Origin of the sequence: Burkholderia sp. SCN-KJ, assembly GCF_024656005.1 — a bacterium.
Lineage (GTDB): Bacteria > Pseudomonadota > Gammaproteobacteria > Burkholderiales > Burkholderiaceae > Burkholderia.
Map to the genome: position 1 here is coordinate 168,518 of NZ_JANKOG010000001.1, position 225,336 is coordinate 393,853.

Genomic DNA, 225,336 nt, shown 5'->3' on the forward strand with positions numbered 1-225,336 from the left:
TGGCTCTTCGCGCTCGGCAGCACGCGGCGGACCACCTGGTCGAACAGGAACTTCGAATAGCCGTAGACGTTCAGCGGCGCCTCGACCTCACGCTCCTCGACGAAGCGCGTCGAGCCGCCGTAGGTCGCCGCCGACGACGCATACAGGAACTGCGCGCCCTGCGCGAGGCACGCATCGAGCACCGCGCGGCTGTAGCGGAAGTTGTTGTCCATCATGTAGCGGCCGTCGGTTTCCATCGTGTCCGAACAGGCGCCTTCGTGGAACACCGCGCGTACCTTGCCGAAATCGCCGCGTGCGAAGCGTTCGACGAATTCCGTCTTGTCGAGATAGTCGTCGATCTCGCAATCGACGAGATTGCGGAACTTTTCCGCGCGCGTCAGATTGTCGACCGCGATGATGCGCGACTCGCCACGCTCGTTGAGCGCCTTGACGAGGTTCGCGCCGATAAAACCGGCTGCGCCGGTGACGATGATGGTCATGGTCGTCCTGCCTGAAAAATGGGAGCCGTCCGGCCGGCGCGTGCGCCGCCCGATGCGCTCAGTGAAACAGTTCGTCGTAGCCGACGGTCGCCGTGCCGAGCTTGCCGACCACGATACCCGCGGCACGGTTCGCCAGCACGACGGCGTCGACGAGCGGCACGCCTGCGCCGAGCATCGTCGCGACGGTCGCGATCACGGTATCGCCCGCCCCCGACACGTCGTACACCTCGCGCGCGAGCGCCGGCGCGTGCAGTTCGCCCGCGGCGGAAAAGAGCGTCATCCCCTCTTCCGAACGCGTGAGCAGCAACGCATCGAGATCGAGCTCCGCGCGCAGCTTGGCGACGCGCGCGCGAAGGTCGTCTTCCGAATGCCACTGACCGACGACTTCGCGCAACTCCGCGCGGTTCGGCGTGATCAGCGAGGCGCCGCGATAGCGCGCCCAGTCGCCGCCCTTCGGATCGACGAGCACCGGCTTGTCGGCCGCGCGCGCCTTCTCGATCATCGTCGTCACGTGCGTCAGCCCGCCTTTCGCGTAATCCGACATCAGCACGACGTCGTGCTGCGGCAGCAGCGCGTCGAACCGCGCGAGCCCGGCGAGCAGCACCTCGTGCGTCGGCATCGCTTCGAAATCGACGCGCAGCAGCTGCTGCTGGCGCGCAAGCACGCGCAGCTTGATGGTGGTCGGCAGCGCAGCGTCGCGCTCGAGATGGGGCGTGACGCCACTGCTGCCGAGCAGCTCGACGATCCGCTCGCCGGGTTCGTCGCAGCCGACCACGCACAGCAGCCCGGCCTGGGCGCCGAGCGTCACGGCGTTGCGCGCGACGTTGGCCGCGCCGCCGAGCCGCTCTTCCTGGCGCTGCACGTGCACGACGGGCACCGGCGCTTCCGGTGAAATACGGTCGACGTTGCCGAACCAGTAGCGGTCGAGCATCACGTCGCCGACCACGAGCACCCGCGAACGCGCGAGCTGCGCGCGCGGGACCGGCACCACTTCGCGAAGGGTCGTCATCGTGCGCTCATCCACGGGAGGAGGACTGCGGATCGACATGCGGACGCCCGATCGCATGGTAGTCGAAGCCGAGTTCGGCCATCGCGTCCGGTTCGTACAGGTTGCGTCCGTCGAAGATCACCGGCGCCTTCAGTTCGGCCTTCAGGCGCGTGAAATCCGGGCTCCGGAATTCCTTCCACTCGGTGACGATCACGAGCGCATCCGCGGCGCTCAGGGCCGCGTCCTGGGTATCGACGAAATGCAGACGCGCAAGCGCGTCGGAAGCCTCGCCGAGATCGAGCGCAAACACGCGGCGCGCCTCGTCGATCGCGACCGGATCGTACGCGCGCACGATCGCGCCGCGCCCGAGCAGTGCGGCGATCAGCCGACGGCTCGGCGCCTCGCGCATGTCGTCCGTATTCGGCTTGAACGCGAGGCCCCAGACCGCGAATTCGCGACCGGTCAGGTCCGCGCCGAAGCGCTGCTCGATCTTGCCGATCAGCACGTCCTTCTGTGCCGAGTTGGCCGCTTCGACGGCCTCCAGGATGCGCAGCGGCTGGCCGTTCTCGCCGGCGGTGCGGATCAGTGCCTGAACGTCCTTCGGGAAGCACGAGCCGCCGTAGCCGACGCCCGCGTACAGGAAGTGATAGCCGATGCGCGGATCGGAACCGATCCCGCGGCGCACGGCCTCGATGTCGGCACCGACCTTGTCGGCGAGATTCGACATCTCGTTCATGAACGAGATGCGGGTCGCGAGCATCGCATTCGCCGCATATTTCGCGAATTCCGCCGAACGCACGTCCATGTAGATCGTGCGCTCGTGATTGCGGTTGAACGGTGCGTACAGCTTCTTCATCCTTTCGCGCGCCACCGTGCCCGTCTCGTCGTCGTCGACGCCGATGACGATCCGGTCCGGGCGCATGAAGTCCTCGACTGCCGCGCCTTCCTTCAGGAATTCCGGATTCGATACGACCGAGAAACGGTGCGCGACGCTGCCCGCGAGCCCGCGGGCGCCGAGCGCCTCGTCGACCACCGCGCGCACGCGCTGCGCGGTGCCGACCGGCACCGTCGACTTGTCGACGATCACCTTGAAACCGGTCATGTAGCGACCGATGTTGCGCGCGGCCTCGAGCACGTATTGCAGGTCGGCCGAACCGTCCTCGTCGGGCGGCGTGCCGACGGCGATGAACTGGATCTCGCCGTGCGCGACGCTCGCCTCGATGTCCGTCGAGAAACGCAGACGCCCTGCCGCGCGATTGCGCGCGATGATGTCCAGCAGGCCCGGTTCGTGAATCGGCATCCCGCCATTGTTCAGGATCTCGATCTTGCGCGGATCGACGTCCAGACAGAAGACGTCGTGGCCGATCTCGGCGAGGCAGGAGCCTGTGACGAGACCGACATAGCCGGTGCCGATGATGGTGATTTTCATAGATGTTCCGGTACGTCCCGGTAATTGACTAACTTGCCCGCCGGGCCGGACCCGGCGGGAACCGCAGTGCGTCGGCGCCGCGCGCCGGGATCAACCCGGCATCGCAGGTTCGACGCGGCGCGGCGCATAGGTTTCCCAGCCGCTGCATCCGGGGCACTGCCAGTAGAAGAGCCGTGCCCGGAAACCGCAATTCTGGCACGTATAGCGTGGCAGATTTTTGGTGCGCTGCTTGATCAGCGCGCGCATCATTTCAAGTTCCTTACGGCGCGGCTCGTCGGCGGCCGCGATCTGCGCATCGAGCAGGTGCAGCATGCCCGACAGGTTCGGCGACTTCTCCATCTGCGTGCGCGCGAGCGTATGTGCCGCGTCCTGGCCGCGCAACCCGGCGATGTGCTGATACGCAACATCGAGCAGGTCGTTCGACGGATAGCGATCGACGTAGCCCATCAGCAGCTCGGCGCCCTCGACCGGCTTGTCGAGCGCGACATAGGCCTTCATCAGCTTGTCTGCGACGAGCGGCAGATAAGCGGGATTTTGCGCCTCGACGCGCTTCCAGTGCTCGATCGCGGCCGCGTGATCGCCCGCCGCCTGCGCGGCATCACCCGACAGGATCGTCGCGCGGACGTTCTGCGGGTTCGCGGCAAGCGCGAGCTTCAACTGCTCGGCCGCGGCCGTGGCGTTCTTGCGTTGCAGCGCGTCCTGCGCGAGTTCGCAATGGAACTGCGCGATTTCGGTGCCGAGCGGCTTGTCGCTCATCGATTCGATGCGCTTCGCGGTGTCGATCGACTTGTTCCAGTCCTTCTCGATCTCGTAGATCGTCAGCAGCGCCCGCTGCGCGCCCAGCGCGTAGTCGCCGTCGGCGAGCCGGTGGAAGGCCTCCTCGGCACGATCGAGCAGCCCGGCCTTCAGGAAATCCTGGCCGAGCTCGTACAGCGCATGGTCGCGCTCGTTGACCGGCAGGTCCGTGCGGCTCAGCAGATTCTGGTGCACGCGGATCGCACGGTCCGTTTCGCCGCGACGGCGGAACAGGTTGCCGAGCGCGAAGTGCAGCTCGACCGTCTCGGGGTCGAGTTTCGCGACCTCGATGAACGCGTCGATCGCCTTGTCCGGTTGTTCGTTCAACAGAAAGTTCAGGCCGCGGAAATACGATCGCGGCAGGTTGGCGCTCTCCGACAGGAGGTTCTTCAGGTCATAGCGTGACGCCGCCCAGCCGAGCGCGAACGCCACCGGAATCGCGAGCAACCACCAGAAATCCAGATCCATGCGAAATATCGAAGCAGAGACGAAAACCGCGCGGGAGTCGCGCGGCGTCCGTGTTAAATGACGGGCGGCATCGGCGGCTGGTCGACGATGGCCGGGGTTTCGCGCGCCGCACGCAGGTCGCGCTTCAGGCGCCCGTTCTCGAGGCGCAGGCGGAACATCGCCGGCAGTGCCGACAGCAGGCCGGCCAGCAGCCCGACGACGAAGAACGCGAGACCGATCAGGATCAGCGGCGCCTGCCATGCGTAGCCGGCAACGAAATTCAGCGTCGCGGTTTGCGTATTGGCCAGTGCGAGCACCAGCAGCAGCACGAACACCAATACCCGGATCAGCCAGACGATAAACTTCATGTAGCCCTCTCTTTGTTGAGGTTTGCCGCGGCGCGCGACTCCCCTTCGCGGCGCCGAATCGACCCGTATTGTAAAGGAAGCGTTTCCGCGTCACCGCACATCCTGCGGATGCGCATTGCCGCACGGCAGCCGGAAATGAAAAAAGCGCCCGCAAGGGGCGCTTTTTTCTTCAGCCTTCGCCGGACGGATTCCGGGCAAGCCGAACGACGTTCAACGTTCGTCGTCCGGATCATCAGCTTTCAGCGGCTCGCCGGCGCGGCCGTCGACGCGTTCACGCAATTCCTTGCCGGGCTTGAAGTGAGGCACGAACTTCTCGGGCACCTGCACTTTCTCTCCCGACTTCGGGTTGCGTCCGACGCGCGCCGGGCGACGGTTGAGGCCGAAGCTGCCGAAACCCCGAATTTCGATGCGATGCCCCTTCGCCAGGGCGTCGGACATCGCATCGAGCATCGTTTTCACCGCGAAATCCGCATCCTTGAGGACAAGTTGCGGAAATCGCAGTGCCAGCTGCGCGACCAACTCGGATTTGGTCATACTTCAGCAGACCTCGTGAGGCTTACTGGTTCTGGCCGTCGAGCTTCGCCTTCAGCAGCGCGCCGAGGTTGGTCGTACCGGTCGCAGCAGCGCTGGTGTCCGACTGCAGGCCGCGGATCGCTTCCTGTTGTTCAGCCGAATCCTTCGCCTTGATCGACAGGTTGATGCCACGCGACTTGCGATCGATGTTGATCACCATCGCGTTGACCTTGTCGCCTTCCTTCAGCACGTTGCGTGCGTCTTCGACGCGATCCTGCGAGATTTCCGATGCACGCAGGTAGCCTTCGATGTCGCCCGTCAGCGTGATGACAGCGCCCTTCGCATCGACCGACTTCACCACGCCGTCGACGATCGAACCCTTGTCGTTCATTGCAACGTAGTTGCTGAACGGGTCGCCTTCGAGCTGCTTGATGCCGAGCGAAATACGCTCCTTCTCGACGTCGATACCGAGCACGATCGCTTCGACTTCGTCGCCCTTCTTGTACTTGCGAACGGCTTCTTCGCCGGCTTCGCTCCACGACAGGTCCGACAGGTGGACCAGGCCATCGATGCCGCCCGGCAGACCGATGAACACGCCGAAGTCGGTGATCGACTTGATTGCGCCCGTGATCTTGTCGCCCTTCTTGAAGTTGCGGCTGAAGTCATCCCACGGATTCGGCTTGCACTGCTTCATGCCGAGGCTGATACGACGACGGTCTTCGTCGATCTCGAGGACCATGACTTCGACTTCGTCGCCCAGCTGGACAACCTTCGACGGTGCAACGTTCTTGTTGGTCCAGTCCATTTCCGACACGTGGACGAGGCCTTCGATGCCCGATTCCACTTCGACGAATGCGCCGTAGTCGGTGATGTTCGTGACCTTGCCGAACAGGCGCGTGCCCGACGGGTAACGGCGCGAGATGCCTTCCCACGGATCGTCGCCCAGTTGCTTGATGCCCAGCGAGACGCGGTTCTTCTCTTGGTCGAACTTGAGGATCTTCGCGGTGACTTCCTGGCCAACCGACAGGACTTCGCTCGGGTGACGCACGCGACGCCATGCGATGTCGGTGATGTGCAGCAGGCCGTCGATGCCGCCGAGGTCGACGAACGCGCCGTAGTCGGTGATGTTCTTGACCACGCCGTTGACGATCGCGCCTTCCTTCAGCGTCTCGAGCAGCTTCGCGCGCTCTTCGCCTTGCGTTGCTTCGATCACTGCACGACGCGACAGCACGACGTTGTTACGCTTGCGATCGAGCTTGATCACGCGGAACTCGAGCGTCTTGCCTTCGTACGGGGTCGTGTCCTTGACCGGACGCGTGTCGACCAGCGAACCCGGCAGGAACGCGCGGATGCCGTTGACCATCACGGTCATGCCGCCCTTCACCTTGCCGGTGATCGTGCCGGTGACGAGTTCGTTGTTGTCGAGGGCCTTTTCCAGCGACAGCCACGATGCCAGGCGCTTCGCCTTGTCGCGCGACAGGATCGTGTCGCCGTAGCCGTTTTCGAGTGCGTCGATCGCGACGGACACGAAATCGCCCGACTGCACCTCAACCTCGCCCTGATCGTTCAGGAATTCCTCGATCGGAATGTAAGCCTCGGACTTCAGGCCTGCATTGACGACCACGAAGTTGTGGTCGACGCGCACGACTTCGGCGGAAATCACTTCGCCGGCGCGCATGTCTTGACGGGTCAGCGACTCTTCGAACAGAGCCGCAAAGGATTCGGTATTCGGGGTGGAGGTTTGCAGGTCGGACATAAAAATCTGATTGTGCATGGCTCGCTGTGCCACGCCGGCCGGAATGGCAGGCTGAAAGGGCCAGATCGAGGTCCATACGGGGTTAAGGGTTCGAAACACGCTCCGCGCTGCCCGCGCGAAGCACCTACTGCCGCTCGCCTTCTCAGGCGGGCTGGCCGAGCGCCCGGTACCACTGCAGCACCTGGTCGACCGCTTCATCGACCGAAAGCGCCGACGTATCGAGCAGCTTGGCATCTGCCGCGGGCTTCAGCGGCGCGGCGGCGCGATTGCTGTCACGCGCGTCACGTTCACGAAGATCCCGGAGCAAGTCATCTATATTAGCAGAAAAACCTTTTTGCATCAATTGCTTATGCCGTCTGGCCGCGCGCGCCTCGGCGCTGGCCGTCAGAAACACCTTCAGCACGGCGTCCGGGAAGATCACGGTGCCCATGTCGCGCCCGTCGGCGACGAGGCCTGGCGTCTTGCGGAATGCGCGCTGGCGCGCGACCAGCGCGGTACGCACCGGCCCGTGCACGGCAATCGCCGACGCGCGGTTGCCGACCGCTTCGGCGCGGATGTCGTTCGACACGTCGACGCCGTCGAGCTGCGCGCAGCCCTCGCGGAACGTGATGTGAAGATCGTCGATCAGCTTCACGAGCGCGTCGATGTCCTCCGCCGCGATGCCGTAGCGTACGCTCGCGAGTGCGGCGAGTCGGTACAGCGCGCCGCTGTCGAGCAGGTGGAAGCCGAGATGCGCGGCGACGAGCGCGGCGACGGTCCCCTTGCCGGAAGCGGTCGGACCGTCGATCGTGATGACGGGGGTCGGGTGAAAGGGTCGGGTCGATTTCATCGGTACGGTGGGTCAGGCCTTGGCGAGCGCGGCGAAGCGGTCGAAATAGTCGGGGAACGTCTTGCCGACGCACTTCGGATCGTTGATTCGCACGGGCACGCCGCCCAGACTGACGAGCGAGAAGCACATCGCCATCCGGTGATCGTCGTACGTGTCGATCGCGGCGTTCGGCGTGAGTTGTTGCGGCGGCGTGACGACCAGATAGTCGGGGCCTTCCTCGACGATCGCGCCGACCTTGCGCAACTCGGTCGCCATCGCGGCGATGCGGTCGGTTTCCTTCACGCGCCAGCTCGCGATGTTGCGCAGCGTGCTCGTGCCGCTCGCGAACAGCGCCGCGACCGCGATGGTCATCGCCGCGTCGGGAATCAGGTTGAAGTCCATGTCGATCGGCTCGAGCTTGCCATGGTCGTGGCCGATGCCGCGCACCTCGATCCAGTCGTCGCCCATCGATACGTTCGCGCCCATCTGCATCAGCGCATTCGCAAAGCCGACGTCGCCCTGGATGCTCGCGCGCCCCACGCCCTCGACGCGCAGCGGGCCGCCGCCGAGCGCGCCGGCCGCGAGGAAGTACGAGGCCGACGACGCATCGCCCTCGACCATGATGCGCCCCGGCGAACGGTACCGGACGCCGGCCGGCACGACGAAGCGCTGCCAGCCGTCGCGCTCGATGGTCACGCCGAAGCGCTCCATCAGCCGGATCGTGATGTCGATGTACGGCTTCGAGATCAGTTCGCCGTCGACTTCGACGACGATCCTGCCGTCCTTCGCCTTCACGAGCGGCAGCGTCATCAGCAGCGCGGTGAGGAACTGGCTCGACACGTCGCCGCGCACGCGGATCGGCGCGTCGACCGCGATCGCCGCAGGCCTGATCCGCAGCGGCGGAAAACCGTCGTTCTGCTCGTAGTCGATCTGCGCGCCGATCTGCCGCAGGCCGTCGACGAGGTCGCCGATCGGCCGCTCGTGCATGCGCGGCACGCCATGCACGCGATAGTCGCCGCCATTGACCGCGAGCGCCGCCGTCAACGGTCGCACCGCGGTGCCCGCGTTGCCGAGGAACAGGTCGGCGGTCTTCGCGGTGAACGCGCCGCGCGTGCCGGTGACGACACAGGTGTCACCCTCGCGCGCGAGCTTCACGCCGAGCTTGCCGAGCGCATCGAGCATCACGCGCGTGTCGTCGGAATCCAGCAGGTTGGTGATCGTCGTATCGCCTTCGGCAAGCGCCGCAAGCAGCAGCACGCGGTTCGAGATGCTCTTCGAGCCGGGCAGGCGCACGGTGCCCGACGCACTGGAATACGGGCCGAGATCGAGATAGTCCATGGGAATCGTCCTGTTTCCTGTTATTTCTTGACCGGTTCGGCAGCGGGCTGCGCGCCGCGTTCCTGCCATGCCTTGCGGGCCGCGCGCGAGCGCGTGAACACAGCTTCGAGCGCCGCGCCGTCGCCGGCGTCGATCGCCGCGCGCAGCCGGGCGAGCACGCGCGTGTAGCCATCGAGCTCGTCGAGCAGCGCCGCGCGATTCGCGACACACACGTCGCGCCACATTTCCGGGCTCGACGCCGCGATCCGCGTGAAGTCGCGGAAGCCGCCCGCCGCATACGAGAATTTCAGTTCGGCATCCGTCTCGCCGAGGATCTGCTCGACGAGCGCGAACGACAGCACGTGCGGCAGATGGCTGATCGATGCGAACACGCGATCGTGCTGCGCCGTGCTCATCGTGCGCACGTCGGCGCCGGTCGCCCGCCACATCGCGTCGATCCGCGCGACCGTGTCGGGCGAGTTCTCCGGCAGCGGGCACAGCACGACGTTGCGGCCGACGTACAGATCCGGCAGCGCGGCCTCGACACCGCTCGACTCGCGCCCGGCGATCGGGTGGCCCGGCACGAATTGCGCGATCCGCGCACCGAGCACGTCGCGCGCCGCTGCGACGACATCGGACTTGGTGCTGCCCGCGTCGGTGACGATCGTCGCGGCGTCGAGCCACGGCGCGATGCGCACGAGCAGCGGGCCCGTTTGCGCGACGGGCGCGGCCAGCAGCACGAGGTCGGCGCCGGCAAGCGCGTCGCGCAGTTGCGCATCGTCGTCGAGCGCCGCCGCGCGATCGATCACGCCGAGCGCAAGCGCACGCTCGACCGACGCACGGGAACGGCCGACGCCGACGACTTCGCCCGCGCCGCCCGGCGCGCGCTCGCGCAGCGCGCGCGCCAGCGATCCGCCGATCAGGCCGACGCCGAAGATGACCAGTTTGTTGAATGCAAAGCCTGACACGACAAGAGCCAAGTGACGCGCGCGGAACGACGCCCCGCGCGCGGAAGTCCAGATTCCGGGCAACGGGCCCGCACCCGGCACGACCTGCGCCGGATACCGCCCGAGCCCGCCTTGGGCAGCGCCGCCCGGCCTGCCCTGCCCGCTTCGCCGCGCCGCCTGCGCGGTGCAGGCGACGGGCCGCTGCGCGTCAGCGCGCGCGCGGATACGAACCGAGTACCTTCAGGAACGCGGCCTTCTGGCCGAGTTCCGCGAGCGCGGCGGCCACGGCTAGCTCGTCCCGGTGCCCTTCGATGTCGATATAGAAGTAATACTCCCACGTGCCGACGCGCGCCGGGCGCGACTCGAAGCGGGTCATCGACACCCCGTGCCGCGCGAGCGGTTCGAGCAGCTTGAACACCGCGCCCGGCTCGTTCTTCACCGACACGATCAGCGAGGTCTGGTCGTGACCGCTCGGTCCGGCCGGCTGCTTGCCGATGATCACGAAGCGCGTGCGGTTGTGCGGATCGTCCTGAATCAGCGAGAACGCGATCTGCAGCCCGTAGTGCGCGGCCGCGCGGTCGCCCGCGATCGCCGCGACGCTCGGGTCGGCCGCCGCGAGACGCGCGGCCTCCGCGTTGCTCGACACCGCTTGCCGCTCGAGCTGCGGTGCGTTCGCGGCGAGCCACTGCTGGCATTGCGCGAGTGCCTGCGCATGCGCGCAGACACGCTTCACGCCGTCGAGCGTGCCGCTCTGCGTGAGCAGGTTGTGATGGATCGGCAGCGCGAGTTCGCCGCTGATCAGCAACTGCGTCTGCAGCAGCAGGTCGAGCGTGCGCGACACCGCGCCTTCGGTCGAATTCTCGACCGGCGCGATGCCGAATGCGGACGCGCCCGCCTCGACCGAGCGGAACACCTCGTCGATCGACGGACACGGCAGCCCCTCGATCGACTGGCCGAAATACTCGAACATCGCCTGTTCGCTGTACGTGCCGACCGGCCCGAGGAACGCGACGTGGATCGTCTGCTCGAGCGCGCGGCTCGCGGCCATGATCTCGCGCCAGATGGCGCTGATGTGCTCGCTTGCGAGCGGCCCCGCGCTCATGTCCTGCAGGCGCGCGATCACCTGCAGCTCGCGTTCCGGCCGGAACACCGGCGCATTGAAATGCTTCTTGACCTCGCCCACCTCGAGCGCCACCGCGGCGCGCTGGTTCAGGAGCGCGATCAGCTGCGCGTCGATCGCATCGATGCGGTCGCGCAGCGGTTTCAGGCGGGAATTCAGTTCGTCGTCCATGCGTTTTGCCGTGCTGTTTGAACAGCGCCGCCGTCAGGCGCCGCGCCGTTCGAAGTCCTTCATGTACTCGACGAGCGCTTGCACGCCCTCGAGCGGCACCGCGTTGTAGATCGACGCCCGCATGCCGCCGACGGACTTGTGGCCCTTCAGCTGCAGCAACCCGCGCGCCTTTGCGCCGGCAAGGAAGTCTTCATTGCGCGTTTCGTCGGCCAGGAAAAAGGGCACGTTCATCCGCGAACGCGCCGCCGGCTCGACCTTGTTCAGATAGAAGCTGCTCGCATCGATCGTGTCGTAGAGCAGCTTCGCCTTCTCGATATTGCGGGCCTCGATCGCCTCGAGGCCGCCCTGCCGCTTCAGCCACTGGAACACGAGGCCCGCGACGTAGATCGCATAGGTGGGCGGCGTGTTGTACAGCGAGTTGTTCTCGGCGACGGTTTTCCATTCGAATGCGGACGGGCAGATCGACAGCGCGCGATCGAGCAGATCCTCGCGCACGATCACGACCGTCACGCCGGCTATCCCGATGTTCTTCTGCGCGCCGCCGAACAGCACGCCGTACTTCGCGACGTCCATCGGGCGCGACAGGATGTGCGACGAGACATCGGCGACGAGCGGCACGTCGCCGAGGTCGGGAATCTCGAACGTCTCGACGCCGTCGATCGTCTCGTTCGTGCACAGATGCACGTAGGCCGGATCGTCCGACAGCTGCCATTCGGCACGGGCAGGTGCGCGCGTGAAACCGTCGGCCGTCTTGCCGGAGGCGGCCAGATGCGGCGTGCCGTATTTCTTCGCTTCGTTGAACGACTTCTGCGACCACGAGCCTGTCACGACGAAATCGGCGGTCTTGCGCGAGCCGAGCAGGTTCATCGGCACGGTCGCGTTCGCGCCGATGCCGCCGCCCTGCAGGAACAGGATCCGGTGGCTGGCCGGCACATCGAGCAGTTCGCGCAGGTCGGTCAGCGCCGCCTCGTGGATCGACATGAATTCCTTGCCGCGATGGCTCATCTCCATCACGCTCATGCCGCTGCCGTGCCAGTCGAGCATTTCGTCGGCGGCCTGCCGCAGCACTTCCTCGGGGAGCGCCGCAGGACCGGCGGAGAAATTAAAGACGCGCATCGTGAAAACCTCGGGAGGGACGCGACCGGCTTGCGACCGGCTTGCCGCCGGCAGAAAGAACCGCGCCTGAAAAGAAATGGCCGCTTGCGCTCGCGCGCAAACGGCCATTATCGCACTGTCATCAGGCTCCCGCCAAACCCGGCCGAACGGCCGGGCGGCGTGCCCGGACGGCTTACTTGCCCGGCTTGACTGCCGCGACTTCCTTGTCAGCCTGCGCGCGCGTCGCCTGGATCGCTTGCGGCATGTACTTCTGCATCAGGCCGTTGACCACGTCGCGGCCGACCTGATCCTGAACCTGGATGAACTTGCGGCCCGTCGGGCTCTTGTAGAACGTCGTCAGATCCTTGATCTCCGACGTGCTGTAGTACTTCGCATAGGCGTCGTACTGAGCCGACATCGCATCGTTCTGGAACTGCTGCGAGCCGAACACCTTGCCCGCGCCGTCAACCAGCTTCGGCACTGCGTTCTTCTGCAGCGTCGGCACGGCAGCTTGCTTCTGCTTGTCGTTCAGCGACTTGTTTTCCGACAGCGCGTCCGACAGGATCGCCGGCACGAGCTGCTTTGCCTGCATCTCGGCGCTGTTGCCGATAGCCGACACGAGCTTCGGCGCGTCGATCGCGTCGAGCAGATCCTTGATCGCTGCCTTCTTGTCGGCGTCGATCGGCGCAGCTGCCGCGGTCGCAGCCGGTGCGGAATTCGACAGCGCTTGCGCCATCGCGAACGTCGGCACCAGTGCAGCCAGCAGAACCAGTTGCTTGAATTGCTTTTGCATCATCACTCCCTTTTGGAAATATGAATGGTTGCTCGCCGACCGCGGCGCTTTTCGCCCGCGGCGGCTCGAGTCTCATCCGTTCTTCAGGCTTCGCCGTCCGACGCCTCGTCGGCCTCGCCATCGCCCTCTTCGGCTTCCGCGATCTGCTGCAGGCCGGAGAGCTTGGTACCCTCATCGAGACTGATGAGTGTAACACCTTGCGTGGCGCGCCCCATTTCGCGAATCTCGGACACACGCGTCCGGATCAACACGCCGGCGGTCGTGATCAGCATGATCTGATCCTCGGCGTCGACGAGCGTCGCGGCGACGACCTTGCCGTTGCGCTCGGACGTCTGGATCGCGATCATCCCCTTCGTGCCGCGGCCATGACGCGTGTACTCGGTGATCGGCGTGCGCTTGCCGTAGCCGTTTTCGGTCGCGGTGAGCACGGTCTGCTCCTCGCTGCCGGCAACCAGCAGCGCGATGACCTGCTGCCCGTCCTCGAGCTGCATGCCGCGTACGCCGCGCGCTTCCCGGCCCATCGGACGCACGTCGTTCTCGTCGAAGCGCACGGCCTTGCCGGCGTCGGAGAACAGCATCACGTCGTGCGCGCCGTCGGTGATCGACGCGCCGATCAGGAAATCGCCCTCGTCGAGGCCGACCGCGATGATGCCCTTCTTCATCGGGCGGCTGAATGCCTCGAGCGGCGTCTTCTTCACGGTGCCGAGCGACGTCGCCATGAAGATGAACTTGTCGGCCGAGAACTCCTTGACCGGCAGCACGACGTTGATCTTCTCGCCTTCCTGCAGCGGGAACATGTTGACGATCGGACGGCCGCGCGAGTTGCGCGAGCCCTGCGGCACTTCGTAGACCTTGACCCAGTACACGCGGCCGCGGTTCGAGAAGCACAGGATGTAGTCGTGCGTGTTCGCGATGAACAGCGTCTCGATCCAGTCGTCTTCCTTCATCTGCGTCGCCTGCTTGCCGCGACCGCCGCGCTTCTGCGCGCGATACTCGGACAGCGGCTGCGACTTCACGTAGCCCGCGTGCGACATCGTGACGACCATGTCCTGCGGCGTGATCAGGTCTTCGGTATTCAGCTCGGTCGCGTTCAGCTCGATCTTCGAGCGGCGCGCGTCGCCGAATTCGGCCTTCACCGTCGTCAGCTCTTCGCCGATCATCGTCGTGATCCGCTCCGGGCGCGCGAGGATGTCCAGCAGGTCGGCGATCTGCGCCATCACTTCGCGGTACTCGCCGATGATCTTGTCCTGCTCGAGACCGGTCAGGCGCTGCAGACGCATCTGCAGGATTTCCTGCGCCTGCGTGTCGGACAGACGGTACAGCCCGTCGGTCTGCATCCCGAACGCCGGGTTCAGGCCTTCCGGACGGTACGCGGAGCGGCCGCCCGCGGATGCGTTCTCGGTCTCGGCGCGCGTCAGCATCTCGCGCACGAGCGACGAATCCCACGGCTTCGCCATCAGTTCCTGCTTCGCGATCGGCGGCGTCGGCGCGGCCTTGATGATCGCGATGAACTCGTCGATGTTCGCGAGCGCGACCGCGAGACCTTCGAGCACGTGGCCGCGTTCGCGGGCCTTGCGCAGTTCGTAGATCGTGCGGCGCGTCAGCACTTCGCGTCGATGCGACAGGAAGCACTGCAGGATTTCCTTCAGGTTCAGCAGCTTCGGCTGGCCGTCGACCAGCGCGACCATGTTCATGCCGAACGTGTCCTGCAGCTGCGTCGCCTTGTACAGGTTGTTCAGCACCACTTCGGGCACTTCGCCGCGCTTCAGCTCGATCACGACGCGCATGCCGCTCTTGTCGGACTCGTCGCGGATGTCGGAGATGCCCTCGAGCTTCTTCTCGTTGACGAGCTCGGCGATGCGCTCGAGCAGCGAGCGCTTGTTCACCTGGTACGGCAGCTCGTCGACGATGATCGCCATCCGCTGGCCGCGGTCGATCTCCTCGAAGTGCGTGGCCGCGCGCATCACGACGCGGCCGCGCCCGGTGCGGTAGCCGTCGCGCACGCCGGCGACGCCGTAGATGATGCCGGCCGTCGGGAAGTCCGGCGCCGGGATGATCTCGATCAGCTCGTCGATCGTCGCGTCCGGGTTGCCCAGCAGGTGCTGGCACGCGTCGACGACTTCGTTCAGGTTGTGCGGCGGGATGTTGGTCGCCATGCCGACCGCGATGCCCGACGAGCCGTTGATCAGCAGGTTCGGGATGCGCGACGGCAGGACCGACGGCTGCATCTCGTTGCCGTCGTAGTTCGGCTCGAAGTCGACCGTTTCCTTGTCGATGTCGGCGAGCAGCTCGTGACCGATCTTCGCCATGCGAATTTCGGTGTAACGCATCGCCGCGGCGTTGTCGCCGTCGATCGAGCCGAAGTTGCCCTGTCCGTCGATCAGCATGTAGCGCAGCGAGAAGTCCTGCGCCATCCGCACGATCGTGTCGTACACCGCGGTATCGCCGTGAGGGTGATACTTACCGATCACGTCACCGACGATACGCGCCGATTTCTTGTACGCGCGGTTCCAGTCGTTGTTCAGTTCGTGCATCGCGAACAATACGCGCCGGTGCACGGGTTTCAGGCCATCGCGGACATCCGGAAGGGCACGTCCGACGATCACGCTCATCGCGTAATCGAGATACGAACGGCGCATTTCCTCCTCTAGGGAGGTGGGCAGGGTCTCTTTGGCGAATTGATCCATGTATCCGTATCGTTTCGGAGCGAAGACGGCGAACGCCTTTCGCGTGGGCGCTGCATGCGCAACGCAACGCGAGATTCTAACATGCGCCCATCAGCCGCCGATTCGCCACCCCCTCTATATGTAAACAGCAAAAATCGCGACCACCGCAGCGGCACCGCGAACCGGCCGCGATCGCGCCCCTTCAGGCGGCTCGGGGGCCGCGCGGATCCGAGTCGCGCACGCGAGTAAACATATGCGCCCTTTCGCGCAATTTCGCGGACCCGCTCTTGACAATCTCTAAAAGTTACGGCAGGCCGGTGTTGCGCATGCACCACAAAGTTGAAGCGATCTTAGGGTGGGGAGGATTTTTTTTCGTAGGAAGGGAACGATATGGCAAAATGCCAACGCACTGAAAGTTAGACGCTGCTCGAAGTCTACACAGAGCGGTGCCGCGTTTTTTGTGCCGCACCAATGTTATACTTCGAGCAATGTATGACTTGTCACCGTCAACAGGCTCGCAGTAAACCTGCGGTAATCTCAATTTCGAGAGGAGAAATATGAATAAACTTTCAAAGCTCGCGTTCATTGCAGCTACCGCAGTTATGGCTGCATCCGCTTCGGCACAGTCGGTGCCGGCGTCGCGTCAAGCCGTCAACGACAACTGGGTGAACGGCACGGGCGAATGGGTGTGGATGAACGGCACGAACGAGCTCTGCTGGCGTGACGCGTTCTGGACGCCGGCCACCGCCAACGCGAAGTGCGATGGCGCACTGGTCGCCCAGGCACCGGCACCGGCTCCGGTCGCACCGGTCGCTCCGGCAATCACGAGCCAGAAGATCACGTATCAAGCCGACGCACTGTTCGACTTCGACAAGGCAACGCTCAAGCCGCTGGGCAAGCAAAAGCTGGACGAACTGGCTTCGAAGATCCAGGGCATGAACACGGAAGTGGTCGTCGCTACGGGCTACACGGACCGCATCGGTTCGGACAAGTACAACGACCGCCTGTCGCTGCGCCGTGCGCAAGCCGTCAAGTCGTACCTGGTCAGCAAGGGTGTCCCGGCCAACAAGATCTACACGGAAGGCAAGGGCAAGCGCAACCCGGTCACGACGGGCTGCAACCAGAAGAACCGCAAGCAACTGATCGCCTGCCTCGCACCGGACCGCCGCGTGGAAGTCGAAGTGGTCGGTACGCAAGAAGTCCAGAAGACGACCGTTCCGGCACAGTAAGCCGCGGTTTTCGACTGCTTCAAAGCCCCGCTCCGGCGGGGCTTTTTCTTTGACGCCCGCCCAGGCGCTCGCTGGCCTCGTTGTGCGCCCCCTTATATACTCGGGGCTGACGTACCGACGCATCGCCCTCCTTCCGTAGCCCGTTTGCCGACATGACCAACGCCGATCCGCACGAACTCCAGAAATTCAGCGACCTCGCCCATCGGTGGTGGGATCCGAATGCCGAATTCAAGCCCCTGCACGACCTGAACCCGGTCCGGCTCGGCTGGATCGATTCGCATGCGCACCTCGCCGGCAAGCGCGCGCTCGATATCGGCTGCGGCGGCGGCATCCTGTCCGAATCGATGGCCGGACTCGGCGCGCAGGTGAAAGGTATCGACCTGTCGACCGAAGCACTCGGCGTGGCCGACCTGCACAGCCTCGAAAGCGGCATCACGGTCGATTACGAAGCGATCGCCGCCGAAGCGATTGCCGAACGCGAGCCGGGCACCTATGACGTCGTCACGTGCATGGAAATGCTCGAGCACGTCCCGTCGCCGGCCGGCGTCGTCGCCGCGTGCGCGACGCTCGTGAAGCCGGGCGGCTGGGTGTTCTTCTCCACGCTGAACCGCAACCTGAAGTCCTACCTGTTCGCGGTGATCGGTGCGGAGTACATCGCGCAGATGCTGCCGAAGGGCACCCACGACTACGCGCGCTTCATCCGCCCGTCGGAACTGGCGAGCTTCGTGCGCGGGACCGATCTGCATATCGTGGAGATCAAGGGCATCACCTATCACCCGATCGGCAAGCGCTTCGCGCTGTCGAACGATACCGACATCAACTATCTCGTCGCGTGCCGCCGCGGCGCGTGACCTTCCGACCGGCATGACGACTCCCCTTTCGACCGGGCGGCCCGCGCTCGACGAGCCGCGCCTGCTGCACTGCGATGCCGTGCTGTTCGACCTCGACGGCACGCTCGCCGACACGGCGCCCGATCTCGCCGCCGCCGTCAACAAGATGCAGCGCGTGCGCGGCCTGCCCGAAACGTCGCTCGACGTGCTGCGGCCGCTGGCATCGGCCGGTGCGCGCGGCCTGCTCGGCGGCGCATTCGGCATCGACCCGCAATCGGCCGGCTACGAAGCGATGCGCGACGAGTTCCTGACCAATTACGCGACGGACATCTGCGTGCACACCGTGCTGTTCCCCGGCATCGGCGACGTGCTCGACGAACTCGATGCGCGCGGCGTGCGCTGGGGCATCGTCACGAACAAGGCGATGCGCCTCACCGCGCCGCTCGCCGACCTGCTCGGCCTTGCGCCACGCGCGGCCTGCATCGTTGGGGGCGACACAACGCCGCACTCGAAACCGCATCCGGCCCCGCTGCTGCACGCGGCCGGACAGATGACGCTTGCGCCCGAGCGCATCGTCTATGTCGGCGACGACCTTCGCGACATCCAGGCCGGCAGCGCGGCAGGGATGGCAACCGTCGCGGCTGCCTATGGCTACTGCGGCGACGGCGCCGCGCCGGCCGACTGGCAGGCGCAGCATCTCGTCGGCTCGACGCAGGAACTGCGCGAACTGTTGCGCGATGTTGGGCTATAATGCTTGATCTTATCCGCGGGGGCGACCTGGTTTCGACAGGGGTTGTGAAGCGGCTAGGGCATGTCGAGGACCCGTCACCTCGTTAATCAATGGGAAAATCGTAACTGCAAACGACGATACGTTCGCACTGGCAGCCTAACGGCCGCCGTCCTCTGCCTAGTTCACTGACGGGCTAGTGTCGCAAGACCGGTAGCAATACCGCCAGAGGTCATTTACGTCAGTTAAGCCCTGTCGGCGTCGCGACACCAGGGTCGAAAACCTAGCGAATCGCCGTAGTGCAGCGTGTTCGTCCGCGTCGCTGTGGTTAAATCAAAAGACTGAACTAAACATGTAGAACTAGTCGTGGAGCGCTTCTGGACGCGGGTTCGATTCCCGCCGCCTCCACCAAACACTCTCTCAACGCAGATCAACGCGTTGCAATTGAACCCCGCCGGGCTTGGCTCCGCGGGGTTTTTTGTTGCAAACTATCTCAAGGAATCGCAACCACAGCCACATAGCGACGGGGGTTCTATCGGGGGTTCTTTGCAGCACTCCACGATCGGGAACCCCCACGCGCCGGAGCCCCCATGCCCCTGACCGACGTAGCAATCCGCAATGCCAAACCGACCGACAAGCAGCAGAAGCTGTTCGACGGCGGCGGCCTGTTCCTGCTCATCAAGCCGGCCGGCGGCAAGCGGTGGGTGCTCAAGTACCGATTTGGCGGGAAGGAAAAAAGCTTGGCGTTCGGCACCTACCCCGCGGTCACGCTGGCCGAGGCGCGGAAGCGCCGCGACGAGGCCCGCGACAAGCTGGCGGCCGGGATCGATCCAGGCGCAGCAAAGAAGGCCGAGAAGCGCACGCAGCGCCTCAGCGCCGAGAACTCTTTCGAGGCTGTCGCGCGCGAGTGGCATGCCAAATACGCACCGACCTGGTCCGAAAGCCACGGGGCGCGGATCCTGCGCCGGCTGGAGGTGGACGCCTTCCCGTGGATCGGCGGTGCTGCCATCGCCAGCCTCGAGCCGCCCGACGTACTGGACGCGCTCCGGCGCGTCGAGAAGCGCGGTGCGCTCGAGACTGCCCACCGGCTGCAGGCCAACATCAGCCAGGTGTGCCGCTACGCCGTGGCGACTGGCCGCGCGAAGCGGGACGTAACCGCCGACCTTCGCGGCGCCCTGCCGCCGGTGCAGACCGAGCACATGGCGGCGATCACCGACCCGAAGCAGGTCGCCGAGCTCCTGCGCGCGATCGACGGGTATCACGGCACCTTCCCCGTGCAATGCGCTCTCCGCCTCGCCCCGCTGCTGTTCCAGCGCCCGGGCGAGCTGCGTGCGGCCGAATGGATTGAGTTCGACCTCGATAGCGCAACGTGGGAGATCCCGAGCGAACGCATGAAGCGGACGAAGCAGGGAAAGGCATCCGGCGCGGCGCACATCGTTCCTTTACCGAAACAGGCGATATTGATCCTGCGCGAGTTGCACGCGCTGACCGGCAACGGCCGATTCCTGTTTCCCAGCGTCCGCACGAAGGACCGGCCGATGTCCGACAACACGATCAACGGCGCGTTGCGCCGGCTCGGATACGACGGAGACACGATGACCGGGCACGGCTTCCGTGCTATGGCCCGGACGATTCTCGATGAAGTGCTCGGCGTGGCGCCGGCGGTCGTTGAGGCGCAACTCGCGCACGCCGTGAAGGATCCGCTCGGGCGCGCATACAACCGCACAGCGCATTTGCCGCACCGGCGCGAAATGATGCAGCAGTGGGCGGACTACCTCGATCAGCTCAAGGCCGGCGCGCGGATCGTCCCGCTCGCCACTGCGGCAAACTGACGCACGCCATGTCGACCATTCGCATTTCGAAGATCGAAGCCGCGCGCCGGCATTTGCGCGCAGCGATCGTAATGCTGTTCGACGGCGCCGATCCGGTCGTCGTGCACACGCTGGTCGGCGTAGCGTCGGTTCTTGCCGCCGACCTCGCGAAACACCACCATCCGGACGCGCAGTGGGAGTCATGGGCCCAAGACGCGAACGGCATCAGCGCTCAGGAATATTTCGCCGTCGCCAGGTCGACGCAAAACTTCCTGAAGCATGCCGACCGCGACGTCGATGCCGTGCACGAATTCGATCCGATCGACACTGACGCGCTCGCATTCGGCGCCACCCGTAACCTCGCCAACTTCGGCAAACTCGGGATCGAGGAAAGCGCGTTGGAGCTTTGGTATATCGCCTGCAATGATCCGAGCAGCTGCGGGTTCGAGGACGAGCTCTTTGCACACGCCGTCGAGTTCTTCGGGGATCTCCGCGGGCAGAATCGCGATGCTCAACTTGCAAAGGGCCGTGAAGTGCTTGCGGCCCTGAAACGACCGGCACGTCGTCGCACTACCCACGCCCAAGCTGCCGATTGACCTGATCCCGTGCATCCTGCCGGATCTCCCGCCGCATCTCGTCATCCTCCGCGTAGGCCGCTCGGTACTTCTCGATGAGTTCGGCCAGTCGGGCCCGCGCCTTTCGCGCGGCGACGACCTCGGATTCGAGCTGTTCCTGAGAAAGCGCGGTAAAGTCCGCATCCTCGCTGCGCGCCGCGGCGGCATGCCCGTCCAGTTCAGTCTGATCATGCTCAACCGCCTGGCGCCATGCCTCCATCGCTCCAGAGCGTCCCAACCCTCGTGCGGCCAATACACGTTGACGCGAACGATCACCCAATGTGAGCAGGCCGCGTGCGGTAGCGAGCGCCAAGTGGACATCGGCGACGGTCGTTCGCAGTTCGAGCCGCAAGTCGAGCGACTTGATTTTGTGCGTTCGCACAAGGCTATAGATGCCGGCAACCATCCCCACGACGCCGGTCGCGGCTCCGATATAGTCGGTCACGTTCGACATATCCGCCCTCTCTCTCTATGGGTCATCAATCGGTGCTTTGATCTCCGCGAAAAATGCGTCGAAGCTCTCGGCCGTGATGAAGCTTAAGTGCGTCCCGATCTTCACGAGACGAAGCTTACCAGCGTCGACCAGGCGATATACGGTGGTCTTCGAGATGCTGAGCTGCCGCATTACCTCGCGGACCTTGTAGAGCTTCACGGGCGCCGGCGCGGCCGGCTGCGTTTGGGCGGGCGTGTGCATGGCGGCCGCTTAGTTAGCGTTGCTGCGGCGCATCTCGATTCTGCTCGATCAACGCGATCAGGCTTTTTCCCGTGATCCCACTGGACCGCGCGCCGATCTTTACAAGCTCAAGCTTGCCATTGCGGACAAGGTTGTAGACGGTCGGTCGCGACACACCTAGCCGCTGCATGACAACGGCCACGCGATACAACGAGTCGGGCCGCAGCGTAGACGCTGGCGGCACAACCGTATCCGCCGATCCCTGACGACGCGCCGCTTGCACCGGAGCCCGCTCGCGCAGTTGCGCGGCAACGCGGCTCGCGATTCGATCCGCAAGCAGATCGAGCAGGTCATCGCACAGCACCAGGTCACGCCCGGCGGACACAGCCACTCCCGCCTTGAAAGTCTTCGATACGTACGGCATACGCACCTCCTTCAATGTCGATCGCCACAAACAGCGCCCCGCGTCGTTCGACGGGCGCGCCGGTTTTCAGTCCAGGCAGATAGCCTTGGTTATCGCTGCGTCGAGCTCGCCGGTCGCTGCCTCGGCCCGTTGCCAAAACCATGAAGCGCTAGGGATCGTGTCGAGATCGACGTGCTGAGCGAATGCGCCACGAAGGGCAAAGATGCACGTACGGAGTTCACCCTGCAGCGCGTAGATGGCCGCAATGTCATGTGACGACATCGTCACTTGATCAGGAATACTACCGATGGGGAAAGCGTTGGAAGAAACGTGGAACGTCATGAGGGACTCCGTATGCGATCGCATCATCCCGCTGTCAAACGGGGTGGGCAGCGACGAGCGAAGTTGACAGACCGGGGCATACGGAACCCGGCAGGCCGAAGCCTCTCCACTCGCGCCACCCATAGAAGATGCACGTTCTCAAACGAAGAAAAACCGCCATCGCGGCGGTTGTCTGCCGCATGCATTCGGGCTGTCAAACCCGGTCAACATTGTATACGTCGACGGGCTCAGTATAAGGCACGCGAAATAGAAATTGCAACAAAATCAGTATGTTAGGCAACCCTGTACACCGTGTACGGAGCTACCTAACCTCGGCGGTCTTTACGCGCCGTTGCCGTTCGAGTCGACCCACGCGGTACCGCTCCAGAAGATCGGCTTCCCGTTTCCGTTGAGGGTGTTGTCGAAAAAGATCGTGCCGATGTCCGCGAACGTGAGCCCCGTCGGTCGGTTGGCGGTGACGTCGCGCTTCACGGTGCCCGCCGATCGCGTCCACGTGCCCGGCGTACCGCCGCCTACGCACGTGTATTCGCTCGGTTTGCCGAGTGACGGGAATTTGCTCTTGATCACGTCACCGGTTCGATACGTGCCGCCCGTCGGAACGCCCGTGCCGTAGAAAATGCGCGGCGTTGAGGCGATCACGTTGGATAGGATCGCGCCATTTCCGGCGGCAACTTCTGCGGCCGTCGGCGGCCGCAGATTCGCCTGCAGCAGGTTCGACATCGAGATCACGGCCGACGTGCTGTCGAGCTGAACGCTATTCACGTACGACTGCAGCGAATACGTCGGGAACTGCCACGAGAAAACATCGGACGGTGTCAGCGTTCCGGTCGTGTCGAACAGACGCAGGCGGATCTCGTCGAAGGCGCACATCGCCCCACTTCCGTTCGTTTGCACGAGCAGTTGTTTCGTCGATCCGGCCTGGTAATACAGGTCGAGCGCGATGCGGCCCACCTCGAGCTGGTTGATCGTGCCCGCATAGAATTGCAGCACCCCTCCGCCGTTTGCTGCGTCGGCAAGCCAGATGTTCCCGCTCAGGGACGCGATCCGGACGGATGCGCTACCGGTGTTGCCACGCGACACGACGGGCTGATGCGTTTTCCCGGGCGTCGACGTGATGATCGAATAGTTGCCGATGATCAGCGAGCCGTTGTAATCGACCGCCGCGTAGCCATAGACGTCACGCACCACGAGGTTGTCGATCGTCACCCGCCCTTCTGCGACAACCGTCTGAACCTTCGACCCATTGTCGCCGCGGAATACCAGCGTACCCACGTGAACATCGCTCCCGGCCGCGATGTCGTAGAGCCCGTTATCGCCGCAGTTGATCGCCTCGCCGTACGTGATCGAGATCTGCGCAGCTTGCGTTACCGCGAGGCAGTGCGCATTGTTGCCGACCAGCTCGGGCACGATGTTGCCGGACGACGCTGCGACCGACATCACGCGCGGGACAGAAGGATTTGGCGCGCCGTTGTGCAGCAGATTCTCGCCATACGCACTCACTCGGTTGTTGTTGCCGACGAGATACAGCACGCTCTGCATACCGCCGCCAACACTGGCGTCAGTACCGACGATATTCTTGCCCCGGACTGCGCCGTAGCAGTCGTTACCGGTTACGGCAACGCCCACGATCGAACGTGAGTTCCCGTCGACCTCGATATCGATTATCGAACCGTCGCCGGCGATCTTGACCAACCAGCCGGCGTTCGGGAATGTCGGCGCCGCCTTCACCTTGATCCGCAACGAAACGCGATTGTTGAAGGTGACGGGCTGCGAGATCAGGAACACGCGGTTGCCGCCGTCGATCACCGTGCCCGCCGGCATCGCCGCCAGTTGCGCGAACGCGGCGTCGTCTAGCGTAACGCCATCGCCGGCCGCGCCCTTGTCTTCGGGACTCACCGCCGAGTTGCGCATCTTCGCCTGGAACGTGCGCGGAACCGACCCCGGTCCATCCTGAATGAACGTGCCGAGCGCTCCCTGCGCGCCAGACGTGATCTGCTCCGCGATGTCACGCGCCGCGCCGAGTGTCGCGGCATCGGTCGTCGATTGCGGGTAGCCGAGATTCGCGATGCGGTTGCCGTTCGCCTGGTACGCGCCGAATCCGTTCACGTCGTATCGGCCGAGCAGCAGTGCGCGGGCTGACCCCGGTGTCAGACTCCCGAGCACGCCGACGATCTGCTGACAAATCATCGTGAGTTTGTCGAGCGCCTTTTCGGTCGTCTTCGCTGGGAACGGATCGTTCTGTTGGTATTCGGTCTGCTGCGTCACCGCGACTTCTCGATCGATGACGAGCTGGTACCCGACAGACGGGGCGACGAACATCGTCAATGTTCCGCCGTTCGGATCGCCTGCGCCGCTCAACGAGTAGTCGGTGCCAAACACGAGATCTGTTCCAACCTCGTTGATCACGAGTGAGGCGTGTACGTCCTCGTTCTTCAGGAAGTAGAACGGGATCGGGAATACGGAAGTCGAGCCGTCACCGTTGTATGTGACGCTTTGGGTCGACGAATTGACGGTCATGGCGCAGCCTTTGGTTAGACTGCGCCATGCTGCCGCGCGGGCCCCGCAGAATCGTGCGTTATTGGCTGGCGCGAATCAAAGCGTCGAGATAAAGCACCGCGCGGCGACTTCGAACAGGCCGGCATCCTGCGTGTTCATGGTGTGCTCGTCGTCGATCTGCCGCAGCAGCTCCGCGACGGTACCCCTGCGCTCGCCGGCCGGCGTGTCGATTGTCACCTGCATGTCGGGTCGTTGCGCAGCAAGTTCGCGTACGTTCGCTTCAATCGCGTGCGCGGTCAGCACGCTGGCTGCCGGTGTGGTGGTCGCACGTGGGGCGCTGCCAGGCGAAACGCCCGTTTCCGCTGCGGACTCCGCAATCACGTTGCGCGGTTGCGTGACCGGCGTGCGGTCTGCTTCGCGCTGCGCACGTGCGAGACTCGATACAAAGTCGGCGATTTGCGTACGGCGCGTGGCCGGCGCGTCGATCCGGGCCCGTGCGGTACGCATCTGCTCGATCTGCGAATCGAGTGTCGGCAGTTGCTCGGACGCGCGCTGCGCCTCGGCGTTCTGGCGGATCATGCCTTCCAGACGAGCGACCTGTGCCTCGTGGTCGGCCCGCGAGGCATCGATGCGGCGCTGCGCCTCGGCGGCCGCTGCCTTGTATTTCGCACCCTGGTCCTGCAACTGGCGCGTCAGCTCCTTGATGCCTTCCGGGGACGTGTCCGGTGCGTTGGCGCGCAGTTGGTCGAGTTCAGCGCGCGCCTGCGCGACAGCACCCGGGTCCGCAAGATTGGCGGAAGTCGACGCCAGATCCCCACGATACGATTCGGCGTCAGCGATCAGTCCATCGAGCGCGGTCGCGCGCGTAACATCGTCAGATGTGAAGTAATGTACGACGTCCGGGAACTGTCCGGCGTCCATCTGGCGCGCAGCCAGCTCGAAAGCATCCTGATGCGCGGTCATCGCAGCGATGTCGCCGGGCGTGCCGAACACGTATGCGTCATCGACGATCCGCTGCCCGCGCGCGAGCAGCGCCGCGTCGACCTGGTCGGGCGTCACGTGGAACGTCGCGGAATCGATGCCGCGCGTCGCGACGTATTCGTCGAACCGCTTCAGGTAGCCGATCGTTTCTTTCGCCGTCGGCGAGCCGCCGGCCTGCACAGCGCGCGCCTGCTCGACACCGCCGTTGTACTCCGTTACGGCCGCGCGCATGTCGCCGTCGTAACGCTGCAGCAGATCCTTCGCATAGCGCGCTGCGGCGTCGATCGAATTCACCGGGTCCTGCGGATCACCCTTGCCGTATGCGGCCCACGTGTCCTTCGTGAACTGCATGACGCCTTTCGCACCCGCCGACGACACCTGATCGCTGTTCGAGCGCTCACCGTGATTCTTGATGAAGTCGAGCAACGCATGGGGCACGCCTTCGCGTTGCGCAGCTTGCGCAGCGTAGGCATCGAGCTGCGGGGCGTTATACGGCAACGCCTTCCGTGCGTCCACGGCCATACTTTCGAGCGGCAAAGCAGCGGCTGCCGCAGTCTGCCGCGCGGCGCGCGCCGTTGCTGCCGTATGTGCGCCCGCGAACGCGCCCGCCATCAGCGTCGAGGCGGCGATGTTCACGGGATCGAGCGGGTCGATCTGGTCGGCGAGGTGGTCGTAATCTGCATTGCGCAAGATCGCTTTCTCGATCGTCGCCTGCGCGATCGCAGCGCCCGGGCCGCCGGCCGCGACGAGCCCCGCCGTGCGCGCAACGGTCGAGCCGGCAACCGGCAACACCGCGCCGGCCGCCGTGAGCGCGCCCTCGACCGCACCGACTGCCGTCCGCGTACCGACGTCTACGCCTTGCCGCTTCAGGTCTTCCGCACGCGACATGCCGATTGACGTGCCGCCGACAGCGGCGCCAGCCAGCGGCCCGCCAAGCACGGCGGCGGGTACGATCTGCGTCAGCCCCGACACGACGCCCTGCACGGTCTGATCGATCGTGGTCGCGCGCGTCGGGTCCGGCTTGAATGTATCCGACAGGTCGTACGCCTTCGTGCCGAGCGGCGACTCGAACAGGTGCCCGGCGCGCTGCTTCGCGATAGCCGCGTTCACCTGCTTGTCGGCGTCGGCCTGCGCCTGCGGGTTCAGCGTCAGCGTGTCGGGATCGACATAGACCTGACTCAGGCCCGCGGCCAGATCCGACGCTGCGCCGAACAGCGCCGTCCCACCCTGCCCGAGCCCGCGCCCGACGGCGCGCGCGATCGAGGTGATCGACGTCGACGGATACGTGCGCGGCTCCGGCACGTCGATCTGGTTTTGCCCGCTCAGAAAGCTGGCGGTCTGGTCGGCGTAGAGACTATCAATTGGCATGATCTATTTCCTCACCGTTTCGAGTTACGGCATCGTGAACAGCAGCGGATTGCCTGCGGCCGTGGTGCCGTACGTTTTCAGCGACTTCGTGATCCCGCCTGCAAAGCCGCCGGCCTTTGCATAATCCCCGAAGCCGCCCAACAAGCCGGCGGCGGCCGAGATCCCGCCTGCCATCAGGCTGTTGTTTGCGCTCGCGCGCGCGGTGCGTGCGGCATATCGATCCTGCCGGGCCTGGTCCTCGAGCGTGCCACCCTGCAGGATGCTTTGATACCGTGTCTGCAACGCATCGAGCTCGGCATTCCGCACGCTCTGCACCTGGACGTCGAGCGCCGACCCGGTGTTCGGATTGAAGCCGGACTCGGCCACCGCTGCACGTTGCGCGCCGAGTTGCTGCCCGGCCTGCGCCCGTTGCGCGCTTTCACGGGCGACGCCTTGTGCATAAACCTGTCCGGCCTGCTGATCGGACAACGCGGCGTTGCGATCGAGCGCATCGGCCCGTTGGTTCGCCTGCGCGCTGCCCGAGATACCCGAGACGACGCTACCGACACCCTTCACTGCTGCGGCGCCGAGCGCCAACGTAGTCGGATCCATTACTTCACCCTCGCAAAAAGAATCACGTCCCGCCCGTCGACGGTGTATTTCCGTCGCACACCTTCGCGCACGAACCCCAAGCGCCCAACCCAAGCAGCGGCGGCAGTGTTCGCAGCGTCAACGTCCATTTCAATGCGGCGCCACGGCGCGTCGTCGAGCACCCCCTGCATCATCCCGTGAATGATCCGAAATCGCCGCGGCGACATCACGGCCGGTGACATCAGCGTCCACGCCTGCGCACGGTTCTCCCATACCTCGGCAAGGCCGCCACACCCCAGCGTGACCCCATCCTCGACGACTGCCCATCCGACGCGCGTCGCAGCGCACAGGCGCTCAGCGGACTCGCGTGTCATCGTGCCGACCGTCGCTGCATGTTGAGGTGACAGCTCGACAGACAGGATGTGCTCGGGCGTCAGTCGCTCCGAGATCAGCGGCGATCGCGGCCGAGCCGCGTGAATTGCGCCGCGCGATCGGAAGCGGCTTCGAATAAATTTGATAGGCATATCGGTCCTGGTCAGAATCGGCGAAGCGCGCCCATTACTTCAATTTTCCGGCTACGCGTTGCCGGAGCGCTTCCTGCGCGAACTTGATGACCGTCTTACGATCGGCGCCGAGGCCCGTCTCGACGAGCACCTTCGCGACGCGTGGGTCACGCTTCGCTAGCGCGTTCGCCGCATCCCACGCCTGCTCCCATCCGTCGCCGAACGTCTCTTTCATGCCCTGCACCGCGTCCGCGAGGTGGGCCTGCTTGTCGGCCTCGGACAGCGCCGGCCAGCCCTGCGCAAACAGCCGGGCGTCGGCGAGGAATTCGCGCACGTCGGTCTGGTTGCCGCCGTGGTCGGCGACGATCGCCGCGAACTCCTTGCGATCGATCGTGCCGCCCAGGCCGTCGTCGATTGACGCGACGATTTCCTGCCCCCAGTGCCCGGATCCGGTCAACTCGTCGTACAGCACGCCATGTGTGCCCTCGTCGCCGTAAAACTTGCGCACGCGATCGTTGCGAACGAGCGCCAGCGCATCCTGCTCGGCAGCCTGCGGCGCGCTTTGCCCGTCGTCGACGCGCAGGTTCTCTGCGGCGTTCCATGCCTTCGGCTGCTCGACCGACGCGCGCTGCGTCGCGGCTGCGCCGGGCTGCTTTGTGTTCGAATAGAACGCCGCGGCACGTTCCTCGAACGTCTTCTCGACGGGTGCGGATTCCTGTTCGCCGTCCATCACGCCTCCTCGCCGGCCTCAGTCACCGAGCGCAGTGCGGACTCGCTGTCGATGATGTGCGGCGGTTGGTTAGCTGGCTTGCGGTACTCGGCGGCTAATTCGAGGCGCACGATCGTTTGCTGCATGTGCTTCGCAGCAACGCCCGCGATGCTGTCGGGTGGCAGATCTTCGTCGAACATCGACCTGACGTATGTCCGAACAGCCCGGTCTGAAATCCACGCGCGGGCGCCATCGATACGCAACCCAGACGCATGCGGTTCGGGCAGCTCGGGGTTCATGCAGACAGCGCGGATCGCCGCGTGCAACTCAGCGTCGACCTGCAGGAACTCGCTACGCGCGACGGCAGTCGCTTCGAGCGCGGCTTCGAGCGCCTTCGCCGCATTGACGTAGCGACGTTCCAGAGCGCGAGCCGCTCGCACGCCGTCCCTCGACTCCTGGTGACGCGCCTCGATTGCAGCGGCGGTATTGGCTCGCCGCGCGGCTTCATGTACGCGGACGAGCGACGCTTCGCGCGACCGGTGCAGATCCGCGACGGCACGCAGCGACGCCGTTTCCTCGTCCTCCGCACCGTTGTTCTCGAGCAGTCGATCCTCGAGCTGCCGCTGCGCGGTGGCGGTCTGCTGGCGGGCTTCCGCGAGCTGCGCTTCGATCTTTCGGACGTCGGCCATCGCTCAGTCCTCCACGAGTTCGACTTGCCAGTCGAGCACGCGCGCCGCGTCAGCCTGCTCTGCCGTAGCGCGACCCCACGCATGATCCGCGTTCGGGCGGATCCGCCATTCGCCACCCTTCAGCAGTCCGTGGCGCTCGATGAATTCGGCCAGCGCGTCGGCGACGACACGCGACATCGAGGCCCCACGCAACAGCGCGCAGGTCTGCAGCGCCATCCGCGTGCGCGGGGCTAAATAGAGGTTCGTTGCTGCCATGTATCGGCTCCTGTGTTGACCTTCGATCAGCGTCGCATCAGTGCGTCGCGGAATCTCGCGTTTGTGCGCATATCACTATGCGCATACGTCTATGCAGGATCGTGCGTCGTTTGGCGCGGCGGATTGTCCGTCTTTCAGGCCATGATGAGGCGCACGTGGGTAGCCGACCGGGTAGCTACGCACCGTTTCGGCATAGTGCGTAGCGCGCGACGTCCACCAAGCAAGGCACTACGCCCGGAGTTGAAATCGCCAATGGGGATTTCAATCGCCCTTCGCGCGCGACTTGCGGCCCGTCTGGTCGACCACGCGCACGCGCGGCTTCGTCAGTTCGAGCTTGTCGTTCAGCATGCCGAGGTGGCGCATCGCCAGCGTGAGCGCCGCCGTCTTGTCGAACACCTTCGCTTTCTTCGTGAGCGTCGGCGTGGCCGTCAGCTCGCCGTCACCATCCGCGCTGTACGTCATCTGTTCGACCACATCGACGCCGGCGAGGCCCGCCGCGGCCTCATCGTCGAGCAGATCCGGGCGCTTCAGTGTGCCGTCGGCGTTGTACAGGCGCCGGATGTCGAAGAACGCGATGCGCGCGAGCTCGCGCAGCACGCGATCCTGCGTGATGTGCGTGCGCTCACGGCGGGCGCACATCGCGGCGCGGACCGCTTCCTGCACACTAACTTTTGCTAACAGGCGCGCGCCCTGCTCGTTCGCGGTCCTCTCGCTGTAGCCGGCGCGCCGCGCGGCTGCGCTCGCATTCAGATCGACCAGGTACTCGTCGACGAATCGTTGCTGCTTCGCGGTCAGTTTCTTCATTGCTTTACCTCGCTAAATTCGTAGTACGAAATTGTAATTTCATGCATCTTTCAGCCTCGTCAGGGGTGTATCCACCTGTATCCACCGTATCCCCTGTTTCCTATAAACCCCGGTATCCCCCTTATTTATCGCGCACACGTATATAAAGAAAGGTGGATACGGTGGATACGGTGGATACAACCCTTACTGCATAAGGCTTTGCGCGTATCCACCTGCTACGCATCAGGTGGATACAGTAGCTACGCGGGCTTGGCCCAAACCTTGACCGGACGCCCCGCGACCCGCTTTTGCTGCCTCGAATACCCCATTTCTCGCAAAATTTTCCCGATTCGCATTTCGTCGCTGCGTGTCAGGCGACCATGGGCCATTCCAAGGGGGCCGGTTGCGATCTCATGAACCTGTAAAAATTCGCGCTCACGCGGCGGAAGACCAAGTTCGCATTCACCATCGCTGTCAAGCCATTCGTGAATGATCGGTGCCCACGGGTCGGACAGCTTGTGCTGCGCGTGCACTTCGCGCGCCAACGTCTCTGCCTCCCGCCAGTCGACATTCCCGGCGCGCTCGTAGGCCGCGCGGGCCTCGGCCCACAACTGCAGGCAGTCGGCCGCGATCCGATCGACGTCGCATCGACCGACGCGCACGGGCAGCCACCGGCGCTCCCCCGTCTCGTCGGCGAGAAACTCGTCCTGGTTGGTCGTGCCGACGAACAGGAACCGGCGCGCGAACGTCACGCTGAACTCTTTGTACTTTGGCACGAAGTTCTCGTGCGTGCGGCTGATGAACGCCTTGATCGATTCGGCATCGCGCGTGTGCAGGCCGCGCAGCTCACCGAGCTCGACCACCAGGCGGCCGCGCATCATGCGGGACGCGTTGTCGTCGCGCTCGTCGAGCTTGAGCTCGCAGTAGAAGTCCTGCGCCGGCACGAGCGCCTTCACGGCTCGCGTCTTGCCGGCGCCCTGCTCGCCGATCAGCACCGGCACCATCGGCGCTTCGCAGCCGGGCGACAGCACGCGGCCGGCGAGCGCCGTCCAGAGATACCGCGACACCGCGCGTGTGTATGCCGTGTCCTCGACGGCCATGTAATCACGCAGGAACGTTTCGATGCGCGGCACGCCGTCGTGCCGCAGGCCGGTCAACCACTCGACGGCCGAATCGATTCGATTGTCGTCGGCCACAAGGCCCACACCGTCACGCAGCGCCTCCTTGCTAAGCTTGAGGAACCCTCGGCGCTCGAGCCGGATCTGCAGGCGCGTGTAGTCAGGATCTGTGAACGCCCGCAGACCGCGCGGATCCGCCACGTCGGCGAGCATGGCCTCGGCGCGAAAATCGTCGTAGCGGATGTGCCACCCACACTCGTGTGGCGCGCTGACCGCCATTTCGATGTTTTCCGCGAGCGCGAGGATCTCGCCCTTGCCGTTCCGGCGATACCCCGGCTGCCGCGGCAGTTTGCTCGCATGCTCGACCGGCAGCGCTTCAAAGTCATCCTCGTTCGCCTCGCGCGCGGGATCCCGCCAACCACGTGTTGCGGCCATTTTCTTGATCGTGCCCGCCGTGATCGGCGCGCGCTCGTCAACGCCGGTCTTGCCGATGTGCGGCCACACGCGCTCGTCGAGGAACCGCGGGTCGTACTTGCTCGAGCGCGCCGAGAACTCGTGCGCGAGCGCGAGGCCAGCGTCGTCGCCGCGCGCCGCGTGGTGGATCCCGAACACGACGTCGCGCCACTGCTCGTAGTCGAGCTCGTCGTCGCCCGTGTTCGGGATCATGTCGAGCGCCGACTTCAGCGTTTCGAGCTCGACCGGCACGTCGACCGCGCCGGGCATCACGATTTCCTCGCGCGCGACGTGCGGCACGGGCGCGCTCGCCGGCCAATCCATTTCCGCCGCGTATTCCTTCGGCATGTCGTCGAGCTCGAACGAATCGAGCGGCACCGACGCGCCGGCCAGCGGCAACACGAACATGTTGCCGAAGCCGTCGCTCGGCACGCTGTTCTGCTTCGGGAACACCTCGACCTGCCCGGCCGCGACGCCCTTCGTACCGTCACGCAGCTCGCACGCGGCGAGCGCGTCGCGCAGCAGGCATCGCACGCTGTACGCGTCCTGCGGCTCGTCCCACAGCATGTAGATGTGCAGCCCCGCCCCGCCGGACGAGCGGAACGGAATCGGGCGCATGCCGCGCGACTCGAGCTGCGCCATCACGCGCAGCGCCGCGGCCTGCATGTCGTACCACGACGTCTCGCCCTTGTGCGAATCCAGGTCGAGACACGCGACGCGCGTCGTCGACTCGCCGGGCGCGATCTGCGCGGCGCCGTAGGCCGGGCCGCCGTTCACATGATGCGCGAGCCGATCGGCCGTCAGCGGCCGGCGAATGTGTGACGGCGGCCCGTCGCGCTTTATCCAGCAGTGCGAAGTGACGACGCGCGAAACGATCGGCGCGAGCGCGGCCGCGAGATCCGAATGTGTACAGCTAGGCTTGACAGTATTTTCTGTAGGTGTACTATTCATCGTGTTTACCGAGCTTTGAAATTTTTGGGCCCGCATTTATTGCGGGCTTTTTCTTTTCACGAACTGCATGCCGGCGAGTCGCGGCGCTACGTTCTTCAACATCCGCCGCCCTTCGGCCGGCGTCAGTCGCTTCGATCGTCGGAAGTGCGCGCGCAGGAGCTCGAACGTCGCGGCATTGGCCTGGATCTCTGTCATCGCGAGCGCGAGCGCACGTGCGAAATGGCTGCTCGGCGCAACGCCGGCGAATACATCTAGCGTGGCGCATGCGGTCGCGGCATCCGCAATTTCGAACGCACTGGACGCAGGATGGAATACTCCAGCGATCTGCTCGCCGACTACGCCACCGAGATCCATAACCGCCTCCGCAAAGAAGACGTCCGGCGCATCTGTATGTGTGTACGGTTGCTTTGACAGATGGTACCCATGTCGGTAGTGAGTAACCCCCACCCACGCTGAGCCCTCTCTCCGAATCTTGCAACCGAGGAATTGCCAGCCAAACGCCATTGCAATGATCGTGTGACCCGCTTCGTGTGCAGCCGCCTGCTCACGTGTGCACGGGTCGTCGCCATGATGTTTTCGGAGATCGCCGAGGTGTTCTGCGACGCGATGCTTCGCAGCCGGGGTCAGGTGGCGTGCGAGATCAATTGAATTCATGCGGCCTCCGTTGCGTTCGGGGCACGATAGCCGTCGGGATCGGCCAGCCAACGATGTAGTTCACGGTTCGGCCAGGCGACGGAACGTGAGGAGCCAAGTTGCACGCGCTTCGGAAAGCGGCCCGCGCGCTCGCGGGTCGTGACGGAATTCATGCACAGCGGGACGAAGCGTTTCAGATCGCCCCATCGCGTGTAGCCGTCGAGTGGCAGGGTCGAGGATGCGGTATCGCGGGAGGCCATGTGATTAACCTTGCGGTTTGTTGAACATGGCTGAATTTCACGATGAAACCCGCGCAAGATTGTGCGCGAATCAGTCTCTTTCGACCGCCTTGCGATCAAAAATCGGGGGTTCTTTTGGGGGTTCTTTGATCGTAGTTTTCTGATAAACCCTTACTGTAAAAGGCGATAGTGGATCGATGCTGTTGACGCCGCCCCACCAAATTCCGCGCTTGACGCACGAACCCCGCACGACGCGAGTCTGCGGGGTTTTTTGTTGCCGGTGCGCCCCGCCTCCCGCGCCCTCCGAAAAAGCGCCCGGCCCGGGCGGGCCAGGCGGAATGCCACCGATACGCCGGCGACAGGAGGTGACGGAGGTTCGGCACCGTCCGCGCTGCGCTTAAGCGCAGTGGACGGCACCTGCCCGGCACCGCGACCGGACGCGACGCATCGTCGCACCAGCCGCGCGGCCCCGCTGGGCAATGCGCGGCTTAGCTGCCGCGATACAGCGACTTCATTTCTTCCGCGCTGGCCGGACGCACGCCGATCGCACGCGAGCCCGCTGCCGATGCGCCCTGCCCCTGCGCGCCGTAGCCGCTGGTGTCGGCGCCTTGCGCCTGGGCCAACGCGCTGCGCTGCTGTTCTGCAACACGCGCGGTTGCGGCCTGGATCGCTTCCGGATAGTGCGGATCTTCGCCGCGGGCGGTGTTGTAACCGGCCTGCTGGAGCTGAACCAGTTCGGCGCGAACCTGTGCGCGGGTGAGTGCCGAGCCGGACTGCGCGAACGAAACGACCGGAGCAACGAGAGCGGCAGCAACGACAACGGCTTGAACGAGCGACTTCATGATGACCTACCTCCAGATTTGTCTGATTTCGCGGTGAACACCCGTTCATCGCTGACAAACCGAAGTTTATGTAGGCGGATGCTTAAGAATAAGGCAGGTTTCAGGAAGACATCCTTCCTGAATTACGGGTTAACCCTAGAATCCCGACAGGAACCCGATCCGGCATCGCATGATCGCACTGGACCACGACCGGCCATAAAGCACGAGCCCCGCAAGGCAGCACGCCCTGCGGGGCTCGAAAAGAATCGCGCGGCATCGGCGCGGCCCGGCCGGACAGACGCGTCGACGACGACCCGGCGCGCCTGCGTTGGTTTATTGAGTGTCCAGCGGGCACTTCAGGTTGCAGCCGTTCGGGTCTCCCATATCGCCCTTGCGGCGCAATGCCGACTTCTTGCCGCTCTGGTATTTCTGCGACGGCGCAGACGCCGCGAACGGCATCTGCGGATGCTCGTTCAGGCGGAACTGTTCGCTCAGGATGCCGCCAGGCACGCCCGGGGAATTCTGCGCAAGCGCAAACGGCGAAACAGCGACGAGAAGCCCTGCGGTCAACGCTGCCGCGGCGAAGGGAACGGAAAGTTTCATGGCGGGATGACGCCTGAACGGCGTGCTTGTTGGAACGTTGATGAAGCGGCAAGCGTAGCGCAAATCCCTCGCTGCTGCAGCGCGGCTCGCGTGCATTCCCGTTACCGTGCGCTGCCGTCCGGCGTACCGGCCGCGACCGTACCGGCGAAGCCCTCCGCGACACCAGCCAGCGTGCCGCACGCCGCCGGATCGTAGCCGTCGAGGTGCGCGACGCGCTCGACGAAACGTGCGTCGCGCAGCAAGGCGAGCACGCCGGCGAGCGGCCGCGAGTCGAGCTGCGCGCGTTCGCACGCGAAGTAGTAGTCCTCGTCGACGACCGGGATGAAATCGAGCCCGAAATGACGGGCGGCCGGCTCGACGCCGAAGCCGAGATCGGCCATCCCGCTCGCGACGAACGCGGCGATCGCCGAGTGCGTGAGCTCGGCCGACGCATAGCCGTCGATCCGCTCGGGATCGATGCCGATCGCGCGCAACGCGAGATCGAGCAGCATGCGCGTGCCCGACCCCGGCTGCCGATTGACGAAGCGGATGTCGTGGCGGGCGAGATCGGCCAGCCCGCCGACCTGCTTCGGGTTGCCGCGCGGCACGAACAGCCCCTGCTGGCGACGCGTCAGATGAATCAGCACGTGACGCGTGTCGTCGAGCCACGGCCGGTAGATCTGCGCGCACCGTTCGCGGAACGCGCCGCGCGGCAGATGGAAGCCGGCCAGCTCGCATTCGCCGCGCGCGAGTGCCTGCACGGCCTCGACGCTCTCGCGATACTTGATGTCGACGGCGGCCTGCGCATCGACGAGCGCGGAAACGAGCGCCGCAACCGCATAGCCGTGCGACGCATGAATGCGCACGGCGCCGTCGCGCTGCGCGAGCCGCCGGTTCAGGTCGCTCGCCACCTCGGCCGCCAGCGCGCGCAGGTTCCCGTCGAGACGGCTACGCGCGAGCCGCTGCGCGTCGACGACCGCCTGCCCCAGCTCCGACAGCGTCGATCCCTTGCCGCGCGCGGTCTCGATCAACTCGCCGCCGACGCACGCCTCCAGCGCCCGCAGCATGCCCCACGCGTGCCGATACGACAGCCCTTTCGCCTGCGCGGCCTGTGCAATGCTGCCCGTATCGGCCACGAGCTCCAGCAACGGGGCGACATCCGACAGGCTCGCCGTGCGGCCCTCCGTGTCGCGTACGGTCAGATACGCGTCGCATTCGATTCGAATCAATTATGTACTCCGATTTCCTATTGCGACTGCGAAATCTTCCGCTTATCGTTGCTCAAAATCAATCAGGACGAAGTCCCGGTGTGCACTATATGAATCATGGGCACATATGAGACTTTGGAGGAGCACAACCGATGTCCCCGAATTCCCCTGCGCCCGACGCGCTCGTCGAGCGTCATGCGCGCGCCGGCCGCTCGCTCGTCGCGATCCTGCATGCGATCCAGGACGAGGCCGGCTACGTGCCGGCAGGCTGCGTCGCGCCGCTCGCGAAGGCGCTGAACCTGTCGCGTGCCGAAGTGCACGGCGTGCTCACCTACTATCACCACTTCCGCACCGCGCCGCCCGCGCGCGTGACGATCCAGATGTGCCGCGCCGAGGCGTGCCGCAGCATGGGCTGCGAAGCGCTGGCCGCGCACGCGGAAGCGCGCACGGGTTGCCGGTTCGACGCCGCGCACGGCGAGAGTGCCGACGCGCACGCGCCGGGCGATGTCGCGCTCGAGTCGGTCTACTGCCTCGGGCTGTGCGCACAATCGCCGTCGATGACGGTCAACGGCGTGCTGCACGCAAAGGTCACGCCGGAGAAGTTCGACGCCCTGCTCGCCGACGCGGCCGCCCACACCCCGGAGGCCGCATGACGACCCGCATCTACGTTCCGCGCGATTCGTCCGCGCTGGCGCTCGGCGCCGACGCCCTCGCCGCCGCGATCGTCGCGGAAGCCGAGCGGCGCGGCGTCGCGATCGAACTGATCCGCAACGGTTCGCGCGGGCTGCTGTGGCTCGAGCCGCTCGTCGAGGTCGGCACGGCCGCCGGGCGCGTCGGCTACGCGAACCTGTCGGCGGCCGATGTGCCTGCCCTGTTCGACGCAAACTGGCTCGACGGCGGCACGCACCCGAGCGGCGTCGGCCTCGTCGACGCGCTGCCCTATCTCGCGCGCCAGCAGCGCCTCACGTTCGCGCGCATCGGCCTGACCGATCCGCTGTCGATCGACGACTACCTGAAGCATGACGGCCTCGTCGGCCTGAAGAATGCGCTCGCACTCGACGGCGACGCCGCGTGCGAGCAGCTGATCGAATCGGGGCTGCGCGGCCGCGGCGGCGCGGCCTTCCCGGCCGGGATCAAATGGCGCACGGTCCGGCAGGCGCGCGCCGCGCAAAAGTACATCGTCTGCAACGCGGACGAAGGCGATTCGGGCACGTTCTCCGATCGCCTGCTCATGGAATGCGATCCGTACTGCCTGATCGAAGGGATGATCATCGCGGGCATCGCGACAGGCGCGACGCTCGGCTACATCTACGTGCGCAGCGAATACCCGCATGCGATCGCGGCACTCGAAACGGCGATCGAGCGGGCTCGCGAAGCCGGCTGGCTCGGCGAACGCGTGCTCGGCTCCGCGCATGCGTTCGACCTGCACGTCGCGAAGGGCGCCGGTTCGTACGTGTGCGGCGAGGAAACGGCGCTGCTCGAATCGCTCGAAGGCAAGCGCGGCGTCGTGCGCGCGAAGCCGCCGCTGCCGGCGCTCGCCGGCCTGTTCGGCCAGCCGACCGTGATCAACAACGTGATCACGCTCGCGACCGCGCCGGTGATCTTCGCGCGCGGCGCCGCGTTCTATCGCGACTACGGGATGGGCCGCTCGCGCGGCACGCTGCCGTTCCAGCTCGCGGGCAACATCCGTCACGGCGGCCTCGTCGAGCTCGCGTTCGGCGTCACGCTGCGCGAGCTGCTGTTTGACTACGGCGGCGGCACGGCCAGCGGCCGGCCCGCGCGCGCGGCCCAGGTCGGCGGCCCGCTCGGCACCTACCTGCCCGAACACCAGTGGGACGTGCCGCTCGACTACGAGGCGTACACGGCGATCGGCGCGGTGGTCGGCCACGGCGGCATCGTGCTGCACGACGACACGTCGAATCTCGCGGAGCTCGCCGAATACGCGATGAAGTTTTGCGCGATCGAATCGTGCGGCAAGTGCACGCCGTGCCGGATCGGCTCGACACGCGGCGTCGAGACGATCGCACGGATTCGCGAAGGCGACACGTCGGAGCGTCAGGTCACGCTGCTGCGCGACCTGTGCGACACGATGCTCGCCGGCTCGCTGTGCGCGATGGGCGGGATGACGCCGTATCCGGTGCTGTCCGCGCTCGACCATTTCCCCGAAGATTTCGGGCTCGCCGCCGGCAAGCAAGCCGCGTCGGGTCCGGTCAAGGCTGCGGCCTGACCCAGAAGGAGCCCTGCATGTCCCTCGACACGAACAACGTCCGCCAAGGCGGCTGCGGCTCGGGCCAATGCGCGTGCAAGAGCGCCGCTGAGGCGCGCGTGCGCGATCCGTTCGACGAAACCGACTACGGCACGCCGCAACGGCATGCCGATACCGACGTCACGCTCGAAATCGACGGCCAGCCGGTCACGGTGCCGGCCGGCACGTCGGTGATGCGCGCCGCGATCGAAGCCGGCGTCAACGTGCCCAAGCTCTGCGCGACCGATTCGCTCGAACCGTTCGGCTCGTGCCGTCTGTGCCTGGTCGAAATCGAAGGCCGGCGCGGCTATCCTGCCTCGTGCACGACGCCCGCCGAAGCCGGAATGAAGGTGCGTACGCAGTCGGACCGGCTGCAGTCGCTGCGCCGCAACGTGATGGAGCTGTACATCTCCGACCATCCGCTCGACTGCCTCACCTGCCCCGCCAACGGCGACTGCGAGTTGCAGGACATGGCGGGCGTGGTGGGCTTGCGCGAAGTGCGCTACGGCTTCGACGGCGCGAATCACCTGCGCGACCAGAAGGACGAATCGAATCCGTACTTCACGTACGATCCGTCGAAGTGCATCGTCTGCAACCGCTGCGTGCGCGCATGCGAGGAAACGCAGGGCACGTTCGCGCTGACGATCGCCGCGCGCGGTTTCGAATCGCGCGTCGCCGCCAGCGAAGGCGAATCGTTCATGGCATCGGAATGCGTATCGTGCGGCGCGTGCGTCGCCGCGTGCCCGACCGCCACCTTGCAGGAAAAGACCGTCGTCCAGCTCGGCCAGGCCGAACACTCGGTCGTCACGACCTGCGCGTACTGCGGCGTCGGCTGCTCGTTCAAGGCCGAGATGAAGGGCACGCAGGTCGTGCGCATGACGCCGCACAAGAACGGCCTCGCGAACGAAGGCCACGCGTGCGTGAAGGGCCGCTTCGCGTGGGGCTACGCGACGCACAAGGACCGCATCACGAAGCCGATGATCCGCGAGAAGATCACCGACCCGTGGCGCGAAGTCAGCTGGGAAGAAGCGCTCACCTACGCGGCGACGCAATTCCGCAAGCTGCAGCAGAAGTACGGCCGCGATTCGATCGGCGGCATCACGTCGTCGCGCTGCACGAACGAGGAAACCTACCTCGTGCAGAAGCTCGTGCGGGCCGCGTTCGGCAACAACAACGTCGACACCTGCGCACGCGTGTGCCACTCGCCGACCGGCTATGGCCTGAAGACGACGCTCGGCGAATCGGCCGGCACGCAGACCTTCGCGTCGGTAAGCCAGGCCGACGTGATCGTCGTGATGGGCGCGAACCCGACCGACGGTCACCCGGTGTTCGGCTCGCGCATGAAGCGGCGCATCCGCGAAGGCGCGAAGCTGATCGTGATCGACCCGCGCCGCATCGACGTGGTCGACGGCCCGCACGTGAAGGCCACGCATCACCTGCAGCTGCGACCCGGCACCAACGTCGCGATCGTCAACGCACTCGCGCACGTGATCGTCACCGAAGGGCTCGTCGCCGACGCATTCGTCGCCGAACGCTGCGACACGCGCGCGTTCGAGCAATGGCGCGACTTCGTATCGCGCGCCGAGAACTCGCCCGAAGCGACCGCCGACGTAACGGGCGTGCCGGCCGCGCTGGTGCGCGAAGCCGCGCGCCTCTATGCGACGGGCGGCAATGCCGCGATCTACTACGGCCTCGGCGTGACCGAACACGCGCAAGGCTCGACGACGGTGATGGGCATCGCGAACCTCGCGATGGCGACCGGCAACATCGGCCGCGAAGGCGTCGGCGTCAATCCGCTGCGCGGCCAGAACAACGTGCAGGGTTCGTGCGACATGGGCTCGTTCCCGCATGAACTGCCCGGCTACCGGCACATCAGCGACGAAGTCGTACGCACGCAGTTCGAACAGGCATGGTCGGCCACCCTGCAGCCGGAACCGGGGCTGCGCATCCCGAACATGTTCGACGCGGCGCTCGACGGCAGCTTCAAGGGGCTCTACTGCCAGGGCGAGGACATCGTCCAGTCGGACCCGAACACGCAGCATGTCGCGGCCGCGCTGTCGTCGATGGAATGCATCGTCGTGCAGGACATCTTCCTGAACGAAACCGCGAAATACGCGCACGTGCTGCTGCCGGGCTCGACGTTCCTCGAGAAGGACGGCACGTTCACGAACGCGGAGCGCCGCATCTCGCGCGTGCGCAAGGTGATGCCGCCGCTCGCGGGCTACGCGGACTGGGAAGTGACGCTGCTGCTGTCGCGGGCGCTCGGCTACGACATGCACTACACGCATCCGTCGGAAATCATGGACGAGATCGCGCGGCTCACGCCGACCTTCTCGGGTGTGTCGTACGAGAAGCTCGATGCGCTCGGCAGCATCCAGTGGCCGTGCAACGAACAGGCGCCGGACGGCACGCCGACGATGCACATCGACGCGTTCGTGCGCGGCAAGGGCCGGTTCGTGATCACGCAGTTCATTCCGACGCCGGAAAAGGTCACGCAGCGCTATCCGCTGATCCTGACCACGGGCCGCATCCTGTCGCAATACAACGTCGGCGCGCAGACGCGCCGGACCGAGAACGTGCAGTGGCACGAAGAGGACCGTCTCGAGATCCATCCGCACGACGCGGAGGATCGCGGAATCCGGACCGGCGACTGGGTCGGCATCGAATCGCGGGCGGGCCAGACCGTGTTGCGCGCGCTCGTGTCCGACCGCATGCAGCCGGGTGTCGTGTACACGACGTTCCACTTCCCCGAATCGGGCGCGAACGTGATCACGACGGACAGCTCCGACTGGGCGACGAACTGCCCGGAATACAAGGTGACGGCCGTGCAGGTGATGCCGGTTGCGCAGCCGTCGGACTGGCAGCGCGCGTATGCGCGCTTCAACTCGGAGCAGCTCGACCTGCTCGAGCGCCGCGCCGCCACGCCGGCCGCCGTGACGACGGGCAAGTGAGGACGCGATGGACAACGGACACCTGGTCGACATGGCCAACCAGATCGGCGCGTTCTTCGAATCGATGCCCGATCGCGAAGAAGCGCTGACCGGGATCGCCGAGCATATCCGGCGCTTCTGGGAACCGCGGATGCGTCGTGCATTGCTCGCCGCGCTCGACGATCCGTCGAGCGAGGCCGGACAACGCGCGGCGCCGATCGTGCGCGACGCGATCGCCGCGCACCGCGCATCGCTCGTGCCGGCCGCGGCCTGAGCCTGAGCGCCCCGCTACGCGGGCACCGACATGCCCGCGAACCAGCTTTCGCAATGGCGCAGCAGCGCATTCGCGTCGGTGGCGGTACGGCCGCGCACCGCGATGTAGCCATCAGGTCGCAGCAGGTAGAACGACGGCCTCGAGCGGCCGTATACCTGCGCAAGCCCATCCGCGCCGTCGCTTTCGGCATCGGCGACGCGCCACGTTCGCACGGCGCCCGGCATGATCCGCTCCAGCGCCTGTACAAGCGCCTGCGCATCCGCGGGTATCGGCGGCACGTCGCCCGTCTCGCCGGCGTCGACACCTGCCGGTTCCTCGAGCAGCAGCAGCGTAAAGCTCCCCGGGTCGTGCAGGTCGTATAGCCGCGCGGTTCCGGGCGCCCGGCCGAGCGGCCCGTCGATCACGTGCACGAGCGCGTCGGGCGCGCGCTCGCCTGCGCGCGGCCCGCCGTCGAGCACGCGTTCGAGAGTGAGCGGGCTTTTCCGGTATTGCACGCCGAGCTCGCTGACGGTGCGGCGCACCGCGTCGCGCACCGGCCCGAACGACGCCAGCAGCGGCACGACGTGATCGCGCAGCAGCTTCATCGCGCCGTGGTCGGCTTCGACGATCTGCGTGACGAGGCCGGTCTGCCGCAATACGTCACGCTCGATCGGGTGGCGCTCGGCGTGATACGTGTCGAGCAGGCGCTCCGGCGTGCCCGCGCCGAGCACGCGCGCGAGCTTCCAGCCAAGATTGAACGCTTCCTGGATGCCCGTGTTCATGCCCTGCGCGCCCGCCGGGCTGTGAACGTGCGCGGCGTCGCCCGCGAAGAATACCCGCCCGTGACGCAGTCGCTCGACCATCCGGCTATGCAGGCGGAAATACGTCGACCACGCGAGATCGCTCGGCGCAATCGACGCACCGACGCGCGCGCGCACGATCGCCTCGCATTCGTCGAGCGACGGGGTCGAGGGCGTGAGTCCGTCGGGCGATGCGTCGCTGCCGGGCGGCCGGTCGGCAACGAGCCGGTAGCGGCCGCCGCCCATCGGAAACAGCCCCGCGATGCCGTCGGGCGTCGTGAACAGATGGATCTCCTCGTCCGGCCAGTCGGGTATCGCCGCGAAATCGGCGAGCAGGAAAGTCTGCTCGAACGCATGCCCGGCGAAGCCCAGGCCAAGCAGGTGGCGCACCGTGCTGTGCGCGCCGTCGGCGGCGATCAGGTACGAGGGCGCGAACGCCTGTTCACGGCCGTCGGCATCGCGGATCGTCACGTCGAGCGACGGTCCGCCCGCATCGCATGCGGTGAGCGTGACCCCGCGTTCGACGGTCACGCCGAACCCGGCCAGATGCTCGGCGAGCAGCCGCTCGGTGATGCTCTGGTCGAGAAACAGCAGATACGGATAGCGCGTTTGCAGCGGATCGAAATCGAGCCGCGCGATCACGCGGCCGTCCGCATGCAGCGCGGCCGCATGGGCGCGATGACCCAGCGCGAGAAACGGTTCGACCGCGCGATGCTGCTCCAGCAGTTCGAGCGTGCGTGCCTGGATGCCGATCGCGCGCGAATACGGTGCGGGCACGGCCAGCCGGTCGATGATGCGCACCGGCACGCGGGCACGCGCGAGACTCATCGCTGCGGCAAGGCCGGTGGGGCCGGCGCCGACGATCAGCACGGGCGGGATATCGAGCAGTGTGTCAGCCATGAGAACCTCGATGACACGCGATTGTGCAAGTCTACGCCGCTCCGCGTGACGGGGCCATATGCCAACCGGCCGATCTGGGGCGAGCGCGCGCAGTGTGGGAAAATACGCGCTTTCCGTCAGTTTTCGCGTCATGGAATCCGCATTCGACCGAGCGTATGCCGCGCACCGCGCGGGCCGCCTCGCCGAGGCCGAGCACGGCTATCGCACCGCACTCGCCACCCATCCCGCCGACGCCGACGCGCTGCATCTGTTCGGCGTGCTGCGGCATCAGCAGGGCCAGCATGCCGAGGCGGCCGATCTCGTCGGGCGTGCGGTCGAGTTGCGCCCGAACGACGCCGCGCTGCAGCTCAATCTCGGCAACGCGCTGAAGGCGCTCGGCCGGCTCGACGAAGCGATCGACCGCTTTCGCAACGCGCTGACGCTCGCGCCCGAATTTCCGCTCGCGCACTACAACCTCGGCAACGCCTATGCGGCACTGCAGCGCCACGAAGATGCGGTCGACGCATTTGCCCGCGCACTTCGGCTCACACCGGACGACGCATCGATCCACAACAACCTCGGCAACGCGCTGAATGCGCTCGGCCGTCACGACGATGCGCTCGCCGCGTTCCATCGCGCGCTCGAGCTGCGGCCCGGGCATGCCGGCGCGCACAACAATCTCGCGATGGCGCTGAACGCGATGGGCCGGGCCGACGACGCGATCGCCCATTTCCAGGCGGCGATCGCCGCACAGCCACGCTTCGTCGCCGCGCATTTCAATCTCGGCAACACGCTCGAGGCGCTCGGCCGTCATGGGGAAGCCGCCGCCGCATTCGAAGCCGCGCTCGCGCTGCACCCGCCGTTTCCGCTCGCCCTCTTCGGGCTCGCGAACGCGCTGTGCGCGCAGGCACACCACCGCGACGCGCTGCCCTACTACGAACGCGCGGTCGGTCTCGATCCGTCGTTCAGTCTCGCGTGGTTGAACCTCGGCAACGCGCATCACGCACTCGGCGCGCACGAGATGGCGCTGCGCGCGTTCGACCAGGCGCTGCGCGTCGCCCCCGACCTGAAACTCGCGCAGCTGCACCGCGCCGTCACGCTGCTGACGCTGGGCGACTTCGCCCGCGGCCTGCCCGCGTACGAAACGCGCCACGACACGCCGGGCGCGACGCCGCTCGGCACGCTGCCGCGCTGGCAAGGCGAGCCGATTGCCGCGCGCACGCTGCTGATCCGCGCGGAACAGGGCTTCGGCGACACGCTGCAGTTCGTCCGCTTCGTGCCGCTCGCCCGCGCGCGCTGCGCGCGCGTCGTGCTCGAAGTGCAGCCGGAACTCGTCGCGCTGCTCGCACCGGCCGCGGCACGCTGGCGCGTGACGCTCGTCGCGCAGGGCACCGCGAAGCCGCCGGCGGCGGACATCGCGTGCACGCTGATGAGCCTGCCGTTCCTGCTCGGCCTGCAGCCGGCCGACATCGTCGCGGGCACACGCTACCTCGACGTGCCGGACAGCACGCAGCGGCGCTTTCGCGGCTCGCTGGGCGGCCAGTCGAAGCGCAAGTTCGGCCTTGCCTGGACGGGACGCCGGCAGGCACAGGAAAACCGCTCGATGCCGTTCGACGCGCTCGCGCCGCTGCTCGCGCTGCCGGACATCGACTGGATCGTGCTGCAGCCGGCCCTCGACGACGACGAACGGGCACGCGTCGACGCGCATCCCCGCATGCATCGCCTCGACGGGCGGCTGAACGACTTCGCCGACACGGCAGCGCTGATCGAACGGCTCGACGGCGTCGTCACGATCGATACGGCGGTCGCGCATCTCGCGGGCGCGCTCGGCAAGCCGCTGTGGATCATGCTGCCGTTCGCACCCGACTGGCGCTGGTTCACCGGCGACGACTGTCCGTGGTATCCGCGCGCGAGGCTCGCCCGCCAGTCCGCACCGGGACAATGGCTCGACGTGGCGGCGGCGGTCGCCGCCGCGCTGCGCGACGCCTGAATCTGAATACCCGAGCGCAGACGAACAAAGGGAGCGCGGCGCGCTCCCTTTTTTCAGTCGACGTGATGCGATACAGGCGGCGTCAGGCCGACTTGTACTGGTTGCGCGCTTCGCGCGTGCGATACAACACGAGCGTCGCGATCAATCCACAGAATGCGGCGACGCTCAGCCACAGCCCCGGTGCCGCCTTGTTGCCGGTCTGGTGGATCAGCAACGTCGAGATCGCCGGCGTGAACCCGCCGATCGTCGTCGCGAGGCTGTACGCGAGCGAGAAGCCGGCCGTGCGCACATCGGCCGGCATCACTTCGGTCAGCGCGACGACCATCGCGCCGTTGTACGAGCCGTACAGGAACGACAGCCACAGCTCGACCGCGAGCAGCCGCAGGAACGACGGATCCGCCACGAGCCACAGCACGGCCGGATAGGCCGACAGCAGCGTGAGCACCGTGAACGCGATCAGCACCGGGCGACGGCCGATGCGATCCGACAGCGCGCCGGACAGCGGCAGCCAGACGAGATTGGACAGGCCGACGCAGACGGTCACGACGAGTGCGTCGAGCGACGACAGGTGCAGCACTTCCTTGCCGAACGTCGGCGTGTATGCGGTGATCATGTAGAACGACACCGTCGTCATGATCACCATCCCCATGCCGGCGATCACGACGCCCCAGTTTTCGAGCATCGATCGCATGATCTCGCCCATCGTCGGACGGTGACGCTTCGCGAGGAATTCGTCGGTTTCCTTCAGCGAACGTCGGATCCGGAACAGGAACGGAACGATCAGGCAGCCGATCAGGAACGGAATGCGCCAGCCCCACGCGGTCATGTCCTCGGCCGGCAACGCGCGGTTCAGCAGCACGCCGACGAACGCGGCGAACACGACCGCCACCTGCTGGCTGCCGGACTGCCACGACGTATAGAACCCCTTGTGCCCCTTCGTCGCGATCTCCGACAGGTAGACGGACACGCCGCCGAGCTCGACGCCCGCGGAAAAGCCCTGCAGCAGCCGGCCGAGCAGCACGAGCACCGGCGCGAGCACGCCGATCGTCGCGTAACCCGGTATCGAGGCCACCGTGAGCGTGCCGAGCGCCATCAGCCCGAGGGTCAGGATCAGCCCCTTGCGGCGGCCGTGATGGTCGATGTACGCGCCGAGCACGATCGCGCCGACGGGGCGCATCAGGAAGCCCGCGCCGAACACCGACAGCGACAGCGACAGCATCAGCGACGCGAACGCGTTGCCGCTCGGAAAGTACGTTTTCGCGATGGCCGACGCGTAATACCCGTAGACCATGAAGTCGTACATTTCCAGGAAGTTGCCGCTGACGACCCGGAACACGGTACGGAATTTCGATTCCTGCGCGACGGCGTGTGTGGCTGTGGACATGGCGTTCTCTCGGCTCGGAAGGCGCGACCTGTGCGCCGTGGGAATCCGACGATGCGTGTCGCGCCGGGCCGGCGCGCACGGGCATCGCTGGCAGCCGGCGGCGCCGCGCGCAACGATGCGCATGCCGGCATGGTTGGCGAATGATGCCACGCGAATCCGACAATTGCCTTGTATCGGGGCCGGCGTTGCGGACGCCGCGTCCGGCTCGTACGAATCGCCGCGAAAGGTGCATCAAAATCAGATTGGTCCGATCGACCGATCGCGATCGCCTGACCACAATGTCACGATTTGCGACGCACTCCGCGCCGCGGCCGGCCACGCGGCCCGCGTCGCACCGCGTACCGCCCTCATGATTCCATCGCCCCTCGTTTCCGTCGAAGGCTCGATCGCCCGCCCTCGCGTCGCGCCGCTCGACGGCGTGCCGCCGTTCGGCCGCGAATGGCGGTTCGGCGCCGCGTCCGGCAGCCGCTCCGACATCCGCTGCGTGGCAACGTTGACGACTTCGTGCATCGACGTCGACGCGCCGCATCGCACCTGCCGCTGGCAACCGCTGGCCGCCGTACAGCCGTCGTCAGCAGGTGTACCAGCCGTTGCTGCCGGCGCCACCGGTCGGCATCGGCACGTCGCACGTGCCGTCAATCGAGCACACGACCGGCGGGCACGGCATGCCGCCTGCTGGAGCATCGGCGCACTCGCGATCATCGGCGGGCTGATCGTCGCCCACGAACCGTTTCCGGATGTCGCGCGTTCGCCGGTAATGCAAATCGCCAGCGCCGTGCCGGAGCACGCGACGGAATTCACGGGTCGAGTGCGGAGCGCCGGGGCCGAGCCCGCCACGGCCATCACGCCGGCACGGCACCACTCGGCGCGGGCCGTTGCCAATACACCTATCACATCGTCGCGGCCCGCACGCGACGCTGCGCTCGAGCCCTCGCCGCGACTCGCCGACGCAGCGCCGGACGTACGACGCGCCGCCACCGCGGCGGCACCGTCGCCGAATCGACCGAACGGCACGCACGCGACAGCCGTGCAAGTCCACCCGCCTTCCGCGCCGCAACTCGCCGGCCGCCCGTGGATCACGCACGTCGCCTCGCGCATGCCAACGCCCGGTCGCGCCGGTTCACTGCCGGTCCCGGACACCCGGCACGACCAGCACGCATCACTCGACGATCCACTCACGCTGATCGCGATGGCGAACGCGCTGCACGCCGAACGCCCGGCTCGAACAACCGCTGCGCCCGCCGCCGGTTTCGACTGGACGACGCACCTGTCCCACCGCCGCCTGACCGACACACCCACCACGCTCACCCGCTGACGCGCGGGCAATAAAAAACCCGGCGAAGCACGCTGCGCCGGGTTTTCGTTCGCCGACCGGTCCGTCGGGCCGGCCGCTCGTCACTTGTGCGCGGGCAACCCCGTTTCGGCCTGCCGCTCGAGTTGCCGTACCTGCTCCTGCAGATCGCGCAATTGCAGCTGCGCCGCCCGCTTCTCGACCTGCAGCGCCAGCGTCTGCTCCTGCGCCGACTTCTGCCGCTGCGCGACCTCGGCCTGCTGGCTGCGCGCGACGCTCAGATCGGTCTGCAGTTGCTGCGCACGATTCGCCTGCAGCGCGATCACGCGTTCGAGAAACGCCTTCTGCGCCTGCAGTTCGGTGCGGCGGATTTCGACGTCCGCGAGTTGCGTCGTCTGCTGGACGAAGTTCGCGTACACCATTTCCGCGCGGGTCTTCTCCTGCGACTTGACCACGCGCCACAGATGCTTGTCCTGGAACAGCGCGATGTAATACGTCATCTCGCGCGGATCGAACATCAGGCTCGCGCCGTAGCTGCCGTTGTACGTGGTGCGCATCTCGACGATTCGCCCGTCGTGCAGCATCTGCGTGAGCTCGGCGACGTTGCCTTGCGCGGTCGCATCCATCGCGGAGGCGGCGGATGCGCCGGAAGCGGAAGCCGCCTGCGCGGCATCGCCGCTCAGGCTCGTCACCGCGGGGCGCGAGCCCGCGACCGGCGCGGTCGCGTCGACGGACCACGCCGCGCCCGCATGCACGCAGGCGGCCAGCGCAACGATCCACGTTGCGCATCGGGCAGGGGAAAAATCTCGGAAGGCCAACGTCAGACTCCGGCGAACGAATCGGGAGTCGCGATTATCGTTCAAAACGAAACGGCCGCATCTCGAATTTACCGGGATGCGGCCGACCTTCCTGCGCGATACAGCAAACGCCGGCTACAAGCGCGTTTCGCGTGCCGCGCGCAGGAATGCATCGAGCAGCGGCGTGCAGTCGAGCAGTTCGGCGCCGCCCGCGCGATGAAACTCCGGGTGCCATTGCACGCCGACGACGAACGGCGCTCGCCGGTAGCGAATGCCTTCGATGATCCCGTCGCCGGCCGACACGGCCTCGATGTTCAGATCGCGGCCGAGATCGCGGATCGCCTGATGGTGGATCGAGTTCACGATCGCTTCGCTGCGCCCGGGAAACATGCTCGCGAGCGTCGACGAGTCCGGGAAGCGGATCGCGTGGCGATGCTGGTCGTAATGCTCGCTCACGTGCGCGTTCGCGGTCGGTACGTCGGTCGCGATGTCCTGGTACAGCGACCCGCCGAACGCGACGTTGATCAGCTGGCAGCCGCGGCACACGCCGAGCACGGGCTTGCCGGACTCGACGAACTCGTGAAACAGCTCGAGCTCGTACATGTCGCGCACGCGATCGCCCGGCCATTCGGGGCGCGCGTCCGACGCCGCGTAGGTTTGCGGCGACACGTCGGCGCCGCCTTGCAGCAGCAGGCCGTCGAGATGCTTCGCGTAGTCGCGCAGGCGGATGTTGCTCGGGTGCAGCATGCCCTGGTGACCGACGGTCGGGATCATGAACACGAGCACGTCGCGCGACATCACCCAGTGCGCGATCGATTCCTCGAGATACTGCAGCGTCTTGCCGCGCAGCCCCTTCGCGCCCGGCTCCGGATGGAAGATCCGCGCCGACACGCCGATGCGCAGCGTGCGCTGCGTGATCCGCTGGCCGGCGCGATCGAACATCCGGCGGGCGCGCGCCGCGACGATCCGGCCGAATACCGACCACGGCGTATCGCTTTGCTTCAGGTAAGCCGGCGGCACGTTCTGCGCGCTCGCGGGCGGCGGGCGCGGCGTGTCGAAATCGGGCTGCGCGCCGAACCCGGGCGGCGCTGCACCGGGTTTCGGCGGCGCTGCACTGCCTTCGGCAGCGGCACCCGCCGTGCCCGCGGCGCCCGGCTCGGACGCCGCCGTGACCGGCGCTGCGCCATTCGCCGCGACGACCTGAGCAGCGGCAGCCTGCGTGGCAGGCGCCTCCGGCGTGGGCGCCGGACCGGAACGGGGGGAATCGGTGGAAGCGGAAGAAGTGCCGGGCAGACCGGCCGGGGAAGGCGTGTTTTCGCTCATGACGATGGTCTGGTACGTCGCTCGCGCGTATTGGATTGACGAGGATTCATTATGCTTCAGTGCACGATCGCGCGGTAAACCTGCAACATCCTGTCGAAATTGTTGCAAGTCGTCGCATCCCCCGCCGGACGTGCCACCGGCCTCCATTCGACGGTATCGCGGGCCGTCCGGGTGAACTGGACATCAGTGATATATCACAATAATATTCACGGATCGTCCACGTTACCCGATCGCCCGCGCCGTGACCGCGCCCTGTCCGGCCACCGCGCCCCCGCCTGCATGAACGCCCTGACCGACGCCCTCCACGACCGGCCTGCCGCATCGGCGCTCAGCCTCGCCGACCGCGCGTACGCGCTGATCCAGCGCGACATCATCACGATGCGCCTGAAGCCGGGCGCCGCGCTCAACGAAGCCGACCTCGTGGCCCGCACCGGCATCGGCCGCACGCCCGTCCATCAGGCCGTCCACCGGCTGGTGCTCGAAGGGCTGCTGTCCGTGATGCCGCGCAAGGGGCTAATGGTGCAACCGCTGTCGCTCGACGACATCGTCGCGGTGATCGACGTGCGCCGCATCAACGAAGCGCATTGCGTCGAACTCGCCGCCCGCCATGCAACGCCCGACGATCTCGCCCGCATGGCCGCGCTGCTCGACGACGGCCAGGCCTGCGTCGACGCGCACGACGTCGAGGGCATGATGGAGCTCGACCGCGCGTTTCATCAGGCGATCGCCGCGGCGGCACGCAACACGGTGCTCGCGGAAATCCTGCGCGCGCTGCACGAGCGCTCGCTGCGCTTCTGGTTCGTCACGCTGTCCGAGCCGCATCACCTGTCCGACGTCCAGCACGAACATCGCGAACTGTTCGAGCGGCTGTCCGCGCGCGACGCCGCCGGCGCGCGCACGGCCGTCGAACGCCACATCGATTCGTTTCGCGCCACCCTTGTCCAACACCTTCGCCCCTGAGCCGCCCATGACCACCTTCACGCCCTTCCCTCCGCTCGCCCAGCTCGCCGCCGACCTCGCCGCCGGCCGGACCACGAGCCGCGCGCTCGTCGACGTCGCGCTCGACCGGATCGCCGATCCGTCCGGCCAGGGTGCCGCCGTCTTCACCGAAGTCGACGCCGACAACGCGCGCGCGGCCGCCGACGCGCACGACCGCCTGCGTGCCGCGGGCACCGTGCTGTCGCCGCTCGCGGGCATCCCCGTATCGGTGAAGGATTTGTTCGACGTCGCGGGCCAGGTGACGCGCGCCGGTTCGCGCGTGCTCGACGGGGCGCCGCCCGCCAAGGCCGACGCGGTCGCCGTCGCGCGGCTCAAGCGCGCGGGCGCGGTGCTGGTCGGCCGCACCAACATGAGCGAGTTCGCGTTCTCGGGGCTCGGGCTGAATCCGCACTTCGGCCATCCGCGCTCCCCGTACCACCGCGACGTGCCGGGCGATGCACGAATTTCCGGCGGCTCGTCGTCGGGCGCGGCCGCGTCCGTCGCCGACGGGATGGCCGCCGTCGCGCTCGGCACCGACACCGGCGGCTCGATCCGCATCCCGGCCGCCCTGTGCGGGCTGACGGGCTTCAAGCCGACCGCGAGCCGGATCCCGACGCAAGGCGGCGTGCCGCTGTCGACCACGCTCGACTCGTTCGGCCCGATCGGCCTGACGGTTGCCTGCTGCGCACTCGTCGACCGGATGCTCGCGGGCCTCGAACCGCACGTGCCGGCCGCGCGGCCGCTCGAAGGCGTGCGGCTCGGCGTGCTGACCAATTATGTGACCGACGGCGTCGACGCCGACGTCGCCGCCGCGCTCGACGCATCGCTCAAGCACCTCGAAGCCGCGGGCGCGATCGTCACGGAAGTGCGCTTTTCCGCGCTCGACCGGCTGCCGGACATCAACCGCTTCGGCTTCTCGCCGATCGAGGCGTACGCGTGGCATCGCCCGCTGCTCGCGCGGCACCGCGATCAATACGACCCGCGCGTGCTGTCGCGCATCCTGAAGGGCGAGCCGGCGAGCGCGGCCGACTATCTCGACCTGCTCGCCGCCCGCCACGCGATGCTGGACGAAGCGGCACACACCGTCTGGTCGCGCTTCGACGCGCTCGTCGCACCGACGGTGCCGGTCGTGCCGCCGCGCATCGCCGAACTCGAAGCGGACGACGCCGCGTTCACGCGCACCAATGCGCTGATCCTGCGCAATCCGAGCGCCTTCAACTTCCTCGACGCATGCGCGCTGTCGCTGCCGTGCCATCCGCGCGACGCGGCGCCGGTCGGCCTGATGCTCGCGGCCGCGCCGTATCGCGACGACGCGCTGCTCGCGATCGGCCAGGCGGTCGAGGCCGTGCTGAACACGATCCGGTGACCGCCCGCGCGGCATGACGGCGGGTAGCGACCGGACGAAGCGGCTACGGCGGGGTGCCGCACGCGTGCTGTCAGTTTCGTGCCAGATCGTTCGCGCTAAAATCGCGCGATTGTTTATCGGACCGACCAACGACAGGAATCCCGCCGACATGAACGACTCCACGCTCGCACTCCGCCGTGAACGCCGCCTGCTGATGCTGCTCGGCTGGGTGTGTATCGCCCTGCTGGCCGGCGCGCTGTATCTGCAGTACGTGAAGAACGAAGATCCGTGCCCGCTGTGCATCATCCAGCGCTACTTCTTCGCGGCGATCGGGATCTTCGCGTTCCTGGCCGCGGGGATGCGCAACTGGCGCGGCATCTGGGTGCTCGAGCTGCTGATCGCGATCGCCGCGGCCGGCGGCGTCGGCACCGCCGCGCGGCACCTGTCGATCCAGATGAATCCGGGCTTCAGCTGCGGCTTCGACACGCTGCAGCCGATCGTCGACAGCCTGCCGCCCGCCCAGTGGTTCCCCGGCATGTTCAAGGTCGCCGGCCTGTGCGAGACGGTCTACCCGCCGATCTTCGGGATCCTGCTGCCCGGCTGGGCACTGATCGGCTTCGCCGTGATCCTGATTGCCGTCGCCGCGAGCCTCTGGCGCCATCGCCGCAAGCTGGCGGGCTGACCGGCCGCGCCGCGCGAACCGGCCGACCGGTCGAGGTCGCGTGGCCGCGTGGCCGCTTCGTCCGGCTCGGCCGACGACACCGGCGCTGCCCCGATGCGGCCGCCCCCCGCCGGCCGCGCGTAAACACCTATCCCCGCCGCCGCCCCGATTCCCGGGCCAACGCGCGTCGCGCGCGATCCGCGCGCACGCCCCGCCACGCATGCGTTTCGGCCCGACGCCCGCGCATCGGCGCCACGATCCCGCGCGGCGGGCCTATGATCGACATGATCGCCGTCTGATAGCCCGGATCACCGCCCGGCAATGTTCCCGCCGCCTTGCGGTGCTATCTTCACGACTGGATGGCGATCTACGTGCGCGAGGCCAGGCGGTCTCACCCCCTGCGTAACGCGCGCCCGATCCGCAATGTCGCCTGGATTCATCATGACAACGCAAACCATCCGCATCCGTCACCCTCATGGCGTCCGCACGTTGCGCGGCGTCGTTCGCGCGCGCCTTCGGCGCACGGCCAGCGCACTGAACCCGTCGTGCGGCCGGCCCGCCTCGCTCCCGTCCGTCCTCGTTGCCGCCGCGCCCGCCAGCCCGCGCCGCGCGTCGTGCCGCATCGTCCCGAACGGAGCGTGCTGATGGAAGCCTGGCTCGGCGATCTGCAGCAACTGCTCGCACACGGCGAAGCGGCCGTGCTCGTGACGGTCGCGCATACCGACGGCTCCGCGCCGCGCGAGGCCGGCACCAAGATGCTCGTCACGCGCGACACGGCCCGCCATACGATCGGCGGCGGTCATCTGGAATGGAAGGCGATCGAGATCGCGCGGCACCTGCTGAAGGACGGCGCGCACGTGCCCCACGCGCGCCGGCTCGAACGGCTCGCGCTCGGCCCGAGCCTCGGCCAGTGCTGCGGCGGCGCAGTCGTGCTCGCGTTCGAGCGGCTCGACGTCGGCGACCTCGGCTGGATCATGTCGCTCGCGAAGCGCGTCGCGGCGGGCGCCGCGACCGTGCGTAGCGTATCATTCGGCCCCTCGCCGGGCGCGCCGCTGCTGAGCGAGCCCGAATCGCCGGCCGCGCGTGCCGATTGCCTGCTGTGGGAAACCGGCGGTGTAGCGCTGATGACCGAAACGATCGCGCCGTATGCGTTCCCCGTCGTGCTATTCGGCGCCGGGCACATCGGCACCGCGCTCGTGAAGGTGCTGGCGACGCTGCCGTGCCAGGTGCGCTGGATCGACGGCCCCGATGCGGTGTTCCCGCCGGCTGAGGCGCTCGCCGGGATCGGCAATCTCGCGATCGACGCGCTTGCCAGCCCGGCCGATGCCGTCGACACGGCGCCGCCGCACGCGTACTTCGTCGTGATGACGCACGACCACGCACTCGATTTCATGCTGGCCGAGCGCATCCTGCGGCGCGGCGACTATGCATACTTCGGGATGACCGGCTCGCACACCAAGCGCGCGCAGTTCGATCATCGGCTGGCGGCGATCGGCATCGACCCGGCCCAGGTCGCGCGGATGCGCTGCCCGATCGGCGTCGAAGGCATCATCGACAAGGCGCCCGAAGTGATCGCGATCTCGGTGGCCGCGCAGTTGCTGCAGGCCGTCGAGGCGAATGCACCCGTGCAGGCTTCCCCCACCTTCTGACCGACCAACAACAACGCCATGACCCCGACATTCAAGGACAAGATCGCCCGCGCTCCGAAAGCGGAGCTGCACATCCATATCGAAGGCTCGCTCGAGCCCGAGCTGATTTTCGCGCTCGCGCAGCGCAACGGCGTGAAGCTCGCGTACGAATCGATCGACGCGCTGCGTGCCGCATACGCGTTCACCGACCTGCAGTCGTTCCTCGACATCTATTACGCGGGCGCGAGCGTGCTGCTGACCGAGCAGGATTTCTACGACATGACGGCCGCGTACTGCGAACGCGCGCTCGCCGACAACGTCGTCCACACCGAGCTGTTCTTCGACCCGCAGACGCACACCGAACGCGGCGTGCCGATCGAGACGGTGGTGGCCGGCATCGACCGCGCGCTCGCCGATGCCGAGCAGCGCGGGCTGTCGAGCAAGCTGATCCTGTGTTTCCTGCGCCACCTGTCGGAAGAAGATGCGCTCGCGACGTTCGACGCCGCGCTGCCGCTGTTCGAACGCTATCGCCATCGGCTGATCGGCGTCGGGCTCGACTCGTCCGAACTCGGCCATCCGCCGACGAAGTTCGCGCGCGTGTTCGAGAAGGCGCGCGCGCTCGGGCTGAAGCTCGTCGCGCATGCGGGCGAGGAAGGCCCGCCCGCCTATATCTACGAAGCGCTCGACGTGCTGAAGGTCGACCGGATCGACCACGGCGTGCGCAGCATCGAGGATGCGGCGCTCGTCGAACGCCTCGCGCGCACGCGCACGGCGCTGACCGTGTGCCCGCTGTCGAACCTGAAGCTGTGCGTGTTCGACGACATGGCGAAGCACACGCTGAAGGCGCTGCTCGATCGCGGCGTCGCGGTGACGATCAACTCCGACGATCCGGCCTATTTCGGCGGCTACGTGAACGACAACTACTTCGCGACGGTCGACGGGCTGCAGCTGACGGACGCCGAAGTGCACGCGGTGATTCGCAACGGCTTCGAGGCGTCGTTCGTCGACGCCGCGCAGCGCGATGCACTGATCGCGCGCCTCGATTCGTACTGGCAGGCCGCGTGACGGCCGGCATCGAGGTTCGCTAGACAGATGAAACACCGCAACGACATTCGCTTCGCGACGACCGGCCCGGCGTTGTGCCGCATCGGCCGCCTGCGTGCGCCGGGCACGCAGGCCGGCATCGCGTCCGTCGTACGCGTGGCGACGGTGTTGTGCGTCGTCGCGCGCCGCAGCCTGCCGCTGCGCGTCGTGCAACGACTGTTGCGGCTCGCGATGCCGGTCGCCGGCGAGCCGGCCGCCGTGATCGCGATCGCCATCGCGATTGCGGCGCTGTCCGCCGGTACGTCGGCCATCGCGGCCACGGCCGCCGCGCTTGCGTGCGCGATCGCAGCGCGCGGCGCCGCCTGCGCGGCTCGCCGCATCGCGCACGCCCGGGCCGCCCCCGCCGCGTCGTCGCCCGCGCGGCACCGACCGTTTTCTTCTGTTCGCCTTACCTTGATGCAGGACCCTTCGTCATGACGCAAACCGCTTTCCGTTCCCAGCTGCTGACCTTCAATGGCGACCCGGCGCAGTCGAGCCAGGCCGCGAACCACGAGACCGACGGCCTCCTGATCGTCGACGACGGCAAGGTCGTCGCGGCCGGCCCGCATGCACGGCTGGCCGCGACGCTCGCGCGCGACGCGGTCGTCCACGACCTGCGCGACAAGCTGATCGTGCCCGGCTTCATCGATACGCACATCCACTATCCGCAGACGGACATGATCGCGTCGCCGGCGCCCGGCCTGCTGCCGTGGCTCGACAAGTACACGTTCCCGACCGAGCGCCAGTTCGGCGATCCGGAACATGCGCGCGAAGTCGCCGACTTCTTCGTCGACGAATTGCTCGCGTGCGGCACGACGAGCGCGCTCGTCTACTGCACCGTGCACAAGCAGTCGGCCGACGCGCTGTTCGCGGCGAGCGACGCGCGCGACCTGCGGATGATCGCGGGCAAGGTGCTGATGGACCGCAACTGCCCCGAGTTCCTGCGCGACACCGCGCAATCGGGCTATGACGACAGCGCCGAGCTGATCGGCCGCTGGCACGGCAAGGGCCGCCAGATGTACGCGCTCACGCCGCGCTTCGCGCCGACCTCCACCGAGGCGCAGCTCGAGGCGTGCAGCGAACTCGCGCGCCGCCATCCGGACGTGTTCGTGCAGAGCCACGTCGCGGAAAACGTCGACGAAGTGAAATGGGCGGCCGAGCTGTTCCCGGGCCACCGCAGCTATCTCGACATCTACGATCGTTACGGGCTGCTGCGCCCGCGCGCGGTGTACGGCCACTGCATCCATCTCGACGACGAGGACCGTCGCCGGATGGCCGAGACGCGCACCGTCGTTGCGCACTGCCCGACGTCGAACTTCTTCCTCGGCAGCGGGCTGTTCGACTTCGACAAGGCCGGCGAATACGACGTGCCCGTCACGCTCGCCACCGACGTCGGCGGCGGCACGTCGTTCTCGATGCTGCAGACGATGAACGAGGCGCACAAGGTGGCGCGGCTGTCGGGCCACCACCTGAGCGCGACGCGGATGTTCTGGCTTGCGACGGCCGGCGCCGCGCAGGCGCTCGATCTCGCCGACACGGTCGGCACGCTCGCGCCGCGCACCGAAGCCGACTTCGTCGTGCTCGACCCGCAGGCCACGCCGCTGCTCGCACGCCGCACGAAGCGCGCGGAGTCGCTCGAGGAACTGCTGTTCGCATTCGCGCTGCTCGGCGACGACCGCGCCGTGTACCGCACGTACGCGGCCGGCCGGCTCGTGCACGAGCGCGGTGCCGCACGCCGCGCCGCCGCGTAACCGACACCTGAGCCTCACCCTGCTCCGACATGCGCTGCGGCGCATGCCGGCGCCGTCGAATTCGCCGCGCGCGGCACGCGCCGTGCTAGAATTCGCCGCTCATTGGGGAGTAGCCGCTCCGCTCGATGTCCCGCGCCCCCGGCGCGCATCGTGACGGAGGCGTCCGTCAACAGACTTGGCCGTTCGGCCATGGCGGGCGCAGCCACCAAGGCCTGGCGAGACCGATGGTTCACTGCGCGCCGCATCAGGGCCCGGCGCGCGGCGGATCGTCGCTCGCACGCACAACATCGGCCCGTGGAACCCCATACGTGTCCCAAGCATTCCTGATCTCCACCGGCGCCGTCGCCCTCGCTGAAATCGGCGACAAGACCCAACTGCTGTCCCTCGTGCTGGCCGCGCGCTATCGCAAGCCCGTGCCGATCATTCTCGGCGTGCTGGTTGCGACGGTCGTGAACCACGGCTTCGCCGGTGCGCTCGGCGAATGGCTCGGCATTCTCGTCACGCCGTCGATCATGCGCTGGGCGCTCGCGTTCTCGTTCATCGCGATGGGCTTGTGGATCCTCGTGCCGGACAAGCTCGATGCGGACGAAGCCAATGCGAACCGCTCGCGGCTCGGCGTGTTCGGCGCGACGCTCGTCGCATTCTTCCTCGCGGAAATGGGCGACAAGACGCAGATCGCAACCGTCGCGCTCGCCGCGCGCTTCCAGGATTACATCGGCGTGGTGGCCGGCACGACCTTCGGGATGATGCTCGCGAACGTGCCCGCGATCCTGCTGGGCGACCGTTTCGCGCACCGCCTGCCGACGAAGCTGGTGCATGGCATCGCGGCCGTGCTGTTCGTCGTGCTGGGGGCGCTGGCGCTGCTGGGCGTCGGCGTCTGACGCACGTACTGCGGAAGCGCGCGGGCAAGTGGCGCGGCCGGGTGGCCGCGCCGGTGTCGATACCGCGTTACTTCGCGACCGCCGCACCCGATGCCGGCGCCGCCGGCACCGCGCGCTCGTTGGCGGCCGGCGCGGCCGGCCCGCCGCGCTTGTCGACCGGCAGCCGCACCGTGCGGATCGCCCCGTTCGACAACGGGAAATCGGCGAGCGCGCTGCGCGCGAGAAACGGCATCGCATACAGCAGCGCGCCGTTGTCGCCCGTGGTGCGCGCGGTCACGTTATAGACCTCCTTGCCGGTCGCGCGCTCGGTGATCCGGATGCCGAGCGTGTAGTCGAACACCTGGTAGGTCTGCGCGACGTAGCCGGCCGGCATCGGCCCCCAGGGCCCCCACGGGCCCCACGGCCCGCCCCGCCAGTACGGCCCCGGCCCCATGAACCACGGGTCGTAGTAGACCGGCTGCGGCACCGTCACCAGATCGCTGCCGACCCCGTAGGCCAGCCCGACCAGATAGCGTGCCTGCGCGGGCGGCACCTGGCGGAACGCATACGCGGACAGTTCGTTCGCGACGATCGGCTCGTAGGTCGACTGCTCGATGCTGTGCTTCTGCGCGTCGCTGCGCGTGAAGGCGTAAGTACGCGTCGCGTCGCTGCCGCTCCAGTCGGAGAAGGCCGTGACCTGGGTCGTCACGTAGCTGGTGCAGCCCGTCAGCAGCGCCACGCACAGCGCCGCCGCCCAGCCCGCACCGCGTTGAATCAATTCATGTTTCATGTCGATCCTCGTCGATCCGTCACCCGCTCGTCGCACCGCGCGAACCGCACGGGATGCCGATAATACGCGGACTGCCGGAACCGGTAAAAAGTTCGCCCGGCACGCGGCCGCAAGCCTTTGTACAATGGCCCGGTTCAGCCGGCCCGCGCTGCGGGCCCGATCCCCACTCCACCGATCTCGACGACCATGTCCGACAACGCCTCCTCCACCGTGATCCGCCGCGCCGACTACACGCCGCCGGCCTTCCTCATCGATTCCGTCGCACTCGAATTCGATCTCGCGCCGGCCCGCACGATCGTCAGGAACACGATGCGCGTGCGCCGCAATCCGGACGCGGCGCCCACCCCGCATCTGGAGCTGATGGGCGAGGCGCTCGAATTCCTCGGCGCACGGCTCGACGGCGCGCCGTATGGTCCGGTGCGCGCGCACGACCACGGGCTGACCGTCGAAAACGTGCCCGATGCGTTCGAGCTTACGCTCGACAGCGCGTGCGCGCCGGACCAGAACACGACGCTGTCCGGCCTGTACGTATCGAGCGGCAACTTCTTCACGCAGTGCGAGGCCGAAGGCTTTCGCCGCATCACCTACTTCCTCGACCGCCCCGACGTGATGGCGTCGTACACCGTCACGCTGCGCGCCGACAAGACCGCGTACCCGGTGCTGCTGTCGAACGGCAATCTCGTCGACTCGGGCGAGCTGGCCGACGGCCGCCACTTCGCGAAATGGGAGGACCCGTTCCGCAAGCCGAGCTACCTGTTCGCGCTCGTCGCGGGCAAGCTCGTCGCGATCGAGGAGAAGATCACGTCCGGCTCCGGCAAGGAGAAGCTGCTGCAGGTGTGGGTCGAACCGGCCGATCTCGACAAGACCCGTCACGCGATGGATTCGCTGATCCATTCGATCCGCTGGGATGAAAAGCGCTTCGGCCTCGAGCTCGATCTCGACCGCTTCATGATCGTCGCAGTCGGCGACTTCAACATGGGCGCGATGGAAAACAAGGGGCTCAACATCTTCAATACGAAGTACGTGCTGGCGAACCCCGAGACCGCGACCGACACCGACTTCGCGAACATCGAATCGGTGGTCGGCCACGAGTACTTCCACAACTGGACCGGCAATCGCGTGACCTGCCGCGACTGGTTCCAGCTGAGCCTGAAGGAAGGGCTGACCGTGTTCCGCGACCAGGAGTTCTCGGCCGACATGGCCGCGGGCGACGACGTCGAGTCAGCGGCCCGCGCGGTCAAGCGCATCGAGGACGTGCGCGTGCTGCGCCAGCTGCAGTTCGCCGAGGATGCGGGCCCGATGGCGCATCCGGTGCGTCCGGAAAGCTACGTCGAGATCAACAACTTCTACACGATGACCGTCTACGAGAAAGGCTCGGAAGTCGTGCGGATGTACCAGACGCTGTTCGGCCGCGACGGCTTCCGCAAGGGGATGGACCTGTACTTCCAGCGCCACGACGGTCAAGCGGTGACGTGCGACGACTTCCGTCACGCGATGGCCGACGCGAACGGGCGCGACCTCGCGCAATTCGAGCGCTGGTACAGCCAGGCCGGCACGCCGCGCGTGTCGGTGCGCACCGCGTACGACGCGGCCGCGCGCCGCTACACGGTCACGCTCGCGCAGGGCTACGGCGACGCGTCGCCGGCCGCGCGCGAGACGCAGCAGGGGCCGCTGCTGATTCCGTTCGCGATCGGCCTGATCGGCCGCGACGGCCGCGACCTGCCGTTGCGCCTCGACGGCGAAGCCGCCGCATCGGGCGCGACGCGCGTGCTCGACTTCACCGACACCGAGCAGACCTTCACGTTCGTCGACGTGCCGGAGGAGCCGCTGCCGTCGCTGCTGCGCAATTTCTCGGCGCCGGTGATCGTCGAATACGACTACGGCGACGACGACCTCGCGTTCCTGCTCGCGCACGACAGCGACCCGTTCAACCGCTGGGAAGCCGGCCAGCGCCTCGCGACACGCGCGCTGCTGACGCTCGCCGCGCGTGCCGCCGCGAACGAGCCGCTCACGCTCGGCGCGAACTTCGTCGCCGCGTTCCGCCGCGTGCTGACCGATGAAAACCTGTCGCCCGCGTTCCGCGAGCTCGCACTGACGCTGCCGTCGGAAACCTATCTGGCCGACCAGATGGCGGAAGCCGATCCCGCTGCCGTGCATCGCGCGCGCCAGTTCGTGCGCCGCCAGCTCGCGACCGCGCTGCGCGCCGAATGGCTCGCCGCGTACGAGCAGCACCAGACGCCGGGCGCGTACGCGCCGACGCCTGAAGCCTCCGGCCGCCGCGCGCTGAAGAACCTCGCGCTCGCGTATCTCGCCGAACTCGAGGATCCGGCCGATGCCGTGCGCATCGCGACCGCGCAGTACGACGCGGCGAACAACATGACCGATCGCGCCGCTGCGCTCGGCGCGCTGCTGTCCGCCGCGGCGGCCGGTGCGAACGACGCGGCCGCGCGCGCGCTCGACGACTTCTACCGCCGCTTCGAAAAGGAAGCGCTCGTGATCGACAAGTGGTTCGCGATGCAGGCCGCGCAGCGCGGCACGCCGGCCCAGCCGACGCTCGCGAAGGTCCGCACGCTGATGGCCCACCCCGCGTTCAACCTGAAGAACCCGAACCGCGCGCGCTCGCTGATCTTCAGCTTCTGCGCGGCGAACCCGGCGCAATTCCACGCGGCGGACGGCTCGGGCTACGCGTTCTGGGCCGAACAGGTGCTCGCGCTCGACGCGATCAACCCGCAGGTCGCCGCGCGCCTCGCCCGCTCGCTCGAACTGTGGCGCCGCTTTACGCCGGCGCTGCGCGACCGGATGCGCGAAGCGCTCGAGCAGGTCGCGGCCGGTGCCAAATCGCGCGACGTGCGCGAGATCGTCGAGAAGGCGCTCGCGTAACGTCACGCGCGCGACTCGCCGCGCGCCAGCGCGAGGAAGCCGGTGCCGCCCCGTTGCGGCGCCGGCTTTTTGTCGTCTGAAGGTTGGCGGGATCGGAGCCGGACCACGCGTTCAGGCCCCCGGTTTTACCGCCGCCGCCGGGCCGATCCGCCGCGCCGCGCACGCCGGAACCCGGCCGAACCGGCCGACCGACCATGTAACCGGACGAAAAAAGGCGGCGGCTCGGGAGGCACGCCGGGTAAAATTGCGGCAATTCAAGGATTCTTTGGCCTCTCGGAGTCTGTCATGTCCATTGCCCGCCGCACCACGCTGTCCAAGTTCCTGATCGAGCAGCAGCGTGAGACCAACAACCTCCCCGCCGACCTCCGCCTGCTGATCGAAGTCGTCGCCCGCGCGTGCAAGGCGATCAGCTACAACGTGTCGAAGGGCGCGCTCGGCGAGGCACTCGGCACCGCCGGCAGCGAGAACGTCCAGGGTGAAGTGCAGAAGAAGCTCGACATCCTGTCGAACGAGATCCTGCTCGACGCGAACGAATGGGGCGGCAACCTCGCCGCGATGGCATCGGAGGAAATGGAAACGTTCTTCCCGATCCCCGCGAACTACCCGCGCGGCGAATACCTGCTCGTGTTCGACCCGCTCGACGGCTCGTCGAACATCGACGTGAACGTGTCGATCGGCACGATCTTCTCGGTACTGCGCTGCCCGGACGGCAAGCAAGCCACCGAGGAATCGTTCCTGCAGCCGGGCACGGAGCAGGTCGCGGCCGGCTACGCGGTGTACGGCCCGCAAACCGTGTTCGTGCTGACGACCGGCAACGGCGTGAACTGCTTCACGCTCGACCGCGAAGTCGGCTCGTGGGTGCTCACGCAAAGCAACATGCAGATCCCGGCCGATACGCGCGAATACGCGATCAACGCATCGAACGCACGCCACTGGTACGAACCGGTCCAGCGCTACGTCAACGAACTGAACGCCGGCAAGGAAGGCCCGCGCGGCGACAACTTCAACATGCGCTGGATCGCGTCGATGGTGGCCGACGTGCACCGGATCCTGAACCGCGGCGGCATCTTCATGTACCCGGCCGACAAGCGCACGCCCGATCGTCCGGGCAAGCTGCGCCTGATGTACGAAGCGAACCCGATGTCGTTCATCGTCGAACAGGCGGGCGGCGCCGCGACGACGGGCACGCAGCGCATCATGGAAGTGCAGCCGACCGGCCTGCACCAGCGCGTGCCGGTGTTCCTCGGTTCGAAGAACGAAGTCGAGCGCGTGACCGGCTATCACAAGGAAGGCGAAGGCAAATAAATTTGCACTGCAGCACTAGACGGAGGTGCGAGACGTCAGTACAATCGCGCCTTCGCGATGTGGCCCTGACAGGCTGCATCGCAGTGAAGTGAAAGCGGAAAGTCCGCCGGATCGAGGGTTTCGCGAAGCAGCGGCAGCAAGCTGAAAAAAATTTCGCAAAACCTATTGCCAAGATCTCGGATTTGACCATATAATTTCATTTCTCTGCTGCCGGTGTAGCTCAGTTGGTAGAGCAGCGCATTCGTAATGCGAAGGTCGTAGGTTCGACTCCTATCTCCGGCACCAAGATATAAAGGCCTGACAAGCATCGCTTGTCAGGCCTTTTCTCTTTTCCGGCCGCAATTCCGATCCCAGCCACGATTTCCGATACGCGAAGTCGTGCGCCACCCTCACCGTCATTTCCGCTTGCGGGCATCCCCCGACTCCCGCACCGCGCGCCGCCGATTACAATCGCCGGACCACCGGCCCCTCCCCAGCATCATGCGCACCTGGCGTCTCGAGCGACCGAACCTCGGCGGACAACTGGACGTGTCCCGTGCGACCGGTCTCGTCGCCGCGATCGGCGGCAGCGAGCCGAACGCGTTCGCCGCGGAAATCCTGAAGCTGTTCGACGATGCGCTGGCCGTCACGCAGTGCACGATCTTCGCGTACGAGTTCGGCAACCGGCCGCGCACCGTCTCGGTCGCCGATCATCGCGGCGGCCGCTACCTGCGCGACGTTGCCGACACCTATGCGCGCCATTTCTATGCGCTCGACGGCAACCAGCAGATCGTCTCGGCCGCCGGTCGCCGCACGCAGCGCCGCGACGTGCTGCTGCACCAGCAGGCCGGCGACGAGATCGGCAACGACGCGTATCGCACGGCCTGCTACCGCGGCCCCGATGTCTCGGATCGCCTCGCGTTGCTGATGCAGCCGAACGACTCGACCTGGCTGTCGATCAATCTGTATCGCGCGCACCGCAGCGGCACGTTCCAGCCGCGCGAGATCACGGCCATCGAAACGCTCGCACCGCTGATCGCGCAGGCCGCGCAGCATCACTATGCGCTCGCGGGCTCGGCGCAGATCGGCATCCCGCAACAGATGCTCGCGCGGCTGCGCGGCGCATGCCCGACACTGTCCAAGCGCGAACTCGACGTGCTGCGCGGCGTGCTCGAAGGCCAGACCGCGCAGGAGATCGGCGAGACGATCGGCGTGAAGGCTTCGAGTGTCGTCACCTATCAGAAGCGCGCATACCGGCGCCTCGGCATCTCGAGCCAGCGCCAGCTGTTCGCGCTGTGCCTGCAACCCTGAACTTCGATTGCCGATCCTGAACGCGTCGGGGTAAATCGCGGCCTGCCGCCAGCCGTTCGCCGTACCCGGAATGGGGACAGCGGTGTCCGGCGCGGCTTCCATACTGCATCCAACCTGCCGCACGCATCGCGTCGCCGAGCGTGCGCGTTCGATCAGCGCAACCTGGAAGCCAACGATGGGCATCGAATTCAAACCCTACCCGTTCGTCGCCGTGCGTCATCCCCCGCACCTGCCGACCTGCAGCGCCGGTGTCGATACGCAGCGGCACCGCGTCGCGATCGTCGGCGGCGGCCCGGTGGGCCTCGCTGTCGCACTCGGCCTCGCCAATCACGGCATCCGCAGCGTGCTGCTCGAAGCCGATGATTCGGTCTGTCACGGCAGCCGCGCGATCTGCATCTCGCGACGCAGCCTCGAGATCATCGAGCGGCTCGGCGCGCTCGACAGCTTCATGCGCGTCGGACTGCCGTGGAGCGGCGGACGCAGCTTCCATCGTCACGACGAAGTGCTGCATTTCACGATGCCGCAGGACGAGAACCAGAAGCTGCCGCCGATGGTGAACCTCGCGCAGTATCACATCGAGCAGTTCCTGCTCGATGCCGCGCTGCGCCGCCCCGAGCTCATCGAGATCCGCTGGCAGACGAAAGTCGCGGGCGTCACGCAGCACCCGGACGGCGCGCGCCTCGACGTCGATACGCCGCTCGGCCGCTATGCACTCGATGCCGACTGGGTCGTCGCAAGCGACGGCGGGCGCAGCACGATACGCGATGCGCTCGGACTGTCGCTGCAGGGCACAAGCTATGAAGGCCGCTACGTGATCGTCGACATCTCGCTCGACAGCGACCGGCCGACCGAGCGGCTCGCGTACTTCGACCCGGCGTCGAACCCCGGCTCGACGGTACTCGTGCACAAGCAGCCGGACAACGTGTGGCGGATCGACTATCAACTGCGCGACGATGAGGATCCCGAAGCGTCCGTGAAACCCGAGAACGTGATCCCGCGCGTGCAGAGCCTGCTCGACATGATGGGCGAGCGCGGCGACTGGTCGCCGATCTGGATCACGATCTACAAGGCGAACGCGCTGACGCTCGAACGCTATCGGCACGGCCGCGTGCTGTTCTGCGGCGACGCCGCGCACCTCGTGCCGATCTTCGGCGTGCGTGGCGCGAACTCGGGCATCGACGACGCCGACAACGTCGCGTGGAAACTCGCGTACGTGATTCGCGGCCTCGCGTCGGACGCGCTGCTCGACAGCTATTCGGACGAGCGCGTGTTCGCGACGCACGAGAACCTGCGCTACGGCACCAGGAGCACCGAGTTCATGGCGCCGCCGTCGTTCGCGTTCGACCTGATGCGCAAGGCCGTGCTGACGCTCGCGGTCCGGCATCCGGCGTTGCGTTCGCTGATCAATCCGCGCCAGACGTCGGCCATCGCGTACACGGCGTCACCGCTCAATGCGGACGAGCGCGATGCGTTTTCGGCCGGGCCGTCGCCCGGCATGGTACTCGCGGAATGTCCGCTGATGCTGCACGCGTCGGGCGACATCGGCACCGACGAAGGCACGCGTCGCGGCCACCTGACGGATCTCGTCGGTCCGCGTTTCACCGCGTTCCGCTTCATGCGCGACGGTGCGCCCGATCCGTCGTTCGCTGGTCTCGAACGACACCTGCACGACGCCGGCATACCGTTCGCACTGGTCACGCTCGCACGGCACGCGGCACCGCAACAGTCGGGATGCGGCGGCTACGATGCCGACGGCCGGCTGTTCGACCTGTACGGCGCGCGCGACGGCACCGTCTATCTCGTACGTCCGGACGGACACGTGCTCGGCCGCTGGCACGATGCACGCGCCGCCGACCTGACTGCCGCACTCGAACGTGCGCTGCACCCGCGCACGTCATCCGATATTCAGGAGAACACATGATGACCGACACCGAGCGCGACATCCTCTACACCGACCTGTGCCGCACGATGACCGGCATCGGCGCAATCGATGCGCCGCTCTTTCTCGCCCGCTTCGCGTTGCTGGCGATCGAGGCGATCGGCGATACAGGAATCGTCACCCGCCTGATTGCCGACGCCGGCGACGGCCTGCCCGACACGGGCACACCGGCGCCGACGCACGGACGATGACGCATGACGCATGACGCACCACCGCGCGGCCCATCCTTACAGATTCATTTCGAATGACAGACGAATCCTCTGGAAAAACCCGTTAAGGGTGCATAACATTACTTAACGATTCCGACCCGTCTATCGCGTTACATTGCGTGGGCGGCGCGGCGGGTCGCATGCCGCCTTCATGCAGGTTGCGGCGAAACAGCCGACGTCCGGTCATTTCGACTCAACACAAGGAGAGGATCACCATGACTCATGGCTTGATTATGTGGCTCATCATCGGCGCGATCGCCGGCTGGCTGGCGGGCGTGCTCGTCAAGGGCGGCGGGTTCGGCCTGATCGTCGACATCATCGTCGGTATCGTCGGCGCGGTGATCGGCGGCTGGCTGGCCGGGCTGCTCGGCATCACCCTCGGCAGCGGCTTCATCGGCTCGGTGATCGTCGCGGTCATCGGCGCCGTGATCCTGCTGTTCGTGATCCGCCTGTTCAGGCGCGCGGCCTGACGATCTTCTCGCGCGCCTTCGGGCGCGCTTTCGTTCGTTTCATCGAAGCGGCGCGCGGGGCATCCCCCGCGCCGCCGTCCGTTTCAGCGGCGCGTGCCGCGCTGCAACCAGCCGTCGAGCACGTCGGTCGTCAGCAAGCCGCTGCGCGCGTCGCGTGCGCCATCGCGACCGATCCACATGGTACGCGGCATTTCTCCCCGCCATCCCGCATCGAGCGCCGCCCGCAGACGCTCGGGCATCGGCTCGGCGTTCGCATACTGCGCGACCTGCGGCGGCCGGTTCATTTGCGCGAGCGCCTGTGCGATTGCCGCACCGTTGTCGTCGTACGCGTCCATCGAGACCATCGCGAGCGGCTGCTTCTGTTGCGCCGGCGCGGCCTGCGTGCTCATGTGCGCCGCATGCGGATCGGCGGCTTTCGGTGCGTCGTGCGCACCTGCAGGCGACAGCGCCGCGAGCCACAGCGCGCAGCCTGCCGCGAGCGATTTCACAGCGACCATTTCAGTTCTCCAAAGAACGTGCGGCCCGGATACGGATGGAACACGTAGTAGCGGCGGTCCGTCAGGTTGTCGATGCCGACCGACGCAGTCCAGTGACGATCGAACCGGTAACGCGCCTTCAGGTCGACGACCGTGAAGATGCTCGTGCCGCCGTACACGTCCGGATTCACGTCGCTGTTGTCGAGCGTGTTGAACTGGCGCCCCGAGTAGCGGACGCCGACGCTCGCGAGCCAGTGCTCGTCGAAGCGGTACGACGCGAGCAAGTTCGCGCGCATGCGCGGGATGCGCGGAAAGCGCGAGCCGACGTACGCGGGATTCGCGGTGTCGGCCAGGATCTGCGCGTTGCTTGCCGACACGTTCGCGTCGATGTCGAGCCCGCGCAGCCCGACGTTCTGGCCGCTGAATGCGAGCTCGACGCCGCGCACGCGCACGCGATCGACGTTCGAGATGTTGGTGACGGTCGACGCGCCCGACACCGTCGTCTGGCTGTAGATCGAATCGCGCAGGTCGCTCTGGAACACGCTCGCACGCACGACGCCGACGCCCACGTCGCGCTCGGCCGTGAAGTCCCAGTCGATCGCCTTTTCCGGCCGCAGGTTCGGGTTGTTGTTGACGATCGCGTTGTTCGAGATCGTGCCCTGGAACAGCTCGCCGACCGTCGGGAAGCGGGTGCCGGTCGCGAACGACAGCCGGAAACGCCAGACGTCCGTCGCGTCCCATTGCAGCGCGACTTTCGGCGACAGCGCATTCGCGCCGCGGTCCGCGTAGTCGAGCGTGCCGTTCGCGTTGCCGAGCGCGCCGCCGTACGCATCCCAGCGCTCGTAGCGCAGGCCGAGGGTCGCGAGCCAGCCGGGCGCGAAACGCCACGCGTCCTGCGCGAACAGAGCCTGCGTGCGCGTGTCGCCCCGGTAGACGCTCGCGAGCGACGTACTCGGCCCGGCCAGCCAGTCGGCCGTGTTGTACGTGACGTTGCGCAGGAAATAGTTGTCGTAGTGATAGCCGAACGTGAGCGCGTGTCCCTTCACTTCCGGCGCCTCGGCCTTCAGGTCGAACGTGCGCCAGCCGGTGCCGTCGCCCTGGAACAGCGTGCCCGCCCCGCCCTGCACGGTCGATGCCGCGCGCAGCACGTCGCGCGACACGTCGTAGGCGGAAACCACGCCAGACAGCCGCCAGCCCGAATCGAGCCGGCCGTTCAGCCCGAGCGCGTACAGCCAGTTCTCCTGGTCGCCGCGCTGCGGCGCGAACGCGCTCGGCGCGACGGTCACGTTCCGGCCGCCGAGCGACACGTTGCCGCCGTACACGGGATTGCCGGCCGCGTCGCGCAGGAAGGTTTCGCCGTGCTGCCGGAAATGATTCTCCCAGTGCCCGAGCGTCAGTGTCGCGTCGACGCGGTCCGTGAACGCATAGCCCATCCGGACCGTCTCGTTGAGCTGCTCGGTCCGCTCGATGTTCTGCGCACCGACGATCGTGCGCGGCTTGCCGTTGGGGCCGATGTCGGTGGCCGCGCCCGTCACGGGCACCGCGGCACCGAGCCGCGGGTTGTAGGTGGCGTTGGGGCTCGCATATTGCATCGGCTGGCCGTCGTTCTCCAGCCGGTCGAGCGACAGCGAGAACCAGAACTTGCCGACGCGGTTCGCGATCCGCGCGGTCTGGTGATTGCCGCCGAAGCTGTCCGCGAATCCATAGCCGTCGTGATAGCGCTGCGTAAAGAACTGCGTCGACAGGGACGCCTCGAGCTTGTCGGGTCGCCGCGTCGTCAGCAGCACGGTCGAGCCGATCGCGTTGCCGGGATACAGCGCGGAAAAGGGGCCATACAGCACGTCGACGCGCGCGATATCGTCGGGCGCGATCAGCGACCAGCGCGGCGGGTACGCATAGCTCGAGCCGAGCAGGTTCGACAGCAGCAGGCCGTCGGCGTACACGAGCCCGCGCGCGCTCTGCAGTTCGTTGAAGTCGCGGCCGGCGAACACGCTGTTGCGGTCGCCGATGTAGCGCCTGCGAACCATCAGGTTGGGCGCGTACTTCAGCGCGTCCTCGGTGGTGACGTTGGTGTGCGCGTCGATCTGCTCGCGCGTGATCGACTCGACGACGGCCGGCGTGTCCGGATCGACGGGTTGCCGCCGGGCGGTGACGCTGACGGCGGTCAGCATGTCGCCCGCGGAGGCGACCGCGGCGACCGGTGCGGCACGGCCGGCCGGGTTGCCGGCGCCGGCGGGCATTGGGTCGGCGGATGCGCCATCGATCGAGGCCGCCTGTGCGGCCGGCCAGACAAAAGCGGCCGCGCAGGCGAGCGCGAGCCGGCCGCGCGAGGGCCGCGCGGCGAAGGTGAACGACATGGATGAATTCCTGAAAACGTGACCGGACGCCGCCGGACGCAAGCCAACGCGCCGCGCGCAGACGGCACTGCGCGCGGACCGGGCCGCGGGCGGCACGCGCGCCACCGGGGCGCGCGAACGATATCAATCAGATCGGGACGTTTTCAGGCGGACCGCGCGGCTGCGCGAGACGGATGCCCGTGCGGGGAACATCGGGAACGGCCGGGGCGGCCGCCCGGTACGCGAACGCGCGCACGAAAGCCGGCAACGCGGGCAGGCTCGTGCCGAGCGCGACGTTCGCCGCGAAGCCGGGACAGTACACGCAGTGCGGCACGCCGGCATGGTCGAACGACGCCGCGCCGCGGTCGTCGCCGGACTGCGCGAGGACGACCTGGCGAGCGCCTGCCGCACTGCACAACTCGAGCGTGAGCCCGCCGGAACCGCTCGATGCGAGACGCGCGTAGCCGACGACGGGCGACAGTACGTTCAGTACCAGCGCCAGCCATACGAGGCCGATCCATCGCGTCGTTCGTTTCATCGCGGTCCAGGAAAAAGTGCGCGCAAGTATAGCAAGCGGCCGATTGTTGCCGACCACGCAGGGTGTGATAGTCGGCATCGCGGGGCGCGCAGCAGCGCATGTGCCGTTAATACAACAGAGACAAAATCTAACGATTCGCCACTGGCATAAATCCAAGCGCGAGGTTGATAATCATTGAACCCGCTGGAGAAACGACCATGGACGAAAGACCAACCCGCATGCCCCCGCCCGAGCAAGTGATGAGCCCGGATCCGGAACCCGTCGGCGTGGAATTCCTCGCCGAATTGCCCGAGCACGTCCGGGCATTCTTCGACGAGCAGCACAAGCTGTACTCGCCGAAGTGAACCTACGTTCCGTTCTGTAACCGCCACGTGTCGATCGATATCGTGCGGTTCATCGCTGCGTTTTCGGCGCAGATCGCTTCGCACCCGGGCTGCAACGGCCTGACGGTGCTGAATCAGCGCGTCCGCTGATTCTTCTGTCGCGTCGTTCCGCCGCGCGACTGTCTTCGTCTATCCTTCTGGTTTTCCACCTCCGGCCCGTCCGGCTCTCCCCTCTCCCGATCGTTCCGATGAAACAAGCCATTCGTGCCAGCGTCGCTGTCGCCGCGCTCGGCGTCGCCTTTTTTTCGTCACCGCATATCGCGCGCGCGGACGGCGACGACACGGCGCTCACCAATCTCGTCGCGCTCGCATCGCAGCGGCTCGCGCTTGCCGAACCCGTCGCACGATGGAAGTGGGCAAACCACCAGGCGATCGAGGATCGGCCGCGCGAAGCGGCACTGCTCGCATCGGTGGAGAAGCGCGCCGCACAGTCCGGCGTGGATCCGGCGTTCGCGCGCACGTTTTTCGAGGATCAGATCGCGGCCAGCAAGGACGTGCAGAATGCGCTCTTTGCAAAGTGGCGCGCGACGCAGCCGCCGGAAGGCACGCCGCCCGACCTCGCGACCAGCACGCGGCCGGCGCTCGACCAGCTCACGCAAAAGATGCTGACGGGCCTCGCGCAAGTCACACCGCTGCGCGACGCACCCGACTGCCAGGCGCGGCTCGCACGCAGCATCGCGAACTGGAAGACGCTCACGCGCTACGACTCCACCCAGACGCAGGCGCTCGGCACCGCGCTGTCGCACGTCTGCGCCGCAGGCGGCGCCAGCGCGATCGGCTGACGGCTGACGGCCATGGCGTCACGCGCCGCAGCCCGCGCTGCTCAGTCGGCAGGCGTCAGTGCGATCGGCTGACGGCTGACGGCCATGGCGTCGCGCGCCACAGCCCGCGCTGCTCAGTCGGCAGGCGTCAGTGCGATCGGCTGACGGCTGAGAGCCATGGCGTCGCGCGCCACAGCCCGCGCTGCTCAGTCGGCAGGCGTCAGTGCAGCGAGCGGAATGAGTTGCAGGCCGCGCGCGAGATGCGTCTGCAGAAGACGATGGGTATGGGGTTCGAACGCGCCGTCCGCGCCGTCGGCCACGAGCCGCACGGCCGCGTCGAGCGATTCGGCCGTACCGAGGTAGCACCAGCCGTCGATCACGTGAAACAGGCGGCGCTCGCCGCTCGCTTCGAAAGCGACCGCACCGTCGAACGGCCAGGGCGCATTGCCCGCACGGGCATGATCGGCTGCGGGACGCCGGTTGTATGACGGACGCAGGCGGGCGATCCACTGCGCTTCGGCGAGCATCGCACCCAGTTCGTTGCCGGTCTCCCGCCACTCGACCCGCCGTACCTGCTGCGCAATCCGCATTTCCTTCGACGAGCGCCGCTCGCCGGTCAGCAGCGCGCGCAAGCGCTGCCGCACGCGCACGCTGCGGCCGACATACAGCGCTTGGTCGTCCTCCCCGAACAGCGCGTACGCGCCGCATCCGGCCGGCGCGGTATCGAGCCACGCTTCGGTCATGCCGCCCGCGAGACGGAAGTGGCGCGTCGTGCGCGCAATCTGGTCGCGCAGACGCTCGAGCGGCACGATCTCGTGCAATTGCCGCCAGAACTGCCAAAGGAGATCGGCATCCGCGAGTGCCCGGTGGCGGGCGGCCGGAACGAGGCCATGCCGCTCGATCAGCGCATCAAGTCCGTGCCGCGCCTCGCGCGGAAACAGCGCGCGCGACAGGCGCACCGTGCACAGCACGTCCGGATTGAACGCGATGCCGGCGCGCTCGAATTCGGCGCGCAGGAAGCCACGGTCGAAGCTCGCGTTGTGCGCGACGAACAGCTTGCCGTCGAGCCGCTCGAACAGCGCGGGCGCGAGCGACGCAAACGACGGCGCGTCGCGCACCATCTCGTCGGAAATGCCCGTCAGCTGCTGGATGAACGGCGGAATCGACTGTCCCGGATTGACCAGCGTCGTCCATGTCGATACGCCGAGCGGACCGATTTCGACCACGCCGATTTCAGTGATGCGGTGCTCGGCGGACGAGCCACCGGTGGTTTCGAGGTCGACGAAGACGAGCGGCTGGTCGCAGGCGGAATCTGACGGACGGGAATCGGACATGAAAAGACGGGGGAAACGATGCTTTCGTGAGTATGCACCGGCAGGCGTGTTCGCGACCAGCCCGAACCCGAATCGATTCGCCGGCCGCCGGTTTTCGTGCCCCGGAAAGCAAAAAGCCCCCGCGATGCGGGGGCCGGACGTGTCGGCGAAGCGTGGCGCGTCAGACCGCCTGGATATTCGCTGCCTGCTTGCCTTTCGGCCCGACTTTCACGTCAAAGGAAACGCGCTGGTTTTCCTTCAGCGTTTTGAAGCCGTCCATCCGGATTTCGGAAAAGTGCGCAAACAAATCTTCGCCGCCATTGTCGGACGTAATAAAGCCGAAACCTTTAGCATCGTTAAACCATTTTACGATACCGGTATCCATACCTTCGTTCCCCACTCGTTTAGATCAAAAAAGCTATTGTTTATAGCCGCTTCCCGAAATCCCGCAACGGCGCGCCGACACTCCCCCCAGCGCTCCGCCCGGGGACGGAGTGCTGACTTTATAAATTGGACAATCCGGGTGCGTCAAGGGAATTTTGACAGCTTTCTTTATCAAAAAAACGCCAATACCACTGGAATCGGTACACGATCGTCTTTTATTAATTGATCCGCATCAAGGACCTGTCAATATTACCGGAATCGGATCATCAATAATCGAAACCGTGAAAAACATACCGGGGACGAATCGCTTCGGTAAATTCCTCGGGTTTTTTCCGGGTTGCGGTAAACCGGGGACGTTGCGATGCTGGTGCAAAGGCAATGGAAGGAGAAGGCCATGTGGCTGGACGGATTCAAGCGCTTCGCGAGCCGGCTTGCACGCGTACGCCGCAAGTCCCGCGCGCTGGCCGAGACCCGTGAAGCGCCGTGCGACACCGAGTTCGACCCGACCTGGCACGGCGATCATTGGCAGAACCTGCTGGCGTCACCGCTGGACGCCCGTCACTACGTGATGGAAGACTGGACGTATACGCCGCCGCAGGCCGAAGCCGACGACACGCAGCCGACCGGCAAGCGCAAGCGCAAACGGCGCTCGTACGCGCAGTAGGGATCGGAACGACAGGGCAAAAAAAAAAGCGCGACTGGGAAGTCGCGCCGACAAAGGTTTGGAGATCTTTTCCGTCAACGAAAAAGTCTGCTTCGGAAAGCAGAGATCGCAGTATAGCGAGAGAACATCTTTTCATTATCCATGCCCCGCACAAACCTCTATTGCCGATGTGTCAATAATCGCGCTAGGCCTGCTCTCGCCCGTCATTGATCGCCTGTCGCGATCGCGCAACGCCCACGACACCCGATACGCAGTCCTGATTGCTTTTTTCTCGTGCTGCATCGCCGCAAAGTCTTGATGGCCGGGGCTCTCGGCGCATATGCTGATTCTTGCCGGATTCAAAATACAGTATTGCGGGAAGCAATTTTCTTTAACGCCCGGAGCGATCCGTACACTGCAAATGGATATCCGACGAGGGTGCCGCGCCCAATGCGCACGGCGTCGCCAGCCTGCGACGCCGCCGATGCCCGCAGCAGGTTCGATCGACATCATCCTGTTTGGAGACAGATCATGAAAAAGACCCTGATCGTCGCGGCATTGGCGGGCGCGTATGCCACCGGCGCCCATGCGCAAAGCGCCGTCACGCTGTACGGCCTGATCGACGCCGGCATCACCTACACGAACAACCAGGGTGGTCACAGCGCGTGGCAGGAGACGAGCGGCTCGATCAACGGCAGCCGCTGGGGCCTGCGCGGCACCGAGGATCTCGGCGGCGGGCTGAAGGCGATCTTCACGCTGGAAAACGGCTTCGGCATCAATAACGGTTCACTCAAGCAGAACGGCCGCGAATTCGGCCGCCAGGCGTTCGTCGGGCTCGCGCACGAGAGCTACGGCTCGCTCACGCTCGGCCGCCAGTACGACAGCGTCGTCGATTTCCTCGGGCCGCTGTCGCTGACCGGCACCCAGTACGGCGGCACGCAGTTCGCGCATCCGTTCGACAACGACAACCTGAACAACTCGTTCCGGATCAACAACGCGGTCAAGTACCAGAGCGCGAACTACGGCGGCCTGAAATTCGGCGCGCTGTACGGCTTCTCGAATTCCAGCAATTTCTCGAACAACCGCGCGTACAGCGTCGGCGCGTCGTACAGCTACATGGGCTTCAACGTCGCGGCCGCGTACATGCAACTGAACAACAACGTCAACGCGCTGGCGCTCGCGGCCAGCGACCCGGGCGCGGTAGCCGGCGACTGGACGTTCGGGGCCAGCCGTCAGCGCACCTGGGGCGCGGGCCTCAACTACGCGTTCGGGCCCGCGACGGCCGGCTTCGTGTTCACGCAGACACGTCTGACCGATTCGGCCAGGATCAGCGCCGGGCAGTCCGGCGTGTCGGGCGGCATCCCGCTCATCGGCGGCACGCGCTTCAACAATTACGAAGTGAACGGCCGCTACGCGCTGACGCCGGCGTTCTCGCTCGCCGGCTCGTACACGTACACCGACAGCCGTCTCGACGGCCAGACGCCGAGCTGGCACCAGTTCAACCTGCAGGCCGACTATGCGCTGTCGAAGCGCACCGACCTGTACCTGCAGGGCGAATACCAGCGGGTCAATGCGGACGGCCTGGCGATCGGCGCGAACATCAACGGGCTCGGCACCGCGTCGTCCACCAACAAGCAGATCGCCGTCACGGCCGGCATGCGCCATCGCTTCTGAGCGATGCGCGTGAGCCCGGCCGTTCGGCCAGGACCGTCATGACGAAGCGCCCCACCCGGGGCGCTCGTTCGTTTCAGCGCTGCACCGCGCGCATGCGCCGCGCCATGCTCACGCGCTGTCCGATGCCGGATAGCGAACGTCGAGCACGTCGATCGGCTGGGGACCGGCCGGCGTCATCAGCGTGACGGTATCGCCGATCTTCGCCTTGATGAGCGCCCGCGCGACCGGCGAGATCCAGCTGACGCAACCGCGATCGAGATCGACCTCGTCGATCCCGACGATGGTAACGGTATGATCCTCGCCGTCCGGCGTCGCGTAATCGACGGTCGCGCCGAAAAACACCTGGTCGACGTTCTCCTGGCGGCTCGCGTCGACGACTTCGGCGAGATCGAGCCGCTTCGTCAGGAAGCGGATCCGGCGGTCGATCTCACGCAACCGGCGCTTGCCGTAGATGTAGTCGCCGTTCTCCGACCGGTCGCCGTTCGACGCGGCCCACGACACCAGCCGCACCACCTCGGGACGCTCGACGTCGATCAGGTTCAGGAGCTCGTCCCTGAGCCGCTTGTGGCCGGCCGGGGTGATGTAATTCTTCGTGCCCGCCGGAATCGCGGGTTGACCCGGGTCGAGATCGTCGTCGTCGCCGTCCGACTCTTTGACAAACGCCTTGTTCATGATGCAGATTCAACACATGGATGACTGATGCTTCAAGGGTACACGAAGGCGGCCTTCCCAAGATCGGGTGACATTTTTTGCGAATAAGGCTTCCCTTTTTATACAACCCTGCTATACTTCCGCTTCTGCGTGCGGCTGTAGCTCAGTTGGATAGAGTACTTGGCTACGAACCAAGGGGTCGTGGGTTCGAATCCTGCCAGCCGCGCCACCTTTTTCGAGGGCCTTCCCAACCGAAGGCCCTTTCAGTTCGATGTTGTAGCGTTTTGTTGTTGCGTGCGGCTGTAGCTCAGTTGGATAGAGTACTTGGCTACGAACCAAGGGGTCGTGGGTTCGAATCCTGCCAGCCGCGCCACCTTTTCGGGAACCTTCCCACCGTAGAAGGTTCCGACAGTTGAAGTAGTACCGCTTTGCGTGCGGCTGTAGCTCAGTTGGATAGAGTACTTGGCTACGAACCAAGGGGTCGTGGGTTCGAATCCTGCCAGCCGCGCCACCTCAGAAGGGCCTTCCTCCGGGAAGGCCCTTTTTTCTTTTCCGCTCCCCCTCTTCGCCTCTCCGCCTCTTCCCGGCAACACCGATCGCGCCCGAATCGTGCGGGAGCTGCCGCCACACAACGCCAAGCCCACATCACAAACGAAAACGGCGGCCCGTGGCCGCCGTCTCATTCCGCTGCATCGCAACGCGCAGCGTCAGTAATCCTGCCGCTCGCGCTCGATGCGCATGCCGCCGTCATGACGCGCATGCACGCTGTCGTCGGTCGAGCGCTCGCGCATGATCCGCATCACGTCCGGATTGGTCCGCACGCGCCGCATCACGTTCGCGAGATGCACGCGGTCGCTCACCTGGATCACGAAGCGCAACACCGTCGATTCGTGCGTCAGATCCTCGTCCATCGCGATATGAACGATGTTCGCGTCCGCCGACGTGATGTCCGCCGCGACGCGCGCGAAGATGCCCTTCGTGTTCTTCACGAGCGCCTTCACCGCGACGTCGAACAGACGACCGGGCTGCGGCGCCCATTCGACGTCGATCCAGCGGCCCGGATCGCGGCGATGGATGCGCTGCGCGACGCGGCAATCAGTCGTATGAATCGCCATCCCGAGACCGATGCCGATATAGCCCATGATCGCGTCGCCCGGAATCGGCCGGCAGCACGCCGACAGCTGCACGGACATCCCTTCGGTGCCGGTAATCACGACCGGCGGCGCATTGTGCGCGGGATGCCGCTCGGACTTCGGCAGATCGTCGTCCGCATCGCGGCCGCTCATCAGCACCTCGATGCGCTTGGCCATCACCGCGGCGACGCGGCGGCCGAGGCCGATGTCCGCGAAGATTTCCTGGCGGCTCTTGTTGCCCGTCCACTGGACGAGCTTCTCCCACACTTCCGGCCCCACATCGGCCAGCGCGAGCCCGTAACCCTTCAGGCTCTGGTCGACGAGCCGCTCGCCGAGCTGCACCGACTCGTTCAGGCGCATCGTCTTCAGGTAGTGACGGATCGCCGAGCGCGCCTTGCCGGTGCGCACGAAGCCGAGCCATGCGGGGTTCGGCTTCGAATACGGCGCGGTGATCACCTCGACGATGTCGCCGCTCTTCAGCTCGGTACGCAGCGGCAGCAACTCGTTGTTGATCTTCACGGCCACGCACTGGTTGCCGAGATCGCTGTGGATCGAATACGCGAAATCGAGCGCCGTCGCGCCGCGCGGCAGCGCCATGATCTTCGACTTCGGCGTGAACACGTAGACCGCATCCGGGAACAGGTCGATCTTCACGTGCTCGAGGAACTCGCTCGAATCGCCGGCCTCGCTCTGGATGTCGAGCAGCGACTTCAGCCACTGGTGCGCGCGCTTCTGCACGTCGTTCAGGTCCGCGCCGCCGTTCTTGTACAGCCAGTGCGCGGCCACGCCGGCCTCGGCGATCTCGTGCATCTTGCGCGTGCGCACCTGGAACTCGATCGGCGCGCCGAACGGGCCGACGAGCGTCGTGTGCAGCGACTGATAGCCGTTGATCTTCGGGATCGCGATGTAGTCCTTGAACTTGCCGGGCACGGGCTTGTACAGCGCGTGCAGCGCGCCGATGCACGTGTAGCAGTCGAGCGGGCTCTCGACGACGACGCGAAAGCCGTACACGTCGAGCACCTGCGAGAACGACAGCTGCTTGTCGCGCATCTTGCGATAGATGCTGTAGATCGTCTTTTCGCGGCCGGTGATCTCGGCGTCGAGCTTCGCGTCGCCCATCGCGCGCTGGGCGGCCTCGAGAATCTTGCTGATCACTTCGCGGCGATTGCCGCGCGCGGCCTTCACGGCCTTCTCGAGCGTCGCGTAGCGATGCGGGTTGAAGTTCGCGAAGCTCATGTCCTGCAACTCGCGATACGTGTTGTTCAACCCGAGGCGGTGCGCGATCGGCGCATAGATGTCGAGCGTCTCGCGGGCGACGCGGCGGCGCTTTTCCATCGGCACCGCGCCGAGCGTGCGCATGTTGTGCAGACGGTCGGCGAGCTTGACGAGGATGACGCGCACGTCGCGCGCCATCGCGAGCAGCATCTTGCGGAAGTTTTCCGCCTGCGCTTCCTCGCGGCTGCGGAACTCCATCTTGTCGAGCTTCGACAGGCCGTCGACCAGTTCGGCGACCTTCGGGCCGAACCGTTCGGCCAGCTCGCTCTTGGTCACGCCCTGGTCTTCCATCACGTCGTGCAGGAGCGCCGCCATCACGGCTTGCGCGTCGAGCTTCCAGCCGGCGCAGATTTCCGCGACGGCGACGGGATGGGTGATGTAGGGTTCGCCGCTCTGGCGATATTGACCGAGGTGGGCTTCGTCGCTGAAGTGGAACGCCGCCTTCACCTCTTTGATTTCTTCCGGAGGGAGATACTCGGCAAGCACGCCCGTCAGTTTCGCGATCGAAACGACGCCGTGCTTGCGCGGCTGCTCCGGCGTGGCGGTCGGCCCGAACAGGTGCCGAAAGGACTGTTCGAGGACCGCGTCGATGTACTGGCGCGCAGGCGACTGGGCCGTGGCTTCGGTGGTCGAATCCGCGGAGGCGGACGATGGGGTGGTGCTCATATTCGCCTCCAGGTCGAGTCGTTGCGCGCGTGGACTACATGGCTGGAACGGGCCGGATGCGCGTTACACCGGCACCTTCTTCAGCATCTCGACGCCGACCTGGCCGGAGGCGATCTCGCGCAGCGCGACGACGGTCGGCTTGTCGCGGCTCTCGATCTTCGGCGTATGGCCTTGCGCGAGCTGCCGCGCGCGGTAGGTGGCGGCGAGCGCCAGTTCGAAGCGGTTGGGGATTTGCTTCAGGCAGTCTTCGACGGTAATGCGAGCCATGTTGGAAATTCCTTCTGAATATAGTCGTTATTCTACCTTATGTCCCTCTACCCTCGCGTCATTCCGCGTGGGGCAGATGGATGCCGAGCTCGATGAACAGCTCCGCGTGTCGCGCGTACTGCGAAGCAAAGCGCAGGCGCGTGGCCGCGACGATGCATTCGAGTTCCGCGAGCGCACGATCGAAATTCTCGTTGATCACGACGTATTCCGCTTCCGACGCGTGCGCGATCTCGCTGCCGGCAGCCAGCAGGCGCCGCGTGATCACGTTCGGCTCGTCCTGGCCGCGCTTTTTCAGACGTTCCTCGAGCGCATCGAGCGACGGCGGCAGGATGAAGATGCCGACCGCGTTGCGGAACTGCTTCTTCACCTGTTGCGCGCCCTGCCAGTCGATCTCGAGCAGCACGTCGTGGCCGTTCATCATCTGCTCTTCGATCCAGACGCGCGACGTGCCGTAATAGTTGCCGTGCACTTCCGCGCTCTCGAGGAATTCGTGCGCGGCGTGGCGCGCGCGGAAATCCTCGACGCTCGTGAAGTGATAGTGCTGGCCGTCCTGCTCGCCCGGGCGCGGCTTGCGCGTCGTGTACGAGATCGACAGGCAGATGTCGCTGTCCTTCGACAGCAGCGCGTTCACGAGCGTCGACTTGCCGGCACCCGACGGCGCGATGACCATGAACAGGTTGCCGGGATAGACGCCCGCGTGAAGCGTATGTGCGTCGTGAGTGGGGTGGATCATCTTGCTTTACTCCAGGTTTTGCACTTGCTCACGCATCTGCTCGATCAACAGCTTGAGCGCCATCGATGCGTCGGCGAGTTCCTTCGCCGCCGCCTTCGAGCCGAGCGTGTTTGCTTCGCGATTCAGTTCCTGCATCATGAAGTCGAGACGCTTGCCGACGCGGCCGCCCTTCTCGATCACGTGACGCGTTTCGTTCAGGTGCGCGGTGAGCCGCGACAGCTCTTCCGCGATGTCGATCCGGATGCCGTACATCGTCACTTCCTGACGAATGCGTTCCGCGGCTTCCTCGCGCGTGACGATCGGCGCGCTGCCTTCGGGCGCCGCGATGCCGAGCGCTTCCTGCAGCCGCTCGACGATCTTCTGCTGATGCTTCGCGATCAGCTCAGGCACGAGCGGAGTGATGCGCGCGACGATCGCTTCCATTTCGGTGACGTTCGACAGCAGCATCGTCGCCAGCTGCGCGCCTTCGCGCGAACGCACGACGACGAGCTCGCCGATCGCTTCCTTGCCGCACGCGAGCACCGCGTCGCGGATCGCTTCCGCCGACACGCCGCTCTCGGCGAGCACGCCCGGCCAGCGCAGGATCTCGCCCGCGCGCAGGCGGCCGACGCCCGGGAACGAATCGAGCACCGAACGCTCGAGCTCGGCGAGCTGGCCGAGCGCCGTCTGGTTCAGCGCGCCCGCACCGATGCTCTGCTCGCCGCGCTGCAGGTTGATGCGCACGTCGACCTTGCCGCGCGACAGCTTGTTCATCAGCATTTCGCGCAGCGCGGGTTCGCACGCGCGCACGTCGTCCGGCATGCGGAAATTCAGGTCGAGGAAGCGCGAGTTCACGGTGCGCAGTTCGACCGACACGCTGGTGCCGCCGTTGCCGGTGGCCGTCGCGAGTTCGCGCGTCGCGCTCGCATAGCCCGTCATGCTGTAGATCATGGTTCGTCTCGCCGTCTGGGTGCCCTTCACGGGCGGGAATATGTCGAGGCGCCCGGCGCATTGCAAGGCGCGGGGCGGGAAGCGCGCATTATCCCATTTTTGCGCCCCACCCCGCCGGGCACGCCTGCCGTTCGGCGCTAAAATCGGGGTTTCCTCTTCCGTCCACGATTCCCCCATGACGTCTTCCCTGTCCCGCCCGAGCGGCCGCCGCGCCGACGAACTGCGCAAGGTCGCCCTCACGCGCCACTACACGAAACACGCCGAAGGCTCGGTACTCGTCGAATTCGGCGATACCAAGGTGATCTGCACCGCGAGCGTCGCCGAGCGCGTGCCCGAATTCCTGCGCGATCGCGGCCAGGGCTGGCTGACGGCCGAATACGGGATGCTGCCGCGCGCGACGCACACGCGCAGCGACCGCGAAGCGGCGCGCGGCAAGCAGACGGGCCGCACGCAGGAAATTCAGCGCCTGATCGGCCGCGCGCTGCGCGCGGTGTTCGATCTGGAGGCGCTCGGGCCGCGCACGATCCATATCGACTGCGACGTGATCCAGGCCGACGGCGGCACGCGCACGGCCAGCATCACCGGCGCCTTCGTCGCCGCGCACGACGCCGTGTCGAAGCTGATCGCGGCCGGCAAGCTCGCGCGCTCGCCGATCACCGATCACGTCGCCGCGATCTCGGTCGGCGTGTACGAAGGCGCGCCCGTGCTCGATCTCGACTACGCCGAAGATTCGCGGTGCGATACCGACATGAACGTCGTGATGACGGGCGCCGGCGGCTTCGTCGAAGTCCAGGGCACCGCCGAAGGCGTGCCGTTCTCGCGCGCCGAGATGAACGCGCTGCTCGACCTCGCGCAAAGCGGGATCGGCCAGCTCGTGCAACTGCAGAAGGACGTGCTGGGCGCCGGCCATGTCTGATGATCGCACCCTCGCGCCGCTGTCGCGCATCGTGCTCGCGTCGAACAACGCCGGCAAGCTGCGCGAATTCACCGCGCTGTTCTCGACGGTCGGCATCGAGATCGTGCCGCAGGGCGACCTGGCCGTGCCCGAGGCGGAAGAACCGTTCGGCACGTTCATCGAGAATGCGCTGACGAAAGCGCGGCACGCGTCGCGGCTCACCGGCCTGCCGGCGATCGCCGACGATTCGGGGCTGTGCGTGCGCGCGCTGCGCGGCGCACCGGGCGTCTATTCGGCGCGCTACGCGCAGCGCGCGGGCGGCGCCAAGGGCGACGCGGCCAACAATGCGTACCTCGTCGAGCAGCTGCGCGGCGTCGCAGACCGACGCGCATACTATTGCTGCGTGCTCGCGCTGGTGCGCCACGCGGACGATCCCGAACCGCTGTTCGCCGAAGGTCGCTGGCTGGGCGAAATCGTCGACACGCCGCGCGGCGAGCACGGATTCGGCTACGACCCGTATTTCCACCTGCCGTCGCTCGGCGCGACGGCGGCCGAACTCGAGCCGGCCGTGAAGAACACGCACAGCCATCGCGCGCTCGCGCTGAAGGCGCTGCTCGCGCGGCTCGCGGAGGAACCGGCATGATCGTCCTCGTCACGCATTCGCAACCGGAGGCCGCATGAGCCAGGCGGCGGAAACCGGCGCGCGCGTCGTCGCGACTTTCACGTCGCCCGGGCAGGTACGGCTCACGTCGCTGCCGCCGCTCGCGCTGTACGTGCATTTTCCGTGGTGCGTGCGCAAGTGCCCGTACTGCGATTTCAACTCGCACGAGTGGAAAGGCGAGCGGTTTCCGGAAACCGAGTACCTCGATGCGCTGCGCGCCGATCTCGAACAGGCGCTGCCGCTCGTCTGGGGCCGGCAGGTGCATACGGTGTTCATCGGCGGCGGCACGCCTAGCCTGCTGTCCGCGGCCGGCCTCGACCGGCTGCTGTCCGACGTGCGCGCGCTGCTGCCGCTCGATGCCGACGCCGAGATCACGCTCGAGGCGAACCCGGGCACGTTCGAGGCCGCGAAGTTCGCGCAATTCCGCGCGAGCGGCGTGAACCGCCTGTCGGTCGGCATCCAGAGCTTCAACGAAGGCCATCTGAAAGCGCTCGGCCGGATTCACGACACCGCGCAGGCGCGCGCGGCCGTCGAGATCGCCGCGAAGACGTTCGACAACTTCAACCTCGACCTGATGTTCGCGCTGCCGAACCAGACGCTCGACGAATGCCGGGCCGACATCGAGACCGCGCTGTCGTACGCGCCGCCGCATCTGTCGCTGTATCACCTGACGCTCGAGCCGAACACGCTGTTCGCGAAGTTTCCGCCCGCGGTGCCCGACGACGACGCGTCGGCCGACATGCAGGAATGGATCCACGCGCGCACGGCCGAGGCCGGCTACGACCGCTACGAAGTGTCGGCGTACGCGAAGCCGAATCGTCAGTGCAAGCACAACCTGAACTACTGGCGCTTCGGCGACTATCTCGGGATTGGCGCGGGCGCGCACACGAAGCTGTCGTTCCCGAATCGGATCCTGCGGCAGGCACGCTACAAGCATCCGGCCACCTTCATCGAACAGGCGATGGCCGGCACGCCGGTTCAGGAAGAGCGTGAAGTCGGCGCGCGCGACCTGCCGTTCGAATTCATGCTGAACACGCTGCGGCTCGTCGAGGGCTTTCCCGTCCACAGCTTCGGCGAACGCACGGGCTTGCCGATCAGCACGATCGAGCCGGCACTGAAGGAAGCGGAACGGCGCGGGCTGATCACGCGCGATTTCGCGCAGATCGCGCCGACGCCGCTCGGCCAGCGTTTCCTCAACGACTTGCAGGAATTGTTCCTGCGTGACGATTGAAGCGGAACGAGGCGGCATTTCGGTTACAATGCCGCCTCGTGTGGAAGCGTGGCCGAGCGGTTTAAGGCACCGGTCTTGAAAACCGGCGACGGGAAACTGTCCGTGAGTTCGAATCTCACCGCTTCCGCCAGGAAGTTCGCTCAACCCCGTCCATTCATCGAATGACGGGGTTTTTGTTTGTCCGCGGCGCGCCGCGCACGCTGCCCGCCTCTGCCTGCCGACGCATCTCGCCCGATGCCGTTACAATCCGGCGCTCCGATTCGCGAAACGGGAAATCCACGTCATGAAGCCCTTCATCGCCTCGTCGCTCGTCGCCCTGCTGGCCGCCGTCGGCACGCACGCAGCGGCCGCCGATTCCGCCTCCGGCACCGACGCGCCAACACCGTCGTGCGCGATCGCGTACGTGAAGGGCGTCGGCGGCTCGCCGCGCGGCCTGCGCGAATATCTCGCGAGCCCGACGCCGTACAACTACCTGAAGGAAAACGAACTCCAGTGCAAGGTGTCGGATGACGGGCGCGCGTCGAACTGCACCGGCGTGACCTACATCCGCAACGAGCAGGTCAGCGTGTACGACGATTCCGACCCGGCGACGCTGACGGTCGTCGCGCCGGTGGAACTCGAGCACGGCCAGAAGTATCCGGTGATCCTCGTGGTGCAGCGCAAGGACGCGCGCTGCACGCGGTAACACGCACCGCCCGCGCCACGCTCAACGTGGCCGCAAGCGACGCGCGCAGCCCTCACGGGCCGGCCCGCCATCGCCTAGAATTCGATCAGCACGGCGACACGACCGCCGCCGCGATTCGATGCCGCCCGCGCCATCCGTGCGTGCGGCACACGGAGACCGCCATGACCGAACTGTCGACAGCGCCCGATCACGTCGATTACGAAGGCTTCGAGATCCATGTGGTGCCGGGCCTCGTCCCCGGCAGCGATGCGCGCTACACCTACACCGGCTATGTCTGCCATCCGGGCGTGAACCCCGCGCTGCCGGATCATGCCGTGCCGTTCCATGCGGACGGCGAAGAAAGCTTCGCGAGCGTCGAGGAAGCGGTGCATGAAGCCGTGCACATCGGCAAGACCATCATCGACGGCACGCATCCGGACCTGTCCGTTCTATCGCTCGTGACACACGGCTACTGAGCCGGTCGAGTTCGCCGCTGCCGTGCGTCCCGCACGCGCCGCGCGTGCGCAATCGTCGTGCCCGCATGGTCACGTGTCATGTCACATCGCGTCGCGATACCCGCCGGAAGCCCCGCCGAATCGCCGTCATCCGCGAATCGGCACATCGCGCTTCGCGTGCTATGCGTTTGTCCCGATAACGCGCCGCGCGCAGGCGCCTATCATTTTTTCATAGTCACCCTCCGGCACTCCCCCATGCCCTCTCTTCCCTGCCCGGGCGTCGACCGGCTGCGCATTGCCGCGCTGGTCGCCGCCGTCATGCTTGCCGCCTGCACGATCACGCCGCCCCCGTCGCTGCGCTCGGTCCTGACGATTCCGTCGGTCATCCGCAGCGCGAATCGCGACCAGTACCGCGTGGAAGTCGCGCAGTGCGTCGCCGAGCACAATCCGTCCGCCGTGTCGCACGGGATGCCGCAGGCGATGCTGCGCTCGCTCGTCGTCGTCGCGTTCACCGTCGATCGCAGCGGCCACCTCGTCAACGCGTCCGTCTATCGCAGCAACGGCGACAGCGAAGCGGAAGCGCTCGCGCTCGCGTCGCTGCGCCGGTCGGCGCCGCTGCCGCCACCGCCGTCGAAACTGCTGGACGGCAATGGCCGGCTCGAGATGATGGAAGGCTGGCTGTTCAACGACGACGGCCACTTCCAGTTGCAAAGCACCGCATCCGCGCAGGCGCAATCGATCGACTGAGCCCGCGCCCGCCCGCGATTGCCGCCATGTCGCGGCGCTGGCTATAATTTTCCGCAATCGCGCGGCCACCCTCCCGCGCGCGTTCGCGCGCCGCACCCGGCATGCGAGCCGACCACGCCGGCACCGGGCGGCGGCGACTTATCCGTCTCCATCGTCGACCGGCGGGTGACGTCCGCGCCACGCCGCGCGTCCACGCAGCCGCCTCATCCGCTCGGCCGCTCCCGGCAGGCGTCCGCCTGCCCGAGCGCTCACCCGGCCGACCGCCCAACGACAAAACGGAGACATCCATGTCCGCATCTCCCCCGGCCGTTGCACACGCAACCGGTTCGGCCGGCGCCGTCAGCCACCGGCGCATCGTGTTCGCGAGCTTCATCGGCACCGCAATCGAGTTCTACGACTTCTACGTGTACGCGACCGCCGCGGCACTCGTCATCGGCCCCGTGTTCTTTCCGCACGGCTCCGCGACCGCACAGGCGCTGTCCGCATTCGTCACGTTCGGCATCGCGTTCATCGCGCGGCCGATCGGCTCGTTCCTGTTCGGCCACTTCGGCGACCGCATCGGCCGCAAATCGACGCTCGTCGCGTCGCTGCTCGTGATGGGCGTGTCCACCACCGCGATCGGCTTCGTGCCCGGCTACGACACGATCGGTGCGCTCGCACCGGTGCTGCTGTGCGTGCTGCGCTTCGGCCAGGGGATCGGCCTCGGCGGCGAATGGGGCGGTGCGGCGCTGCTCGCGACCGAGCACGCGCCGCAAGGCAAGCGCGGCTGGTTCGGGATGTTCCCGCAGCTGGGCCCGTCGGTGGGCTTCCTGATGTCGAACGGGTTGTTCTTCGCGCTCGCGCTGTCGCTGTCCGACGAACAATTCCGCAGCTGGGGCTGGCGCATCCCGTTCCTCGTCAGCGCGGTGCTCGTCGTGCTCGGCCTGTACGTGCGGCTGAAGATCAGCGAGACGCCGGCGTTCCAGGCCGCACTCGAGCGCAACGAGCGCGTGCGCGTGCCGGTCGCGACGCTCGTCACGCAACACTGGCAGCCGACGCTGCTCGGCGCGCTCGCGATGGTGGTCTGCTACACGCTGTTCTATATCTCGACGGTATTCTCGCTGTCGTACGGCGTGTCGACGCTGCATATTCCGCGCCAGAGCTTCCTCGGCCTGCTGTGCTTCGCGGTCGTGTTCATGGGGCTCGCGACGCCGCTGTCGGCGTGGGCCTCGGACCGCTTCGGCCGCAGGCCGGTGCTGGTCGTCGGCGCGATCGCCGCGCTGTTGTCCGGCTTCGCGATGGAGCCGCTGCTCGGCAGCGGCTCGATGCCGCTCGTCGCGTTGTTTTTGACGCTGGAGCTGTTCCTGATGGGCGTGACGTTCGCGCCGATGGGCGCGCTGCTGCCCGAATTGTTCCCGACCAACGTGCGCTATACGGGCGCGGGCGTCGCGTACAACCTCGGCGGGATCCTCGGCGCGTCGATCGCGCCGTACATCGCGCAGCTGCTCGCCGCGCGCGGCGGCCTGTCGTGGGTCGGCGGCTACGTGTCGGTTGCGGCGGCAATCAGCCTGGTCGGCGTGCTGCTGATGCGCGAAACCCGCGACGCATCGCTCGTCTGAGCCCTCGGGGCGCCCCGGGTTGTGCGGCGGGGGGCGCCGCCTATACTCGATCCGGGGGCGCCGTCACGCCCCCCGGATCCATCCGCTGAAGGAACAGCCGCAATGAACCTCCACCTCGGCAACGCCGACCTCGTCCTGATCCTGGCGCTCGCGCTGGGTGGCGCCCTGCTGCTCGCGGCGCGCTTCCGGCCGAAAACCTGGCGCGGGCTCCTGTTCGAGGCGCTTCTCGCCAACCTGGCCGCCGTCGCCGCGGTGATGACGGTCGAAGCGCTGCTCGCCTGAACGCGCGGCCCGCTTCCCCGGAGCCGGTTCACACCGATAACGGGCTTGCGCTGGCCCTAGGCCGTCAGCCGGTCACGCAGCGCGCCATAGGCCGGCCCGACCGTATCGATCGCATCGAGTGCCTGCGCAACCGACGGCGGCGCGCCCGGTTCGCCGATCGACAGCGCGTTCGGCGCGCCGCCGATGCCGCAATGGTGACGCGACGTCGCGACGAAAATCATCACGGTCGGCCGCTGCAGCGCGTGCGCCATATGCACGAACCCGGTATCGACGCCCACCACGAGCGCGGCCCGGCCGATGGCCGCACCCAGTTCACGCACCGACATCGCCGGCAGCACGATCGCGCCCGGCGCACGCGCGGCAATGTCCTGCGCATCGTCGTGTTCGGCTGCCGATCCCCACGGCACCAGCACGCGCACGCCGCGCGCCATCATCTGCGTAGCCAGCGCGGCCCAGTGGTCGGCGGGCCATTGCTTGTCCGGATTGGACGTCGCGTGAAACAGCAGCATGAACGGCGCGCCGTCGGTCACGGCGGGCGGCAGGTTCGCATCCTGCGGCGGGACGATCCCGTAAGCGGCGATGCCTTCGGGGACATAGCCCAGCGCCTCGCCGGCGCTCACGCGCATCCCGTGCCACGCGTCGCAGTCCGGCCGCGGGCCGAAGCGATGCGAGTAGGCGAAGCGGGCACCCGCCTCGCCGAGATCCTGCGTCTGATAGCCGACGCGGCGCGCGGCACGCGCGAGTGCCGAGATGATCGCGCTCTTGTAGACGCCGTGCAGGTCGATGACCGCATCGTAGCGGTGCGCGCGCAGCGCGCCGATCGACGCCGAGATCGCCTTCAGGTCGCCGCCATTGCGGAGCTTCTTGAACCGCCGCAACGGCGCGCAAAGCACCTTGCTCACACCCGGATGCCAGCGCACGACCTCGGCGCACGATTCGTCGACGGCCCAGTCGACCGTTACGCCCGGAAAGGCACGGTGGAGGTCCGCGACGACAGGCAGCGTCTGGACGACGTCGCCGAGCGACGTCACTTTCACGATGAGGATGCGTTTCACTTTTCTTATGATGAATGGGGTGGGCCGGCCATTTGGTGATGCTAACGACGGTTGCCGCGTTGATACATTACGCCAGCATTACATTTGCAACAAAGTGCGACGCTTTTGTGAGGATTTGTCGAGCCCCGGCTGCATCGGGTTCTTTTTATAATGCGTGCTTTGCCCTCCCGGCTTCCGCCGATGCAACGCCCCGCCCTTCCTGCCCTGCTTTCCGGGTTGTTTCCCGCCCTCACCCGCCGCTCGCTGCGGATCTGGCGCCAGTACGGCGTGTTCTGGCTCGGCGCGATCGCCGTGGGCCTCGCGGCCGTGCTGTACGCGCGGCTGATCGACTGGGGCTACGACACGTTCCGCACGATGCGCGACCACGCCGCGTGGCTGCCGCTGCTGGTGACGCCGTCGATCGCCGCCGCGTCGGCATGGCTCACGCGCCGCTTCTTCCGCGGCGCCGAAGGCAGCGGGATCCCGCAGGTCATTGCAACGCTGCATGCGAGCCCGGGCGCATTCGGCGCGCGGCTGCTGACCCTGCGCATCCTGTTCGGCAAGGTCCTGATCTCGTTCATGGGCATTCTCGGCGGCTTCACGATCGGACGCGAAGGCCCGACCGTGCAGGTCGGCGCGTCGCTGATGTTCAACCTGCGGCGCTTCTACCCGCGCTCGAACGCGCAGATCGAACGGCAGCTCGTGCTCGCCGGCGCGGCGGCCGGCCTGTCGGCCGCATTCAATACGCCGCTCGCCGGGATCGTGTTCGCGATCGAGGAACTCACCCGCAGCTTCTCCGCCCGCGCAAGCGGCGTGCTGATCACCGCGATCATCCTCGCCGGCGTCGTCGCGTTGGGCCTGAACGGCAACTACACGTACTTCGGCACGATCGACGCCGGCCAGCATTTCCCGAAGATGCTCGCCGTCGCCGTGCTCGTCACCGCGCTCGTGACCGGCGTCGCGGGCGGCCTCTTCAGCTGGCTGCTGCTCAATACAGGGCGCTGGCTGCCCGCGCGCCTGCTCGGCCTGTATCGCGAGCGCCCGATCGCGTTCGCGGCGCTGTGCGGCTTCGTGATCGCCGTCGTCGGCCTCGTGTCGGGCGGGACGACGTTCGGCAGCGGCTATGCCGAGGCGCGCGGCCTGCTCGACGGCCATGAACGGCTGTCGGTGCTCTATCCGTTCCTCAAGATGGTGTCGATGGTCGCGTCGTACCTGCCGGGCATTCCGGGCGGGATCTTCGCGCCGTCGCTGTCGATCGGCGCCGGGTTCGGCAACCTGCTGCACCTCGTGTTCGGCGACATGAGCCTGCCGATGCTGATCGCGCTCGCGATGGTCGGCTATCTCGCGGCGGTCACGCAGTCGCCGATCACGTCGTTCGTGATCGTGATGGAGATGATCAACGGTCACGCGCTCGTGATTTCGCTGATGGCGACCGCGCTGGTGTCGAGCCGGATGGCGCGCTTCTTCGCGCCGCCGCTCTACGAAACACTCGCGCAGCGCTATCTCGCGCCGCCCGCGGCCGCCGCTGAACCCGCCGCGGCGCCGGCGGCTGCGGCCGGCGTCGTCGAGCCGCAGGATGCGGCCGCCGCGCCCGCCGATCCGCTCGATACGCTGCGCGAACGGGACGGTGGCGAGCCGCAGGCCCCGGCGGCCGGCAACGCCGCCACGCACACGCCCGCGACGTCGCACGACGACGGACCGTCCGGTTCCGGCACGACCGCTTCCGGCACGACCGCTTCCAACACGACTGCTTCCGGCGCGAGCGGCCCGGCGCAGACGGGCCCGCGCGCCCCTCAGTAGATCACCACCGGGGCGGGCCGATAGTAGACGGGCCGCGCCGGCACGACGATACAGCCGGCGAGCGTGATCGCGACGAGCGCAATGGCAAGGGCGGTTCGTTTCATCGCGCGCCTCCGTCAGGCCCAGTGGCCGCGCGTCCAGAACCAGTTCGGGCCGCGCTGATCCCAGTGGCCCGGCACCCAGTGCATGCCGATACGCTCGGTTTCCCAGCGGCCGCCGATCCAGACGTAGCGGCCATGATCCCAGCGCCAGTGACCGCGCTCCCACACATAGCCGACGCGTGCGTCGGGCACGACCTCGTAGCGCACCGGCGGCGGCGCGTTCGGCGCGACGACGACGATTTCCTCGGCGGGCGCGGCCACCGGTTCGGCGACGAGCATCCGGCCCGACTGCACCATCACCGGCGTACCGACGAGGATTTCGTCCGCGCGTGCGGCGAGCGGCGCGGCGACGGCTGACAGGCCCGCGGCGAACAGCGCGAGCGAAACGATACGGCGTTGAACGGTAGAGACAGCCATCACGACCTCCTGATTGAAAAATGACGCGAGCGTATTCGTTCAATGCGGGAGGTCGACCAACGGCCGACAGACGCCGTGTTACGGCGCGCCCGAAAGTGCAACAGGGCGTAAGACGCGCACGGCGGCAGGCGCCACCGTGCGGGGGGACAGACAGCGGTCAGGCTTGCGGAATCTCGATCTTCACTTCGAGGACTTCGAGATCGTCCTGGCGCTCGAGGCTCACGCGGATGTCATCGTTCGAAATATGGACGTACTTCGAGATGACCGCGACCAGCTCCTTCTGCAGCGCCGGCAGGTAATCGGCCGGCGGCCGGCCGCCGACCCGCTCGTGCGCGATGATGAGCTGCAGGCGCTCCTTCGCGACCGATGCGGACTTCTTCTTCTCGCCGAGGAGAAACGAAAGGATGGACATGGGCGGCCTCCGTTACTTGCTGCCGAAGAGGCGCTGCAGCAGGCCCGGCTTCTGATAATCGGTGAAGCGCAGCGGCTTGTCCTCGCCGAGGAAGCGCGCGACGACGTCCTTGTATGCTTCCGCGACGTCGGTGCCGTCGATGTGCACGGCCGGCAAACCCTGGTTCGATGCGTGCAGCACGGCTTCCGATTCCGGCACCACGCCGATCAGCTTGATGCGCAGGATCTCGCTGATGTCCTCGAGCGACAGCATCTCGCCTTCGCTCACGCGCTTCGGGCTGTAGCGCGTGATCAGCAGGTGTTCCTTGATCGGATCCTTGCCTTCGGCCGCGCGCTTCGTCTTCGACGACAGGATGCCGAGAATGCGGTCCGAGTCGCGCACCGACGACACTTCCGGGTTCGTGACGATCAGCGCTTCGTCCGCGAAGTACATCGCGTGCAGCGCGCCCGCCTCGATACCGGCCGGCGAGTCGCAGACGATGTATTCGAAGTCCATCGCGACCAGGTCGTTCAGCACCTTCTCGACGCCGTCACGCGTGAGCGCATCCTTGTCGCGCGTCTGCGATGCCGGCAGGATGAACAGGTTCTCGCACTTCTTGTCCTTGATCAGCGCCTGGTTCAGGTTCGCTTCGCCCTGGATCACGTTGACGAGGTCATACACCACGCGACGCTCGCAGCCCATGATGAGATCGAGGTTGCGCAGGCCGACGTCGAAGTCGATCACGGCCGTCTTGTGGCCGCGCAGCGCGAGGCCGGACGCGAAGCTCGCGCTGGTCGTCGTCTTGCCCACGCCGCCCTTGCCCGAAGTCACCACGATGATTTTTGCCATTTACCCAATACCCTGTGTTCGTCAATGAGAGCCGATCGACCCGGAGCGTGCCGCGTGAATCACGTCAGGCGCAGCGGTTCGATCATCAGTTTTTCCTCTTCGAGCCGGATCTGCACCGATTTGCCCAGTATGTCGGCGGGCAACGGGTTCTCGGCCGTTCGATAGATACCCGCGATCGAAATCAGTTCCGGCTCCAGACACGTGCAGAAAATGCGCGCGTCGTGATTGCCGTGCACGCCCGCGAGTGCGCGGCCGCGCAACGGCGCGTAGATGTGGATGTTGCCTTCCGCGATGATCTCGGCGCCGTGACTGACCGGCGCCAGCACCACGAGGTCTCCTTTCGCGTAAATCTGCTGCCCCGAACGCAGCGGCCGATCGATCACCAGCGTCTGGCCGCCCGCCGCAACCGGCGTCGGCGCAGGTTCCGGCGCCGGTTCGGCTGCCGCGGCAGCGGCCGGGGCCGCGACGGGCGCCGGCTCCGCTTCGTCGGCCGGCTTCGCGGCCGACACGCGGCGATCGCGCGCCTCGAGCAACGGCAGGCCGGCTTCCCCCGCCCAGCCCTGCGTGGCCAGCGCGACGACGCCCACCGGGCGCATCCGCACGTCGTTCAGCATCTGGCGGATGTCGGCGAGCGCGACGCGTTCGCCGTCCGCGAGGCGGCGGACGTCGATCGCGACGACATCGTCGGCGAAAAACTCGGGAGTCGCTTCGAAGCGCTTGACCAGTTCGGTACGCAACGCGTCGAGATCGGTCGTCTTCACGGTGAACAGCAACGTATCGACCGATCCGCTGCGCAGCTCGAAGAATGGCGATTTTTTAAGCGACATGGACACTCTGCAAAAAATTTTTGCGTATTTTACAGGCGTCCACGCGTGCGGCCATTATTTTTGGGGAGCCGGGGGGCGACGGTCGCGGCGAGCGCGCAACCGGCAGGCGGGCAGTCGGGCGGGCGGCCGGGCTTTCATCACGCCGTGCGGCCCGCGCATTCATGCGTCAGGGTGTGTTGAAGTGCGACACGAACAACGACTTCATCGCGCCGGGCATCCGCGCGATCGGCGCATGCTCGCCCGTGTTGCCGAAGCCCGCGCGTTCGTAGAAACGGATCGCGTTGCGGTTCGCATCGGCGATCCATGCGTAGACGTCCCGCGCCCCGCGTTCGGCCAGCCACGCGGTAGCCGTTTCCAGCAACAGCACGCCGCCGCGCAGGTGGCGGACTGCATGCGCGACCCACAGCTCGCTGACGAACGCGCGCCGCTCGGGCGTCGTGTCGAAATACGCGCCGATCATGCCGGCCGGATGGCCTTCGGTGTACAGCAGGAAAGTCGTCGACTCGTCGGACGCGGCACGCAGCGCGGCGATGGCCGCCGCCGCGTCGGAATCGACGTTCAGCAATTCGGCCTCCGGCGCTTCGCCGGGCGCGTAGGGCTCACGCAGCGATGCGGCGCGGAGTTCGCGATACACGCCGCCCTGGTCGGCAGCGATACGACGAACGGTCAAGGTCGAACTCATGCAGGCACAGCCCCCTTCGGACAGCAAGTTACTAGCTTCAACCGAAAGCGGGGCATGAGTCAAATCGTAATTTTCAAATGCCAGCGCGGATCGAAAGGCAGCACGCGTCGCGCACGCGCAGGTGTGCGGGTGCAGCATCGACGCGTCGACGGGCCGCGACGCATGGCAGTCCGAACGGCGAAGTCGGACGCGTCGCCCCGCCCGCCTTGTCATGCATGGCATTCATGCGGTCAAGGTCCAACGTTACCCCGCGGCGGCGCCGTAATGATCCGTAATATATGTATCCCAAAAAGCCGCGCCGCCACGCGATGTCGCGTCGCACTTATTGCATTGCAACATTCGTTGCGGACCGCGCCGCCGGATACTCGCGCGTGTGGCCTCACGTATTCATCCGACGAGAATACCGGCCGCACGAGCGGATCGGGCCCGCTCCGGCCTGTTTCAATCACCGTGGCGCAGGCCCCTCCCGGCCCGCGTCCTGCACGGGCCGCCGTTTGGAGTCGCCCGCCTAGCGGCAGGGTTTGGAAAGCGCGCGCGACGGTCGTATAACTGGCACAACCGGACCACCGATCCGGTGCCGCGGACCCACGACGATTCGAACGACGACAAGCGCGTCACTCGGCCGCCGCACCCGCATACGCAGGAGCCGGCCCCGAAATGGAGGAAGACAATGGCAATGACCGACGCATCGGCCTCGGGCTGGTCGGATGGCAAACGTTATCTGTGGCTGCTCGGCGCGGTGACGATCACGCTGCCGATCCTCTCGGCCCAGCTCGCGCTGTCGACGGGCCTCCACGTGTTCTGGTGGTTCGGCCCGCTGTTCGCGTTCGGCGTGATCCCGGTCCTGGACACGCTGATCGGCGACGATCGCGACAATCCGCCCGAAGCCGTCGTCCCGCATCTCGAACGCGAGCGCTACTACCGCTACATCGTCTATCTCGCGACGCTGGTCGAATACATCGCGTTCTTCATGTGCGTGCGGATCGTCGGCACGCATGCGCTCGCGTGGTACGACTACGTCGGCTTCGCGCTGTCGCTCGGCGCCGCGACGGGCATCTCGATCAACACCGCGCACGAACTCGGGCACAAGACCAGCCGCTTCGAGCGCTGGCTCGCGAAAGTCACGCTCGCGCCGGTGGCGTACGGGCACTTCTTCGTCGAGCACAACCGCGGCCATCACGTGCGCGTCGCGACGGCCGAGGATCCGGCGAGCGCGCGCTACGGCGAATCGTTCTGGGCCTTCCTGCCGCGCACGGTGACGGGCAGCATCCGCTCGGCGTGGCGGCTCGAGAAGGCACGCCTCGAGCGGCTCGGGCATTCGCCGTGGACCTGGCGCAACGAGGTGCTGCACGCGTGGGCGATGACCGTCGTCGTGTGGGCCATCGCGATCGCGATGGCCGGCAAGATCGTGATCCCGTTCCTCGTGATCCAGGCCGTGTACGGCGCGTCGCTGCTCGAAGTCGTCAACTACGTCGAGCACTACGGGCTCGGCCGCCGCAAGCTGCCGAGCGGCCGCTACGAGCGCTGCACGCCGCAGCATTCGTGGAACAGCAATCACGTCGTCACCAACCTGTTCCTGTACCAGTTGCAGCGGCACGCCGACCATCACGCGAACCCGACGCGCTCGTACCAGGCGCTGCGACACTTCGACGACTCGCCGCAACTGCCGGCCGGCTACGCGACGATGATCCTGTTCGCCTATGTGCCGCCGCTCTGGTATCGCGTGATGAATCCGCGTGTCGTCGCGCACTATGGCGGCAACATGGCGCAATCGAACATCAAGCCATCGATCCGCGCTCGCGTGCTCGCGCAGTATTCGGCCGTGGGGTGACGCAGGACGGCGCGGTCGCGGTCGCGGTCGCGGTCGCGGTCGCGGTCGCGGTCGGCAATATCGTCACGCGGCCTGCGGCAGCCTGAACACGGCGACCGCGTGCCGCAGCGCGCTCGCCTGCTCGGCCAGCGCCTGCGTCGCCGCCGACGCCTGTTCGACCAGCGCCGCATTGCGCTGCGTCGCTTCATCCATTTGCGTGACCGCGACGTTCACCTGCTGGATGCCGCCGCTTTGCTCCTGCGAAGCGGACGAGATCTCGCCGACGATCGACGTGACCCGCTGCACCGCGCCGACGATCTCGTGGATCGATTCGCCCGCGCGCGCGATCAACACAGCGCCCTCGTCGACCCGCCGCGTCGATTGCTCGATCAGCGCCTTGATCTCCTTCGCGGCGGCCGCGCTGCGCTGCGCGAGCGTGCGCACCTCCGACGCGACGACCGCAAAGCCGCGCCCCTGCTCGCCCGCGCGCGCCGCCTCGACGGCCGCGTTCAGCGCGAGGATGTTGGTCTGGAATGCGATGCCGTCGATGACCGCGATGATCTCGCCGACCTTCGCCGCGCTGGCGGCAATCCCGCTCATCGTGCCGACCGCGTCCGTCATCACGCCGCCGCCCGCGGACGCGATGTCCGATGCGTCGCGTGCGAGCTGCGCCGCATGCTGCGCGTGTTCGGCCGACTGGCGCACGATGCCCGTCAGTTCGGTCATGCTGGCCGCGGTTTCCTCGAGCGACGCAGCCTGCGCCTCGGTGCGCGATGACAGATCGCGATTGCCCGCCGCGATCTGCGCGCTCGCGGTCGCGACGGCTTCGGCATGCGTACGCACCTCGAGCACGACACCCGACAGGCTCGCCTGCATCGTCTTCAATGCGCGCAGCAGATCGGCGATCTCGTCGCGGCCGGCCGCGTCGACGTCGCGCGTCAGGTCGCCGCCGGCCACCGCCTGTGCACAGGCCACGGCGCGATCGAGCGGCCGCAGGATCGCGCGGCTGAACAGGAATGCACCGATCATCGCGATGCCGAGCACGATCAGCATCAGCACGACGCTCGCCGCGGTCGCGTGGCGCGCATCGCGGCTCGCTTGCGCCGACACGGCAGCACTCTCGTCGGCGATCGCCTTCGCCGCGCGCTCGAGCAGCGCGGCGGGCGCCCGGTCGACGCCCGCCACGGCCGCGTCCCCGGCCGTCGGCTCGAAGCCCGCGGCCTTGAACGCGTCGAACCCGCGCCGGTAGCCGTCGCCCATCGTCACATGCGCGCGCATGAACTGCTCGACGAGCGTCCGGCTCTCGCCGGGCGGCAGCTCTCCGACGAGTTGCGCGGCGAGCGTGTCTACCGTGCGCTCACGCGTCTGGAATGCCTGCCAGTACTTGTCGAGCTTGTCGGGCTGCTTGCCGCGCAGCAGCGTGTCCTTCCATTCCTGCACCTGCAGCTTGAACTGCACGAGCGTGGCCGATACGAGCCGCTCGTCGGCAACGTGCGTCTGCACGTCGTTCGCGAACGTGTCGATCGAGCGATTGAGAATGCGGATGCCGTACAGCGCGCCGCAGAACATCAGCAGCAGCGCAATGGCGAATGCGAGGGGAATCTTGTAGCTCAGCTTCATGGGACCTTGGATCGTCGGAGAACGGCGAGCGCGCACAAAGCGCGAGCCGCCGACGGCTGTTAACGGCGCGCGAGGTCAAGGCTGAAGCGGGCAAGCGGAGACGGGAACCGTGCGGGTCGAGCACGAAGCCCGTGGCGATCCGGGGGCGGCGGGAACCGAGGCAACAACGCCCAAGCGAGCGCCGGCCAATCGGTACGCGCGTACCGCACATCGCATCCACGCTTGCCGTCGGGCGACCAAAACGAAAAACCCCGTGATCCTTCCGGATCACGGGGCTTCGTATTTTGGCGGAGAGGGTGGGATTCGAACCCACGGTACGGGGAAACCGTACGCCTGATTTCGAGTCAGGTACATTCGACCACTCTGCCACCTCTCCTTCCTTGCTGCTTCATTTCCCGGTTGGTCGTGTCCGGGAAAGAAAAGATTATAGAACGATCTCTTCGGAACTCACAAGCGTTTTTTGCAAAATTTTTTGCGAGCCCGTTCGGGACCGATCGCGCAGCGATCTCACGACGCCTGCGCAGGCGCTTCGATTCGCTCCATGCCGCCCATGTACGGACGCAGCGCCTCGGGCACCGTGACCGAACCGTCGGCATTCTGGTAGTTCTCCAGCACCGCGACGAGCGTGCGGCCGACCGCGAGACCGGAGCCGTTCAGCGTATGCACGAGTTCCGGCTTGCCCTGCGCGTTGCGGAAACGCGCCTGCATCCGCCGCGCCTGGAACGCCTCGGTGTTCGAACAGCTCGAGATCTCGCGATAGGTGTTCTGCGCGGGCAGCCACACTTCGAGGTCGAACGTCTTCGCGGCCGAGAAGCCCATGTCGCCCGTGCACAGCGTGATCACGCGGTACGGCAGGCCGAGCTTCTGCAGGATCGCCTCCGCGTGGCCGACCATCTCGTCGAGTGCCGCATACGACGCGTCGGGCGCGACGACCTGCACCATCTCGACCTTGTCGAACTGGTGCTGGCGGATCATCCCGCGCGTGTCGCGGCCGTACGAACCGGCTTCCGAGCGGAAGCACGGCGAATGCGCGGTCAGCTTGATCGGCAGCGCGGAGCCTTCGACGATCGACTCGCGCACGGTGTTCGTCAGCGAAATCTCGGACGTGGAGATCAGGTACTGCGTGATCGTGTTTTCGGCGCCGCCCTTCTCGACGCGGAACATGTCGTCCGCGAACTTCGGCAGCTGGCCCGTGCCGTACAGGATCTCGGGATTCACGATGTACGGCGTGTATGTCTCGCTGTAGCCGTGCTGCAGCGTGTGCGTGTCGATCATGAACTGCGCGAGCGCGCGGTGCAGGCGTGCGATCGAGCCGCGCAGCATCGTGAAGCGTGCGCCGGCGAGCTTCGCGCCGGTTTCGAAATCGAGGCCGAGCGGCGTGCCGACGTCGACGTGATCCTTCACCTCGAAGTCGAACTGGCGCGGCGTGCCCCAGCGGCGCACTTCGACGTTGTCGGCTTCGTCCTTGCCGACCGGCACGCTTTCGTGCGCGATGTTCGGCATGCCCAGCATCAGGTCGGACAGGCGCGTCTGGATCTCGCCGAGCTTGGCCTCCGACGCCTTCATTTCGTCGCCGATCCCGCCGACTTCGGCCATGACGGCCGACGTGTCCTCGCCCTTCCCCTTCATCGCGCCGATCTGCTTCGACAGGCTGTTGCGGCGCGCCTGAAGCTCTTCGGTACGGGTCTGGATCGCACGGCGTTCCGCTTCGAGCGCGGAGAACGCGGCGACGTCGAGGGTGTAGCCGCGATCGGCGAGGCGCTTCGCGACGCCGTCGAGGTCTTTGCGCAGCAACTGGATGTCGAGCATGGGAGGACTTGGAAAATCGTTGTGTAAGACGGGAATTCTAACGCACCGCGGGGCCGCCACGGCATTGGCCGGATGGACAGTGCCGCAAACGCGCGACGGGCGTGGCAGTATCGCATTGCCGGCCGGCGCGCCGGCAGCCGGCGAAGCGCGTTGCGCGACGCCGCGGCGCAGCGCGCGACAGCCGCCCCGGCCGGGCGCAACGCGGCGGGCAACGCACCCGTCTTCGCATCACCATCACCCGAGGGAACCCGATGGCCATCGAACTGGACAAGGATGTTCGCGACCGCGCGATCGCGTCGCTGCAACGCTATTTCACAGAAAACATGGACGAGCCGATCGGCAACATCCAGGCCGGTGCGCTGCTGCACTTCTTCGTCGAGGAAATCGCGCCGGCAATCTACAACCTCGCGATCGCCGATGCGCAGGCGCGCCTGCACGCACGGGTCGCCGAGCTCGACATCGACTGCCACGAGGAGCCGTTCGAGTACTGGAAGCAGCAGCCGGGCCGCCGGCGCTGACACGCCCCCAGGCAGCACCGGCCGTCGGGCCGCGCGCGGCCGGTCAGTCCTTCTTGCCGGCCTCGCGGTCGAGCTCGCGCAGCCACGCGAGCTTGTCGGCGATCTTCGATTCGAGCCCGCGCGGCACCGGCTTGTACCAGCGCGGCTCGCGCATCCCTTCCGGCAGATACGACTCGCCGGCCGCATAGGCATTCGGCTCGTCATGCGCGTAGCGATACGCGTGGCCGTAGCCGAGTTCCTTCATCAGCTTGGTCGGCGCATTGCGCAGATGCACGGGCACCTCGCGCGACTTGTCCTGCTTCACGAACGCCATCGCCTGGTTGAACGCGTTGTAGCCCGCATTGCTCTTCGCCGCGCACGCGAGATAGATCACCGCCTGCCCGAGCGCCAGCTCGCCTTCGGGCGAGCCGAGCCGCTCGTAGGTCTCGGCCGCGTCGTTCGCCACCTGCAGCGCGCGCGGATCGGCGAGGCCGATGTCTTCCCACGCCATCCGCACGATGCGCCGCGCGAGATATTTCGGATCCGCGCCGCCGTCGATCATCCGGCAGAACCAGTACAGCGCGCCGTCCGGGCTCGAACCGCGCACCGACTTGTGCAGCGCCGAGATCTGGTCGTAGAAGTTGTCGCCGCCCTTGTCGAAGCGCCGCGCGTTCAGCGTCATCGCGCTGCTGACGAACTCGGCATCGATGGTCGTGACCTTGGCCGAGGCTGCGGCCGTCTGCGCCTGCTCGAGCAGGTTCAGGAAGCGCCGCGCGTCGCCGTCCGCATAACCGATGAGCGTATCGATCGCCTTGTCGTCGAACGCGAGCCCGTCGAGCGCGATTTCCTGCGCGCGCTTGAGCAGCTGACGCATCTCGTCGTCGTTCAGCGACTGCAGCACGTACACCTGCGCCCGCGACAGCAGCGCCGAGTTGACCTCGAAGCTCGGGTTCTCGGTCGTCGCGCCGATGAAGGTCACGAGCCCCGACTCGACGAACGGCAGCAGCGCATCCTGCTGCCCCTTGTTGAAGCGGTGGATTTCGTCGACGAACAGGATCGTGTGGCGGCCGGTGCGATTCAGCGTGTCCTTCGCCTGCTCCATCGACTCGCGGATGTCCTTCACGCCGCCGAGCACCGCGGACAGCGCGATGAACTCGCAGTCGAACGCGAGCGCGGTGAGGCGCGCGAGCGTGGTCTTGCCGACGCCGGGCGGCCCCCACAGGATCATCGAATGCGGCTTGCCGGATTCGAACGCGAGCCGCAGCGGCTTGCCTTCGCCCAGCAGATGCGTCTGGCCGATCACCTCGGCGAGCGTCTTCGGCCGCAGCGCCTCGGCGAGCGGCCGGCGCGGCTCGACTTGAAACAGGTCGGACATGAACCCTCGCTCCAGATCAAACGATGGCGGCCGAACGGGCCGCCGGACCTGACATTATGACAGCCGCGCGACTGCACCGCCGTGCTTGGTGCCTGCGCCTGGTGCCCGCGCCTGGTGCCCGCGCCCGGTGCCCGCGCCCAGTGCCCTCGCCCGATGCCCGCGCCCCAAAACAACACGGGCCTGCCGTCGCCGGCAGGCCCGTGTCGGGAAAACGGCGTGGTGCCGGTCAGCCGTTGATCACGTCCGCGCCCTTCGGCACGACGAACTTGAACGTATCGCTCTTGAGCGGCGGGTTCGTCTGGATGTTCGTGAACGTGAGCAGCGTGACGTTGCCGAACACGTCGTGCAATTCCATCGCGGCGAGCGTGCCGTTGCGGAAGCCGATGCCGATCCGCTGGAATTGCGTGTCCTGCGCCTTCGGCAGCATCTCGAGCCACTCGATGCCACCCTTCTCGCCGGCATCGCGCAGCGTGTAGTTCTTGTCGAGATCGTTGCTGCCGAACAGGATCGCGGCCGGGCTCGCGCCCAGCGCGCCGTTCAGCTTGCGTTCGGTGACCTGGTTCAGGTCGCGGTCGTACACGTAGAGCTTGTCGCCGTCGGCCTGCAGCACCTGCTGGTACGGCTTCTGGTACGTCCAGATGAACTTGCCTGGACGCGAGAACACGAACGTGCCGCTCGAATTGTCGTTCGGCTTCGGCGCGGCCTGCACGGCGCTCGCGCCCTTGGCCGGCGCCTTGACGATCTGCTGCGTGAAATCGCCTTTCGCCGAGCGCACCTGCGACACGAAGGCCTTCAGCTGCTCGGTGCCGCCCGCGAACGCGTGCGTCGCCGCGAGCATCAGCGATGCGCCGGCGAGCGCCGCGCCGAGCCAGCGCCGCGTCGAACGAAGGGACACTGCGAACGAATGTTGCTGCATATTGCGGTTTTCTCCCTGGGTGGCCGGCGCTGCGGGCGCCGCGGACTCATTCCGCGTCGCGCGCCGGCACAAGAATTTCGCGGTTGCCGCTCGACGACATCGCCGACACGAGCCCCGATTGTTCCATCTGTTCGAGCAGCCGCGCCGCGCGGTTGTAGCCGATCCGCAGATGGCGCTGCACGAGCGAAATCGACGCGCGGCGGTTCTTGATGACGATCTCGACCGCCTGGTCGTACAGTGGATCAGACTCGCCGCCGCCTTCGCCGGTTCCCGCGCCGGCCGAGCCCTCGTCGCCGTCGGCCGTGCCGCCTTCGAGCAGCCCTTCGACGTAGTTCGGCTCGCCCTGCTCCTTGAGCTTCTCGACGACGCGATGCACTTCGTCGTCGGCGACGAACGCGCCGTGCACGCGCACCGGCAGCCCGGTGCCCGGCGGCAGGTACAGCATGTCGCCCATCCCGAGCAGCGACTCGGCGCCCATCTGGTCGAGAATCGTGCGCGAGTCGATCTTCGACGACACCTGGAACGCGATCCGCGTCGGCACGTTCGCCTTGATCAGGCCGGTGATCACGTCGACGGACGGACGCTGCGTCGCGAGGATCAGGTGGATGCCGGCCGCGCGCGCCTTCTGCGCGATCCGCGCGATCAGTTCCTCGACCTTCTTGCCGACGACCATCATCAGGTCGGCCAGCTCGTCGATCACGACGACGATGTTCGGCAGGCGGCCGAGCGGTTCAGGATCGTCCGGCGTCAGGCTGAACGGATTCGGAATCTTTTCCTCGCGCTTCGCCGCTTCGTCGATCTTGTTGTTGTAGCCCGCCAGGTTGCGCACGCCGAGCTTGCTCATCAGCTTGTAGCGGCGCTCCATCTCCGCGACCGTCCAGTTCAGCGCATGGCCGGCCTGGCGCATGTCGGTGACGACCGGGCACAGCAGGTGCGGAATGCCTTCGTAGACGCTCATTTCGAGCATCTTCGGATCGATCAGGATCAGGCGCACCTGCTCGGCGGTGGCCTTGTACAGCAGCGACAGGATCATCGCGTTGATCCCGACCGACTTGCCCGAGCCGGTCGTGCCGGCGACCAGCAGGTGCGGCATCTTCGCGAGGTCCGCGCAGACCGGCTTGCCGCCGATGTCCTTGCCGAGGCTCAGCGTCAGCGCCGACGACGCGGCCGCATAGACTTCCGAGCCGATGATCTCGGACAGATGGACCGTCTGGCGGCGCTGGTTCGGCAGCTCGAGCGCCATGTAGTTCTTGCCGGGGATCGTCTCGACCACGCGGATCGACACGAGCGACAGCGAACGCGCGAGATCCTTCGCGAGGTTGACGATCTGGCTGCCCTTCACGCCGGTGGCCGGCTCGATCTCGTAGCGCGTGACGACCGGGCCCGGATACGCGGCGACGACGCTCGCCTCGACGCCGAAGTCCTTCAGCTTTTTCTCGATCAGGCGAGACGTGAATTCGAGCGTATCGGCGGAAATCGCTTCCTGGGTCTTCGGTGCGGGATCGAGCAGCGACACCGGCGGCAGCGTCGAATCGCCCGGCAGGTCGGTGAAGAGCGGCACCTGGCGCTCGCGCTCGACGCGCTCGGACTTCGCCGGCGTGACGACCGGCGGCACGATCGTCACGGGTTCGTGATCCTCGATGCGCACGCGCTCCTCTTCGACCTTGCCTTCGCGGCGCACGGCCGCGGCCTCGCCGAGCTTGCGGTCGCGCTCGGCCTCGCGGCGCAGCTTAGCGACGTTGACGGCGGACAGGATCGCCCCGCCCACGCGCTCGGCGACCGACAGCCACGAGAAGCGGAAATACAGCGACAGGCCGATCGCGAGCAGGATCAGCAGCAGCAGCGTGCCGCCGGTGAAGCCGAACGCGTGCGACATCGCACCCGCCACGGCCTCGCCGATCACGCCGCCCGGTGCGCGCGGCAGCTGCACCTTCAGCGACCACATCCGCAGCGCCTCGATGCCGTCGCACGCGAGCACGACGAGCACGAACGCCAGGATCTCGGTGAGCCAGCCGATCGGCCGCTCGGGTTCGTCGGCGACCGCCTCGTGACGCGTGATGCGCCGGTAGTTGACCGCGATGCGCCGCCCGAGCGGCACGATCAGCCAGTAGGCCGACAGGCCGAACAGCAGCAGGATGATGTCGGCCGTCCACGCGCCGACGCGGCCGGCCCAGTTCGAGATGTGGTCCACCTGCGCGGCGTGCGTCCAGCTCGGATCGCGCCGGCTGTAGCTCAACAGGGCCATCACCAGAAAAGCGCAGAGCGCGACCTGGAGAATCCAGCGGATCTCCGTGAGGAGCTTCGACATCCGGTGCGGCAACGCCTGTGCCTGGGCGGAATAAGGAGCTTTTGCCATGAATCCGTATAAAGAGGACGGGCCGCGCGCCCGCCTGTCGTTCGATCGCGCTTATTGTAAACGCTGCACCGGGGCGCCAAGTGTAAATGACGGTTACATAAGAGGGTCGGGGCGGCCGAAGCCGATAGCCGCGCATGCGATCCGGCCGCCGGTCGGCCCGTGACGCCGGCCGCGGCAATGCGCCGCCACGGGCGGCAGCCGCCCGCCTCTCCCACGCCGCCCCGCCCGCCCAACCTGCCCCGCCACTGCGGGCGCCCTGCCGAGAAACACTATCGCCACGATTGAAACTCTCGTTCGGCAGCGCAGCAACGGGGCCTTTATAATGCGCGTCTGATACCCATCTACGACGGCATCCCGGTCAACCCAGACCGTCCGGCGAGCCTTACCCCGCCCGCCGCGGCCGCCCTTTACGGATTCGCACATGTCCACGCCCAAACACGCCAAAGTCCTGATTCTCGGTTCCGGCCCCGCCGGCTACACGGCTGCCGTCTATGCGGCTCGCGCCAACCTGTCCCCGGTGCTGATCACCGGCATCGCGCAGGGCGGCCAGCTGATGACCACGACCGACGTCGAGAACTGGCCGGCGGATGCGAAGGGTGTGCAAGGCCCGGAACTGATGGCGCGCTTCCTCGAGCACGCCGAGCGTTTCAACACCGAAATCGTCTTCGACCACATCCACACCGCGAAACTGCACGAAAAGCCGATCCGGCTGATCGGCGATTCGGGTGAATACACGTGCGACTCGCTGATCATCGCGACCGGCGCATCCGCACAGTATCTCGGCCTGCCGTCCGAAGAATTGTTCATGGGCAAGGGCGTGTCGGCCTGCGCGACCTGCGACGGCTTCTTCTACCGCAACCAGGAAGTCGCGGTGATCGGCGGCGGCAACACGGCGGTCGAGGAAGCGCTCTACCTGACGGGCATCGCGAAGAAGGTCACGGTGATCCATCGCCGCGACAAGTTCCGCGCCGAGCCGATCCTGATCGACCGCCTGCTGGAGAAGGAAAAGGAAGGCGTCGTCGACATCAAGTGGGATCACGTGCTCGACGAAGTGACGGGCGAGGATTCGGGCGTCACGGGCCTGCGCATCAAGAACGTGAAGACCGGCGAGAAGCAGGACCTCACCGTGCAGGGCGTGTTCGTCGCGATCGGCCACAAGCCGAATACCGACCTGTTCCAGGGCCAGCTCGAGATGAAGGACGGCTACATCCTGACGAAGAGCGGCCTGCAGGGCAACGCGACGTCGACGAGCGTGCCGGGCGTATTCGCCGCCGGCGACGTGCAGGACAACGTGTATCGCCAGGCGATCACGAGCGCCGGCACGGGCTGCATGGCCGCGCTCGACGCGCAGCGCTACCTCGAAAGCCTGCACGACAAGAAGTAAGCGTCGAGCCTTCGCGCGCCGGGCGCTACAATGGCGTCCGCTGCCGCGAAGCGGGCTTGACCGGAAAGCCGCTGCCGTCGCGCAGCGGCTTTTTTTGTGCCCGCGCGCCCGAACGCGCCTGCCCGGTTACCGAATCATGGCGAAGAACCAGCCCCATCCGAGCGATCCCGCGAAGCGGAAGATCGCCGCCCGTCCCGCGAACCCCGCGCCGGCCGCCCCGCCGCCCGCGCCCGATCCGGCCGCATTGCGCGGCCAGGGCCTCGCGGGCCTCGGCGCGTTGCGCAAGGCGCTGCAAGGCGAAGCCGATCGCCGCGACCGCGAGCGCATCGAAACCGCGAAGGCCGAACGCAAGGCCGAAGCCGACGCGAACCTGTTCCGCAACGAAATCGGCGCGATCCAGCCGCTGAACGCGCCGCCGCGCGCGAAATCCGGCCGTACGCCGCCCGACCCGGTGCCGAAGCAGACGCAGCGCGACGAGGAAGCCGTGCTGAACGCGACGCTGTCCGACGAATTCGATCCCGAGACGCTGCTCGACAGCGACGAATCGCTGTACTACCACCGCCCCGGCATCAGCCGCGACGTGGTGCGCAAGCTGAGGAGCGGCGCATGGATCGTGCAGGCCCAGATCGACCTGCACGGGATGCGGCGCGACGAGGCGCGCGACGCGCTCGCCGAATTCATCCGCGAAGCCGGCAAGAAGGGGCTGCGCTGCCTGCGCGTGATCCATGGCAAGGGGCTCGGCTCGATCGGCAAGGAACCCGTGCTGAAAGGCAAGGTGCGCGCGTGGCTCGTGCAGAAGGAAGAAGTGATCGCGTTCTGCGAGGCGCGCAGCCACGACGGCGGCGCGGGCGCGGTGCTCGTGCTGCTGCAGCCGCTCGCGGCGCCCGCCGATCGGGGGCCGCGTGCCGCATCCTAGGCTGACGCTCGCGATCGCGGTACTGGAGGCGATCGCGACGCTGGCGTTCGCGATCTCGGGCTTCATCGAGGCGCGCAAGAACCGTCTCGACTCGGTCGGCACGTTCGTCGTCGCGCTCGCCACCGCGTTCGGCGGCGGCACGCTGCGCGACATCCTGCTCGAACGCCGCCCGTTCTACTGGGTCGTGCACGACGACTACGTGATCGCGATCTTCGTGCTCGCGCTGTTCGCGCCGTTCGTGTTGCGGATGCTGTCGCGGCTGTCGGCCGAGCGGCTCTTGCTGGTGGCCGACGCGATCGGGCTCGGCATCTTCAGCATCTCGGGCACCGCGATCGCGCTCGATGCCGAGATGCCGCGCTTCATCGCGGTGATGATGGGCGTGATCACGGGCGTGGTCGGCGGGATCATCCGCGACGTGCTGTGCAACGACATCCCGCTGATCCTGCGCGATTCGCGGCCGTACGCGACCTGCGCGTTCGTCGGCTGCTGGTTCTACCTGCTGCTCGCATGGCTGCAGTTCGACTCGGTGTACAGCGTGCTGCTCGCGACCGGCTTTATCCTCGTCGCGCGGCTCGCGACCTTCAAGTTCGACGTGCGGCTGCCGCACTGATCGCCGCCGCAACACCGGACGCACCGCAAGAAACAAAAGGGGCCGCTCCTGCGAGACGGCCCCTTCTTCATTCAGCGCGAGCGCGGCCTCACGCGATCCGCTCTTCCGACGCCGGATCGAATAGCACCGCCTTCGACACGTCGAACAGCAGCGACTGCGTCTGCCCCGGCTGCGGGTTCGCGGCCGGATGCACGCGGCTCACGATCCGCTTGCCGTTGACCTGCGCGAACACGTGCGTGTCCGGCCCGGTCGGCTCGGTCACGTCGACGCGCACGTCGATCGGCTGCAGCTTCGACGCCTCGCCGTGGTGCGCATTGCGCGCGTCGGTGATGCGCTCCGGACGCAGGCCGAGGATCACCTCGCGGCCCACGTGGCCGTTCATCCGCTTCGCGTCGAACGGCAGGTTCAGCGCGCTGCGCGCGAGGCCCGTGTCGATCTCGAGCGCGATCCCGCTGCCCTGCTCGACCAGGCGGCCGTTGATGAAGTTCATCGGCGGCGCGCCGATGAAGCCGGCCACGAACAGGTTCGACGGCGAATCGTAGATTTCCTGCGGCGCGCCGAACTGCTGGACCACACCGTCCTTCATCACCGCGATCCGGTCGCCGAGCGTCATCGCCTCGATCTGGTCGTGCGTCACGTAGACGATCGTCGTGCCGAGGCGCTGGTGCAGCAGCTTGATTTCCGCGCGCATCTCGATGCGCAGCTTCGCGTCGAGGTTAGACAGCGGCTCGTCGAACAGGAACAGCGACGGATCGCGTGCGAGCGCGCGGCCCATCGCGACGCGCTGGCGCTGGCCGCCCGACAGCTGGCCCGGCTTGCGGTCGAGCAGGTGCTGGATCTGCAGCATCGCCGACACGCGCTCGACGATCTGCTGCTGCTCGCTCTTCGGCACCTTGCGGATGTTCAGGCCGAACGAGATGTTCTCGCGCACCGTCATCGACGGGTACAGCGCGTACGACTGGAACACCATCGCGATGTCGCGATCCTTCGGCGACAGGTCGTTGACGACCTTGCCGTCGATGCAGATCTCGCCGCTCGTCACGGTCTCGAGACCGGCGATCATGTTGAGCAGCGTCGACTTCCCGCAGCCCGAGCCGCCGACCAGGATCAGGAACTGTCCGTCCTCGATCTCGATGTCGACACCCTTCAGGACCGGCACCCCGTTCGGGTAGGTCTTGTACACGTCACGGATGGAAAGGCTTGCCATGCTGTGAATCCTCTGTCTCGTCTCGCGCGGCGCTACGGCGCCGCGTCGGGTTCGTTTCGATGCGCCGCGCGTCGTGCGCGGCCGGTTCGTCGTATCGGATGAAGCCGCGCTTACCCCTTCACCGCGCCCGCCGTCAGCCCGCGCACGAAGTAGCGGCCGGCGACCACGTAGACGAGCAGCGTCGGCAGCGCGGCGATGATCGCGCCGGCCATGTCGACGTTGTATTCCTTCACGCCCGTCGACGTGTTGACGAGGTTGTTCAGCGCAACCGTGATCGGCATCGAGTCGACACCGGAGAACACGATCCCGAACAGGAAGTCGTTCCAGATCTGCGTGAATTGCCAGATCAGGCACACCATGAAGATCGGCAGCGACACCGGGAGCAGGATCTTCGTGAAGATCGTGAAGAAACCCGCGCCGTCGATGCGTGCGGCCTTCACGAGCTCGGCCGGCACGCTCACGTAGAAGTTGCGGAAGAACATCGTCGTGAACGCGATGCCGTACACGACGTGCACGAACACCAGGCCCGGAATCGTGTTGGCGAGGCCGAGCATCCCCTGCAGGCGCGCCATCGGCAGCAGGATCACCTGGAACGGGATGAAGCAGCCGACCAGCATCATCGTGAACAGCGCATCCGCGCCGCGAAAGCGCCAGTGCGTGAGCACGTAGCCGTTGAACGCGCCGATCAGCGACGAGATCAGCACGGCCGGAATCACCATCTGCAGCGAGTTCAGGAAGAACGGCTTCATGCCGTCGCAGCGCACGCCGGTACACGCGCCGCTCCACGCCTTCACCCACGGATCGAAGGTCCAGTGCGTCGGCGGCGTCAACAGGTTGCCGGTGCGCAGTTGGTCGAGGTCCTTGAAGGAGGTCGACAGCATCACGTAGATCGGGAACAGGAAATACAGCGCGAACAGGATCAGCGCCGCATAGATCACTGCCCGGCTGATCGTCACTTTAGGCTGCATTGCGGGTGCTCCTCGATTCCATATACATCAGCGGCACCAGCACCGCGACCACGGTCGCGAGCATCATCACCGACGACGCCGCGCCGAGCCCGAGCTGGCCGCGGTTGAACGAAAACGTGTACATGAACATGGCCGGCAGCGACGACGACGTGCCGGGGCCGCCCGCCGTCAGCGCGACGACCAGGTCGAAGGTCTTGATCGTGATGTGGCAGAGGATCAGCAGCACCGAGAAGAACACCGGGCGCATGCTCGGGATCACGATCTTGCGGTAGATGGTCGGCAGCGTCGCGCCGTCGACCTGCGCGGCCTTGAAGATCTCGCCGTCGACGCCGCGCAGCCCGGCGAGGAACAGCGCCATCACGAAGCCGGTCGACTGCCACACGGCGGCGATCACGATACAGAAGATCGCCTTGTCCGGATCGTCGAGCCAGCCGAACGAGAAGCTCGTCCAGCCCCAGTCGTGCATCACCTTCTCCAGGCCGAGGCCCGGGTTCAGGATCCACTGCCATGCCGTGCCCGTGACGATGAACGACAGCGCCATCGGATACAGGAAGATCGCGCGCAGCGCGCCTTCGTTGCGGATCCGCTGGTCGAGCAGGATCGCGAGGAACAGCCCGAGCGCGACGCAGATCGCGATGAACGGAATCCCGAACCAGCCGAGGTTCGCGGCGGAGGTCCACCACACGTCGTTCTGGAACAGGTCCGAGTAACGGCCGAAGCCGTCGAATTCGTAGTTCGGCAACAGCCGCGAATTGGTCAGCGACAGATAGCCGGTAATCAGGATGAAGCCGTAGATGAACACCACGGCGATCGCGAGGCTCGGCGCGAGCACGAGCTTCGGAATCCAGCGATCGGCGAAGGCCGACAGCGGCGACGTGCGCCGTGCGGCGGCAGCGCCGGATCCGTTTCCGCTAAGAGGGGCAGCCACTTGATTCGACTCCTGGAACGAGGGTGACGCAGGCCGGGCCGGCGCCGGGTACGGCACGGGCCCGCGCGCGAGCCCGTTTGCTGCACATGCAGGGAACACCCGGCCGATCCTGCGTTTCCGGCCGGGCGCCTGTCGCGCTTTACTTCACCTTCGCGGCCTTCGCGAGCGCGGCGACCGCGCTCTTCGAATCCTGCTGCGAGTTCATGAACTTCGTCACGACGTCGGTGATCGCGCCGGCCGTTGCATCGCCCTGCGCCATCCCGTGCGCGAGCGACGGCACGAAGCCGCCCGACTTGATCGCGGTCTGCTCGTCGGCATACGACTTCTTCGCGCAGTCGTCGAACTTGTCCATCTTCACGCCGAGGCGCACCGGCACCGAGCCCTTCAGCAGGCTGAACTGCTCCTGGAAGTCCGGCGTCATGATCGTCTTCGCGAGTGCGACCTGGCCCGGCGTCGCGTCCTTCTGCCCCTTCTGCTGGAAGAACACGAACGAGTCGACGTTGAACGTGTACGAATTCGCCGTACCCGGCACCGCCGCGCAGATGTAGTCCTTGCCCGCCTTCTTGCCGGCGTTCTCGAACTCGCCCTTCGCCCAGTCGCCCATGAACTGCATGCCGGCCTTGCCGTTGATCACCATCGCGGTCGCGAGGTTCCAGTCGCGGCCGTTGCGGCCCGTGTCGAAGTAGCCCTGGATCTTGCGGACGGTGTCGAACACCGACAGCATCTGCGGCGACGTCAGCGTGGCCTGGTCGAGATCGACGAGCGCCTTCCTGTAGAACGCCGGACCCTGCGACAGCACGACGTCTTCCCACAGCGTCAGGTCCTGCCACGGCTGGCCGCCCATCGCGACCGGCTGGATGCCGGCAGCCTTCAGCTTGTCGGCCACCGCGAAGAATTCGGGCCAGGTGGTCGGCACCTTCGCGCCGACCTTGTCGAGCGCGGCCTTGTTGATATAGAGCCAGTTCACGCGGTGCACCGAGAACGGCGCGGCGACGGTGTGGCCCTTGTACTTGATGATCTTGTCGATTTCCGGCGGCAGGTTCTGCTTCCAGTCGCCGGCGGCGGAATCGATGTTGACGAGCACGCCCTGGTCGGCCCAGTCCTGGATCAGCGGGCCCTTGATCTGCGCGGCCGACGGTGCGTCGCCGCTGATCACCTTGGTCTTCAGCGCGGTCATCGCCGCGGCGCCGGCGCCGCCCGCGACCGCGAAGTCCTTCCACACGTAGCCCTGCTTCTGCACGTCGTCCTTCAGCACGCCGACGGCCTTCGACTCGCCGCCCGAGGTCCACCAGTGCAGCACGGTTACGTTCTCGGCCGCCTGCGCCGCCACGGCACCAGCCATCAGACCCGCGGCGCAGAGCGCGCCCATGATCGAGCGAACTTTCATTACTTATCTCCTCCAGACTGAATCAACTCGTGAGGTTCCCTGACGGGGAACCGGCTTCTTGATAAACGACGGGGAAATCGAGCCGCGGGACGCATGCAGCGTACGGGGCCGATGACCGGCCGGGCTCTTACAGAAAGCGTGAATCGAGATTCAACGGCGTGTCTCCTCTTTGTGTTTCTGGCCCGCCGCGATGCCGCGGCGCGAGCCCGGGGCGACGGCGCGCGGACGATGCGCACCGTCAATGTCCGATAACATTCGGCACAAGGCGTTCCCGAAGGCGAAGCTCGCGCAGTTCATCGACCGCACTTCTTTTTTTCTTCACCCAGGTGCTACCCCTTGCGGCGGATTGTAGTTAAACTACAATTCAGTGTCAAAAATATTTTTATCGCACTACGGATCGCTTCCCAGCACCCCCAATCGGCGGAGACACATGCATACCGATTCCAGCTTTACCTTCGTACTTTTCGGCGGCACCGGCGACCTGTCGATGCGCAAGATCCTGCCCGCGCTGTTCGAAGCGCACCGCGGCAACATGCTTGCGGAAAGCGGCCGGATCGTTGCCGTCGCGCGGCACGAATCGGATCGGGCCGGCTATCTCGAGTGGGTCGACACGCATGTGAAGCCGCATGCGGCGAAGGCGGCCGGCAAGGCATTCGACGAAAGCGTGTGGAAATCCTTCCTCGAGCGCATCGAATACGTGAAGCTCGACCTCGGCCGTGCGGAGGATTACGTCGTGCTGCGCGACGCGGTCGCGCAGCTGTCCGGCATCCGCGTGTTCTATCTCGCCACAGGGCCGTCGCTGTTCGTGCCGATCTGCAAGGCGCTCGCGTCGGTCGGCCTGAACGAAGGCGCGCGCATCGTGCTCGAGAAGCCGCTCGGCTACGACCTGAAATCGTCGAACGCGATCAACGACGCGGTCGGCGAGATCTTCGCGGAAGACCAGATCTACCGGATCGACCACTACCTCGGCAAGGAGCCGGTACAGAACCTGCTGGCGCTGCGCTTCGGCAATGCGCTGTTCGAGCCGCTGTGGCGCCGCGAATGGGTCGAGAGCATCCAGATCACGATCGCCGAGGAGCTCGGCGTCGAGGCGCGCGGCGATTTCTACGACAATACGGGTGCACTGCGCGACATGGTGCAGAACCACCTGCTGCAGCTGCTGTCGATCGTCGCGATGGAGCCGCCGCATTCGATGGATTCCGACGCGGTGCGCGACGAGAAGCTGCGCGTGCTGCGGGCGCTGAAGCCCATCGATCCGCGCGACATCGGCAAGGTCGCGGTGCGCGGCCAGTATCATGCGGGCGTGATCAAGGGCGCGCAGGTGCCGGCCTATGCCACCGAGCCGGGCGTGAAACCCGACAGCCCGACCGAAACCTTCGTCGCGCTGAAGGTCGAGATCGAGAACTGGCGCTGGGCCGGCGTACCGTTCTTCCTGCGCACCGGCAAGCGTCTGGCCGACCGCGTCGCGGAGATCGTCGTGAACTTCCGGCCGGTGCCGCACTCCGCGCTGGGCCCGACCGCGCTGCGCCCCGGTTCGAACCGCCTCGTGATCCGGCTGCAGCCGAACGAGACGATTCGCCTGTACTGCCTCGCGAAGCAGCCCGGCGAAGGGATGAACCTCGCGAGCGTGCACCTCGACCTCGCGTTCGACCAGTTCTTCAAGGAAGGGCAGATGGAGGCGTACCAGCGCCTGCTGCTCGACGTGATCAACGGCCGCCTCGCCCTCTTCGTGCGTCGCGACGAGCAGGAAGCCGCGTGGCGCTGGGTCGAGCCGATCCTGAACGAATGGGCACGCTCGCTGAAGCCGCCGAAGCCGTACGCGGCAGGCACGTGGGGGCCGGCCGCGGCGAGCGCGATGCTCGCGCAGCACGGCACCTGCTGGCTCGAAGAAGAAAACTGATGCAAACCGTTGTCGTGCGCGCCAGCGCGCGGCAACGTGCCCCACGATTCGCACGAATTGAACAGACAAAGCAGTCCGGAGGAGATGTGATCGAGATCCACGCTTTCGACACCCAGGAAGCGCAAAGCGAAGCGCTCGCGCGCGCCGTCGGCGATGCGCTGCGCGCCGCGCTCGCCGGCCCCGCGCGCCCGACGCTCGCGGTGTCCGGCGGCACGAGCCCGCGCCCTTTCCTGCACACGCTGTCGCACGCAGCGCTCGACTGGGCCGGCGTCGACGTCACGCTGGTCGACGACCGCTGGGTGCCGGAAGACGATGCGGCCAGCAACGCGCAGCTCGTGCGCGACACGCTGCTGCAGCACGCGGCGGCCCCTGCCCGCTTCCTGCCGCTCGTCGACACGCGCGTATCGCTCGATGCGCACGTCGCCGCGCTCAACGCCAACGCCGACTACCGCGTGCCGAACGTCGCGGTGCTCGGCATGGGCGAAGACGGCCACACGGCGTCGATCTTCGCGGACGCGCCCGAATGGGACCACGCGATCACGACGCCCGAGCGCTTCGTCGCCGTGCATCCCGGCGCTGCGCCGCATGCGCGCGTGAGCTTTTCGCTCGATGCGCTGAAGCGCGTCGACCGGCTGTTCCTGTTGATCGCGGGCAACCGCAAGCGCGACGTCCTCGACGCCGCGGCCGCGACGCTGCAGAAGAACGCGATTTCCCAACTGGCCAACGACAAGGGGACCCAGCTCGATGTCTACTGGTGCGCAAAGTAAGGCTGTCGTCGCGGGCCAGCATGCCGACGGCCCGCGCCTGCTCGCGGACGTCGGCGGCACCAACGCGCGATTCGCGCTGGAGACCGGCCCCGGCGAGATCACGCAGATCCGCGTCTATCCCGGCGCCGACTACCCGACGCTCACCGACGCGATCCGCAAGTATCTGAAGGACGTGAAGATCAGCCGCGTGAACCACGCGGCGATCGCGATCGCGAACCCGGTCGACGGCGACCAGGTGACGATGACAAATCACGACTGGAGCTTCTCGATCGAGGCGACGCGCCGCGCGCTCGGCTTCGACACGCTGCTCGTCGTCAACGACTTCACCGCGCTCGCGATGGCGCTGCCGGGCCTGACCGATGCGCAGCGCGTGCAGATCGGCGGCGGCGCGCGCCGCCAGAACAGCGTGATCGGGCTGCTCGGGCCCGGCACCGGGCTCGGCGTGTCCGGCCTGATTCCGGCGGACGACCGCTGGATCGCGCTCGGCAGCGAAGGCGGTCACGCGTCGTTCGCGCCGCAGGACGAGCGCGAGGATCTCGTGCTGCAGTACGCGCGCAAGAAGTTTCCGCACGTGTCGTTCGAGCGCGTGTGCGCGGGGCCCGGCATCGAGATCATCTATCGTGCACTCGCCGCGCGCGACAAGAAGCGCGTCGCCGCGACCGTCGACACGGCCGAGATCGTCGAACGCGCGCATGCGGGCGACGCACTCGCGCTCGAGACGGTCGAATGCTTCTGTGGGATCCTCGGCGCGTTCGCGGGCAGCGTCGCGCTGACGCTCGGCGCGCTCGGCGGCGTGTACATCGGCGGTGGCGTCGCGCTGAAGCTCGGCGAACTGTTCACGCGCTCGTCGTTCCGCGCACGCTTCGAGGCGAAGGGCCGCTTCACGCAGTATCTCCAGAACATCCCGACCTACCTGATCACCGCCGAATATCCGGCGTTCCTCGGGGTCTCGGCGATCCTCGCGGAGCAGTTGTCGAACCGTTCGGGCGGCGCGTCGTCGGCCGTGTTCGAGCGGATCCGCCAGATGCGCGACGCGCTGACGCCGGCCGAGCGCCGCGTCGCCGATCTCGCGCTGAACCATCCGCGCTCGATCATCAACGACCCGATCGTCGACATCGCGCGCAAGGCAGACGTGAGCCAGCCGACGGTGATCCGCTTCTGCCGCTCGCTCGGCTGCCAGGGGCTGTCGGATTTCAAGCTGAAGCTCGCGACCGGCCTCACCGGCACGATTCCGATGAGCCACAGCCAGGTCCATCTCGGCGACACCGCCACCGACTTCGGCGCGAAGGTGCTCGACAACACGGTGTCCGCGATCCTGCAGCTGCGCGAACACCTGAACTTCGAGCACGTCGAGAACGCGATCGAGATCCTGAACGGCGCGCGCCGCATCGAGTTCTACGGGCTCGGCAACTCGAACATCGTCGCGCAGGACGCGCACTACAAGTTCTTCCGCTTCGGAATCCCGACGATCGCGTACGGCGACCTGTACATGCAGGCCGCGTCGGCCGCGCTGCTCGGCAAGGGCGACGTGATCGTCGCGGTGTCGAAGTCGGGACGCGCGCCGGAGCTGCTGCGCGTGCTGGAGGTCGCGATGCAGGCCGGCGCGAAGGTGATCGCGATCACGTCGAGCAACACGCCGCTCGCGAAGCGCGCGACCGTCGCGCTCGAGACCGATCACATCGAGATGCGCGAATCGCAGCTGTCGATGATCTCGCGGATCCTGCATCTGCTGATGATCGACATCCTCGCGGTCGGCGTCGCAATCCGGCGCGCCTCGACCAACGGCGAGCTGCCGGAGGCCGTCGCGCAGGCGCGCGCGCGGGCGAGCGACGACGAAACGGCCGACGTGCTCGACTGGCTGAGCCACGGTGCGTCGCCGGCGGCGAAGGACGTCGCGCGGGACTGACGCTTCGGCGAAACGCCGTCGCTACACGACACCCCGAATGCTGGATTGAAGCCCGGCGTTCGGGGTGTTTCGCATGTGCGGTACCGCCCCGCACCACAGCGGCCCGGCAGGCATCGACGATGCCGTCTGCCGAGGGCTGCGCGTGACTCATACGTTCGTACACGCCTCCATTTTCGAACAAGTCCAATTGTCAGCAGTTGCCCAGGCTCGGTAACTTCCTTCACTCCGCGTGATGCGGCCATCCGCGCTTGTCAAGCCGGAGGACAAGGTGTTCCGATGAGCCAATTTACATGGACCGAGTTTGAGGATTTTGATCCCGAAGCGCAGCTATCGACTCGATAATCGCTCGTCAGACCGCTCCAGGTGAGGCCGATCCTCCCGCACCGCTCAAGCCCCCGCTTTCACCGGCCGGCCATGCCAGCGCAGCACGAGGTAACGCCCGACGAAACACAGCACGCCGCAGACGCCGATCGTCACGCCCATCGCGAACGGCGTGCCGTCCGCGAGCGCACCGATCGCGATGCTCGCGAGCGCGCCGAGCGCGAGCTGCATCGCGCCGAACACGGCCGCCGACGCGCCCGCGTTGTGCGGATAGCGATGCATCAGGTCGGTCGTGCAGTTCGCGGACAGGATCCCGACCACGCCGACGACGAAGAACAGGCACACGACGATCGACCACAACCCGCCCCACCCCGTCAGCGCGACCAGCGCGACCGCGAGCGACGCGACGCAGCTCACGAGCGACGCGGTCGCGATGAGGCGCAGCGAGCCGACGCGGCCGACGAGCCGCGTGTTCGCGAAGTTGCCGATCATGATCCCGACGACGTTCAGGCCGAACAGCAGCCCGTAATGCTGCGGCGACACGTGGAAATACTCGATGTACACGAACGGCGTCGCGGTGATGTACGAGAACATCGACGCGAACGCCATCCCGCCGCACAGCATGTGCCCCCATGCGACCGGATCGGACAGGATGCGCCCGTACGACGCGAACGACGCGAGCACGGCCGTGCTCTTGCGCCGCTCCTTCGGCCAGGTTTCGGGCACGCGCAGGTAAGCGGTCGCCGCGCACAGCGCGCCGAACGCGGCCAGCACGACGAACACGCCGCGCCAGCCGGCGAAGCGCAGGATCTGGCCGCCGATCAGCGGCGCGAGCAGCGGCCCGACCGCGGTGACGATCGCGACCATCGACAGCACCTTCGCCGCATCGGTCGGCTCGTGCGCGTCGCGCGCGATCGCACGGGCGAGCACCGACGCGGCGCCCGCGCCGAGCGCCTGCAGGAAGCGCACGAGGATCAGCATGTCGATCGAGCCCGACACGAAGCAGCCGACACTCGCAAGCGTGAACAGCGCGATGCCGCCGAGCAGCACGGGCCGGCGGCCCCACGTGTCGGACAGCGGACCGTACAGCAGCATGCCGATCGAGAAGCCGGCCATGAAGCTCGTCAGCGTGCGCTGCGCGGCGCCGGGGCTCACGGAGAAGCCGTCGGCGATCGACGGCAGGCTCGGCAGGTACATGTCGGTGGCGATCGGCCCGCAGGCCGCGAGCGCACCGAGCAACAGGATCAGCCGGGCATCGGGCCGGCGCCGGACGACGTGGGACATGGGTATCCGCAATGGAGGCCCGCGCGCATCGGGGCACGCGTGGCGGTGAAGACGGGAGGCTACGCCGCAAGCGGCGCGTTCAAGCACATGATTGTACGCGCAACTTTTTCGCGTGCCGCCCGCGGTCTGCCGCGCCAGGCTGGAACACGCGCGCATGACCGGCGTCGCGGCAGACCGCGCGCGGATTCGATTAAGCTTGCTGCTCCCCGCCTCTCTTGTCTGTTCAATCCGACGCACGACCGACCCGATGACCGCCTTCCTGCTGATCTGGAGCCCCAAGAAATGGCCGTGGCCCGAGCTGCCCGACGTCGCCGCGCGCGTGAAGGCCGGCGAGGCCGTGCACGACGTGTGGGGCTGCGGCTTCGCGCGCGGCATCCTGCCGGGCGACCGTGTGTTCCTGCACCGCGTCGCGCAGGAGCCGAAGGGCGTGTTCGGCTCGGGCTACGTGACGCGCGCGCCCTACGAGGTGCCCGACCCGGCGACGAAGCGCGGCTACCGGCTGTGCATCGATTTCGTCTACGACTGGCTGGTCGACGCCCACCAGGACGTCGTGATCCCGCGCGACGCGCTGCGCGCGCATCCGTACTCGGTGCAGACCTGGGACGCGCAATCCTCCGGCACGTCGATCAAGCCGATGGTCGAAGGCCCGCTCGAGAAGCGCTGGGCCGAGCTGACCGGCAAGCGTCGGTCGCCACGATAAGCGGGCCGGATCGGCCGCGCGCCGTTCGCGCCGGTCAATCCCCCACGCGCGCAAAGGCCGCGGACCGGCCGCGGGCCCGCCAGGCGCGTCTCCGGTACAATCAGACGATCGTTCCGCTCAGGCGCCGCGGCCCGTGCACAGGCCCCCGCGCCCTTCTCTCGCAGGTTTCGCATATGTCCAACAATCAGATCCTCTTCGAACGCGCCCAGAAGACCATCCCGGGCGGCGTCAACTCGCCGGTGCGCGCCTTCCGTTCGGTCGGCGGCACGCCGCGCTTCGTGTCGCGCGCGCAAGGCCCGTACTTCTGGGATGCCGACGGCAAGCAGTACATCGACTACATCGGCTCGTGGGGCCCGATGATCGTCGGCCACGTCCATCCGGAAGTGCTGTCGGCCGTGCAGAACGTGCTCGCCGACGGCTTCTCGTTCGGCGCGCCGACCGAAGCGGAAATCGAGATCGCCGAGGAAATCTGCAAGCTGGTGCCGTCGATCGAGCAGGTGCGGATGGTGTCGAGCGGCACCGAGGCCACGATGAGCGCGCTGCGCCTCGCGCGCGGCTTCACGGGCCGCAGCCGCATCGTCAAGTTCGAGGGCTGCTACCACGGCCACGCGGACAGCCTGCTGGTCAAGGCCGGCTCGGGCCTGCTGACGTTCGGCAACCCGACGTCGGCCGGCGTGCCCGCCGACATCGCGAAGCACACGACCGTCCTCGAATACAACAACGTCGCCGCGCTGGAAGAAGCGTTCGGCGCGTTCGGCGACGAGATCGCCGCGGTGATCGTCGAGCCCGTCGCGGGCAACATGAATCTCGTGCGCGGCACGCCCGAATTCCTGAACGCGCTGCGCGCGCTGTGCACGAAGCACGGCGCCGTGCTGATCTTCGACGAAGTGATGTGCGGGTTCCGCGTCGCGCTCGGCGGCGCGCAGGCGTACTACGGGATCGCGGCCGACCTCACCTGCCTCGGCAAGGTGATCGGCGGCGGGATGCCGGCTGCCGCGTTCGGCGGCCGCCGCGACATCATGGCCCACCTCGCGCCGCTCGGCGGCGTGTACCAGGCCGGCACGCTGTCGGGCAACCCGATCGCGGTCGCCGCGGGCCTGAAGACGCTGCAGCTGATCCAGGCGCCCGGCTTCTACGACGCGCTCACCGCGCAGACGAAGCGCCTCGCAGACGGCCTCGCGGCCGAAGCGCGCGCGGCTGGCGTGCCGTTCGCGGCCGACTCGATCGGCGCGATGTTCGGCCTGTACTTCGCCGAGCGCGTGCCGGCGAGCTTCGCGGAAGTCACGAAGAGCGACACCGAGCGCTTCAACCGCTTCTTCCACCTGATGCTGGACGAAGGCGTGTACTTCGCGCCGTCCGCGTACGAGGCCGGCTTCGTGTCGAGCACGCACGACGACGCGGTGATCGACGCGACGCTCGCGGCCGCGCGCCGCGCGTTCGCGGCGCTGGCCGCCTGACCCGGGTCCGCACGCATGTTCTCGGATACCGATTTCGCCCACATGCAGCGCGCGCTGACGCTCGCGGCGCGCGGCATGTATACGACCGCGCCGAACCCGCGCGTCGGCTGCGTGATCGTCAAGGACGGCGACGTGATCGGCGAAGGCTTCACGCAGCCGGCCGGCCAGGACCACGCGGAAGTGCAGGCGCTGAAGGACGCGCGCGCGCGCGGCCACGACGTCGCCGGCGCCACCGTGTACGTGACGCTCGAGCCGTGCAGCCACTTCGGCCGCACGCCGCCGTGCGCGAACGCGCTGATCGACGCGCGCGTCGCGAAGGTCGTCGCGGCGATGGAAGACCCGAATCCTCAGGTGTCCGGGCGCGGCCTCGGGATGCTGCGCGACGCGGGCATCGACGTGCGCTGCGGGCTGCTCGCGCATGAAGCGGGCGAACTGAACATCGGCTTCGTGTCGCGGATGACGCGCGGCCGCCCGTGGGTGCGGATGAAGACGGCCGCGTCGCTCGATGCGCGCACCGCGCTGCCGTCCGGCGAAAGCCAGTGGATCACCGGCGAGGCCGCGCGCCTCGACGGCCACGCATGGCGCGCGCGCGCGTGCGCGATCCTCACCGGGATCGGCACCGTGCGCGAGGACAACCCGCTCCTGACCGTGCGCGGCATCGACACGCCGCGCCAGCCGCAGCGCGTGCTGGTCGACAGCCGCCTCGACCTGCCGCTCGATGCGCGGCTGCTCGAAGGCGCGCCGCTGCTGATCTTCTGCGGCCGGCTCGATGCCGCCGGCGAAGTGCGCGCGAACGTGCTGAAGTCGCGCGGCGCGGAAATCGTGCCGCTCGCGAATGCGCACGGCAAGGTCGACCTGCCCGCGATGCTGGCGGCGCTCGGCGCGCGCGGCGTCAACGAGCTGCACGTCGAGGCCGGCCACAAGCTGAACGGCTCGCTGCTGCGCGAGCAGTGCGTCGACGAGCTGCTGGTCTATCTCGCGCCGAGCCTGCTCGGCAGCGACGCGGCCGGCATGTTCGACCTCGCCGCACCGGCGAGCCTCGACGCCCGCACGCGGCTCGCGTTCCACAGCGTCGAGCGGATCGGCGACGATCTGCGGATCCTAGCGCGTGTCGCGCCGCCCCCTGCCTCGCATTGAACGGAGCCGTCACGATGTTTACCGGAATTGTCGCGGCCGTCGGCCGCATCGAATCGATCACCCCGCTCGGCGCGTCGCCCGACGCGGGCGTGCGGCTGACCGTACGGGCCGGCGGGCTCGACCTCGCCGATGTCGCGCTCGGCGACAGCATCGCGATCCAGGGTGCGTGCATGACGGTGATCGCCAAGACCGGCACCGGATTCGACGTCGACGTGTCGCGCGAAAGCCTGAACCGCACGGTCGGCCTCGCGCAAGCCGGCGAAGTGAATCTCGAGAAGGCGCTGCGCGCGCACGACCGCCTCGGCGGACACATCGTGTCGGGCCACGTCGACGGCCTCGGCACCGTGACGCGCTTCGCGCCGGTCGGCGAATCGCACGAACTGCGGATCGTCGCGCCGCGCGAGCTCGGCCGCTATCTGGCGTACAAGGGCTCGATCACAGTCAACGGCGTAAGCCTGACCGTCAACACGGTCGACGATCGCGCCGACGGCTGCGAATTCTCGATCAACCTGATCCCGCATACGGTCGAGGTCACGACGCTGCGTCACGTGAAGGCCGGCGACAAGGTCAATCTCGAAATCGACATGATCGCGCGGTATGTCGAGCGGATGATGTCGGCATCGCAGGGCGTGCATCAGGACTGATCCGGGGGCTCCGCCCTCTGGGCAGGGATCGGCGGCTTGCGGCTGGCGGCTGGCGGTTCGGCGCGGCACCTGGCCTGATGGCCAACGACGCGCACGCGCCATCCCGTCGCGCTAAGATGCAACGGCAGCGTTTTCGGCGCCGCGACGCACGGTGCGCCGCGTACCGGCTGCCCCCTTTTCCTCCAGGAGTCGTCCCCATGTCCATCTCGATGTACCAGGCTTCGCTGCCCGTCCTGATCCGCGGCCTGACCAACCTGCAGCACATCCTCGGCAAGGCGCAGGCGCATGCGGCCGAGAAGCAGATCGACCCGTCGGTGTTCATCGGCGCACGCCTCTATCCGGACATGCTGCCGCTCGTCCGCCAGGTGTACATCGCGACCGACACGGCCAAGGGTTGCGCCGCGCGGCTCGCCGGCGTCGACATCCCGAGCTACCCCGACGTCGAGCAGACGTTCGACGAACTGCATGCGCGCATCCAGAAGACGATCGACTACCTGAAAGGCTTCGACGCCGCGCAGATCGACGGCAGCGAAGAACGCCAGGTCGTGCTCAAGATGCGCGTCGGTCCGATCGAGTTCACCGGGCAGTCGTACCTGCTGAACTTCGTGCTGCCCAACTTCTTCTTCCACGTGACGACGGCGTACGACATCCTGCGTCACAGCGGCGTCGAGCTCGGCAAGCTCGACTACCTCGGCGGCCGCAACGACCACGCGTGACGCACGGCCGGGCCCCGGCCAGCCTGCGGCTGCCTGACATCGGGCGGGCCGCGGCGGCCCGGGCAGGCCCGCTTCGCAGGCCGGTCGCACCGCGTTTCGGCGCGCTCGCCGGCCGCGCGCAGCCGGTGCCAGCCGAAACGTAGTCCGGCTGGCGTAAAATACGCACTTTCCTCTTTCTCGCCCCCTTATGACGCTCGCCTCCACGCTCGACATCATCGCGGAGTTGAAAGCCGGCCGGATGGTGATCCTGGTCGACGAAGAAGACCGCGAAAACGAAGGCGACCTCGTGATCGCCGCCGAATTCGTCACGCCGGAAGCGATCAACTTCATGGCCAAGTACGGCCGCGGCCTGATTTGTCTGACGTTGACGCAGGAACGCTGCAAGCAGTTGCACCTGCCGCTGATGACCTACCGCAACGGCACCCAGTACGGCACCGCGTTCACGGTCAGCATCGAAGCGGCCGAAGGCGTGACGACCGGCATCTCGGCCGCCGACCGCGCACACACGATCGCCACGGCAGTCGCGCACGACGTCCGTCCCGAGCACATCGTGCAGCCGGGCCACGTGTTCCCGATCATGGCGCAGCCGGGCGGCGTGCTGGTGCGCGCCGGCCACACCGAGGCCGGCTGCGACTTCACCGCGCTCGCCGGGCTCACGCCGGCCGCGGTGATCTGCGAGGTCATCAAGGACGACGGCACGATGGCGCGCCTGCCCGACCTGCTCGAGTTCGCGAAGGAACACGGCCTGAAGATCGGCACGATCGCCGACCTGATCCAGTACCGCAGCCGCACCGAATCGATCATCGAGCGGATCGCCGAGCGCACGATGCAGACCGCGCACGGCACGTTCCGCGCGGTGCTGTACCGCGACCAGCCGAGCGGCTCGCCGCACATCGCGCTGGTGCGCGGCACGCCGTCGCCCGACGTCGATACGCCCGTGCGCGTGCACGAGCCGCTGTCGGTCCTCGACCTGCTCGAGACGGGTATCTCGACGCACTCGTGGACGCTCGACGCGGCGATGCGCGACATCGCGGAACGCGACCTCGGCGTGATCGTGCTGCTCAACTGCGGCGACACGAAGGAACATCTGATCGACGTCTTCAAGGCGTTCGACGAGGAAGAAAAGGCCGCTGCGCTGAAGCGCCGGCCGGTCGATTTCAAGACGTTCGGCATCGGCGCGCAGATCCTGCGCGATGTCGGCGTCGCCAAGATGCAGGTGCTGTCGAATCCGCGCAAGCTGGGCAGCATGTCCGGCTACGGCCTCGAAGTCACGGGCTTCATTCCGATGCCCGGCGGCGAAGCCAAGTCCTGCCCGGCGTCCCACGCGTAACCCGCCACGACGCTTTCGCCCTATAACCGTTCATCCACACCACGGACCAGATCATGGAAATCGGACAATACCAACCGAATCTCGAAGGCGACGGCCTGCGTATCGGCATCGTGCAATCCCGCTTCAACGAACCCGTCTGCAACGGCCTCGCCGATGCGTGCGTCGAAGAACTCGAGCGCCTCGGCGTCTCCGGTGAAGACGTGCTGCTCGTGTCGGTGCCCGGCGCGCTGGAAATCCCGCTCGCACTGCAGAAGCTCGCGGAAAGCGGCCAGTTCGACGCACTGATCGCGCTCGGCGCGGTGATCCGCGGCGAGACGTACCACTTCGAACTCGTGTCGAACGAAAGCGGCGCGGGCATCACCCGCATCGGCCTCGACTTCAACCTGCCGATCGCGAACGCGGTCCTGACGACCGAAAACGACGAGCAGGCCGTCGCGCGCATGACCGAAAAGGGTCGTGACGCCGCACGCGTCGCGGTCGAGATGGCCAACCTGACGATGGCACTCGACCAGCTCGGCGACGACGAGGACGAAGAAGAAGACGAAGACGACGAAGAGGAGCGCGCATGAAGAAGAGCGCCCGCCGACAATCGCGCGAGCTGGCGACGCAGGGCCTGTATCAGTGGCTGCTGTCGAACGCGGCCCCCGGCGAGATCGACGCGCAACTGCGCGGCGCGCTCGGTTACGACAAGGCCGACAAGGAACTGCTCGACGCGATCCTGCACGGCGTGATTCGCGAGCATGCGACGCTCGTCGAAGCCCTCACGCCGTCGCTGGACCGTCCGGTCGACCAGCTGTCGCCGGTCGAACGTGCCGTGCTGCTGATCGCGACGTTCGAGCTCACGCATCATGTCGAAACGCCGTACCGCGTGATCATCAACGAAGCAGTCGAACTCGCGAAGACGTTCGGCGGCTCCGACGGCTACAAGTACGTCAACGGCGTGCTCGACAAGCTCGCCGCGAAGCTGCGCCCCGCCGAAACGCAGGCGCGCCGCAACGGCTGATTCCGCAGGTAGACGGGCGCGCGAGCGCCCGTTTTTCGTTCTCCCTCCCCCTCCCCGCTGCGCTCGACCAATGAATACCACCGCCGATTCGCTCGTCACGCTCGCCGCTCGCGTCGACGCGATCCAGCCCTTCTACGTGATGGAACTGATGAAGGAGGCACAGCGGCTCGAGTCCTCCGGGCGCGATGTTATCCACATGGGCATCGGCGAGCCGGACTTCACCGCACCGGAGCCCGTCGTCGAGGCGGCGGCGGCCGCGTTGCGCCGCGGCGTCACGCAGTACACGAGCGCGCTCGGCATCGCGCCGCTGCGCGAAGCGATCGCCGCGCACTACGCGCGCGCCTACGGCCTCACGATCAGCCCCGAGCGAATCGTCGTGACGGCCGGCGCGTCGGCCGCGCTGCTGCTCGCGTGCCTCGCGCTCGTCGGCCGCGACGACGAGGTGCTGATGCCCGACCCGTCGTATCCGTGCAACCGGCACTTCGTCGCGGCGGCCGAAGGCCGCCCGGTGCTCGTGCCGAGCGGCCCGGAAGCGCGCTTCCAGCTCACCGCGGACGACGTCCGCACGCGCTGGGGCAGCCGCACGCGCGGCGTGCTGCTCGCGTCGCCGTCGAACCCGACCGGCACGTCGCTCGAGCCGGACGAACTGAAGCGGATCGTCGAAGCCGTGCGCGCACGCGGCGGCTTCACGATCGTCGACGAGATCTACCAGGGGCTCAGCTATGACGCGGCGCCCGTGTCGGCGCTGTCGTACGGCGACGATGTCGTCACCGTCAACAGCTTCTCGAAGTACTTCAGCATGACCGGCTGGCGGCTCGGCTGGCTGGTCGTACCGCCCGCGCTCGTGAGCACGTTCGAAAAGCTGTCGCAGAACCTGTTCATCTGCCCGTCCACGCTCGCGCAGCACGCGGCGCTCGCGTGCTTCGAACCGGCGGCGCTCGACATCTACGAGGCGCGCCGTCTCGAATTCAAGCGTCGCCGCGACTTCATCGCGCCGGCGCTCGAACGGCTCGGCTTCACGGTGCCCGTGATGCCGGACGGCGCGTTCTACGTGTATGCGCACTGCGGCGGCGTCGCCCATCCGGCGGCCGGCGACAGCGCGGCGCTCACGCAGGCGATGCTGCACGACGCGGGCGTCGTGCTGGTGCCGGGCATGGATTTCGGTGTGCATGCGCCGCGCGACTATATCCGGCTGTCCTATGCGACCGCCTATTCGCGCCTCGAAGAGGCCGTCGAGCGGCTCGCGACGCTGTTCGGCCAGCACTGACGCCCGAGCGGCCCTCCCGGCCGGCGTGCCGGGCGCTACCGTCCGCGCCAAAACGAAAAGGCACCCGAATCGGGTGCCTTTTCGCTTGGGTCCTGCCGGAACCGCGGGGCGTTACGTGACTTACGCGCCGAGTTCCGAATGATCGCCGTGCGCCTGCTTCGCGGTGTCGACGCTCGCGTCGTCCTGCTGCGGCGCACCCTTCGGCGCGGCGGCGGCCTTCGCGGCGATCGGCTGCGCCGCGTCGAGCGTCGCGTGCACGCGCTTCGTGCTGCCTGCCGCTGCGGTCGCGGCCGCGGTGACGATCGGCTTCGACGGCTGGGCCGGCGCCTGCGGTGCATTGAGCGGCACGCTGCGGCCGTGCGCGACGTCGCGCAGGCGGCCGCGCTCGGCCATGACCTTCGAGCCGTATACGGTGTCGTCCGGGTTGGTCGAGCCGTTGTACAGACGCAGGCCGTTCGCAAGCGAGCCGCCGCGGGCGATGCAGTCCTTCAGCACGAGCGCGCCGACCTGCAGGTTCGCGAGCGGCTGCAGCGCGGTGTCGGTACCGCCGAAATATTCGAACTTGTCGGAATGGACCTTCGACATGACCTGCATCAGGCCTTGCGCGCCGACGCCGCTTTCCGCGTACGGGTTGAAGCCCGATTCGATCGCCATCACGGACAGCAGCAGCAGCGGATCGAGGCCGACGTCGTGGCCGGTCTGGAACGCGGCCTTGACGAGCTGGCCGAGCGGCTCCTGGGCGACCCGGTAACGGCGCGACAGGTAGGTGGCGACGAGCGCCTGCTGGCGGTTCGACGCGAGCGCACGGTCGTCGCGCGCATCGGCCGGGACCCGCTGGGACGGGATCAGTTTCGCGAGCGCGACAGGCGACGGGCCGTTGCGGGCCGGATCGGACGCATCGCTCTGCGCGGCGGTATCCGGTGCCACGTCGAGACCGACGGCGAGCGCATCCGTCTCGGGGGCGTCTTCCTGCTGCGGCTGCGCACCGGCGGGCGCGAAGTTCGGCAGCGGATGACCGGTCAGCAGACGGGCCGGACCGGCCTGCACGGCCGCGGATACGACCGGCATCAGCTTCGCGGCGAGGTTCCCGCGCACGGTCGGCAGCAGCCACAGGGCCAGTGCGATCGCGACGGCGAAACAGCCGACAACGCTGAATAAATGGTGACTGACACGCGTCCCGCGACGCAGCATGTTGCGCACGATCTGTGCATGCTGCTCACTGGGACGCCACGATAACCAAGCGTTCATTCAGATCATCTCCCATGAACATGACTCGTGCGGCTCGCTCGGCTCGATGGCGAGACAGAAAACGCGCCGCGGAATCACGACGCCGCACGCCTTGGTCGGACGTGCGGGCATCGGGGAAACGGTATAAGTACCGTTCGAGGCCACGGTATAAGACGGCCGGCACCTTCGCACACTGGGCGAGGCGGGCATACGCGGTGGCACCCACGCAAAAAACCAGCGTCTGGTGGCGCTGGCTGGGACTACGACAAAGGCCGTCGAATACGCCGTGCAGGTTTCGGCGGACGGTGACGCGCTGCGTCAAAGATCGGTGATTGGCGGCTCGAAGCCTTTTACCCTGCAGCCAATGTGAGCGGATTCTAGCAGGGTTTTATAGATCGTCAACACTATAAAACCTCCAAATTATAACAAAAAGTAATTTTGAACCGCCCTTCAGATCGCGAGCCCCCTGCCGTAGGGGCTCTGCGCGCGGTCCACTTTTTTCTCCGCCCGGGCGTGCGCGCGGCGGCCCGGGTAAAATCGGCGGTCGATTCGGGGCCGCAGCCGGCCGCTGCGCCCACCCATCGCTGCCCGTCTTGCGGGCGGCCCGGACCTTCTTCATGAAATACAAAGACTTACGCGATTTCATCCAGCGCCTCGAGGCGCTCGGCGAACTGCGGCGCATCACGCAACCCGTGTCGCCCGTGCTCGAAATGACCGAGCTGTGCGACCGCGTGCTGCGCGCCGGCGGCCCGGCGCTGCTGTTCGCCGCGCCGCCCGGCAATGCGTTCCCGGTGCTCGGCAACCTGTTCGGCACACCGCGCCGCGTCGCGCTCGGGATGGGCGTCGATGCGGGCGACGACGCCGCGCTCGGCTCGCTGCGCGACCTCGGGCGGCTGCTATCCGCGCTGAAGGAGCCCGATCCGCCGAAGAGCCTGAAGGACGCCGGCAAGCTGCTGTCGCTCGCGAAGGCCGTATGGGACATGGCGCCGAAATCGGTGTCGTCGCCGCCGTGCCAGGAGATCGTCTGGGAAGGCGCCGACGTCGACCTGCACAAGCTGCCGATCCAGACCTGCTGGCCCGGCGACGCGGGGCCGCTCGTCACGTGGGGCCTCACTGTCACGCGCGGGCCGAACAAGCCGCGCCAGAACCTCGGCATCTACCGCCAGCAGCTGATCGGCCGCAACAAGCTGATCATGCGCTGGCTCGCGCATCGCGGCGGTGCGCTCGACTTCCGCGAATTCGCGCTGAAGAACCCCGGCAAGCCGTATCCGGTCGCGGTCGTGCTCGGCACGGATCCGGCCACGACGCTCGGCGCGGTGACGCCGGTGCCCGATTCGCTGTCCGAGTATCAGTTCGCCGGCCTGCTGCGCGGCAGCCGCACCGAGCTCGCGAAGTGCCTGACGCCCGGCGTCGACACGCTGCAGGTGCCCGCCCGCGCGGAGATCGTGCTCGAAGGTTTCATTTATCCGCAGGAAGGCGCGCCCGCCCCGGCCCCGGCCGGCGCACCGCCGCGGCCGGCCGGCAATGCGGCCGCCGGATACGAGCACGCGCTCGAAGGCCCGTACGGCGACCACACCGGCTACTACAACGAGCAGGAGTGGTTCCCGGTGTTCACCGTCGAGCGCATCACGATGCGCCGCGACGCGATCTATCACTCGACCTATACGGGCAAGCCGCCCGACGAGCCGGCCGTGCTCGGCGTCGCGCTCAACGAGGTGTTCGTGCCGCTGCTGCAGAAGCAGTTCACCGAGATCACCGACTTCTACCTGCCGCCGGAAGGCTGCAGCTACCGGATGGCGATCGTCCAGATGAAGAAGAGCTACGCCGGCCATGCGAAGCGCGTGATGTTCGGCGTATGGAGCTTCCTGCGGCAGTTCATGTATACGAAGTTCATCGTGGTCGTCGACGAGGACGTGAACATCCGCGACTGGAACGAGGTGATCTGGGCAATCACGACCCGCGTCGACCCCGTGCGCGACACCGTGATGGTCGACAGCACGCCGATCGACTATCTCGATTTCGCGTCGCCCGTCGCGGGCCTCGGCTCGAAGATGGGGCTCGACGCGACCAACAAGTGGCCCGGCGAGACGAACCGCGAATGGGGCCGCCCGATCGAGATGGACGCCGCCGTGAAGGCGCGCGTCGACCGCCTCTGGCAGGAGATCGGACTGTAAGTCCGCGCGTTGAACGCACCCGACAAGAACGACGATGAGCTTTCCCCCCGCCTCGATGCTGTCCGACGGATTCTTCCTGTCGCTGTCGCTGTGTCTCGACATCGGCCTCGTCAACGTCGCGATGCTGTCGCTGACGCTGTCGCACGGCTTCCGGCCCGGCTTCTGGCTCGGCGTCGGCTCGTGCGTCGGCGACCTCGTCTACGCGGCGCTCGCGCTCGCCGGCATGGCCGTGCTGCTGCAGTTCGAGGCCGTGCGCTGGATCGTCTGGATCGGCGGCGGCGCGGTGCTGCTGTTCCTCACGTGGAAGATGGCGCGCGAAGCGCTTGCGCCGGCCGGCGGCACCGACGACGGTGATGCGGACGACACGCCGCAGCCGCGTGCCAGTGCGCGGCGCAGCTTCATGCGCGGGATGCTGCTCGCGATGTCGTCGCCGAGCGCGATCCTGTGGTTCGCGGCGGTCGGCGGCGCGCTGATCGCGAAAGCCGGCGCGACCACGCCGGCCACGGCGTCGGTGTTCCTGTCCGGCTTCTTCCTCGGCGGCCTCGCGTGGACGCTCTTCATGTGCACGCTCGCGAGCCAGGGCCGCAAGCGCGCGGGCGCGGGGCTGATGCGCGCGTGCCACGTCGCGTCGGCGCTGCTGTTCGCGTATTTCTCGTACAGCGTGATCGTCGGCGGCTATCGCGACCTGATTGCGCACGCCGTGTCGTAACCGGCGCGCACCGGATCGCGCGCCCAATGAAAAACGGCGCAACGCCCCGCGAGGGACGTTGCGCCGTTTTGCCGCGCGCGGTCAGGCCGCGCGGGACACGTCAACGACGCCAGCCGTGATGACCCCAGCCGCCGTAACCGTGACGCCAGTACGGACGGCCGTAGTAGCCGCCGACGACCACGGGGGGCGGTGCATAGTAGGCCGGCGCCGGCGCGTAATACACGGGCGGGGGCGGCGGTGCGTAGTACACGGGCGGCGGCGCTGCATACACGGGATACGCAGGTGCGATCGGAACCCCGATGCCGACCCCGATCGACACGTGGGCCTGCGCGGCGCTCGCGGCACCCAGGCCCAGCGCGGCGGCGGCGATGAACGGAATGAGCTTTTTCACTTCGATTCTCCTGCTGGAGCGGTAATTTGTGCGCCCCTGTCGGCAACGGCAGGCATGCACGTCGCATGGAAGCAATGTAGCGAAAACCTGCCGCGCGCGTATCGCGCATTTGTTGCAAATTGCAATTCCATCCGGCTGCAGCCACCGTGCGGCGTGGCTTGGCGGATCCTCGACATCGCTTGCCGGTCGCGTGATTCCGTCCGACCAGTGAAATCGCGACACATTGTCCGGTCAGTCTTACCGGATCCGGTAAGCACGGCGCGCACGCTTCCGTAATGAACGATTACAAATTTGAGACAAGACGCCGACAATTCAACGGGGATGCGGCCCCCGCGTGATTCGGGGCCGAATCAGGCGATCGTCACGGGGCGGCGAAAACGGTCGCGCGAATTTACCGGTACCCCGTCCGTGTCGAACGCCACCGTCCAGGTCGTCCTCGCCCGGCGCCGCCCTTGCGCGGCCGCCCCGGCATTCCTGCGATACTGGCGGCTGCTCCGTTTTCGCTTCGTCACCCGCCATGTCCCTTCCCGACACTCCCCGCCTCGGCTTCATCGGCGCCGGCCGCCTGGCGCGCTGCCTCGCCCTGCGTTTCGCGGCGGCCGGCTTTCCGGTCGTCGCGATCGCGAGCCGCACGGCGGAATCGGCCACGGCACTTGCCGCGCGCATCGACGGTTGCCGCGCGGTCGACACGCCGCAGCAGGTCGTCGGCGCCGCCGACCTGATCTTCCTGAGCGTGCCCGACGACCATCTCGCGTCGACCGCCGCGGCGCTGCGGTTCGACGCGGCGCGCGCGCCGGGCCAGGCGCTCGTCCACTGCAGCGGCGCGTCGGCGGTCGAACTCCTCGATCCGGCCAAGCGGCAAGGCGCGGCCACGGGCGGCTTCCATCCGCTCTACCTGTTCGGCGGCACCGACGCCGATCTCGCCCGCATCGACGGCTGCTCGGTCACGCTCGAAGCCGACGGCGCGCTGCACGCGACGCTGCTGCGGCTTGCTGCCGCACTCGGCTGCCATCCGCTGTCGATTCCGTCCGGCGGCCGGATGCTCTATCACGCAGCTGCACATTACGCGGCGAGCTTCGCGCTGTGCGGCCTGTCGGAAGCGGTCGAGCTGTGGCGCGGCCTCGGCTTCGACGAGGAAGCGGCGCTGCGCGCGCTGCTGCCGATGCTCGCCGGCACGATCGAGACCGCGCGCGACAAGGGCCTCGCGAACGCACTCGCGGGCCCGGTATCGCGCGGCGACACCGGCATCGTCGAGCGCCAGCTCGCGCTGCTCGAGGCGCGCGGCGGCGATCACGCGACGCTCTATGCGCTGATGACCCGCCGCGCGGTCGCGCTCGCGGCGAAGCGCGCCGCGCCGCCGGCCGCGCTGCCGGCGCTCGCGCAGGCCGTCGAAACGTCGCTCGCGCGCACGACCGGGCACCCCTCCCCGCCGCGGGACGAGGCGTGATAAGGTGTCGGCCGATGCGCCGCCATCCGGCGTTGGCGGCCGCACGCTACTCGACTGTATAAAAAGGATGCCAACGATGTTCGGCGAGATCGCCCGTTTTCTGCTCAATACCGTCTTCACGCTGTTCGGCGCCGCGCTGATCCTGCGCGTCTGGATGCAGGCCGTCCGCGTGCCGCCGTACAACCCCGTCACGCAGGCCGTGCTGCAGGCGACCAACTGGCTCGTGCTGCCGCTGCGCCGCGTGATCGCGGGCGTGCGCGGCATCGACTGGGCAAGCGTCGTCGCAGCGCTGCTCACCGCGCTCGTCTATGTGGTGCTGATGGTCGTGATGGCCGGCTTCGACCCGGCCTCGGTGATCGCGACGCTCGTCGTGGTCGCGCTGCTCACCGTCGTGAAGTGGGCGCTCAATCTCGTGATCTGGATGACGATCCTGATGGCGCTGCTGTCGTGGCTCAATCCGCGCTCGCCGGCAATGCCGATCCTCTACCAGCTCACCGCGCCGTTCCTGAACCCGCTGCGCCGCGTGATCCCGAACCTCGGCGGCATCGACCTGTCGCCGATCCTGCTGTTCGTGATCGTGCAGGTGCTGCTGATGATCGTCACGCGCGCCGCCGTGTCGCTGACGATCTTCGGCATCTGATCCGACGTGTTGCGCTACGCTGCCGGCCCCTGCGCCGGCGGCGCCTCGAGCGTGTCGATCACGCCGAAATTCGCCGGAATCATCGCGTAGCACACGCGCACTTTCTCGCGCGACACGCGCTCGAGCAGCCGCTGCGCCTCGTCCTCGGTGACGATGAACTCGACCTCGACCGCGAGCGAACCCTGCAGTTCGAAAAAGCGGTCCTCGTGCAGCACCCGATGCCGGCCGAAGCCGGCCATCGCGCGAAACGCCGAACCGCCCGCGACCCCCATCCGGTTTCCCTCCTCCAGCAACCACTCCCACAGCGGCTTCCAGTGCAGCCGGTGCTGCTCGTGCACGTAGAAACGCAAGAAGACCCTGTCCATCGCGTCCTCCCGGTGCCGGCGCGCTCAGGCCGCCGCGAACCACGCGCGCGCGGTCCACATGCCGAGCGCCGTCAGCGTGAACGATCCAGTCAAGTGTAGGGCAGCCACCGCGAACGCCCATCCGAATTCGCCCTGCACCGCGTGCGTCATCACTTCGACCGAATAGGTCGAGAACGTCGTGAGGCCGCCGAGGAAGCCGGTGATCACGAACAGCCGCCACTCGGGCGGCAGCCCGACGCGGGTGGTAAAAACGACGGCGGCAACGCCGATCACGTAGCCGCCGATCAGGTTCGCGGCGAGCGTGCCGAGCGGCACGGCGGGAAAGAATGCGTTGAGCGCAAGGCTCAGGAACCAGCGCAGCAATGCGCCGAGCCCGGCGCCGACGAAGATCGCGACGATCGAATAGAACAAGGGAGCTCCTCGCTGACGAGCCCGCATCGCGGATGCGGCCTACGCCGAACTGTATGCGCAATCGCGCCGCGACGGCAATGCCGGAGGACCGTCGGGCGCGCCCCGGATCGCGTCGCACCGGCATCACGTATTTCGTTATTCCGGCACCCGTGCCGCAATCGATGTTTTCCAATCGATTACGCCGGACATTACAAATCAAAACCGGCGGCGATTATTTATCAGATTTTTAATACCGGAGATCAGCTTTATCCGAAGGCAGGCCAGCGCTTGAAAGCCACATTCCATTGGCATTTCACGTATTTACCCTCATCAGATATTCCCGTATTCGTTCGATATCCGATGCAATTTACCCAGCCGATTTCGTAGAATTGTTTTGCCCCCTACTCCATCGACATGGAGACTCGAAGAATGAACAATATCCGCCTGTCTTCCATGTTGATACCGGCGCTGTGCGCGTCGCTGCTCGCGTCGAGCGTCGCGCTCGCCGGGGACAACGGGCCGCCGTCCTACGTCGAGGGCGCCCGTGCACCCAAGGGATTCGCCCGTCCGCCGTTCCATACGAAACCGCGCGCAAGCACGGCCACGGTGGCCGGCCTCACGCCGGCGCTCACCCGGCACGCGTACGGATTCGACTCGATCGCCAACCAGGGCGACGGGATGGTCGTTGCGATCGTCGACGCGTACGACGACCCGAGGATCGAGTCCGATCTCGGCGTGTTCAGCAACGCGTTCTCGTTGCCGGCCTGCACCACGGCAAACGGCTGCTTCACCAAGGTATATGCACGCGGCGCGCGGCCCAGGACCGATTCGGGCTGGGCGCTCGAGATATCGCTCGACGTCGAATGGGTACATGCAATCGCGCCGAAGGCGAAGATCGTGCTCGTCGAGGCCGCGTCGGCCAGCTTCAACGACCTGATGGCCGCGGTCGACGTCGCGGTCAAGCGCGGCGCGTCGGTCGTGTCGATGAGCTTCGGCGGCAACGAGTTCAACAGCGAAACCGGCTTCGACAGCCACTTCAACGTATCGGGCGTCACGTTCGTCGCGTCGTCCGGCGACAGCGGCACCGGCACCGAGTACCCGGCGGCGTCGCCGTACGTGGTGGCGGTGGGCGGCACGACGTTGTCCACCGACGCGTCCGGCGCCTACGTCGGCGAGGCCGCGTGGAGCGGCAGCGGCGGCGGCGTGAGTTCCCTCGAGGGCGAACCGGCCGGCCAGACCGCATGGCCGGTGCCGGTCGCCGGCAAGCGCGGCGTACCCGACGTCAGCTACGACGCGAACCCGTCCAGCGGTTTCGCGGTGTACGACTCGGTCACCTACCAGGGGCAGGCGGGCTGGTTCCAGGTCGGCGGCACCAGCGCGGGCGCGCCGCAATGGTCGGCACTCGTCGCGATCGCGAATTCGCTGCGCGCGGCGGCCGGCAAAAGCCGGTTGAGCGGTACCTACAACACGCTCTATACAGTCGGGAAAAACGCCTACGGCAGCGACTATCACGACGTCACGACCGGGTCCAACGGCAGCTGCGGCAGCATCTGCAACGCCGCGGGCGGCTACGACTACGTGACCGGCCTCGGTTCGCCGCAAGCCCCGGCACTCGTGCAGGCGCTCGTCGGCCAGCCGTAACGGGCGAACGCCGGCCGTGCCGGGGTGCGGCGTTCAACCGCCGTGCCATGCGCGGTCGAGCGCGGCGAGCGTCGCGAGCGCGCCGCCCTTCAGCCCGATCACGTCCGCGCGGCGCGCATGGGCTTCGCGTACGTTGATGCAGATCACGTCGGCGCCGAGCCGTTCGCTCAGCAGCCGCACGGTCGGAATCGCGGTGCCCGCGCCGATCTCGACGACGCTCACCCGTCCTGCCTGCGCGATCCAGTCGTGCAGCGCCCGCTCCTGGGCGTCGTAGCGTTCGCCGAGCCAGCCGTGGTCGCCGAACATCAGGATGTTCGGCCGCGCGAGGCCGCCGCACCGCGGGCAGCGCGGCAGCTCGCCGACCAGCCGGCACGCGGCCGCGTCGACGTCGGGCGTGAACGGCGCGGCGTCCCACGTGTCGTCCGAGCAGGGTCGCAGGCACTGCATCGAATGAATCGAACCTTGAATCTCGACGACACGCGCCGGATCGAAGCCGGCCTTCTGGAACTGGCCGTCGACATTGCTCGTCAGCACGAAGCCGCCGTTCGGCATCGCGTCGATCCAGCGCCGCAGGATCGCGAAGCCCGCGTGCGGCACCGTCCGACGGTATAGTTCGAGACGGTGCCCGTAGAAGCCCCACGCAAGCTGCGGATGCGCGCGGAACGCCTGCGGCGACGCGATCTCGTGGAATTCGAAACGCTCGTGGCGCAGCGCCGGATACGCGCGCCAGAAGCCGTCGGTGCCGCGGAAATCGGGCAGCCCCGAATCGACGCCGATGCCGGCGCCGGCCGTCACGAGCAGCGCATCGGCCCGCGCGAGCGCCTCGACGGCGGACGCGACCAGATGCGCCGGCAGTGGCACGGCAACGGCGTTGGAATCGGCAGAGCCGATGGCGTCGGGCGAATCGGAAATCGGCATGATGGCGCAGCGGGAGCGTCGAACGGTGTACGAATGGCGTCGCGCGATCATACGCCCGTTCGAGTGCCGCGCCGCGGCATCATCCCGTCGTGGCGCGCCTGCCCGCGGGTTCACGCAGCGCGACGTACTGCAGCAGCATGATCGTCTTCGCGTCGACGATCTCGCCGCGCTCGACGGCATCCAGCGCCGCGTGCAGCGGCATCTCGACGACCTCGAGATCCTCGCCCTCCTCCGCGATCCCGCCGCCGTCGCCCGTGCGCAGCGATGCATCGTATTCGCCGACGAAGAAATGCAGCTTCTCCGTCACCGAGCCCGGGCTCATGAACGCCTCGAACACCTTGCGCACGCCGCGCACGCGATAGCCGGTTTCCTCTTCGGCCTCGGCACGGATGCGTGTGTCGGGCGTCGCGTCGTCGAGCAGGCCGGCGGCGGCTTCGAGCAGCATCCCGTCGTGTCCGTTGACGAACGCCGGCATCCGGAACTGCCGCGTGAGCAGCACGTCGCCCGTCGCCGCGTTGCGCAGCAGGATGGTCGCGCCGTTGCCGCGATCGTAGGTTTCGCGGCTCAGGCGCTGCCACGTGCCATCGCGGCGCAGGAAATCGAACGTGACCTTCTTCAGCACATACCAGTCATCGGACAGCACCGTCGTATCGACGATGCGGACGCGGTCCCGCGTTGCGGCCATGGCGGCCTCCCATTCGACAAGTGACGGCGCTCATGGTAACGTGCATATTCGTGCAATTTCAAGAAATTTCGTGCAATCACGATGCTGACGACCCAACGCAAGAAAGCGATCCTCGACGCGCTCGCCCGCGACGGCCAGGTGCTGGCTGTCGAACTGAGCGCGCAATTCGGTGTGTCCGAGGACACGATCCGCCGCGACCTGCGCGAGCTGGCGGCCGAAGGCCTGCTGCAACGCGTGCACGGCGGCGCGCTGCCGGCGTCGCCGGCCGTCGCGCCGTTCGCGCAGCGCGAGACGCTCGACACGGCGGAAAAGCGGCGTATCGCACGCCGGGCCGCGCAGATGATCGCGCCCGGACAGGTCGTGATCGTCGACGGCGGCACGACCTCGGCCTTGCTCGTCAGCCAGTTGCCGCCCGACCTGCGCGCGACGATCGTCACGCACAGCCCGAGCGTCGCCGTCGCGCTGGCCGCGCATCCGTCGATCGACGTGATCCTGATCGGCGGACGGTTGTACAAGCATTCGATCGTCGCGGTGGGCGCCGCGGCGATGGAAGGCATCGCGCGCATCCACGCCGACCTGTATTTCATGGGCGTCACAGGCGTTCATCCGGTCGCGGGGCTCAGCACCGGCGACTTCGAGGAAGCGGCGATCAAGCGCGCGCTGGCCGCGCGAGCCGGCGAGACGATCGTGCTGGCGTCGCAATCCAAACTGCGTGCGGCGTCGCAGTTCGTGATCGGCGAGCTCGCGCTCGCACAGGCCATCGTCGTCGAACGGGAAACCGATGCGGCGCTGACCGAGCCGATCGAGGCCGCGGGCGTGACGGTCGTGCGGGCCTAGCCGCGCGCCGGCTTCGGCGGCCGCGGCGCCGGCGTCGTTGCGCAAGCATCCTCGCCGGCCCGATGTCAGCGTGCTGACAGGCACCGCTTGCTACCATGGGCGACTGCCCACCCGCCGCGCCTTGTCCGTCCGATGTCTTCGCCCGCCACCCCGATCGCACCCGCGCCGCCCGACGGCGCTGCCCCGCCCCCCGGCGTCCTCGCCCTGTTCATCGCGTTCGCGCAAATCGGCCTCACCAGCTTCGGCGGCGGGCTGAGCGGGCGCATGATGCGCGACTTCGTGCACGAGCGGCGCTGGCTCGACGAAGAGGCGTTCCTCAACGGCCTCGCGCTGTCGCAGGCGCTGCCGGGCGTCAACGTGAAGAATCTCGCGATCTGGATCGGCTACCGCCTGGCCGGATGGCGCGGCGCGGTGGCCGGCTTCACCGGCATCATCGCGCCGCCGGCCGTGCTGATCGTGCTGTTCGGCGTTGCGTTCTCGACGCTCACGCGCTTTCCGCTCACGCATGTCGCACTCGCTGGCGCGGCCGCCGCGGCGATCGGGCTGTCGATCTCGATGGCGATCACCGCGGTGCGCCGGCTGCCGCGCCGCGCGCTGCCGTTCGCGGTGACGACGCTCACGTTCGTGTCGGTGGCGGTGCTGCACTGGCCGCTCGTCTGGGCCGTGCTGATCGGCGGCACGCTGAGCGTCGCGCTCGAATACCGCCGTGCGGGCGCCGCCGCGGCCGGGAGCGCCGAACGATGACGCCCCCGTCACGCTACGCCGCCCTGTTCGGCGTATTCGCGCCGCTGTCGATCGCGACGATCGGCGGCGGACAGGCGATCATCGCCGACATCCAGCGGCAGGTCGTCGACGTGCATCACTGGATGACGGCCACGCAGTTCGTGAACGACTTCGCGATCGCGCGGATGGCACCCGGCCCCGGCTCGCTGCTCGCGACGCTGATCGGCTGACAGGTGGCGGGCTTCTGGGGCGCGGTGATCGCGACGCTCGCGCTGTTCGGGCCGACCGCGTTCCTGATCTACGGCGTCGCGCATCTGTGGCGGCGGCACCAGGGCGCACGCTGGCAGATCGCACTCGAAGCCGGCCTGCGCCCGGTCGCGGCCGGCATGATCCTCGCGTCGGTCTGGGTGCTGCTGCGCTCGCTCGACGGCGGCTGGGCCGCACGGGCGATCGCGGTCGGGTCGACCGTGTGCGTGATGGTCACGCGCATTCATGCGCTGCTGCTGATCGTCGTCGGCGCGTTGCTGCTGGTCGGCGTGCACGCGATCGGCTGACGGCGGCATCGGCGCCAAGCCGGTCCGCCAGCGCATGCACGGCCCGCTTCGCGATCGACGCGTGCTGACACCGGCGGCGCCGGTCAGCGGCCCGCGAGCGAGCGAAACGCGCGCCAGGCATCGGCATGCAGCTCGAAACCGATGCCCGGCGCCTGCGGCACGGGCGCGTAGCCGGCGTCGACCGTTGCGCCGTCCGCCAGCCCGCTGAACGGATGGAACGCGAACGGGCTGACTTCCGCGCCGCCGAGCCCGAGCGCCGACACGACGTGCAGCGAGAACAGATGGCCGCCATGCGGCCAGAACGCATCGCGCCGCCAGCCGTTCGACACGAAATGGTCGACGATCTGCAGGTAACCCGGCAGGCCATAGCAATGCACCGGATCGAACACGAGAACGTCGCGGTCCGGGCGCAGGCCGCCGTAGCGCCCGAGCAGCTTCGCTTCCGCGAGCGAGAACAACGCCTCGCCGGCCGCGACCGGCGGCGTGTATTGCGCAGTCAGGTCCGCATGAAGCGGCAGGTCGAGCGGGTCGCACAGATCCTCGAACCACCAGAGTTCGAACGGCGCCAGCCGCGCGGCGGCAGCGGGGCCGCTCGTCGCGTCGTACGCGTTCATCGCGTCGACCGCGAGATGCGAGCTGCCGGCAAGACAGGCCGCGGCGGCTTCGACGCGGCGTGTGTCCTGGTCGATATCCGGGCCGCCGATCTTGATCTTCGCGTGCGTGTAGCCGAGATCGGCGATGCGGCGCATCTCGTCCCACAGGTGCGCGAGATCGTCGTGCGGATAGCGGTAGCCGCCGCCCGCGTAGACGCGCACGCGAGGCGCCGCGTGGCGCGCGAGCCGGTCGGCGACGAAGCGATGGAGCGGCAGGCCGGCGATCTTCGCGGCGGCATCCCAGATCGCCATGTCGAGCACGCCGACCGCGACACAGCGTTCACCGTGCCCGCCGGGCTTCTCGCCTGCCATCATCGCGCGCCATGCGCGAAACGGATCGAGGTTCGTGCCGGCGTCGTCGGCGATGGCGTCCGCGGCGGCCAGCAGGCGCGGCGCGAACCGTTCGCGAATCAGCCCGCCCTGCGCATGGCGGCCGACCGACGCGTAGCCGTAGCCCGTGACCGGCCGGCCATCGCGCACGACATCGGTGACGATCGCGACGACGCTCGTCGTCAGGCCGCCCGACGGAATCGCCGGATCGGCATAGCGGGAAACCGGGATCGCCTGCTCGCGGATGTCGGTGATGCGCATGGTCGGGGTTCCGGGAAAACGTTCGGCGTTCGCGGGCCATGCACGCGCGGCAGCCGGCGTGACGGGCGGATCGCTGCATCATAGGCGCTTGCGCGATGCCCTGCACGCTCGCGATCGTCGCGATGCCGTGAAGTCATGCGACTCGATCGACGGCGTCCGAATCGCGCCGTACCGCATCGGTGTGCGGACGCGTGCTCCGTCATGCGCGATGCGCGTGACACGTGCACTTGCGCGTCGGCCATTCGCGGTCTTGGCAACGCGCGCCGAGATCCGCTAGCGCCCCCGCGATTTGCCGTTGTCCCGCGGCACCGCCGCGCCGATCGGCATCGCACGCGAAACATGTCGCTGCCGGTTAACAGCGCGTCGCATTTGTTATGGGTCGCGGTCGGATATTTTCTAGATCGCGTGGTTTTGTGCCGAGAAGATACATGTCGCCGGACAAGGCAAAGCCATATCACCTTCCTGCAACGCGCAGTTCAACGGACAGCAGGCAAGACATTAAAAACACGGATTGGAGGACGACATGAATGGTAGTCATACGGGCCTGGCCACAGGCCTGAAGCAACGCCACGTCACGATGCTGTCGATCGCGGGCGTGATCGGTGCGGGGTTGTTCGTCGGCTCCGGCCACGCAATCGCGGCAGCAGGGCCGGCGGCGCTGATCGCCTATGCGCTGACGGGCGCGCTCGTCGTCCTCGTGATGCGCATGCTCGGCGAAATGGCCGTCGCCCATCCGGACAGCGGCTCGTTCTCGACTTACGCCGATCGCGCGATCGGCCATTGGGCCGGCTTCACGATCGGCTGGCTGTACTGGTGGTTCTGGGTGCTGGTGATCCCGATCGAGGCGACGGCTGCCGCCACGATCCTCAACGCGTGGTTCCCGAACATCGCGACGTGGATCTTCGCGCTCGGCGTGACGCTGCTGCTGACGGTGACCAATCTCTTCTCCGTCAAGAACTACGGCGAATTCGAGTTCTGGTTCGCGCTGATCAAGGTCGTCGCGATCGCCCTGTTCATCGCGATCGGCGGTGCGGCCGTGTTCGGGCTGCTGCCGGGCGGCCGTGCGTCAGGCTTCTCGAACCTGGTCACGCACGGCGGGTTCATGCCGAACGGGATCGGCGCGGTGTTCGCCGGCATGCTGATGACGATGTTCTCGTTCGTCGGCACCGAGATCGTGACGATCGCCGCGGCCGAATCCGAGAATCCCGAGCGGCAGATCGTGCGCGCGACGAATTCGGTGATCTGGCGCATCTCGCTGTTCTACCTCGGCTCGATCCTGTTCGTCACCGCGATCGTGCCGTGGAACGATCCGCTGCTGCCGGTGCACGGCTCGTACCAGCGCGTGATGGAACTGCTCGGCGTGCCGCATGCCAAGGCGATCATCGACGTGATCGTGCTCGTGTCGGTCGCGAGTTGCCTGAATTCGGCGTTGTATACCGCGTCGCGGATGATGTTCTCGCTCGCGAAGCGCAACGACGCGCCGGCGTTCCTGCAACGCACCGATTCGACCGGCACGCCGCGTGCGGCCGTGCTTGCATCGACCGCGTTCGGCTTCCTGACCGTGATCGCGAACTACGTGGTGCCTGAGCAAGTGTTCAACGTGCTGATCGCGACCTCCGGTGCGATCGCGCTGCTCGTGTATCTGGTGATCGCGGTGTCGCAACTGCGGATGCGCCGCCTGCTCGACATCAACGGTTCCGCGCTGGCGCTGCGGATGTGGCTGTTCCCGTGGCTGACGTGGGCGGTGATCGTGTTCATCTGCGGGACGCTCGTCACGATGCTGTTCCTCGACGGCCACCGGATGGAAGTCGCGGCAACCGGCGTGCTCGCCGGTCTCGTGCTGATCGCCGCGGGGCTGAACCAGCGCAGTCGCGACGCGCAGGCAAGCGTTGGCCGCCGCGGTGCATCGTCGGCCTGAGGACGTCATGAGTCATGCAGCACCGGTCGCGAGCGCACCGGAACCCGACACGCCGGCACGCATCCGGTTCGGCTTCGTCCTGTTGCCGAATTTCACGCTGACGGCGTTCTCGGGGATGATCGACGTGCTGCGGCTCGCGGCCGACGAGGGAGACAACAGCCGGCCGGTCAGGCTGTCGTGGACGATCCTCGGCGACATGGCCGCCCCCGTTCGCGCAAGCTGCGGAATTCAGATCCCGGCGTGGGCGTCGCTGGATACGCATCAGGCATACGACTACGTGGTCGTCGTGGGCGGGCTGCTGCATGCCCGCTCGGAACTCGACGCGGCGACGCTGGAATTCATTCGCGCGGCCGCGTCGGCAGGCGCGATGCTGGTCGGCATCTGCACCGGCGCGTTCGCGCTGGCGCGCGCGGGCGTCATGGCCGGCCACCGGATCTGCATCAGCTGGTTTCACTACTGGGACTTCATCGAGCGATTTCCGTCCGTCGACGCGAAGCTCGTCGTTTCAGATCGCCTCTACGTGCTGGACGGCCGGCGCGTGACCTGCTCCGGCGGACGGGCGTCGATCGATGTCGCGGCCGCGATCCTGGTGCGGCACATCGAGCCGTCGATCGTCTACAAGGCGCTTCGGATCCTGCTGGTTGACGGGCGCGAAACGGTCAGCGCGCCGCAACCGCATCCGCCCGGTGTCGCGCCCAACGCGCATCCGAAGGTGAAGCGCGCGATCCTGCTGATGGAACAACACATCAGTCACTCGATGACCATCGACGAGCTCGCGCGACGGCTGGATCTCTCGGCAAGACAGCTGGAACGTCTGTTCAGGGAAGCGACCGGCAGCGGGCCGGCAGCATGCTACCGGGCGATCCGGATTCGCACGGCCGCATGGATGCTGATGCATCTGGACAGGAACATCTCCGAAATTGCGGCGGCCTGCGGATTTGCCGATGCGTCGCATCTCGGGCGGGAGTTTCGGCGGGCCTTCGGGATGTCGCCGAGCGCCTATCGCGAGCAGCAGGCACCCGGCACGATCGGCGCGATCGTGGAACCGGCCGAGCGTGCGACCACGCTCGGCGAGCTGTTTCCGAACCGGAACGAATTTTATTGAGCCGGAGTCCGCTGCTGGCGATCCCGGCTGAAACCGCTGTTCGTCGGTGTCGGCTGAAGGGCGCGACTCAATGCGTCGGAACGACCGGCGCGTTGGCGCAGCCCGAACCGATCAACTCGCTCAGGCGAAGACGAAGTACTTGCGCACCGTCTCCACCACTTCCCACGTTCCTTTCATGCCGGGTTCGATCACGAACACGTCGCCGGCCTTCAGGTGCACCGGCTCCTCGCCTTCCGGCGTGATGATGCAGTAGCCGTCGAGGAAGTGGCAGTACTCCCATTTCTCGTAGTTCACCTCGAACTTGCCCGGCGTGCAGATCCAGGTGCCCATGATCTTGCTGCCGTCCTTGGAGACGTAGGCGTTGAGGTTCACGGTGTGCGGATCGCCGCCGATGCGCTTCCACTTGGTCGCGTCGAGGACCGGGGTCGGGCAGGTTTTGCGCAGAACGGTGATGAAATCGGACATGTCAGCTCCAGACTAACGATCGGGTAAGAGGTCTGTCACGTTAGTTCGAAAGCTGCACCTCGGCTTGTATGCGTCCGACACCGACTCGTCCATTTTCGACACGGGCCCGCTGGCAGGCGCACCTGCCAGCGCATTTTCCGGACGGCCTTGCGTTGACGGACCGCTGCAGGCCGATCCTTGACGCTCATTACCGGCGATCGATCGCACCGCCACCGGGCCATGCCGGTTCCAAGGCCGGCGGCCAAAACGCCTCGCTTGCAACATCTGCGCCAAACCCTGTAGAATTACGCGTTCTGCGGGCGTCGTATAATGGCCATTACCTCAGCTTCCCAAGCTGATGACGTGGGTTCGATTCCCATCGCCCGCTCCACCTTCGGCTGCTCGGCAGCCTGCGCAAGAGCCGCCTCGTCGAAGGCGGCTTTTTTGTACCATCTGCCTGTCCATCCGGCAGCACCGCTGCGCGTAACGGGCGTAACGGGCCCGCGCCCGAACCAAGCCTTTCTCTGTCACCGATGATGCACGACGATCCGAACGAAGCCGGCCTGCCGCCGGACGACGCCGCCCTTCCCGACGAAGCCGCCGACGGCGCCGACGAAGTCAATCCGCTGCACCGACGCCGCATCCGCAGCTTCGTGACGCGCGCAGGCCGCGTGTCGACCGGCCAGCGCCGCGCGCTCGACGATCTGGGCCCGCGCTTCGTCGTGCCGTACGCCGCTGAAATCCCCGACTGGGACGCCGTGTTCGGCCGCCGCGCGCCGCGCATTCTGGAAATCGGCTTCGGGATGGGCGCGTCGACCGCGGAAATCGCCGCGCATCGCCCGGGCGACGACTTCCTCGGCGTCGAGGTGCACGAGCCGGGCGTCGGCGCGCTGCTGAAGCTGATCGGCGAGCAGGACCTGCCGAACATCCGCATCATCCAGCACGACGCGGTCGAAGTGCTCGAGCACATGCTCGCGCCGGAAAGTCTCGACGGCGTGCACATCTTCTTCCCGGATCCGTGGCACAAGGCGCGTCACCACAAGCGCCGGCTGATCCAGCCGCCGCTCGTCGCGCACCTCGCATCGCGCCTGAAACCGGGTGCGTACCTGCATTGCGCGACCGACTGGCAGAACTACGCGGAACAGATGCTGGAAGTGCTCGGCGCCGAACCGACGCTCGAAAACACGGCCGCCGACTACGCGCCGCGCCCCGACTACCGCCCCGTCACGAAGTTCGAACGGCGCGGGCTGCGGCTCGGCCACGGCGTGTGGGACCTGGTGTTCCGCAAGCGCGCCGGCTGAACACGGCTCGCGGCGGCACGGCGCACGCTGCGCGCCGCGCAATGAAGAACGGCCCGACCGGCATCTTGCCGATCGGGCCGTTTTTCATCCATCTGTCGGGAGCACCTTCGCCCCCGCACCGGCATCACGCCCAGTTCAGCCACCCGCTGTAGCCCACCAGCAGCACGAACAGGCCGAACGCGATCCGGTACCACGCGAACACGGTGAAGTCGTGCGTCGCGACGAAACGCAGCAGCCAGCGCACGCACACGAACGCGCTGACGAACGCGGCAACCAGCCCGAGCGCGAACAGGCCGAGCGAATCAACCGTGAACGCCTGCCAGTCCTTGACGGTTTCATAGAGCGTCGCGCCGAAGATGATCGGAATCGCGAGGAAGAACGAGAATTCGGTCGCGACGCGCCGGTCGAGGCCGAACAGCATCCCGCCGATGATCGTCGAGCCGGAGCGCGACATGCCCGGCACCAGCGCGAAGCATTGCGCGAGGCCGACCTTCAGCGCATCGAGCGGCGTGAGCGCATCGACCGACTGCACGCGCGGCGGCTCGCTGCGTTCGCGCTGCCGCGCCTCGGCCCACAAGATGATCGCGCCGCCGACGACGAGCGCGAATGCGACCGGCACCGGCGAGAACAGCACGGCCTTGATCTTCTTCTCGAACAGCAGGCCGAGCGCGATCGCGGGAATGGTCGCGATCACGACGTTCAGCGTGAAGCGCTGCGCGTCGGGCCGGCTCGGCAGCCCGGACACGATGGACACGATCCGCTGCCGGTATTCCCAGCAGACCGCGAGAATCGCGCCGAACTGGATCACGACATCGAAGGTCTTCGCGTGCGCATCGTTGAAATTCAGGAAGCTGCCCGCGACGATCAGGTGGCCGGTGCTCGACACCGGGAGGAATTCCGTCAGCCCCTCGACGACGCCGAGGATCAATGCCTTGCAGATCAGGATCCAGTCCATCCGTGGCCCAACTCCGAAGTAGTCGAAAGAAAGGGCAGCGTCACCGCCGCGGCCCGCCCGGCCGCGCGCGGTGCGCCGTCACTTTTCGACGATCGCCACGCGTATGCCGTTTGTAAGAATCGTAATTGTACCGGGTTCGTAGTTCACGCCGGCAAATTGCAGTTGCTCGGGCTTGAACGTATAGATCGGATAGTTGGTCAGCACCTGCGTCGCGAGCAGGCCGGCGGCCGCGCCGACCTGTTGCGCGTACATCTGCGCGTTGCCGTCGAGCACGAGGCTGTCGACGGCCGGCGCCTTCAGCACGACCGAGCGGCTCGGCGCGTCGTAGGCCAGCTGGCCCGACACGGTGAACTTGCCGCTCACCGGTTCACTCAGGAACGGACTCGCGAAATGCGCATCGAGCTGCACGGCGACACGGTTCTGGTCGGGCAGCAGGTTGACGGCCGGATTCGCCAGCGACACGTCGACGACCTGCGCGACCGTCTTCTGGTACGGAAACTTGCGCGCGACGGCCTTCTGCACGTCGCCGCGCGAGAACGTGTAGTGATCGGGGATGAACGGGAACGTCGACGCGCAGGCGGCGAGCGATACCGACACGCCGATGGCGCCGGCGCAAGCGGCGAGGAAGCGGCGCCGGCCGGGCGTGCAAAATGCGGTCATGCTGAACAATCTCCTGTATCGGGCGAAGCGGCAGTCCGGTTATCGGCTCCGCCCCATGTGGCACTGGGGACCGAAGTTAGTGCTTCGACGCGCGTCGCCGGTTCCATGCGCGTGCCGGCAAACGACAGCGCGGGCAGCACGTCAGCGGGCCGCGCCGGCGCCGGGCGACGGCTGCGTCGCGATCTCGAGGCGCGTCAGCCACGCGAGCGCGTCGTCGCGCGACGCACCGCACATCTCGGCGGACGGCTGCAGCCCGGAACAGCACGCGGGCCGCTCGGGCCGGCCGAAGATCCGGCAGCGCAGGTCGTCGCCGAGCTGCACGCAGCGCACGCCGGCCGGCTTGCCGTCGGGCATTCCCGGAATCGGCGAGGAAATCGACGGCGCGATGCAGCATGCGCCGCATCCCTCGCGGCACGCATGCGGCGGCGGGACATCGGCGGGCGCCGGACGGACAGGCATTTCGACGGACACTCGGCTCTCTCACGAACAACAAAAAAACGGTGCGGCAACCGGACGCAGCGTGCGGCAGCCCACTGCGCATTGTGCCACCGCCGGCTGCGACGTTATTACACAATGCAGCCGAAACGCGCGTTCATATACTCCAAAGCATCTAAAAAGCGCGAGACCATCATGAGTTCCGGTTCTGCCGACACACTGTTCCGTCCCGATTTGCTCGCGAAGTACGGCGCGAACGGGCCGCGCTATACGTCCTACCCCACCGCGCTGCAGTTCCGCGACGCGTTCGACCCGGCCGACTACGTGCGCGCCGCGGGCGATCCCGGTGCGTCGGCGAGCGACCTGTCGCTGTACTTCCACATCCCGTTCTGCAACACGGCCTGCTTCTATTGCGGCTGCAACAAGATCGCGACCAACAACCGCCGCCGCGCGCGCCCGTATCTCGAGCAACTGAAGCGCGAACTGGCGCTGCAGGCCGCGCTGTTCGATCCCGCGCGCCCGGTCACGCAGCTTCACTGGGGCGGCGGCACGCCGACCTTCCTGTCCGATGACGAAACGGCCGAGCTGATGGCGGCCACCCGCGAACATTTCGCGCTCGCGCCGGACGCCGACGCCGAGTTCTCGATCGAGATCGACCCGCGCACGGTCACGCCCGCGACGCTCGTCCACCTGCGCAACATCGGCTTCAACCGGCTGAGCCTCGGCGTGCAGGATTTCGATCCGGTCGTGCAGCAGGCGATCAACCGGATCCAGCCGCTCGCGATGACGGCCGACCTGCTGTCGGCCGCGCGCACGACGGGCTTCCAATCGGTCAGCGTCGACCTGATCTACGGGCTGCCGCACCAGACGGTCGCCGTGTTCGCGCGCACGCTCGAGACGATCATCGAGCTCGCGCCGGACCGCCTGTCGGTATTCGGCTACGCGCACATGCCGCACCTGTTCAAGATGCAGCGGCAGATCGACGACGCGACGCTGCCGCCGCCCGAAACGCGCATCGCACTGCTTGGCCTCGCGATCGACATGCTGACGCAGGCCGGCTACGTGTACATCGGGATGGACCACTTCGCGCGGCCGTCCGACGAACTCGTGCGCGCGCAGCGCAACGGCACGCTGCAACGCAATTTCCAGGGCTACAGCACGCGCGCGGATACCGACCTGGTCGGCTTCGGCGTGTCGTCGATCGGCAAGGTCGGCGACGTCTACGCACAGAACGCGAAGGACCTGCCGGCCTATGGTGCCGCGCTCGACGCGGGCCGGCTGCCGATCGCGCGCGGCGTGCGGCTCACGCCCGACGACCGGCTGCGCCGCGACGTGATCACGCAGCTGATGTGCAACCTCGAACTGCCGTTCTCGCATATCGAGGCGGCGCACGGGATCCGCTTCGCCGATCACTTCGCGCGCGAGCTCGACGCGCTGCGCGGGTTCGAGCAGGACGGCCTGCTGACCGTCGCCGGCGACCGCCTGACGATCCATCCGGCCGGCCGGATGGTCGTGCGGAACATCGCGATGGCGTTCGACGCGTACCTCGGCCGGACGTCGCATCAGCGCTACTCGCGCACCGTCTGACACCGCACGGCCGCATGCGGGCGGCCGGTTTGATAAAGTAAGGGGCTCCACGCCCCTGCAAGAACCCGCCCGATGCGCACCACCAAAGCAACCCACGCGGTCGAACGCCTGAAGACCCGTTCCGGCAACCCGCAGTTCGCCGCCGTCGCGATGGCGGGCGGCCTGTTCTACCTGGTCGACCGCTCCGGCGGCACCGCCGAGAAACGCAGCGAGCCGCTGCCGCTCGACGAATTCGTCAGGTTCGTCGACGAATTCGGCCCCAAAAAGCCGCGCAAGGCGAGCAAGCTCGACCTCGCGTTCGAGGCGCAGATCAAGAAGAGCAAGGCGTAAAGGTCTGTTGCAGGCCGTCTGAAGGCTTCGCCGCCGCCCCGTTTGGTACAATCACGAAGTTTCTCTATCCCCGCTGATGGCCGACCTGGCTGCGTGACCACACCATGAATATCGAAAACGCGCGTTTCAACATGATCGAACAACAGATCCGGCCGTGGGACGTGCTGGATCTGGACGTCCTGGGCCTGCTGTCGATCGTCAAGCGTGAACACTACGTGTCGCCCGAACACCGCGATCTCGCGTTCGCCGACCTCGAGCTGCCGCTGCCCGGCGGCCGCAGCAAGATGCTGTTCCCGCGCGTCGAAGCGCGCGTGCTGCAGGAACTGGCGGTCAAGAAGCACGAGAACGTGCTCGTGATCGGCGCGGGTTCGGGCTATCTGGCCGCGCTGTTCGCGCATCGCGCGCAGCACGTGACGGCCGTCGAGATCGATCCGGCCATCGCGAAGTTCGCGGCCGACAACCTGCGCAACGACGGCGTGACGAACGCGGAAGTCGCGCTCGGCGACGGTTCGCTCGGCTGGCCCGACAAGGCGCCGTACGACGTGATCTGCGTCGCAGGCGGCCTGCCGGTCGTACCGCAGCAGATGCTCGAACAGCTGAAGATCGGCGGCCGCCTGTCGGCGTTCGTCGGCGGCCGTCCGGTGATGAAGGCGCAGATCATCACGCGCATCGACGACAAGCAGTACCGCGTCGCCGACGTGTTCGAGACCTACGTCGACCACCTCGTCAACGCGATCGAACCGTCGCGTTTCAAGTTCTGAGCGGCGGCCCCATGCAGATCCTGACGCCCGCGATGCTCGCGGAATGGCTTCGCGATCCGGCGCGCCCCGCGCCGGTCGTGCTCGACGTGCGCGAGCCGTGGGAAATCTCGACCGCGCAAATCGCCGGCAGCGTGTCGATCCCGATGCAGCAGATCCCCGCGCGCAGCGAGGAGCTCGACGACGAAGCGGAAATCGTCTGCGTGTGCCATCACGGGATGCGCAGCGCGCAGGTCGCGATGTTCCTCGAATCGCGCGGCTTCACGAAGCTGTACAACCTGCAGGGCGGGATCGACGCGTGGTCGCGTGACGTCGATCCGTCCATACCGCGTTACTGACCTTCCCGGCGGCGCGTCGCGCGCCGCCACGGCGACCGGCGAGTAATAGCCGATCGCTCCAATCCCGCCGAACGGGCGCGCATCGCGCGCCCGTTTGCGTTTCTGCTGCTCCGTTCCATCCTCTTCCGTTTGTTTCAGCACGCCGGCCATCTGCGTCCGCTCGATGACGAGGCGGCGAGAACCCGGGCAAGGCACCCGTCGAGCGGAGCGCCTCGCCCTTCCCGCTGGCACTTCATGACCACACCGTACGCGTGCGACGCCGACACGACGCGGCCGGATGCGTGCGCATCGATCACGCGCCGCACCTCCTTCGACGTGTGACGCTCGCGCTCGAACACGGGCGCACGCCGTGCACCATTTGCGCCCGCGCGAGCGCACCGCAACGGATCGCGCATGCTGCACGACGCGTCATGCGCACCGCGCCGGCGCCCCGCGCCGTCCCTCGCAGGCACGCCCGGCGTGCATCGGCGCGACTGGCACATGCCTTGCGTTACTCCGATGCCGGCGCCGCCACGGCGCACGCACATCCAACACGACAAGGGGATCCCGATGAAACGTCGCAGTCTGTTGAAGTTCGGTTCGATGGCCGGTGCACTCGCGCTGGCAGGCAAGAGTCCGTTCGCGCACGCGGCCGATGCGGGCACGGGCCCGATCAAGGTCGGCATCCTGCATTCGCTGTCGGGCACGATGGCGATCTCCGAAACGTCGCTGAAGGACACGGCGCTGATGACGATCGCCGAGATCAACAAGAACGGCGGCGTGATGGGCCGCAAGCTCGAGCCGGTGGTCGTCGATCCCGCATCGAACTGGCCGCTGTTCGCGGAGAAGGCGCGCCAGCTGCTCACGCAGGACAAGGTCGCGTGCGTGTTCGGCTGCTGGACGTCGGTGTCGCGCAAGTCGGTGCTGCCGGTGTTCGAGGAACTGAACGGCCTGCTCTACTACCCGGTGCAATACGAAGGCGAGGAAATGTCGCGCAACGTGTTCTACACGGGCGCCGCGCCGAACCAGCAGGCAATCCCCGCCGTCGAGTACCTGATGAGCGCGGAAGGCGGCGGCGCGAAGCGCTTCTTCCTGCTCGGCACCGACTATGTGTATCCGCGCACGACCAACAAGATCCTGCGCGCGTTCCTGAAATCGAAGGGCGTGAAGGACGCCGACATTCAGGAGGTCTACACACCGTTCGGCCACAGCGATTACCAGACGATCGTCGCGAACATCAAGAACTTCGCCCAGGGCGGCAAGACGACCGTGGTCTCGACGATCAACGGCGATTCGAACGTGCCGTTCTACAAGGAGCTCGGCAACCAGGGGATCAAGGCGACCGACGTGCCGGTGGTCGCGTTCTCGGTCGGCGAGGAAGAGCTGCGCGGGATCGACACGAAGCCGCTCGTCGGCCATCTCGCCGCGTGGAACTACTTCATGTCGGTGAAGAACCCGACCAACACGAAGTTCAAGGACCAGTTCGCCGCGTGGGTGAAGGCGAACAACCTGCCGGGCGGCGCGAAGCGCGTGACGAACGATCCGATGGAGGCGACCTACGTGGGCATCCACATGTGGAAGCAGGCCGTCGAAAAGGCGAAGAGCACCGACGTCGACAAGGTACGCGTCGCGATGATCGGCCAGACGGTTGCCGGCCCCTCGGGCTTCACGCTCTCGATGGACGGCAACCATCACCTGCACAAGCCGGTGATGATCGGCGAGATCCGCGGCGACGGGCAATTCAACGTCGTGTGGAAGACGAAGACCGCGGTGCGCGCGCAGCCGTGGAGCCCGTTCATCGCGGGCAACCAGGGCAAGCCGGACATCGTCAGCTCGATCCCGGCGTTCCTGCGCCGGCAGCGCGCGGCGCTGGTCTGATGCGATGCGGGGCGCTGCGCACCGGCGTGGCGCTCCGCTTGCAGGCAGGTGCGCGAATGCCGGTACTCACTGTAACGAATCGCACGCGCACCGCCGCACGAACCCGCTTTCCCACGCCCGACAGGATCTCCCGATGCCTACACGCTTTCGCCGCGCCGCCGTTGCGTTCGTCGCCTGTGCCGCGCTGGCGGGCGCGCTGCCGCGCGCCGCGTTCGCCCTGACGGCCGCCGATACCGCCGCGCTCGCCGGCGACGACTTCGACGCGAAGACGGCCGCAGTCGACCATCTTGCCGCCGATGCCGACCCGCGCGCCGTCGCGTTGCTCAATGCGCTGTCGAGCGGCGACGCGCTCGCGACCGGCGACGGCCGCCTGCTGATCCAGACCGGCGACACCGCGCACGACGCGCTCACGCAAGCCGCGACCCCGGCCGGCGACGCGCAGCCCGTGATGCTGAACAACCTGCTGCGCACGAAGATCGCCGTCGCGCTGTCGGGCCTCGCACTCGCCTCGCCCGACGTCGCCGCGCGCCGCGACGCGATCGACGCGCTGCTGAAGTCACCCGACCCGGCGCTCAAGCCGATGATCGATCGCGCGCGCGCGAAGGAAACCGATCCCGCGCTGAAGCGCCGCCTCGACGCACTGTGGGCCATCGCCGCGCTGCACGACGCCGATCCGGCGAAGCGTCTCGAAGCCGTGCAGGTGGTGGCCGCGCGCCGCGACCTCGACATGATCGAGCAGTTGCGCCCGCTCGTCGCGAAGAATGCCGACGGCAGCTACACGGAACCCGACGCGCGCGTGCGCGACGCCGCGCAGCAAGGCCTCGACGCATTGCACGCGCTGCAGCGCCGCGGCGAGATCGCCGGCACCGTGTTCGCGGGCCTGTCGCTCGGCAGCGTGCTGCTGCTCGCGGCGCTCGGCCTCGCGATCACGTACGGGCTGATCGGCGTGATCAACATGGCGCACGGCGAATTCCTGATGATCGGTGCGTACGCAACCTATGTCGTGCAGACGCTGATCCAGCGCTACGCGCCGGCCGCGTTCGACTGGTATCCGCTCGTCGCGGTGCCCGCCTCGTTCGCGGCGGCCGCGCTGGTCGGCATCGTGCTCGAACGCCTCGTGCTGCGGCACCTGTACGGCCGCCCGCTCGAGACGCTGCTCGCGACCTTCGGCGTGAGCCTGATCCTGATCCAGGCGACGCGCATGCTGTTCGGCGCGCAGAACGTGCAGGTCGTGAACCCGTCGTGGATGAGCGGCGGCGTCACCGTGATGCAGAACCTGATCCTGCCGTACAACCGGCTCGCGATCCTCGCGTTCGCGCTCGCGGTCGTGTGCGTCGCGTGGGGCGTGCTGACGAAGACGCGGCTCGGCCTGTTCGTACGCGCAGTCACGCAGAACCGCCGGATGGCCGCATGCGTCGGCGTGAAGACCGCGCGCGTCGATGCGTATGCGTTCGCGTTCGGCGCGGGCATCGCGGGCCTCGGCGGCTGCGCGCTGTCGCAGATCGGCAACGTGGGCCCCGACCTCGGGCAGAACTACATCATCGATTCGTTCATGGCGGTCGTGCTCGGCGGCGTCGGCCAGATCGCCGGCACCGTGCTCGGCGGCTTCGGGCTCGGCCTCGTCAGCAAGGCGATCGAGCCGTTCTGGGGCGCCGTGCTCGCGAAGATCGCGGTGCTCGTGATGATCGTGCTGTTCATCCAGAAACGTCCACAGGGCATGTTCGCCCCGAAGGGACGCAGCGCGGAGGCCTGACATGACTTCAATCACCGATTCGTTGTCGAAACCGATCGCCGACGCGCCGAAGCCCGCCGCCGCCGCGCGTGCGGAAGAAAAATTCGCGCTCGGCCTGCCGCCCCGCCCCGCGCTGCTGTCGCGCCGCGCATGGCTCGCGCTCGTCGCGCTGTGCCTCGCGATCGGCATCGGCGTGCCGCTCGCCGCGCTGGTCGCGCCCGAGTCGAGCGCGTTCCATCTGTCCGCGTATGCGATGACGCTCGCCGGCAAGCTGATGTGCTACGCGATCGCCGCGCTTGCGCTCGATCTCGTGTGGGGCTACTGCGGCATTCTCAGCCTCGGCCACGGCCTCTTCTTCGCGCTCGGCGGTTATGCGATCGGCATGTACCTGATGCGCGAGATCGGCCGCGACGGCAAGTACGGCAGCGACCTGCCCGACTTCATGGTGTTTCTCGACTGGCATCAGCTGCCGTGGTACTGGAGCGGCACGCAGCATCTCGCGTGGGCGCTCGCGCTGGTCGTGCTCGTGCCGGCCGTGCTCGCGTGGGTGTTCGGCTTCTTCACGTTCCGCTCGCGCGTGAAGGGCGTGTACCTGTCGATCATCACGCAGGCGCTGACGTTCGCCGCGATGCTGCTGTTCTTTCGCAACGAGACGGGCTTCGGCGGCAACAACGGCTTCACCGACTTCAAGCGCATCGCCGGGTTTCCGATCACGTCGCCCGGCACGCGCACGGTGCTGCTGCTGCTGACCTTCGCGACGCTCGTGCTCGCGTTCATCGTCGCGCGCGCAATCGTCACCAGCAAGCTCGGGCGCGTGGTCACCGCGGTGCGCGACGGCGAGACGCGGCTGATGTTCCTCGGCTACAGCCCGCTCGCGTACAAGCTGTTCGTGTGGACGCTGTCGGCCGTGCTGTGCGGGATCGCGGGCGCGTTGTACGTGCCGCAGGTCGGCATCATCAACCCCGGCGAGATGTCGCCCGGCAACTCGATCGAGATGGCGATCTGGGTCGCGGTGGGCGGGCGCGGCACGCTGATCGGGCCGATCGTCGGCGCGTTCGCGGTGAACGGCGCGAAGAGCCTCTTTACCGCGTACTTCGCCGAATACTGGCTGTTCTTTCTCGGCCTGATCTTCGTGCTCGTGCCGCTTCTGCTGCCGCGCGGCATCATGGGCCTCGTCGACACGCTGCTCGCAAAGGGGAAACGCGGATGAACGGCACCGCCCTCTACCAGTTCACGCCACCGCCCGAGGACGAGCTGCTGGCCGTCAGCGGCAGCGCATCGATGGGCCGCGTGGCGCCGCCCGGCATCGACACGTCGCACGGCACGATTCTCTACCTCGAGGACATCGAGGTGAGCTTCGACGGCTTTCGCGCGCTGAACAAGCTGTCGCTCGCGATCGACGCGGGCGAGCTGCGCTGCGTGATCGGCCCGAACGGCGCGGGCAAGACGACGATGATGGACGTGATCACCGGCAAGACGCGCCCCGATGCGGGCAAGGTGTTTCTCGGCCAGACCATCGACCTCGCGCGGATGAACGAACCCGCGATCGCGCGTGCGGGGATCGGCCGCAAGTTCCAGAAGCCGACCGTGTTCGAACAGCATCCGGTTTGGGAAAACCTCGAACTGGCGATGCAGACCGACAAGGGCTGGCTCGCGTCGCTGCGCGCGCGGCTCGACCGCGCGGCGCAGGCGAAGATCGAGGAGACACTCGTGCTGATCGGCCTCGAAAGCGACGCGTATCGCGCGGCCGGCGAGCTGTCGCACGGGCAGAAGCAGCGGCTCGAGATCGGCATGCTGCTGATGCAGCGCCCCGCCCTCTTGCTGCTCGACGAGCCGGCGGCCGGGATGACCGACCACGAGACGATGGAACTCGCGAAGCTGCTGAACACGCTGCGCGGCACCTGCTCGATGATGGTCGTCGAGCACGACATGGAGTTCGTCGCGGCGCTCGCGGGCGACACGGGCCGCGTGACGGTGATGGCCGAAGGCGCGGTGCTCGCGCAAGGCACGCTCGACCAGGTCAAGCGCGACGACGCGGTGATCGAGTCTTATCTCGGACGGTGACGCAATGCTGAAGATCGATGCACTGAACCAGTACTACGGCGGCAGCCACATCCTGCGCAACGTGACGCTGGCCGCCGACGACGGCAAGCTCACCGTGCTGCTCGGCCGCAACGGCGTCGGCAAGAGCACGCTGCTGCGCTGCCTGATGGGCGTCGTCGCCGCGAAGAGCGGCAGCGTGTCGTGGCGCGGCACCGCGCTCGGCGCACTGCCGCCGTATGCGCGCGTCGCGGCCGGGCTCGCGTACGTGCCGCAGGGCCGCGACATCTTTCCGCGACTCACCGTCGAGGAGAACCTGCTCGTCGGCGCGGCAAGCCGCAAGGCGCCATCGAAAGTGCCCGACCGCATCTACGACCTGTTCCCGGTGCTGAAGGACATGCGTGCCCGGCGCGGCGGCGACCTGTCGGGCGGCCAGCAGCAGCAGCTCGCGATCGGCCGCGCGCTGATGAGCGAGCCGCAGTTGCTGATCCTCGACGAGCCGACCGAGGGCATCCAGCCGTCGATCATCCAGGACATCGGCCGTACGCTGCGTCAGCTCGTCGACGAATCGAAGATGACCGTGCTGCTCGTCGAACAGTATTACGACTTCGCGCGCTCGATCGCAGACCATTACTGGGTGATGAGCCGCGGCGAGGTCATCGCCGGCGGCGACGCGCGGGACATGGAAACGAACGGCGTGCGCGAGCTGATCGCGGTGTAGCGCGCCACGCAGCGCATGATTGCGCCCACGCGTGGCGCCGACGGTCGACGCATGTCACGCGATGGCCGGCGCCGTCGCCGCTCCCCTTCGCCACGTTCGGCAACCCGAACACCCAAGCGTATAGTGTTGCGGTAGCATCCTCGATCACCGCGCCCGTTCCCTGCTTCCCGCCGATGTCCGCCCTCGATTCCCACGCCCCGCTGTCCCGCCCCGCCGTCGCCAAGTCGTGGCGCGGCCGTCTCGAACTCGGCTTCGAACGGCACGGCGCGCGCACGACGCTCGTCCATCGGCTGCACGACGGCCCGCTGCGCGTGCAGCGGCCGCTGTATCCGGAAGGCGACGCGATCTGCCACGCGGTCATCGTCCATCCGCCGGGCGGCGTCGCGGGCGGCGACCGGCTCGACATCGACATCGCGCTCGGCGACGGCACGCACGCGGTGCTGACGACGCCCGGCGCGACCAAGTGGTACAAGTCGAACGGCCTCGACGCGACGCAACGCATCGGCATCACGGTCGGCGCGCACGCGAAGCTCGACTGGCTGCCGCAGAACAACCTGTTCTTCGACGCAGCCCACGCCGCGCTGGACTTCACGGTGACGCTCGGCGCGGGCGCGAGCGCGATCGGCTGGGACGCGACGCAGCTCGGCCGGCAGGCGGCCGGCGAAACGTGGTCGGCGGGCCGCATCGTGTCGGGTTCGGCACTCGTCGATGCCGACGGCCGGCCGCTGTGGACCGAGCGCGCGCTGCTCGACGCGCACGATCCGCTGCGCGGCGCGCTGCAGGGCCTCGCCGGCTTTCCCGTGTACGGCACGCTGTGGGCGGCCGGCACCGCGTGCGATTCCGCGCTCGCCGAAACGCTTGCCGCGCGGATGCCGTTCGACGACACGCTGCGCGCGGGCGCGACCTGCGTGACGCCGGGCGTCGTGCTGGTGCGCGCGGTGTCGACGTCGATGGAAGCGCTGCAGCGTCACTTCACCGACTGCTGGCTCCACCTGCGCCCGCTCGTGCACGGCGTCGACGCGCGACCGCTGCGCCTCTGGCAGACCTGAGCGCGCGGCCCGGCACGCACCGTTTCGGCGCAGCAGCGCCGCCCGCGCTGCCCACGATCCATGCATCGCGCACCACGATCGCGCACCGCCGCGCGCTGCACCGACATGGCACGCACCTTGCTGCTTACATATCGGATACACGACGCAGAAAGAACGGCGCGGTGCTACGATGAACCGCGCCCCCGCCGGCATCCCGCGCACCGATAAAAATTACGTTTTCCTGAACGACTGCCTTCATGAAACTGACTCCCCGAGAAAAGGACAAGCTGCTGATCTTCACGGCAGCGCTGCTGGCCGAGCGCCGCCGCGCGCGCGGGCTGAAGCTCAACTATCCGGAAGCGGTCGCGTTCATCACCGCCGCACTGATGGAAGCCGCGCGCGACGGCAAGACCGTCGCCGAGGTGATGCACTACGGCACGACGCTGCTCACGCGCGACGACGTGATGGATGGCGTGCCGGAGATGATCCCCGACATCCAGGTCGAGGCGACCTTCCCGGACGGCACCAAGCTCGTGACCGTCCACCACCCGATCCCGTGACCGAGGTAGCACGCATGATCCCCGGCGAAATCCTCACCGACGACGGCGAGCACGAACTGAACGCGGGCCGCGCGACGATCTCGCTCGTCGTCGCGAACACCGGCGACCGCCCGGTGCAGGTCGGCTCGCACTACCACTTCTTCGAAGTCAACGACGCGCTGTCGTTCGATCGCGCGGCCGCGCGCGGCTTCCGGCTCAACATCGCGGCCGGCACGGCCGTGCGCTTCGAGCCGGGCCAGACGCGCACCGTCGAGCTCGTCGAGCTGGCCGGCGAACGCGCCGTCTATGGTTTTCAGGGCAAGGTGATGGGGCCGCTGTAAGCCGCGCCCCGCTCTTCAGGAACAGCACATGACACTACGCTTGAGCCGCCGCGCGTACGCGGAAATGTTCGGGCCGACGACGGGCGACCGCGTGCGGCTCGCCGATACCGAACTGTTGATCGAGATCGAACGCGACTTCACGACCTACGGCGAGGAGGTGAAATTCGGCGGCGGGAAGGTGATTCGCGACGGGATGGGCCAGTCGCAGCGCGTGGCCGCCGACGTGCCCGACACGATCATCACGAACGCGGTGATCCTCGATCACTGGGGCATCGTGAAGGCCGACATCGCGATCAAGCACGGCCGCATCGCCGCGATCGGCAAGGCCGGCAATCCCGACATCCAGCCCGGCGTGACGATCGCGATCGGCGCGGCGACCGAAGTGATCGCCGGCGAAGGGCTGATCGTGACGGCCGGCGGCATCGACACGCACATCCACTTCATCAGCCCACAGCAGATCGACGAAGCGCTCGCATCGGGCGTCACGACGATGCTCGGCGGCGGCACGGGGCCGGCCACCGGCACCAACGCGACGACCTGCACGCCGGGCCCGTGGCACATGGAGCGCATGCTGCAGGCGGCCGACGGCTGGCCGATCAACCTCGGCTTCCTCGGCAAGGGCAACGCGAGCCTGCCGCAGCCGCTCGTCGAGCAGATCGCGGCCGGCGCGATCGGCCTGAAGCTGCATGAAGACTGGGGCACGACGCCCGCCGCGATCGACAACTGCCTGTCGGTCGCCGACGATACCGACACGCAGGTCGCGATCCACACCGATACGCTGAACGAAGGCGGCTTCGTCGAATCGACCGTCGCCGCGTTCAAGGGCCGCACGATCCACACGTACCACACCGAAGGCGCGGGCGGCGGCCATGCGCCGGACATCCTGAAGGTGTGCGGCGAAGCGAACGTGCTGCCGTCGTCGACCAACCCGACGCGCCCGTACACGATCAACACGCTCGACGAGCATCTCGACATGCTGATGGTGTGCCATCACCTCGATCCGTCGATCGCCGAGGATCTCGCGTTCGCCGAGTCGCGGATCCGCCGCGAGACGATCGCAGCCGAGGACATCCTGCACGATCTCGGCGCGCTGTCGATGCTGTCGTCCGACTCGCAGGCGATGGGCCGCGTCGGCGAAGTGATCATCCGCACCTGGCAGACCGCGCACAAGATGAAGGTGCAGCGCGGCGCGCTGCCCGAGGACGGCGCGCGCAACGACAACTTCCGCGCGAAACGCTACGTCGCGAAGTACACGATCAACCCGGCGATCACGCACGGCATCGCGCACGAAGTCGGTTCGATCGAACCCGGCAAGTGGGCCGACCTCGTGTTGTGGGAGCCCGCATTCTTCGGGATCAAGCCGACGATGATCCTGAAGGGCGGGATGATCGCGATGGCGCAGATGGGCGACCCGAACGCGTCGATCCCGACGCCGCAGCCCGTCCACTACCGCGAGATGTTCGCCACGCGCGGCGGTGCGCTCGCGCGCACGTCGCTGACCTTCGTGTCGCAAATGGCCGCCGACGCGGGCATCGCCGAACGCTACGGGCTCGCGAAGCGCCTCGTGCCCGTGCGCAACTGCCGCAACGTGACGAAGGCCGACATGATCCACAACGCATGGCGCCCGTCGATCAGCGTCGATCCCGAAACCTACGACGTGATCGCCGACGGCCAGCTGCTCACCTGCGAGCCGGCGACGGTGCTGCCGATGGCGCAGCGCTATTTCCTGTTCTGATTTCCGGTTTTCCGTTCCATGCGCACCCTCGACAAACGCATTGCCCCGAACGTGAAGCTCGCCGCGTCGCTCGTCGCGCGCGCGCCGACGCTCACGCTCGCCTATGACGCCCGCTGCAAGAGCCGCCTCGCGGCCACGCTCGACACCGGCGAGGACGTCGCGGTCCTGCTGCCGCGCGGCACCGTGCTGCGCGACGGCGACGTGCTCGTCGCCGACGACGGCGCGCTCGTGCGCGTCGCAGCTGCCTCCGAGACCGTGCTGCTGGTGCGCGCGGCCGACCCGCTCACGCTGATGCGCGCCGCGTATCACCTCGGCAACCGTCACACGCCGGTCGAGATCGGCGACGGTTACCTGAAGCTCGAAACCGATCCCGTGCTCGCGGACATGCTGCGCCGGCTCGGCACGCAGGTCGAGGAAACGAGCGCACCGTTCCAGCCGGAAGCCGGCGCATATGGCGGCGGCCACAAGCACGGGCACGATGCGACGTTCGCCGAGGACTACGCGCTCGCGCAGCAGGTCTTCGGCGAACACCACGGCCACTCGCACTCGCACGATCACGATCACGATCACGATCACGATCACGATCATCAGCATGGTCCCGGCTGCTCGCACGGCCACCACGGTCATGACCACCACTGAGCTCGTCGCGCTGCTGCATCTCGCGTCGCCCGCATTGCCGATCGGCGCGTTCAGCTATTCGCAGGGACTCGAAGCCGCGCTCGACGCGAACCTGATCCGCGACGCCGACACCGCGCGCGACTGGATCGCGAGCGGCCTGACCGACGTGCTCGCACACGGCGAGCTGCCGTTCCTCGCGCACCAGCTCGCGCGCTGGCACGCGCACGACGCCGACGCGCTGGCGCGCGAGAACGCATGGTTCGTCGCGAGCCGCGAATCGGCGGAGCTGCGCCGCGAGACCGAGCAGATGGGCTGGTCGCTCGCGCAACTGTGCGCGTCGCTCGAATGGGGCGATGCCGCACGCCGCGCGACGCTTGCATCACTCACGCCGATAGCGCTGCCGACCGCATTCGCATACGCGGCCGCCGCACACGGTGCCGGCGCCGACGCCACGCTCGCCGCATACGCGTTCGGCTGGGTCGAGAACCAGACGTCGGCCGCGCTGAAAGCGGTGCCGCTCGGCCAGCTCGCCGGCCAGCGCATCATCGTCGCGCTGCGCGGCGCGATCGACGCGGCCGTGCGCCGCGCGCTCGCGACGCCGCCCGCTGCCATCAACACGTTCGCGCCGCAGCTCGGCATCCTGTCCGCGCGGCACGAAACCCAGTATTCGCGGTTGTTCCGCTCCTGAACCCGATCCACGCCATGAACGCACCCGCAACCTCCTCCGCCCGCCGCACCAAGAAACTGCCGCCGCTGCGCGTCGGCATCGGCGGCCCGGTCGGCTCCGGCAAGACCACGCTGCTCGAAATGCTGTGCAAGGCGATGCGCGAGCGCTACGACCTCGTCGCGATCACGAACGACATCTATACGAAGGAAGACCAGCGCCTGCTGACGGTCGCGGGCGCGCTGCCCGAGGAACGCATCATGGGCGTCGAGACGGGCGGCTGCCCGCACACGGCGATCCGCGAGGATGCGTCGATCAACCTCGAGGCCGTCGACCGCATGCTGTCGCGCTTCCCCGACGCCGACATCGTGTTCATCGAATCGGGCGGCGACAATCTCGCGGCGACCTTCAGCCCCGAGCTGTCTGACCTGACGATCTACGTGATCGACGTGGCAGGCGGCGAGAAGATTCCGCGCAAGGGCGGCCCGGGCATCACGAAGTCCGACCTGCTCGTGATCAACAAGACGGATCTCGCGCCGCTCGTCGGCGCGAACCTCGACGTGATGGCGTCCGACACGAAGAAGATGCGCGGCGAGCGGCCTTACGTGATGACGAACCTGAAGGCGCTCGAGGGCGTCGCCGATGTCGTCGCGTTCATCGAAAGGAAAGGATTGCTGACGGTGTGAGCGACGCGGCGGCGACATGCCGCCGCGTCGGCCCGGGGGACGGCCTTGCGCCGCCCGCTCAGTCGTCCGATGCGTCGGCCGCGCCGTGCATCGCACGCCCGCCGCGCTCGACGGGCGGCAGCAGCGCCGCGAGCACGTCGACCGAGCGCGCGGTCGCGCCGCGATGGCGCGACGCGAACGCGGCGCCGGCCGCGCCCATCGCGACGCGCCGCGCGTGGTCGGCGAACAGCGCGTCGAGCACGTGCGCGAGATCGAGCGGATCCGCGACCTGCATCGCCGCGCCGGCCGCGACCGCATCGGCGGTCGCCTGCGTGAAGTTGAACACGTGCGGGCCGATCAGCACCGGCACGCCGACCGCACACGCCTCGATCAGGTTCTGCCCGCCGAGCGGCAGCAGGCTGCCGCCGATGAACGCGACGTCGGCGGCCGCGTAGTACGCGCCGAGTTCCCCCATCGAATCGCCAAGTAGCACCGTCACGTCGGCCGGCAACGGTTCGGCGGCCGGCCGGCCGGCCGCGAGCGCCGCGGCGTCGGCGGCCCACACCGAACGCCGCGCGCACTTGAGCCCATTGCGCGCGACCAGCGCTTCGACTTCGGCGAAGCGCTGCGGATGACGCGGCACGAGAATCAGCAGCGCACCGGCCGTCTTCATCGCGGCGAACGCCTGCAGCACCAGCGCCTCCTCGTTCTCGCGCGTGCTGGCCGCGACCCACACCGGCCGCGTGCCGATCGCGTCGCGCCATGCGTGGCCGCGCGCGGCCAGCTCCGGCGGTGTCGTCATGTCGAACTTCAGGTTGCCGAGCACCGCCACGTTGCGTGCACCGAGCGACGTCAGCCGCTCCGCATCGGCCGGGCTCTGCGCGAGCACGCGCGAGAATCCGCCGAACACGTCGCGCGCCGCCGCGCCGAACTTCGCCGCGCGCCGATGCGAGCGCGCGGACATCCGCGCGTTGGTCAGCACGAGCGGCACGTCCGCGCGGCGGCACTCGTCGATCAGCGTCGGCCACACCTCGGTTTCCATCACGAGGCCGAGCGTCGGCCGCCAGGCGCGCAGGAAGCGCCGCACCGCGCCCGGCATGTCGTACGGCAGGTAGCAGCGCAGCACGCGCTCGCCGAAGATCTGCTCGCCGGTCGCGCGGCCGCTCGGCGTCATGTGCGTGAGCAGGATGCGTGCGTCGGGGCGCGCGCGCATCAGCGCGTCGATCAGCGGCTGCGCGGCGCGCGTCTCGCCGACCGACACCGCATGCACCCAGATCAGCGGCGCGCGATCGTCCGGCGAACGGCCGGCGACGTGGCCGAAGCGCTCGCCGATGTGCTCGCGATAGCCGCGCTCCTTGCGCGAGCGCACGAGGAGCCGGATCACCGCGATCGGCGCGACGAGCCACCACAGCGCGCGATAGATCGCCCTCAGCATGCAGCAGCCCCCGTATTGCGTCGGTGAAAAGGCGCGCTCAAACCAGCGCCCTGCCCTGCAGGCGCTCGAGAATCCCGAGCGGCGCGCATTCGCGACGCACCATCGCGTCGACCGGCAGGAAGAAGGTCTGCTCGAGCATGAACTGGCCGGACATCACAGCGTGCGAAGTCTGATCGGAGAAACATATCCACACGCTGCCCGGCGGAAACGGCATCGTCTGCTGTGGACAAGTCTTCTGGTAGTCGAGATCGGCCTTCATCCCGTCGTGCAGGTTCAGCATCAGGTGGTCGTACGCGCTGCGCGGCGACTTCGTCACGTGCAGCAGGTTCAACAGCCACGCCGAGCCCGGCAACTGCGGCCGGATCTTCGGCAGGAAGCGCTTCGCGACGTCCTCGAACGGCTCGCCGACACGCCACACGCGTGGCTGGCCAGCCGGGTTCACGTTCGTGAACACGCGCAGGATCCGCTCGCCGTAGTTCGGCCGCGACGGGAACGCGTCGACGTGCAGCCGGCTGTCGTCCTTGCGCCAGGATGTCTGGCGCGTCTCGACCCGCATCAGCCGCAGGCTCGTCGGCGCGACGCGCAGCTTGCCACGGTATTCGGGAAACAGGCCGTCGACGAGCGTGCCGGCCTGCTGCTGGAAGCGCGCGACCAGCGCACGCACGGCCGACTGCGTGACGCTGTCGCCGAGCACGCCGATGAGCGCGCCGCCGTTCGGCGCGAGGCTGATGTTCTTGCGTTTCGGGTCGGCGAGCGCCGGATCGAGCAACGCCTCCTCGCCGCCTTCGATCGCGAAGCGCAGGTGCGGGAAATACAGCACCTTGCCTTCCTCGACCGCCGCGAGCAGCTGCTCGCGCGGCGTCGACAGGTTGTGTCCGCTCCAGTCGGCGGACGGGACTTCGATGATCTGGGATTCGCTCATGATCGGTTCGCTTGGGTTCGCGCGGGTTCGTGCGGGTGCGTGCGTATGGCGGGCGTTACAGGAGACCGAAGCCCGCGAGCGCCGCCTTCACCTGCGCGATCGACGGCGGTTGCCCCGCCGTGCCGAGATTGACGACGTTCGGCGACCAGTATCCGCCGGTGCGCCAGGCCGTCGCGAAATTGTACAGTTCGACCGTCGGACGCTTCAGCGCCGCCGCGATGTGAACCAGACCTGTGTCAACCCCGACGGTGGCGGCCGCGCCGTCGATCAGGCCGACTACGGCCGGCAGCGACAGCTTCGGCGGCACGATCGCCGCCGCGCCGAATTCCTTCGCGAGCCGCTCGCTGGTCGCGCGCTCCGCGTCGTTGCCCCACGGCAGCACGAGCGATGCGCCGCGCCGCACGAGCGCCTGGCCGAGCTCGATCCACGCGGCGTCCGGCCACTGCTTGTCGGCACGGGACGTCGCGTGGACGAACACCACGTACGGCACCGGCAGGTTCAGGCCGAGCGCGGCCACCGCGAGCGCCGCCGCGCGCGTATCGAGGCCGAAGTCGACCGGATCGGCCGGCGTCGGTGCCGGGTCGCCCAGCGCGGCCGCGACGAGTTGCCGCGAGCGCTCGACGACGTGCGTGCGCGGCGCGATCGGCACGCGCTTGCGATAGAAGAAGCGCACCGGCCATTCGTAGCCGGCGCCGTCGGTGCGATTGCCGAGGCCGGCGAGCGGGCCGCGGGCCCAGCTCGCGACCCAGGCCGTCTTGATGAGCCCCTGGCAGTCGATCACGAGGTCGTACTGCTGGGCCGCGAGGCGCTTGCGGAACGCGCGGATCTCGCGCCACGTCGCGCCCGAGAACGGCTTCTTGCGCCAGCGGCGCAACGAAAACGGCAGCACGTTGCGCACGCCGTCGACGAGCTCCACGAGATCGACGAAGCTTTCCTCGACGAGCCAGTCGATCTGCGCATCGGGGTGGCGGCGCCGGATATCGGCGATCACCGGCATGTTGTGCACGACGTCGCCCAGCGACGACACGCGCACGATCAGGATCTTTTGCACGCTGAAAAAACGCCGGCGGACAGCCGGCGACAGGCATAAAGACGCGATTTTATCGCGCCCGGGGAGGCACACAGGCAAAAAGCGGCCGCACGCCGTCAGCGTGCGCCGCTTTTCGGGAATGGCGCGACGATCCTTCGACTGTCGCGCCGGCAGCGGCCCGCAGGCCGCCTGCGCTCAGAACGGCAGCTTGACGTCCGGTTTCGCGGCCGTCAGCACACGGCGGAAATCCGCCTGAATGCGCGCGAGCCCTTCCTGCGTCTCCGATTCGAAGCGCATCACGACGACCGGCGTCGTGTTCGACGAACGCGCGAGGCCGAAGCCGTCCGGGTACTCGACGCGCAGGCCGTCGATCGTCACGACTTCGTCGGCACCGTCGAACTTCGCTTCCTTCTGCAGCTTCTCGATCAGGCGGAAGTTCTCGCCTTCGTCGAGCCACAGCTGCAGTTCCGGCGTGCTCATCGCGTCCGGCAGGCCGTTGAGCAGCGCGCTCGGATCGGCCGTCTTCGCGAGGATCTCGAGCAGGCGCGCGCCCGTGTAGAGACCGTCGTCGAAGCCGTACCAGCGATCCTTGAAGAACACGTGGCCGCTCATCTCGCCCGCGAGCGGCGCGCCCGTCTCGCGCAGCTTCGCCTTCACGAGCGAATGGCCCGTCTTCCACATCAGCGGCTCGCCGCCCTTCGCCTTCACCCACTGCGCGAGATGGCGCGTGCACTTCACGTCGTAGATGATCTGCGCGCCCGGGTTGCGCGACAGCACTTCCTCCGCGAACAGCATCAGCTGGCGGTCCGGGAAGATGATCTGGCCGTCCTTCGTGACGACGCCGAGGCGGTCGCCGTCGCCGTCGAACGCGAAGCCGAGTTCGGCGTCGGTGTCCTTCAGCGCCTGGATCACGTCCTGCAGGTTTTCCGGGTGCGCGGGATCGGGGTGATGGTTCGGGAACGTGCCGTCGATGTCGGTGAAGCGCTCGACGAGCGTGCAGCCGAGCGCCTTGAACAGCCGCGTCGCGAGCGGGCCCGCGACGCCGTTGCCGGCGTCGACGACGAGCTTCAGCGGGCGCGCGAGCTTGATGTCGCCAACGATGCGCGCGATGTACTGATCGGCGACGTCGAGGGCCTCGTACGAGCCGCTGCCCGTTTCATAGCGCTCGTCGACGATGCGGCGGTACAGCGCCTGGATCTGCTCGCCGTAGATCGCCGCGCCGCGCAGCACCATCTTGAAGCCGTTGTAGTCGGGCGGGTTGTGGCTGCCGGTGACGACGATGCACGAATCGACGCGGCGCTCGCCGCCCTTCAGTGCGAGCGGCACGCTCGCCGCGAAATAGCCGACCGGCGTGGGCACCATGCCGACGTCGACGACGTCGACACCTGCCGCACGCAGGCCATCGGCGAGTGCGCCGACGAGCTCGGGCCCCGACAGGCGGCCGTCGCGCGCGACGACGACCGCGTCGCCGCCCTGGGCGCGCACTTCGCTGCCGAAGGCCCGGCCGATCGCGCGCGCCGTGTCGGCATCGAGCGTCTTGCCGACCACACCGCGAATGTCATATGCCTTGAAGATGGATTGGGAGATCATCGATTCTCTCTGGGTTGCGTGCATGGAAAATAGTCTGGCCGCCTTTCGCGCATGCCGGCCATCGTACATGCGGGCCTTGCGGAACAAGGAACGGGACGGCTGGAGCGGCCCCGATCCCACTTATAATCGCGGGTTTTGATGACGCGTATTTTGTCCATTTTAATGCCTAGCCGCTCCGCCGCCGCCAACCCGCCGCCTTCGGGCGCCCTGCCGGCCGCCTCCCGCTCGCGCGGCTGCCCCGCATGCTGAAGCGATTCGGCAACCCGGACGTCGCGAAGGCCGTCGCGAATCTCGTCTGGCTGGGGCTCGAACGGCTCACGCAGATCGGCGTCGCGATCGCGATCAGCGGGCTTCTGGCCCGTTATTTCGGGCCGGACGTGTTCGGCAAATGGCAGTATGCGAATACGCTTCTCCTCGTACTGGCGCCGCTCACCTGGGTGTGCGGCGCCGAAATCCTGGTTCCGACCATCGTCCAGCGCCCGCCCGCGCAACTCGGCGCGGTGCTCGGCAGCGCCTTCGTGCTGCGCATCGGCGTGTCCGCCGTCGCACTCGTCGCGACCTGGATCGCGATCGGTGCCGGCGCGTTCGACCCGCTCGTCGGCGCGATGCTCGCGGGCCTCGCGGTCACGATGGTGTTCCGCGAGCCGTTCGTCGGCGTGATCAACGCGTGGCTGCAGAGCCTGACCTACAGCAAGCCGCAGCTCGTCACCAGCATGCTCACCGCGCTGGCGAAGGCGCTGCTCGTCTGGCTGCTGGTCCGCGCGGCCGCCGGCCCTGCCCGCTTCGCGTGGCTGTGGGCGCTCGAGGCCGCCGTGATCGGCTTCGCGCTGCTGCTCTACTTCCGCCATCGTAACGGCGGCGCGCTCGGCTGGACGTTCGACAAACCGCTGTTCAGGCACTTTGCCACCGCCGGCACCGTGTTCTGGCTCGGCCTGATCTGCATGTACCTGTTCCTGAAGCTCGATCGCCTGATGCTCGAGCGTCACGTGTCGTTCGCCGACCTCGGCCGCTACTCGGCGGCACAGCAGCTCAACGAGAACTGGATCACGCTCGCGCTGATGCTCGCGCAGACCATCGCGCCCGCGTTCGTGTACCGCGTGCAGGACGTCGCGCGGCTGCGCCGCAACATCGTCCGGCTGATCGCAATGACCGCCGGCCTGATGACGGCCGGCGCGCTGGTGCTGGACGCGGCCGCGCCGCTCATCGTCGGCAAGGTGTTCGGCCACGGCTACGAGGCATCGGTCGACATCTTCCGCTGGGCGGTCTGGCTGTCCGTGCCGGCCGGCATCGAGGCGATAGGCAATCTTATCGTTCTCAAATATCAAGCAAAATTCGTGTTGCTGGCGAAATGGGTGCTCGCGCTCGCGATCGCCGCGCTCGTCAACGTGTTCGCCATCCCCCGGCTCGGCCTGTACGGCGCGCTCGTCGGGCTGGCGGCCGGCTATCTCGCCGCCGCCGCCGTTAATTTTTATTACATTCGTTTCAAGCTTCGCCCATGACGTCTCCCGATTGCCCGCCCCCGCTCGACGACGTGGCCGTGCTGATGCCGGCCTACAACGGCCACGACGACGTCGTTCGCACCCTCGCATCGTTTCGCGAGGACGCGCCGGTGCACGTGCTGATCGTCGATGACGGCAGCACGCCGCCGATCGTGGCGCCCGACCTGCCCGGCCTTGCGGTCGAGGTGCTGCGCATGCCGCGCAACGGCGGCATCGAGCGCGCGCTCGAGGCCGGCATCGACGCGCTCGCCGCGCGCGGCTTCCGCTTTGCGGCCCGCATCGACGCCGGCGACCTCGCCGCGCCGCGGCGCCTCGCGAAGCAGCGTGCGTATCTCGATGCGCACCCGCGCGTGGCCTGCGTCGGCATGTGGACCCAGGTCGTGTCGCGTGCCGGCGAGCCGCGCTTCATGCTGACCCCGCCCGCCGACCCGCGCACGCTGCGCCGCACGCGCTTCCTGCGCTCGCCGCTCGTGCATCCGTCGGTCATGCTGCGCATCGACGCCGTGCGCGAAGTCGGCAATTACCGCGCGAAGTATCGCGCGGCCGAGGATCTCGATCTTTTTTTACGGTTAATGCAACGCTACGATTGCGCGAACCTGCCCGAGCTCGGCCTCTACTACGAGCTCAACGAGGGCGGGATCAGCGCGACCAAGCGCCGCCGCCAGCTGATATCGACGCTATCGCTGCTGCTGCAGCACTTCAACGTGCTGAACCCGTACGACTGGGCCGGCCTCGCCAAGAACCTGCTGCATTTCGTGACGCCGTACCGTACGCTGCAGCGGATCAAGCAGACGCTGTTCGCGGCGCGGCCGTCCGCGTAGCCCGCCTCCGGCATTTTCGACGCTTTATTTTTTGCTTTTTTTCATGTCCGCTACCTCCTCGCTGCGCATCGCGCTCGTCTGCAACACGGCCTGGGCGATCTACACGTACCGCCACGGGCTGATCCGTGCGCTCGTCGCGCGCGGCGCCGAGGTCATCGTGATCGCGCCGCACGACCGCACGGTGCCGTTGCTCGAGCAGATGGGTTGCCGCTACGTCGCGCTCGCCGTCGCGTCGAAAGGCACGAGCCCGCGCGAGGATCTCGGCACGCTTGCCGCGCTGGTGCGCCATTACCGCGCGCTCCAGCCCGATCTCGTGTTCCATTACACGATCAAGCCGAACATATACGGGTCGATCGCCGCGTGGCTCGCGCGCGTGCCGTCGATCGCCGTCACCACCGGGCTCGGCTATGTGTTCATCCAGAAAAGCCGTGCGGCGAGCGTCGCGAAGCGCCTGTACCGGTTCGCGTTCCGCTTCCCGCGTGAAGTCTGGTTCCTGAACCGCGACGATCTCGCGACCTTCACCGACGAGCAGCTGCTCGCGCACCCCGAGCGCGCGCGGCTGCTGCACGGCGAAGGCGTCGATCTCGACCAGTTCGCGCCGGTGCCGCTGCCCGCCGGCCGTGGCCCGGTGTTCATCCTGATCGGCCGGCTGCTGTGGGACAAGGGCGTGCGCGAATACGTCGAGGCCGCGCGCGTCGTGCGGGATCGCTACCCGGATGCGCGCTTCCAGCTGCTCGGGCCGCTCGGCGTCGACAATCCGAGCGCGATCGGCCGCGCGGACGTCGACGCGTGGGTCGGCGAAGGTGTCGTCGAGTATCTCGGCGAGGCGCACGACGTGCGCCCGCACATCGCGGCCGCCGACTGCGTCGTGCTGCCGTCGTACCGCGAGGGCGTGCCGCGCACGCTGATGGAGGCGTCCGCGATGGGCCGCCCGATCGTCGCGACCGACGTGCCGGGTTGCCGCGACGTCGTCGCCGACGGCGAAACCGGCTTCCTGTGCCGCGTGCGCGACAGTGCGAGCCTCGCGGAGCAGCTGCTCCGCATGATCGAACTCGGGACCGCCGGACGCGACGCGATGGGCGCGCGCGGCCGCCGCAAGGTGAGCGCGGAATTCGACGAGCAGCAGGTCGTCGAACGCTACCGGCAGACCATTCATACATTGACCGGCATCACACTCTGAAGGAGCGCATCAGCATGACCGCTAAAGGCACCATCCTCGTTACCGGCGGTGCGGGCTATATCGGCTCGCACACGGCCGTCGAGCTGCTCGACAACGGCTACGATGTCGTGATCGTCGACAACCTCGTCAACAGCAAGGCCGAGTCCGTCCGGCGCATCGAGCGGATCACCGGCAGGACGCCCGCGTTCCACCAGGTCGACGTGTGCGACGAAGCCGCGCTCGCGAAGGTGTTCGACGCGCATCCGATCACGGGCACGATCCATTTCGCGGCGCTCAAGGCGGTCGGCGAATCGGTCGCGAAGCCGCTCGAGTACTACCAGAACAACCTCGGCGGGCTGCTCTCGGTGCTCAAGATCATGCGCGAGCGCAACGTGCGGCAGTTCGTGTTCAGCTCGTCGGCGACCGTGTACGGCGTGCCGGAGCGCTCGCCGATCGACGAATCGTTCCCGTTGTCGGCCACCAACCCGTACGGCCAGTCGAAGCTGATCGCCGAGCAGGTCCTGCGCGATCTCGAGGTATCGGACCCGTCGTGGCGCATCGCGACGCTGCGCTACTTCAACCCGGTCGGCGCGCATGCGAGCGGGCTGATCGGCGAGGATCCGGCCGGCATCCCGAACAACCTGATGCCGTACGTCGCGCAGGTCGCGGTCGGCAAGCTCGAGAAGCTGCGCGTGTTCGGCTCCGACTACCCGACGCCGGACGGCACCGGCGTGCGCGACTACATCCACGTCGTCGATCTCGCGAAGGGGCACATCGCCGCGCTCGACGCGCTCGCGAAGCGCGATGCGAGCTTCGTCGTGAACCTCGGCACGGGCCAGGGCTACAGCGTGCTGGAAGTCGTGCGCGCGTTCGAGAAGGCGTCGGGCCGCCCGGTGCCGTACGAACTCGTCGCGCGCCGCCCGGGCGACATCGCCGAGTGCTACGCGAATCCGCAGGCCGCGGCCGACCTCATCGGCTGGCGCGCGACGCTCGGGATCGACGAGATGTGCGCCGACCACTGGAAATGGCAGGAGGGGAACCCGCGCGGTTTTGTATAATCCGCTGTCCATTTTTCGAGCGATCCCATGCTCAGCTTCGCGTCCGGCTTCATCGTCTCCCTGCTCGTCACGTTGTTCATCGTGCGCTATGCGCATCTGCACGAGAAATTCTCGGTCGACAGCGACCTGGCCGGCGTGCAGAAATTCCACGTGCGGCCGGTGCCGCGCGTCGGGGGCATCGGGATCCTCGCCGGGGTCGTCGTGGCCGCGCTACTCGTGTCGCGGCGCTATCCGACGATCGCCGGCAGCATTCTCGGGATCGTCGCGTGCGGGATGCCGGCGTTCCTGTCGGGCCTCGTCGAGGACCTGACCAAGCGCGTGTCGCCGCGCGCGCGGCTGCTCTGCACGATGGGCGCGGCCGCGCTGGCGTTCTGGCTGCTGGGCATCGCGGTCAAGCGGATCAGCGTTCCGCCGCTCGACTTCCTGCTCGGCTACGTGGCCATCTCGGCGTTCATCACGGTGCTCGCGGTCGCGGCGCTGGCCAACGCGATCAACATCATCGACGGCTTCAACGGACTCGCGTCGATGGTCAGCTTCATGATGTTCGCGTCGCTTGCCTATGTCGCGTTCCATGTCAACGACCCGGTCGTGATGTCGGCGTCGATCATCATGATGGGCGCCGTGCTCGGCTTCTTCCTGTGGAATTTCCCCGCGGGGCTGATCTTCCTCGGCGACGGCGGCGCGTATTTCATCGGCTTCATGCTCGCCGAACTCGCGATCATGCTCGTGATGCGCAATCGCGAAGTGTCGGCGTGGTATCCGGTGCTGCTGTTCATGTATCCGATCTTCGAGACGTGTTTCTCGATCTACCGGAAGAAGTTCATCCGCGGGATGTCGCCGGGGATTCCGGACGGCGTGCATCTTCATATGCTCGTGTACAAGCGGCTGATGCGCTGGGCCGTCGGGACGAAGCATGCGCACGACCTCACGCGGCGCAATTCGCTGACGTCGCCTTATCTTTGGCTGCTGTGCCTCGTTGCGGTGATACCCGCGACGCTGTTCTGGCGGCACACGGTGCACCTGTTCGTTTTTGTCGTGCTGTTCGCGCTGACGTATGTGTGGCTTTATCTCAGCATCGTCAGGTTCAAGGCGCCGCGGTGGATGGTGGTGAGGAAGGAGAGGCGCGGGCAGTGAGTCCGGCACCCAAAACGAAAAAAGCGCCTCGCAGGGCGCTTTTTTCATGCTCGGGGCCAGCGTGGGCGGCGTCCGCGAGGGCTCATTCGTTCGATACGGCTCGCGCCTTTGGCACGCTCTGAAGCACCGGGGCGACGGTCGTCTGATATTCCGGCACCCAGCGCCGCAGATCCCGACGCACCTCGTCGTCGCTCAGCACGCGGTGCTGCATCAGCCACGGCAACAACTCGTCGAGCAGATGGTCCGGCACTTCCCGCGCACGTGCAATCCGCAGCTTCGGATGCGGCGTGCGCGTGGTCGTCTCGTCGTCCGCGAGCAGTTCCTCGTAGAGTTTCTCGCCGGGACGCAGCCCCGTGAATTCGATCCGGATCTGCCCTTCCGAGAAGCCGTAGAGACGGATCAGATCGCGCGCGAGATCGACGATCTTGACCGGCTCGCCCATGTCGAGAATGAAGATCTCGCCGCCGTGCCCCATGCTCGACGCCTGCAGCACGAGTTGCGACGCTTCCGGAATCGTCATGAAGAAGCGCGTGATCTCGGGATGCGTGACCGTCACCGGGCCGCCCTTCGCGATCTGCTGCTGGAACTTCGGGATCACGCTGCCGGCGCTGCCGAGCACGTTGCCGAAACGCACCGTCTCGAACTGCGTGCCTTCGCTCGTCTGCTGCAACGCCTGGCACGCCATCTCGGCGAGCCGCTTGCTCGCGCCCATCACATTGGTCGGATTGACGGCCTTGTCGGTCGAAATCAGCACGAAATGGCGCACGTTGTGGCGGATCGCCGAGCGGGCGACGCGATAGGTGCCCAGCACGTTGTTGCGCAGCGCCTGCCACGCGTTGTGCTCCTCCATCAGCGGCACGTGCTTGTATGCGGCCGCGTGGAAAACGATATGCGGCGCATAGCGCGACATCACCTGGTCGAGCAGCAGCGAATCCTTCGCATCGCCGATGATCGGCACGACGGGCTGGTCGGGGAAGCGCTCGCGCAGTTCCTCGGCGAGCCGGTACATCGCATATTCGGAGAGATCGAATGCGACCAGTTGCGCCGGCTTGAAGCGGAGGATCTGCCGGCACAGCTCGGAGCCGATCGAACCGCCCGCGCCGGTTACCATCACGACGCGGCCGCGCAGCAGCGCCTCGACGTGCGGCGTGTCGATCGTGACGGCATCGCGTCCGAGCAAGTCCTCGAGATCGATATTGCGCACCTGGGACAGGAACCCCTGCCCCGGCATCAGCGCGGTCAGCGACGGCAGCACCATCGCCTTCACGCCGGCGCGCACGCACAATGTCGCAACGCGGCGCTGTGTTTCAACGGATGCCGACGGAATCGCGATGATCGCGTATTCGACCTTCATCGCATCGGTCCAGTGCTTCAGGTCGTTGAACGAGCCGAGCACCTTGTAGCCGTAGATCTCGCGCCCCTGCTTGGTCGGCTCGTCGTCGAGGAGGCCCACCAGACGCCACTCTCCCGACCGCGACAGTTCGCGCGCGAGGCTCGCGCCGGCCGTGCCGGCGCCGAGCACGAGCACCGGCTTGCCCTGCCCGACGAGCCCGCCGTACAGGTAGAACTCCTTCGTTGCGCGGTACAGCGCGCGGGCGCCGCCCATCGCGAGGAACAGCATCAGCGGCGACACGAGCAACACCGAGCGCGGGATGATCGGCGACGGCTGGAACATCACGGCGCCGATCATCACGATCACGCCGCCGCCCGCCACCGCCTTCGAGATACGCATCAGGTCGGGGAGGCTCGCGAACACCCACAGGCCGCGGTACAGGCCGAACACGTGGAACATCAGCGCGTAGACGGGCAGCACCCAGACGAGCGCCATCAGCGCGCCGCCCATGAAATCTGACGGAACACTGCCGTTGAATCGGACGAGATAGGCGAACAACCATGCGGCGGTAACCGCCGTCAGGTCAAACAGGAAAGCGCTCAGCGAAAGCCATGATGCTTTGGATCGCAACATCGGCGGGAAACCTCAAGAGTTATTTTCGGCGGCCGACTGAAACCGGCGCCAGCGCATGTCGATTACCAGTCCGATACATGCCAGGACGCCGTACCACGCGAAGAACGACAGCCACTGCTGCAGTTCCGGGCGGCCCTTTGCCCACACGGCGACGATTATGCCTGCGAGCATGATGAGGTACCAATAAAGAGCGGTCCGGCGGTGACCTACGCCCGCCCGGACCATTCTTTGATAATAATGCTCCCGGTGCGCCTGCCAGAACTTTTCGCCACGTAACAGACGTCTCAAAAGTGTTACAGATGCGTCGGCGATAAAGGGAGCGAACACCAGCGCCGGGAACCAGATCGGCCAGACGCCGGCCCGCCAGCCCCAATAGCCAAGCGCACCGGCAAGGAATCCGAGCGGAATCGAACCCGCATCCCCGAGAAACAGCCGGGCCGGATGGAAATTCAGCAGCAGAAAGCCGAGCGCGGCGCCGGCGACAGCCGAGCCGGCCACGGCCAGATCCGGTGACGGCATCGGGCCGGTCAGCGCCGCGACCGCATACGCGCCGAAGCCGAACAGCGCCATGCCGCCCGCGAGGCCGTCGGCGCCGTCCATGAAGTTGTACAGGTTCGTCAGCCAGACCATCGCGAAGCCCACGGCGGCGAGCAACCACCAAGGTGCGGCGGCAGGAAAGACGACGATCAGCGCGACGACCGCCGCGAGATGTGCCGAGAACCGCACGCGTGCCGGAAGGCCGCGCCGGTCGTCGATCTGCGACATCGCGGCCAGCCCTGCGGCGGCGGCGGCGATGAGCCACAGTCGCGGCGCCAGCGCCAGGAGCGCAACGATGCATACCGGCACGATGCCCCATCCGCCGACCCGTGGCGTCGGCAGCGTATGGAGCGAACGGTCGTTCGGAATGTCGGTGGCGAGGCGCCATGCGAGGCCGGTCGCGAGCAGCATGCGCAGGACGGCCGTCGATGCGATGGCGGCGACCAGCGCCACCACGACCGCGGCAGGCCATGTGGAAATCGGGAAATGCATGTCGACTATTGTTGTGTATCGCGTGAACGATACCATGCGGCGGTCGCATCGAGGCCCTGGCGGGTCGTATAGGGCGGATGCCAGCCGAGCACGCGCGTGATCCGGCCCGTATCGAGTTGGAGGCTGCCGGTCAGGCGGTCGATCGCCGCGCGGCGGCCGGTCAGTGCGCCGAGCGCTCGCAGCACGGCGGAAGGGACTGCAATCAGGCGCGCCGGCTTGCCAAGCGCGTCGCCGACCAGGCGCAACAGGTTCGTGACCGACGGCGCGTCGTCGTCGGCGACGTGGAAGCACTCGCCGGCCGCGCGCGGATCGATCGCGCATTGCAGCAGTGCGTCGGCAAGGTTGTCGACGTAGACGATGCTGCGTCGCGCCGGGATGGAACCGAGCGGCAGCGGCATCCCGCGCGCAACCGCGTCCATCATCCGCAGGAAGTTGGCGCGGACCGCCGGACCGTAGACCAGCGGTGGCCGAACGACCACGACGTCAAGCCCGTTCGACGCACCGAACTGCGCAAGCTGCTGCTCCGCGCGCAGCTTCGAGCGGCCGTACGCATCCTGCGGATCGGGACGCGCGGCTTCCGACAACGGCGCCCCGCCATCGCTCTCACCAACTGCCTTGATGCTGCTCGCGTAGACGATGCGGCGCACGCCGTGGTGGCGCGCCGCCTCGGCGAGACGCAGGGAGCCGGCGACGTTGGTCGCGTCGAACGCGGCGTCGGGATCGGGCGATTCGTCGCGCATCACATGCACACGGGCCGCGAGGTGGATCACACAGTCAGCGACCAGATCGGCTGGCCAGCCTGTATCCACGCCTTCGAAATCGGCAGCGTCGTGCACCCATTCGCGTACGCCGGCGATGCATCCACCCGCGCGCCTTACCAGGGCGGTAACGGTATGCCCAGCGTCCAGCGCGCGGCGGCAGACCGCGCGACCGACGAAGCCGTTTGCACCGGTCACGACGAGACGGCTCACCACAGCCTCCAGCCGAAACGGTTGTAGAACTTGAAGGCCGACGCGGCGAACATCCGGATATGCGCGAAGCCCTTGCGCGATGCGCCGCCACCATGATGGATCACGCGAACCGACGGAACGTAGGCGACCCGGGCGACGTCGTGCGTGCGCAGGCTGAGATCGTAGTCTTCGAAGTACAGGAAGTAGCGAGGATCGAAGCCGCCGAGTTTCTTCAGGACTTCAGTGCGAAACAGCATGAAGCAGCCGCTGACGATGGGCGGATCCCAGACGATATCGCGGTCGTTGATCACGTCGCGCATCTCGTAGCGGGCGAGGCGCTGCGCAAAAAAACGGCGCAAGCGTGCGGGCAGAAAGCCGCGCGCGAACAAGTCGATCGCCGACGGATAGCGCCGACACAGATACTGTTGCCCGCCTGCGTCATCACCTATCCACGGCGTCAGCAAGCCGAGCTCCGGATTCGCCTCGAAGAAATCGCAAGCAGCAGCTAGTGCCGCCGTATCGAGATCGATATCCGGATTCAATATCAGATGGTGACGACTTGTGACCTGAGTGATCGCAAGGTTATGTCCGCGACCATAGCCGACGTTACCGTGCCCCGTCAGCACCCGGTACGGCACGCCGAGGGATTCCAGCCTGGCTTTCACCGCTGGCATGGTTTCCAGGCCGCCATTGTCGACCATGAATAATTCGATCGACATCCCGGGCCAGATCGTTCGCAATCGTCCGCACGCCGCGCCGACGCTGCCGAGTGTCTGCATCAGCGCCGCCTGATCGGGACGATAAACAACTATGGATATCGACAAGCTACCGAGCGACTTCGGTGACACGATAGCGTCATTCATGTGTATACGGCCCCGCGAATGCTGAGCAGCACTATCAAACGTTGGTTGCCTGTCACGAAAATTTGTGAGTTTGCTGAGTTTTGCTGAATCGGGCAAGTATGCCCAGATGCTTGTCGTCCACTGCTGCCAAAGTCCCACTTGCCGCGAGGATCGGCAACTGGATAGCCATCGCTCACCACCGCCGCCCGCAGGCGCAGGTTCGATGCAAGACAGCCCCGTCGTTGTCGGCTTGGATGATACCCTCATTCGTTCGGACATCGTGATCGAGTCCGAGTTTGGTCCGCGGCGGCAAGCCGGAAGTGAAAGCCCGGCTCTCGGATGCGACTAGTCCGTGACCCGCTCACGGCGCCGACAAGGCTTCGGACCATACATTTTTTGACAGCACGTTCTGCGGCATATCCTCCCGCCAACGATAAATCGGCCACGAGCCGCTCGGGCTTCGCGTTCTCGTCTTCAGGCTGCGTGAGCCGGCGCAGTTCCGAAGTCGACAGCCACCATATTTCACCTCGGGTCGCCAATTCCCATTTAGCGGCATACCTCCGCGACCGGCGTACCCCAGCCATAAAACGCAACGAAAAATCCATCAGTTAATACATAATGCCGAATGCCATTACTTTATGATTTTAGTATTTACAAAATCAAACAATACCACTTCATCCTCACTCGAATGTGATCGCAGAGGATGACTGCATCGATCCTTCGCAAGGGTCGGATTCGGTACGGCCTGTTCGAGGTGGCCACGGCCAACTCCACGCTTCGCGCACAGTATTCTCGCATCCCGGAATGTCTCTCTTGGAATCAGCGCACGGTAAGCCACGGGCGCTGGAGGCCTTGGAGCGGCGGTGCTATGATGCCAGTCGCTTCCTCTCCCGAACCGAAAAATGCCTCCTTCAAAGCTTGGCTTTATCGACGCGTTACGCGGTCTTGCTGCGCTGTACGTCCTGCTTTATCACTTCACCCCGATCACGACACCTCAGGCGGCGGCGCCGCTCTGGATTGCGCCCTTTACCGGGCTGGGGGGATCGGGGGTAACCCTGTTCTTCGTGGTCAGCGCATTCACACTCTGCCTGTCGATGGATGCGCGTCGACAGGATGAAGCAACGCCGCTGCTCAATTACTATTTGCGGCGTTTTTTTCGCATCGCACCCCTGTTTTATGTCTGGATCATTTTGTATTGCATCCGGGACAAGATCATTTTCGATGCAACGCATCCCTTTTCGGAAATTATCCGGAGCGTTTTCTTCGTATTTAATCTATCTCCAGGCCACGAGCAAGGTTTTGTATGGGCAAGCTGGACGCTCGGCGTCGAAATGCTTTTTTATATTTTCTTCCCTGCAATCTTTCAACGCGCAGGTAATATCGGACAGGCGCTAGCCTTTTACTTCTGTACGCTGCTAATACGTGCGCTGTGGCATGCCATGGTACCCCACTTTGTCGCGGACCAAGCCACCGCGGCGACTTATTACAACTTTAGCCTCCTGCATCATTTGCCGACATTCGCGTTGGGCATCGTCGCCTATCACGCATACAGGCTCCTTGACGTCGAACGCGTCCGACGCTACGGCGCAGGCGAGTTGCTGACGACCGCCGCCATTGCCGCTCTGCTCGGATTGGCATACGGGCTCGTCCAGATCGACATGCTCGACGGACTCACGCTCCAGGCTATCATCTACGGTACGCTGTTGATCGGTCTCGCAATCAGGGCCCCGGTAATCCTGGTCAATCGCGTTACGCGCTTTTACGGCAAGATCAGCTACTCCGTCTACTTGAGCCACGCTACGACAATCTTCCTCATGTCGAAGCTGTTCACCGTCATTTATTCGCACTTTGCATATGTGACGGTCGCATACTTCCTGTCTATCGCGACAGCGCTGGCGGTGGTTACCTTGCTATCGTGGCTCACCTACCGTTTCGTCGAAACTCCAGGCAACAACCTCGGCAAGGCAGCCATCAGAGCGATTCAGCGCCGGCGCACAAGTAATCTGGCGACATAAGTCCACGCTATCGGCAGCATGGCCACTCGCCGCATCCAGGGACAAATTCCAGGCGCCGTCATGTCCGGCGCCGCATCGCGACATCGCTGGAACTTCGGCGCCGGGAAAAAGGGGCGCGCACCCGCCCCCTCTTTATGAGCCGCGCTACTCCTTCACCTCATCAATCACGCATGGATCCACATCGAACTGGGAACAAAGCTCCTGCGCATATCGATCCGCGATTTCGACGATGGAAGCATCGACCATATGATGCCGGCGCACCCATAGCTGAACCGTTCGAATCTCCTTGAGCAGCGCCTCCGCATCGCCGCCGATAGTTACGCTGGCGGCGTGCCGGCGATGAAGGTTCAGCGACTCGGGAACGAACGCGACCCTACCGCAATCCATCACCCGCAGATACACCATCCAGTCGCCCGCGACACGGAACTGTCGAATGCCCTCGAAGTGGCGCTCAAGCACATCCTTGAGTATCCCCCGCCGGAACACGACCGCGCTGACGTTGGGGATGGTGTTCTTGACGGCAAGCGCTTCGGATATTTCCCGCTCGCCGTCGTCGATATACGCCTTCGTCCATTTCGCGGCGGAGATGTCCGCTACGTAGTCGCGATAGTGCTCGCAGATGATCTCGCCCGTTTCACCCATCTGCTTCGATTCGCAGTAACTCAGCACTGTTTGCTCATCGTCGAACCCGCTTACGACGGTCGCGAGAAACTCCGGCTGCGACAAATCATCCGCTTCGGCAATCCACACGAAATCGCCTCTCGCGAATTCGACGCCTCGTTTCCATTGGGCAAACACCGACCCCGAGTTCGCACTATTCACGAACAGGCGATTGTCAACGCTCTGATTTGCCAAGTGCTCACGAATCACGGGCACGCTCCGATCCGACGAATTGTCGTCAAGCACGATCAGTTCATAGATCGGATACGTCTGTTTGAGGATCGAATCTAACCTCTCGCCGATATAGCGTTCGTAGTTATAGTTGGGAACAACGACAGAGACGCGCTTGAATCCGCAGTTCAACATATCGAGGAGGTCATACACGTAGTGGCGGAACGAAAATTCGTCCGCCACGATTCGTGCTCCCTTCGAACCGAGGTCCTGCGCAAGCTTCGGAGACGCGATCAGATTGCGCAGCGCGGCAGCGAAAGCGCCAACATCTTCGAACGGGACAACCACACCGCCGCCTCGCTTCAGCAATTCGCAACTGCCGCTCGCTCCGTCGAACGCAACGACAGGCACCCCCACTTCCAACGCCTCGAGCACAACGGACGGAAACGGATCCTCACGCGACGTCAACGCGAGCACATCCGCGCCGGCATAATAAAGATCGGTATCGACATCGAGCCCTGTGAACACAACCTTGTGTTGCAGACCGTGTTTCGAAACGATCTCATCAGCCGCGGCCTTTGCTTCGCTCTCCCAATGGCCTACCCACACGAAATAGGTATCGTCTCGATCGGTGAGGTTCGCTGCCGCCTGTGCATACAGGTCGACCCCCTTTCGGAAGTCGGCATAACCCATGCCTAGCACGATCTTCGCGTCGCCCGGGAGATGGAGACGTTCGCGCAACGCGGAACGCGCGCGCGCGACATCGCCTCGCATCTGATTGCGTTTGTACAGCCCTTGCGGACGCACGCGAATCTGCTGCTCGTCGAGGGCGGAGAACGCCGTGAACGAGCGCTGCACCATTTCTGCGGGAAAAACGACTGCCTCCGCGTGCCGCGATATCTCCGCCGCGTGGCGTTCGAGCCCGTACTTGGCCAACATGCCCTGAAGTTCGTGGACGAGCGCGATGCAATTCACGCCTGCGCGCGACAAAGCTCCTGCAAACAGCCCCGATACGGTCGTATTGCAGATCGCAGCGCTGAAACCTCGCTGTACCAGCTTGTCGATCAGCGCCTGAGCCGCTTCACCCTCGGGATCGACACCGGTCAGGTCGTGAACGGCCCCCCAACGCTCGAACTCCGACTTCAGCGGCCCGTCGCCAAGCAACACGGTCTCCACGTCGACACCGAACTCCACAGCCAGCGTCTTGACCAGATTGAGCGCCAAAAACTGTGCGCCGTGCGCGTAAGCATCGTGAGACACGACCAGGATACGACGCGCACTGCCAGCCGCACTTGCACGCGAAAGTGCATTGTTAGTGGCTTGCAGCCAGGCATAGCCGTACCGACGATCCGGTTCGAGGTGTGCCCCCTCTGCCCACTCGTTCCACGCATTGATGAAGACAAGACGTTCATCCGGGTTCCCGATCCGCCGCACGGTATCAGTAGCTGCGTTGCATAGCCACTCCTCGTACAACTTCGGTGTCGAGCCGACAAATACGGTTCCGCGCCCAGGCTTGCGAGCCTCGTTGTCCCACGATGGCGTCACCCCGCGGAACAAGCGGTACTCGGCATCCTGATACGATCGGCTGCGCTCCAGATAATGCGTCCAGTCCAGGATATGGCCGGCGTAACCTTCATTGATCAACGTAACGCTGTCTGCCTTCGACGGCGGTTGACTGTTGTTCGGCGGGAATTCGATGGCCGCATCGAACCCGTATTCACGCGGGTCCACCCTTTCGAACGACTGCGTATAGGCGAGATACAGTTCCCCGAGACCATTTGCTCTAGCCCACTCGCGCCATCGTGCAACGGTGGCGAGGGCATCGGGAAGCAGATTCGGACGATACACCAGCAGCAGCGGGCGGCCGTCGATGCGAATATAACGGGCGTCGCGCATGTACTGAGCGACATGCTCGATAAACGCGAGATCGTCCTCGGGCGAATGATGCTGCGAAATCAGCAGTTCCTGATCCAGGCCGTCCCAGCGACGCGTCCAGTTCTCGTTCGCCCAGCACAGGCAAAACGGCAGGTCGAATTCACGATGTTCAAGATACTGGCGTATCGGAGCTTCCATCAAGCGCTTGCCGCCAAACCAGTAGAAGTAGAAGCAGAACCCGCCCAACCCTGCCGCTTTCGCGAGTTCAACCTGACGGCGTTGCACGTCGGGGATCCGGAGATCGTAGAAGCCGAGTTCGCCGGGCAAGTGCGGTTGATAATGCCCAGCGAACTGGGGCACGGCACGCGTTACGTTCGTCCACTCGGTGAAGCCGCGCCCCCACCATTCGTCGTTCTCCGGGAACGGATGGAATTGCGGCAAGTAGAAGGCGATAGCCTTCACTGGCACCTTTCGCGGCGCCGTCGGCGGAAATGACTGATAGTCCTGCGACGGGCTGACCGCCATGACCGGCAGAAGCGGCGCCGCAAGATTCACTTCGTCAGCCTTCGGTTCAGGCTCAACGAACGATGACGCCGACGCTGCAGCAGCATGCTCCTGGACCGGCACGGCTGCGGCCTCGCCACGCAACCGGCTACGCAGCGCCGCCCAGTCCTGATACGCGCGGGTATGCCCAAACACGCCCGGAAACACCCTGAAAAAGAGACCCTTTACCTTTCGCTTGAAGAAATGAGGAACCGGGAGTCGCCGATAGAGCATCTTGCCCGCCGAGCGGATCGCCGCAGCACGCTCGGCGCCCCCGATCGTCAAGCGCTTTGCAAAGCGAAGCGGCTTCGTGATGCGCCACGACGTGCTGGCAAACAGCGCATTGATGTATTCATCGCGTTGTCTTAGGCGCGCATCGGCATCAGCGGCGGCGGTTCGGAAAAGCTCGCCGCGCCGCCGCAGTTCGCCAACGACGCGATGGTGTTCGCTCGAAATTCGCTCGCGTTCGCGCTCGAGGCCGAGCACATTTTCCGACAGAACCGCTGCGCATTTTTTTTTCTCGTCGAGTTCCGTCTCGAGACGTTCGCGGATAACCCGTTCCGTCTCGATGCGATCCGTCATACGCGCAAGCCCCCTCAGCGCGTCGTCGATACCGACCTCGCCGACGGCATTCCCGGACGTCACCGTGTCGCCGACGGCTTCCCCAATACCACTTTCCTGTATCGCTCCGCTAATATGCGTTTTCAGTTTCTTCAACTGTTCGTCCGATCGGATCGCAAGTTCCGCGATCGCATCAGCCTCCGCGCGCACCGAAAGGCGAAGCAACAACGCGCAACCGTTCGTCAGTTTTTGCAATACATGATCCGGCGCCGGCAACTCAAACCACGGATCGTCGCCCGGGACGACGAGCTTTATCGGCCAACCGCCGTCAAGGACGAACGCGCCCGACACCTCCGGTTTCCCGGCTAGATCGCTGCGCAACGTCCAAAGAACGCGCCCGTCCGGATCGACGAGCTCGACATCGGCCAGATCGACAACGCCAGGGCGATCGGTCACGTCGACACGCAACTTCCGTACGTTGAGCGCCGTTGCCGGCTCGCGCAATTCAAGATGCGCGACACGCTCGTTTCCGTCCGCGAGCACATAACACCCGATGGCATGGCGCTCGGACCACGACTCGTCCGTATCCGTCTGCCAGTACACCTTACATTCGACTCGGCCACTCTGGGTCTTCGAAATCGCCTCGCCGGCCACGTTGGCAACTTCGTACATCGTCACGTCGAGACTTGGAAGCTTGACGTCCGATGCCAGCGCAACGAAGTAGAGCGGTCGAGCAATACCTGCATACTCTTCGTCGCCCGTCATATCGTCCCGTTGCAACGTACGCATGGGCGCTTCGCGCAACTCGAGCGCAGCGAGCACTGACCCCGTCATCACTCGCTGGCCGTAAAGCGCCACTTGCGAGAACTGCGAACGCAAGAGAGACTCGAACTCGTCCAGATAGAGTTCCTTGACATGCCACGGGTTCGAGTAGCCCGGTACATCGGAGTACTCGTACTTGTTCGGACTTGAAATGATGACGAAACCGTCGGGGCGCAGTACCCGCTTGATCTCACGCATCATCGCCTCGTGCTGATCGTGATGTTCGATCGTTTCGAAGCTCACAACCATGTCGACGCTTGCATCGGCCAGCGGGATCTCAGCGGCTGATCCGACGACGAACGTCAGGTTATCCGCCGCTCGACCATACGCGGATTGCGCGTGATGAATCGCGTCGTCACTGATGTCGACACCTACGACAGACGCCGCGGTTCGAGACAGCGCAAATGACCCGTACCCTTCACCACACGCGATGTCAAGCACACGCAGCCCCGACGCGAGCTTGCGCGCAACGAGATACCGATGCATGTGCTCCACTTCGATCTGAGCCGACATGCCGGGAATATAGCGTTCACCATCCCAGACAAGATCGTCGTTCAGATCTGACGTCGTTTCGGAATCGCGGCTCGGCGATGACGACGCGTGCTCGGAAATCTTCAAATATTCGTTGGCCATAGTAATCTGGGTGCTACGCGACGGACGAAGCGGAAACGCCTACGCGCAGCATTGGCACTGCAAGGAGGTGATGTTCAATACTCGACGAATGCACGCGAATCGGCAATGCGTCATGAATCCAGTGCAGTTGCACATGGTTTTGCTGGGTTCCGTCCGCGATCGCCACGTTGAGCGCATACTCGCCGATCGGCAAAAGCGGCATCGTAAACGAGAAGCGAGCCACCAGCGTATCGCCGGCGCGACATGATGAGTTCTCGCCTTTGCAAGTCAGGTAAGTGTTTTCCCCGAACAACGGTTGGCCAAGGTGATCGTTGAAAAAAAATCCGACGATGGGCGCGCGCACGTCATCGTGAATAGCGGCGGTCACCTGCAGCGTGACGCACTCCCCACCCACCGCCCACGCGAGCGGCACATTTGCGTCATCATCGATGAACTCGACATTGACAATGCGCGCCGCACCACTGCCGAACGAGGCGGCATGGGGATCGAACCGAAGCAATTCGATGTCGTTACGAAAGCGCGTAAAGTTGATTGTCGACAGTCGTGTATCGGTTTGCGCCTCAGTGCCACGCGGGCCTGACACGCGCTTCGGCGCAGGCGTCGCCTCAACTGGGGGCGCGGCGTCGAAATAGGCGTCCAGGTATGCCTCGCACACCGCCTCCGGATCCCCTTCGCGCTTGACCTTGCCCTTGTCGATCCAAATGACGCGCGAGCACAGCTTCTTGACGGTCGACGTATCGTGACTGACAAACAGAATCGTGCCAGTCTTTCGAAACTGGTCCATGAACCGCATACACTTCTGATTGAAGAAGGCGTCACCGACCGCCAGCGCTTCGTCTACGACAAGGATATCGGCATCCACGTGCGCGATGACCGCAAATGCAAGCCGCACGAACATGCCGCTCGAATACGTCTTCACCGGCTGATCGATAAATTCGCCGATATCAGCGAATTCGATGATCCTGTCGAGCCGCTCATCGATCTGGCGACGCGAGAGCCCGTGAAGCTGCGCGTTCAGATAAATGTTCTCGCGCCCCGTATATTCGAGATCGAACCCCGAGCCGAGTTCGAGCAAGGCGGCCACCCTACCCACCGTATCGATCGAACCCCGGGTCGGCGAAAGCGTCTGGCAGACGATCTGCAATAGCGTACTCTTTCCGGAACCATTTCTGCCGATGATCCCGATCGTTTCGCCCTTGGCGACCTCGAAACTGACATCATCCAACGCCCAGAAAACATCGGCATAAGCGTCCGATTTCGCCCGCGCGTAACCGCGCCCCTTGCGGCTCGGTAGCATACGGCTCGCCATGCTGAACGCCGCTTGCTTGAGGCGATTCGCAGGCAAATCGTATGAATGAAATCCTTTTGCCACTCCCGATGCGCGAATGACAATCTGCTGTGACATTGAAGCCCTTTCGTCGAAGGCGCGATCCGCGCACCACTGCAAATTACCCAGCCCAACGAGCCGGGCGCAACGTGCCATTTTAACAAACCGCCCGCAGCTGACGGGCATCGACGCCGGATATCCCGTCGCAGGCAGCGCCATCGGTTTCGTTGGTAACAGGACGTAACAGCCTCACCCTCTTCGATCTGCAATAATCGGTGCGTGGGCGCCGCGACAGCATCCGACAGCATGTGCCCCGCCCCAGCAACAGCAAAGCCCCTCCTCCCGACATGTTCATTATCTTCGGCTCACCCCGTTCCGGCACGACGCTGCTTAAAGAGACGCTCAACCTCCACCCCGACTTGTTCATCCCGATGCAAACGACGTTGATCAGTACGAGCGCCCACATCGCGGGAAGCATCTCGAATTGGGAGAAGGCTGCCGACGTCATCGCGCATTCGCTGATCGCATCCGATGACTTTCCCGTCGTTTTCGGACAACATTTCACCGAAAACGACATCCGCAAGGTGATCAAGTCGGCCGCACCGACGCTCGCCGACGCGCTTCAGGCCCTGTATCGCGAACTCGCGAACCGGCTCGGCAAACGGGAATGCGGTGACAAGTCTCCGGACGACCTGCTGTCGATCCGCAAGCTCGAACAGTCCGGCCTGCTCGACGCCCCGATCAAGTTCGTTCACATCATTCGCGACGTCCGCGGGTCCGTTGCATCGCTGCTGAACGTCGATTGGGCACCTGCCGGCATCGATGAGTATTTTCCGCGCATCTGGAGTTACACAAATTTGCATCTGTATCACGTGCTCAAGGATCGCCCGAACTACGCGCTCATCCGATATGAGGATTTCGTGTTGCAACCGGCGGCTACTACCGAGCGACTCACGCGATTCCTCGACGTTCCGTTCCAGGAGTCGATGCTGGATGCCAGCCGACGCGGCCCCGAACTGCGCACGAATCCGAGCCACCTCAACCTCGCGCAGCCGTTCCTTCCCGAGCGGATCACTTCGTGGAAAGGCCAGTTGTCGCCAGAAATCATCGCGCATTGCGAATACAGTGCGCGCGAGGCCCTGCACACATTTGGTTACCAGTGATGCATTCGGCACGCCCGAGCGTGCCGAATGCAGCGGACAGCAAAACAGGCTATGAGATAATCCCGCATTCCGTCTCGGGTACCGCATTCGGGCCTCCGCCACATATGGCCGCTCGGGCAGACTCGAAACCACTCCTGCCTCACACCGCTTCCGTTCGTAGACCCATGCAAAGCTTCAGTGCCTCGCCGACGTACCTATTGACATCGCTGGTGAAGAACCGCCGCCTCATGTTCGATCTCGCCCGGCGGGATGCTGTCGGGCGTTACAAAGGGTCGGCACTCGGCATCCTCTGGTCGATGCTTACCCCGCTCCTCATGTTGAGCGTATATACGTTCGTGTTCAGCGGGGTGTTCAAATCCCGCTGGGGCGGGCAAACGACGCCAAGCTCGCATAGCGAATTCGCGGTCGTGCTTTTCGCTGGCATGCTGACGTTCAACATATTCTCGGAATGCGTGAACCGCGCGCCGTCGCTCGTGCTCGTCAATACCAATTTCGTCAAGAAAATCGTCTTTCCGCTTGAAATCCTGCCGTGCATCAGCTTGCTTTCGGCACTCTTTCATGCATTCGTCAGCATCACGATTCTCCTGGTCGCCGAATTCCTGATCCAGGGAAGCATCCCGATCACGGCGCTGTTGCTGCCCGTTGTTCTGGCCCCCCTTTGCCTGCTAATTCTGGGCATCTCCTGGCTACTGTCGGCCACCGGTGTCTACTTGCGCGACATCGGCCAAACGATAGGCATCCTGGTGACCGCACTGATGTTCCTGTCGCCGATCTTTTTTCCTCTTTCATCGTTGCCCGAAAACATCCGGAAGCTGGTGTACTGGAATCCGCTGACCTTCCCCATCGAACAAAGCCGAAACGTCCTGATTTGGGGCAAGCCGATCGATTGGACGATCTGGAGCGGCTATCTGGCGATCAGCCTGATCGTGTCGTGGATCGGTTTCGCATGGTTCCAGAAAACGCGAAAAGGATTTGCGGATGTCATCTGAGCGCGTCATCGAGGTAGCGTCGCTCGGCAAGGGCTTCAAAGCGTATGACCGGCCGTCCGACCGGCTTGTCCAGTTGGTTTTCAACTTCGCCGCACGCCTTGTCCCCGGCACGAGGCTCAAAACCCGATTGCGCCGGCATGCAGAGGCCGCGGGTCGGACCTTCTGGGCATTGCGCCACATTGACCTGACCGTGAACCGCGGCGAAACAGTCGGGATCATCGGTAGAAATGGGTCCGGGAAAAGCACGTTACTGCAGATTATCTGTGGAACGCTATCCCCGAGCGAAGGTTCAATTCAGACGACCGGCCGGATCGCGGCCTTGCTGGAGCTCGGCTCCGGTTTCGAACCCGAATACACCGGGCGAGAAAACGTCTACATGAACGGGCAGCTACACGGTCTCTCGAAAGAGCAGATCGACGAACGGTTTGCCGCGATCGAAGCGTTCGCCGACATCGGAGAGTTCGTCGATCAGCCGATCAAGACCTACTCCAGCGGTATGTTCGTGCGCCTCGCCTTCGCGGTGATCGCACACGTCGACGCCGATATTCTCGTGATCGACGAGGCATTGGCCGTCGGAGATGCGTTCTTTACGCAAAAATGCATGCGCTTTCTTCGCCAGTTCATGCAAACCGGCACGATCCTGTTCGTGAGCCATGACACGTCGGCAATCCGGACCCTGTGTACACGCGCCGTCTGGATCGATCGCGGCGTGATCGTCGACGAAGGCGACCCAAAAGATGTCAGCAATCGCTACCTGCAAGCCTACTACGAGTCGCAACAAGGCAAGAGCAGTATCTCAGCGCCTCCGGTGGCCATCCTCGATAGCAATGACGGAGAAAGACTGGATCAGCGGACCCGATACTCGTCTCGCGAAATCGCAGCCACCCGAAATTTCACTTTCGATCCTTCGCAACCCGGTACCGCACTCGGCGGCAGCGCATTGCTCCAATCAGTGGAACTGACGAGAGAAGATGGCAGCCGGATGCTCTGGATGGCCGGCGGAGAGCTCGCAACACTGCGCATCACGGCATCGGTCGCCCATCCGATATCCGAAGCAGTGGTCGGGTTCACCGTCAAGGACAGGCTGGGTCGCATGCTGTTTGGCGATCACACATACTGGGTCTGCGCAGAGCAGCCGCTCAGCCTTGCAGAAAACGAACAGATAGCTGCCGAGTTCACTTTCCTGATGCCGGTTCTCGCGCCCGGCGACTATGCTATCGACATCATTGTCGCGGACGCCGCGTTGCCGGGAGAGCAGTTGCTGCTCCGTGTACATGACGCCTATGTATTCAAGTCGGAGGCCGCGTCGTCATCGACCGGACTGGTCGGGATACCCATGCGGAACATCTCGCTGTCGGTCGAATCAGCCGTCCCGTCTCAGGATTAACACCACATCGCCATGATGCATAATTCACGACCGTCGACTCCGCCCGGCAGCGACGCATCTCGCGACCAGCCTCTCGAACATCAGCTAACAGAAGCCCTCTCGCGTACGCATATGCTAGGAGAGCAACTGAAGCAAGCACGCGCAGAGGCGGACGCCGGCGCTGCTGCGCAAGCAGAAGTCATCAGGTTGCGGATCGAGATCGCAGCACTGCGTAATTCGACGTCGTGGCGCGTGACCGCGCCGCTACGGGGTCTGAACCGCATCGCGCACATGATCCGACTGACGTTCCTGACACTCTCTCGCCAGGCGCAGATACGCGGCGGCTACATCAGTGCTTTTCGCTACAACCTTGGAGCATTACGGCGCGGCGGCCTTCGCGGGCTACGCGCACGCCTGAGTCGGCTGAGCAAGGGCGCCGGCTTTGCAGATAGCCCCCTCCCGACCGAAGTCTATCGTTCATGGATCGAACGCTATGACACGTTCACCCAGCAAAGAAGAATCCAGTCACTCGCCGAAATCGAACATTTCGAGCGCCGCCCACTGATCTCGATTGTCGTCCCCACGTACAACAGCGACGAGCGTTTTCTGCGCGAAATGATCGAATCAGTCCGCGCGCAGGTTTATCCGCATTGGGAACTGTGCATCGCCGACGACGCGTCCCCGTCCGAATCTGTCAGAGCGGTACTCGAAGCGGCTCGTGCAAGTGACAGCCGAATCAAGGTCGTGTATCGGACCGAGAACGGGCACATCTCCGAGGCAAGCAACAGCGCGCTCGACCTTGCGACCGGTGAATATGTCGCATTGCTCGATCACGACGACGTCATTCCGCCACACGCCTTGTTCATGGTAGTCAAGTACCTGAACAAACATCCAGGCGCACGGATGCTCTACAGCGACGAGGACAAGCTTTCGGCCGACGGCGAACGAACCTCGCCGTATTTCAAGAGTGACTGGAATCCGCAGTTGTTCCTCTCCCAGAATGTGTTTTCACATCTGGGTGTGTACGAAACGGCCCTCGTGCGCGACGCAGGGGGATTCAGGAAAGGACTCGAAGGGAGTCAGGACTACGATCTCGCGCTTCGTTGCATTGAAATTGCCGGACACGATGCAGTGGTTCATATTCCTCATGTCCTATACCACTGGCGCATCCTTCCCGGCAGCACCGCAAGTAGCGGAAGCGAAAAACCGTACGCATTGCTAGCCGCGATCCGTGCGCTTGAGGAGCATCTCGCCCGTACGCAGACGCGTGCGATCGTCGAGCACCCATGCAATGAGCATTCGACGCTTCGCGTCAGATATGCGCTTCCTCGACCTGCGCCGAAGACTTCCATCATCATTCCGACGCGCGACGGCCTGTCGATTCTCAAACAGTGCATCGATAGCATCTTCGCCAGGACGATCTATCCGAACTACGAGATCATCGTTGTCGACAACGGCAGCGTGAAACCGGAAACACTTGCATATTTCGATTCGCTGAGAACCGATTCCCGAGTTCGAATTCTGCGGGATGATTCGCCATTCAATTTTTCCGCGCTGAACAACCGGGCCGTCGAGATCGCGACGGGCGACTATGTCTGCCTGCTGAATAACGATATCGAAGTCATTTCGCCGGACTGGCTGGACGAACTCGTCAGTATCGCGTCACAACCCGGCAATGGCGCTGTCGGAGCCGCACTCTGGTATCCGAACAACAAGCTGCAGCACGGCGGTGTGGTGATCGGGTTGGGCGGCGTAGCAGGTCATATGCATACCCTGCTGCCAAGAGGTCAGTACGGCTACTTTTGCCGTGCTGTGGCCATGCAGAATCTGTCTGCCGTCACCGCAGCATGCCTCGTCATCAGCAAAGCCACCTACCTGAAGGTCGGCGGACTGGACGAGGAACTCGCAGTCGCCTTCAATGACGTGGATTTTTGCCTCCGTGTCCGAGAGGCCGGCTATCGGAATGTCTGGACGCCGTATGCCGAGTTATACCACCACGAATCGGCAACGCGCGGCTCCGATATGGATCCGGATAAATATCAGCGGTTTGTCGGCGAAGTACGCTGGATGGAAAATCGCTGGGCCGGTCATTTCGAGTTCGATCCTGCCTACAATCCCAACCTGACGCTGAGCGGCGAGGTCGCGCCGTTCGCGCTTGCCGAGCCGCCACGTCTCGACATGTTTGAATAAGGCAGTACCCAAGGTGATGGACGGGGGTTTCCCCCCCGCCATCGTCAGCGCGAATAGGGCCCGGCCTTTCCGCGCAAACCGTCAAGCAACCCGCGCCACGCCATCCGCCAATGTTCCTTCGCCTGTTTTGGGAACAACGCGTATATGGCGAGCCGCACCGGTAGCTTCAACACCTCCGAGCTTTTCCACTGCCAAGGAACGTAGCCGCGGCGAAACAGGGCGACGGCATTCCGGAACAAGTAGTAATGCCTCAGCGGATTGTGCATCGGATACGTGCGGCCAAGTATCCGCACGGGCTCTTCGCCCAGTTCATGCTGCATCGTTACCCATGGCACGCCAACGACTCTGAACCCGCGATACTTGGCCCGGACGCACCATTCGAGATCGACGAAATCGATGAAGAGCGACTCATCCATCCCGCCGATCTCCGCCCAGTAACGGAGATTGATGCATGACCCGGATGTGATCAGAAAATCAACATCGATCAGATCGTGTCCCGCAGGCGTAACGCGTTCGAGCCGACAAACTCGAAATCGCACGAACGGAGCCACGCCGCCGAGTCTCGCATCGTCGTAAGCCGGGCCAGCCAAGGCGATCTTCACGAAATCAATATTGGCTTTCGCGATCACGCGCGATAGCTCCGTCAGCAACATGGGTGAGGGCTCGCTATCCTGGTCGAATACGAATGCTGCCTCGTACCCTTCGTCGATCAAAGCCGCCACGCCGCGATTCAACGCTGCACCGATACCTTTGTTTTCGCCGTTCGGAAGATATTCGATCGACTCGGCAAGCCCCAGATTCTTCGCACCCCGCATCGTCGGCGAGTTGTCGACCACAACGCACCGAAGCTGTTTCGCCAAGCGGTTAGCTCGCTCGACACAAGCGGCATCCGGATTGTAGAACACGACAACCGCGCCTGCGCGCAGTTCTGTACTCATCTTTCCGCCATGCACAGCCGCAACGCATCGTGCCAATCGGGTGCCCGGATTCCAAACGTTCTCGACAGCTTGTCGCCGGACATCCGGGAGTTGGCCGGCCGCGCGGCGGGAGTCGGATAAGACGATGCCGGGATAGGATTGACCTTCGGCGTGCGCGCGAGCTTCGACGCGTCGAAGATGGCTTCGGCGAAGCCATGCCATGACGTCGAACCCGACGCGCAAAGATGATAGATACCTGATCGTTCACGCCACCATGCGTCGCGATCCGTTTCGCCGACACCTGCAGCCTGCGCGAGGATATGGGCCGTGAGCGTCGCAATCGTCTTCGACCACGTCGGCGCGCCGATCTGGTCGGCTACGACGTTCAATTCTTCACGCTCCGCGCCAAGCCGTAGCATCGTCAAGAGAAAGTTCTTGCCTCGTGTACCGTAGACCCAGCTCGTTCGCAAAATCAGATGGGCGCATCCGGATGCAGCAATCGCCTGCTCACCCGCGAGCTTGCTCCGTCCGTAAACGTTTTGCGGATTGACGGGGTCGTCCTCGACGTATTGATTATCTTTCGTGCCGTCGAACACATAGTCCGTCGAATAATGCACAAGTACGGCCCCGAGACGTGCCGCCTCCTCTGCCAAGACGGCCGGCGCTTCGGCGTTCAGTCGCATCGACAACTCGACTTCGTCCTCGGCCTTGTCGACTGCGGTGTAGGCGGCAGGATTGACGATGATCGCCGGAGCCTGCTCTCGTACCACGGCGCGCAAACGATCGAGATCGGCGAGGTCGACCATCGAGCGATCGCAGGCAACGACCGTTCCCAGCCCTTGAAGAGCTCGCAACAACTCGAACCCGACCTGACCGCTGACGCCGGTCACCAGAATCTTCGGCTGACTCATGCGACTCCTCATGCAAAAACTTCGGCTTCGCTCAAACGCTTGCCGGCCGCGTCCTTCGCCGCCAGCAGCGGCTCGAAATCGATCGGCCATTCGATCCCGATCTCCGGGTCGTTCCACACGATGCTGCGCTCGTGTTCCGGGAACCAGTAGTCGGTCGTCTTATAAAGGAACTGCGCAGCCTCCGACAGCACGACGAAACCGTGTGCGAAACCGGGCGGCACCCACAGTTGCCGGTGGTTGTCGTTCGACAGCGTCACGCCGACCCACTTGCCGAAATTCGGCGAGCTCTTGCGAATATCGACCGCGACGTCGAACACCTCGCCCTCGACTACGCGAACGAGCTTGCCCTGCGCGTGCTGGATCTGATAATGCAGGCCGCGCAGCACGCCCTTCGACGAGCGCGAATGGTTGTCCTGCACGAATTCGACGCCGGGTGCGACCTGCTCGGCGAATTCCTTCCCGTTGAAGCTTTCGTAGAAGAACCCGCGCGCGTCGCCGAACACCTTCGGCTCGATGATCTTGACTTCGGGCAGCGCCGTCGCCGTTACTTGGATGGCCATGCGACTTGATCCGTGAGAATGTTCTTGAGGTACTGCCCATACGCGTTCTTCGCGAGCGGCTGTGCCAGCTTCAGCACCTGCTCCGCGTCGATCCAGCTACGGCGGTAGGCAATCTCTTCCGGGCATGCGACCACGAGACCCTGCCGCTTCTGCAGCGTCGCGATGAAGCTGGCCGCCTCGATCAGCGAATCGTGCGTACCGGTATCGAGCCACGCGTAGCCGCGCCCCATGATCTCGACGTTGAGCGCGCCATCGGCGAGATAACGCGAGTTGACGTCGGTGATTTCCAGTTCGCCGCGCGGCGACGGCTTGATGTCGGCCGCGATGTCGCACACTCGGTCGTCGTAGAAATACAGGCCGGTCACCGCGTAATGCGAACGCGGCTTCGTGGGCTTCTCCTCGATCGACAGCGCACGGAACGACTTGTCGAATTCGACGACGCCATAACGCTCCGGATCGTGCACGTGATACGCAAACACCGTCGCGCCGGCTTCTTGCGCGTGCGCACGCTCGAGCTGCTTCGCGAGATCGTGGCCGTAGAAGATGTTGTCGCCGAGAATCAGCGCCGACGGGTCGTTGCCGACGAATTCCTTGCCGATGATGAACGCCTGCGCAAGGCCGTCGGGCGACGGCTGCACCGCGTACTGGATGTTCATGCCCCACTGGCTGCCGTCACCGAGCATCGACTCGAAGCGCGGCGTGTCTTGCGGCGTCGAGATGATCAGCACGTCGCGAATGCCTGCGACCATCAGCGTCGACAGCGGGTAGTAGATCATCGGCTTGTCGTACACCGGCAGCAGCTGCTTCGATACGACGTGCGTGATCGGATACAGCCGCGTGCCCGAACCGCCCGCCAGGATGATGCCTTTACGTGCCATCGTGGTTCTCCTCAGCTGCGCTTCGCATAGTTGGTTTCGACCCACTTGCGGTACTCGCCCGACGCGACTTCGTCGGCCCACACCTGGTTGTCGAGATACCAGTCGACAGTCTTTGCCAAGCCCGTTTCGAACGTTTCCGCGGGCTTCCAGCCAAGTTCACGCTCGAGCTTGCGCGCATCGATCGCGTAGCGGCGATCGTGGCCCGGGCGATCCGTCACGTAGGTGATCTGGTCGCGATACGAACCTGCCGCCTTCGGCCGCGCCTTGTCGAGCAGGTCGCACAACGTGTGCACGACTTCGAGGTTCTTCTTCTCGTTCCAGCCGCCGACGTTGTACGTCTCGCCCGGCACGCCGCGCGCGAGCACTTCACGGATCGCGCTGCAGTGGTCGCCGACATACAGCCAGTCGCGCACGTTCTGGCCGTCGCCGTACACGGGCAGCGGCTTGCCGGCGAGCGCATTCGCGATCATCAGCGGGATCAGCTTCTCGGGGAACTGGTACGGGCCGTAGTTGTTCGAACAGTTCGTCGTCAGTGTCGGCAGGCCGTACGTATGATGGTAGGCGCGCACCAGATGATCCGAGCCGGCCTTCGTCGCCGAATACGGGCTGTTCGGTGCATACGGCGTCGTCTCGGAAAACTGCGGGTCGGTCGCGGACAGCGAGCCGAACACCTCGTCGGTCGACACGTGCAGGAAGCGGAATGCTGCCTTGTCGGCGTCGTTCAGGCCGTTCCAGTATTGGCGGGTCGCCTCCAGCAGCGTGAACGTGCCGACGACGTTGGTCTGCACAAAATCGGCCGGGCCGTGGATCGAGCGATCGACGTGGCTTTCGGCTGCGAAGTGCAGGACCGCGCGCGGCTTGTGCTCGGCGAACAGTGCATCGAGCGCGGTACGATCGCAAATGTCGACGCGTGCGAACACATGCTTCGGATTTCCGTCCAGCGACTGCAGCGTACGGAGGTTGCCTGCATAGGTCAGCTTGTCGACATTGAGGACCGCTTCGTCGGAATCGCGCAGCCAGTCGAGTACAAAGTTGGCACCGATAAAGCCCGCGCCGCCCGTAACCAGAATCATGAGACTCCCTCAGTAGTAATGCGCGGCGGACGCCTCCAGGCGGTCGCCACGTCAAAATTCGAAGCACCTGGCGATGGTCGCCAGATCAGACCGCGAATTTTAACCGGTCGACATGGCCGCCAAAGTCATGAAATGCTAATTTTGTTCGGGAAAACGACAATTATAGGGAGCCGCCCGGTGCAAAAGCCATGCCGCTAACAACTTGATACAGCGCTTCGCTCCCGTGGTGAGTCTAGGATTCCAGACCATGCGAAGGGCAAAATGGAGATGAATTTTCATGCACGAGCCCATCATCAGGATTATTTTCCTGCCCCATCCGAAATCCGTCACGTTCACTCCCTCATGACCCGCACCCCCATCGCCATCGGCGACATCCAAGGCTGTCATTCAGCTTTCCAGTCGCTGTCCGAAAAGCTTTCAGCCCCCGCCGACACCCCGCTCTGGATCGCCGGCGACATCGTCAACCGCGGCCCCGACTCCCTCGCCGCGCTGCGCGCGCTGGTCGACCTCGGCCCGCGCGCGACCGTCGTGCTCGGCAACCACGACCTCCATCTGCTCGCGGTGTCAGCCGGCATCCGCACCGAACGCCCGGGCGATACGATCGGCGAAATCCTCAACGACCCCGACGCCGACGCGCTGCTGGACTGGGTCCGCCACCGCCCGTTTGCCCACTTCGAAAACGACATGCTGCTCGTGCACGCGGGCGTACTGCCGCAATGGGACACATCGCTCGCGCTCGAACTCGCGGACGAACTCCAGCGCGCACTGCGCGCCCCCGACTGGCGCGACACGCTTCAAGGCCTGTACGGCAACGAACCGAATCAATGGAGTCCGAACCTGAAAAAACGCGACCGGATGCGCGTCGCGTTCAACGCGTTCACGCGCATCCGGTTCTGCACGCCCGATGGCGCGATGGAGTTCAAGACGAACGGCGGCCCCGACAGCGCGCCGCCGGGCTACCTGCCGTGGTTCGACGTACCGGCGCGCCGCACCGAAAACGTAACGGTCGTGTTCGGTCACTGGGCCGCGCTCGGCCTGATGCTGCGCGACAACGTCGTCGCGCTAGATTCGGGGTGCGTATGGGGAAATCAATTGTCGGCCGTGCGACTGACGGCCGACCCGGCGCAGCGTACGGTCACGCAGGTGCAGTGCGACGCGTGCCGCACGCCGGGCGGCGAATGACCCGCACGCGCGGCGTGCGGGCGGAATGAAACCTCACCCCTCCCGCCCCGGCACCGGCTCGTCGGCCGCCGCCTCACCCGCCGCACCGCCACCGAGCTCGGTCGCCGGATATGCATGCTTCTGCAGCTCCGCGAGCGACTCGGCCGACGGCTTGCCGACCTTCTCCTGCAACGTCGCCAGCGCGGCGGCGATCGCATCGCGGGCCGCCGCCGACGTCGTGCGCCGATCACCGCCCGGCGCGATCGGCTCGCACACGTAGAGATGCGCGACGAGCGGGCCGCCGCGCAACACCATGTCGAGCGACATCCCGAGCGACAGTTCGCCCGTATAGGCCGGCGCGACCGACTGCCGCCGCTGCGCGTCCTCGTACATCAGGCAGACCGGCTGCACCGCGCAGCCGGCCGACACCGCGGCCTGGAACAGGTTCGCATGGAACGGCAGCAGCCCCTGCCCGTCCGACGTGGTGCCTTCCGGAAACACGCACATCAGCCCGCCGCCGCGCAGGCGCTCGGCCATCTCGTGCATGATCCGCATCGCCTCGGTACGCTTCTCGCGCTGGAGGAACACGGTATCGAGCTTCTCGGCGAGCCAGCCGACGACCGGCCACTGCCGGACCTCGGCCTTCGACACGAACGGCGTCGGCCGCCATGCGTTGATCGCGTAGATGTCGAGCCACGACACGTGATTGCCGACCACGAGCGCGCTCGCGTCGAGCCGCGCGCCGTCATTGTGGACGACGAGGCGCATCCCGCAGATCCGCAGCATCTTGAGCGACCAGCGGCGCGTCATTTCGGCGCGGCGCGCGGGCGTGACATGCGAAAAGCGCAGCGCGACGATCGCCATGCCGCGCAGCAGGTGAAAGACGAGACGCAGCTTGCGAAGAGCGGTCATGGCGGAGATCCGGCTGGGTTCAGTGACGCTCGAACGCGACCTGCCCCGCCACGAGCGTCGCACGCACGCAGGCCGGCAGTTCGTAGCCGAGGAACGGCGAGTTGTGGCCCTGGCTCTTCAGCACGCGCGGCTCGACGCGCCAGTGCGCGCGCGGGTCGAACACGCACAGGTCGGCCGCGCCGCCTTCGGCCAGGCGGCCTGCCGGCAACTGCAGCACGTCGGCCGGCGCGGCCGTGATGCGGCGCAACGCCTGCGCGAGCGGCGTGTTCGTTTCATCGGCCCACTTCACCGTGAGCGACAGCAGCAGTTCGAGCCCCGTCGCGCCCGGCGTCGCTTCGGCGAACGGCAGCAGCTTCTCGTCGTCGTCGACCGGCGTGTGATCGGAGCAGATCGCATCGATCGTGCCGTCGGCGAGCGCCGCGCGGATCGCTTCGCGATCGCGCTCGCCGCGCAGCGGCGGGTCCAGCCGGAACTGCGAATCGAAGTAGCCGATGTCGACGTCGATCAGGTGCAGGTGGTTCACGCCGACGTCACACGTCACGGGCAGCCCCTCGGCCTTCGCCGCGCGCACGAGCGCAAGGCCGGCCGCGGACGACAGGCGCGCAAGGTGCACGCGCGCGCCCGTCACACGCATCAGTTCGAAGATCGTGTGCAGCGCGATCGTCTCGGCCGCGACCGGCACGCCGGACAGCCCGAGCCGCGACGCGAGCGCGCCGCTCGCGGCGACGCCGCCGCGGCCGATAAACGCGTCGAGCGGCCGCAGCCACGTCGTGTAGCCGTAGGTGCTCGCGTATTGCAGCGCGCGCAGCAGCACCTGCGTGTCGCGCACCGGCACGTTCGCATGCGTGAAGCCGACGCAGCCCGATTCGGTCAGCGCGACCATCTCGGTGATCACTTCGCCCTTGAGGCCGACGGTGAGCGCGCCGAGCGGGTGGACGTTCGCCTGGTGCAGGTTGCGGGCACGGAACTTGAGCATCTCGACGAGGCCCGGCTCGTCGAGCACGGGATCGGTGTCCGGCGGGCACACGAGGGTCGTCACGCCGCCCGCGACGGCCGCGGCCATCTCGGACGCGAGCGTCGCCTTGTGCTCGTAGCCGGGCTCGCGCAGCCGCGCGCACAGGTCGACGAGACCGGGCGCGACGATCAGGCCCGACGCGTCGATCGTCTTGTCCGCGTCGAAACCGGCCGGCGCCGCACCTGCTGCCGCGAGCGCGGCGATCTTGCCGTCCGCGACGAATACGTCGGCCTGCCGCTCGGTGCCGGCGACCGGGTCGATCAGCGTGCCGCCTTTGATATGAATCTTCATGCGCTGTCTGTAAATGCGTTGATTGCGTGAATAAGGATGCGCGAAAGCGGGCTCAGTCGCTGTTGCCGGCGACGATGCCCATCACCGCCATCCGCACGGCGATGCCGAACGTGACCTGGTTGAGGATCACCGACTGCGGACCGTCGGCGACCTGCGAGTCGATCTCGACGCCGCGGTTCATCGGGCCCGGGTGCATCACGATCGCGTCGGGTGCGGCGAGCGCGAGGCGCTCGGGCGTCAGGCCCCAGGTCTTGAAGTATTCCTGCGCGGACGGCAGCAGCGCGCCGCTCATCCGCTCGTTCTGCAGGCGCAGCATGATGATCACGTCGACGCCCTTCAGGCCTTCGTCGAGGTTGTGGAACACCTTCACGCCCATCTGCTCGAGGCCGCCCGGCAGCAGCGTGCGCGGGCCGATCGCGCGCACTTCCGGCACGCCGAGCGTGGTGAGCGCGTGGATGTCCGAGCGCGCGACGCGCGAATGCAGGATGTCGCCGACGATCGCCACGCGCAGCTTCGTGAAGTCGCGCTTGTAGTGACGGATCGTGTACATGTCGAGCAGGCCCTGCGTCGGGTGCGCATGCCGGCCGTCGCCCGCGTTGATCACGTGCACGTGCGGCGCGCAGTGCTCGGCGATCAGGTACGGCGCGCCGCTCGACGCATGGCGCACGACGAACAGGTCGGCATGCATCGCCGACAGGTTGTTGATCGTGTCGAGCAGCGACTCGCCCTTGCTCGTCGACGACGCATTGATGTTCAGGTTCAGCACGTCGGCCGACAGGCGCGTCGCGGCGATCTCGAAGGTCGTGCGCGTGCGCGTCGAGTTCTCGAAGAACAGGTTGAACACCGACTTGCCGCGCAGGAGCGGCACCTTCTTCACCTCGCGGTCCGTCACGCTGACGAACTGCTCGGCCGTGTCGAGGATGTGGTTGACGATCGAGCGCGGCAGGCCCTCGATCGACAGCAGGTGTTTCAACTCGCCGTTTTTCGTGAGCTGCGGGTTGCCCTTCAGGAAACCGTAGCGGAACCGCTCGGGGCTCGCGGCCGCGGCGGGATTGCCGGTGCGGCCAGTGGTGTCGGTGGTCATGGTGTGCGTGATTCCAACTATGCAAACGGGCCGCGGTACGAACCGGCGGCCCGGGATACGGTTTCGCGGTTCGCTCAGGCGCCGTGCGCCTCGATGCGCAGCGTGAGCTGCGCGGCTTCGTCGCGCGCGAGCACGAGCGTCGCATCGGCCGGCACGTCGAGGGTGCCGCCCGCGAAACGCGCGGCGACCGGCAGTTCGCGGCCGCCGCGATCGGCGAGCACCGCAAGCTCGACCGCGGCCGGACGGCCGTAGTCGAACAGTTCGTTGAGCGCGGCGCGCACGGTGCGGCCGGTGTACAGCACGTCGTCGACGAGCACGATGCGCGCGCCGTCGACCTCGAACGGCAGCGACGTGGGGCTCGCCTGGCTGTGCAGCCCCTTCTTCGCGTAGTCGTCGCGATGCAGCGCGACGTTCACGACGCCGAACCCCGGCGCGCCGAGATCGCGCGCGAGGCGCTCGGCGAGCCAGGCGCCGCCGCTGTGAATGCCGGCGAGCCGCGGGCCGCCCGGCTCGGCGAAGGCCGTGCCGTACGCGTCGCGGATCTGGTCGAGCAGGACGCGGTAGAGCGCGTCGGCATCAATGGTGCTCATGGTCGGACAATTGATCGAGATACTGTTGAAGGATCACGCGTGCGGCCTCGGCATCGAGCATCTCGGCGCGTGCGCGCCCGCGCACGTTGCGCTCGCGCAGCCCGGCCTCGGCCTCGACCGACGAATAGCGCTCGTCGACCCACGTGACGGGCAGCCCGAAGCGGCCGTTCAGCTGGTTGCCGAAACGCTTCGCCTGCTGCGTCATGTCGTGCGGCGTGCCGTCCGGATGCATCGGCAGGCCGACGACGAGCGCGTCCGGCCGCCATTCGGCCAGCAGTTCGCCGACCGTCTTGAAGCGGTGCTCGCGGTTCAGGTTGGGAATCACGACGAGGGCGCGGGCCGAGCGCGTCAGCGCATTGCCGATCGCGACGCCGATCCGCTTCTCGCCGTAATCGAACGCCAGGAGCGTCGCATCGCGCGCGCTCGCGCCACTCATGCGTGCCCTGCTTCGCCGGACAGCATCGACGAGCTGACGCCGAGCAGGCCAAGTGCGGCTTCGAAACGCTCCTCGGCCGGCGTGTCGAACACGATGCGCGGATCGGCGGCGACCGTCAGCCAGCCGTTGCGGGAAATTTCTTCCTCGAGCTGCCCGGCGCCCCAGCCGGCATGGCCGAGCGTCAGCAGGAAGCGCTTCGGGCCGGTGCCCGTCGCGACCGCCTCGAGCACGTCCTTCGACGTCGTCATCTCGAGCCCGCCCTCGACCGACATGGACGAGTTGTAGTTCGCGCCCTCGACCGGCTCGTGCAGCACGAAGCCGCGCTCGGTCTGGACCGGGCCGCCGAAGTACACGGGAATGTGCAGCAGCGGCTCGATGTCGAGCTTCAGGTCGATGCGGCTGAACAGCGATTCGAGGTCGATGTCGGTCGGACGATTGATGACGAGGCCGAGCGCACCGCGCTCGCTGTGATCGCAAAGATAGACCACCGTTCCCGAAAACGTCGGATCCGCCATGTTCGGCATGGCGATCAGGAACTGGTTGGTGAGATTGATGCGATCGGAAGGCTTTGACATGGTTTGAATTTTAGCAAAGACGCCGCGGCCTGACCGGGCCGCGATCAACAAGCAACGCCGCACGACGCTGGCAACGACGCGCGCGGATCACATGGCACTCTAACACGCGCGCGGGCGCTGTCGGCAGCGTGTTGCCGGCCCGCGTGGCAAGGGCTGCCGCCGCGGTCGCGCCCCGTTGCGCATCAGGTCCGGGCGAGCGCCGCGCCGAGCGCCTCGGACGCCGCGGTCAGGTCCGGCGGCGCCACCCCCGCGGCGATCTTCAGCAGCGCGCCGCGCAGCAGGTCGGATGCCCGGCCGTGCGCGTCGAGCCCGCCGTCGGCGAGCGGCAGGCCGTGTGCGGCACGGCGCCACGCGAGCCCGAGCGTGTCGGCCAGCAGCGCCGCGTGACCGAGCCCGAGCGCGCATGCGGCCGTACCGACCCGGTAGGCGGCCGCGGATGCGCGCCATGCGGCCCCCGCATCGGCCGCACCCGCATCGACGGCCAGATCGGCCATCGACGCGTCGGCCGTCTGCAGGAAATCCTCATACGCATGCGCGTTGACGGTCACGACGCCGAGCATGCGGGTGGGTGCCGCCGCGACCGCCTCATGCTCGGCCTGCGCCGCGCCGGCTTCCCACAGCGCCTCGGACGCGGGCGTGCCGGCGACGTGCCAGTCCACGGTCAGCCCATAGTCGTGCAGCACGTCGACGAGCGCGACGTCTTCCGCGGCCGCGCCGAACAGCGCGAAATCGCGCCACAGCAACGCAACCGTCTCGCGCACGAGCGCCGGCGGCGCGCTGCGCCTGCCCTGCGCGTGCTCGCCGAGCAGCAGGTTGGTCCGTGCGAGGAAACGCTTCAGTTCGGGCGCGGCGCACGCGCGCAGCGCGCGCAGGCACGCGGCGGCGAGCCGCCAGAAGTCGTACGGCGCGTCGTCGGCCAGCGCGGTCAGGGTCGTGTCGAGCTCGTCGAGCGCCGCGTCCGGCGTGCCGTGCGGCGCGCGCAGCACGCCGAGCAGCGCCTGCTCGTAACGGGCCCGCGCGCGGCTCGCGAATGCGTCGGGCAGCGCGCGCAGCGTCGCCGGCGGCATCGCGCGCCCGACGAGTGCCAGCGCGTCGAGCGGCACGCTCGCGTGCAGGTCGGCCGAGCTTTGCGCACGCAGCGCACGGAAATGGTCGAACAGGACGGGCGAGCAGGCCAGCTCGCGCAGATTGTGGCGCCCGACCGCCGCGCTGAAGTCGCGCAACGCGAGGCGCCAGGCGGCGCAAGCCGGTTCGGCGGCGGCGAGCGGCGCCGCGGCGGCGAGTTGCCCCGCGAATCGGGCGGCCGGCAGCCAGCCGGCCTCCGCCAGCACGGCGGCAGCGGCCGACAGCGGCGCGGCCGCGTCGTCGCGACGCTCGAATGCGTCGGCGGCCGCCGCGAGCCACGCGTCGGCCGCGCGCACGGCCCCGCCGCGCGGGTTGGGTAATGCGTCAGGGTGGGGAACGTTCGCCGGATCGGCCGTCATGGACACGCGCGCCTGTCATCGTCAAGTCGCTCGCGCCGGCCGCGGTGCGCAAGCACCGGGGAACCGCGAGGCCGCAGCCGGGTGTCCGTTGGCCGAGGTCCGGTCAGATCTGGACCATCTCGAAGTCTTCCTTGCGAGCGCCGCATTCGGGGCACGTCCAGTTGATCGGGACGTCTTCCCAGCGCGTGCCCGGGGCGATGCCCTCTTCGGGCAGCCCGGCTTCTTCGTCATAAATCCAGCCACAAATCAGGCACATCCAGCTCTTGTATTCCATCTTAAGCCGCGTCGGGAAAAGTCGGTAAATTCGGGAGCCATGATGGTACCGTGTCGGGGCCGGACTGCCTAGCAATCGCGCTGGAGTACGGCGACTACGTTGCGCTGCGCTAAAAAATCCGTCGTGCGGGCCGGATTCCGCCGCATAATGGCTGGAAAGTGCGGCCTGCCGGGCAACACAGGGCCCAAACGCCCACTTCGCCTCGCCGTCCGCAGTTCCGTCGTTTTTTTCTTGCCCCATTTTTACATGTCCAGCAACGCCCCTCCGATCGTCCTCACCTTCGGCCTGTCCGATCCCACCGGCGGCTCCGGCCTCCAAGCCGATCTGATGACCCTGGCGAGCATGGGCTGCCACGGCGTGTCCGTCCTGACGGGCTATACCGTGCGCGACTCGGCCGCCTGCGACGAAGTGACCGGTCTCGATCCCGATGTCGTCGCCGCCCAGGCGCGCATGCTGCTCGAGGACATGCCGGTCGCCGCGTTCAAGATCGGCGCGGCGACGCGCGCGGAAGTCGTGAGCGCGATCGCCGAAGTGGTCGCCGACTACGACGGCGTGCCGCTCGTGCTCGCGCCGGACTTCACGCTCGACGACGAGCACGTGCTCGCCGCCGACGACCTGCGCGAATCGATCGCCGACCTGCTCGCGCCGCAGACGACGCTGCTGGTCGCCGACCACGCGACGCTGATCGCGCTCGCGCAGCCGGACGGCGATGCCGAGGCGCCGAATCTCGACGCGGCCGTGTCGCACCTGCTGTCGCAGGGCTGCGAGTACATCCTGTCGTCGGAGACGGGCTCGCACCGGCTCGTCAACACGCTGTACGGCGAGGAAGGCCAGCTTCGCGAAGACATGTGGGATCGCTCGCCGCACCGGTTGATGGGCATCACCGATACGCTCGGCGCGGCGATCGCGGCACTGCTCGCGAATGGCCAGGAGCCGCCCGAAGCGGTGCGCGAGGCGCAGGAATACCTGTACCAGGCCGTGCGCGACGCGTTCCGGCCCGGCATGGGCGCGTACCTGCCCGACCGGTTCTTCTGGGCCCGCAGCAACGATGAGGAAGGCGGGCGCCCGGTGACGGAAAGCAGCAAAAGCTCGCCGCGGATCGCCCGGCATTGAACCCGCACGGCGGCCCTGCGCCGCCGTTGCACGCGGCTCACCCTCGCGCCGGGGCGGCAGGTCCGCCCCCGAATGTCCGCCCCTTTTTGCGCGCACATAAAAAAAGACCCGCATCGCTGCGGGTCTTTTTCTTTGGCTGGAGCGCGCATCGCTGCGCGCCCCGGACACCATCGACCGAAGTCGATTACATGTCCATGCCCATGCCGCCCATGCCGCCCGGCATGCCGCCCGGCATCGGTGCATCTTCCTTCGGCAGTTCTGCGACAGCTGCGTCCGTCGTCAGCAGCAGGCCAGCAACCGAAGCTGCGTTCTGCAGTGCGGTGCGCGTGACCTTGGTCGGGTCGACGACGCCGGCTTCAACCATGTCGACGTACTCGCCCGTTGCTGCGTTGTAGCCGTAGTTGCCCGTGCCTGCAGCCACTGCCGCCACCACGACGCTCGCTTCTTCGCCGCCGTTCGTGACGATCTGGCGCAGCGGCTCTTCCATTGCGCGCAGCACGATCTTGATGCCGGCGTTCTGGTCGGCGTTCGCGCCGGTCAGGCCTGCGATCGCGGTGCGAGCGCGGATCAGCGCAACGCCGCCGCCTGCCACGATGCCTTCTTCCACAGCTGCGCGCGTTGCGTGCAGTGCGTCTTCGACACGTGCCTTCTTTTCCTTCATTTCGACTTCGGTCGCAGCACCGACCTTGATCACTGCCACGCCGCCGGCCAGCTTGGCCACGCGCTCTTGCAGCTTTTCACGGTCGTAGTCCGACGTCGCTTCTTCGATTTGCGTGCGAACTTGCTTGACGCGCGCTTCGATGTTCACGGCTTCGCCTGCGCCGTCGATGATCGTCGTGTTTTCCTTGCCCACTTCGATGCGCTTCGCCTGGCCCAGTTCTGCCAGCGTTGCCTTCTCGAGCGTCAGGCCGGTTTCTTCCGCGACGACTTGACCGCCGGTCAGGATCGCGATGTCTTCCAGCATCGCCTTGCGACGATCGCCGAAGCCCGGCGCCTTGACCGCAACGGTCTTCAGGATGCCGCGGATGTTGTTGACGACCAGCGTTGCGAGCGCTTCGCCTTCGACGTCTTCAGCGATGATCAGCAGCGGACGGCCAGCCTTCGCGACTTGCTCGAGCACCGGCAGCAGATCACGGATGTTCGACACCTTCTTGTCGTGCAGCAGCACGAACGGGTTGTCGAGGACGGCGACTTGCTTGTCCGGGTTGTTGATGAAGTACGGCGACAGGTAGCCGCGGTCGAACTGCATGCCTTCGACGACGTCGAGTTCGTCAGCCAGCGACTTGCCGTCTTCGACGGTGATCACGCCTTCCTTGCCGACCTTGTCCATCGCTTCAGCGATGCGATCGCCGATCGACGTGTCGCTGTTCGCCGAGATCGAGCCGACCTGTGCGATTTCCTTGTTCGTCGTGCACGGCTTGCTGATCTTCTTCAGCTCTTCGACAGCCGCTGCGACTGCCTTGTCGATGCCGCGCTTCAGGTCCATCGGGTTCATGCCCGATGCGACGTACTTCATGCCTTCGCGAACGATCGATTGCGCGAGGACGGTTGCCGTCGTCGTGCCGTCGCCTGCGTTGTCGCTGGTCTTGGAAGCGACTTCCTTGACCATTTGCGCGCCCATGTTCTGGAGCTTGTCCTTCAGCTCGATTTCCTTCGCGACCGACACACCGTCCTTGGTGACCGTCGGGCCGCCGAAGCTGCGCTCGAGCACGACGTTGCGGCCCTTCGGACCCAGCGTGACCTTGACTGCGTTGGCGAGAATGTTCACGCCTTCGACCATCTTCGAACGGGCGGAATCGCCGAATACGACGTCTTTAGCTGCCATCTTCTAACTCCTTGAATTCTTGGGAATATGTACCGTCGGTGGACGCTTACTGCGCGTTGACCACGGCCATGATGTCTTCTTCGCGCATGACCAGCAGTTCCTGGCCGTCGACCTTGACGGTCTGACCAGCGTACTTGCCGAACAGCACGCGATCGCCGACCTTCACGTCGAGCGCGATCGCCGCGCCCTTGTCGTCGCGCTTGCCCGGGCCGACCGCGAGGATCTCGCCTTGATCCGGCTTCTCAGCAGCAGCTTCGGGGATCACGATGCCCGAGGCGGTCTTGGTTTCCTGATCCAGGCGCTTGACGATCACGCGATCGTGCAAAGGACGAAGGTTCATATTCACTCCTCTCTTGACTGAGATTGAAGAACGCTTAGGGAATCTGCCCGGCGGGTCGCCCGGCAGAGAATTGTTAGCACTCTCGTGCAGCGAGTGCTAATTATATGGACGGGTTTTGACAAATTCAAGAAGGGGAGCCGGAGGTTTTTTCGTGCGGGGCGGACCGGCGGAAAAACGGGGATTAATCAAAAAAGCCGATTCAAAACAATCACATACATATCAACCCCGGACACCGGGAGCGGACGGCATACGGGATATCCCGACCATCGCCCCAATTTGACACGGGGCAGGCACCGAGTTCCCGCGATCGTCCGGCATCGCATGAAAAGTGCCGCTCGGACGCCAAGGAGGCCGGGACAGACCGCGAGATCGTCACATGTCCGGACAGCCGGCGACCGGCTGGAACGTCCGGCCGTCGGTCTCGACCGTCGCGCCCAGCCGGCGCGCGAGCCCTTTCGCGCCTTCGCGCATCACGACGTCGTGATTCCAGGCGAACAGCGGGCGCGCGACCGGCTCCAGCCAGTTCATCCAGCGCTCGCGCGTGCGGATGTGCCAGTCGTAGCGCACGACGGTGTGCGTGCCGTCGCCGGCAAACGACCAGCGGCCGTCGCCTTCGATCGCGCCGCTCGCGCGGCCTTCGAGTACATGCAGCCGCTCGACGCGCAGCACGCGCATGTCGAAGGTCAGCCGGTACGGCAACGCGCCTTTCCACGTGTAGCGCTGCAGCGCGCCGACGCCGCGCGCATCGCCGGGTTCGATCTCGACGGTCCGCACGGCGCTCTTCCACCAGTCGGGCCAGCGATCGACCTGGTAGATCGCGTCCCAGACCGCCGCGAGCGACGCGTCCACGCGCCACGTCGTCGAGAACCGGTATTCCGCCATGCTGCCTCCGGCAGGAGTCGTCGGGATCAGGGATCAGGGTGCGAAAAAGCGGTCGGGAAACGCGACGTCGATCTCGACGTCGTCGAGCGTGACCGTCTCGAGCGGCGCGCCGTCGTCATCCGCGAAGCTGACCACCTTCAGCGGAAAGCCGTCCTCGGTGTCCAGCCACAGACGATAGCGATGCACGCCGTCGACCACGTGCGCGGGTGCGCCCGTCACCGACACGCGCAGCGTGGTGCGGCCGCCGACGGTTTCCTGGCCCTCCGTCACCGTCGCACCGCCCTGCTGCAGCGCATGCACGTTGCGCAGCAGCACGCCAACGTCCGACCGATCGACGCGATGGCCGCTGCGATTGCGCAGGAGCGGATTGGACGGCGACAGCGTCAGCGCGGGCAGCGCATGCTCGCCGAACGGGCGCAGCCGGACCTTGCCGTCGCCGGGATCGTACGCGAGCACCGCGCCGTGATGCGGCGACACGAAGTCCATCCGGACGAAACCGGGTTTCAGGTACGCATAGTGGAATTCGGCGTGCTCGCCGCTTCGCGCCGACGAGCGGATCGTCGCGCGGTACGAGCGGACCTGGTCGAAATGCGTCTGCGCGACGGTCACGGGGTCGGCTGTCATGCTCGCTCCTATCAGGCTCGCGGCCAGCAACGCGGCGATCATGGCGCCGCCTCGACGGCGAGCACGCCTTCCATGCCGCGCTCGCGATGACTGCGCAAGAACAGCAGCCGATGCGTGCAATAGTAGGCGAAGCGGCCGGGCGTCGTCGGCGTGAAGCGCAACGTGCGCGGCGTCGTGCCGAGTTCGGTACGCACCGCGATGCCGGCCTGCGGCGCGTCGATCGCGAAACTGTGCGGCACGACGCCCGGTTCGGCCGATACGGTCAGTTCCACCGGCACGTGCGCGCGGACGATCACGTGGTTCGGGCGAAAGAAATAGCTGCCGCCGACGATCGCCACCCGCTGCACGCCGTCGGCGTCGACCGGCACGCGCACCGGGGCATCGCCATCCGCCCGCGCGAGCCCGGCGCATGCCGCGAGCGCCACCGTCACCATCGCCATCTTCGCGTTCATCATTGGCTCCCTGCCGATACCGCGTGCATCATCCCTTCCACGCGTCGGTCGGCCCGCCGAGCGCGCCGCATGCCTCGATCGCGAGCTCGCGCAGGCGTCGTTCGTCGGCGCGCCCGGAGAGCGCAAAACCCATGCCGCGATCCGACCAGAAATACGTATGGCGGCCGTCGGCCGACATCGCCCGGGGCGCGAAACGCCGCGCGTCGTAGGCCGTCATGTAGAGCGTCACGCGCTTGCCGTCCGCGCGCTGGTACATGAGTTGCGCCGCCGGCCCCGCGTCGCCCGGCAGCAGCCGGCCGCCCAGCAATGCATAGCCGTATTCGTCGAGCGACGGCGCGCGCACGGGCCGCCCGAGACGCGCGGACAGCCACGCGGCAAGGCGCGCCGGATCGCGTGCGTCGACCTCGACCGGATGCTCCCGCTCGGCCGCGTACACGGCGTAAGCGACGTCCGCGCGTGCGGCGAATGCCGGCTCGGCGCCGAACGTCGTCCAGCCCGCGTGCAGCGCGATGCCGATCACCAGCCCGGCCGCCAGCCCCGCGAACGCATAGGCAAGGCCACGCCAGCGCGGCGCGCGCCGCTGCACGAACAGCGCGGGTGCGGCAGCCGGCAGCGGGAACAGCGCGTGCAACGCATCGCGCTGCGCGCCGTAATGCGCGAACCGGTCGGCCTCCCGCGGATCGGCCCGCAGCCGCTCGAGCACCTCGCGGCGCTCCTGCCCGGACAGCTCGCCGTCGAGCAGCGCCGACAGCAGCTGGGCCGACACGGCATCGTCCCGATCGTTCGAAGGTTTGCGCGGATCGTCGTCGTCCATCATGTCTTCCCGATCACCCGTAACGCGGCCGCGCCGTGCGCCGGCGGCTCGCCGGACAACAGCGCACGCATCTGTTCACGCGCCCGTGACAGCCGCGACATCACCGTCCCCACCGGCACGCCGAGCACCTGTGCGGCGTCGCGGTAACTCAGCTCCTCGAGCGCGACCAGCAGCAGCACCTCGCGCTGCTCGACCGGCAGCCGGTACAGCGCGCGCTGCACGTCGCGCAGCAGCAGGCCGCCGATCTCGTCGTTCGGCGCGGCCATCGTCTGCCACGGCGCGGTCGCATCGTCGACCGCGATCTCGCGCCGCGCGCGCAACTGGTCGATGAAGCGGTGGCGCAGCAGCGTCAGCAGCCACGCGCGCAGGTTGCCGCCGTCACGCGGCGGCCGGTTCAGCGCGCGCTCGAGCGTGTCCTGCACGAGATCGTCCGCCCAGGCCCGATCGCCCGTCAGCGCGCGCGCATACCGGGTGAGATGCGGCAGCCACACCAGCAGGTCCGATTCGTAGCTCATCCGGATGCCTTGCGCGTCGCCGCGCCGTCAGCCCGTCAGTCCGTTCTCAGGGGCGCGCGACGTGCCACATGCCGCCGACACCGTCGCCGCCCGCGTCACCGGCCTTGCGGTCCATCTTCCAGCGGTACAGCGGACGGCCGCGGTACGCCCATTGCTTCTTGCCGTCGTCGCGCGTGACGAGGCTCAGTGCGCCCGACGCCTTGTCGTATCCGTCGGCGAGCGCCGGCGGCCAGTTGGCCGCGCAGGTGCCGGTGCACGTGCTCTTGCCCGGCGCGTCGTGATCGAACACGTACAGCGTCATGTGATCTTCGTCGACCAGTTTCCCGTCACCGGCCTGCGGCGGCTCGGCGGCCGCGGGCCGCACGATCGCGGCCATCAGCGCGATGGCGAACAGCATCGTCTTCATTCCCGTTCTCCTTGGCATGGCATCGCGGCACGGCGGCGCCGGGCGGGACATCGACTACGTCATGACCATTATCCCGCTGTCCGGCTGCGCCGCGACTCGGTAAGTAAACGGACGAATCCGGCCGGTTATTCCATTCCGCCCCGCAATTCAGTGCCATTCCTCCCATGAGATAGATCGGGGCCCCAAAGAAAACGCGGCATGACATTGCTGTCATGCCGCGTTGCGCGACCCGTTGCGCGCGGCAGGCGATGAACCGTCGCCGCGCGCGCCGGCCGGTTATCTCGGCAATGCGCCCGTCACCGCCTGCAGCAGCGTCGACACCGGTGCGAGCGGGTTGTTCGCCGAGTTGTTGCCCGAGTGCGGCGTGACCGACAGGCTCGGCGTGGAACCCAGCGCCGTGCCCAGCGTCGTGCCGGCCGCATTGACGACCGTCGCCGTCGCGTTGCCGCCCGTCGACAGCAGCGAACCGGCTGCACCCGCCGTGCTGCCCGCCGCGCTCGCGCCCGAGCCGAGCAGGCTGCCGCCCGCCGCTGCCGTCGAACCGGCCGCGCCCGACAACGCGCCGGCCGCCTGCCCGAGGGCCGCCGGACCGTTCGCGAGGGCACCCGTCACCGAACCGAGCGCACCGGTCAGCGCGGCAGCCGGGTTGCTGCCGCCGGTCAGGCCGCTGACGAGGTTCGTGATCGGCGCGATCGGGCTGCCGCCGCCGGCGCCCGACAGCGTGCCGACGACCTGGTTCACGACGCCCTGCACCGGCGCCAGCGGGTTCGTGCCGCCGAGGTTGCCGAGTGCGCCCGTGACCGAGCTGACTGCGTTGCTCAGTGCGCCGGCCGGGTTGCTGCCGCCGAGCGTGCCGACTACCTGGTTCACGACGCCCTGTACCGGCGCCAGCGGGTTCGTGCCGCCGAGGTTGCCGAGCGCGCCCGTCACCGAGCTGACTGCGTTGCTCAGTGCGCCGGCCGGGTTGCTGCCGCCGAGCGTGCCGACCACCTGGTTCACGACGCCCTGTACCGGCGCCAGCGGATTCGTGCCGCCGAGGCTGCCGAGTGCGCCCGTGACCGAGTTGACCGCGTTGCCCAGTGCGCCGGCCGGGTTGCCGCCCGTCGGCAGCGCGTTTTGCAGGCCGCTGACGAGGTTCGTGATCGGCGCGATCGGGCTGCCGCCGCCGGCGCCCGATACCGTGCCGACGACCTGGTTCACGACGCCTTGTACCGGAGCCAGCGGGTTCGTGCCGCCAAGGTTGCCGAGCGCGCCCGTCACCGAGTTCACGGCGTCCGTCAGTGCGCTGGCCGGGTTGCCATTGCCGAGCGTGACGGCGCCTTGCACCGGTGCCAGCGGGCTCGACGCGCCACCGATGTTGCCGAGCGTCCCCGTGATCGTATTGACCGCGCTGCTCAGCGCACCAGCGGGATTGCCGCTGCCCAGCGTGCCCGTGACCTGGTCGACGACGTTCTGGATCGGCGTCAGCGGGTTCGGGCCGCCGACGTTGCCGAGTGCACCCGTCACCGTGCTGAGGGCGCCGGTCAGTGCGCCGGCCGGGTTGCCGCCGCCGACGTTGCCGAGCGCACCCGTCACCGTGCCGAGAGCGCCGGTCAGTGCGCCGGCCGGGTTGCCGCCGCCAAGCGCACCCGTTACTTGATTCACCACGCCCTGAACCGGCGCCAGCGGATTCGCGCCGCCACCGACGTTGCCCAGTGCGCCCGTCACCGTGCCGACTCCGTTACTCAGCGTACCCGTCGCCGTATTGAGCGCGCCGGTCAGTGCAGCAGCGGGGTTGCCACCGCCGAGCGCGCCCGTTGCTTGATTGACGACACCTTGAACCGGTGCCAGCGGGTTCGACCCGCCACCGACGTTACCCAGCGCACCCGTGACCGTACCGAGGGCGCCGGTCAGCGCGCCGGCCGGGTTGCCACCACCGAGCGCCCCCGTCACTTGATTGACGACACCTTGAACCGGTGCCAGCGGGTTCGACCCACCACCGACGTTACCCAACGCACCCGTGACCGTACCGAGAGCACCAGTCAGCGCGCCGGCCGGGTTGCCACCACCGAGCGCCCCCGTCACTTGATTGACGACACCTTGCACCGGCGCCAGCGGATTCGCGCCGCCACCGACGCTACCCAACCCGCCCGTCACCGTACCAAGAGCACCGCTCAACGCACCAGCCGGATTGCCACCACCGAGCGCCCCGGTCGCCTGATTCACCACACCTTGCACCGGCGCCAGCGGATTCGCGCCGCCGCCCACATTCCCCACTGCGCCCGTTACCGTGCCAACCGCATTGCTCAGCGTCCCCGTCGCCGTATTCAGCGCCCCGGTCAGCGCACCAGCCGGATTGCCACCACCGAGCGCCCCCGTCACCTGGTTCACCACGCCTTGTACCGGCGCGAGCGGCGTCACCGCGCCGCCACCGCCGCCGAGCGCGCCCTGCAGCGCGTTCACCGCGCCCGACAACGCCTGCGCCGGATTGCCCGGCGACGTCTGAATCGCGCCGGCCCCACCCGTCGCCACGGTGACCGAACCCAGCGGCGACGTGCCGGTTGCGGCCAACCCGATCGATACGCTGTTGGTCGGCGGATTCACGACGACTTGCGGAATCGGCAGCGCATCGAGCGGCCCGGCGACAGCCGAACCGGAAACCAGTACCCCGAACACCGTCGTGACCGACAGCGCCACACCCGTCAATTTAAAGTTTTGTCTCATCCTTACCCCATCTCGTTGGCACTACGTTGATAAAGCATGGGGACGGATTGCACGAAGTGTGCCACTCGGATGAAACGGATTGATTCGTTGGCTCATTGCAAGCCAATAACCGTTTTATATGGATTTCCGGGTAAATAAACGGGTCGCGCAGCCTCAATCATCTGACGATAAATGCGTCGGGAGCGCGGATGTAACGTAACGTTTGCGAGGCCGGAAGTAACGTGTTCCGGTACATCCCGGGTCACATCGGAACGTCCGTTGCGAAACGTCGCCGGATGGCCCGGACGGACCGCCTGCTTCGCATTTCATCTTCATGAAAATGCATTAATAAATCGCGCGTTTTCTCGTTTGCTTATTTCGCGATTTCTTTCCGGTCAATTGCGCAGATCATTTCCGGCCGCAAGACTTCGCACAATACGGACAGCCGAATGAAAAACTGTGACGGCCGCACGCGCGGCGGCCGTCGTATCGCGACGGGTTCAGCCGAAGCGCGCGGGCCGGTACGGATGGGGATCGATGTAGGTCGGCGCGCCCGTCATCATCTCGGCGAGCAGACGCCCGGTCGCGGGGCCGAGCGTGAGCCCGTGGTGACAGTGGCCGAACGCGAACCACAGATGACGATGGCGCGGCGCAGGCCCGATCACCGGCCGCATGTCGGGCGTGCACGGCCGCATCCCGAGCCACGGCGCCGGATCGAGTCGCTCGCCGATGCCGAACGCGTCGCGCGCCAGCGGCTCGGCACGCGCGAGCTGCACGCCGGTCGGCGGCGCGCCACGCAACGCGATCTCGACGCCGGTCGTGAGCCGCAGGCGGCCACCTTCCATCGGCGCGACGACGAAACCCTCCTCGGTATCGCACACGGGCACGTTCAGCGGCGCGCGGGTCGGCCGGTAATGCATGTGATAGCCGCGCTTCGCGCGCAGCGGAATCCGGTAGCCGAGCGGCGCGAACACGTGATCGGACCACGGCCCGAGCGCAACCACGGCCGAGCCGGCCGCAATCGGCCCGTGCTCGGTGTCGACCTGCCAGCCGTCGCGCACCTGCGCGAGCGTCGTCGCGTCGCCGCGCACGAACGTGCCGCCGTCGCGCTCGAACAGCCGCGCGTACGCCTTCGTGAGGCCCCCGGGGCTCGACACCGTCTTCGGGTCCTGCCAGTGGAATGCGCCGCAAAACGCGTCGCCGATGCCGGGCTCGCGTTCGCGCAACGCGCGCGCGTCGAGCACACTCATCCGCAACCCGTGCGCGTCGGCCACCCGCTGCTGCGCGCGCGTTTCCGCGTCGAACAGCGTGGGCGAACGGAACGCCTCGATCCACCCGCCGTCATGCACGAGCGGCTGCGCGTCGGTGCGCGCAAGCAGCGCGTCGTGCTCGACGACGCTCGCCGCAACGAGCGGCAGCATGTCGCGCGCGGCGGCCGCGAGCCGCTGCGGCGACGATTCGCGCCAGAAACGCGCGAGCCACCCTGCATACGCGGGCAATGCTTTGTAGTCCCAATAGAGATCGACCGAGCGGTTGCGTGCGTAGCGCAGCAGCGTGCCGAGCCGGCGCGGGAACGCGTACGGCACGACCGACGAGCGCTCGATCAGCCCCGCATTGCCGTGGCTCGTTTCCTCGCCGGGCGCGCGCCGGTCGACGAGCGCGACGCGCAGCCCGCGATCCTGCAGATGCAGCGCCGACGACACGCCGACGATGCCGGCCCCCAGAACGATGACGTCGAAATCCATGCTTCCCCGTACTGCGTCGAGATTCGGTGCGACGCACGCCGGCACGGCGGCCGGCGCGCGGCCTGGCTTACTTCGCGACGATGTCGCGCTTGAAATACTTCTGCGACAGCGCGCTCAGCGTGCCGTCCTTCTTCAGCGCGTCGAGCGCGCCGACGATCTTCGCCTGCAGCGCCTTGTCGCCCTTGCGCAACCCGAAGCCGGTGCCTTCGCCGAGCGTCGCGGGATCCTTCAGCGGCTCGCCGACGATCTGGTAGTCGCGGCCGGCCGGCTTGTCGAGGAAACCGTCCTGCGCGGTCTGCGCTTCCTGCACGGCCGCGTCGAGACGACCGGCGACGAGATCGGCATAGATCTGGTCCTGGTCCTGATACGACACGACGTCCACGCCCGCATTGGCCCAGTGCGCCTTCAGGAAATCCTCCTGCGACGAGCCCTGCAGCACGCCGACGTGCTTGCCGCGCAGGCTCGCGGCATCGGGCCGCAGCGGCGAGCCGCGGTGCGCGACCATCACGATCGGCACCACGTAGATCGCCGGCGTGAAATCGATGCTCTGCTTGCGCTTCGCGGTGATGTTCATCGCCGAATTGATCGCGTCGAACTTGCGCGCCTGCAGTGCCGGGATCAGCCCGTCGAACGCATTCTCGACCCACACGCACTTCATGTTCAGCTTCGCGCAGACGGCATTGCCGACGTCGACGTCGAAACCTTGCAGCTGGCCGGCCGGCGTCTTGCTCTCGAACGGCGGATAGGCGGCTTCGATCCCGAAGCGCAGCGTGGTCTGTTCCGCGTGGGCGGTGACGGCCGCGCACGCAAGCGCCGCGACGGCGCAGAGGGAAAGCTTCCAGTTCATGACGATGTCCTTCGATTCCGGATTGAGGCGATGAAGACCGTTCGCGCGACGCCGTCGCCGGGCGCCGGATCGGCATGCGATGCATGCCGGCCGCCGGGCAGCAACATGCCGGTCCGCATGTGAAATATAGACTCTTAGTCTACTATAGACTATAGGGGATACGATAATCGCAGCCTCGCTGCTGCCCATCGAGATTCCGTCGATTACGCAAAATGCCGTTGATTCATCGATGTTTTTTCGACTGACAGCGGCTCGGGCAAGCTCCGAAAAGAAAAATCCACCCGACTTATTTTGTCTATATTAGACTTTTAATCCATCACAAACACCGCCGGACGCCCGCTTTCGAGACTGTCCTGTCCGGCCCCGACCGGAGACGTTCCATGACGCAACCCGCCCCGACCCTGCCGCTGACCGTCGACGAAGCCGCGGTGCGCGCGGCGCTGCCGTCGCTCGACGTGCTCGGCACGCTGCGCCGCATGTTCGCGTCGCTCGCATCGGCCCGCGCGGTGCAGCCGCCGCAAACCCTCACGCTGTTCCCCGAGCAGGCCGGCGATTTCATCACGTATCTCGGCGCGCTCGCCGACGAGCAAGTGTTCGGCGCGAAGCTGTCGCCATACGTCGTGACGGGCGGCAAACCGATCGTCACGGCGTGGACCGCGCTGATGTCGATGCGCACCGGCCAGCCGCTGATGTGGTGCGACGCGGGGCTGCTGACGGTCGAGCGCACGGCCGGCACGACGGCGCTCGCGGTCGATTGCCTCGCGCCGCGCGACGCGCGCCGGCTCGCCGTGATCGGCGCGGGCGCGGTGGGCCTCGCGCATCTGCGCCATACGGCGGCATTGCGCGACTGGGCATCGATCAGCGTCCATTCGCCCGCGCTCGCCGGCGACCCGGCGCTGCAGGCGACGCTCGCGCGGATCGATCCGCGCGCCCGTGCGGCCGCCAGCGTCGAGGCGTGCGTGCGCGACGCGGACGTCGTGATGCTGTGCACGTCGTCGGGCACACCGGTGCTCGCCGACGGCATGCTCACGCGCCCCGCGCTCGTCACGTCGATCAGCACCAACGTCGCGCGCGCACATGAGATCCCGCCCGCATGGTTGCCCGACATGGACGTGTACTGCGACTACCGGCACACGACGCCCGCGAGCGCAGGCGAGATGCAGATCGCGGCGGCCGGGCACGGCTGGACGCCCGAGCGGATCGTCGGCGACCTGCCCGCGCTCGTCGCAGGCACCTGCGCGGCGCCGTCGCGCACGCGTCATGCGTTCTTCCGCTCGATCGGCCTCGGGCTCGAGGACATCGCGGTCGCACACGCGCTGTACATGCATCTGACGCGCGCATGAGCGGCACGCGCGCGCGGGGCCGATACAATGGCGCAACCGCCGCGGCGGCAGCGCGGGGGCGCACGGGCGAGCCGGTCGACGGCACGCCGGCGCGCCGCGCCGACGCACCGCCCGGCCCCCGCTCACCCGAGATGGCGATTCCGATGCGCAAGAAGCAATCCCCCGTCAAAGACCTGCTGCTCACCCGCTACGCACCGATCGCCGACGGCATCGCGGCGCTGTTCTTCCCGTACGCGGAAGTCGTGATCCACGACCTGCACGACCAGACCGTGCTGTACCTCGCGAACAACCTGTCGAAGCGCGAGGTCGGCGACGATTCGGCGCTCGAGGAAATCGATCATTCGGCACGCGAGCGCGTGATCGGCCCGTACGAGAAACTGAACTGGGACGGCCGGCGCATGCGTTGCGTGAGCAACGTGCTGTTCGACGACGAAGGCCGGCCGGCCGGGATGATGTGCATCAACTTCAACATCGCGGTGTTCGACGACGTCCGCGCGACGCTCGACGTGTTCATCAAGGGCGCGGGGATCGTCGCGCAACCGGACGAGCTGTTCCGCGACGACTGGCAGGAGCGCATCAACACGTTCCTGCACGGCTGGCTGCGCGAGCGGCAGGTCGGCCTGAACGGCCTCACGCGCGAGCACCGGCGCGAGCTCGTCGAGGCGCTGTATGCGGAAGGCGCGTTCCGCGGCAAGAGCGCCGCGAACTACGTCGCGAACGTGCTCGGGATGGGGCGCGCGACCGTCTACAAGCACCTGAAGCATCTGAAGGAGACGCAGGGCGACGTGTGAGCGACGTGAGCGGCGGGCGTCTTTGCCTGATTGCCTGATTGCCTGATTGCCTGATTGCCTGATTGCCTGGTCGCTTGGTCGCCGAGCTTGCCGCCTTCGCCATCACCGTCACCGCTCACCGCTCACCGTCACTGACATCGGCCCCGCTACCGGTTCGCGCGGCCCGTGCCTATGCTTCGTAATACGTCAGGGGCCGGTCCGTTCCACGCGGGCCAGCCCACGGCGAAGCGTCGAATCACAAAATGATATAGTCCCGGTTACATTTATTTGCCGCCCCGGACCGCCCATGACGACCACCCCCGCCCCGACTGCCCGCTCGACCCTGACCGTCGAAATCTGGTCCGACCTGGTCTGCCCGTGGTGCTGGATCGGCAAGCGCCGCTTCGACGAGGCGCTCGCCGCATTCGCGCACGCGGAGCACGTCGACGTCGCGTTGCGTGCGTACCGGCTGATGCCGGGCCAGCCGGTCGAACCGGTGGAGGCGATGCTCGCGGGCAAATACCGGATGTCGCCCGCGCAGGTCGACCAGATGTTGCGCCAGGTGACCGACGCGGCAGCGAGCGTCGGGCTGAGCTACGACCTGCCCGGCACGTTCGTCGGCGACACGCTCGACGGCCACCGGCTCGTGAAGCTCGCGGAAGCCACCGGCCGCGCCCATGCGCTGACCGAGCGCCTGTACCGCGCCTATTTCTGCGAGCACGGCTCGCTGTTCGACCACGCGGCGCTGATCGACTTCGCGGTCGAAGCGGGGCTCGAGCGCTCGGCCGTCGAAGCCGTGCTGCGCAGCGATGCATACCGTGACGACGTCGAGGCCGACATCGCGCGCGCCGCGCAGATCGGCGGACGCGGCGTGCCGTTGTTCGTATTCGGCGGCCGCTACGCGGTATCGGGCGCGCAGCCGGCCGATGTGTTCGCGCAGGCGCTCGAGCAGGCATGGCGCGACGGCGCCATCGTCGAATTCGCCGGCGACGACGCCGCCGCTTGCGGCCCCGACGGCTGCGAACTCCCGCCGCGCGGATAACGCACGGCGCGGCGCGACACGCGCCGCCGCTACGCGTCGCTCCTGCCACAAACCGGCAGGAAGCGCACGCGAACGACGTCTACAATTCAGCCTTTCAAATAACTATCAGAGAGAAGGCTGCCAGCCATGACCCACGGGATCCACGGCGAGAAGCGCTGGTACGCGCTGATCGTCCTCTGCCTCGGCGTGTTGATGATCGTGCTCGACAGCACGATCGTAAACGTTGCACTGCCGTCGATCAGCACCGACCTCCATTTCACCGAGACGGCCCTCGTGTGGGTCGTCAACGCGTACCTGCTGACGTTCGGCGGCTGCCTGCTGCTCGGCGGCCGGCTCGGCGACCTGTACGGCCAGCGGCGCATGTTCCTCGCCGGCCTCGTCGTGTTCACGCTCGCGTCGCTCGCCTGCGGCCTCGCGCAATCGCAGACGGTGCTGATCGCCGCGCGCGCGGTGCAGGGCTTCGGCGGCGCGATCGTGTCGGCCGTGTCGCTGTCGCTGATCATGAACCTGTTCACCGAGCCGGGCGAACGGGCGCGCGCGATGGGCGTCTACGGTTTCGTCTGCGCGGGCGGCGGCAGCATCGGCGTACTGCTCGGCGGGCTCTTGACGAGCACGCTGTCGTGGCACTGGATCTTCCTCGTCAACCTGCCGATCGGCATCGCCGTCTATGCGATGTGCGTCGCGCTGCTGCCGCGCCTGCGCGCGCCGGCCGGCGCCGCGCGGCTCGACGTCGCGGGCGCGATCACCGTCACCGCGTCGCTGATGCTCGCGGTCTACGGGATCGTCGGCGGCAACGAGGCCGGCTGGCTGTCGACCCAGACCGTCGTGCTGATCGGCGCGGCCGTCGTGCTGCTCGCGCTGTTCGTCGCGATCGAGGCGCGCGTCGCGCATCCGCTGATGCCGCTCACGCTGTTCGCCGCGCGCAACGTCGCGCTCGCGAACGTGATCGGCGTGCTGTGGGCGGCCGCGATGTTCGCGTGGTTCTTCCTGTCCGCGCTCTACATGCAGCGCGTGCTCGGCTACGGACCGCTGCAGGTCGGGCTCGCGTTCCTGCCGGCGAACCTGATCATGGCCGCGTTCTCGCTCGGGCTGTCGGCGCGGATCGTGATGCGTTTCGGCATCCGCGGCCCGATCGCCGCCGGCCTGCTGATCGCGGCGTGCGGCCTCGCGCTGTTCGCGCGCGCGCCGGCCGACGGCAACTTCGTCTGGCACGTTCTGCCTGGCATGACGCTGCTCGGCATCGGCGCGGGCGTCGCGTTCAATCCGGTGCTGCTCGCCGCGATGAGCGACGTCGATCCGGCCGATTCGGGGCTCGCGTCGGGCATCGTCAACACCGCGTTCATGATGGGCGGTGCGCTCGGCCTCGCCGTGCTCGCGAGCCTCGCGGCCGCGCGCACCGATGCGCTCGCGGCGGCACACGCCTCGCCGCTCGACGCGCTGAACGGCGGCTACCACGCCGCGTTCGCGGTCGGCGCCGCATTTGCGGCCGCGGCCGGGCTGCTCGGCCTCGCGCTGCGCATCCGCCGCCAGGACGCCGTTGCGGGCGCCGGCCCCGCGATGCATTGACGGCCGTCCGGCCTGAATCGGGGCGAGTTCCGCCCCGCCGCACCCGATGGCCCGCCATCGGCGTCGCAACCCGGCAACGCCGGCACGCCGCCCCGCCCGGCCCGGCGCCTGTTCAAACGCTCGTTTGACCCGCCGCGAACGGCCCGTCCGGCGGGCCTTCCCGGCCGATTTTTAACGTAGTCGTACACCGAAGCGCCACTTTTGCGACAATGGCGGACTTTGATGCGCGCGCCGCGGCCGCGCGCCGCCGCCGAACGCCGCATAACCGCCTGCTTCCGATGTCGCTTCCCCATATCGATCTGCTGTACTCCCTGTCCGGCCTGTTCGTCGGCATTCTCGTCGGCCTGACGGGCGTCGGCGGCGGTTCGCTGATGACGCCGATCCTCGTGCTGCTGTTCGGCGTCCACCCCGCGACGGCGGTCGGCACCGATCTGCTGTATGCGGCCGCGACCAAGGCCACCGGCACCCTCGTCCACGGACTGAAGGGGTCGATCGACTGGCGCATTACCGGCCGGCTCGCGGCCGGCAGCGTCCCGGCCGCGGCCGTCACGCTGTGGGTGCTGCACACGCACGGGATGAACTCGCCCGGCACCGCGCGAATGATCCAGCTGGTGCTCGGCATCGCGCTGCTGCTCACGTCGCTCGCACTGATCTTCCGCCCGCAGTTGACCGCGCTCGCCGCGCGCAACCCGCTCCCGCCGAATCCCGCGCGCACGTTCTGGTCGACCGTGCTGACGGGCGCCGTGCTCGGTGCGCTCGTGTCGATGACGTCGGTCGGCGCCGGCGCGATCGGCGTCACCGTGCTGTTGCTGCTGTACCCGCTGCTCGCGACCGCGCGCATCGTCGGCTCCGACATCGCGCACGCGGTGCCGCTCACGCTCGTCGCCGGCATGGGCCACTGGCTGCTCGGCTCGGTCGACTGGTCGATGCTGCTGTCGCTGCTGCTCGGCTCGCTGCCCGGCATCGTGCTCGGCAGCCTGCTGTCGGCGCGCGCGCCCGAGCGGCTGCTGCGCAACCTGCTCGCCTCGACGCTCGTCGCGGTCGGCGTGCGGCTCGTGCTCGCGTAAGCGGCGCAGCTGCCGCCCGCCACGGCAGACACCGCCGCCTTCCCGCCCCTGACGAAACAGATCGGCACGATTTGTCGGTGGGGAATTTCCGGCAAATCCTCGATACAGGGACGTGCATCCCCCTTTCGAGGATCAAGCCGCTGCGAATCTCACGCGGACCCGACAATGCCCCGTCGGTCGACGACTCACGGGCACTGTGGAAGATCACAGCATCGCGAGCCACATGCGCGGTGTGATGCATGACCGGCCAGCACACGCCGCCGGCACCCCGCCGCAAAAAACAGCCCGACCGGCCTGCGCCGATCGGGCTGTCGTCCATCCGGGGCCTCGCGAACTCGGGCCGCCCGGCGCACGGCCGGGCAGCGCAAGTCGCCCGCGATCCTTACCGCCCCTGCTGCTTCAACTGTTGCTGCTTCATCTGCTGCGTGCGCGCCTGCAGCTTCAGCACGCGCTGCAGCGCGGTACGGTTCGCGAGGATCCCGTCGTAGAAGTTGCCGAGGTCGCCCTTCAGCGCGGTCCGCGACGCGTCGTTCAGGTAGATCATGTGGCCCGACGGATAATTGCGGATCGTCAGGTTCTGCGCCTTGAGCGTCGGATCGAGCGGCATCTGCGCGAGCGTCAGCTCGGTCTGGTGGAACGGCGTGACCGCATCGAAATAGCCGTTCGCCGACAGCACCTTCAGGTCCGGGTTCACGCTCATCGTCGCCGCCAGGTCGCCGGCCGTATACAGCGTATTGCCGCCGCCCCTGTTCGCGCCGGTCGGGTCGGTGTGGCTGAAGTCCCAGTTGTTGAAGACCTGGTCGTTCAGGTCCACGAACGACGACGTCGACGTGTACTTGAGGTCGGTGTTGATGTAGCTGTTCCACAGCACCGTGTAAGCGCCGCCGACGTTCGTGATCGACGGATCGTTGCTGCCCGAGTTCGGCAGGATGTACGGCGCGATGCCCTTGCCCGTGAAGTTCGCGCGACCGTCGTACTGGCCGATCTGCGTGCCCGGCACGAGCGTCAGGAAGAACGTGTACGGCGGGTTGTCGTCCGACGACGGCACGTTGCCGAGCGCGGCCGGGTTGCCGAACGTCTGGATCAGCGACGTCGGATCGGTGCCGATGTACGAACCCATCTGCTGCGCGGTCTGCAGGTTCAGGTTCAGGCGCACGTTCACGAAGCCGCCGTCCTGCGGGTTCGGCTTCTGCGCGAGCGGCGCGAGCGTGTTGTCCGCGTAGTTGCGGGCCTGCACCATGTATGCGTCGAGATCGGTCGGCGTCGGGTTGAGCGTCGTCTTCTTCCAGTAGAACGCGTCGGCCGCGAGCGTCGGGAAGGTACCCGGCGCGGACAGCGCATTCGCATAGTCGAGGATCGACGACTGCAGCGTGATCCCGTTCAGGTCGATGCCGTCCTCGTGCAGCACCCACGACACGACCGCGCTGCGCGCGGTGCCGTACGACTCGCCGTACAGGAACTTCGGCGAGTTCCAGCGCGAGTACTTGGTCAGGTAGCGCTGGATGAAGCGGTCGATCGAGCGCGCGTCCTGGTCGGTGCCCCAGAAATCCTTGTTCTTCGCCGGGGCGATCGCCGCCGAGTAGCCGGTGCCGACCGGGTTGATGAACACCAGGTCGGTGCGGTCGAGCAGGCTGTCCGGGTTGTCGAGCAGCTTGTACGGGGCCGGCGGCGTGAAGTTCGGGAACGACGACTGCAGGCGCTTCGGCCCGTACGAGCCGAGCAGCAGGTAGACCGACGACGAGCCGGGGCCGCCGTTGTAGAAGAACGTGACCGGGCGCGGCTTCGACGGGTCCGGGTTGTCCTGCGTGTACGCGACGTAGAACATCTTCGCGTTCGGCGCCGACGTGATCGGGTCGATCGTGGTCAGGTGCCCGGTGGTGGCCGTGTACTGGACGGTCTTGCCGCCGATCGTGACCTGGCGGTGCACGACCGCGGCCCCTTCGGTCGAATCCGTGACCGCGTCGTTCGGCCCGGTGCCGTACACGTCGTTGTCGACGTACGGCTGGTCGGCCGGGACGGCGGCCGTTGCATTGGTGCTGGCCGACGTGCTGCCGTTCGACGTCGTCGCGGCTGCCGCGGTAGCGGCGGTCGGGCCCGACCCGTCGTCGCCGCCGCATCCCGTGACGAGCAGCGCCGCGGCCGCGGCTGCGGCGAGCGGCACGCTCAGCGTCGTTCCAAATAGCGCGAAACCGTCTTTCAAGGACTTCAGTGTCGTCATTATTGCCTCTCGAACAGAACGATAAATACCGCCGGTCGCAAAGGATCATTTGCGCCGGCGCTCCGCACCGGGAGCGCATTCGTTTTGCGATGCACCCCGAGTTTTTTACCGGACCGGAGAATACCGACCGGCATGATTTACCCCACCCATATTCCACGATCGCGCAATGGAATCAATTCCATTGCAAACGACGATTCAATAATGCGCGGCACTGCGAACTCACCCTCAATCATCCGCACGCGCGATAAACCGCAAGCAAAAGCATCCCCCGCAAAGCCTGCCGGACAAGGCGCCTTCGCTTCGAACAGACGAACGATTCCCTCGGCGAAATGCCGGTCAATCGCGAAAGGGCGACCAACCGCAACTCGAGCCGATTTAATAAAATCGAAAGGATCGATTAACTATACGGAAAGGAATATTGTCTTTACGGGAATTTATTAAATTAAGTTAAAATATCGGCGCATAATAGATTCCTGATTTTCCGCCGTAAAGCGATAATTTGTTACAGCCCATGCCATTCGGACCAGGGGCAATGCGGGACCGATTCCAGCCGCTGAAAATAAAAAAGCCGGACGACCGTCCGGCTTCCGTATCGCGGTGGGGCGGGTGCCGTCAGAGCGGCACATCGATCGCGCCCGCGCCGGCCGTGATCGCGTTCGCGCCGGGGGACGCCGAGATTGGCGGC

208 protein-coding genes, 7 tRNA genes, 1 other RNA gene, 1 pseudogene and 1 riboswitch (2 of these 218 only partly in view) are annotated in these 225,336 nt (G+C 66.7%); of the genes and pseudogenes, 106 read left to right on the forward strand and 111 right to left on the reverse strand.

Annotation, left to right across the window (positions count from 1 at the left end; translation table 11 throughout):
- From rfaD to gyrA, 14 genes are all read right to left on the reverse strand, one after another.
- Nucleotides 1–479: the 5' end (the start) of an ADP-glyceromanno-heptose 6-epimerase gene (gene rfaD / locus NQV17_RS00785; protein WP_257767944.1), read on the reverse strand. The gene continues 514 nt to the left of window position 1, outside the view; the window shows 479 of its 993 coding nt (coding positions 1–479); its start codon is at nt 477–479; its stop codon lies off the left edge, out of view.
- A gap of 58 nt (nt 480–537) precedes the next feature.
- Nucleotides 538–1,488: a D-glycero-beta-D-manno-heptose-7-phosphate kinase gene (gene rfaE1 / locus NQV17_RS00790; protein WP_257767946.1), complete on the reverse strand. Its 951-nt coding sequence runs from the start codon at nt 1,486–1,488 to the stop codon at nt 538–540.
- 7 nt (nt 1,489–1,495) lie between these two features.
- Nucleotides 1,496–2,896 (reverse strand): UDP-glucose/GDP-mannose dehydrogenase family protein, encoded by a 1,401-nt coding sequence (locus NQV17_RS00795; RefSeq protein ID WP_257767948.1) that lies wholly within the window; start codon nt 2,894–2,896, stop codon nt 1,496–1,498.
- A 90-nt stretch (nt 2,897–2,986) separates the two neighbouring features.
- A complete protein-coding gene (lapB, locus tag NQV17_RS00800; protein WP_257767950.1) occupies nt 2,987–4,159 on the reverse strand; it encodes a lipopolysaccharide assembly protein LapB in 1,173 nt (390 codons plus the stop codon).
- A gap of 53 nt (nt 4,160–4,212) precedes the next feature.
- Complete coding sequence (locus NQV17_RS00805) at nt 4,213–4,506, reverse strand: lipopolysaccharide assembly protein LapA domain-containing protein (protein WP_044844835.1); 294 nt, start codon at nt 4,504–4,506, stop codon at nt 4,213–4,215.
- 210 nt (nt 4,507–4,716) lie between these two features.
- Nucleotides 4,717–5,040, reverse strand: coding sequence for an integration host factor subunit beta (locus NQV17_RS00810; protein WP_034187427.1), 324 nt, complete (start codon nt 5,038–5,040; stop codon nt 4,717–4,719).
- 22 nt (nt 5,041–5,062) lie between these two features.
- Nucleotides 5,063–6,775 carry a 30S ribosomal protein S1 gene (rpsA, locus tag NQV17_RS00815; RefSeq protein ID WP_044844859.1) on the reverse strand — a complete coding sequence of 571 codons (1,713 nt, stop codon included), beginning with the start codon at nt 6,773–6,775 and terminating at the stop codon, nt 5,063–5,065.
- A 142-nt stretch (nt 6,776–6,917) separates the two neighbouring features.
- Nucleotides 6,918–7,604: a (d)CMP kinase gene (gene cmk, locus NQV17_RS00820; protein ID WP_044844836.1), complete on the reverse strand. Its 687-nt coding sequence runs from the start codon at nt 7,602–7,604 to the stop codon at nt 6,918–6,920.
- A 12-nt stretch (nt 7,605–7,616) separates the two neighbouring features.
- Nucleotides 7,617–8,921, reverse strand: coding sequence for a 3-phosphoshikimate 1-carboxyvinyltransferase (gene aroA / locus NQV17_RS00825; RefSeq protein WP_257767954.1), 1,305 nt, complete (start codon nt 8,919–8,921; stop codon nt 7,617–7,619).
- A 20-nt stretch (nt 8,922–8,941) separates the two neighbouring features.
- Nucleotides 8,942–9,868 carry a prephenate dehydrogenase/arogenate dehydrogenase family protein gene (locus NQV17_RS00830; protein ID WP_257767955.1) on the reverse strand — a complete coding sequence of 309 codons (927 nt, stop codon included), beginning with the start codon at nt 9,866–9,868 and terminating at the stop codon, nt 8,942–8,944.
- A 187-nt stretch (nt 9,869–10,055) separates the two neighbouring features.
- A complete protein-coding gene (gene pheA, locus NQV17_RS00835; RefSeq protein ID WP_257767956.1) occupies nt 10,056–11,138 on the reverse strand; it encodes a prephenate dehydratase in 1,083 nt (360 codons plus the stop codon).
- A 33-nt stretch (nt 11,139–11,171) separates the two neighbouring features.
- Nucleotides 11,172–12,254: a 3-phosphoserine/phosphohydroxythreonine transaminase gene (gene serC, locus NQV17_RS00840; protein ID WP_124487823.1), complete on the reverse strand. Its 1,083-nt coding sequence runs from the start codon at nt 12,252–12,254 to the stop codon at nt 11,172–11,174.
- A gap of 172 nt (nt 12,255–12,426) precedes the next feature.
- On the reverse strand, nt 12,427–13,026 hold the full coding sequence (locus NQV17_RS00845; protein WP_044844860.1) for a DUF2059 domain-containing protein: 600 nt from the start codon (nt 13,024–13,026) through the stop codon (nt 12,427–12,429).
- A gap of 83 nt (nt 13,027–13,109) precedes the next feature.
- Complete coding sequence (gene gyrA, locus NQV17_RS00850; protein ID WP_257767957.1) at nt 13,110–15,713, reverse strand: DNA gyrase subunit A; 2,604 nt, start codon at nt 15,711–15,713, stop codon at nt 13,110–13,112.
- Nucleotides 15,714–16,249: 536 nt separating this feature from the next.
- On the opposite strand from gyrA, the gene ompA reads away from it, so the two are divergent.
- The 6 genes from ompA (at nt 16,250) to NQV17_RS00880 (ending at nt 20,885) form a co-directional block, all read left to right on the forward strand.
- Complete coding sequence (ompA, locus tag NQV17_RS00855) at nt 16,250–16,921, forward strand: outer membrane protein OmpA (RefSeq protein ID WP_044844842.1); 672 nt, start codon at nt 16,250–16,252, stop codon at nt 16,919–16,921.
- A gap of 152 nt (nt 16,922–17,073) precedes the next feature.
- Nucleotides 17,074–17,772: a bifunctional 2-polyprenyl-6-hydroxyphenol methylase/3-demethylubiquinol 3-O-methyltransferase UbiG gene (ubiG, locus tag NQV17_RS00860; protein ID WP_044844843.1), complete on the forward strand. Its 699-nt coding sequence runs from the start codon at nt 17,074–17,076 to the stop codon at nt 17,770–17,772.
- Nucleotides 17,773–17,785: 13 nt separating this feature from the next.
- Nucleotides 17,786–18,502 carry a phosphoglycolate phosphatase gene (gene gph, locus NQV17_RS00865; protein WP_044844844.1) on the forward strand — a complete coding sequence of 239 codons (717 nt, stop codon included), beginning with the start codon at nt 17,786–17,788 and terminating at the stop codon, nt 18,500–18,502.
- 17 nt (nt 18,503–18,519) lie between these two features.
- Nucleotides 18,520–18,889: a transfer-messenger RNA gene (gene ssrA, locus NQV17_RS00870) on the forward strand.
- A 179-nt stretch (nt 18,890–19,068) separates the two neighbouring features.
- Nucleotides 19,069–20,310 (forward strand): integrase arm-type DNA-binding domain-containing protein, encoded by a 1,242-nt coding sequence (locus NQV17_RS00875; RefSeq protein WP_257767959.1) that lies wholly within the window; start codon nt 19,069–19,071, stop codon nt 20,308–20,310.
- A gap of 8 nt (nt 20,311–20,318) precedes the next feature.
- Complete coding sequence (locus NQV17_RS00880; RefSeq protein ID WP_257767961.1) at nt 20,319–20,885, forward strand: hypothetical protein; 567 nt, start codon at nt 20,319–20,321, stop codon at nt 20,883–20,885.
- Here NQV17_RS00880 and NQV17_RS00885 read toward each other — a convergent pair.
- The 18 genes from NQV17_RS00885 to NQV17_RS00970 all read right to left on the reverse strand — a co-directional run bounded on the left by NQV17_RS00885 (nt 20,860) and on the right by NQV17_RS00970 (nt 36,701).
- Nucleotides 20,860–21,348 carry a hypothetical protein gene (locus NQV17_RS00885; protein ID WP_257767964.1) on the reverse strand — a complete coding sequence of 163 codons (489 nt, stop codon included), beginning with the start codon at nt 21,346–21,348 and terminating at the stop codon, nt 20,860–20,862. The two genes, NQV17_RS00880 and NQV17_RS00885, sit on opposite strands and share 26 nt — an antisense overlap.
- Before the next feature lie 24 nt (nt 21,349–21,372).
- Nucleotides 21,373–21,597, reverse strand: coding sequence for a helix-turn-helix domain-containing protein (locus NQV17_RS00890; RefSeq protein ID WP_257767966.1), 225 nt, complete (start codon nt 21,595–21,597; stop codon nt 21,373–21,375).
- A 13-nt stretch (nt 21,598–21,610) separates the two neighbouring features.
- Nucleotides 21,611–22,000: an AlpA family transcriptional regulator gene (locus tag NQV17_RS00895; RefSeq protein ID WP_257767968.1), complete on the reverse strand. Its 390-nt coding sequence runs from the start codon at nt 21,998–22,000 to the stop codon at nt 21,611–21,613.
- Between the two features lie 66 nt (nt 22,001–22,066).
- Nucleotides 22,067–22,321: a hypothetical protein gene (locus NQV17_RS00900; RefSeq protein WP_257767970.1), complete on the reverse strand. Its 255-nt coding sequence runs from the start codon at nt 22,319–22,321 to the stop codon at nt 22,067–22,069.
- A 321-nt stretch (nt 22,322–22,642) separates the two neighbouring features.
- Nucleotides 22,643–24,838 carry a hypothetical protein gene (locus NQV17_RS00905; RefSeq protein WP_257767972.1) on the reverse strand — a complete coding sequence of 732 codons (2,196 nt, stop codon included), beginning with the start codon at nt 24,836–24,838 and terminating at the stop codon, nt 22,643–22,645.
- Between the two features lie 75 nt (nt 24,839–24,913).
- Complete coding sequence (locus NQV17_RS00910; RefSeq protein WP_257767974.1) at nt 24,914–27,166, reverse strand: lytic transglycosylase domain-containing protein; 2,253 nt, start codon at nt 27,164–27,166, stop codon at nt 24,914–24,916.
- Nucleotides 27,167–27,190: 24 nt separating this feature from the next.
- Entirely contained in the window at nt 27,191–27,742 is a 552-nt protein-coding gene (locus NQV17_RS00915) for a hypothetical protein (RefSeq protein ID WP_257767976.1), read from the reverse strand.
- Nucleotides 27,743–27,756: 14 nt separating this feature from the next.
- The gene (locus NQV17_RS00920; protein WP_257767978.1) at nt 27,757–28,260 is read right to left on the reverse strand and encodes a GNAT family acetyltransferase; all 504 of its coding nucleotides are present in this window, start codon (nt 28,258–28,260) and stop codon (nt 27,757–27,759) included.
- Nucleotides 28,261–28,294: 34 nt separating this feature from the next.
- Nucleotides 28,295–28,969 (reverse strand): hypothetical protein, encoded by a 675-nt coding sequence (locus tag NQV17_RS00925; protein ID WP_257767980.1) that lies wholly within the window; start codon nt 28,967–28,969, stop codon nt 28,295–28,297.
- Nucleotides 28,969–29,637: a hypothetical protein gene (locus tag NQV17_RS00930; protein WP_257767982.1), complete on the reverse strand. Its 669-nt coding sequence runs from the start codon at nt 29,635–29,637 to the stop codon at nt 28,969–28,971. Before NQV17_RS00930 ends, NQV17_RS00925 begins: the two co-directional genes overlap by 1 nt.
- 3 nt (nt 29,638–29,640) lie before the next feature.
- On the reverse strand, nt 29,641–29,892 hold the full coding sequence (locus NQV17_RS00935; protein ID WP_257767984.1) for a hypothetical protein: 252 nt from the start codon (nt 29,890–29,892) through the stop codon (nt 29,641–29,643).
- A 261-nt stretch (nt 29,893–30,153) separates the two neighbouring features.
- On the reverse strand, nt 30,154–30,696 hold the full coding sequence (locus NQV17_RS00940; protein WP_257767986.1) for a terminase small subunit: 543 nt from the start codon (nt 30,694–30,696) through the stop codon (nt 30,154–30,156).
- 239 nt (nt 30,697–30,935) lie between these two features.
- Entirely contained in the window at nt 30,936–33,233 is a 2,298-nt protein-coding gene (locus NQV17_RS00945) for a VapE domain-containing protein (protein WP_257767988.1), read from the reverse strand.
- Entirely contained in the window at nt 33,234–33,851 is a 618-nt protein-coding gene (locus NQV17_RS00950) for a hypothetical protein (protein WP_257767990.1), read from the reverse strand.
- Nucleotides 33,848–34,090, reverse strand: a complete 243-nt coding sequence (locus NQV17_RS00955; protein ID WP_257767992.1) for an AlpA family transcriptional regulator — start codon at nt 34,088–34,090, stop codon at nt 33,848–33,850. Before NQV17_RS00955 ends, NQV17_RS00950 begins: the two co-directional genes overlap by 4 nt.
- Before the next feature lie 467 nt (nt 34,091–34,557).
- The gene (locus tag NQV17_RS00960) at nt 34,558–34,911 is read right to left on the reverse strand and encodes a DUF4148 domain-containing protein (RefSeq protein ID WP_257767994.1); all 354 of its coding nucleotides are present in this window, start codon (nt 34,909–34,911) and stop codon (nt 34,558–34,560) included.
- Between the two features lie 312 nt (nt 34,912–35,223).
- Nucleotides 35,224–35,493, reverse strand: coding sequence for a hypothetical protein (locus NQV17_RS00965; RefSeq protein ID WP_044844846.1), 270 nt, complete (start codon nt 35,491–35,493; stop codon nt 35,224–35,226).
- A 101-nt stretch (nt 35,494–35,594) separates the two neighbouring features.
- The gene (locus NQV17_RS00970) at nt 35,595–36,701 is read right to left on the reverse strand and encodes a helix-turn-helix transcriptional regulator (RefSeq protein ID WP_257767998.1); all 1,107 of its coding nucleotides are present in this window, start codon (nt 36,699–36,701) and stop codon (nt 35,595–35,597) included.
- Nucleotides 36,702–36,832: 131 nt separating this feature from the next.
- On the opposite strand from NQV17_RS00970, the gene NQV17_RS00975 reads away from it, so the two are divergent.
- The 4 genes from NQV17_RS00975 to NQV17_RS00990 are packed head-to-tail and all read left to right on the forward strand — an operon-like array spanning nt 36,833 to nt 42,129.
- Nucleotides 36,833–37,333: an NAD(P)H-dependent oxidoreductase subunit E gene (locus tag NQV17_RS00975; RefSeq protein ID WP_257767999.1), complete on the forward strand. Its 501-nt coding sequence runs from the start codon at nt 36,833–36,835 to the stop codon at nt 37,331–37,333.
- Nucleotides 37,330–38,907: an NADH-quinone oxidoreductase subunit NuoF gene (locus NQV17_RS00980; RefSeq protein WP_257768001.1), complete on the forward strand. Its 1,578-nt coding sequence runs from the start codon at nt 37,330–37,332 to the stop codon at nt 38,905–38,907. Before NQV17_RS00975 ends, NQV17_RS00980 begins: the two co-directional genes overlap by 4 nt.
- 17 nt (nt 38,908–38,924) lie before the next feature.
- Nucleotides 38,925–41,876, forward strand: coding sequence for a formate dehydrogenase subunit alpha (gene fdhF / locus NQV17_RS00985; protein WP_257768003.1), 2,952 nt, complete (start codon nt 38,925–38,927; stop codon nt 41,874–41,876).
- A gap of 7 nt (nt 41,877–41,883) precedes the next feature.
- On the forward strand, nt 41,884–42,129 hold the full coding sequence (locus tag NQV17_RS00990) for a formate dehydrogenase subunit delta (protein WP_257768005.1): 246 nt from the start codon (nt 41,884–41,886) through the stop codon (nt 42,127–42,129).
- A 14-nt stretch (nt 42,130–42,143) separates the two neighbouring features.
- Here the strand turns inward: NQV17_RS00990 and NQV17_RS00995 are convergent, their stop codons facing one another.
- Nucleotides 42,144–43,808 carry an FAD-dependent monooxygenase gene (locus NQV17_RS00995; RefSeq protein WP_257768007.1) on the reverse strand — a complete coding sequence of 555 codons (1,665 nt, stop codon included), beginning with the start codon at nt 43,806–43,808 and terminating at the stop codon, nt 42,144–42,146.
- 58 nt (nt 43,809–43,866) lie between these two features.
- On the opposite strand from NQV17_RS00995, the gene NQV17_RS01000 reads away from it, so the two are divergent.
- Entirely contained in the window at nt 43,867–45,777 is a 1,911-nt protein-coding gene (locus tag NQV17_RS01000; protein WP_257768009.1) for a tetratricopeptide repeat protein, read from the forward strand.
- An 82-nt stretch (nt 45,778–45,859) separates the two neighbouring features.
- On the opposite strand, the gene NQV17_RS01005 is transcribed toward NQV17_RS01000, so the two are convergent.
- Entirely contained in the window at nt 45,860–47,161 is a 1,302-nt protein-coding gene (locus tag NQV17_RS01005; RefSeq protein ID WP_257768011.1) for an MFS transporter, read from the reverse strand.
- On the opposite strand from NQV17_RS01005, the gene NQV17_RS01010 reads away from it, so the two are divergent.
- On the forward strand, nt 47,160–48,476 hold the full coding sequence (locus NQV17_RS01010) for a hypothetical protein (protein WP_257768013.1): 1,317 nt from the start codon (nt 47,160–47,162) through the stop codon (nt 48,474–48,476). The two genes, NQV17_RS01005 and NQV17_RS01010, sit on opposite strands and share 2 nt — an antisense overlap.
- Nucleotides 48,477–48,556: 80 nt before the next feature.
- On the opposite strand, the gene NQV17_RS01015 is transcribed toward NQV17_RS01010, so the two are convergent.
- A complete protein-coding gene (locus NQV17_RS01015) occupies nt 48,557–49,270 on the reverse strand; it encodes a DUF2968 domain-containing protein (RefSeq protein ID WP_257768015.1) in 714 nt (237 codons plus the stop codon).
- 114 nt (nt 49,271–49,384) lie between these two features.
- Nucleotides 49,385–50,572 carry a gamma-glutamyl-gamma-aminobutyrate hydrolase family protein gene (locus NQV17_RS01020; protein WP_257768017.1) on the reverse strand — a complete coding sequence of 396 codons (1,188 nt, stop codon included), beginning with the start codon at nt 50,570–50,572 and terminating at the stop codon, nt 49,385–49,387.
- 279 nt (nt 50,573–50,851) lie between these two features.
- On the opposite strand from NQV17_RS01020, the gene NQV17_RS01025 reads away from it, so the two are divergent.
- The 8 genes from NQV17_RS01025 (at nt 50,852) to NQV17_RS01060 (ending at nt 58,899) form a co-directional block, all read left to right on the forward strand.
- The gene (locus tag NQV17_RS01025; RefSeq protein WP_257768019.1) at nt 50,852–51,532 is read left to right on the forward strand and encodes a GntR family transcriptional regulator; all 681 of its coding nucleotides are present in this window, start codon (nt 50,852–50,854) and stop codon (nt 51,530–51,532) included.
- Between the two features lie 7 nt (nt 51,533–51,539).
- Nucleotides 51,540–52,916 (forward strand): amidase, encoded by a 1,377-nt coding sequence (locus tag NQV17_RS01030; RefSeq protein ID WP_257768021.1) that lies wholly within the window; start codon nt 51,540–51,542, stop codon nt 52,914–52,916.
- 148 nt (nt 52,917–53,064) lie between these two features.
- Nucleotides 53,065–53,577, forward strand: a complete 513-nt coding sequence (locus NQV17_RS01035) for a disulfide bond formation protein B (protein WP_257768023.1) — start codon at nt 53,065–53,067, stop codon at nt 53,575–53,577.
- Between the two features lie 623 nt (nt 53,578–54,200).
- On the forward strand, nt 54,201–55,205 hold the full coding sequence (gene xdhC / locus NQV17_RS01040) for a xanthine dehydrogenase accessory protein XdhC (RefSeq protein WP_257768025.1): 1,005 nt from the start codon (nt 54,201–54,203) through the stop codon (nt 55,203–55,205).
- Between the two features lie 18 nt (nt 55,206–55,223).
- The gene (locus NQV17_RS01045) at nt 55,224–56,249 is read left to right on the forward strand and encodes an adenosine deaminase (RefSeq protein WP_257768027.1); all 1,026 of its coding nucleotides are present in this window, start codon (nt 55,224–55,226) and stop codon (nt 56,247–56,249) included.
- Between the two features lie 27 nt (nt 56,250–56,276).
- Nucleotides 56,277–56,705, forward strand: coding sequence for a hypothetical protein (locus NQV17_RS01050; RefSeq protein WP_257768029.1), 429 nt, complete (start codon nt 56,277–56,279; stop codon nt 56,703–56,705).
- Nucleotides 56,702–58,018 (forward strand): guanine deaminase, encoded by a 1,317-nt coding sequence (gene guaD / locus NQV17_RS01055; RefSeq protein WP_044848552.1) that lies wholly within the window; start codon nt 56,702–56,704, stop codon nt 58,016–58,018. Before NQV17_RS01050 ends, guaD begins: the two co-directional genes overlap by 4 nt.
- Before the next feature lie 92 nt (nt 58,019–58,110).
- Nucleotides 58,111–58,248, forward strand: a riboswitch (yybP-ykoY riboswitch).
- 78 nt (nt 58,249–58,326) lie between these two features.
- On the forward strand, nt 58,327–58,899 hold the full coding sequence (locus NQV17_RS01060) for a TMEM165/GDT1 family protein (RefSeq protein ID WP_044848551.1): 573 nt from the start codon (nt 58,327–58,329) through the stop codon (nt 58,897–58,899).
- Between the two features lie 67 nt (nt 58,900–58,966).
- Here NQV17_RS01060 and NQV17_RS01065 read toward each other — a convergent pair whose 3' ends face one another.
- Nucleotides 58,967–59,668, reverse strand: a complete 702-nt coding sequence (locus NQV17_RS01065; protein ID WP_257768033.1) for a DUF4136 domain-containing protein — start codon at nt 59,666–59,668, stop codon at nt 58,967–58,969.
- A gap of 186 nt (nt 59,669–59,854) precedes the next feature.
- Between NQV17_RS01065 and pepN the strand changes: the two genes are divergently transcribed.
- From pepN to NQV17_RS01100, 7 genes are all read left to right on the forward strand, one after another.
- The gene (gene pepN, locus NQV17_RS01070) at nt 59,855–62,548 is read left to right on the forward strand and encodes an aminopeptidase N (protein ID WP_257768035.1); all 2,694 of its coding nucleotides are present in this window, start codon (nt 59,855–59,857) and stop codon (nt 62,546–62,548) included.
- A 285-nt stretch (nt 62,549–62,833) separates the two neighbouring features.
- On the forward strand, nt 62,834–63,853 hold the full coding sequence (locus tag NQV17_RS01075; protein WP_257768037.1) for a class 1 fructose-bisphosphatase: 1,020 nt from the start codon (nt 62,834–62,836) through the stop codon (nt 63,851–63,853).
- Between the two features lie 209 nt (nt 63,854–64,062).
- Nucleotides 64,063–64,138 (forward strand) — tRNA-Thr (locus tag NQV17_RS01080).
- 195 nt (nt 64,139–64,333) lie between these two features.
- Nucleotides 64,334–65,143 carry a LuxR C-terminal-related transcriptional regulator gene (locus NQV17_RS01085; RefSeq protein ID WP_257768039.1) on the forward strand — a complete coding sequence of 270 codons (810 nt, stop codon included), beginning with the start codon at nt 64,334–64,336 and terminating at the stop codon, nt 65,141–65,143.
- A gap of 175 nt (nt 65,144–65,318) precedes the next feature.
- Nucleotides 65,319–67,064 carry an FAD-dependent oxidoreductase gene (locus tag NQV17_RS01090; RefSeq protein WP_257768041.1) on the forward strand — a complete coding sequence of 582 codons (1,746 nt, stop codon included), beginning with the start codon at nt 65,319–65,321 and terminating at the stop codon, nt 67,062–67,064.
- The gene (locus NQV17_RS01095) at nt 67,061–67,273 is read left to right on the forward strand and encodes a hypothetical protein (RefSeq protein ID WP_257768043.1); all 213 of its coding nucleotides are present in this window, start codon (nt 67,061–67,063) and stop codon (nt 67,271–67,273) included. Before NQV17_RS01090 ends, NQV17_RS01095 begins: the two co-directional genes overlap by 4 nt.
- Before the next feature lie 233 nt (nt 67,274–67,506).
- The gene (locus NQV17_RS01100; RefSeq protein WP_044848544.1) at nt 67,507–67,761 is read left to right on the forward strand and encodes a GlsB/YeaQ/YmgE family stress response membrane protein; all 255 of its coding nucleotides are present in this window, start codon (nt 67,507–67,509) and stop codon (nt 67,759–67,761) included.
- An 83-nt stretch (nt 67,762–67,844) separates the two neighbouring features.
- On the opposite strand, the gene NQV17_RS01105 is transcribed toward NQV17_RS01100, so the two are convergent.
- The 3 genes from NQV17_RS01105 to NQV17_RS01115 all read right to left on the reverse strand — a co-directional run bounded on the left by NQV17_RS01105 (nt 67,845) and on the right by NQV17_RS01115 (nt 71,111).
- Nucleotides 67,845–68,258 (reverse strand): TlpA family protein disulfide reductase, encoded by a 414-nt coding sequence (locus NQV17_RS01105; RefSeq protein ID WP_257768045.1) that lies wholly within the window; start codon nt 68,256–68,258, stop codon nt 67,845–67,847.
- Nucleotides 68,246–70,594, reverse strand: a complete 2,349-nt coding sequence (locus NQV17_RS01110; RefSeq protein ID WP_257768047.1) for a TonB-dependent receptor — start codon at nt 70,592–70,594, stop codon at nt 68,246–68,248. The genes NQV17_RS01105 and NQV17_RS01110 overlap by 13 nt, the downstream gene beginning before the upstream one ends.
- Before the next feature lie 127 nt (nt 70,595–70,721).
- Nucleotides 70,722–71,111 (reverse strand): DUF2946 domain-containing protein, encoded by a 390-nt coding sequence (locus tag NQV17_RS01115; protein ID WP_257768049.1) that lies wholly within the window; start codon nt 71,109–71,111, stop codon nt 70,722–70,724.
- 197 nt (nt 71,112–71,308) lie between these two features.
- Here NQV17_RS01115 and NQV17_RS01120 point away from each other — a divergent pair, with 197 nt between their 5' ends.
- Nucleotides 71,309–71,455, forward strand: a complete 147-nt coding sequence (locus NQV17_RS01120) for a hypothetical protein (protein ID WP_009690993.1) — start codon at nt 71,309–71,311, stop codon at nt 71,453–71,455.
- Nucleotides 71,456–71,682: 227 nt separating this feature from the next.
- The gene (locus tag NQV17_RS01125) at nt 71,683–72,276 is read left to right on the forward strand and encodes a chorismate mutase (RefSeq protein WP_257768051.1); all 594 of its coding nucleotides are present in this window, start codon (nt 71,683–71,685) and stop codon (nt 72,274–72,276) included.
- Nucleotides 72,277–72,461: 185 nt separating this feature from the next.
- Here NQV17_RS01125 and NQV17_RS01130 read toward each other — a convergent pair whose 3' ends face one another.
- Nucleotides 72,462–73,589, reverse strand: coding sequence for an exonuclease domain-containing protein (locus tag NQV17_RS01130; protein ID WP_257768053.1), 1,128 nt, complete (start codon nt 73,587–73,589; stop codon nt 72,462–72,464).
- A 160-nt stretch (nt 73,590–73,749) separates the two neighbouring features.
- Nucleotides 73,750–73,953: a cold-shock protein gene (locus NQV17_RS01135; RefSeq protein ID WP_006476615.1), complete on the reverse strand. Its 204-nt coding sequence runs from the start codon at nt 73,951–73,953 to the stop codon at nt 73,750–73,752.
- 393 nt (nt 73,954–74,346) lie between these two features.
- Between NQV17_RS01135 and NQV17_RS01140 the strand changes: the two genes are divergently transcribed.
- Nucleotides 74,347–74,616: a hypothetical protein gene (locus tag NQV17_RS01140; protein WP_044848537.1), complete on the forward strand. Its 270-nt coding sequence runs from the start codon at nt 74,347–74,349 to the stop codon at nt 74,614–74,616.
- 510 nt (nt 74,617–75,126) lie between these two features.
- Nucleotides 75,127–76,269 (forward strand): porin, encoded by a 1,143-nt coding sequence (locus NQV17_RS01145; protein WP_044848536.1) that lies wholly within the window; start codon nt 75,127–75,129, stop codon nt 76,267–76,269.
- A 108-nt stretch (nt 76,270–76,377) separates the two neighbouring features.
- On the opposite strand, the gene greB is transcribed toward NQV17_RS01145, so the two are convergent.
- Nucleotides 76,378–76,941, reverse strand: a complete 564-nt coding sequence (gene greB, locus NQV17_RS01150) for a transcription elongation factor GreB (RefSeq protein ID WP_257768056.1) — start codon at nt 76,939–76,941, stop codon at nt 76,378–76,380.
- Nucleotides 76,942–77,072: 131 nt separating this feature from the next.
- Here greB and NQV17_RS01155 point away from each other — a divergent pair.
- The 3 genes from NQV17_RS01155 (at nt 77,073) to NQV17_RS01165 (ending at nt 77,431) form a co-directional block, all read left to right on the forward strand.
- Nucleotides 77,073–77,149 (forward strand) — tRNA-Arg (locus NQV17_RS01155).
- Between the two features lie 67 nt (nt 77,150–77,216).
- A tRNA-Arg gene (locus NQV17_RS01160) sits at nt 77,217–77,293 on the forward strand.
- Between the two features lie 61 nt (nt 77,294–77,354).
- Nucleotides 77,355–77,431 (forward strand) — tRNA-Arg (locus NQV17_RS01165).
- A gap of 196 nt (nt 77,432–77,627) precedes the next feature.
- Here the strand turns inward: NQV17_RS01165 and NQV17_RS01170 are convergent.
- The 4 genes from NQV17_RS01170 to NQV17_RS01185 form a co-directional block, all read right to left on the reverse strand.
- Nucleotides 77,628–79,994, reverse strand: coding sequence for a bifunctional (p)ppGpp synthetase/guanosine-3',5'-bis(diphosphate) 3'-pyrophosphohydrolase (locus NQV17_RS01170; RefSeq protein ID WP_044848534.1), 2,367 nt, complete (start codon nt 79,992–79,994; stop codon nt 77,628–77,630).
- Between the two features lie 63 nt (nt 79,995–80,057).
- Nucleotides 80,058–80,261, reverse strand: a complete 204-nt coding sequence (gene rpoZ / locus NQV17_RS01175; protein ID WP_044848533.1) for a DNA-directed RNA polymerase subunit omega — start codon at nt 80,259–80,261, stop codon at nt 80,058–80,060.
- Between the two features lie 58 nt (nt 80,262–80,319).
- Nucleotides 80,320–80,994, reverse strand: a complete 675-nt coding sequence (gmk, locus tag NQV17_RS01180; protein ID WP_044848532.1) for a guanylate kinase — start codon at nt 80,992–80,994, stop codon at nt 80,320–80,322.
- Nucleotides 80,995–81,000: 6 nt separating this feature from the next.
- The gene (locus NQV17_RS01185; protein ID WP_059598967.1) at nt 81,001–81,924 is read right to left on the reverse strand and encodes a YicC/YloC family endoribonuclease; all 924 of its coding nucleotides are present in this window, start codon (nt 81,922–81,924) and stop codon (nt 81,001–81,003) included.
- A 175-nt stretch (nt 81,925–82,099) separates the two neighbouring features.
- Between NQV17_RS01185 and rph the strand changes: the two genes are divergently transcribed.
- From rph to NQV17_RS01230, 9 genes are all read left to right on the forward strand, one after another.
- Nucleotides 82,100–82,840, forward strand: coding sequence for a ribonuclease PH (rph, locus tag NQV17_RS01190; RefSeq protein ID WP_059530129.1), 741 nt, complete (start codon nt 82,100–82,102; stop codon nt 82,838–82,840).
- Nucleotides 82,833–83,462 (forward strand): RdgB/HAM1 family non-canonical purine NTP pyrophosphatase, encoded by a 630-nt coding sequence (gene rdgB, locus NQV17_RS01195; protein WP_257768060.1) that lies wholly within the window; start codon nt 82,833–82,835, stop codon nt 83,460–83,462. Before rph ends, rdgB begins: the two co-directional genes overlap by 8 nt.
- Nucleotides 83,463–83,496: 34 nt before the next feature.
- Complete coding sequence (gene hemW / locus NQV17_RS01200; RefSeq protein ID WP_257768062.1) at nt 83,497–84,711, forward strand: radical SAM family heme chaperone HemW; 1,215 nt, start codon at nt 83,497–83,499, stop codon at nt 84,709–84,711.
- 42 nt (nt 84,712–84,753) lie between these two features.
- Nucleotides 84,754–84,841 (forward strand) — tRNA-Ser (locus NQV17_RS01205).
- Nucleotides 84,842–84,994: 153 nt separating this feature from the next.
- Entirely contained in the window at nt 84,995–85,396 is a 402-nt protein-coding gene (locus NQV17_RS01210) for a hypothetical protein (protein WP_257768064.1), read from the forward strand.
- 161 nt (nt 85,397–85,557) lie between these two features.
- Nucleotides 85,558–85,851 (forward strand): hypothetical protein, encoded by a 294-nt coding sequence (locus NQV17_RS01215; RefSeq protein WP_044848553.1) that lies wholly within the window; start codon nt 85,558–85,560, stop codon nt 85,849–85,851.
- A 234-nt stretch (nt 85,852–86,085) separates the two neighbouring features.
- On the forward strand, nt 86,086–86,577 hold the full coding sequence (locus NQV17_RS01220) for an energy transducer TonB (RefSeq protein ID WP_257768067.1): 492 nt from the start codon (nt 86,086–86,088) through the stop codon (nt 86,575–86,577).
- Nucleotides 86,578–86,864: 287 nt separating this feature from the next.
- The gene (locus tag NQV17_RS01225) at nt 86,865–88,175 is read left to right on the forward strand and encodes an MFS transporter (RefSeq protein ID WP_257768069.1); all 1,311 of its coding nucleotides are present in this window, start codon (nt 86,865–86,867) and stop codon (nt 88,173–88,175) included.
- A gap of 102 nt (nt 88,176–88,277) precedes the next feature.
- Nucleotides 88,278–88,457, forward strand: coding sequence for a hypothetical protein (locus NQV17_RS01230; RefSeq protein WP_257768071.1), 180 nt, complete (start codon nt 88,278–88,280; stop codon nt 88,455–88,457).
- A gap of 56 nt (nt 88,458–88,513) precedes the next feature.
- Here NQV17_RS01230 and waaC (NQV17_RS01235) read toward each other — a convergent pair whose 3' ends face one another.
- Nucleotides 88,514–89,512 (reverse strand): lipopolysaccharide heptosyltransferase I, encoded by a 999-nt coding sequence (waaC, locus tag NQV17_RS01235; protein ID WP_257768073.1) that lies wholly within the window; start codon nt 89,510–89,512, stop codon nt 88,514–88,516.
- A 180-nt stretch (nt 89,513–89,692) separates the two neighbouring features.
- Between waaC (NQV17_RS01235) and NQV17_RS01240 the strand changes: the two genes are divergently transcribed.
- On the forward strand, nt 89,693–91,291 hold the full coding sequence (locus NQV17_RS01240; RefSeq protein WP_257768075.1) for a chloride channel protein: 1,599 nt from the start codon (nt 89,693–89,695) through the stop codon (nt 91,289–91,291).
- A gap of 116 nt (nt 91,292–91,407) precedes the next feature.
- Here NQV17_RS01240 and NQV17_RS01245 read toward each other — a convergent pair whose 3' ends face one another.
- The 5 genes from NQV17_RS01245 to NQV17_RS01265 all read right to left on the reverse strand — a co-directional run bounded on the left by NQV17_RS01245 (nt 91,408) and on the right by NQV17_RS01265 (nt 94,696).
- Entirely contained in the window at nt 91,408–91,809 is a 402-nt protein-coding gene (locus tag NQV17_RS01245) for a YXWGXW repeat-containing protein (RefSeq protein WP_257768077.1), read from the reverse strand.
- 157 nt (nt 91,810–91,966) lie between these two features.
- Entirely contained in the window at nt 91,967–92,221 is a 255-nt protein-coding gene (gene minE / locus NQV17_RS01250; RefSeq protein WP_006486661.1) for a cell division topological specificity factor MinE, read from the reverse strand.
- A gap of 12 nt (nt 92,222–92,233) precedes the next feature.
- A complete protein-coding gene (minD, locus tag NQV17_RS01255; protein WP_044849298.1) occupies nt 92,234–93,049 on the reverse strand; it encodes a septum site-determining protein MinD in 816 nt (271 codons plus the stop codon).
- Between the two features lie 59 nt (nt 93,050–93,108).
- Nucleotides 93,109–93,876 (reverse strand): septum site-determining protein MinC, encoded by a 768-nt coding sequence (gene minC / locus NQV17_RS01260; protein ID WP_257768081.1) that lies wholly within the window; start codon nt 93,874–93,876, stop codon nt 93,109–93,111.
- Nucleotides 93,877–94,042: 166 nt separating this feature from the next.
- A complete protein-coding gene (locus NQV17_RS01265; protein WP_257768083.1) occupies nt 94,043–94,696 on the reverse strand; it encodes a GNAT family N-acetyltransferase in 654 nt (217 codons plus the stop codon).
- Between the two features lie 532 nt (nt 94,697–95,228).
- Between NQV17_RS01265 and NQV17_RS01270 the strand changes: the two genes are divergently transcribed.
- A complete protein-coding gene (locus tag NQV17_RS01270; RefSeq protein WP_257768085.1) occupies nt 95,229–96,389 on the forward strand; it encodes an alkane 1-monooxygenase in 1,161 nt (386 codons plus the stop codon).
- 63 nt (nt 96,390–96,452) lie between these two features.
- Here the strand turns inward: NQV17_RS01270 and NQV17_RS01275 are convergent, their stop codons facing one another.
- From NQV17_RS01275 to serS, 3 genes are all read right to left on the reverse strand, one after another.
- On the reverse strand, nt 96,453–97,988 hold the full coding sequence (locus tag NQV17_RS01275; RefSeq protein WP_257768087.1) for a methyl-accepting chemotaxis protein: 1,536 nt from the start codon (nt 97,986–97,988) through the stop codon (nt 96,453–96,455).
- A gap of 285 nt (nt 97,989–98,273) precedes the next feature.
- Nucleotides 98,274–98,364: transfer RNA gene (locus NQV17_RS01280), tRNA-Ser, on the reverse strand.
- A 131-nt stretch (nt 98,365–98,495) separates the two neighbouring features.
- Complete coding sequence (gene serS / locus NQV17_RS01285) at nt 98,496–99,797, reverse strand: serine--tRNA ligase (RefSeq protein WP_044849213.1); 1,302 nt, start codon at nt 99,795–99,797, stop codon at nt 98,496–98,498.
- A 251-nt stretch (nt 99,798–100,048) separates the two neighbouring features.
- Between serS and NQV17_RS01290 the strand changes: the two genes are divergently transcribed.
- The gene (locus NQV17_RS01290) at nt 100,049–100,315 is read left to right on the forward strand and encodes a DUF2164 domain-containing protein (RefSeq protein ID WP_257768090.1); all 267 of its coding nucleotides are present in this window, start codon (nt 100,049–100,051) and stop codon (nt 100,313–100,315) included.
- Between the two features lie 43 nt (nt 100,316–100,358).
- Here NQV17_RS01290 and NQV17_RS01295 read toward each other — a convergent pair whose 3' ends face one another.
- The 3 genes from NQV17_RS01295 to NQV17_RS01305 form a co-directional block, all read right to left on the reverse strand.
- Nucleotides 100,359–101,669 carry a replication-associated recombination protein A gene (locus NQV17_RS01295; protein ID WP_044849211.1) on the reverse strand — a complete coding sequence of 437 codons (1,311 nt, stop codon included), beginning with the start codon at nt 101,667–101,669 and terminating at the stop codon, nt 100,359–100,361.
- A 226-nt stretch (nt 101,670–101,895) separates the two neighbouring features.
- Nucleotides 101,896–102,585 carry an outer membrane lipoprotein chaperone LolA gene (lolA, locus tag NQV17_RS01300; RefSeq protein ID WP_044846204.1) on the reverse strand — a complete coding sequence of 230 codons (690 nt, stop codon included), beginning with the start codon at nt 102,583–102,585 and terminating at the stop codon, nt 101,896–101,898.
- A gap of 46 nt (nt 102,586–102,631) precedes the next feature.
- Complete coding sequence (locus NQV17_RS01305) at nt 102,632–104,941, reverse strand: DNA translocase FtsK (protein ID WP_257768095.1); 2,310 nt, start codon at nt 104,939–104,941, stop codon at nt 102,632–102,634.
- A 421-nt stretch (nt 104,942–105,362) separates the two neighbouring features.
- Here NQV17_RS01305 and trxB point away from each other — a divergent pair, with 421 nt between their 5' ends.
- The 3 genes from trxB to NQV17_RS01320 all read left to right on the forward strand — a co-directional run bounded on the left by trxB (nt 105,363) and on the right by NQV17_RS01320 (nt 107,851).
- On the forward strand, nt 105,363–106,325 hold the full coding sequence (gene trxB / locus NQV17_RS01310; RefSeq protein WP_044846206.1) for a thioredoxin-disulfide reductase: 963 nt from the start codon (nt 105,363–105,365) through the stop codon (nt 106,323–106,325).
- 136 nt (nt 106,326–106,461) lie between these two features.
- Nucleotides 106,462–107,241: a Smr/MutS family protein gene (locus tag NQV17_RS01315; protein WP_257768098.1), complete on the forward strand. Its 780-nt coding sequence runs from the start codon at nt 106,462–106,464 to the stop codon at nt 107,239–107,241.
- On the forward strand, nt 107,228–107,851 hold the full coding sequence (locus NQV17_RS01320) for a trimeric intracellular cation channel family protein (RefSeq protein ID WP_044846208.1): 624 nt from the start codon (nt 107,228–107,230) through the stop codon (nt 107,849–107,851). Before NQV17_RS01315 ends, NQV17_RS01320 begins: the two co-directional genes overlap by 14 nt.
- Nucleotides 107,852–107,939: 88 nt before the next feature.
- Here NQV17_RS01320 and NQV17_RS01325 read toward each other — a convergent pair whose 3' ends face one another.
- The 4 genes from NQV17_RS01325 to NQV17_RS01340 all read right to left on the reverse strand — a co-directional run bounded on the left by NQV17_RS01325 (nt 107,940) and on the right by NQV17_RS01340 (nt 112,341).
- Entirely contained in the window at nt 107,940–109,058 is a 1,119-nt protein-coding gene (locus tag NQV17_RS01325; RefSeq protein ID WP_124892494.1) for an ABC transporter ATP-binding protein, read from the reverse strand.
- A 110-nt stretch (nt 109,059–109,168) separates the two neighbouring features.
- Nucleotides 109,169–110,026 (reverse strand): carbohydrate ABC transporter permease, encoded by an 858-nt coding sequence (locus NQV17_RS01330; protein WP_044846210.1) that lies wholly within the window; start codon nt 110,024–110,026, stop codon nt 109,169–109,171.
- Nucleotides 110,016–110,954 carry a carbohydrate ABC transporter permease gene (locus NQV17_RS01335; RefSeq protein ID WP_257768103.1) on the reverse strand — a complete coding sequence of 313 codons (939 nt, stop codon included), beginning with the start codon at nt 110,952–110,954 and terminating at the stop codon, nt 110,016–110,018. The genes NQV17_RS01330 and NQV17_RS01335 overlap by 11 nt, the downstream gene beginning before the upstream one ends.
- Before the next feature lie 139 nt (nt 110,955–111,093).
- Nucleotides 111,094–112,341: an ABC transporter substrate-binding protein gene (locus NQV17_RS01340; RefSeq protein WP_124487778.1), complete on the reverse strand. Its 1,248-nt coding sequence runs from the start codon at nt 112,339–112,341 to the stop codon at nt 111,094–111,096.
- Between the two features lie 430 nt (nt 112,342–112,771).
- On the opposite strand from NQV17_RS01340, the gene zwf reads away from it, so the two are divergent.
- From zwf to NQV17_RS01355, 3 genes are all read left to right on the forward strand, one after another.
- Complete coding sequence (gene zwf, locus NQV17_RS01345) at nt 112,772–114,241, forward strand: glucose-6-phosphate dehydrogenase (protein WP_124487777.1); 1,470 nt, start codon at nt 112,772–112,774, stop codon at nt 114,239–114,241.
- 86 nt (nt 114,242–114,327) lie between these two features.
- Nucleotides 114,328–115,008 (forward strand): 6-phosphogluconolactonase, encoded by a 681-nt coding sequence (gene pgl / locus NQV17_RS01350; RefSeq protein WP_257768107.1) that lies wholly within the window; start codon nt 114,328–114,330, stop codon nt 115,006–115,008.
- Entirely contained in the window at nt 114,986–116,914 is a 1,929-nt protein-coding gene (locus NQV17_RS01355; RefSeq protein WP_124487775.1) for a bifunctional transcriptional regulator/glucokinase, read from the forward strand. Before pgl ends, NQV17_RS01355 begins: the two co-directional genes overlap by 23 nt.
- Nucleotides 116,915–117,301: 387 nt before the next feature.
- On the opposite strand, the gene NQV17_RS01360 is transcribed toward NQV17_RS01355, so the two are convergent.
- Nucleotides 117,302–118,519 (reverse strand): Bcr/CflA family multidrug efflux MFS transporter, encoded by a 1,218-nt coding sequence (locus NQV17_RS01360; RefSeq protein ID WP_257768109.1) that lies wholly within the window; start codon nt 118,517–118,519, stop codon nt 117,302–117,304.
- A 247-nt stretch (nt 118,520–118,766) separates the two neighbouring features.
- Between NQV17_RS01360 and NQV17_RS01365 the strand changes: the two genes are divergently transcribed.
- The 9 genes from NQV17_RS01365 to NQV17_RS01405 all read left to right on the forward strand — a co-directional run bounded on the left by NQV17_RS01365 (nt 118,767) and on the right by NQV17_RS01405 (nt 126,773).
- The gene (locus NQV17_RS01365) at nt 118,767–119,219 is read left to right on the forward strand and encodes a hypothetical protein (RefSeq protein ID WP_257768111.1); all 453 of its coding nucleotides are present in this window, start codon (nt 118,767–118,769) and stop codon (nt 119,217–119,219) included.
- 173 nt (nt 119,220–119,392) lie between these two features.
- Nucleotides 119,393–120,676 carry a glutamate-1-semialdehyde 2,1-aminomutase gene (gene hemL / locus NQV17_RS01370; RefSeq protein WP_257768113.1) on the forward strand — a complete coding sequence of 428 codons (1,284 nt, stop codon included), beginning with the start codon at nt 119,393–119,395 and terminating at the stop codon, nt 120,674–120,676.
- Nucleotides 120,677–120,691: 15 nt separating this feature from the next.
- Nucleotides 120,692–121,813 carry a bifunctional diaminohydroxyphosphoribosylaminopyrimidine deaminase/5-amino-6-(5-phosphoribosylamino)uracil reductase RibD gene (ribD, locus tag NQV17_RS01375; protein WP_257768115.1) on the forward strand — a complete coding sequence of 374 codons (1,122 nt, stop codon included), beginning with the start codon at nt 120,692–120,694 and terminating at the stop codon, nt 121,811–121,813.
- 14 nt (nt 121,814–121,827) lie between these two features.
- Nucleotides 121,828–122,457, forward strand: coding sequence for a riboflavin synthase (locus NQV17_RS01380; protein ID WP_257768117.1), 630 nt, complete (start codon nt 121,828–121,830; stop codon nt 122,455–122,457).
- 197 nt (nt 122,458–122,654) lie between these two features.
- On the forward strand, nt 122,655–123,173 hold the full coding sequence (locus NQV17_RS01385; RefSeq protein WP_257768119.1) for a DUF1993 family protein: 519 nt from the start codon (nt 122,655–122,657) through the stop codon (nt 123,171–123,173).
- 187 nt (nt 123,174–123,360) lie between these two features.
- Entirely contained in the window at nt 123,361–124,503 is a 1,143-nt protein-coding gene (gene ribBA / locus NQV17_RS01390) for a bifunctional 3,4-dihydroxy-2-butanone-4-phosphate synthase/GTP cyclohydrolase II (RefSeq protein ID WP_257768121.1), read from the forward strand.
- Nucleotides 124,504–124,556: 53 nt separating this feature from the next.
- On the forward strand, nt 124,557–125,072 hold the full coding sequence (gene ribH, locus NQV17_RS01395; RefSeq protein ID WP_040143614.1) for a 6,7-dimethyl-8-ribityllumazine synthase: 516 nt from the start codon (nt 124,557–124,559) through the stop codon (nt 125,070–125,072).
- Nucleotides 125,069–125,506 carry a transcription antitermination factor NusB gene (gene nusB, locus NQV17_RS01400; RefSeq protein WP_044846225.1) on the forward strand — a complete coding sequence of 146 codons (438 nt, stop codon included), beginning with the start codon at nt 125,069–125,071 and terminating at the stop codon, nt 125,504–125,506. The genes ribH and nusB overlap by 4 nt, the downstream gene beginning before the upstream one ends.
- A gap of 70 nt (nt 125,507–125,576) precedes the next feature.
- Complete coding sequence (locus NQV17_RS01405) at nt 125,577–126,773, forward strand: pyridoxal phosphate-dependent aminotransferase (protein ID WP_124487764.1); 1,197 nt, start codon at nt 125,577–125,579, stop codon at nt 126,771–126,773.
- A gap of 120 nt (nt 126,774–126,893) precedes the next feature.
- On the opposite strand, the gene NQV17_RS01410 is transcribed toward NQV17_RS01405, so the two are convergent.
- A complete protein-coding gene (locus tag NQV17_RS01410) occupies nt 126,894–128,021 on the reverse strand; it encodes a lytic transglycosylase domain-containing protein (RefSeq protein ID WP_257768126.1) in 1,128 nt (375 codons plus the stop codon).
- 596 nt (nt 128,022–128,617) lie between these two features.
- On the opposite strand from NQV17_RS01410, the gene NQV17_RS01415 reads away from it, so the two are divergent.
- Nucleotides 128,618–130,174 (forward strand): UbiD family decarboxylase, encoded by a 1,557-nt coding sequence (locus NQV17_RS01415; protein WP_257768127.1) that lies wholly within the window; start codon nt 128,618–128,620, stop codon nt 130,172–130,174.
- Between the two features lie 34 nt (nt 130,175–130,208).
- On the forward strand, nt 130,209–130,883 hold the full coding sequence (locus NQV17_RS01420; RefSeq protein ID WP_124892500.1) for a LysE family translocator: 675 nt from the start codon (nt 130,209–130,211) through the stop codon (nt 130,881–130,883).
- Nucleotides 130,884–130,983: 100 nt separating this feature from the next.
- On the opposite strand, the gene NQV17_RS01425 is transcribed toward NQV17_RS01420, so the two are convergent.
- A complete protein-coding gene (locus NQV17_RS01425) occupies nt 130,984–131,274 on the reverse strand; it encodes a hypothetical protein (protein ID WP_257768128.1) in 291 nt (96 codons plus the stop codon).
- Nucleotides 131,275–131,791: 517 nt separating this feature from the next.
- On the opposite strand from NQV17_RS01425, the gene NQV17_RS01430 reads away from it, so the two are divergent.
- Nucleotides 131,792–132,721 (forward strand): Rossmann-like and DUF2520 domain-containing protein, encoded by a 930-nt coding sequence (locus NQV17_RS01430; RefSeq protein ID WP_257768129.1) that lies wholly within the window; start codon nt 131,792–131,794, stop codon nt 132,719–132,721.
- Between the two features lie 76 nt (nt 132,722–132,797).
- Nucleotides 132,798–133,361, forward strand: a complete 564-nt coding sequence (locus NQV17_RS01435; protein WP_044846232.1) for a YggT family protein — start codon at nt 132,798–132,800, stop codon at nt 133,359–133,361.
- Between the two features lie 14 nt (nt 133,362–133,375).
- On the opposite strand, the gene NQV17_RS01440 is transcribed toward NQV17_RS01435, so the two are convergent.
- Complete coding sequence (locus NQV17_RS01440) at nt 133,376–133,726, reverse strand: DUF190 domain-containing protein (RefSeq protein WP_044846233.1); 351 nt, start codon at nt 133,724–133,726, stop codon at nt 133,376–133,378.
- 24 nt (nt 133,727–133,750) lie between these two features.
- On the reverse strand, nt 133,751–134,137 hold the full coding sequence (gene crcB, locus NQV17_RS01445) for a fluoride efflux transporter CrcB (RefSeq protein ID WP_096503549.1): 387 nt from the start codon (nt 134,135–134,137) through the stop codon (nt 133,751–133,753).
- Between the two features lie 408 nt (nt 134,138–134,545).
- On the opposite strand from crcB, the gene NQV17_RS01450 reads away from it, so the two are divergent.
- The gene (locus NQV17_RS01450) at nt 134,546–135,757 is read left to right on the forward strand and encodes a S53 family peptidase (protein WP_257768133.1); all 1,212 of its coding nucleotides are present in this window, start codon (nt 134,546–134,548) and stop codon (nt 135,755–135,757) included.
- 33 nt (nt 135,758–135,790) lie between these two features.
- Here the strand turns inward: NQV17_RS01450 and NQV17_RS01455 are convergent, their stop codons facing one another.
- Together NQV17_RS01455 and NQV17_RS01460 are read right to left on the reverse strand one after the other, a co-directional pair.
- Nucleotides 135,791–136,675, reverse strand: a complete 885-nt coding sequence (locus tag NQV17_RS01455) for a Sir2 family NAD-dependent protein deacetylase (RefSeq protein WP_257768135.1) — start codon at nt 136,673–136,675, stop codon at nt 135,791–135,793.
- 79 nt (nt 136,676–136,754) lie between these two features.
- On the reverse strand, nt 136,755–137,360 hold the full coding sequence (locus NQV17_RS01460; RefSeq protein ID WP_257768137.1) for an NUDIX domain-containing protein: 606 nt from the start codon (nt 137,358–137,360) through the stop codon (nt 136,755–136,757).
- 81 nt (nt 137,361–137,441) lie between these two features.
- Between NQV17_RS01460 and NQV17_RS01465 the strand changes: the two genes are divergently transcribed.
- The 3 genes and pseudogenes from NQV17_RS01465 to NQV17_RS01475 all read left to right on the forward strand — a co-directional run bounded on the left by NQV17_RS01465 (nt 137,442) and on the right by NQV17_RS01475 (nt 139,474).
- On the forward strand, nt 137,442–138,197 hold the full coding sequence (locus tag NQV17_RS01465; protein WP_257768139.1) for a DeoR/GlpR family DNA-binding transcription regulator: 756 nt from the start codon (nt 137,442–137,444) through the stop codon (nt 138,195–138,197).
- Between the two features lie 132 nt (nt 138,198–138,329).
- The gene (locus NQV17_RS01470) at nt 138,330–138,941 is read left to right on the forward strand and encodes a chromate transporter (RefSeq protein ID WP_257768141.1); all 612 of its coding nucleotides are present in this window, start codon (nt 138,330–138,332) and stop codon (nt 138,939–138,941) included.
- Nucleotides 138,938–139,474: pseudogene (locus NQV17_RS01475) on the forward strand (chromate transporter). The gene NQV17_RS01470 and the pseudogene NQV17_RS01475 overlap by 4 nt, the downstream one beginning before the upstream one ends.
- A gap of 83 nt (nt 139,475–139,557) precedes the next feature.
- Here NQV17_RS01475 and NQV17_RS01480 read toward each other — a convergent pair.
- Nucleotides 139,558–140,718, reverse strand: coding sequence for an enolase C-terminal domain-like protein (locus NQV17_RS01480; protein ID WP_257768143.1), 1,161 nt, complete (start codon nt 140,716–140,718; stop codon nt 139,558–139,560).
- A gap of 523 nt (nt 140,719–141,241) precedes the next feature.
- Between NQV17_RS01480 and gabP the strand changes: the two genes are divergently transcribed.
- A complete protein-coding gene (gene gabP, locus NQV17_RS01485; protein ID WP_257768145.1) occupies nt 141,242–142,636 on the forward strand; it encodes a GABA permease in 1,395 nt (464 codons plus the stop codon).
- 7 nt (nt 142,637–142,643) lie between these two features.
- On the forward strand, nt 142,644–143,741 hold the full coding sequence (locus tag NQV17_RS01490; RefSeq protein ID WP_257768147.1) for a GlxA family transcriptional regulator: 1,098 nt from the start codon (nt 142,644–142,646) through the stop codon (nt 143,739–143,741).
- A gap of 120 nt (nt 143,742–143,861) precedes the next feature.
- On the opposite strand, the gene NQV17_RS01495 is transcribed toward NQV17_RS01490, so the two are convergent.
- Entirely contained in the window at nt 143,862–144,206 is a 345-nt protein-coding gene (locus tag NQV17_RS01495; protein WP_027783759.1) for a cupin domain-containing protein, read from the reverse strand.
- Nucleotides 144,207–144,501: 295 nt separating this feature from the next.
- On the opposite strand from NQV17_RS01495, the gene NQV17_RS01500 reads away from it, so the two are divergent.
- Nucleotides 144,502–144,576: transfer RNA gene (locus tag NQV17_RS01500), tRNA-Gly, on the forward strand.
- 142 nt (nt 144,577–144,718) lie between these two features.
- The gene (gene trmB, locus NQV17_RS01505) at nt 144,719–145,486 is read left to right on the forward strand and encodes a tRNA (guanosine(46)-N7)-methyltransferase TrmB (protein WP_059605632.1); all 768 of its coding nucleotides are present in this window, start codon (nt 144,719–144,721) and stop codon (nt 145,484–145,486) included.
- A 124-nt stretch (nt 145,487–145,610) separates the two neighbouring features.
- Here the strand turns inward: trmB and NQV17_RS01510 are convergent, their stop codons facing one another.
- From NQV17_RS01510 to NQV17_RS01520, 3 genes are all read right to left on the reverse strand, one after another.
- Nucleotides 145,611–146,441: an undecaprenyl-diphosphate phosphatase gene (locus tag NQV17_RS01510; protein ID WP_044846253.1), complete on the reverse strand. Its 831-nt coding sequence runs from the start codon at nt 146,439–146,441 to the stop codon at nt 145,611–145,613.
- A 78-nt stretch (nt 146,442–146,519) separates the two neighbouring features.
- Nucleotides 146,520–147,101, reverse strand: coding sequence for a DUF1439 domain-containing protein (locus tag NQV17_RS01515; RefSeq protein WP_257768153.1), 582 nt, complete (start codon nt 147,099–147,101; stop codon nt 146,520–146,522).
- A gap of 141 nt (nt 147,102–147,242) precedes the next feature.
- Nucleotides 147,243–147,560, reverse strand: coding sequence for a YkgJ family cysteine cluster protein (locus NQV17_RS01520; protein WP_257768155.1), 318 nt, complete (start codon nt 147,558–147,560; stop codon nt 147,243–147,245).
- Between the two features lie 171 nt (nt 147,561–147,731).
- Between NQV17_RS01520 and hemN the strand changes: the two genes are divergently transcribed.
- The 16 genes from hemN to ureG all read left to right on the forward strand — a co-directional run bounded on the left by hemN (nt 147,732) and on the right by ureG (nt 162,510).
- Complete coding sequence (hemN, locus tag NQV17_RS01525) at nt 147,732–149,123, forward strand: oxygen-independent coproporphyrinogen III oxidase (protein WP_257768157.1); 1,392 nt, start codon at nt 147,732–147,734, stop codon at nt 149,121–149,123.
- A gap of 72 nt (nt 149,124–149,195) precedes the next feature.
- Nucleotides 149,196–149,453, forward strand: a complete 258-nt coding sequence (locus NQV17_RS01530) for a hypothetical protein (protein ID WP_044846256.1) — start codon at nt 149,196–149,198, stop codon at nt 149,451–149,453.
- 104 nt (nt 149,454–149,557) lie between these two features.
- On the forward strand, nt 149,558–150,214 hold the full coding sequence (locus NQV17_RS01535; RefSeq protein ID WP_257768159.1) for a protein-L-isoaspartate O-methyltransferase: 657 nt from the start codon (nt 149,558–149,560) through the stop codon (nt 150,212–150,214).
- Nucleotides 150,215–150,225: 11 nt separating this feature from the next.
- The gene (locus tag NQV17_RS01540) at nt 150,226–150,549 is read left to right on the forward strand and encodes a rhodanese-like domain-containing protein (protein ID WP_257768161.1); all 324 of its coding nucleotides are present in this window, start codon (nt 150,226–150,228) and stop codon (nt 150,547–150,549) included.
- A 549-nt stretch (nt 150,550–151,098) separates the two neighbouring features.
- Nucleotides 151,099–152,406, forward strand: a complete 1,308-nt coding sequence (urtA, locus tag NQV17_RS01545) for an urea ABC transporter substrate-binding protein (RefSeq protein WP_257768163.1) — start codon at nt 151,099–151,101, stop codon at nt 152,404–152,406.
- A gap of 133 nt (nt 152,407–152,539) precedes the next feature.
- Entirely contained in the window at nt 152,540–154,159 is a 1,620-nt protein-coding gene (urtB, locus tag NQV17_RS01550; RefSeq protein WP_257768165.1) for an urea ABC transporter permease subunit UrtB, read from the forward strand.
- Between the two features lies 1 nt (nt 154,160).
- A complete protein-coding gene (gene urtC / locus NQV17_RS01555; RefSeq protein WP_257768167.1) occupies nt 154,161–155,348 on the forward strand; it encodes an urea ABC transporter permease subunit UrtC in 1,188 nt (395 codons plus the stop codon).
- Nucleotides 155,345–156,202 carry an urea ABC transporter ATP-binding protein UrtD gene (gene urtD / locus NQV17_RS01560; RefSeq protein WP_257768169.1) on the forward strand — a complete coding sequence of 286 codons (858 nt, stop codon included), beginning with the start codon at nt 155,345–155,347 and terminating at the stop codon, nt 156,200–156,202. Before urtC ends, urtD begins: the two co-directional genes overlap by 4 nt.
- A gap of 4 nt (nt 156,203–156,206) precedes the next feature.
- On the forward strand, nt 156,207–156,899 hold the full coding sequence (gene urtE, locus NQV17_RS01565) for an urea ABC transporter ATP-binding subunit UrtE (protein ID WP_124521600.1): 693 nt from the start codon (nt 156,207–156,209) through the stop codon (nt 156,897–156,899).
- A gap of 173 nt (nt 156,900–157,072) precedes the next feature.
- On the forward strand, nt 157,073–157,948 hold the full coding sequence (locus NQV17_RS01570) for an urease accessory protein UreD (RefSeq protein ID WP_257768173.1): 876 nt from the start codon (nt 157,073–157,075) through the stop codon (nt 157,946–157,948).
- Between the two features lie 236 nt (nt 157,949–158,184).
- The gene (gene ureA, locus NQV17_RS01575) at nt 158,185–158,487 is read left to right on the forward strand and encodes an urease subunit gamma (protein ID WP_006406310.1); all 303 of its coding nucleotides are present in this window, start codon (nt 158,185–158,187) and stop codon (nt 158,485–158,487) included.
- Nucleotides 158,488–158,501: 14 nt separating this feature from the next.
- Nucleotides 158,502–158,807, forward strand: coding sequence for an urease subunit beta (locus NQV17_RS01580; RefSeq protein WP_044846264.1), 306 nt, complete (start codon nt 158,502–158,504; stop codon nt 158,805–158,807).
- A gap of 28 nt (nt 158,808–158,835) precedes the next feature.
- Nucleotides 158,836–160,542 (forward strand): urease subunit alpha, encoded by a 1,707-nt coding sequence (ureC, locus tag NQV17_RS01585; RefSeq protein WP_257768175.1) that lies wholly within the window; start codon nt 158,836–158,838, stop codon nt 160,540–160,542.
- Between the two features lie 18 nt (nt 160,543–160,560).
- The gene (ureE, locus tag NQV17_RS01590) at nt 160,561–161,181 is read left to right on the forward strand and encodes an urease accessory protein UreE (protein ID WP_257768176.1); all 621 of its coding nucleotides are present in this window, start codon (nt 160,561–160,563) and stop codon (nt 161,179–161,181) included.
- Nucleotides 161,168–161,848: an urease accessory protein UreF gene (locus NQV17_RS01595; RefSeq protein WP_257768177.1), complete on the forward strand. Its 681-nt coding sequence runs from the start codon at nt 161,168–161,170 to the stop codon at nt 161,846–161,848. Before ureE ends, NQV17_RS01595 begins: the two co-directional genes overlap by 14 nt.
- 14 nt (nt 161,849–161,862) lie before the next feature.
- A complete protein-coding gene (ureG, locus tag NQV17_RS01600) occupies nt 161,863–162,510 on the forward strand; it encodes an urease accessory protein UreG (RefSeq protein ID WP_044846268.1) in 648 nt (215 codons plus the stop codon).
- A 58-nt stretch (nt 162,511–162,568) separates the two neighbouring features.
- On the opposite strand, the gene waaA is transcribed toward ureG, so the two are convergent.
- From waaA to NQV17_RS01620, 4 genes are all read right to left on the reverse strand, one after another.
- Nucleotides 162,569–163,924, reverse strand: a complete 1,356-nt coding sequence (gene waaA / locus NQV17_RS01605; protein WP_257768180.1) for a lipid IV(A) 3-deoxy-D-manno-octulosonic acid transferase — start codon at nt 163,922–163,924, stop codon at nt 162,569–162,571.
- 37 nt (nt 163,925–163,961) lie between these two features.
- Nucleotides 163,962–164,846, reverse strand: coding sequence for a Kdo hydroxylase family protein (locus NQV17_RS01610; protein WP_257768182.1), 885 nt, complete (start codon nt 164,844–164,846; stop codon nt 163,962–163,964).
- A 55-nt stretch (nt 164,847–164,901) separates the two neighbouring features.
- Nucleotides 164,902–165,897 (reverse strand): lipopolysaccharide heptosyltransferase I, encoded by a 996-nt coding sequence (gene waaC, locus NQV17_RS01615; protein WP_257768185.1) that lies wholly within the window; start codon nt 165,895–165,897, stop codon nt 164,902–164,904.
- A gap of 174 nt (nt 165,898–166,071) precedes the next feature.
- Nucleotides 166,072–167,466, reverse strand: a complete 1,395-nt coding sequence (locus NQV17_RS01620; protein ID WP_257768186.1) for a phosphomannomutase/phosphoglucomutase — start codon at nt 167,464–167,466, stop codon at nt 166,072–166,074.
- Nucleotides 167,467–167,708: 242 nt separating this feature from the next.
- Here NQV17_RS01620 and NQV17_RS01625 point away from each other — a divergent pair, with 242 nt between their 5' ends.
- From NQV17_RS01625 to NQV17_RS01645, 5 genes are read left to right on the forward strand one after another with little or no spacing between them, the layout of a single operon-like run.
- Nucleotides 167,709–168,965 (forward strand): oligosaccharide flippase family protein, encoded by a 1,257-nt coding sequence (locus NQV17_RS01625; RefSeq protein ID WP_257768188.1) that lies wholly within the window; start codon nt 167,709–167,711, stop codon nt 168,963–168,965.
- Nucleotides 168,962–169,786: a glycosyltransferase gene (locus tag NQV17_RS01630; RefSeq protein ID WP_257768190.1), complete on the forward strand. Its 825-nt coding sequence runs from the start codon at nt 168,962–168,964 to the stop codon at nt 169,784–169,786. Before NQV17_RS01625 ends, NQV17_RS01630 begins: the two co-directional genes overlap by 4 nt.
- Before the next feature lie 43 nt (nt 169,787–169,829).
- On the forward strand, nt 169,830–170,966 hold the full coding sequence (locus NQV17_RS01635; protein WP_257768191.1) for a glycosyltransferase family 4 protein: 1,137 nt from the start codon (nt 169,830–169,832) through the stop codon (nt 170,964–170,966).
- Nucleotides 170,967–170,980: 14 nt separating this feature from the next.
- Nucleotides 170,981–172,003 (forward strand): UDP-glucose 4-epimerase GalE, encoded by a 1,023-nt coding sequence (gene galE, locus NQV17_RS01640; protein ID WP_044846276.1) that lies wholly within the window; start codon nt 170,981–170,983, stop codon nt 172,001–172,003.
- 27 nt (nt 172,004–172,030) lie between these two features.
- A complete protein-coding gene (locus NQV17_RS01645) occupies nt 172,031–173,137 on the forward strand; it encodes a glycosyltransferase (RefSeq protein WP_257768193.1) in 1,107 nt (368 codons plus the stop codon).
- Nucleotides 173,138–173,219: 82 nt separating this feature from the next.
- On the opposite strand, the gene NQV17_RS01650 is transcribed toward NQV17_RS01645, so the two are convergent.
- Genes NQV17_RS01650 through NQV17_RS01665 form a run of 4 tightly spaced genes read right to left on the reverse strand, consistent with a single transcriptional unit; the run spans nt 173,220 to nt 177,945 of the window.
- Entirely contained in the window at nt 173,220–175,103 is a 1,884-nt protein-coding gene (locus NQV17_RS01650) for a nucleoside-diphosphate sugar epimerase/dehydratase (protein ID WP_257768195.1), read from the reverse strand.
- Nucleotides 175,104–175,115: 12 nt separating this feature from the next.
- The gene (locus tag NQV17_RS01655) at nt 175,116–176,132 is read right to left on the reverse strand and encodes a glycosyltransferase family 4 protein (protein WP_257768197.1); all 1,017 of its coding nucleotides are present in this window, start codon (nt 176,130–176,132) and stop codon (nt 175,116–175,118) included.
- Between the two features lie 5 nt (nt 176,133–176,137).
- The gene (locus tag NQV17_RS01660; protein WP_257768198.1) at nt 176,138–177,103 is read right to left on the reverse strand and encodes an SDR family oxidoreductase; all 966 of its coding nucleotides are present in this window, start codon (nt 177,101–177,103) and stop codon (nt 176,138–176,140) included.
- Complete coding sequence (locus tag NQV17_RS01665; RefSeq protein WP_257768200.1) at nt 177,100–177,945, reverse strand: glycosyltransferase; 846 nt, start codon at nt 177,943–177,945, stop codon at nt 177,100–177,102. The genes NQV17_RS01660 and NQV17_RS01665 overlap by 4 nt, the downstream gene beginning before the upstream one ends.
- Before the next feature lie 881 nt (nt 177,946–178,826).
- Here NQV17_RS01665 and NQV17_RS01675 point away from each other — a divergent pair.
- Nucleotides 178,827–179,939, forward strand: coding sequence for an acyltransferase (locus NQV17_RS01675; protein WP_257768202.1), 1,113 nt, complete (start codon nt 178,827–178,829; stop codon nt 179,937–179,939).
- 144 nt (nt 179,940–180,083) lie between these two features.
- Here the strand turns inward: NQV17_RS01675 and NQV17_RS01680 are convergent, their stop codons facing one another.
- Complete coding sequence (locus tag NQV17_RS01680) at nt 180,084–185,204, reverse strand: glycoside hydrolase family 99-like domain-containing protein (protein WP_257768204.1); 5,121 nt, start codon at nt 185,202–185,204, stop codon at nt 180,084–180,086.
- Nucleotides 185,205–185,217: 13 nt separating this feature from the next.
- The gene (locus tag NQV17_RS01685) at nt 185,218–186,609 is read right to left on the reverse strand and encodes an ABC transporter ATP-binding protein (protein ID WP_257768801.1); all 1,392 of its coding nucleotides are present in this window, start codon (nt 186,607–186,609) and stop codon (nt 185,218–185,220) included.
- A 269-nt stretch (nt 186,610–186,878) separates the two neighbouring features.
- On the opposite strand from NQV17_RS01685, the gene NQV17_RS01690 reads away from it, so the two are divergent.
- The 4 genes from NQV17_RS01690 (at nt 186,879) to NQV17_RS01705 (ending at nt 192,239) form a co-directional block, all read left to right on the forward strand.
- Entirely contained in the window at nt 186,879–187,694 is an 816-nt protein-coding gene (locus NQV17_RS01690) for a sulfotransferase (RefSeq protein WP_257768206.1), read from the forward strand.
- Between the two features lie 164 nt (nt 187,695–187,858).
- Nucleotides 187,859–188,683, forward strand: coding sequence for an ABC transporter permease (locus NQV17_RS01695; protein WP_257768208.1), 825 nt, complete (start codon nt 187,859–187,861; stop codon nt 188,681–188,683).
- Nucleotides 188,673–190,070: an ABC transporter ATP-binding protein gene (locus NQV17_RS01700; protein ID WP_257768210.1), complete on the forward strand. Its 1,398-nt coding sequence runs from the start codon at nt 188,673–188,675 to the stop codon at nt 190,068–190,070. Before NQV17_RS01695 ends, NQV17_RS01700 begins: the two co-directional genes overlap by 11 nt.
- A gap of 270 nt (nt 190,071–190,340) precedes the next feature.
- A complete protein-coding gene (locus tag NQV17_RS01705; protein ID WP_257768803.1) occupies nt 190,341–192,239 on the forward strand; it encodes a glycosyltransferase family 2 protein in 1,899 nt (632 codons plus the stop codon).
- Between the two features lie 44 nt (nt 192,240–192,283).
- Here the strand turns inward: NQV17_RS01705 and NQV17_RS01710 are convergent, their stop codons facing one another.
- The 5 genes from NQV17_RS01710 to rfbB are packed head-to-tail and all read right to left on the reverse strand — an operon-like array spanning nt 192,284 to nt 196,578.
- Nucleotides 192,284–193,177 (reverse strand): glycosyltransferase family 2 protein, encoded by an 894-nt coding sequence (locus NQV17_RS01710; protein WP_374692662.1) that lies wholly within the window; start codon nt 193,175–193,177, stop codon nt 192,284–192,286.
- A complete protein-coding gene (rfbD, locus tag NQV17_RS01715) occupies nt 193,174–194,067 on the reverse strand; it encodes a dTDP-4-dehydrorhamnose reductase (RefSeq protein ID WP_257768214.1) in 894 nt (297 codons plus the stop codon). The genes NQV17_RS01710 and rfbD overlap by 4 nt, the downstream gene beginning before the upstream one ends.
- An 8-nt stretch (nt 194,068–194,075) precedes the next feature.
- Nucleotides 194,076–194,627: a dTDP-4-dehydrorhamnose 3,5-epimerase gene (gene rfbC, locus NQV17_RS01720; protein WP_257768216.1), complete on the reverse strand. Its 552-nt coding sequence runs from the start codon at nt 194,625–194,627 to the stop codon at nt 194,076–194,078.
- Nucleotides 194,612–195,505, reverse strand: coding sequence for a glucose-1-phosphate thymidylyltransferase RfbA (rfbA, locus tag NQV17_RS01725; RefSeq protein ID WP_257768218.1), 894 nt, complete (start codon nt 195,503–195,505; stop codon nt 194,612–194,614). Before rfbA ends, rfbC begins: the two co-directional genes overlap by 16 nt.
- Before the next feature lie 11 nt (nt 195,506–195,516).
- The gene (rfbB, locus tag NQV17_RS01730) at nt 195,517–196,578 is read right to left on the reverse strand and encodes a dTDP-glucose 4,6-dehydratase (protein ID WP_124893591.1); all 1,062 of its coding nucleotides are present in this window, start codon (nt 196,576–196,578) and stop codon (nt 195,517–195,519) included.
- A 342-nt stretch (nt 196,579–196,920) separates the two neighbouring features.
- Here rfbB and NQV17_RS01735 point away from each other — a divergent pair, with 342 nt between their 5' ends.
- Nucleotides 196,921–197,760, forward strand: coding sequence for a symmetrical bis(5'-nucleosyl)-tetraphosphatase (locus NQV17_RS01735; RefSeq protein WP_257768222.1), 840 nt, complete (start codon nt 196,921–196,923; stop codon nt 197,758–197,760).
- A 33-nt stretch (nt 197,761–197,793) separates the two neighbouring features.
- On the opposite strand, the gene NQV17_RS01740 is transcribed toward NQV17_RS01735, so the two are convergent.
- The 8 genes from NQV17_RS01740 to NQV17_RS01775 all read right to left on the reverse strand — a co-directional run bounded on the left by NQV17_RS01740 (nt 197,794) and on the right by NQV17_RS01775 (nt 204,400).
- The gene (locus NQV17_RS01740; protein ID WP_257768223.1) at nt 197,794–198,651 is read right to left on the reverse strand and encodes a 1-acyl-sn-glycerol-3-phosphate acyltransferase; all 858 of its coding nucleotides are present in this window, start codon (nt 198,649–198,651) and stop codon (nt 197,794–197,796) included.
- Between the two features lie 19 nt (nt 198,652–198,670).
- Complete coding sequence (locus NQV17_RS01745) at nt 198,671–199,957, reverse strand: dihydroorotase (protein WP_124571682.1); 1,287 nt, start codon at nt 199,955–199,957, stop codon at nt 198,671–198,673.
- 52 nt (nt 199,958–200,009) lie between these two features.
- Nucleotides 200,010–201,041, reverse strand: a complete 1,032-nt coding sequence (locus tag NQV17_RS01750) for an aspartate carbamoyltransferase catalytic subunit (RefSeq protein WP_044846292.1) — start codon at nt 201,039–201,041, stop codon at nt 200,010–200,012.
- Nucleotides 201,042–201,115: 74 nt separating this feature from the next.
- Nucleotides 201,116–201,631, reverse strand: coding sequence for a bifunctional pyr operon transcriptional regulator/uracil phosphoribosyltransferase PyrR (gene pyrR, locus NQV17_RS01755; protein WP_059538920.1), 516 nt, complete (start codon nt 201,629–201,631; stop codon nt 201,116–201,118).
- The gene (gene ruvX / locus NQV17_RS01760) at nt 201,618–202,067 is read right to left on the reverse strand and encodes a Holliday junction resolvase RuvX (protein WP_257768224.1); all 450 of its coding nucleotides are present in this window, start codon (nt 202,065–202,067) and stop codon (nt 201,618–201,620) included. Before ruvX ends, pyrR begins: the two co-directional genes overlap by 14 nt.
- Nucleotides 202,064–202,642 carry a YqgE/AlgH family protein gene (locus NQV17_RS01765; RefSeq protein ID WP_044846295.1) on the reverse strand — a complete coding sequence of 193 codons (579 nt, stop codon included), beginning with the start codon at nt 202,640–202,642 and terminating at the stop codon, nt 202,064–202,066. The genes ruvX and NQV17_RS01765 overlap by 4 nt, the downstream gene beginning before the upstream one ends.
- Before the next feature lie 182 nt (nt 202,643–202,824).
- Nucleotides 202,825–204,126, reverse strand: coding sequence for a hypothetical protein (locus NQV17_RS01770; RefSeq protein ID WP_257768225.1), 1,302 nt, complete (start codon nt 204,124–204,126; stop codon nt 202,825–202,827).
- Between the two features lie 103 nt (nt 204,127–204,229).
- A complete protein-coding gene (locus tag NQV17_RS01775; protein ID WP_004186709.1) occupies nt 204,230–204,400 on the reverse strand; it encodes a rubredoxin in 171 nt (56 codons plus the stop codon).
- A 246-nt stretch (nt 204,401–204,646) separates the two neighbouring features.
- Between NQV17_RS01775 and NQV17_RS01780 the strand changes: the two genes are divergently transcribed.
- Complete coding sequence (locus tag NQV17_RS01780; RefSeq protein ID WP_059466951.1) at nt 204,647–205,513, forward strand: hydroxymethylpyrimidine/phosphomethylpyrimidine kinase; 867 nt, start codon at nt 204,647–204,649, stop codon at nt 205,511–205,513.
- A 184-nt stretch (nt 205,514–205,697) separates the two neighbouring features.
- Here the strand turns inward: NQV17_RS01780 and groL are convergent, their stop codons facing one another.
- From groL to NQV17_RS01835, 11 genes are all read right to left on the reverse strand, one after another.
- Nucleotides 205,698–207,338, reverse strand: coding sequence for a chaperonin GroEL (groL, locus tag NQV17_RS01785; RefSeq protein WP_044846298.1), 1,641 nt, complete (start codon nt 207,336–207,338; stop codon nt 205,698–205,700).
- A gap of 46 nt (nt 207,339–207,384) precedes the next feature.
- Nucleotides 207,385–207,678 (reverse strand): co-chaperone GroES, encoded by a 294-nt coding sequence (gene groES / locus NQV17_RS01790; RefSeq protein WP_014897904.1) that lies wholly within the window; start codon nt 207,676–207,678, stop codon nt 207,385–207,387.
- 372 nt (nt 207,679–208,050) lie between these two features.
- A complete protein-coding gene (locus NQV17_RS01795; RefSeq protein WP_257768234.1) occupies nt 208,051–208,560 on the reverse strand; it encodes an SRPBCC family protein in 510 nt (169 codons plus the stop codon).
- A gap of 33 nt (nt 208,561–208,593) precedes the next feature.
- Entirely contained in the window at nt 208,594–209,226 is a 633-nt protein-coding gene (locus NQV17_RS01800) for a DUF1571 domain-containing protein (protein WP_257768236.1), read from the reverse strand.
- On the reverse strand, nt 209,223–209,636 hold the full coding sequence (locus tag NQV17_RS01805) for a quinol oxidase (RefSeq protein ID WP_257768238.1): 414 nt from the start codon (nt 209,634–209,636) through the stop codon (nt 209,223–209,225). The genes NQV17_RS01800 and NQV17_RS01805 overlap by 4 nt, the downstream gene beginning before the upstream one ends.
- Before the next feature lie 28 nt (nt 209,637–209,664).
- The gene (locus NQV17_RS01810) at nt 209,665–210,450 is read right to left on the reverse strand and encodes an anti-sigma factor (RefSeq protein ID WP_374692668.1); all 786 of its coding nucleotides are present in this window, start codon (nt 210,448–210,450) and stop codon (nt 209,665–209,667) included.
- Nucleotides 210,450–210,965 carry a sigma-70 family RNA polymerase sigma factor gene (locus NQV17_RS01815; protein ID WP_044846302.1) on the reverse strand — a complete coding sequence of 172 codons (516 nt, stop codon included), beginning with the start codon at nt 210,963–210,965 and terminating at the stop codon, nt 210,450–210,452. Before NQV17_RS01815 ends, NQV17_RS01810 begins: the two co-directional genes overlap by 1 nt.
- Before the next feature lie 46 nt (nt 210,966–211,011).
- Nucleotides 211,012–211,371 (reverse strand): hypothetical protein, encoded by a 360-nt coding sequence (locus NQV17_RS01820; RefSeq protein ID WP_257768243.1) that lies wholly within the window; start codon nt 211,369–211,371, stop codon nt 211,012–211,014.
- Between the two features lie 276 nt (nt 211,372–211,647).
- A complete protein-coding gene (locus tag NQV17_RS01825; RefSeq protein ID WP_257768245.1) occupies nt 211,648–214,074 on the reverse strand; it encodes a hypothetical protein in 2,427 nt (808 codons plus the stop codon).
- 479 nt (nt 214,075–214,553) lie between these two features.
- Nucleotides 214,554–215,798 (reverse strand): FAD-binding oxidoreductase, encoded by a 1,245-nt coding sequence (locus NQV17_RS01830; RefSeq protein WP_257768247.1) that lies wholly within the window; start codon nt 215,796–215,798, stop codon nt 214,554–214,556.
- A gap of 67 nt (nt 215,799–215,865) precedes the next feature.
- Entirely contained in the window at nt 215,866–216,645 is a 780-nt protein-coding gene (locus tag NQV17_RS01835) for an ABC transporter substrate-binding protein (protein ID WP_124522832.1), read from the reverse strand.
- A gap of 380 nt (nt 216,646–217,025) precedes the next feature.
- Between NQV17_RS01835 and NQV17_RS01840 the strand changes: the two genes are divergently transcribed.
- From NQV17_RS01840 to NQV17_RS01860, 5 genes are all read left to right on the forward strand, one after another.
- The gene (locus NQV17_RS01840) at nt 217,026–217,988 is read left to right on the forward strand and encodes an ornithine cyclodeaminase family protein (protein ID WP_257768252.1); all 963 of its coding nucleotides are present in this window, start codon (nt 217,026–217,028) and stop codon (nt 217,986–217,988) included.
- On the forward strand, nt 217,985–218,779 hold the full coding sequence (locus tag NQV17_RS01845; RefSeq protein ID WP_308234985.1) for a PAS domain-containing protein: 795 nt from the start codon (nt 217,985–217,987) through the stop codon (nt 218,777–218,779). Before NQV17_RS01840 ends, NQV17_RS01845 begins: the two co-directional genes overlap by 4 nt.
- Nucleotides 218,780–219,065: 286 nt before the next feature.
- On the forward strand, nt 219,066–219,800 hold the full coding sequence (locus NQV17_RS01850) for a DsbA family oxidoreductase (RefSeq protein ID WP_257768256.1): 735 nt from the start codon (nt 219,066–219,068) through the stop codon (nt 219,798–219,800).
- Between the two features lie 126 nt (nt 219,801–219,926).
- Nucleotides 219,927–221,366 carry a DHA2 family efflux MFS transporter permease subunit gene (locus tag NQV17_RS01855; protein WP_257768258.1) on the forward strand — a complete coding sequence of 480 codons (1,440 nt, stop codon included), beginning with the start codon at nt 219,927–219,929 and terminating at the stop codon, nt 221,364–221,366.
- 278 nt (nt 221,367–221,644) lie between these two features.
- Nucleotides 221,645–222,433 carry a sulfite exporter TauE/SafE family protein gene (locus NQV17_RS01860; RefSeq protein ID WP_257768260.1) on the forward strand — a complete coding sequence of 263 codons (789 nt, stop codon included), beginning with the start codon at nt 221,645–221,647 and terminating at the stop codon, nt 222,431–222,433.
- Between the two features lie 382 nt (nt 222,434–222,815).
- Here the strand turns inward: NQV17_RS01860 and NQV17_RS01865 are convergent, their stop codons facing one another.
- Entirely contained in the window at nt 222,816–224,651 is a 1,836-nt protein-coding gene (locus tag NQV17_RS01865) for a S10 family peptidase (RefSeq protein WP_257768262.1), read from the reverse strand.
- A 612-nt stretch (nt 224,652–225,263) separates the two neighbouring features.
- Nucleotides 225,264–225,336, reverse strand: the end of a protein-coding gene (locus NQV17_RS01870; RefSeq protein ID WP_257768264.1) for a D-(-)-3-hydroxybutyrate oligomer hydrolase. The gene runs 2,018 nt beyond the window's last position; the window shows 73 of its 2,091 coding nt (coding positions 2,019–2,091); its start codon lies off the right edge, out of view; its stop codon occupies nt 225,264–225,266.

What these genes read in the sequence shown, in the direction of transcription:
- NQV17_RS00980 (WP_257768001.1), top strand. Translation starts at nt 37,330, where the DNA reads ATGACGACCCGCATCTACGTTCCGCGCGATTCGTCCGCGCTGGCGCTC.
- ruvX (WP_257768224.1), bottom strand. Translation starts at nt 202,067, where the DNA reads ATGAGTGGCGCGAGCGCGCGCGATGCGACGCTCCTGGCGTTCGATTAC.
- urtC (WP_257768167.1), top strand. Translation starts at nt 154,161, where the DNA reads ATGACTTCAATCACCGATTCGTTGTCGAAACCGATCGCCGACGCGCCG.
- NQV17_RS01415 (WP_257768127.1), top strand. Translation starts at nt 128,618, where the DNA reads ATGAAATACAAAGACTTACGCGATTTCATCCAGCGCCTCGAGGCGCTC.
- NQV17_RS01210 (WP_257768064.1), top strand. Translation starts at nt 84,995, where the DNA reads ATGAAGCCCTTCATCGCCTCGTCGCTCGTCGCCCTGCTGGCCGCCGTC.
- minE (WP_006486661.1), bottom strand. Translation starts at nt 92,221, where the DNA reads ATGTCCATCCTTTCGTTTCTCCTCGGCGAGAAGAAGAAGTCCGCATCG.
- NQV17_RS01380 (WP_257768117.1), top strand. Translation starts at nt 121,828, where the DNA reads ATGTTTACCGGAATTGTCGCGGCCGTCGGCCGCATCGAATCGATCACC.
- NQV17_RS01815 (WP_044846302.1), bottom strand. Translation starts at nt 210,965, where the DNA reads ATGAGCTACGAATCGGACCTGCTGGTGTGGCTGCCGCATCTCACCCGG.
- nusB (WP_044846225.1), top strand. Translation starts at nt 125,069, where the DNA reads ATGAAGAAGAGCGCCCGCCGACAATCGCGCGAGCTGGCGACGCAGGGC.
- ribBA (WP_257768121.1), top strand. Translation starts at nt 123,361, where the DNA reads ATGACGCTCGCCTCCACGCTCGACATCATCGCGGAGTTGAAAGCCGGC.
- gph (WP_044844844.1), top strand. Translation starts at nt 17,786, where the DNA reads ATGACGACTCCCCTTTCGACCGGGCGGCCCGCGCTCGACGAGCCGCGC.
- gmk (WP_044848532.1), bottom strand. Translation starts at nt 80,994, where the DNA reads ATGATCCACCCCACTCACGACGCACATACGCTTCACGCGGGCGTCTAT.
- NQV17_RS01130 (WP_257768053.1), bottom strand. Translation starts at nt 73,589, where the DNA reads ATGTCCGATTCCCGTCCGTCAGATTCCGCCTGCGACCAGCCGCTCGTC.
- NQV17_RS01625 (WP_257768188.1), top strand. Translation starts at nt 167,709, where the DNA reads ATGCTGAAGCGATTCGGCAACCCGGACGTCGCGAAGGCCGTCGCGAAT.
- NQV17_RS01115 (WP_257768049.1), bottom strand. Translation starts at nt 71,111, where the DNA reads ATGAAACGAACGACGCGATGGATCGGCCTCGTATGGCTGGCGCTGGTA.
- NQV17_RS01490 (WP_257768147.1), top strand. Translation starts at nt 142,644, where the DNA reads ATGAGTCATGCAGCACCGGTCGCGAGCGCACCGGAACCCGACACGCCG.
- lapB (WP_257767950.1), bottom strand. Translation starts at nt 4,159, where the DNA reads ATGGATCTGGATTTCTGGTGGTTGCTCGCGATTCCGGTGGCGTTCGCG.
- zwf (WP_124487777.1), top strand. Translation starts at nt 112,772, where the DNA reads ATGCATACCGATTCCAGCTTTACCTTCGTACTTTTCGGCGGCACCGGC.
- urtD (WP_257768169.1), top strand. Translation starts at nt 155,345, where the DNA reads ATGAACGGCACCGCCCTCTACCAGTTCACGCCACCGCCCGAGGACGAG.
- NQV17_RS00920 (WP_257767978.1), bottom strand. Translation starts at nt 28,260, where the DNA reads ATGCCTATCAAATTTATTCGAAGCCGCTTCCGATCGCGCGGCGCAATT.
- NQV17_RS01840 (WP_257768252.1), top strand. Translation starts at nt 217,026, where the DNA reads ATGACGCAACCCGCCCCGACCCTGCCGCTGACCGTCGACGAAGCCGCG.
- xdhC (WP_257768025.1), top strand. Translation starts at nt 54,201, where the DNA reads ATGGAAGCCTGGCTCGGCGATCTGCAGCAACTGCTCGCACACGGCGAA.
- NQV17_RS01435 (WP_044846232.1), top strand. Translation starts at nt 132,798, where the DNA reads ATGTTCGGCGAGATCGCCCGTTTTCTGCTCAATACCGTCTTCACGCTG.
- NQV17_RS01010 (WP_257768013.1), top strand. Translation starts at nt 47,160, where the DNA reads ATGGCGTTCTCTCGGCTCGGAAGGCGCGACCTGTGCGCCGTGGGAATC.
- NQV17_RS00995 (WP_257768007.1), bottom strand. Translation starts at nt 43,808, where the DNA reads ATGGCTGACACACTGCTCGATATCCCGCCCGTGCTGATCGTCGGCGCC.
- NQV17_RS01780 (WP_059466951.1), top strand. Translation starts at nt 204,647, where the DNA reads ATGTCCAGCAACGCCCCTCCGATCGTCCTCACCTTCGGCCTGTCCGAT.
- NQV17_RS01495 (WP_027783759.1), bottom strand. Translation starts at nt 144,206, where the DNA reads ATGTCCGATTTCATCACCGTTCTGCGCAAAACCTGCCCGACCCCGGTC.
- NQV17_RS01075 (WP_257768037.1), top strand. Translation starts at nt 62,834, where the DNA reads ATGTCCATTGCCCGCCGCACCACGCTGTCCAAGTTCCTGATCGAGCAG.
- NQV17_RS00935 (WP_257767984.1), bottom strand. Translation starts at nt 29,892, where the DNA reads ATGGCAGCAACGAACCTCTATTTAGCCCCGCGCACGCGGATGGCGCTG.
- NQV17_RS01740 (WP_257768223.1), bottom strand. Translation starts at nt 198,651, where the DNA reads ATGACCGCTCTTCGCAAGCTGCGTCTCGTCTTTCACCTGCTGCGCGGC.
- urtE (WP_124521600.1), top strand. Translation starts at nt 156,207, where the DNA reads ATGCTGAAGATCGATGCACTGAACCAGTACTACGGCGGCAGCCACATC.
- NQV17_RS01085 (WP_257768039.1), top strand. Translation starts at nt 64,334, where the DNA reads ATGCGCACCTGGCGTCTCGAGCGACCGAACCTCGGCGGACAACTGGAC.
- NQV17_RS01470 (WP_257768141.1), top strand. Translation starts at nt 138,330, where the DNA reads ATGTCTTCGCCCGCCACCCCGATCGCACCCGCGCCGCCCGACGGCGCT.
- NQV17_RS00905 (WP_257767972.1), bottom strand. Translation starts at nt 24,838, where the DNA reads ATGACCGTCAATTCGTCGACCCAAAGCGTCACATACAACGGTGACGGC.
- ureG (WP_044846268.1), top strand. Translation starts at nt 161,863, where the DNA reads ATGAACGCACCCGCAACCTCCTCCGCCCGCCGCACCAAGAAACTGCCG.
- NQV17_RS01480 (WP_257768143.1), bottom strand. Translation starts at nt 140,718, where the DNA reads ATGCGCATCACCGACATCCGCGAGCAGGCGATCCCGGTTTCCCGCTAT.
- NQV17_RS00810 (WP_034187427.1), bottom strand. Translation starts at nt 5,040, where the DNA reads ATGACCAAATCCGAGTTGGTCGCGCAGCTGGCACTGCGATTTCCGCAA.
- NQV17_RS01830 (WP_257768247.1), bottom strand. Translation starts at nt 215,798, where the DNA reads ATGGATTTCGACGTCATCGTTCTGGGGGCCGGCATCGTCGGCGTGTCG.
- NQV17_RS01410 (WP_257768126.1), bottom strand. Translation starts at nt 128,021, where the DNA reads ATGAACGCTTGGTTATCGTGGCGTCCCAGTGAGCAGCATGCACAGATC.
- NQV17_RS01645 (WP_257768193.1), top strand. Translation starts at nt 172,031, where the DNA reads ATGCTCAGCTTCGCGTCCGGCTTCATCGTCTCCCTGCTCGTCACGTTG.
- NQV17_RS00805 (WP_044844835.1), bottom strand. Translation starts at nt 4,506, where the DNA reads ATGAAGTTTATCGTCTGGCTGATCCGGGTATTGGTGTTCGTGCTGCTG.
- NQV17_RS01265 (WP_257768083.1), bottom strand. Translation starts at nt 94,696, where the DNA reads ATGCTGCACCCGCACACCTGCGCGTGCGCGACGCGTGCTGCCTTTCGA.
- NQV17_RS00945 (WP_257767988.1), bottom strand. Translation starts at nt 33,233, where the DNA reads ATGCGGGCCCAAAAATTTCAAAGCTCGGTAAACACGATGAATAGTACA.
- NQV17_RS00910 (WP_257767974.1), bottom strand. Translation starts at nt 27,166, where the DNA reads ATGCCAATTGATAGTCTCTACGCCGACCAGACCGCCAGCTTTCTGAGC.
- pepN (WP_257768035.1), top strand. Translation starts at nt 59,855, where the DNA reads ATGTCCGACAACGCCTCCTCCACCGTGATCCGCCGCGCCGACTACACG.
- trmB (WP_059605632.1), top strand. Translation starts at nt 144,719, where the DNA reads ATGATGCACGACGATCCGAACGAAGCCGGCCTGCCGCCGGACGACGCC.
- NQV17_RS00900 (WP_257767970.1), bottom strand. Translation starts at nt 22,321, where the DNA reads ATGACGTTCCACGTTTCTTCCAACGCTTTCCCCATCGGTAGTATTCCT.
- NQV17_RS00895 (WP_257767968.1), bottom strand. Translation starts at nt 22,000, where the DNA reads ATGCCGTACGTATCGAAGACTTTCAAGGCGGGAGTGGCTGTGTCCGCC.
- NQV17_RS01275 (WP_257768087.1), bottom strand. Translation starts at nt 97,988, where the DNA reads ATGAAGCTGAGCTACAAGATTCCCCTCGCATTCGCCATTGCGCTGCTG.
- pheA (WP_257767956.1), bottom strand. Translation starts at nt 11,138, where the DNA reads ATGGACGACGAACTGAATTCCCGCCTGAAACCGCTGCGCGACCGCATC.
- NQV17_RS01705 (WP_257768803.1), top strand. Translation starts at nt 190,341, where the DNA reads ATGATCCGACTGACGTTCCTGACACTCTCTCGCCAGGCGCAGATACGC.
- NQV17_RS01110 (WP_257768047.1), bottom strand. Translation starts at nt 70,594, where the DNA reads ATGTCGTTCACCTTCGCCGCGCGGCCCTCGCGCGGCCGGCTCGCGCTC.
- NQV17_RS01665 (WP_257768200.1), bottom strand. Translation starts at nt 177,945, where the DNA reads ATGAATGACGCTATCGTGTCACCGAAGTCGCTCGGTAGCTTGTCGATA.
- galE (WP_044846276.1), top strand. Translation starts at nt 170,981, where the DNA reads ATGACCGCTAAAGGCACCATCCTCGTTACCGGCGGTGCGGGCTATATC.
- NQV17_RS01440 (WP_044846233.1), bottom strand. Translation starts at nt 133,726, where the DNA reads ATGGACAGGGTCTTCTTGCGTTTCTACGTGCACGAGCAGCACCGGCTG.
- rfbA (WP_257768218.1), bottom strand. Translation starts at nt 195,505, where the DNA reads ATGGCACGTAAAGGCATCATCCTGGCGGGCGGTTCGGGCACGCGGCTG.
- rfbD (WP_257768214.1), bottom strand. Translation starts at nt 194,067, where the DNA reads ATGAGTCAGCCGAAGATTCTGGTGACCGGCGTCAGCGGTCAGGTCGGG.
- NQV17_RS01860 (WP_257768260.1), top strand. Translation starts at nt 221,645, where the DNA reads ATGTCGCTTCCCCATATCGATCTGCTGTACTCCCTGTCCGGCCTGTTC.
- NQV17_RS00890 (WP_257767966.1), bottom strand. Translation starts at nt 21,597, where the DNA reads ATGCACACGCCCGCCCAAACGCAGCCGGCCGCGCCGGCGCCCGTGAAG.
- minD (WP_044849298.1), bottom strand. Translation starts at nt 93,049, where the DNA reads ATGGCAAAAATCATCGTGGTGACTTCGGGCAAGGGCGGCGTGGGCAAG.
- NQV17_RS00960 (WP_257767994.1), bottom strand. Translation starts at nt 34,911, where the DNA reads ATGAAGTCGCTCGTTCAAGCCGTTGTCGTTGCTGCCGCTCTCGTTGCT.
- NQV17_RS01240 (WP_257768075.1), top strand. Translation starts at nt 89,693, where the DNA reads ATGCAACGCCCCGCCCTTCCTGCCCTGCTTTCCGGGTTGTTTCCCGCC.
- aroA (WP_257767954.1), bottom strand. Translation starts at nt 8,921, where the DNA reads ATGGACTATCTCGATCTCGGCCCGTATTCCAGTGCGTCGGGCACCGTG.
- NQV17_RS01530 (WP_044846256.1), top strand. Translation starts at nt 149,196, where the DNA reads ATGCGCACCACCAAAGCAACCCACGCGGTCGAACGCCTGAAGACCCGT.
- NQV17_RS01420 (WP_124892500.1), top strand. Translation starts at nt 130,209, where the DNA reads ATGAGCTTTCCCCCCGCCTCGATGCTGTCCGACGGATTCTTCCTGTCG.
- NQV17_RS01795 (WP_257768234.1), bottom strand. Translation starts at nt 208,560, where the DNA reads ATGGCGGAATACCGGTTCTCGACGACGTGGCGCGTGGACGCGTCGCTC.
- NQV17_RS00925 (WP_257767980.1), bottom strand. Translation starts at nt 28,969, where the DNA reads ATGGACGGCGAACAGGAATCCGCACCCGTCGAGAAGACGTTCGAGGAA.
- NQV17_RS01245 (WP_257768077.1), bottom strand. Translation starts at nt 91,809, where the DNA reads ATGGCTGTCTCTACCGTTCAACGCCGTATCGTTTCGCTCGCGCTGTTC.
- rfaE1 (WP_257767946.1), bottom strand. Translation starts at nt 1,488, where the DNA reads ATGACGACCCTTCGCGAAGTGGTGCCGGTCCCGCGCGCGCAGCTCGCG.
- NQV17_RS01120 (WP_009690993.1), top strand. Translation starts at nt 71,309, where the DNA reads ATGGACGAAAGACCAACCCGCATGCCCCCGCCCGAGCAAGTGATGAGC.
- NQV17_RS00875 (WP_257767959.1), top strand. Translation starts at nt 19,069, where the DNA reads ATGCCCCTGACCGACGTAGCAATCCGCAATGCCAAACCGACCGACAAG.
- NQV17_RS00795 (WP_257767948.1), bottom strand. Translation starts at nt 2,896, where the DNA reads ATGAAAATCACCATCATCGGCACCGGCTATGTCGGTCTCGTCACAGGC.
- NQV17_RS01680 (WP_257768204.1), bottom strand. Translation starts at nt 185,204, where the DNA reads ATGGCCAACGAATATTTGAAGATTTCCGAGCACGCGTCGTCATCGCCG.
- NQV17_RS01750 (WP_044846292.1), bottom strand. Translation starts at nt 201,041, where the DNA reads ATGACCACCGACACCACTGGCCGCACCGGCAATCCCGCCGCGGCCGCG.
- NQV17_RS01455 (WP_257768135.1), bottom strand. Translation starts at nt 136,675, where the DNA reads ATGCCGATTTCCGATTCGCCCGACGCCATCGGCTCTGCCGATTCCAAC.
- NQV17_RS01290 (WP_257768090.1), top strand. Translation starts at nt 100,049, where the DNA reads ATGGCCATCGAACTGGACAAGGATGTTCGCGACCGCGCGATCGCGTCG.
- NQV17_RS01460 (WP_257768137.1), bottom strand. Translation starts at nt 137,360, where the DNA reads ATGGCCGCAACGCGGGACCGCGTCCGCATCGTCGATACGACGGTGCTG.
- NQV17_RS01025 (WP_257768019.1), top strand. Translation starts at nt 50,852, where the DNA reads ATGAACGCCCTGACCGACGCCCTCCACGACCGGCCTGCCGCATCGGCG.
- urtA (WP_257768163.1), top strand. Translation starts at nt 151,099, where the DNA reads ATGAAACGTCGCAGTCTGTTGAAGTTCGGTTCGATGGCCGGTGCACTC.
- NQV17_RS01650 (WP_257768195.1), bottom strand. Translation starts at nt 175,103, where the DNA reads ATGTTGCGATCCAAAGCATCATGGCTTTCGCTGAGCGCTTTCCTGTTT.
- urtB (WP_257768165.1), top strand. Translation starts at nt 152,540, where the DNA reads ATGCCTACACGCTTTCGCCGCGCCGCCGTTGCGTTCGTCGCCTGTGCC.
- NQV17_RS01405 (WP_124487764.1), top strand. Translation starts at nt 125,577, where the DNA reads ATGAATACCACCGCCGATTCGCTCGTCACGCTCGCCGCTCGCGTCGAC.
- NQV17_RS01005 (WP_257768011.1), bottom strand. Translation starts at nt 47,161, where the DNA reads ATGTCCACAGCCACACACGCCGTCGCGCAGGAATCGAAATTCCGTACC.
- rpoZ (WP_044848533.1), bottom strand. Translation starts at nt 80,261, where the DNA reads ATGGCTCGCATTACCGTCGAAGACTGCCTGAAGCAAATCCCCAACCGC.
- NQV17_RS01105 (WP_257768045.1), bottom strand. Translation starts at nt 68,258, where the DNA reads ATGGTCGCTGTGAAATCGCTCGCGGCAGGCTGCGCGCTGTGGCTCGCG.
- NQV17_RS01450 (WP_257768133.1), top strand. Translation starts at nt 134,546, where the DNA reads ATGAACAATATCCGCCTGTCTTCCATGTTGATACCGGCGCTGTGCGCG.
- NQV17_RS01765 (WP_044846295.1), bottom strand. Translation starts at nt 202,642, where the DNA reads ATGTCAAAGCCTTCCGATCGCATCAATCTCACCAACCAGTTCCTGATC.
- NQV17_RS01865 (WP_257768262.1), bottom strand. Translation starts at nt 224,651, where the DNA reads ATGACGACACTGAAGTCCTTGAAAGACGGTTTCGCGCTATTTGGAACG.
- NQV17_RS01540 (WP_257768161.1), top strand. Translation starts at nt 150,226, where the DNA reads ATGCAGATCCTGACGCCCGCGATGCTCGCGGAATGGCTTCGCGATCCG.
- NQV17_RS01140 (WP_044848537.1), top strand. Translation starts at nt 74,347, where the DNA reads ATGTGGCTGGACGGATTCAAGCGCTTCGCGAGCCGGCTTGCACGCGTA.
- NQV17_RS00990 (WP_257768005.1), top strand. Translation starts at nt 41,884, where the DNA reads ATGGACAACGGACACCTGGTCGACATGGCCAACCAGATCGGCGCGTTC.
- NQV17_RS01510 (WP_044846253.1), bottom strand. Translation starts at nt 146,441, where the DNA reads ATGGACTGGATCCTGATCTGCAAGGCATTGATCCTCGGCGTCGTCGAG.
- gabP (WP_257768145.1), top strand. Translation starts at nt 141,242, where the DNA reads ATGAATGGTAGTCATACGGGCCTGGCCACAGGCCTGAAGCAACGCCAC.
- NQV17_RS00950 (WP_257767990.1), bottom strand. Translation starts at nt 33,851, where the DNA reads ATGAATTCAATTGATCTCGCACGCCACCTGACCCCGGCTGCGAAGCAT.
- greB (WP_257768056.1), bottom strand. Translation starts at nt 76,941, where the DNA reads ATGAACAAGGCGTTTGTCAAAGAGTCGGACGGCGACGACGACGATCTC.
- rfbB (WP_124893591.1), bottom strand. Translation starts at nt 196,578, where the DNA reads ATGATTCTGGTTACGGGCGGCGCGGGCTTTATCGGTGCCAACTTTGTA.
- NQV17_RS01700 (WP_257768210.1), top strand. Translation starts at nt 188,673, where the DNA reads ATGTCATCTGAGCGCGTCATCGAGGTAGCGTCGCTCGGCAAGGGCTTC.
- NQV17_RS01770 (WP_257768225.1), bottom strand. Translation starts at nt 204,126, where the DNA reads ATGACGGCCGATCCGGCGAACGTTCCCCACCCTGACGCATTACCCAAC.
- serC (WP_124487823.1), bottom strand. Translation starts at nt 12,254, where the DNA reads ATGCGCGTCTTTAATTTCTCCGCCGGTCCTGCGGCGCTCCCCGAGGAA.
- NQV17_RS01580 (WP_044846264.1), top strand. Translation starts at nt 158,502, where the DNA reads ATGATCCCCGGCGAAATCCTCACCGACGACGGCGAGCACGAACTGAAC.
- gyrA (WP_257767957.1), bottom strand. Translation starts at nt 15,713, where the DNA reads ATGGATCAATTCGCCAAAGAGACCCTGCCCACCTCCCTAGAGGAGGAA.
- NQV17_RS01315 (WP_257768098.1), top strand. Translation starts at nt 106,462, where the DNA reads ATGGCGAAGAACCAGCCCCATCCGAGCGATCCCGCGAAGCGGAAGATC.
- NQV17_RS01635 (WP_257768191.1), top strand. Translation starts at nt 169,830, where the DNA reads ATGTCCGCTACCTCCTCGCTGCGCATCGCGCTCGTCTGCAACACGGCC.
- NQV17_RS01825 (WP_257768245.1), bottom strand. Translation starts at nt 214,074, where the DNA reads ATGAGACAAAACTTTAAATTGACGGGTGTGGCGCTGTCGGTCACGACG.
- NQV17_RS01515 (WP_257768153.1), bottom strand. Translation starts at nt 147,101, where the DNA reads ATGACCGCATTTTGCACGCCCGGCCGGCGCCGCTTCCTCGCCGCTTGC.
- ribD (WP_257768115.1), top strand. Translation starts at nt 120,692, where the DNA reads ATGTTCTCGGATACCGATTTCGCCCACATGCAGCGCGCGCTGACGCTC.
- NQV17_RS01630 (WP_257768190.1), top strand. Translation starts at nt 168,962, where the DNA reads ATGACGTCTCCCGATTGCCCGCCCCCGCTCGACGACGTGGCCGTGCTG.
- NQV17_RS01050 (WP_257768029.1), top strand. Translation starts at nt 56,277, where the DNA reads ATGAAACACCGCAACGACATTCGCTTCGCGACGACCGGCCCGGCGTTG.
- fdhF (WP_257768003.1), top strand. Translation starts at nt 38,925, where the DNA reads ATGTCCCTCGACACGAACAACGTCCGCCAAGGCGGCTGCGGCTCGGGC.
- rdgB (WP_257768060.1), top strand. Translation starts at nt 82,833, where the DNA reads ATGTCTGATGATCGCACCCTCGCGCCGCTGTCGCGCATCGTGCTCGCG.
- NQV17_RS01745 (WP_124571682.1), bottom strand. Translation starts at nt 199,957, where the DNA reads ATGAAGATTCATATCAAAGGCGGCACGCTGATCGACCCGGTCGCCGGC.
- ureC (WP_257768175.1), top strand. Translation starts at nt 158,836, where the DNA reads ATGACACTACGCTTGAGCCGCCGCGCGTACGCGGAAATGTTCGGGCCG.
- NQV17_RS01620 (WP_257768186.1), bottom strand. Translation starts at nt 167,466, where the DNA reads ATGATCTCCCAATCCATCTTCAAGGCATATGACATTCGCGGTGTGGTC.
- hemW (WP_257768062.1), top strand. Translation starts at nt 83,497, where the DNA reads ATGAGCCAGGCGGCGGAAACCGGCGCGCGCGTCGTCGCGACTTTCACG.
- lolA (WP_044846204.1), bottom strand. Translation starts at nt 102,585, where the DNA reads ATGCAGCAACATTCGTTCGCAGTGTCCCTTCGTTCGACGCGGCGCTGG.
- NQV17_RS00955 (WP_257767992.1), bottom strand. Translation starts at nt 34,090, where the DNA reads ATGGCCTCCCGCGATACCGCATCCTCGACCCTGCCACTCGACGGCTAC.
- NQV17_RS01595 (WP_257768177.1), top strand. Translation starts at nt 161,168, where the DNA reads ATGACCACCACTGAGCTCGTCGCGCTGCTGCATCTCGCGTCGCCCGCA.
- NQV17_RS01215 (WP_044848553.1), top strand. Translation starts at nt 85,558, where the DNA reads ATGACCGAACTGTCGACAGCGCCCGATCACGTCGATTACGAAGGCTTC.
- NQV17_RS01170 (WP_044848534.1), bottom strand. Translation starts at nt 79,994, where the DNA reads ATGAGCACCACCCCATCGTCCGCCTCCGCGGATTCGACCACCGAAGCC.
- pyrR (WP_059538920.1), bottom strand. Translation starts at nt 201,631, where the DNA reads ATGAGCACCATTGATGCCGACGCGCTCTACCGCGTCCTGCTCGACCAG.
- NQV17_RS01035 (WP_257768023.1), top strand. Translation starts at nt 53,065, where the DNA reads ATGAACGACTCCACGCTCGCACTCCGCCGTGAACGCCGCCTGCTGATG.
- NQV17_RS01710 (WP_374692662.1), bottom strand. Translation starts at nt 193,177, where the DNA reads ATGAGTACAGAACTGCGCGCAGGCGCGGTTGTCGTGTTCTACAATCCG.
- rph (WP_059530129.1), top strand. Translation starts at nt 82,100, where the DNA reads ATGACGTCTTCCCTGTCCCGCCCGAGCGGCCGCCGCGCCGACGAACTG.
- rfbC (WP_257768216.1), bottom strand. Translation starts at nt 194,627, where the DNA reads ATGGCCATCCAAGTAACGGCGACGGCGCTGCCCGAAGTCAAGATCATC.
- NQV17_RS01355 (WP_124487775.1), top strand. Translation starts at nt 114,986, where the DNA reads ATGTCTACTGGTGCGCAAAGTAAGGCTGTCGTCGCGGGCCAGCATGCC.
- serS (WP_044849213.1), bottom strand. Translation starts at nt 99,797, where the DNA reads ATGCTCGACATCCAGTTGCTGCGCAAAGACCTCGACGGCGTCGCGAAG.
- NQV17_RS00940 (WP_257767986.1), bottom strand. Translation starts at nt 30,696, where the DNA reads ATGAAGAAACTGACCGCGAAGCAGCAACGATTCGTCGACGAGTACCTG.
- NQV17_RS01690 (WP_257768206.1), top strand. Translation starts at nt 186,879, where the DNA reads ATGTTCATTATCTTCGGCTCACCCCGTTCCGGCACGACGCTGCTTAAA.
- hemL (WP_257768113.1), top strand. Translation starts at nt 119,393, where the DNA reads ATGTCCAACAATCAGATCCTCTTCGAACGCGCCCAGAAGACCATCCCG.
- NQV17_RS01820 (WP_257768243.1), bottom strand. Translation starts at nt 211,371, where the DNA reads ATGAAGACGATGCTGTTCGCCATCGCGCTGATGGCCGCGATCGTGCGG.
- NQV17_RS01030 (WP_257768021.1), top strand. Translation starts at nt 51,540, where the DNA reads ATGACCACCTTCACGCCCTTCCCTCCGCTCGCCCAGCTCGCCGCCGAC.
- NQV17_RS01095 (WP_257768043.1), top strand. Translation starts at nt 67,061, where the DNA reads ATGATGACCGACACCGAGCGCGACATCCTCTACACCGACCTGTGCCGC.
- NQV17_RS01020 (WP_257768017.1), bottom strand. Translation starts at nt 50,572, where the DNA reads ATGAGCGAAAACACGCCTTCCCCGGCCGGTCTGCCCGGCACTTCTTCC.
- NQV17_RS01065 (WP_257768033.1), bottom strand. Translation starts at nt 59,668, where the DNA reads ATGAAACATGAATTGATTCAACGCGGTGCGGGCTGGGCGGCGGCGCTG.
- NQV17_RS00975 (WP_257767999.1), top strand. Translation starts at nt 36,833, where the DNA reads ATGTCCCCGAATTCCCCTGCGCCCGACGCGCTCGTCGAGCGTCATGCG.
- NQV17_RS01045 (WP_257768027.1), top strand. Translation starts at nt 55,224, where the DNA reads ATGACCCCGACATTCAAGGACAAGATCGCCCGCGCTCCGAAAGCGGAG.
- NQV17_RS00845 (WP_044844860.1), bottom strand. Translation starts at nt 13,026, where the DNA reads ATGCAAAAGCAATTCAAGCAACTGGTTCTGCTGGCTGCACTGGTGCCG.
- waaA (WP_257768180.1), bottom strand. Translation starts at nt 163,924, where the DNA reads ATGCTGAGGGCGATCTATCGCGCGCTGTGGTGGCTCGTCGCGCCGATC.
- NQV17_RS01230 (WP_257768071.1), top strand. Translation starts at nt 88,278, where the DNA reads ATGAACCTCCACCTCGGCAACGCCGACCTCGTCCTGATCCTGGCGCTC.
- NQV17_RS01330 (WP_044846210.1), bottom strand. Translation starts at nt 110,026, where the DNA reads ATGCAGCCTAAAGTGACGATCAGCCGGGCAGTGATCTATGCGGCGCTG.
- NQV17_RS01835 (WP_124522832.1), bottom strand. Translation starts at nt 216,645, where the DNA reads ATGAACTGGAAGCTTTCCCTCTGCGCCGTCGCGGCGCTTGCGTGCGCG.
- ompA (WP_044844842.1), top strand. Translation starts at nt 16,250, where the DNA reads ATGAATAAACTTTCAAAGCTCGCGTTCATTGCAGCTACCGCAGTTATG.
- NQV17_RS01775 (WP_004186709.1), bottom strand. Translation starts at nt 204,400, where the DNA reads ATGGAATACAAGAGCTGGATGTGCCTGATTTGTGGCTGGATTTATGAC.
- guaD (WP_044848552.1), top strand. Translation starts at nt 56,702, where the DNA reads ATGACGCAAACCGCTTTCCGTTCCCAGCTGCTGACCTTCAATGGCGAC.
- NQV17_RS01145 (WP_044848536.1), top strand. Translation starts at nt 75,127, where the DNA reads ATGAAAAAGACCCTGATCGTCGCGGCATTGGCGGGCGCGTATGCCACC.
- hemN (WP_257768157.1), top strand. Translation starts at nt 147,732, where the DNA reads ATGAGTTCCGGTTCTGCCGACACACTGTTCCGTCCCGATTTGCTCGCG.
- NQV17_RS01535 (WP_257768159.1), top strand. Translation starts at nt 149,558, where the DNA reads ATGAATATCGAAAACGCGCGTTTCAACATGATCGAACAACAGATCCGG.
- NQV17_RS01430 (WP_257768129.1), top strand. Translation starts at nt 131,792, where the DNA reads ATGTCCCTTCCCGACACTCCCCGCCTCGGCTTCATCGGCGCCGGCCGC.
- NQV17_RS01850 (WP_257768256.1), top strand. Translation starts at nt 219,066, where the DNA reads ATGACGACCACCCCCGCCCCGACTGCCCGCTCGACCCTGACCGTCGAA.
- NQV17_RS01855 (WP_257768258.1), top strand. Translation starts at nt 219,927, where the DNA reads ATGACCCACGGGATCCACGGCGAGAAGCGCTGGTACGCGCTGATCGTC.
- ubiG (WP_044844843.1), top strand. Translation starts at nt 17,074, where the DNA reads ATGACCAACGCCGATCCGCACGAACTCCAGAAATTCAGCGACCTCGCC.
- cmk (WP_044844836.1), bottom strand. Translation starts at nt 7,604, where the DNA reads ATGAAATCGACCCGACCCTTTCACCCGACCCCCGTCATCACGATCGAC.
- rpsA (WP_044844859.1), bottom strand. Translation starts at nt 6,775, where the DNA reads ATGTCCGACCTGCAAACCTCCACCCCGAATACCGAATCCTTTGCGGCT.
- NQV17_RS01685 (WP_257768801.1), bottom strand. Translation starts at nt 186,609, where the DNA reads ATGTCACAGCAGATTGTCATTCGCGCATCGGGAGTGGCAAAAGGATTT.
- NQV17_RS01805 (WP_257768238.1), bottom strand. Translation starts at nt 209,636, where the DNA reads ATGAACGCGAAGATGGCGATGGTGACGGTGGCGCTCGCGGCATGCGCC.
- NQV17_RS01220 (WP_257768067.1), top strand. Translation starts at nt 86,086, where the DNA reads ATGCCCTCTCTTCCCTGCCCGGGCGTCGACCGGCTGCGCATTGCCGCG.
- NQV17_RS01800 (WP_257768236.1), bottom strand. Translation starts at nt 209,226, where the DNA reads ATGATCGCCGCGTTGCTGGCCGCGAGCCTGATAGGAGCGAGCATGACA.
- NQV17_RS01225 (WP_257768069.1), top strand. Translation starts at nt 86,865, where the DNA reads ATGTCCGCATCTCCCCCGGCCGTTGCACACGCAACCGGTTCGGCCGGC.
- NQV17_RS01675 (WP_257768202.1), top strand. Translation starts at nt 178,827, where the DNA reads ATGCCTCCTTCAAAGCTTGGCTTTATCGACGCGTTACGCGGTCTTGCT.
- NQV17_RS01325 (WP_124892494.1), bottom strand. Translation starts at nt 109,058, where the DNA reads ATGGCAAGCCTTTCCATCCGTGACGTGTACAAGACCTACCCGAACGGG.
- ureA (WP_006406310.1), top strand. Translation starts at nt 158,185, where the DNA reads ATGAAACTGACTCCCCGAGAAAAGGACAAGCTGCTGATCTTCACGGCA.
- NQV17_RS01340 (WP_124487778.1), bottom strand. Translation starts at nt 112,341, where the DNA reads ATGAAAGTTCGCTCGATCATGGGCGCGCTCTGCGCCGCGGGTCTGATG.
- NQV17_RS00965 (WP_044844846.1), bottom strand. Translation starts at nt 35,493, where the DNA reads ATGAAACTTTCCGTTCCCTTCGCCGCGGCAGCGTTGACCGCAGGGCTT.
- NQV17_RS01365 (WP_257768111.1), top strand. Translation starts at nt 118,767, where the DNA reads ATGACCGCCTTCCTGCTGATCTGGAGCCCCAAGAAATGGCCGTGGCCC.
- NQV17_RS01520 (WP_257768155.1), bottom strand. Translation starts at nt 147,560, where the DNA reads ATGCCTGTCCGTCCGGCGCCCGCCGATGTCCCGCCGCCGCATGCGTGC.
- NQV17_RS01385 (WP_257768119.1), top strand. Translation starts at nt 122,655, where the DNA reads ATGTCCATCTCGATGTACCAGGCTTCGCTGCCCGTCCTGATCCGCGGC.
- NQV17_RS00880 (WP_257767961.1), top strand. Translation starts at nt 20,319, where the DNA reads ATGTCGACCATTCGCATTTCGAAGATCGAAGCCGCGCGCCGGCATTTG.
- ribH (WP_040143614.1), top strand. Translation starts at nt 124,557, where the DNA reads ATGGAAATCGGACAATACCAACCGAATCTCGAAGGCGACGGCCTGCGT.
- NQV17_RS01735 (WP_257768222.1), top strand. Translation starts at nt 196,921, where the DNA reads ATGACCCGCACCCCCATCGCCATCGGCGACATCCAAGGCTGTCATTCA.
- NQV17_RS01090 (WP_257768041.1), top strand. Translation starts at nt 65,319, where the DNA reads ATGGGCATCGAATTCAAACCCTACCCGTTCGTCGCCGTGCGTCATCCC.
- NQV17_RS01100 (WP_044848544.1), top strand. Translation starts at nt 67,507, where the DNA reads ATGACTCATGGCTTGATTATGTGGCTCATCATCGGCGCGATCGCCGGC.
- groES (WP_014897904.1), bottom strand. Translation starts at nt 207,678, where the DNA reads ATGAACCTTCGTCCTTTGCACGATCGCGTGATCGTCAAGCGCCTGGAT.
- ureE (WP_257768176.1), top strand. Translation starts at nt 160,561, where the DNA reads ATGCGCACCCTCGACAAACGCATTGCCCCGAACGTGAAGCTCGCCGCG.
- NQV17_RS01125 (WP_257768051.1), top strand. Translation starts at nt 71,683, where the DNA reads ATGAAACAAGCCATTCGTGCCAGCGTCGCTGTCGCCGCGCTCGGCGTC.
- NQV17_RS01570 (WP_257768173.1), top strand. Translation starts at nt 157,073, where the DNA reads ATGTCCGCCCTCGATTCCCACGCCCCGCTGTCCCGCCCCGCCGTCGCC.
- minC (WP_257768081.1), bottom strand. Translation starts at nt 93,876, where the DNA reads ATGTCGCTTAAAAAATCGCCATTCTTCGAGCTGCGCAGCGGATCGGTC.
- NQV17_RS01305 (WP_257768095.1), bottom strand. Translation starts at nt 104,941, where the DNA reads ATGGCAAAAGCTCCTTATTCCGCCCAGGCACAGGCGTTGCCGCACCGG.
- groL (WP_044846298.1), bottom strand. Translation starts at nt 207,338, where the DNA reads ATGGCAGCTAAAGACGTCGTATTCGGCGATTCCGCCCGTTCGAAGATG.
- NQV17_RS01270 (WP_257768085.1), top strand. Translation starts at nt 95,229, where the DNA reads ATGGCAATGACCGACGCATCGGCCTCGGGCTGGTCGGATGGCAAACGT.
- NQV17_RS01465 (WP_257768139.1), top strand. Translation starts at nt 137,442, where the DNA reads ATGCTGACGACCCAACGCAAGAAAGCGATCCTCGACGCGCTCGCCCGC.
- NQV17_RS01295 (WP_044849211.1), bottom strand. Translation starts at nt 101,669, where the DNA reads ATGTCCGACCTGTTTCAAGTCGAGCCGCGCCGGCCGCTCGCCGAGGCG.
- NQV17_RS01845 (WP_308234985.1), top strand. Translation starts at nt 217,985, where the DNA reads ATGAGCGGCACGCGCGCGCGGGGCCGATACAATGGCGCAACCGCCGCG.
- NQV17_RS01360 (WP_257768109.1), bottom strand. Translation starts at nt 118,519, where the DNA reads ATGTCCCACGTCGTCCGGCGCCGGCCCGATGCCCGGCTGATCCTGTTG.
- NQV17_RS01610 (WP_257768182.1), bottom strand. Translation starts at nt 164,846, where the DNA reads ATGAGCGAATCCCAGATCATCGAAGTCCCGTCCGCCGACTGGAGCGGA.
- NQV17_RS00930 (WP_257767982.1), bottom strand. Translation starts at nt 29,637, where the DNA reads ATGGCCGACGTCCGAAAGATCGAAGCGCAGCTCGCGGAAGCCCGCCAG.
- NQV17_RS01000 (WP_257768009.1), top strand. Translation starts at nt 43,867, where the DNA reads ATGCCAACCGGCCGATCTGGGGCGAGCGCGCGCAGTGTGGGAAAATAC.
- NQV17_RS01810 (WP_374692668.1), bottom strand. Translation starts at nt 210,450, where the DNA reads ATGGACGACGACGATCCGCGCAAACCTTCGAACGATCGGGACGATGCC.
- NQV17_RS01695 (WP_257768208.1), top strand. Translation starts at nt 187,859, where the DNA reads ATGCAAAGCTTCAGTGCCTCGCCGACGTACCTATTGACATCGCTGGTG.
- NQV17_RS01655 (WP_257768197.1), bottom strand. Translation starts at nt 176,132, where the DNA reads ATGCATTTCCCGATTTCCACATGGCCTGCCGCGGTCGTGGTGGCGCTG.
- NQV17_RS01185 (WP_059598967.1), bottom strand. Translation starts at nt 81,924, where the DNA reads ATGATCTACAGCATGACGGGCTATGCGAGCGCGACGCGCGAACTCGCG.
- NQV17_RS01135 (WP_006476615.1), bottom strand. Translation starts at nt 73,953, where the DNA reads ATGGATACCGGTATCGTAAAATGGTTTAACGATGCTAAAGGTTTCGGC.
- trxB (WP_044846206.1), top strand. Translation starts at nt 105,363, where the DNA reads ATGTCCACGCCCAAACACGCCAAAGTCCTGATTCTCGGTTCCGGCCCC.